212 protein-coding genes, 8 tRNA genes and 1 other RNA gene (2 of these 221 running past the window's edge) are annotated in these 224,407 nt (G+C 68.0%); 92 read left to right on the top strand and 129 right to left on the bottom strand.

Going from position 1 to position 224,407, the window contains the following annotated elements; genetic code table 11:
- The 5 genes from DS837_RS02150 to DS837_RS02130 all read left to right on the top strand — a co-directional run.
- Positions 1-307, top strand: the 3' portion of a protein-coding gene (locus DS837_RS02150; RefSeq protein ID WP_149163212.1) for a flagellar basal-body protein. 209 nt of this gene lie to the left of the window's left edge; the window shows 307 of its 516 coding nt (coding positions 210-516); its start codon lies off the left edge, out of view; its stop codon occupies positions 305-307.
- 227 nt (positions 308-534) lie between these two features.
- On the top strand, positions 535-2,550 hold the full coding sequence (locus DS837_RS02145) for a flagellar hook-length control protein FliK (RefSeq protein WP_149163211.1): 2,016 nt from the start codon (positions 535-537) through the stop codon (positions 2,548-2,550).
- A 40-nt stretch (positions 2,551-2,590) separates the two neighbouring features.
- Positions 2,591-3,319, top strand: a complete 729-nt coding sequence (locus DS837_RS02140; RefSeq protein WP_149163210.1) for a flagellar hook assembly protein FlgD — start codon at positions 2,591-2,593, stop codon at positions 3,317-3,319.
- Between the two features lie 199 nt (positions 3,320-3,518).
- On the top strand, positions 3,519-3,881 hold the full coding sequence (sciP, locus tag DS837_RS02135) for a CtrA inhibitor SciP (protein WP_425599232.1): 363 nt from the start codon (positions 3,519-3,521) through the stop codon (positions 3,879-3,881).
- Between the two features lie 175 nt (positions 3,882-4,056).
- Complete coding sequence (locus tag DS837_RS02130; protein ID WP_149163208.1) at positions 4,057-4,512, top strand: MaoC family dehydratase; 456 nt, start codon at positions 4,057-4,059, stop codon at positions 4,510-4,512.
- Positions 4,513-4,597: 85 nt separating this feature from the next.
- Here DS837_RS02130 and DS837_RS02125 read toward each other — a convergent pair.
- Positions 4,598-4,673: transfer RNA gene (locus DS837_RS02125), tRNA-Lys, on the bottom strand.
- Positions 4,674-4,748: 75 nt separating this feature from the next.
- Positions 4,749-4,824: transfer RNA gene (locus tag DS837_RS02120), tRNA-Lys, on the bottom strand.
- A gap of 305 nt (positions 4,825-5,129) precedes the next feature.
- Here DS837_RS02120 and DS837_RS02115 point away from each other — a divergent pair.
- Positions 5,130-6,656 carry a methyltransferase regulatory domain-containing protein gene (locus tag DS837_RS02115; protein WP_149163207.1) on the top strand — a complete coding sequence of 509 codons (1,527 nt, stop codon included), beginning with the start codon at positions 5,130-5,132 and terminating at the stop codon, positions 6,654-6,656.
- A 15-nt stretch (positions 6,657-6,671) separates the two neighbouring features.
- Here DS837_RS02115 and DS837_RS02110 read toward each other — a convergent pair whose 3' ends face one another.
- Together DS837_RS02110 and DS837_RS02105 are read right to left on the bottom strand one after the other, a co-directional pair.
- A complete protein-coding gene (locus tag DS837_RS02110) occupies positions 6,672-7,469 on the bottom strand; it encodes a DUF2243 domain-containing protein (protein WP_149163206.1) in 798 nt (265 codons plus the stop codon).
- A 64-nt stretch (positions 7,470-7,533) separates the two neighbouring features.
- Entirely contained in the window at positions 7,534-9,363 is a 1,830-nt protein-coding gene (locus DS837_RS02105; protein ID WP_247889725.1) for an ABC transporter transmembrane domain-containing protein, read from the bottom strand.
- A gap of 334 nt (positions 9,364-9,697) precedes the next feature.
- Between DS837_RS02105 and rpmE the strand changes: the two genes are divergently transcribed.
- Positions 9,698-9,922 (top strand): 50S ribosomal protein L31, encoded by a 225-nt coding sequence (gene rpmE, locus DS837_RS02100; protein WP_014241009.1) that lies wholly within the window; start codon positions 9,698-9,700, stop codon positions 9,920-9,922.
- 96 nt (positions 9,923-10,018) lie between these two features.
- Here the strand turns inward: rpmE and DS837_RS02095 are convergent, their stop codons facing one another.
- Complete coding sequence (locus tag DS837_RS02095) at positions 10,019-10,426, bottom strand: DUF1465 family protein (RefSeq protein ID WP_145626361.1); 408 nt, start codon at positions 10,424-10,426, stop codon at positions 10,019-10,021.
- 279 nt (positions 10,427-10,705) lie between these two features.
- Between DS837_RS02095 and DS837_RS02090 the strand changes: the two genes are divergently transcribed.
- Entirely contained in the window at positions 10,706-11,167 is a 462-nt protein-coding gene (locus DS837_RS02090; protein ID WP_038526830.1) for an Hsp20 family protein, read from the top strand.
- An 85-nt stretch (positions 11,168-11,252) separates the two neighbouring features.
- Here the strand turns inward: DS837_RS02090 and DS837_RS02085 are convergent, their stop codons facing one another.
- The 5 genes from DS837_RS02085 to DS837_RS02065 form a co-directional block, all read right to left on the bottom strand.
- Positions 11,253-13,145 (bottom strand): PAS domain-containing sensor histidine kinase, encoded by a 1,893-nt coding sequence (locus DS837_RS02085; RefSeq protein ID WP_282187553.1) that lies wholly within the window; start codon positions 13,143-13,145, stop codon positions 11,253-11,255.
- Positions 13,146-13,243: 98 nt separating this feature from the next.
- Positions 13,244-14,041 carry an alpha/beta fold hydrolase gene (locus DS837_RS02080; protein WP_149163203.1) on the bottom strand — a complete coding sequence of 266 codons (798 nt, stop codon included), beginning with the start codon at positions 14,039-14,041 and terminating at the stop codon, positions 13,244-13,246.
- Between the two features lie 10 nt (positions 14,042-14,051).
- Entirely contained in the window at positions 14,052-15,362 is a 1,311-nt protein-coding gene (locus tag DS837_RS02075) for an O-acetylhomoserine aminocarboxypropyltransferase (protein ID WP_149163202.1), read from the bottom strand.
- 185 nt (positions 15,363-15,547) lie between these two features.
- Positions 15,548-16,678, bottom strand: a complete 1,131-nt coding sequence (locus DS837_RS02070) for a carboxylate-amine ligase (protein WP_149163201.1) — start codon at positions 16,676-16,678, stop codon at positions 15,548-15,550.
- Between the two features lie 6 nt (positions 16,679-16,684).
- Positions 16,685-17,557 (bottom strand): N-formylglutamate amidohydrolase, encoded by an 873-nt coding sequence (locus tag DS837_RS02065; RefSeq protein WP_149163200.1) that lies wholly within the window; start codon positions 17,555-17,557, stop codon positions 16,685-16,687.
- Positions 17,558-17,743: 186 nt separating this feature from the next.
- On the opposite strand from DS837_RS02065, the gene DS837_RS02060 reads away from it, so the two are divergent.
- Complete coding sequence (locus tag DS837_RS02060; protein WP_149163199.1) at positions 17,744-18,658, top strand: DMT family transporter; 915 nt, start codon at positions 17,744-17,746, stop codon at positions 18,656-18,658.
- A gap of 109 nt (positions 18,659-18,767) precedes the next feature.
- Positions 18,768-19,526 (top strand): FadR/GntR family transcriptional regulator, encoded by a 759-nt coding sequence (locus DS837_RS02055; protein WP_247889724.1) that lies wholly within the window; start codon positions 18,768-18,770, stop codon positions 19,524-19,526.
- Positions 19,527-19,649: 123 nt separating this feature from the next.
- On the opposite strand, the gene DS837_RS02050 is transcribed toward DS837_RS02055, so the two are convergent.
- The 40 genes from DS837_RS02050 to DS837_RS01855 form a co-directional block, all read right to left on the bottom strand.
- On the bottom strand, positions 19,650-20,297 hold the full coding sequence (locus tag DS837_RS02050) for an adenylate kinase (protein WP_149163197.1): 648 nt from the start codon (positions 20,295-20,297) through the stop codon (positions 19,650-19,652).
- Positions 20,297-21,637, bottom strand: coding sequence for a preprotein translocase subunit SecY (gene secY, locus DS837_RS02045; RefSeq protein WP_014241020.1), 1,341 nt, complete (start codon positions 21,635-21,637; stop codon positions 20,297-20,299). Before secY ends, DS837_RS02050 begins: the two co-directional genes overlap by 1 nt.
- A 118-nt stretch (positions 21,638-21,755) precedes the next feature.
- Positions 21,756-22,241: a 50S ribosomal protein L15 gene (gene rplO, locus DS837_RS02040; RefSeq protein ID WP_149163196.1), complete on the bottom strand. Its 486-nt coding sequence runs from the start codon at positions 22,239-22,241 to the stop codon at positions 21,756-21,758.
- 4 nt (positions 22,242-22,245) lie between these two features.
- A complete protein-coding gene (gene rpmD, locus DS837_RS02035; protein ID WP_014241022.1) occupies positions 22,246-22,437 on the bottom strand; it encodes a 50S ribosomal protein L30 in 192 nt (63 codons plus the stop codon).
- Positions 22,438-22,439: 2 nt separating this feature from the next.
- Complete coding sequence (rpsE, locus tag DS837_RS02030) at positions 22,440-23,021, bottom strand: 30S ribosomal protein S5 (protein ID WP_035675037.1); 582 nt, start codon at positions 23,019-23,021, stop codon at positions 22,440-22,442.
- A gap of 12 nt (positions 23,022-23,033) precedes the next feature.
- The gene (gene rplR, locus DS837_RS02025; RefSeq protein WP_014241024.1) at positions 23,034-23,396 is read right to left on the bottom strand and encodes a 50S ribosomal protein L18; all 363 of its coding nucleotides are present in this window, start codon (positions 23,394-23,396) and stop codon (positions 23,034-23,036) included.
- Positions 23,397-23,404: 8 nt separating this feature from the next.
- A complete protein-coding gene (gene rplF, locus DS837_RS02020; RefSeq protein ID WP_014241025.1) occupies positions 23,405-23,938 on the bottom strand; it encodes a 50S ribosomal protein L6 in 534 nt (177 codons plus the stop codon).
- A 13-nt stretch (positions 23,939-23,951) separates the two neighbouring features.
- Positions 23,952-24,350 (bottom strand): 30S ribosomal protein S8, encoded by a 399-nt coding sequence (gene rpsH, locus DS837_RS02015; RefSeq protein WP_035675041.1) that lies wholly within the window; start codon positions 24,348-24,350, stop codon positions 23,952-23,954.
- Positions 24,351-24,363: 13 nt separating this feature from the next.
- A complete protein-coding gene (rpsN, locus tag DS837_RS02010; RefSeq protein ID WP_014241026.1) occupies positions 24,364-24,669 on the bottom strand; it encodes a 30S ribosomal protein S14 in 306 nt (101 codons plus the stop codon).
- Between the two features lie 19 nt (positions 24,670-24,688).
- Positions 24,689-25,231, bottom strand: a complete 543-nt coding sequence (rplE, locus tag DS837_RS02005) for a 50S ribosomal protein L5 (protein ID WP_035675042.1) — start codon at positions 25,229-25,231, stop codon at positions 24,689-24,691.
- An 11-nt stretch (positions 25,232-25,242) separates the two neighbouring features.
- Positions 25,243-25,563: a 50S ribosomal protein L24 gene (rplX, locus tag DS837_RS02000; protein WP_109070628.1), complete on the bottom strand. Its 321-nt coding sequence runs from the start codon at positions 25,561-25,563 to the stop codon at positions 25,243-25,245.
- Positions 25,560-25,928, bottom strand: a complete 369-nt coding sequence (gene rplN, locus DS837_RS01995; RefSeq protein ID WP_012973215.1) for a 50S ribosomal protein L14 — start codon at positions 25,926-25,928, stop codon at positions 25,560-25,562. The genes rplX and rplN overlap by 4 nt, the downstream gene beginning before the upstream one ends.
- A gap of 17 nt (positions 25,929-25,945) precedes the next feature.
- Entirely contained in the window at positions 25,946-26,200 is a 255-nt protein-coding gene (rpsQ, locus tag DS837_RS01990) for a 30S ribosomal protein S17 (RefSeq protein WP_014241029.1), read from the bottom strand.
- 12 nt (positions 26,201-26,212) lie between these two features.
- Complete coding sequence (gene rpmC / locus DS837_RS01985) at positions 26,213-26,419, bottom strand: 50S ribosomal protein L29 (protein ID WP_145626350.1); 207 nt, start codon at positions 26,417-26,419, stop codon at positions 26,213-26,215.
- The gene (gene rplP / locus DS837_RS01980) at positions 26,416-26,847 is read right to left on the bottom strand and encodes a 50S ribosomal protein L16 (protein WP_014241031.1); all 432 of its coding nucleotides are present in this window, start codon (positions 26,845-26,847) and stop codon (positions 26,416-26,418) included. Before rplP ends, rpmC begins: the two co-directional genes overlap by 4 nt.
- Positions 26,848-26,862: 15 nt before the next feature.
- Positions 26,863-27,639, bottom strand: a complete 777-nt coding sequence (gene rpsC, locus DS837_RS01975; protein ID WP_014241032.1) for a 30S ribosomal protein S3 — start codon at positions 27,637-27,639, stop codon at positions 26,863-26,865.
- A gap of 1 nt (position 27,640) precedes the next feature.
- On the bottom strand, positions 27,641-28,036 hold the full coding sequence (gene rplV / locus DS837_RS01970) for a 50S ribosomal protein L22 (protein WP_014241033.1): 396 nt from the start codon (positions 28,034-28,036) through the stop codon (positions 27,641-27,643).
- A 3-nt stretch (positions 28,037-28,039) separates the two neighbouring features.
- Complete coding sequence (rpsS, locus tag DS837_RS01965) at positions 28,040-28,318, bottom strand: 30S ribosomal protein S19 (RefSeq protein WP_014241034.1); 279 nt, start codon at positions 28,316-28,318, stop codon at positions 28,040-28,042.
- A gap of 12 nt (positions 28,319-28,330) precedes the next feature.
- On the bottom strand, positions 28,331-29,158 hold the full coding sequence (rplB, locus tag DS837_RS01960; RefSeq protein WP_149163195.1) for a 50S ribosomal protein L2: 828 nt from the start codon (positions 29,156-29,158) through the stop codon (positions 28,331-28,333).
- 16 nt (positions 29,159-29,174) lie between these two features.
- Positions 29,175-29,492, bottom strand: a complete 318-nt coding sequence (locus tag DS837_RS01955) for a 50S ribosomal protein L23 (RefSeq protein ID WP_035675048.1) — start codon at positions 29,490-29,492, stop codon at positions 29,175-29,177.
- On the bottom strand, positions 29,489-30,109 hold the full coding sequence (rplD, locus tag DS837_RS01950) for a 50S ribosomal protein L4 (RefSeq protein ID WP_149163194.1): 621 nt from the start codon (positions 30,107-30,109) through the stop codon (positions 29,489-29,491). Before rplD ends, DS837_RS01955 begins: the two co-directional genes overlap by 4 nt.
- 5 nt (positions 30,110-30,114) lie before the next feature.
- Entirely contained in the window at positions 30,115-30,825 is a 711-nt protein-coding gene (gene rplC, locus DS837_RS01945; protein ID WP_145626347.1) for a 50S ribosomal protein L3, read from the bottom strand.
- Between the two features lie 60 nt (positions 30,826-30,885).
- Positions 30,886-31,194 (bottom strand): 30S ribosomal protein S10, encoded by a 309-nt coding sequence (gene rpsJ / locus DS837_RS01940; protein WP_014241039.1) that lies wholly within the window; start codon positions 31,192-31,194, stop codon positions 30,886-30,888.
- 455 nt (positions 31,195-31,649) lie between these two features.
- Entirely contained in the window at positions 31,650-32,840 is a 1,191-nt protein-coding gene (tuf, locus tag DS837_RS01935; protein WP_035675071.1) for an elongation factor Tu, read from the bottom strand.
- 37 nt (positions 32,841-32,877) lie between these two features.
- Positions 32,878-34,956, bottom strand: a complete 2,079-nt coding sequence (gene fusA / locus DS837_RS01930) for an elongation factor G (RefSeq protein ID WP_149163193.1) — start codon at positions 34,954-34,956, stop codon at positions 32,878-32,880.
- Between the two features lie 26 nt (positions 34,957-34,982).
- Positions 34,983-35,453, bottom strand: a complete 471-nt coding sequence (gene rpsG, locus DS837_RS01925) for a 30S ribosomal protein S7 (protein ID WP_014241043.1) — start codon at positions 35,451-35,453, stop codon at positions 34,983-34,985.
- A 12-nt stretch (positions 35,454-35,465) separates the two neighbouring features.
- Entirely contained in the window at positions 35,466-35,837 is a 372-nt protein-coding gene (rpsL, locus tag DS837_RS01920; protein ID WP_012973201.1) for a 30S ribosomal protein S12, read from the bottom strand.
- 319 nt (positions 35,838-36,156) lie between these two features.
- Complete coding sequence (locus DS837_RS01915; RefSeq protein WP_149163192.1) at positions 36,157-36,870, bottom strand: DJ-1/PfpI family protein; 714 nt, start codon at positions 36,868-36,870, stop codon at positions 36,157-36,159.
- Between the two features lie 126 nt (positions 36,871-36,996).
- A complete protein-coding gene (rpoC, locus tag DS837_RS01910; RefSeq protein WP_145691127.1) occupies positions 36,997-41,166 on the bottom strand; it encodes a DNA-directed RNA polymerase subunit beta' in 4,170 nt (1,389 codons plus the stop codon).
- A gap of 100 nt (positions 41,167-41,266) precedes the next feature.
- A complete protein-coding gene (rpoB, locus tag DS837_RS01905; protein ID WP_149163191.1) occupies positions 41,267-45,460 on the bottom strand; it encodes a DNA-directed RNA polymerase subunit beta in 4,194 nt (1,397 codons plus the stop codon).
- Between the two features lie 233 nt (positions 45,461-45,693).
- Complete coding sequence (gene rplL, locus DS837_RS01900; protein WP_035675064.1) at positions 45,694-46,068, bottom strand: 50S ribosomal protein L7/L12; 375 nt, start codon at positions 46,066-46,068, stop codon at positions 45,694-45,696.
- Positions 46,069-46,125: 57 nt separating this feature from the next.
- Positions 46,126-46,644: a 50S ribosomal protein L10 gene (rplJ, locus tag DS837_RS01895; RefSeq protein WP_109469261.1), complete on the bottom strand. Its 519-nt coding sequence runs from the start codon at positions 46,642-46,644 to the stop codon at positions 46,126-46,128.
- Positions 46,645-46,910: 266 nt separating this feature from the next.
- Complete coding sequence (gene rplA, locus DS837_RS01890) at positions 46,911-47,612, bottom strand: 50S ribosomal protein L1 (RefSeq protein WP_035675066.1); 702 nt, start codon at positions 47,610-47,612, stop codon at positions 46,911-46,913.
- 4 nt (positions 47,613-47,616) lie between these two features.
- Positions 47,617-48,051 carry a 50S ribosomal protein L11 gene (gene rplK, locus DS837_RS01885; protein ID WP_014241051.1) on the bottom strand — a complete coding sequence of 145 codons (435 nt, stop codon included), beginning with the start codon at positions 48,049-48,051 and terminating at the stop codon, positions 47,617-47,619.
- A 134-nt stretch (positions 48,052-48,185) separates the two neighbouring features.
- Positions 48,186-48,716, bottom strand: a complete 531-nt coding sequence (gene nusG, locus DS837_RS01880) for a transcription termination/antitermination protein NusG (RefSeq protein WP_014241052.1) — start codon at positions 48,714-48,716, stop codon at positions 48,186-48,188.
- 5 nt (positions 48,717-48,721) lie between these two features.
- Positions 48,722-48,919, bottom strand: coding sequence for a preprotein translocase subunit SecE (gene secE, locus DS837_RS01875; protein WP_035675069.1), 198 nt, complete (start codon positions 48,917-48,919; stop codon positions 48,722-48,724).
- A 69-nt stretch (positions 48,920-48,988) separates the two neighbouring features.
- Positions 48,989-49,064 (bottom strand) — tRNA-Trp (locus DS837_RS01870).
- 153 nt (positions 49,065-49,217) lie between these two features.
- Positions 49,218-50,408: an elongation factor Tu gene (gene tuf, locus DS837_RS01865; RefSeq protein ID WP_149163190.1), complete on the bottom strand. Its 1,191-nt coding sequence runs from the start codon at positions 50,406-50,408 to the stop codon at positions 49,218-49,220.
- 81 nt (positions 50,409-50,489) lie between these two features.
- Positions 50,490-50,563 (bottom strand) — tRNA-Gly (locus DS837_RS01860).
- 64 nt (positions 50,564-50,627) lie between these two features.
- Positions 50,628-50,713 (bottom strand) — tRNA-Tyr (locus DS837_RS01855).
- Positions 50,714-50,857: 144 nt separating this feature from the next.
- Between DS837_RS01855 and rlmB the strand changes: the two genes are divergently transcribed.
- Together rlmB and DS837_RS01845 are read left to right on the top strand one after the other, a co-directional pair.
- Positions 50,858-51,712 (top strand): 23S rRNA (guanosine(2251)-2'-O)-methyltransferase RlmB, encoded by an 855-nt coding sequence (rlmB, locus tag DS837_RS01850; RefSeq protein ID WP_149163189.1) that lies wholly within the window; start codon positions 50,858-50,860, stop codon positions 51,710-51,712.
- A gap of 91 nt (positions 51,713-51,803) precedes the next feature.
- Positions 51,804-51,879: transfer RNA gene (locus tag DS837_RS01845), tRNA-Thr, on the top strand.
- A 64-nt stretch (positions 51,880-51,943) separates the two neighbouring features.
- Here DS837_RS01845 and DS837_RS01840 read toward each other — a convergent pair.
- Genes DS837_RS01840 through DS837_RS01830 form a run of 3 tightly spaced genes read right to left on the bottom strand, consistent with a single transcriptional unit; the run spans position 51,944 to position 53,173 of the window.
- On the bottom strand, positions 51,944-52,261 hold the full coding sequence (locus DS837_RS01840; protein WP_149163188.1) for a hypothetical protein: 318 nt from the start codon (positions 52,259-52,261) through the stop codon (positions 51,944-51,946).
- 11 nt (positions 52,262-52,272) lie between these two features.
- Entirely contained in the window at positions 52,273-52,773 is a 501-nt protein-coding gene (locus tag DS837_RS01835) for a helix-turn-helix domain-containing protein (protein ID WP_149163187.1), read from the bottom strand.
- On the bottom strand, positions 52,760-53,173 hold the full coding sequence (locus DS837_RS01830) for a hypothetical protein (protein WP_149163186.1): 414 nt from the start codon (positions 53,171-53,173) through the stop codon (positions 52,760-52,762). Before DS837_RS01830 ends, DS837_RS01835 begins: the two co-directional genes overlap by 14 nt.
- 105 nt (positions 53,174-53,278) lie before the next feature.
- Between DS837_RS01830 and DS837_RS01825 the strand changes: the two genes are divergently transcribed.
- From DS837_RS01825 to DS837_RS01800, 6 genes are all read left to right on the top strand, one after another.
- Complete coding sequence (locus tag DS837_RS01825; protein WP_149163185.1) at positions 53,279-53,968, top strand: hypothetical protein; 690 nt, start codon at positions 53,279-53,281, stop codon at positions 53,966-53,968.
- A complete protein-coding gene (locus tag DS837_RS01820) occupies positions 53,965-54,192 on the top strand; it encodes a hypothetical protein (RefSeq protein WP_149163184.1) in 228 nt (75 codons plus the stop codon). Before DS837_RS01825 ends, DS837_RS01820 begins: the two co-directional genes overlap by 4 nt.
- 2 nt (positions 54,193-54,194) lie before the next feature.
- Positions 54,195-56,408, top strand: a complete 2,214-nt coding sequence (locus DS837_RS33010; RefSeq protein WP_211102044.1) for a lytic transglycosylase domain-containing protein — start codon at positions 54,195-54,197, stop codon at positions 56,406-56,408.
- A gap of 2 nt (positions 56,409-56,410) precedes the next feature.
- Positions 56,411-59,821: a hypothetical protein gene (locus DS837_RS01810; RefSeq protein WP_149163183.1), complete on the top strand. Its 3,411-nt coding sequence runs from the start codon at positions 56,411-56,413 to the stop codon at positions 59,819-59,821.
- Positions 59,822-60,034: 213 nt separating this feature from the next.
- Positions 60,035-61,123, top strand: coding sequence for a hypothetical protein (locus DS837_RS01805; protein ID WP_149163182.1), 1,089 nt, complete (start codon positions 60,035-60,037; stop codon positions 61,121-61,123).
- A gap of 38 nt (positions 61,124-61,161) precedes the next feature.
- On the top strand, positions 61,162-61,707 hold the full coding sequence (locus DS837_RS01800; RefSeq protein ID WP_149163181.1) for a hypothetical protein: 546 nt from the start codon (positions 61,162-61,164) through the stop codon (positions 61,705-61,707).
- A gap of 50 nt (positions 61,708-61,757) precedes the next feature.
- On the opposite strand, the gene DS837_RS01795 is transcribed toward DS837_RS01800, so the two are convergent.
- Positions 61,758-61,967 (bottom strand): hypothetical protein, encoded by a 210-nt coding sequence (locus DS837_RS01795; protein ID WP_149163180.1) that lies wholly within the window; start codon positions 61,965-61,967, stop codon positions 61,758-61,760.
- Between the two features lie 264 nt (positions 61,968-62,231).
- Positions 62,232-63,095 carry a hypothetical protein gene (locus DS837_RS01790; RefSeq protein WP_149163179.1) on the bottom strand — a complete coding sequence of 288 codons (864 nt, stop codon included), beginning with the start codon at positions 63,093-63,095 and terminating at the stop codon, positions 62,232-62,234.
- A gap of 163 nt (positions 63,096-63,258) precedes the next feature.
- On the opposite strand from DS837_RS01790, the gene DS837_RS31935 reads away from it, so the two are divergent.
- From DS837_RS31935 to DS837_RS01745, 9 genes are all read left to right on the top strand, one after another.
- Entirely contained in the window at positions 63,259-63,513 is a 255-nt protein-coding gene (locus DS837_RS31935) for a hypothetical protein (protein ID WP_170295705.1), read from the top strand.
- 418 nt (positions 63,514-63,931) lie between these two features.
- The gene (locus DS837_RS32330; RefSeq protein ID WP_211102042.1) at positions 63,932-64,414 is read left to right on the top strand and encodes a hypothetical protein; all 483 of its coding nucleotides are present in this window, start codon (positions 63,932-63,934) and stop codon (positions 64,412-64,414) included.
- Complete coding sequence (locus tag DS837_RS01775) at positions 64,414-64,851, top strand: hypothetical protein (RefSeq protein ID WP_149163177.1); 438 nt, start codon at positions 64,414-64,416, stop codon at positions 64,849-64,851. Before DS837_RS32330 ends, DS837_RS01775 begins: the two co-directional genes overlap by 1 nt.
- Before the next feature lie 188 nt (positions 64,852-65,039).
- On the top strand, positions 65,040-65,615 hold the full coding sequence (locus tag DS837_RS01770) for a hypothetical protein (RefSeq protein WP_149163176.1): 576 nt from the start codon (positions 65,040-65,042) through the stop codon (positions 65,613-65,615).
- 89 nt (positions 65,616-65,704) lie between these two features.
- Positions 65,705-65,959 carry a helix-turn-helix transcriptional regulator gene (locus DS837_RS01765; RefSeq protein ID WP_247889723.1) on the top strand — a complete coding sequence of 85 codons (255 nt, stop codon included), beginning with the start codon at positions 65,705-65,707 and terminating at the stop codon, positions 65,957-65,959.
- A complete protein-coding gene (locus DS837_RS01760; protein WP_149163175.1) occupies positions 65,956-66,189 on the top strand; it encodes a hypothetical protein in 234 nt (77 codons plus the stop codon). Before DS837_RS01765 ends, DS837_RS01760 begins: the two co-directional genes overlap by 4 nt.
- 83 nt (positions 66,190-66,272) lie before the next feature.
- A complete protein-coding gene (locus DS837_RS01755) occupies positions 66,273-66,470 on the top strand; it encodes a helix-turn-helix transcriptional regulator (protein ID WP_149163174.1) in 198 nt (65 codons plus the stop codon).
- Between the two features lie 3 nt (positions 66,471-66,473).
- On the top strand, positions 66,474-66,779 hold the full coding sequence (locus DS837_RS01750; protein ID WP_149163173.1) for a hypothetical protein: 306 nt from the start codon (positions 66,474-66,476) through the stop codon (positions 66,777-66,779).
- A gap of 60 nt (positions 66,780-66,839) precedes the next feature.
- On the top strand, positions 66,840-67,673 hold the full coding sequence (locus DS837_RS01745; protein WP_149163172.1) for a YdaU family protein: 834 nt from the start codon (positions 66,840-66,842) through the stop codon (positions 67,671-67,673).
- 615 nt (positions 67,674-68,288) lie between these two features.
- Here DS837_RS01745 and DS837_RS01740 read toward each other — a convergent pair.
- A complete protein-coding gene (locus DS837_RS01740; RefSeq protein ID WP_149163171.1) occupies positions 68,289-69,575 on the bottom strand; it encodes a tyrosine-type recombinase/integrase in 1,287 nt (428 codons plus the stop codon).
- Here DS837_RS01740 and DS837_RS01735 point away from each other — a divergent pair.
- The 3 genes from DS837_RS01735 (at position 69,559) to DS837_RS01725 (ending at position 70,637) form a co-directional block, all read left to right on the top strand.
- On the top strand, positions 69,559-69,738 hold the full coding sequence (locus tag DS837_RS01735; protein ID WP_149163170.1) for a hypothetical protein: 180 nt from the start codon (positions 69,559-69,561) through the stop codon (positions 69,736-69,738). The two genes, DS837_RS01740 and DS837_RS01735, sit on opposite strands and share 17 nt — an antisense overlap.
- A gap of 76 nt (positions 69,739-69,814) precedes the next feature.
- Positions 69,815-70,273 carry a hemerythrin domain-containing protein gene (locus DS837_RS01730; RefSeq protein ID WP_149163169.1) on the top strand — a complete coding sequence of 153 codons (459 nt, stop codon included), beginning with the start codon at positions 69,815-69,817 and terminating at the stop codon, positions 70,271-70,273.
- A 91-nt stretch (positions 70,274-70,364) separates the two neighbouring features.
- Entirely contained in the window at positions 70,365-70,637 is a 273-nt protein-coding gene (locus DS837_RS01725; protein ID WP_149163168.1) for a hypothetical protein, read from the top strand.
- Between the two features lie 164 nt (positions 70,638-70,801).
- On the opposite strand, the gene DS837_RS01720 is transcribed toward DS837_RS01725, so the two are convergent.
- Positions 70,802-71,374 carry a polysaccharide biosynthesis/export family protein gene (locus DS837_RS01720; RefSeq protein ID WP_137139015.1) on the bottom strand — a complete coding sequence of 191 codons (573 nt, stop codon included), beginning with the start codon at positions 71,372-71,374 and terminating at the stop codon, positions 70,802-70,804.
- Between the two features lie 232 nt (positions 71,375-71,606).
- Positions 71,607-72,911: an outer membrane beta-barrel protein gene (locus tag DS837_RS01715; protein WP_149163167.1), complete on the bottom strand. Its 1,305-nt coding sequence runs from the start codon at positions 72,909-72,911 to the stop codon at positions 71,607-71,609.
- Positions 72,912-73,779: 868 nt separating this feature from the next.
- On the opposite strand from DS837_RS01715, the gene DS837_RS01710 reads away from it, so the two are divergent.
- The 5 genes from DS837_RS01710 (at position 73,780) to DS837_RS01690 (ending at position 79,105) form a co-directional block, all read left to right on the top strand.
- A complete protein-coding gene (locus DS837_RS01710) occupies positions 73,780-74,220 on the top strand; it encodes a MarR family winged helix-turn-helix transcriptional regulator (protein ID WP_149163166.1) in 441 nt (146 codons plus the stop codon).
- 173 nt (positions 74,221-74,393) lie between these two features.
- Positions 74,394-75,638 (top strand): ABC transporter substrate-binding protein, encoded by a 1,245-nt coding sequence (locus DS837_RS01705; RefSeq protein WP_149163165.1) that lies wholly within the window; start codon positions 74,394-74,396, stop codon positions 75,636-75,638.
- 169 nt (positions 75,639-75,807) lie between these two features.
- On the top strand, positions 75,808-77,649 hold the full coding sequence (locus DS837_RS01700; RefSeq protein WP_149163164.1) for an ABC transporter permease: 1,842 nt from the start codon (positions 75,808-75,810) through the stop codon (positions 77,647-77,649).
- Positions 77,646-78,392, top strand: coding sequence for an ABC transporter ATP-binding protein (locus DS837_RS01695; RefSeq protein ID WP_149163163.1), 747 nt, complete (start codon positions 77,646-77,648; stop codon positions 78,390-78,392). Before DS837_RS01700 ends, DS837_RS01695 begins: the two co-directional genes overlap by 4 nt.
- Positions 78,389-79,105: an ABC transporter ATP-binding protein gene (locus DS837_RS01690; RefSeq protein ID WP_149163162.1), complete on the top strand. Its 717-nt coding sequence runs from the start codon at positions 78,389-78,391 to the stop codon at positions 79,103-79,105. The genes DS837_RS01695 and DS837_RS01690 overlap by 4 nt, the downstream gene beginning before the upstream one ends.
- A gap of 22 nt (positions 79,106-79,127) precedes the next feature.
- On the opposite strand, the gene DS837_RS01685 is transcribed toward DS837_RS01690, so the two are convergent.
- Both DS837_RS01685 and otsB read right to left on the bottom strand, forming a co-directional pair.
- The gene (locus DS837_RS01685) at positions 79,128-79,373 is read right to left on the bottom strand and encodes a hypothetical protein (protein ID WP_149163161.1); all 246 of its coding nucleotides are present in this window, start codon (positions 79,371-79,373) and stop codon (positions 79,128-79,130) included.
- A gap of 77 nt (positions 79,374-79,450) precedes the next feature.
- Entirely contained in the window at positions 79,451-80,275 is an 825-nt protein-coding gene (otsB, locus tag DS837_RS01680) for a trehalose-phosphatase (protein WP_149163160.1), read from the bottom strand.
- A gap of 508 nt (positions 80,276-80,783) precedes the next feature.
- Between otsB and nagA the strand changes: the two genes are divergently transcribed.
- Positions 80,784-81,971, top strand: coding sequence for an N-acetylglucosamine-6-phosphate deacetylase (nagA, locus tag DS837_RS01675; RefSeq protein ID WP_211102040.1), 1,188 nt, complete (start codon positions 80,784-80,786; stop codon positions 81,969-81,971).
- A 245-nt stretch (positions 81,972-82,216) separates the two neighbouring features.
- Here nagA and DS837_RS01670 read toward each other — a convergent pair whose 3' ends face one another.
- Together DS837_RS01670 and DS837_RS01665 are read right to left on the bottom strand one after the other, a co-directional pair.
- Complete coding sequence (locus DS837_RS01670; protein ID WP_149163159.1) at positions 82,217-82,546, bottom strand: hypothetical protein; 330 nt, start codon at positions 82,544-82,546, stop codon at positions 82,217-82,219.
- A 71-nt stretch (positions 82,547-82,617) separates the two neighbouring features.
- Entirely contained in the window at positions 82,618-83,532 is a 915-nt protein-coding gene (locus DS837_RS01665) for an ROK family protein (protein WP_149163158.1), read from the bottom strand.
- Positions 83,533-83,737: 205 nt separating this feature from the next.
- Here DS837_RS01665 and DS837_RS01660 point away from each other — a divergent pair, with 205 nt between their 5' ends.
- Positions 83,738-86,200, top strand: coding sequence for an ankyrin repeat domain-containing protein (locus DS837_RS01660; protein WP_149163157.1), 2,463 nt, complete (start codon positions 83,738-83,740; stop codon positions 86,198-86,200).
- Positions 86,201-86,245: 45 nt separating this feature from the next.
- Here the strand turns inward: DS837_RS01660 and DS837_RS01655 are convergent, their stop codons facing one another.
- The 16 genes from DS837_RS01655 to DS837_RS01580 all read right to left on the bottom strand — a co-directional run bounded on the left by DS837_RS01655 (position 86,246) and on the right by DS837_RS01580 (position 107,866).
- On the bottom strand, positions 86,246-87,658 hold the full coding sequence (locus DS837_RS01655; RefSeq protein WP_149163156.1) for a M20/M25/M40 family metallo-hydrolase: 1,413 nt from the start codon (positions 87,656-87,658) through the stop codon (positions 86,246-86,248).
- Between the two features lie 183 nt (positions 87,659-87,841).
- Positions 87,842-88,537 carry an urea ABC transporter ATP-binding subunit UrtE gene (gene urtE / locus DS837_RS01650; protein ID WP_094306347.1) on the bottom strand — a complete coding sequence of 232 codons (696 nt, stop codon included), beginning with the start codon at positions 88,535-88,537 and terminating at the stop codon, positions 87,842-87,844.
- A gap of 175 nt (positions 88,538-88,712) precedes the next feature.
- Entirely contained in the window at positions 88,713-89,459 is a 747-nt protein-coding gene (urtD, locus tag DS837_RS01645) for an urea ABC transporter ATP-binding protein UrtD (protein WP_035675131.1), read from the bottom strand.
- A gap of 5 nt (positions 89,460-89,464) precedes the next feature.
- Positions 89,465-90,604, bottom strand: coding sequence for an urea ABC transporter permease subunit UrtC (urtC, locus tag DS837_RS01640; RefSeq protein WP_149163155.1), 1,140 nt, complete (start codon positions 90,602-90,604; stop codon positions 89,465-89,467).
- Between the two features lie 4 nt (positions 90,605-90,608).
- On the bottom strand, positions 90,609-92,225 hold the full coding sequence (gene urtB, locus DS837_RS01635; protein WP_149163154.1) for an urea ABC transporter permease subunit UrtB: 1,617 nt from the start codon (positions 92,223-92,225) through the stop codon (positions 90,609-90,611).
- Positions 92,226-92,414: 189 nt separating this feature from the next.
- Entirely contained in the window at positions 92,415-93,734 is a 1,320-nt protein-coding gene (gene urtA, locus DS837_RS01630; protein ID WP_149163153.1) for an urea ABC transporter substrate-binding protein, read from the bottom strand.
- 212 nt (positions 93,735-93,946) lie between these two features.
- Positions 93,947-94,810, bottom strand: coding sequence for a sugar phosphate isomerase/epimerase family protein (locus DS837_RS01625; RefSeq protein WP_149163152.1), 864 nt, complete (start codon positions 94,808-94,810; stop codon positions 93,947-93,949).
- 171 nt (positions 94,811-94,981) lie between these two features.
- Positions 94,982-96,154 (bottom strand): dihydrodipicolinate synthase family protein, encoded by a 1,173-nt coding sequence (locus DS837_RS01620; RefSeq protein WP_149163151.1) that lies wholly within the window; start codon positions 96,152-96,154, stop codon positions 94,982-94,984.
- 16 nt (positions 96,155-96,170) lie between these two features.
- Positions 96,171-97,322, bottom strand: a complete 1,152-nt coding sequence (locus DS837_RS01615) for a Gfo/Idh/MocA family protein (protein ID WP_149163150.1) — start codon at positions 97,320-97,322, stop codon at positions 96,171-96,173.
- Positions 97,323-97,343: 21 nt separating this feature from the next.
- On the bottom strand, positions 97,344-98,639 hold the full coding sequence (locus DS837_RS01610; RefSeq protein ID WP_149163149.1) for an enolase C-terminal domain-like protein: 1,296 nt from the start codon (positions 98,637-98,639) through the stop codon (positions 97,344-97,346).
- A 194-nt stretch (positions 98,640-98,833) separates the two neighbouring features.
- The gene (locus DS837_RS01605; RefSeq protein WP_014241100.1) at positions 98,834-99,658 is read right to left on the bottom strand and encodes an ABC transporter ATP-binding protein; all 825 of its coding nucleotides are present in this window, start codon (positions 99,656-99,658) and stop codon (positions 98,834-98,836) included.
- Between the two features lie 26 nt (positions 99,659-99,684).
- Entirely contained in the window at positions 99,685-100,683 is a 999-nt protein-coding gene (locus tag DS837_RS01600) for an ABC transporter substrate-binding protein (protein ID WP_149163148.1), read from the bottom strand.
- A 67-nt stretch (positions 100,684-100,750) separates the two neighbouring features.
- A complete protein-coding gene (locus DS837_RS01595; protein WP_211102038.1) occupies positions 100,751-101,623 on the bottom strand; it encodes an ABC transporter permease in 873 nt (290 codons plus the stop codon).
- A gap of 171 nt (positions 101,624-101,794) precedes the next feature.
- Positions 101,795-102,472, bottom strand: coding sequence for a TetR/AcrR family transcriptional regulator (locus tag DS837_RS01590; RefSeq protein WP_149163147.1), 678 nt, complete (start codon positions 102,470-102,472; stop codon positions 101,795-101,797).
- A 92-nt stretch (positions 102,473-102,564) separates the two neighbouring features.
- Positions 102,565-104,874, bottom strand: a complete 2,310-nt coding sequence (locus tag DS837_RS01585) for an SH3 domain-containing protein (RefSeq protein ID WP_170295704.1) — start codon at positions 104,872-104,874, stop codon at positions 102,565-102,567.
- 244 nt (positions 104,875-105,118) lie between these two features.
- The gene (locus DS837_RS01580) at positions 105,119-107,866 is read right to left on the bottom strand and encodes an SUMF1/EgtB/PvdO family nonheme iron enzyme (protein WP_149163145.1); all 2,748 of its coding nucleotides are present in this window, start codon (positions 107,864-107,866) and stop codon (positions 105,119-105,121) included.
- Positions 107,867-108,126: 260 nt separating this feature from the next.
- Between DS837_RS01580 and DS837_RS01575 the strand changes: the two genes are divergently transcribed.
- Positions 108,127-108,387, top strand: a complete 261-nt coding sequence (locus DS837_RS01575; protein ID WP_149163144.1) for a DUF3126 family protein — start codon at positions 108,127-108,129, stop codon at positions 108,385-108,387.
- 94 nt (positions 108,388-108,481) lie between these two features.
- Here the strand turns inward: DS837_RS01575 and DS837_RS01570 are convergent, their stop codons facing one another.
- Both DS837_RS01570 and DS837_RS01565 read right to left on the bottom strand, forming a co-directional pair.
- Positions 108,482-109,096, bottom strand: coding sequence for a hypothetical protein (locus tag DS837_RS01570; protein WP_149163143.1), 615 nt, complete (start codon positions 109,094-109,096; stop codon positions 108,482-108,484).
- A gap of 333 nt (positions 109,097-109,429) precedes the next feature.
- Positions 109,430-109,849: a cupin domain-containing protein gene (locus DS837_RS01565; protein WP_149163142.1), complete on the bottom strand. Its 420-nt coding sequence runs from the start codon at positions 109,847-109,849 to the stop codon at positions 109,430-109,432.
- Between the two features lie 174 nt (positions 109,850-110,023).
- Between DS837_RS01565 and DS837_RS01560 the strand changes: the two genes are divergently transcribed.
- The 4 genes from DS837_RS01560 to DS837_RS01545 are packed head-to-tail and all read left to right on the top strand — an operon-like array spanning position 110,024 to position 118,071.
- Positions 110,024-115,435, top strand: a complete 5,412-nt coding sequence (locus tag DS837_RS01560) for an AMP-binding protein (RefSeq protein ID WP_149163141.1) — start codon at positions 110,024-110,026, stop codon at positions 115,433-115,435.
- Positions 115,432-116,205, top strand: a complete 774-nt coding sequence (locus tag DS837_RS01555) for an ABC transporter ATP-binding protein (RefSeq protein ID WP_059398876.1) — start codon at positions 115,432-115,434, stop codon at positions 116,203-116,205. The genes DS837_RS01560 and DS837_RS01555 overlap by 4 nt, the downstream gene beginning before the upstream one ends.
- Positions 116,198-117,016, top strand: coding sequence for an ABC transporter permease (locus tag DS837_RS01550; RefSeq protein ID WP_149163140.1), 819 nt, complete (start codon positions 116,198-116,200; stop codon positions 117,014-117,016). The genes DS837_RS01555 and DS837_RS01550 overlap by 8 nt, the downstream gene beginning before the upstream one ends.
- Before the next feature lie 32 nt (positions 117,017-117,048).
- The gene (locus DS837_RS01545; protein ID WP_149163139.1) at positions 117,049-118,071 is read left to right on the top strand and encodes an ABC transporter substrate-binding protein; all 1,023 of its coding nucleotides are present in this window, start codon (positions 117,049-117,051) and stop codon (positions 118,069-118,071) included.
- 9 nt (positions 118,072-118,080) lie between these two features.
- On the opposite strand, the gene DS837_RS01540 is transcribed toward DS837_RS01545, so the two are convergent.
- Both DS837_RS01540 and prfB read right to left on the bottom strand, forming a co-directional pair.
- A complete protein-coding gene (locus DS837_RS01540; RefSeq protein ID WP_038526709.1) occupies positions 118,081-118,389 on the bottom strand; it encodes a peptidoglycan-binding domain-containing protein in 309 nt (102 codons plus the stop codon).
- 198 nt (positions 118,390-118,587) lie between these two features.
- A protein-coding gene (prfB, locus tag DS837_RS01535) for a peptide chain release factor 2 (protein ID WP_145674376.1) occupies positions 118,588-119,710 on the bottom strand; the annotation gives its coding sequence in 2 pieces (ribosomal slippage) (positions 118,588-119,640 and positions 119,642-119,710; 1,122 coding nt in all).
- A 348-nt stretch (positions 119,711-120,058) separates the two neighbouring features.
- Here prfB and DS837_RS01530 point away from each other — a divergent pair.
- Together DS837_RS01530 and DS837_RS01525 are read left to right on the top strand one after the other, a co-directional pair.
- Complete coding sequence (locus DS837_RS01530; protein WP_149163138.1) at positions 120,059-121,498, top strand: MBOAT family O-acyltransferase; 1,440 nt, start codon at positions 120,059-120,061, stop codon at positions 121,496-121,498.
- Between the two features lie 13 nt (positions 121,499-121,511).
- Positions 121,512-122,468, top strand: coding sequence for an SGNH/GDSL hydrolase family protein (locus DS837_RS01525; protein WP_149163137.1), 957 nt, complete (start codon positions 121,512-121,514; stop codon positions 122,466-122,468).
- Positions 122,469-122,540: 72 nt separating this feature from the next.
- Here the strand turns inward: DS837_RS01525 and DS837_RS01520 are convergent, their stop codons facing one another.
- Positions 122,541-125,051: a penicillin-binding protein 1A gene (locus DS837_RS01520; RefSeq protein ID WP_149163136.1), complete on the bottom strand. Its 2,511-nt coding sequence runs from the start codon at positions 125,049-125,051 to the stop codon at positions 122,541-122,543.
- 251 nt (positions 125,052-125,302) lie between these two features.
- On the bottom strand, positions 125,303-126,610 hold the full coding sequence (locus DS837_RS01515) for an N-acetylmuramoyl-L-alanine amidase (protein ID WP_247889722.1): 1,308 nt from the start codon (positions 126,608-126,610) through the stop codon (positions 125,303-125,305).
- Between the two features lie 574 nt (positions 126,611-127,184).
- Between DS837_RS01515 and DS837_RS01510 the strand changes: the two genes are divergently transcribed.
- The gene (locus tag DS837_RS01510; protein ID WP_149163134.1) at positions 127,185-130,316 is read left to right on the top strand and encodes an Rne/Rng family ribonuclease; all 3,132 of its coding nucleotides are present in this window, start codon (positions 127,185-127,187) and stop codon (positions 130,314-130,316) included.
- A gap of 82 nt (positions 130,317-130,398) precedes the next feature.
- Positions 130,399-130,962, top strand: coding sequence for a transcription elongation factor GreB (gene greB, locus DS837_RS01505; RefSeq protein WP_149163133.1), 564 nt, complete (start codon positions 130,399-130,401; stop codon positions 130,960-130,962).
- Positions 130,963-130,974: 12 nt separating this feature from the next.
- Here the strand turns inward: greB and DS837_RS01500 are convergent, their stop codons facing one another.
- The 3 genes from DS837_RS01500 to DS837_RS01490 form a co-directional block, all read right to left on the bottom strand.
- Entirely contained in the window at positions 130,975-131,586 is a 612-nt protein-coding gene (locus tag DS837_RS01500) for an HAD family hydrolase (protein WP_149163132.1), read from the bottom strand.
- Positions 131,587-131,606: 20 nt separating this feature from the next.
- Complete coding sequence (locus tag DS837_RS01495; RefSeq protein ID WP_149163131.1) at positions 131,607-132,362, bottom strand: DsbA family protein; 756 nt, start codon at positions 132,360-132,362, stop codon at positions 131,607-131,609.
- 122 nt (positions 132,363-132,484) lie between these two features.
- Positions 132,485-133,837, bottom strand: a complete 1,353-nt coding sequence (locus DS837_RS01490) for a M48 family metalloprotease (protein ID WP_247889721.1) — start codon at positions 133,835-133,837, stop codon at positions 132,485-132,487.
- Here DS837_RS01490 and DS837_RS01485 point away from each other — a divergent pair.
- Both DS837_RS01485 and DS837_RS01480 read left to right on the top strand, forming a co-directional pair.
- The gene (locus DS837_RS01485; RefSeq protein ID WP_247889720.1) at positions 133,806-135,215 is read left to right on the top strand and encodes a gamma-glutamyltransferase; all 1,410 of its coding nucleotides are present in this window, start codon (positions 133,806-133,808) and stop codon (positions 135,213-135,215) included. The two genes, DS837_RS01490 and DS837_RS01485, sit on opposite strands and share 32 nt — an antisense overlap.
- 19 nt (positions 135,216-135,234) lie before the next feature.
- On the top strand, positions 135,235-136,389 hold the full coding sequence (locus tag DS837_RS01480) for a pyridoxal phosphate-dependent aminotransferase (protein WP_149163130.1): 1,155 nt from the start codon (positions 135,235-135,237) through the stop codon (positions 136,387-136,389).
- Between the two features lie 150 nt (positions 136,390-136,539).
- Here DS837_RS01480 and DS837_RS01475 read toward each other — a convergent pair whose 3' ends face one another.
- On the bottom strand, positions 136,540-137,904 hold the full coding sequence (locus DS837_RS01475) for a glutamate--cysteine ligase (protein WP_149163129.1): 1,365 nt from the start codon (positions 137,902-137,904) through the stop codon (positions 136,540-136,542).
- An 81-nt stretch (positions 137,905-137,985) separates the two neighbouring features.
- The gene (locus DS837_RS01470; RefSeq protein WP_149163128.1) at positions 137,986-138,780 is read right to left on the bottom strand and encodes a 16S rRNA (uracil(1498)-N(3))-methyltransferase; all 795 of its coding nucleotides are present in this window, start codon (positions 138,778-138,780) and stop codon (positions 137,986-137,988) included.
- 134 nt (positions 138,781-138,914) lie between these two features.
- Between DS837_RS01470 and ubiA the strand changes: the two genes are divergently transcribed.
- Positions 138,915-139,841: a 4-hydroxybenzoate octaprenyltransferase gene (gene ubiA / locus DS837_RS01465; RefSeq protein WP_149163127.1), complete on the top strand. Its 927-nt coding sequence runs from the start codon at positions 138,915-138,917 to the stop codon at positions 139,839-139,841.
- 23 nt (positions 139,842-139,864) lie between these two features.
- Here the strand turns inward: ubiA and DS837_RS01460 are convergent, their stop codons facing one another.
- Positions 139,865-140,596, bottom strand: coding sequence for a CHAP domain-containing protein (locus DS837_RS01460; RefSeq protein WP_345772107.1), 732 nt, complete (start codon positions 140,594-140,596; stop codon positions 139,865-139,867).
- A 249-nt stretch (positions 140,597-140,845) separates the two neighbouring features.
- Here DS837_RS01460 and DS837_RS01455 point away from each other — a divergent pair, with 249 nt between their 5' ends.
- Together DS837_RS01455 and DS837_RS01450 are read left to right on the top strand one after the other, a co-directional pair.
- Positions 140,846-141,505, top strand: a complete 660-nt coding sequence (locus DS837_RS01455; RefSeq protein ID WP_149163125.1) for a class I SAM-dependent methyltransferase — start codon at positions 140,846-140,848, stop codon at positions 141,503-141,505.
- A 3-nt stretch (positions 141,506-141,508) separates the two neighbouring features.
- Positions 141,509-142,282: a HEAT repeat domain-containing protein gene (locus tag DS837_RS01450; protein ID WP_149163124.1), complete on the top strand. Its 774-nt coding sequence runs from the start codon at positions 141,509-141,511 to the stop codon at positions 142,280-142,282.
- A 34-nt stretch (positions 142,283-142,316) separates the two neighbouring features.
- Here the strand turns inward: DS837_RS01450 and DS837_RS01445 are convergent, their stop codons facing one another.
- Positions 142,317-143,036 (bottom strand): Abi-alpha family protein, encoded by a 720-nt coding sequence (locus DS837_RS01445; RefSeq protein ID WP_149163123.1) that lies wholly within the window; start codon positions 143,034-143,036, stop codon positions 142,317-142,319.
- Positions 143,037-143,263: 227 nt separating this feature from the next.
- Between DS837_RS01445 and DS837_RS01440 the strand changes: the two genes are divergently transcribed.
- From DS837_RS01440 to DS837_RS01425, 4 genes are all read left to right on the top strand, one after another.
- The gene (locus DS837_RS01440; RefSeq protein WP_114859023.1) at positions 143,264-144,775 is read left to right on the top strand and encodes a UbiD family decarboxylase; all 1,512 of its coding nucleotides are present in this window, start codon (positions 143,264-143,266) and stop codon (positions 144,773-144,775) included.
- Between the two features lie 39 nt (positions 144,776-144,814).
- Positions 144,815-145,927, top strand: a complete 1,113-nt coding sequence (locus DS837_RS01435; protein ID WP_149163122.1) for a DUF3616 domain-containing protein — start codon at positions 144,815-144,817, stop codon at positions 145,925-145,927.
- Positions 145,928-146,059: 132 nt separating this feature from the next.
- Positions 146,060-146,500 (top strand): DoxX family protein, encoded by a 441-nt coding sequence (locus DS837_RS01430; protein ID WP_149163121.1) that lies wholly within the window; start codon positions 146,060-146,062, stop codon positions 146,498-146,500.
- Between the two features lie 160 nt (positions 146,501-146,660).
- Positions 146,661-148,016, top strand: coding sequence for a TldD/PmbA family protein (locus DS837_RS01425; RefSeq protein WP_149163120.1), 1,356 nt, complete (start codon positions 146,661-146,663; stop codon positions 148,014-148,016).
- A gap of 38 nt (positions 148,017-148,054) precedes the next feature.
- Here DS837_RS01425 and DS837_RS01420 read toward each other — a convergent pair whose 3' ends face one another.
- From DS837_RS01420 to DS837_RS01410, 3 genes are all read right to left on the bottom strand, one after another.
- The gene (locus DS837_RS01420) at positions 148,055-148,534 is read right to left on the bottom strand and encodes a hypothetical protein (protein ID WP_149163119.1); all 480 of its coding nucleotides are present in this window, start codon (positions 148,532-148,534) and stop codon (positions 148,055-148,057) included.
- A 109-nt stretch (positions 148,535-148,643) separates the two neighbouring features.
- Positions 148,644-150,254, bottom strand: a complete 1,611-nt coding sequence (locus DS837_RS01415) for a hypothetical protein (protein ID WP_149163118.1) — start codon at positions 150,252-150,254, stop codon at positions 148,644-148,646.
- Positions 150,255-150,376: 122 nt separating this feature from the next.
- A complete protein-coding gene (locus DS837_RS01410) occupies positions 150,377-151,297 on the bottom strand; it encodes a diacylglycerol/lipid kinase family protein (RefSeq protein ID WP_247889719.1) in 921 nt (306 codons plus the stop codon).
- A gap of 216 nt (positions 151,298-151,513) precedes the next feature.
- Between DS837_RS01410 and DS837_RS01405 the strand changes: the two genes are divergently transcribed.
- Both DS837_RS01405 and DS837_RS01400 read left to right on the top strand, forming a co-directional pair.
- Positions 151,514-152,365 (top strand): UDP-2,3-diacylglucosamine diphosphatase, encoded by an 852-nt coding sequence (locus DS837_RS01405; protein WP_149163117.1) that lies wholly within the window; start codon positions 151,514-151,516, stop codon positions 152,363-152,365.
- Complete coding sequence (locus DS837_RS01400; protein WP_149163116.1) at positions 152,362-153,360, top strand: glycosyltransferase family 4 protein; 999 nt, start codon at positions 152,362-152,364, stop codon at positions 153,358-153,360. Before DS837_RS01405 ends, DS837_RS01400 begins: the two co-directional genes overlap by 4 nt.
- A gap of 48 nt (positions 153,361-153,408) precedes the next feature.
- Here the strand turns inward: DS837_RS01400 and DS837_RS01395 are convergent, their stop codons facing one another.
- The gene (locus DS837_RS01395) at positions 153,409-154,764 is read right to left on the bottom strand and encodes a globin-coupled sensor protein (RefSeq protein ID WP_149163115.1); all 1,356 of its coding nucleotides are present in this window, start codon (positions 154,762-154,764) and stop codon (positions 153,409-153,411) included.
- A gap of 286 nt (positions 154,765-155,050) precedes the next feature.
- Between DS837_RS01395 and DS837_RS01390 the strand changes: the two genes are divergently transcribed.
- The 8 genes from DS837_RS01390 to DS837_RS01355 all read left to right on the top strand — a co-directional run bounded on the left by DS837_RS01390 (position 155,051) and on the right by DS837_RS01355 (position 160,946).
- Entirely contained in the window at positions 155,051-156,334 is a 1,284-nt protein-coding gene (locus DS837_RS01390) for a 3-deoxy-D-manno-octulosonic acid transferase (protein ID WP_149163114.1), read from the top strand.
- Entirely contained in the window at positions 156,331-157,341 is a 1,011-nt protein-coding gene (gene lpxK, locus DS837_RS01385; protein WP_149163113.1) for a tetraacyldisaccharide 4'-kinase, read from the top strand. The genes DS837_RS01390 and lpxK overlap by 4 nt, the downstream gene beginning before the upstream one ends.
- Complete coding sequence (locus DS837_RS01380) at positions 157,334-158,242, top strand: lipid A biosynthesis lauroyl acyltransferase (RefSeq protein ID WP_149163112.1); 909 nt, start codon at positions 157,334-157,336, stop codon at positions 158,240-158,242. Before lpxK ends, DS837_RS01380 begins: the two co-directional genes overlap by 8 nt.
- A gap of 13 nt (positions 158,243-158,255) precedes the next feature.
- Entirely contained in the window at positions 158,256-158,927 is a 672-nt protein-coding gene (locus DS837_RS01375; RefSeq protein ID WP_149163111.1) for a LysE family translocator, read from the top strand.
- Positions 158,928-159,057: 130 nt separating this feature from the next.
- Positions 159,058-159,450 carry an NADH:ubiquinone oxidoreductase subunit NDUFA12 gene (locus tag DS837_RS01370; protein WP_145674412.1) on the top strand — a complete coding sequence of 131 codons (393 nt, stop codon included), beginning with the start codon at positions 159,058-159,060 and terminating at the stop codon, positions 159,448-159,450.
- Positions 159,451-159,480: 30 nt separating this feature from the next.
- Complete coding sequence (gene mlaD, locus DS837_RS01365) at positions 159,481-159,966, top strand: outer membrane lipid asymmetry maintenance protein MlaD (RefSeq protein ID WP_149163110.1); 486 nt, start codon at positions 159,481-159,483, stop codon at positions 159,964-159,966.
- Between the two features lie 156 nt (positions 159,967-160,122).
- A complete protein-coding gene (locus DS837_RS01360) occupies positions 160,123-160,392 on the top strand; it encodes a hypothetical protein (RefSeq protein WP_149163109.1) in 270 nt (89 codons plus the stop codon).
- A 104-nt stretch (positions 160,393-160,496) separates the two neighbouring features.
- Positions 160,497-160,946, top strand: coding sequence for a DUF2155 domain-containing protein (locus tag DS837_RS01355; RefSeq protein ID WP_247889718.1), 450 nt, complete (start codon positions 160,497-160,499; stop codon positions 160,944-160,946).
- 21 nt (positions 160,947-160,967) lie between these two features.
- Here DS837_RS01355 and aat read toward each other — a convergent pair whose 3' ends face one another.
- The gene (gene aat / locus DS837_RS01350) at positions 160,968-161,609 is read right to left on the bottom strand and encodes a leucyl/phenylalanyl-tRNA--protein transferase (RefSeq protein WP_149163108.1); all 642 of its coding nucleotides are present in this window, start codon (positions 161,607-161,609) and stop codon (positions 160,968-160,970) included.
- Positions 161,610-161,734: 125 nt separating this feature from the next.
- Between aat and DS837_RS01345 the strand changes: the two genes are divergently transcribed.
- Positions 161,735-162,388 carry a ribonuclease T2 family protein gene (locus tag DS837_RS01345; protein WP_149163107.1) on the top strand — a complete coding sequence of 218 codons (654 nt, stop codon included), beginning with the start codon at positions 161,735-161,737 and terminating at the stop codon, positions 162,386-162,388.
- A 161-nt stretch (positions 162,389-162,549) separates the two neighbouring features.
- On the opposite strand, the gene accC is transcribed toward DS837_RS01345, so the two are convergent.
- The 5 genes from accC to DS837_RS01320 all read right to left on the bottom strand — a co-directional run bounded on the left by accC (position 162,550) and on the right by DS837_RS01320 (position 167,256).
- Positions 162,550-163,893: an acetyl-CoA carboxylase biotin carboxylase subunit gene (gene accC, locus DS837_RS01340; protein ID WP_145674416.1), complete on the bottom strand. Its 1,344-nt coding sequence runs from the start codon at positions 163,891-163,893 to the stop codon at positions 162,550-162,552.
- A gap of 20 nt (positions 163,894-163,913) precedes the next feature.
- Positions 163,914-164,363: an acetyl-CoA carboxylase biotin carboxyl carrier protein gene (gene accB / locus DS837_RS01335; RefSeq protein ID WP_114859007.1), complete on the bottom strand. Its 450-nt coding sequence runs from the start codon at positions 164,361-164,363 to the stop codon at positions 163,914-163,916.
- Positions 164,364-164,386: 23 nt separating this feature from the next.
- Complete coding sequence (aroQ, locus tag DS837_RS01330) at positions 164,387-164,836, bottom strand: type II 3-dehydroquinate dehydratase (protein WP_014241158.1); 450 nt, start codon at positions 164,834-164,836, stop codon at positions 164,387-164,389.
- 125 nt (positions 164,837-164,961) lie between these two features.
- On the bottom strand, positions 164,962-165,729 hold the full coding sequence (locus DS837_RS01325; RefSeq protein WP_247889717.1) for a substrate-binding periplasmic protein: 768 nt from the start codon (positions 165,727-165,729) through the stop codon (positions 164,962-164,964).
- A gap of 63 nt (positions 165,730-165,792) precedes the next feature.
- Positions 165,793-167,256, bottom strand: coding sequence for a dynamin family protein (locus tag DS837_RS01320; RefSeq protein ID WP_149163105.1), 1,464 nt, complete (start codon positions 167,254-167,256; stop codon positions 165,793-165,795).
- 185 nt (positions 167,257-167,441) lie between these two features.
- Here DS837_RS01320 and DS837_RS01315 point away from each other — a divergent pair, with 185 nt between their 5' ends.
- The gene (locus tag DS837_RS01315) at positions 167,442-167,993 is read left to right on the top strand and encodes a hypothetical protein (protein ID WP_149163104.1); all 552 of its coding nucleotides are present in this window, start codon (positions 167,442-167,444) and stop codon (positions 167,991-167,993) included.
- Between the two features lie 194 nt (positions 167,994-168,187).
- On the opposite strand, the gene DS837_RS01310 is transcribed toward DS837_RS01315, so the two are convergent.
- Complete coding sequence (locus tag DS837_RS01310) at positions 168,188-168,550, bottom strand: hypothetical protein (RefSeq protein WP_149163103.1); 363 nt, start codon at positions 168,548-168,550, stop codon at positions 168,188-168,190.
- A gap of 106 nt (positions 168,551-168,656) precedes the next feature.
- Positions 168,657-171,092 (bottom strand): methyl-accepting chemotaxis protein, encoded by a 2,436-nt coding sequence (locus tag DS837_RS01305; protein WP_149163102.1) that lies wholly within the window; start codon positions 171,090-171,092, stop codon positions 168,657-168,659.
- A gap of 491 nt (positions 171,093-171,583) precedes the next feature.
- Between DS837_RS01305 and DS837_RS33245 the strand changes: the two genes are divergently transcribed.
- Positions 171,584-172,315 carry a helix-turn-helix domain-containing protein gene (locus DS837_RS33245; protein WP_211102037.1) on the top strand — a complete coding sequence of 244 codons (732 nt, stop codon included), beginning with the start codon at positions 171,584-171,586 and terminating at the stop codon, positions 172,313-172,315.
- Between the two features lie 75 nt (positions 172,316-172,390).
- On the opposite strand, the gene DS837_RS01295 is transcribed toward DS837_RS33245, so the two are convergent.
- The gene (locus DS837_RS01295; protein WP_149163101.1) at positions 172,391-173,566 is read right to left on the bottom strand and encodes a baeRF3 domain-containing protein; all 1,176 of its coding nucleotides are present in this window, start codon (positions 173,564-173,566) and stop codon (positions 172,391-172,393) included.
- Positions 173,567-173,739: 173 nt separating this feature from the next.
- On the bottom strand, positions 173,740-174,336 hold the full coding sequence (gene mepK, locus DS837_RS01290) for a peptidoglycan L,D-endopeptidase MepK (RefSeq protein ID WP_149163100.1): 597 nt from the start codon (positions 174,334-174,336) through the stop codon (positions 173,740-173,742).
- 344 nt (positions 174,337-174,680) lie between these two features.
- Here mepK and DS837_RS01285 point away from each other — a divergent pair, with 344 nt between their 5' ends.
- The gene (locus DS837_RS01285; protein WP_149163099.1) at positions 174,681-175,928 is read left to right on the top strand and encodes a L,D-transpeptidase family protein; all 1,248 of its coding nucleotides are present in this window, start codon (positions 174,681-174,683) and stop codon (positions 175,926-175,928) included.
- 84 nt (positions 175,929-176,012) lie between these two features.
- Here the strand turns inward: DS837_RS01285 and DS837_RS01280 are convergent, their stop codons facing one another.
- Together DS837_RS01280 and DS837_RS01275 are read right to left on the bottom strand one after the other, a co-directional pair.
- The gene (locus tag DS837_RS01280) at positions 176,013-176,597 is read right to left on the bottom strand and encodes an HPF/RaiA family ribosome-associated protein (protein ID WP_170295702.1); all 585 of its coding nucleotides are present in this window, start codon (positions 176,595-176,597) and stop codon (positions 176,013-176,015) included.
- A gap of 52 nt (positions 176,598-176,649) precedes the next feature.
- Complete coding sequence (locus DS837_RS01275; protein ID WP_149163097.1) at positions 176,650-176,943, bottom strand: DUF2934 domain-containing protein; 294 nt, start codon at positions 176,941-176,943, stop codon at positions 176,650-176,652.
- Between the two features lie 215 nt (positions 176,944-177,158).
- On the opposite strand from DS837_RS01275, the gene DS837_RS01270 reads away from it, so the two are divergent.
- The gene (locus DS837_RS01270) at positions 177,159-178,457 is read left to right on the top strand and encodes a polysaccharide deacetylase family protein (RefSeq protein ID WP_247889716.1); all 1,299 of its coding nucleotides are present in this window, start codon (positions 177,159-177,161) and stop codon (positions 178,455-178,457) included.
- Positions 178,458-178,489: 32 nt separating this feature from the next.
- On the opposite strand, the gene DS837_RS01265 is transcribed toward DS837_RS01270, so the two are convergent.
- From DS837_RS01265 to DS837_RS01225, 9 genes are all read right to left on the bottom strand, one after another.
- The gene (locus tag DS837_RS01265) at positions 178,490-178,885 is read right to left on the bottom strand and encodes a hypothetical protein (protein ID WP_247889755.1); all 396 of its coding nucleotides are present in this window, start codon (positions 178,883-178,885) and stop codon (positions 178,490-178,492) included.
- Between the two features lie 99 nt (positions 178,886-178,984).
- Entirely contained in the window at positions 178,985-179,230 is a 246-nt protein-coding gene (locus DS837_RS01260; RefSeq protein WP_149163096.1) for a hypothetical protein, read from the bottom strand.
- Between the two features lie 601 nt (positions 179,231-179,831).
- On the bottom strand, positions 179,832-180,998 hold the full coding sequence (locus tag DS837_RS01255; protein WP_170295701.1) for a sensor histidine kinase: 1,167 nt from the start codon (positions 180,996-180,998) through the stop codon (positions 179,832-179,834).
- Between the two features lie 262 nt (positions 180,999-181,260).
- Complete coding sequence (locus DS837_RS01250) at positions 181,261-183,321, bottom strand: amylo-alpha-1,6-glucosidase (protein ID WP_149163094.1); 2,061 nt, start codon at positions 183,319-183,321, stop codon at positions 181,261-181,263.
- Positions 183,314-185,302, bottom strand: a complete 1,989-nt coding sequence (gene treZ / locus DS837_RS01245; protein WP_247889715.1) for a malto-oligosyltrehalose trehalohydrolase — start codon at positions 185,300-185,302, stop codon at positions 183,314-183,316. Before treZ ends, DS837_RS01250 begins: the two co-directional genes overlap by 8 nt.
- A 193-nt stretch (positions 185,303-185,495) precedes the next feature.
- Positions 185,496-185,750, bottom strand: a complete 255-nt coding sequence (locus tag DS837_RS01240; RefSeq protein ID WP_149163092.1) for a hypothetical protein — start codon at positions 185,748-185,750, stop codon at positions 185,496-185,498.
- Positions 185,751-185,779: 29 nt separating this feature from the next.
- A complete protein-coding gene (locus DS837_RS01235; protein WP_149163091.1) occupies positions 185,780-186,955 on the bottom strand; it encodes a zinc-dependent alcohol dehydrogenase in 1,176 nt (391 codons plus the stop codon).
- Positions 186,952-187,689, bottom strand: coding sequence for an SRPBCC family protein (locus tag DS837_RS01230; RefSeq protein WP_149163090.1), 738 nt, complete (start codon positions 187,687-187,689; stop codon positions 186,952-186,954). Before DS837_RS01230 ends, DS837_RS01235 begins: the two co-directional genes overlap by 4 nt.
- Entirely contained in the window at positions 187,686-188,120 is a 435-nt protein-coding gene (locus DS837_RS01225) for a DUF3775 domain-containing protein (RefSeq protein ID WP_149163089.1), read from the bottom strand. Before DS837_RS01225 ends, DS837_RS01230 begins: the two co-directional genes overlap by 4 nt.
- A 204-nt stretch (positions 188,121-188,324) precedes the next feature.
- Here DS837_RS01225 and DS837_RS01220 point away from each other — a divergent pair, with 204 nt between their 5' ends.
- The 4 genes from DS837_RS01220 to leuA all read left to right on the top strand — a co-directional run bounded on the left by DS837_RS01220 (position 188,325) and on the right by leuA (position 192,256).
- Complete coding sequence (locus DS837_RS01220) at positions 188,325-188,996, top strand: alpha/beta hydrolase (protein WP_149163088.1); 672 nt, start codon at positions 188,325-188,327, stop codon at positions 188,994-188,996.
- A gap of 75 nt (positions 188,997-189,071) precedes the next feature.
- Positions 189,072-189,446, top strand: a complete 375-nt coding sequence (locus DS837_RS01215; RefSeq protein ID WP_149163087.1) for a CidA/LrgA family protein — start codon at positions 189,072-189,074, stop codon at positions 189,444-189,446.
- A complete protein-coding gene (locus DS837_RS01210; protein WP_149163086.1) occupies positions 189,443-190,165 on the top strand; it encodes an LrgB family protein in 723 nt (240 codons plus the stop codon). Before DS837_RS01215 ends, DS837_RS01210 begins: the two co-directional genes overlap by 4 nt.
- A gap of 390 nt (positions 190,166-190,555) precedes the next feature.
- Positions 190,556-192,256: a 2-isopropylmalate synthase gene (leuA, locus tag DS837_RS01205; RefSeq protein ID WP_149163085.1), complete on the top strand. Its 1,701-nt coding sequence runs from the start codon at positions 190,556-190,558 to the stop codon at positions 192,254-192,256.
- Positions 192,257-192,474: 218 nt separating this feature from the next.
- Here the strand turns inward: leuA and glyS are convergent, their stop codons facing one another.
- The 3 genes from glyS to DS837_RS01190 form a co-directional block, all read right to left on the bottom strand.
- Entirely contained in the window at positions 192,475-194,562 is a 2,088-nt protein-coding gene (gene glyS / locus DS837_RS01200; RefSeq protein ID WP_149163586.1) for a glycine--tRNA ligase subunit beta, read from the bottom strand.
- Positions 194,563-194,575: 13 nt separating this feature from the next.
- Entirely contained in the window at positions 194,576-195,463 is an 888-nt protein-coding gene (locus tag DS837_RS01195) for a glycine--tRNA ligase subunit alpha (protein ID WP_149163084.1), read from the bottom strand.
- A gap of 103 nt (positions 195,464-195,566) precedes the next feature.
- The gene (locus tag DS837_RS01190; RefSeq protein WP_035675333.1) at positions 195,567-195,836 is read right to left on the bottom strand and encodes a hypothetical protein; all 270 of its coding nucleotides are present in this window, start codon (positions 195,834-195,836) and stop codon (positions 195,567-195,569) included.
- 193 nt (positions 195,837-196,029) lie between these two features.
- Between DS837_RS01190 and DS837_RS01185 the strand changes: the two genes are divergently transcribed.
- Positions 196,030-196,257: a type II toxin-antitoxin system HicB family antitoxin gene (locus tag DS837_RS01185; RefSeq protein ID WP_038526563.1), complete on the top strand. Its 228-nt coding sequence runs from the start codon at positions 196,030-196,032 to the stop codon at positions 196,255-196,257.
- Between the two features lie 15 nt (positions 196,258-196,272).
- Here the strand turns inward: DS837_RS01185 and DS837_RS01180 are convergent, their stop codons facing one another.
- The 3 genes from DS837_RS01180 to DS837_RS01170 all read right to left on the bottom strand — a co-directional run bounded on the left by DS837_RS01180 (position 196,273) and on the right by DS837_RS01170 (position 198,859).
- Positions 196,273-197,157 carry a S49 family peptidase gene (locus DS837_RS01180; RefSeq protein ID WP_425599231.1) on the bottom strand — a complete coding sequence of 295 codons (885 nt, stop codon included), beginning with the start codon at positions 197,155-197,157 and terminating at the stop codon, positions 196,273-196,275.
- A gap of 51 nt (positions 197,158-197,208) precedes the next feature.
- On the bottom strand, positions 197,209-197,946 hold the full coding sequence (locus tag DS837_RS01175) for a tRNA1(Val) (adenine(37)-N6)-methyltransferase (RefSeq protein ID WP_149163082.1): 738 nt from the start codon (positions 197,944-197,946) through the stop codon (positions 197,209-197,211).
- Between the two features lie 208 nt (positions 197,947-198,154).
- On the bottom strand, positions 198,155-198,859 hold the full coding sequence (locus DS837_RS01170) for a calcium-binding protein (RefSeq protein ID WP_170295700.1): 705 nt from the start codon (positions 198,857-198,859) through the stop codon (positions 198,155-198,157).
- A gap of 472 nt (positions 198,860-199,331) precedes the next feature.
- On the opposite strand from DS837_RS01170, the gene DS837_RS01165 reads away from it, so the two are divergent.
- Positions 199,332-200,321, top strand: a complete 990-nt coding sequence (locus DS837_RS01165) for a hypothetical protein (protein ID WP_149163080.1) — start codon at positions 199,332-199,334, stop codon at positions 200,319-200,321.
- 94 nt (positions 200,322-200,415) lie between these two features.
- On the opposite strand, the gene DS837_RS01160 is transcribed toward DS837_RS01165, so the two are convergent.
- Positions 200,416-200,631: a putative signal transducing protein gene (locus DS837_RS01160; protein WP_149163079.1), complete on the bottom strand. Its 216-nt coding sequence runs from the start codon at positions 200,629-200,631 to the stop codon at positions 200,416-200,418.
- A gap of 110 nt (positions 200,632-200,741) precedes the next feature.
- Between DS837_RS01160 and DS837_RS01155 the strand changes: the two genes are divergently transcribed.
- The 4 genes from DS837_RS01155 to DS837_RS01140 all read left to right on the top strand — a co-directional run bounded on the left by DS837_RS01155 (position 200,742) and on the right by DS837_RS01140 (position 202,760).
- The gene (locus DS837_RS01155; protein ID WP_149163078.1) at positions 200,742-201,758 is read left to right on the top strand and encodes a polyprenyl synthetase family protein; all 1,017 of its coding nucleotides are present in this window, start codon (positions 200,742-200,744) and stop codon (positions 201,756-201,758) included.
- A gap of 109 nt (positions 201,759-201,867) precedes the next feature.
- Positions 201,868-201,944: transfer RNA gene (locus tag DS837_RS01150), tRNA-Pro, on the top strand.
- Positions 201,945-202,149: 205 nt separating this feature from the next.
- Positions 202,150-202,226: transfer RNA gene (locus tag DS837_RS01145), tRNA-Pro, on the top strand.
- A gap of 120 nt (positions 202,227-202,346) precedes the next feature.
- Positions 202,347-202,760 carry a hypothetical protein gene (locus tag DS837_RS01140; RefSeq protein WP_149163077.1) on the top strand — a complete coding sequence of 138 codons (414 nt, stop codon included), beginning with the start codon at positions 202,347-202,349 and terminating at the stop codon, positions 202,758-202,760.
- A 4-nt stretch (positions 202,761-202,764) separates the two neighbouring features.
- Here DS837_RS01140 and DS837_RS01135 read toward each other — a convergent pair whose 3' ends face one another.
- Positions 202,765-203,154 (bottom strand): carboxymuconolactone decarboxylase family protein, encoded by a 390-nt coding sequence (locus DS837_RS01135; RefSeq protein WP_149163076.1) that lies wholly within the window; start codon positions 203,152-203,154, stop codon positions 202,765-202,767.
- Positions 203,155-203,448: 294 nt separating this feature from the next.
- Here DS837_RS01135 and DS837_RS01130 point away from each other — a divergent pair, with 294 nt between their 5' ends.
- The gene (locus DS837_RS01130) at positions 203,449-205,539 is read left to right on the top strand and encodes a hybrid sensor histidine kinase/response regulator (RefSeq protein WP_247889714.1); all 2,091 of its coding nucleotides are present in this window, start codon (positions 203,449-203,451) and stop codon (positions 205,537-205,539) included.
- 13 nt (positions 205,540-205,552) lie between these two features.
- On the opposite strand, the gene DS837_RS01125 is transcribed toward DS837_RS01130, so the two are convergent.
- Together DS837_RS01125 and DS837_RS01120 are read right to left on the bottom strand one after the other, a co-directional pair.
- Entirely contained in the window at positions 205,553-205,741 is a 189-nt protein-coding gene (locus DS837_RS01125) for a hypothetical protein (protein ID WP_014241200.1), read from the bottom strand.
- Between the two features lie 163 nt (positions 205,742-205,904).
- Positions 205,905-206,135 carry an SMc00767 family acetate metabolism repressor gene (locus tag DS837_RS01120; protein WP_014241201.1) on the bottom strand — a complete coding sequence of 77 codons (231 nt, stop codon included), beginning with the start codon at positions 206,133-206,135 and terminating at the stop codon, positions 205,905-205,907.
- A gap of 365 nt (positions 206,136-206,500) precedes the next feature.
- Between DS837_RS01120 and DS837_RS01115 the strand changes: the two genes are divergently transcribed.
- Positions 206,501-207,382: an NAD(P)-dependent oxidoreductase gene (locus tag DS837_RS01115; RefSeq protein ID WP_149163074.1), complete on the top strand. Its 882-nt coding sequence runs from the start codon at positions 206,501-206,503 to the stop codon at positions 207,380-207,382.
- 39 nt (positions 207,383-207,421) lie between these two features.
- On the opposite strand, the gene DS837_RS01110 is transcribed toward DS837_RS01115, so the two are convergent.
- From DS837_RS01110 to DS837_RS01095, 3 genes are all read right to left on the bottom strand, one after another.
- A complete protein-coding gene (locus tag DS837_RS01110; protein WP_149163073.1) occupies positions 207,422-208,825 on the bottom strand; it encodes an FAD-linked oxidase C-terminal domain-containing protein in 1,404 nt (467 codons plus the stop codon).
- Between the two features lie 275 nt (positions 208,826-209,100).
- On the bottom strand, positions 209,101-212,709 hold the full coding sequence (locus tag DS837_RS01100; protein WP_149163071.1) for a hydantoinase B/oxoprolinase family protein: 3,609 nt from the start codon (positions 212,707-212,709) through the stop codon (positions 209,101-209,103).
- A gap of 110 nt (positions 212,710-212,819) precedes the next feature.
- A complete protein-coding gene (locus DS837_RS01095) occupies positions 212,820-213,374 on the bottom strand; it encodes a GNAT family N-acetyltransferase (RefSeq protein ID WP_149163070.1) in 555 nt (184 codons plus the stop codon).
- 320 nt (positions 213,375-213,694) lie between these two features.
- Here DS837_RS01095 and DS837_RS01090 point away from each other — a divergent pair, with 320 nt between their 5' ends.
- From DS837_RS01090 to DS837_RS01045, 10 genes are all read left to right on the top strand, one after another.
- Positions 213,695-214,432 (top strand): TerB family tellurite resistance protein, encoded by a 738-nt coding sequence (locus tag DS837_RS01090; RefSeq protein ID WP_149163069.1) that lies wholly within the window; start codon positions 213,695-213,697, stop codon positions 214,430-214,432.
- A gap of 120 nt (positions 214,433-214,552) precedes the next feature.
- Complete coding sequence (locus DS837_RS01085) at positions 214,553-216,379, top strand: ATP-binding cassette domain-containing protein (RefSeq protein WP_149163068.1); 1,827 nt, start codon at positions 214,553-214,555, stop codon at positions 216,377-216,379.
- Positions 216,376-217,254 (top strand): DMT family transporter, encoded by an 879-nt coding sequence (locus tag DS837_RS01080; RefSeq protein ID WP_149163067.1) that lies wholly within the window; start codon positions 216,376-216,378, stop codon positions 217,252-217,254. Before DS837_RS01085 ends, DS837_RS01080 begins: the two co-directional genes overlap by 4 nt.
- Before the next feature lie 22 nt (positions 217,255-217,276).
- Entirely contained in the window at positions 217,277-217,987 is a 711-nt protein-coding gene (locus DS837_RS01075) for an N-acetylmuramoyl-L-alanine amidase (protein ID WP_149163066.1), read from the top strand.
- Positions 217,988-218,049: 62 nt separating this feature from the next.
- Positions 218,050-218,467: RNase P RNA component class A (rnpB, locus tag DS837_RS01070), an RNA gene on the top strand.
- A 553-nt stretch (positions 218,468-219,020) separates the two neighbouring features.
- A complete protein-coding gene (locus DS837_RS01065; RefSeq protein WP_149163065.1) occupies positions 219,021-219,518 on the top strand; it encodes a division/cell wall cluster transcriptional repressor MraZ in 498 nt (165 codons plus the stop codon).
- On the top strand, positions 219,515-220,516 hold the full coding sequence (rsmH, locus tag DS837_RS01060) for a 16S rRNA (cytosine(1402)-N(4))-methyltransferase RsmH (RefSeq protein WP_149163064.1): 1,002 nt from the start codon (positions 219,515-219,517) through the stop codon (positions 220,514-220,516). The genes DS837_RS01065 and rsmH overlap by 4 nt, the downstream gene beginning before the upstream one ends.
- Positions 220,513-221,253, top strand: coding sequence for a cell division protein FtsL (ftsL, locus tag DS837_RS01055; protein ID WP_149163063.1), 741 nt, complete (start codon positions 220,513-220,515; stop codon positions 221,251-221,253). Before rsmH ends, ftsL begins: the two co-directional genes overlap by 4 nt.
- A complete protein-coding gene (locus DS837_RS01050) occupies positions 221,250-223,055 on the top strand; it encodes a peptidoglycan D,D-transpeptidase FtsI family protein (protein ID WP_149163062.1) in 1,806 nt (601 codons plus the stop codon). The genes ftsL and DS837_RS01050 overlap by 4 nt, the downstream gene beginning before the upstream one ends.
- On the top strand, positions 223,018-224,407 hold the 5' portion of the coding sequence (locus DS837_RS01045; protein WP_425599230.1) for a UDP-N-acetylmuramoyl-L-alanyl-D-glutamate--2,6-diaminopimelate ligase. The gene runs 80 nt beyond the window's last position; 1,390 of the gene's 1,470 nt are visible here — the first part of the coding sequence; the start codon lies at positions 223,018-223,020; the stop codon falls past the right edge of the window. The genes DS837_RS01050 and DS837_RS01045 overlap by 38 nt, the downstream gene beginning before the upstream one ends.

Genomic DNA, 224,407 nt, shown 5'->3' with positions numbered 1-224,407 from the left:
CTACGAGGAGGTGTCGCGTCTGCTGCGCGTGGACCGCGAGGGCATGGCGGCCCTGCCCGACGAGGCCAAGGCCCAGCTGCGCGAGGCCACGCGCGGCCTGTACGAGGCGTCCGCCGCCAACGCCGACGCGCTTCGCCGGAACAGCACGGCGCAGAAGATCTTGGTCGACACCGTGGTCGGCGCCATCAACCGCGCCCGGCAGACCACCACCCCCGCCTACGGCACCGCCCCGGTTCCGCCCCGCGCGACCTACGTCACGCCGAGCCATGGGCCGTCCACGTCCGCAACCTTGAACACCCGGCTCTGACGCCTCCCCCGGCATCACCGAAATCCGCGACAAGGGCTGTCCGACCGGGCGGCCCTTCGGCGTTGCCGGGTCCGGCAAGAAGCGCCGGGCACCCGGCGGAAATTGCCGCCTTGCGGACGGAAGTGCCGGGCGTGGAATGGCGGTTGGACGCGCCGGCGCCGGCCTGAAACTGGCCCGTTAGTTGCTTCTGGATGGGGTGCACCTGTCCGCTTCGGGGAACCCCTTCCATGGCCATCCAAACGAACACCGCGCCCTCCGCGTTCGAAAGCCTGGTCAGGGGCCAGACCTCCTCCAGCCAGAACACGGCTCCGCGAAGCGACAAGTTCGCCTCGATGATGGACCGGCTGATCAGCGAGGCCTCCACCCGCAAGCGCGATCGAGCCCAAGCGGAGAGCGCGGCCCAGGATCGGCGCAACGCCGCGGCGAGCGCCGCTGATCAGGCCGCTGCCAATAGGGCCGCCGACCGCAAGGCGGCGGAGCGCAGCCCGCCGTCCCGCCCCGCCCCCATCCGCGCGGAGCCCGCAAAGCCACGCCAAGCCTCCGAAGCGACCAGCCAGGCCGAGGCCCGGACCGCTCGCCAGGACGAGGCCCAGCGCGCCGCCGAACGGAGGGACGCCCGCACATCCGACGCAGCCAAGGCCGGCGATTCCGCCCACGCGACGCGCACCGAACGGCGTGAGGCCGCTGCGGCGAACCACGCCGCGGCCAAGGACGCAAAGGCTGCCAGCGCCAAGACGGCGCAGGACGACTCCGCCGCCAAGCCGGCGCCCACCGATGCCGCCGCCCTGACCGACACCACGGAGGAGCTTCCGCCGGACCGGACCGATGGCGCGACGGGCGATGGCACCGCGCAGGACGGTGCCGGCGATCAGGCCGCGCAGGACGGCACCGGCGAGGCCGTGATCCTCGACCTGACCGTCACCGTGACCGAGACCACCGTGGAGCTGGTCACCGCCGACCAATCCGCCGCCCTGACCGATATGGAGGCCGCCCTGTCGCTGGCCGTCGCCCCGGTGGCCATCGGCACGCCGGATGACGAAGCCGACAAGAGCGATGACGCCGCCGCGGTCGGCGCGACCGAGGCGACGGCCGCGACTCCGGACGGTGCGGAAGCTCCTTTGGCCGCTGACACCGAAACCACCGAAGCGGCTTTGGCCACTGCCCTGGCAACCGCCGCCCCACAGCAGGATGGCAAGACCAAGACCGCCTCCGACGAATCCATGAAGGCCGCCGTTGCGGGCAAGCCGGTCCCGGAAGCACCTCAGGCGTCGGCGGACGCCATGCCGCCGCCGGTCGTCCCGGCGGGTAGTCCGCAGACCGAGATCCCCGCACCCCACGCCGAGGCCAAGGACGCCGCCGCCAAGGACAAGCCGGCGACGGCCGGCGACGCGCCGCCCTCCGGCGCCCTCCCCCTCGCCGACCTGCCGAACGACGACAGCGCGCCCCTGCCGCAGACCCTGACCGATCTCGCCGCGGCCAAAGCCAAGGGCGCGACCCGGACCGGAGCGGACGGCGATGCGGGAGCCAACGCCGGCAACCGCGGCACCCAGGACCCGAACGGCAACGCCGCCCTGACGCAGCCGCCGGCGCCCCAGGCACCGGTTGCCGACCCGGCAAAGCCTGCCGGGCAAAGCGCGTTCCTGACCGCTGCCGCCGCTGCGGCCGCCACGGATGCCGCCCCTCCGGCGGACGCCGCGCCGCATGCCACCACCCCCACACACCCGGTCTTCGCCGGGGTCGAGGGCGTGCACACGACGAGCGGCGTTGAGGCGGGGCTGACCACCGCCCAGCTTCGCCCGTCCCGCGGATCCGCCGGCCTGCCGATGGGCGTGCAGGATCAGGTGGCGGTCCACATCAGCAAGAACGTGTCGGACGGCAACGACCAGTTCACCATCAACCTGCGCCCCGCCGAGCTGGGCCGCATCGACATCAAGCTGGAGATCGGCCAGGACGGGCGCGTCACCGCGTCGGTCGCCGTGGAGAAGGCCCAAACCCTGGAACTGCTGCAGCGTGACAGCCGCAATCTGGAACGCGCCTTGCAAGACGCCGGACTGAAGGCGGACAGCAACAGCCTCAACTTCAGCCTGCGCGGTGACGGCGGCCAATCGTTCCACGACTCGGGACGGCAGGGCGGCTCCGGCCGGCGTGGCCGCGGCTTCGGCGGCGGCACGGGCGAGGTGGAGGATGCGCAGGCCGCCTACACCCTGACTCTGGCCCCGGGCCGCGTCGACATCCAGGCCTGATTCAGACCAGCCGCAGCCATTCCAGCGAAGGACCACGACCATGGCCACCACCAACACCGACTACGGCAGCAGCTGGAACCTGAACCAGACCAAGACGAAGACCGACACCACCACCAAGACCACCAAGACCGCCGACGAGCAGAAGCTCGACACCGCGGTGAAGGGGCTGGGCGACAACTTCGAGCACTTCCTGAAGCTGCTGACCACCCAGATGCAGAACCAGGACCCGCTGAAGCCCATGGACACGAACGACATGACCAAGCAGCTGGTCGACTTCGCGAACGTGGAGCAGAACATCGGGACCAACAGCCGGCTGGACAAGCTGCTGAAGCTGCAGAACGCCTCGACGAACTCGACCAATCTCGCCTATCTGGGCCGCACCGTCACCTTCGAGGGCGACAGCTTCGACTACACCCAGGGCATGACGGCGGCCCCGCTGGCCTATGAACTGGAAAAGTCCGCCAAATCGGTTCGCGTGGACATCCTGGACAGCAAGAACCGCGTCGTCCGGTCGATGACCGGCGAGACCGCCGCCGGCACCAAGCATGTCGTGAACTGGGACTTCAAGGACGACGGCGGCAACGCCGTCCAGCCGGGCCAGTACCGCCTGAACATCGCCCCGGTGTCCGAGAAGAAGGACGACATCATCAAGGCGACCCCCTTCACCTTCGGCACGGTCAGCGGCATCGGGTCCAACAAGGACGGCGAAACCGTGATGTCCGTGGGCAGCGTCGAGGTTCCGCTGTCCAAGCTCTCCAAAGTGTACTGAGGGCAGCCTCCGTACTCGCCTAAGCGTCTTCCGAAGGCGTGGTCAAAGGCATGATCGAAGGCATGGGCATGGGTCCGGATGGGCCCATACGCCATGCCTTCGACCATGCCTTTTATGCTTAAAACATTAACCCTATCGTTTAGGCTTTTGTTAAGCGGAGAAGGGGTAGGTTACCACCAAATCGTGGAATACATTGCTGATGGTGGAGCGTCCGCGCATGTCATCTCGCGAGCTTGAAATGAGCGACGATGGCTCCAGTGGAGCGTCGGTCATCGGTCCGGAAGGGCGGCCGATGACAGAAAATGATCTTCCCCCTCCGGACACCAAGCGCTGGGTCATGCGGCGCAAGGCGGAGGTCGTGGCCGGCGTGCGTTCGGGGCTGATCAGCCTCGAGGAGGCGTGCCGCCGCTACACCCTGTCCGTGGAGGAATTCCTGTCCTGGCAACGGCTGATCGACAGCCACGGCATGCGCGGTCTGCGCGCCACGCGGCTGCAGGACTACCGCGGGAACCAGCCGCCGCCGTCCGTGCGCAGCCGCATGGCCAGCACCGCCGCCGAATAAGCGACTCCCGCTCGCCGTCAGACCGGAACAGACCGCCGCAGGCCCACCCTGCGGCGTCGTTGTTTTGTGTCCCGGCTGCTTTGCAATTTTTACGTGGCAGGTATCGCTATCGTTCCCGCTCCGCAGAGGTTAACCCTAAGCGACGAGGCAACCGGCCACGGGAGTCCACCGACCGATGCGCTATCTCGACGACCTGACTCCCGGTGACCGCTTCACCGGCGGCCCCGTGACCGTGACGGAGGAGGACATCGTCGCTTTCGCGCGCCAGTTCGACCCGCAACCCTTCCATCTCGATCCCGCGGCGGCGCGGGACAGCGTCTTCGGCGGGCTGGCGGCGAGCGGCTGGCACACCGCCGGGCTGACGATGCGGATGATCGTCACGGGCGACGGCGCGCTCGCCGGCGGCTTCGTCGGGATGGGGGTGGAGGACATCCGATGGCCAAAGCCCACCCGCCCCGGCGACGTCCTGCGCATCGAAAGTGAGATTCTGGAGGTCCGTGTGTCGGCCAAGCGCCCCGACCGCGGCATCGCCCGCGTGCGCACCACCACCATCAACCAGGACGGCGATACCGTGCAGCAGATGACCGCGAACCTGCTCGTCCCCCGCCGCCCCGGCGCCGATCCGGAATGACGGCGCAAGCGAATCCCCAAACGCACAAAGGGCCGCCCAAGGGCAGCCCTTTTGTGTGCGTCGCTGTCGTGCCGATGTCAGGGAATGGTGGGCGCACAAGGACTCGAACCTTGGACCCGCTGATTAAGAGTCAGCTGCTCTACCAACTGAGCTATGCGCCCATTCCCATCCAGGCGTCGAAGCGCCCGGCGGCGTGAAAGGGGTCCTGGGAGTGATCCCTTTCGATCCGGAAGTGATGGTGGGCGCACAAGGACTCGAACCTTGGACCCGCTGATTAAGAGTCAGCTGCTCTACCAACTGAGCTATGCGCCCATCACGTCTCGTTCACACCGGCACCGGAGCCTTCGTCTCTGCGTCAGGGGATGCCTGAGCGTATCGACTAGGGTTCCTGTCCGGCCAAGCCGTCGTCCCGGCCGGTGTGGCGCGGTTTATAACGAAGGGTCCGAGGCTTGTCGATACCAAAATGGATAGGGTCGCATTTTTTTGACAAGGCTCGTTCCGGCTTCGCACATACCCTTCTCATCCGCCTTCGGGCGCGCCCTTCTGGCCGCCTTCTTTGACAGCCGGCCAAGGCCGGCGCTATCACCCTTCCCCAGCGGACGAAGGGAGTGGAGACGATGCAGGGCTGGACCGAGGGCTACGTGGGCGGGATCGGCTACATCCACGCCTTCTACCGAGAACTGTCGCCGGCGCTGCTGTCCTTTGCGCTGACCCTGCGCGGCTGGCGCCCCCCGATGGACCTCGCCGGATCCTTCGCCTGCGCGGAGATCGGCTGCGGCCATGGGGTGAGCAGCGCCGTCCTGGCCAGCTGCCATCCCGACGCCCGGTTCGAGGCGGTGGACTTCAACCCCGGCCACATCGCCGGCGCCCAGCGCCTCGCCGCCGAGGCCGGGCTGGGCAACGTCGCCTTCCTGGAGGAGAGCTTCGCCGAGTACGCGCAAGGTGGGTCCAAGGATCTGGACATCGTGACGCTGCACGGCGTCTGGTCCTGGGTCAGCGCGGAAAACCGGGCGATCTTGGTGGAGACGCTGAAGCGGCGGCTGAAGCCCGGCGGGTTGGTCTTCGTCAGCTACAACACCCTGCCCGGCACGCTCGCCTATATGCCGCTGCGCCGCGTCCTGGTCGAGCATTGCGCCGACCGCACCGGCCCGCTGCCGGAGCGGATCGAGGAAGCCGTGGCTTTCGCCAGCCGCCTGACCGCCCTCAACGCCGGCTGGCTCGCCCAGGCCGACGCGCTGCCGGCGCGGCTGGACTCGCTGAAGCGCAAGTCGCCCAACTACATCGCCCATGAATATCTGAACCGCGACTGGACGGCCTTCTACCACGCCGACGTGGCGCGGGAGCTGGCGGCGGCCAAGCTGGACTTCGCCGGCCCCGCCGTCCCGATGGAGCAGATGGACGAGCTGTCCCTGCCGCCGGACGCCCTGCCCCTGCTGGCCGAGGCGCGCGACCCGGCCTACCGCGAGACCTTGCGCGACCTGCTGACCAACCGCGCCTTCCGCCGCGACCTGTTCGTGAAAGGTGCCGAGCGGTTGACCGCGGCGGAGCGGCGGGAGCGGCTGCGCGCCACCCGCTTCGCCCTTCTGGTGCCGCCCGACGATTTGCCGGAAGTCGTGCTGGCCCCGGTCGGGCGCGTTCCCCTGCCGCAAGACCTGCACGGCCCGCTGGCCGAGGCGCTGGCCGCCGGCACGCCCACACTGGCCGAGTTGTCCGCCCTCCCCGCCCTGGCCCACCACGGCGAGGCGGCGGTGCTGCGTGCGCTGATGATCCTGACCAGCTTGGCGCTGGTGTCGCCCGCCCTGCCCGAGGCTGGTCAGGCGGCGCGTGCGCTTCAGGCCGACCGCTTCAACGCCGCCATCCTGGAACGCAACCGCCGCGACGACACGCTGGACACGCTGGCGTCGCCCGTCCTCGGCTCCGGCGTCGCGGTGTCGCGGCTGGAGGGCTTGTTCCTGGTGGCGCAACGCAACGGCACCGACCCCGCGGCGACCGCCTGGGAAGCGCTGTCGGCCGATGGGCTCGCCCTGTCGCGCGACGGCGCCCGGCTCGACGGGGAAGAGGCGAACATGGCGGAGCTGCGCGCCCGGTTCGACCGCTTCACCCGCCTGCGCCTGCCAACGCTGCGCCGCCTCGGCGTGGCGTGACCGGGCGCCGCCGCGTCAGGTCCGGAACCAGTCGAGACAACCGGTCGGCAGCAGTGTGTTGCTGACCAGCAGGGCCCCGTACCGGTAAAGTGTCGTCGGATTGCCCTTCTCACCCAGGTCGATGGCCCAGAGCTGGCCGGAGGGGTCCTGCCAGACCGTCCGCCCGTCCACCGCCGCTACGGCAGCGAACACGTCCGGCGCCGTCGTGCCGGGCTTGAACAGCACCATCACCGTGCTCACGCCCGGCGGCGGCAGAGCGGCGACCGGCCCGGCGATCAGAACCGCCAGCGTCAGGGCGACCGGCGCGGCGCGGCCACCGCCATCCGCTCCCCCGCCGCTCCGCAGCCGCCAGCCCGCCGCGACAACGGCGACGCCGAAGACGACGAACCACAGCAGGTCCCAGAGCAGCGGGTTCGCCGAGTCCATGCGGATGCGGTGGATGCCGAGAATCCAATGGGACAGGACACCGTCGAGGATGTGCCAGACGCCGAAGCCGATCAGGGCGTTGGCGAAGAGGAGACGATCCGCCCCTGGCTCGGCGAAGCGGCGCCGGCTCCGCCACAGCAGCCACAGGCCGCCCGCCGCGATGAGGTACATCGCCGCGTGGAACAGGCCGTCCGCCAGGATCTGGACGCGGATGTCCTGAACGGCGGAGGACTCGACCGCCGATAGCAGGTGATGCCATTGCAGAACCTGATGCAGCAGGATTCCGTCGAAAAAGCCGCCGAGCGCGAAACCCAGCAGGTATCCCGCCCAGGGAAGCCCCGCTGCCGCCCGTGCCGGTGAAGGAAGATGCGCCGCGTCTGTGGACATGGCTCGACAACCGCCGCAAGCGCGGACGGGTTCCGGCCACGGCGTCCGAAGGGCGGAGGGCTTTCTAGCCGCCGACCAGCCCGGCCTCGTCCGCCGCACGGTCGAACTGGAGCGCCGCGAGGCGGGCGTAGAGGCCGCCCTCACGGACGAGGTCGGCGTGGCGCCCGGTGGCGACGACGCGCCCCTGCTCCATCACCACGATCCGGTCGGCGTTCAGGACGGTCGCCAGCCGGTGGGCGATGATGATCGTGGTGCGCCGGGTCATCAGCTTGTCCAGCGCGTCCTGCACCATGCGCTCGCTTTCCGCGTCGAGCGCGCTGGTCGCCTCGTCGAGCAGCAGCACCGGCGGGTCGCGCAGGATGGCCCGCGCGATGGACAGGCGCTGACGCTGCCCACCGGACAGGCGCACGCCCTTCTCGCCGAGGAAGGTGTCCAGCCCTTCCGGCAAGGCCTGCAGGAACTCCAGCGCGTGGGCGGCCTCGGCGGCGGCGAGCACCTCCGCGTCGCTGGCGTCCGGACGCCCGTAGCGGATGTTCTCCCAGGCGTTGGCGGAGAAGACCACCGGGTCCTGCGCCACGAGGCCGAGCCGCCGCCGCACCTCCACCGGGTCGGCGTCGCGGACGTCCACCCCGTCCAGGGCGACCGCCCCGGCCTGCGGGTCGTAGAAGCGCAGCAGAAGCTGGAACACCGTGGATTTGCCGGAGCCCGACGGGCCGACCAGGGCCACCGTTTCCCCCGGCTCGATCTCCAGCGAGAAATCCTTCAGCGCCGCCCAGTCCGGGCGCGACGGGTAGTGAAACCGCACATCGCGGAAGGACAGCGCCCCCTGGGCCGGGTCCGGCAGGGCGCGCGGGTTGGCCGGGGCGCGGATCTCCGGCTCGGTGTCCAGCAGGTCGAACAGCCGTTCCGTGGCGCCGGCGGCGCGCTGGAGGTCGCCGGCCACCTCGCTGATCGCCCCGACCGAACCGGCGACAACCACCGAGTAGATGACGAAGGCCGAGAGCTGCCCCACCGTCAGCCGCCCGGCCAGCACGTCGTGCCCGCCGATCCACAGGATCAGGCCGACCGAACCGAACACCAGCACGATGACGATCATCGTCATGATGGCGCGCACCGTCACCCGCCGCCGGGCGGTGGCGAAGGCGTCCTCGACCCGCCCGCCGAACAGGCTGCGGTCAATGGCCTCGTGCGTGTAGGCCTGCATGGTGCGGATGGCGCCCAGCGTCTCCTCGACGAAGGAGCCGAGGTCGGCGATTTTGTCCTGGCTGGCCCGCGACAGGGCACGCACCCGCCGCCCCAGGATGATGATCGGCAGGATGACCACCGGCACGCCCAGGAACACCAGTCCGGCCAGCTTCGGCGAGGTCACCAGCAGCATCGCCGTGCCGCCCACGAACATCAGCGTGTTGCGCAGCGCGATGGAGACGGAGGAGCCGACCACGGTCTGAAGCACCTCGGTGTCGGTGGTCAGGCGCGTCAGGATCTCGCCGGTCTTGGTGGTCTCGAAGAAGCCGGGAGAGAGCTTCACCACGTGGTTGTAGACGGCGCGGCGGATGTCGGCCACCACCCGCTCGCCGATCCAACTCACCAGATAGAAGCGCCCGAAGGTCGAGGCGGCCATCAGCACGATGACCACCAGCAGGACGAGGAGCGCCCGGTCGAGCAGCGCCGAGTCACCCGCGACGAAGCCCTGGTCCACCAGGACGCGCATCCCCTGCCCCAGCCCCAGGACGGTCCCGGCGGCCACGGTCAGGGCCAGCATGGCACCCAGGATCTGCAGCCGATACGGCCACAGAAAGGGAAACAGCCGGCGCAGCGGCGACAGGTTGCGGCGCGATGCGGCAGAGGGCGCCCCTTCGGACACCGGATGGGATTTCGACGAATGACGGGACACCGAGGCTCCCCAGCGGCAGGACGGGCGGCAGGACGATGTGCAGACGGTGCACGGGGGCAAGCTCGGCATATAGCAAGGGGGAGGCCTATGAACAAGGTATGGTGTGGCCGCCGGATCAAACCGCGGCGGCACGAAGACACAGTGAACCGGCCAGCGCCACCCCGCTCCGGAAGCGCTCCAGTTCTCTGTGCATCCGTGTCCTCGTGGTGAATGATGGGGCGGCACAGCAAAGCGGCGGTGGTTCGGGAACACCCGCCATTCCGGCGCAGGAACGCGGTTGCATCATGCCGCATGCTTTGCTATAGACCGCGCTCGCTTTGCAGGAACCCCGGCCATGAAGACTGATATCCATCCCGACTACCACGAGATCAACGTGGTGATGACCGACGGCAGCACGTTCAAGACCCGCTCCACGATGGGCAAGCCGGGCGATACGCTGCGCCTCGACATCGACCCGAAGTCGCACCCGGCTTGGACCGGCGTGCAGAAGCTGCTGGACACGGGCGGCCAGATCGCCAAGTTCAACAAGCGCTTCGCGAGCTTCGGCCTGAAGAAGTAACCTTCTTCGTCCGCAAAACGAAAAGGGGCGTCCGGTTCGCCGGGCGCCCTTTTCGCGTTTGCGGCTTCTGTTTGCGGTTTGTCGGGAAGCCGGCCGTCAGCCGGCCATCGCCACCGCGTCGCGGGCGCGCTCGTCCAGCCGGGCGACGCGCATGTAGAGCCGGTGGCTGCGCTCCAGAAGGCTGCGCAGACCGTCCGGAAGCTGCTCGTTGTCCGGGCCGGAGGGATCGGTGCAGATGTCCCCGCCCGACAGGGCGAAATCGTCGCTCGCCGCCTGCTCGCGGGTCATCTCCCCGGCATGGACGGCCTTCTGCGCCAGCAGCCAGGCCATGACCTGGGTCAGCCGGCTGGTCACCCGCATCGATTCGTACGAGATCTGAAGCCGGACATGGGGCGGCAGCGCCCGGTGGCTGGCGGCGTCATGATAGGCGATGTAATTGCGCGCCTCGATCAGCAGCGCCATCGTCTCATCATAAGTCCCGTTGAAGAAGGTCGGTGTTTCCATCACGGCCGTACCCCTCCCGCGGCCGGATGGCCCGATTCCGAGCCTCGGCGCAACTGATTAACAATCGATGAGTGGCTATGGACCCCCGCCGTCCGCCCTATGGACGGCAGCGGCGCGGCCCGGCGATTTTCAAAAAGCGCCCTCTTGAACGCTGAGGGCACTCGCTTATCTGTCGCGGTGTCGGCGGACGCCCAGTTGGGGTTCGCCGGAACCGCAAGCCGGGGGACCGACGATGATCGTGGTCCCCGATCGCTGTATCGCTCTTTCGGAGGATATGTCATGCGCTCCTACGACCTTTCGCCGCTGTTCCGTTCGACCGTCGGGTTCGACCGCCTCTCGCGTCTCCTGGAGAACGCGATGACCGGCGACGAGGCCGCCGCGTCCTACCCGCCCTACAACATCGAGAAGACGGGCGACGACGCTTACCGGATCACCATGGCCGTCGCCGGCTTTGGCCCGGAGGACCTGGAGATCACCGCTCAGCAGAACTCTCTGGTGGTCACAGGGAAAGCTAAGAAGGAACAGGAGACCGGCCAATTCCTCTACCGGGGTATTGCCGGCCGCGCTTTCGAGCGCCGCTTTCAGCTTGCCGACTTCATCAAGGTGGGCAACGCCAATCTGCTGAACGGGCTGCTCCACATCGATCTGGTGCGCGAGGTGCCGGAAACGATGAAGCCGCGGACCATTCAGATCGGCACCAACGGCACGGCGAAGCCCGCGCTGACCCAGCAGGCCGCGTAACCGCAAGGCACTGCACACATCCACACGGCGTCCCGGGAAACCGGGGCGCCGTTCTTGCGTTCTTCGGAAGTCGCTGCCGCCCTCGTCACGCCTCGCCCTTGATCCGGCTCGGCGGCAAGGCCACGGTCACGGCGGTCCCCTTCCCCGGCGCACTATCGATGCGCAATGTCCCGCCATGCGCCTCGACCAGCCGCTTCGAGATGGACAGGCCGAGCCCCATTCCCTCGTAGCGCCGCGCCATGGACTGATCGACCTGGACGAAGGGGGTCATCGCCTTCGGCAGATCCTCCGCCGCGATGCCGATTCCGGTGTCCGTCACCGACAGTTCCAGCCCACCGTCGCCCCCCCGCCGGACGCGGATGGCGGCGGGTTCACCGGGATTGGAGAATTTCACGGCGTTCGACAACAGATTCACCAGCACCTGCCGCAGGCGCAGCGCGTCGCCGAACAGCGTCGGCAGGCCATCCTCCAGGTCGATGCGAATCGGCACGCCGCGTTTGCCCGATTGGATGGCGACGAGATTCAGCGCCTCCCCCACCAGTGCGGACGGATCGACGGGAGTTTCGTTCAGCCGCAGCCCTCCGGCCTCGATGGTCGTGATGTCCAGGATGTCGTCGATGATCGCCAGCAGATGTTCGCCCGACTGGCGGATCGAGCCGGCGTAGTCGATGTAGCGGTCCACCTCCCCCGCGCCCAGCAGTCGCATCTCGATCACCTGGGCGAACCCGATGACCGCGTTCAGCGGGGTGCGCAACTCATGGCTCATGATCTGGAGGAAGGTCGACTTGGTGCGGTCCGCCGACTCGGCCGCTTCCTTGGCGGCGATCAGGTCGCTTTCGGTCCGCTTGCGCGCGGTGATGTCGCGGATGATGCCGGTGAAGACGCGCCGCCCGCCCGTCTCGACCGCGCTGACCGAAACCTCGATGGGAAAGCGGTTGCCGTCGCCGCCCCGCACCGCCACGGCCTCCCGCACGGCCCCGGCCCCATGAGCTTCGCCGCCGGGCTGGTAAACGGCCAACCCGCCATCCTGAAGCAGCGCGCCGATGTCCGGGATCAGCCGGTCGATCCGGCTCCACAGCATGTCGGCCGCCGTAATGCCGAACATCGCCTCCGCCGCCGGGTTGAAGCTGTGGACAATGCCCTCCCCATCCATGGTGACGATGGCATCGGCTGCGGCATCCACGATGGCGTTGGTCCGGGCCTCCGCCATCAGCAGGGCGTCGGCGGTCCGCACATATTCGGTCATGTCGGTCAGCGTGCCGACACAGCCCATCACCCGCCCATCCATGTCGCTCAGCGGCGAGCCCTGGCACAGGGCGAAGGTGACCGTGCCATCGGCCCCGCAAAACCGAAGATTCAGCAGAACCGGCCGACCCGACGCCACGGCCTGCGCCCAATCCGCCTCCAACCGGGATCGGTCGTCCGGATGCAGCGACGTGCGCCAGGCATGGCCGGACAGCGCATCGGGAGACAGCCCGGCGATGGCGGCGAAGCGCGGGTTGGCGAAGACGATACCGCCGTCGCGGTCCGTCTGGAAAATGCCGACCGGGGCCGAGCGGGCCAGCGTCTGGTAGAGCGTTTCGCTCGCCCGCAGTCGTTGTTCGGCCTCCACCCGGTCGGTCACGTCACGGGCGTGGATGACGATACCCTGGACGTGGGGGTCGTCCAGCCCGTTTTGCACCGTCATCTCCATGTGACGCCAGCCACCGGCCGCGTGGCGCAGCCGGCAGGGGAACGGGCGACCGGCTTCGGTGCATGCCCCATGGCCGCACAAGGCGAAACGCCGGGCAACGTCGTCCCGGTCGTCCGGATGGACGCAATCCAGGACGAGCGTCCCCAGCAGCGCCTCCGGCGGCGATCCCAGCACGCGAGGCGACGCGGCTCCCACATCGGCGAACCGACCGTCCGACGACATCACGGCGACGACATCGCCGGCGTTCGCCATCAGCGCATGAACATACCGCTCAAGACTCCGCACAGAACACCATTCCGCATCGCCGCTCCAACACAGAACAGTAAGACGTCAATCCGTTAACGATTCATGACGCCATTCCAATCAACGAAGAAACAACAGGCTCAGCGCGCAGAGAACTGCGCTGCAATGGCATCTGTGGTTGCGTCTGGCGCTTCCGTCATAACCATATGGCCTATACCGGACAGCATGATAACTTCGGAATGCCTAACCTTGGCGGAGAGAGCCTTGCCGGATTTTGCCGGAGTCATACGGTCGGCTCCGCCCAGCAGGAACAGCGCCGGGCAGGACACCGCCGCCGCCGCCTCAGCGCCGCGGACGTAGGCGTTGCAAGCGCCCAAATCGACGCCCAGCACGCCGGGGCGGGCCCGCTGCATCAATCGCCGCCCGCCGGGGAGCAGCGACAGTCCGGGCGCCGCCGCGCCGCCGACATGCCCGCGCGGCCCATGCCCCCAGCCGATGACCAGTTCGATGGCAGACGGGTCGTTCAGCGCCGCGGCGGCCAGAAGATCCGGATGAACCGGCATCGTCTCCGCCACGCCCAGCAGGGCCAGCGACTCGACTCGGTTTTCGTGCCGCGCCGCGGCTTCCAAGGCCACCAGGGCACCCATGGAATGGCCGGCAAGCGCCGCCTTCGCCACACCCACTGCGTCCAGCAGAGCTACGATCCAGTCCGCCAGTTCATCGATGGAGGGCAGCGGCGCCCCGCCGGACCGGCCATGGCCCGGCAGATCCACCGCCAGGACCGACCGCCCGTGATGGGCGAGGTAGCGGCTTTGCAGACTCCACACCGTGTGGTCCATGCCGGCGCCGTGAATCAGCACCAACGCCGGCCGGGCCGGATCGAAAGGCCGCCCGCCGGTGTGGGCGTAGACGGTTTGGCCGTTGACGGTCAGGTCCATGGCAGCCTCCTCACGCCTTGGTGGCGGCGCGCAGCGCCTGGCGCAGATCGTCGATCAGGTCGTCGCAATCCTCCAGCCCGATGGACAGGCGGATCATGTCCTCCCCCACCCCGGCGGCTGCGAGCGCCTCGGCGTCGAGTTGGGCGTGGGTGGTGCTGGCGGGGTGGATGACCAGCGACTTGGCGTCGCCGACGTTGGCGAGGTGGGAGAACAGCGCCAGCTTCTCGATGAAGCGCCGCCCGGCTGCCCGCCCGCCTTTGATGCCGAAGGAGATGATCGAGCCGGCGCCGTGCGGCAGGAGCTGGGCGCGCAGCCGGTGGTCGGGATGATCGGGCAGTTCCGGATGGGTGACCCAGGCGACGCTGCCGTTCTCCGCGTAGGCCTCCGATTCGAGGAAGCCCAGCACCTTGCGGGTGTTGTGGATGTGGCCCTTCATGCGCAGCGGGAGGGTTTCCACGCCCTGGAGGATCTGGAACGCGTTCATCGGGCTCATGCAGGCGCCGAAGTCGCGCAGGCCCTCGGCGCGGGCGCGCATGATGAAGGCCGCCGGCCCATACTCCTCCGCGAAGTCGATGCCGTGATAGCCGGCGTAGGGCTCGGTCAGGGTCGGAAACTTGCCGGACACCTCCCAGTCGAAGGTGCCGCCGTCGATCACCGCCCCGCCGATGGCGACGCCGTGCCCGGCCAGCCACTTGGTGCAGGAATGCATGACCAGATCGGCGCCGAAACTCAACGGCTTGCACAGGTAGGGCGTGACGAAGGTCGCATCGACCATCAGCGGCAAGCCAGCGTCATGCGCGATGGCGGACAGGCGGGGGATGTCGAGCACCTCCAGCCCCGGATTGCCCAGCACCTCGCCGAACAGCAGCCGAGTCTCCGGCCGGATGGCCGCACGGAAGCCGTCGAGGTCGCGCGGATTCACGAAGGTCGTGGTGATGCCGAATCGCGGCAGCGTGTAGGCCAGCAGGTTGCGGCTGCCGCCGTAGATCGACGAGGAGGCGACGATGTGCCCGCCGGCGTCCATCAGCGTCATGATGGCGAGCGTCAGCGCCGCTTGGCCGCTGGCCGTGCAGATCGCGCCGACACCGCCGTCCAGAGCCGCCAGCCGCTCCTCCAGCACCGCCACTGTGGGGTTGGAGATGCGGGAATAGATGTGCCCCGGCCGTTCCAGGTTGAACAGCGAGGCGGCGTGGTCGGTGTCGTCGAAGACGTAGGACGTGGATTGGTAGATCGGCACCGCCCGCGCCCCGGTGGCCGGGTCGGGCCGCTGGCCGGCGTGCAGGCTCAGCGTGTCGAACTTGAGGAACTTGGCGTCGGCCATTCCCTTCCCCCTGAAAAAGGTAAGGGCCGCCCGTGGTGCGAGCGGCCCTCTGCTGCTTCGTTTTTTGCCTGCCCTGCTCAACTCGGTGAGCTGATTTGCGGCGAGGGTATGGCTGGATGACGCAAAGGTCAAGTAGTGGCTTTCCGAAAGTTGCCATGGATTTCGAAGCAACTCTTCGAAGCAAATCACTCCACCCCAACCATCGTCTCCTCGGCCAGCCAATCGACCACTTGGGCCAGGGCTTCCCAGCCGGTGGCGCCCTGCTCCAACGCCTCGCGGTAGATGGCGACCTGACGGTGGGCGCTGGTGCCGCGGCGGATGATGTCGCGGGCGTTGGCGACCTCGGCCACGCAATCGAATCGCTCCGCGTCCTCGCGGGTCAGCTCGATCAACTCCTCCATCAGGTCGGCGTAGGGAACGATGGTGCCGCGCCCGAAATCGACCAGCCCCTCGTCGAGGCCGTAGCGTTGGGCCCGCCAGCGGTTCTCGCCGATCAGCAGGTTCTTGTAGGGCCGCCACGTCACGTTCTTCGACCGGAGCCGCCACAGCATGCGCAGCAGGCAGCGGAACAGCGCCGCCACCGTCACCGCGTCGTCGAGGCGGGTGCAGACGTCGGTGATCCGCATCTCCAGCGTCGGGAAGCGCTGGGACGGGCGGATGTCCCACCACAGCTTGCTCGCGTCCTCGATGATCCCGGCGTTGACCAGCACGTTCACCTGCTGCTGGTACTCGCCGAAGCTCTGGAAGCTGTCGGGCATGCCGGTGCGCGGCAGCTCGTTCCACACCGCCAGCCGGTAGGATCTCCGCTGCATGTCCTGCCCCCGCCAGAAGGGCGAGGAGGTGGACAGCGCCAGCAGATGCGGCAGGAAGTATCGGACCTGGTTCATCAGGTCGATGCGCAGGTCGTCGTCCTCGATCCCGACATGGACGTGCATGCCGCAGATCATCAGCCGCCGTGCCGGCGCCCCCAGGTCACGGGCGAGCATGTTGTAGCGGTCGCGGTTGGTGTGCTTCTGCGGCTCCCATGCCGCGAAGGGATGGGTGGAGGCCGCGATGGGCGCCAGGTTGTGGGCGCGCGCCACCCCGGCCACCGTGGCGCGCAGCCGGGCCAACTCGGCCCGCGCGTCCGCCAGGGTGGAGCAGACCGGCGTGCCGACCTCGATCTGGCAGCGCAGGAATTCCGGGTGGATCTGGCCCGGCGCCTGCTCCTGGCACGCCTCCAGCATCTCGTCCGGCGGGTTGCGCGCGATGTCCCGCGAGCTGCGGTCCACCAGCAGATACTCTTCCTCAAGCCCCAGCGTGAAGGCCGGCTCCATGAACGCTCACTCCCGCGGGAACAGTTTGATCTGGTAGAGATTGGGGTCGGCGAGGATCGGCTCCAGCGCGTCGCCCAGCACCGTGGCCCACAGCTCCGCCCCCTCGGCCGTGGCGATCAGGTCCTGGCGCACCTCGACCAGGACGTTGGGCAGCCCGGCGGGGGTCGCGTGGCTTTCCACCGTGCCGCCCAGGGTGGTCCGGCCCGAGTAGGGCTCGTTGTCGCCGACGCACCAGCGCCCGTCGGCGCGCAGCCGCGCGATCATCGGGATCGGGATGCGCGGGTCGTGGTCCCACAGGATGCCGACATGCCAGGGCCGGGCGACGCCGCGCATGGCGGGCGTGAAGCTGTGGATCGACAGCAGCACCGGCACCTGCCCGCGCTCCCGACGCCGGGCGACCTCGGCGGCGACGGCCTTGTGATAGGGCCGGAAGATGGCGTTGACCCGGCGCTCCTCCTCCGCCCGGTCCAGGGCCCGGTTGCCGGGAATTACCACGTCGTCGCTGACCACCGGGATCGCCGTGGGATCGTCCAGCGCGCGGTTCGGGTCGATCACCAGCCGGGAATAGCCGGACAGCACCGCCGCCGCGCCGAACCGCTCCGACAGCCGCCGTGTCACCTCCGCCGCGCCGATGTCGTAGGCGATGTGCCGACACAGGTTCGCCTCGTCCAACCCCAGCGTCCCCAGCGCCTTCGGAATGGCCCGCGCGGCGTGGTCGCACAGCAGCAGGACCGGGCTGTCCGACTCCGGGCGCAGCACGGTGACCGGCGGCGGGTCGTCAGGACCCAGCAGCGGCGCGGCGGGCGCCGCACGGGGCGGCGACGGCAGGGTCACCGGTCGGGGGTGTTCGGCGGGCTTGCAGGGGGATCGCTGCGTCATGATGGCACAGTATTGCAGGGTCTCGGTCGCAGCGGAAGTTCCCGCCGGCTGGTTCCCAAGGCAACGGCCCGGCGGCGCGGATGATCCCAACGGAGCGGCAATGTCCCACAGTTCGGGCCTTCCGCAGATGAGCCATGCGGCAGGCGCCCGTGGCGCCCAGTGGGTGCGTCCGTTATAACGGACGCCATGCCGGACGCCAGCACCCTCGCCCCCGCCGCGCGCGCCGACTCGGCGCAGCGGATCGCGCTGATCGCCCTTCTGACCGGGGCGCTGGGGATTGCCTTCGCCCCGATCTTCGTGCGCCTCTCCGAACTGGGGCCGAGCGCCACCGCCTTCTGGCGGCTCGCCTTCGCCATCCCCGCTCTGTGGGTCTGGATGGCGGTGGAGCCGAAGGGGGGCGCGCGGTCGCGCAAGCCTTCGTCGCTGTCCGACTACGCCCGGCTGACCGCGGCGGGCCTGTTCTTCGCCGGCGACCTCGCCATCTGGCACTGGTCGATTCGCTACACCTCCGTCGCCAACTCCACGCTGCTCGCGAACTTCGCGCCGATCTTCGTGACGTTGGTGTCCTGGCTGGTGTTCAAGGAGCGGTTCAGCCGGACCTTCCTGACGGGGCTCGGGCTGGCGCTGTGCGGCGCCGTCGTGCTGATGGGGCAGAGCCTGAAGCTGAGCCCGGACCACCTGTTCGGCGACGCCCTTGGGCTGCTGACCGCGGTCTTCTACGGCGGCTACATCCTGGCGGTGGGGCGGCTGCGGGCGGAGTTCTCCACGGCCACCATCATGACCTGGAGCGGGGTCGTCACCGGCCTCGCCCTGCTGCCCATCGCCCTGCTGTCGGGGGAGAGCCTGATCGCCGGATCGCTCGGTGGCTGGGCCGTGCTGCTGGGGCTCGCCCTGGTCAGCCATGCCGGTGGCCAGAGCCTGATCGCCTATGCGCTGGCCCATCTGCCCGCCGCCTTTTCCTCCGTCAGCCTGCTGCTTCAGCCGGCGGCGGCGGCGGTGCTCGCCTGGGCGCTGCTCGCCGAGCCGCTCGGCATTCTCCAGGCAATGGGCGGCGCCGTGGTGTTGGCCGGCATCCTGATGGCCCGCCGCGGGAGTCGATGAAACGCCGCCGGTGACGCCGGCCATACGCCGCCGTCCGGATGCGAGTTGACGTGATTTACCCGACTCGGGTACGACCTATGACCGATTGCTGATGAAAGGGCATGCCACCGTGTCCGACACCGAAGAACCCCACCACGTACCGGCCTCCTCTCAGCGCATTTCCGAATGGGTGGCGGAGCGGATTCTCGAACGGATCGCCCGCGGCGAACTCGTTCCGGGAGAGCGCCTGCCCGGCGAGCGCCAGCTTGCGGAGCAGCTCCACGTCAGCCGGGTGTCGGTGCGCGCGGCCCTGCAAAAGTTGAAGACGCAGGGCTTCCTGACCGCCGTCCAGGGCGGCGGCACGCGTGTGGTGTCCTCCGCGGGCGCCATGGACGGCGCACTGACCGAGATGGTCCGCGTGAAGCACGCCAACCTCTGCGACCTCGTGGAGATCCGGCAGGCCCTGGAAAGCTGGGCGGCCCGGCGCGCCACCGAACGCGCGACCCAGGAGCAGATCGACCACATCGGGCGGGTCCTCGCCGCGATGGGCGAGACGGGCCGCGACGGCAAGCAGGCCGCTGACGATATGGACTTTCACCTCGCCGTCGCCCAGGCGGCCGGGAGCCCGGTCTATCTGCACCTGCTGGCGACCATCCGCGACATCCTCGGCCAAATGATGGAGTATCACCACACCGAGCCCTTCGCGCTGGGCCGCGAGGCGCTGATGATCGACCATCACCGCGCCATCTACGACGCCATCAGGCGCCGCGACGCCGATGCCGCCGCCATTGCGGCCACGGATCACCTCGGCTGGGTGCTCGACCGTTACAACGATCTGAGCCGGAAGGCGGAAGACCTCTCGCGCCCCGACACCGACGCCGCTCCGTAAAGAGGGGCGGCGCCTTTGGGGAGGAGGACCACCCTCCCCGCCTCAGCGTCACAGCATAGAAAAAGCCGCAAGGATCCGAAGATCCTCGCGGCTTTTCTTTTCAGTCGATCACGACGATCCTGGTCAGGCGGCCAGGATGCCCTCGATCTGTTTCGTCACGTCGTCGATCTCGGCCATGCCGTCCACCGTCTTCAGAACGCCTCGGCTCTGATAGTAGGGCAGGATCGGCGCGGTCTGCTCGTGATACTGGGCGAGGCGGGTCTTCACCGTGTCCGCGTTGTCGTCGGCCCGGCGCTTGAAATCCGTGCTGCCGCAGACATCGCAGACGCCATCGACCTTCGGCTTCTCGAAGACGTCGTGGTAGCCCTTGCCGCACTTGGCGCAGGTGTAACGACCGGTGATGCGCTCCACCAGGATGTCGTCCACGACCTTCATCTCGATCACGTGATCGAGCTTCAGCCCCTTGTCCGACAGCATGGTGTCCAGCGCCTCGGCCTGGGCGACCGTGCGCGGGAAACCATCGAGGATGAAGCCGTTGGCGACATCCGGCTTGGAAATGCGCTCAGCGATGATTTTGACCATCAGCTCGTCCGGCATCAATTTGCCGGCGGACATGATGTCCTTCGCCTGCTGCCCAAGCGGACCACCCTCGGCGACCATCGCGCGGAGCATATCGCCCGTCGAAAGCTGGACGAGTCCGCGCGTGTCTTCGAGACGCCGCGCCTGGGTCCCCTTCCCGGCGCCCGGCGGTCCGAGCAGAATGAGATTCATTACTTTCTCCCCCGAAGCTTCGCTTTTTTAATCAGCCCCTCATACTGGTGGGCCAGCAGATGGGAATGAATCTGCGCGACCGTGTCCATCGTCACCGTGACCACGATCAGCAGGCTGGTGCCGCCAAAATAGAACGGAACCGAATGCTGGGAAATCAGGATTTCGGGGAGGAGACAAACCGCCACAAGGTAGGCCGAACCGATCACCGTCAACCGGGTCAGCACGTAGTCGATGTAGTCCGCGGTGTTCTTGCCCGGACGGATGCCGGGAATGAAGCCGCCATACTTGCGCAGGTTCTCGGCCGTGTCCGCCGGGTTGAAGACGATGGCCGTATAGAAGAAGCAGAAGAAGATGATCAGCGCGGAATACAGGATCATGTAGAGCGGCGTGCCGTGCGCCAGATAGCGCGTGACGGTCTGCAGCCACTCCGGACCCTCGCCGCCGGCGAAGCCGACCGCGGTCAGCGGCAGCAGCAGCAGCGACGACGCGAAGATCGGCGGGATGACGCCCGAGGTGTTCAGCTTCAGCGGCAGGTGCGACGCTTCGCCGCCGAACACGCGGTTGCCCATCTGCCGCTTCGGATACTGGATCAGCAGACGGCGCTGCGCGCGCTCCATGAACACGATGAAGAACACGACGCCCACCGCCATCAGCAGCAGGAAGACGATGAACAGCGTGGACAGCGCGCCGGTGCGGCCCAGCTCCAGCGTGCTGACCAGAGCGCGCGGCAGCTCGGCGACGATGCCGGCGAAGATGATGAGGGAGATGCCGTTGCCGATGCCGCGGGCGGTGATCTGCTCGCCCAGCCACATCAGGAACATCGTGCCGCCGACCAGGGTGATGACCGTGGCGATCTTGAAGAACAGCCCCGGTTCGGGAACCGCGGCGCCGGATGCGCCGGTCATCGCCTCGAGCCCCACCGCCAAGCCCCAGGCCTGCACGGTCGCCAGCAGCACCGTGCCGTAGCGGGTGTACTGGTTCAGCTTCTTGCGGCCCGATTCGCCCTCCTTCTTCAGCGCTTCCATCTGCGGCGACACCGCGGTCAGGAGCTGCACGATGATGGAGGCCGAAATGTACGGCATGATGTTGAGCGCGAAGATCGTCATGCGGTGCAGCGCGCCGCCGGCCAGCATGTCGAACATGCCGAGGATGCCCCCGCCCTGCTGCCGGAAAATATCGGCCAGGATCTGCGGGTTGACGCCCGGAATCGGGATGTAGGTGCCCAGGCGGTAGATGATCAAGGCACCAAGGGTGAACCAGATCCGCTTCTTCAGCTCGGTCGCCTTGGAGAAGGCCCCGAAATTAATGTTCGCGGCAAGCTGCTCGGCCGCTGATGCCATGGGTCGTATCCCTGTCCCTAATGTACGAACGGGGCGGTCCTGCAGGATGCAGGCCGCCCCTCGCAACTTCGCTTCATTTAGTGCCGGAAGATGCCCGCGCGCAAGCGCGGGCTTCCGATCACTCGGCGGCTTCGGCGGCGGACGCGGTCAGCGTGACGCTGCCACCCGCCTTCTCGACCGCTTCCACAGCCGACTTGGAGGCGCCGGCCACGGTGAAGCTGACCTTCGTCGTCAGGGCGCCCTTGCCCAGAAGACGGACGCCGTCCTTCTTCACCTTGCCGGTGACACCCGCCGCTTCCAGCGCCACCGCATCGATGGTCTGGCTGGCGTCGAGCTTGCCGGCGTCGATGAACTTCTGGACCAGGCCCAGGTTCACGACCGAGTATTCCTTCGCGAAGATGTTGCGGAAACCGCGCTTCGGAAGGCGGCGGTGAAGGGGCATCTGGCCGCCTTCAAAGCCGTTGATGGCCACGCCGGTGCGCGAGGTCTGACCCTTGACGCCACGGCCGCCGGTCTTGCCCTTGCCCGAACCGATACCGCGGCCGACGCGCATGCGCTCCTTACGGGCACCGGGGTTGTCCCGGAGATCGTTCAGCTTCGTCATGGGTTCAGCCCTCGTTCTCGACGCGGACCAGGTGCGCGACCTTGGCGATCATGCCCCGCACGGCCGGAGTGTCCTCCAGTTCGCGGGTCCGGTGCAGCTTGTTGAGACCCAGACCGACCAGCGTCTCGCGCTGGTCGTGCTTACGACCGATCGGGCTGCCGGTCTGGGTGACGATGACGGTCTTCTTCTCGGCCATGATCAAGCCTCCTGCGCACCGGCGGCGCCGGTTTCACGCTTGCCGAGGATGTCGCTCACGCGACGGCCGCGGCGGGCGGCGACGCTGCGCGGGCTGGAAACCTGCGACAGCGCGTCGAAGGTCGCCTTGATCATGTTGTGCGGGTTGGAGGTGCCGATGGACTTCGTCACCACATCCTGCACACCCAGGGCCTCGAAGATCGCGCGCATCGGACCGCCGGCGATGATGCCGGTACCGGCCGGGGCGGTGCGCAACACGACCTTGCCGGCACCGAAGTGACCGTTGGAGTCATGGTGCAGCGTGCGGCCTTCGCGGAGCGGAACGCGGATCATGCCGCGCTTCGCCTGGTCGGTGGCCTTGCGGATCGCCTCCGGCACCTCACGGGCCTTGCCCGATCCGACGCCGACGCGGCCCTTGCCGTCACCGACCACCACCAGGGCGGCGAAGCCGAAGCGACGGCCACCCTTCACAACCTTGGCGACGCGGTTGATGCCGACGAGCTTTTCGATCAGCTCGCTCTCTTCCCGGTCGCGATCGCGCGGCTGCCGATCACGGTCGCTCCGCTCGCCTCTTTCACGTGCCATTTCGGAGCCTCCTTAGAACGACAGCCCGCCCTCGCGGGCGGCGTCAGCCAGGGCCTTGACCCGGCCGTGGTAAATGTAGCCACCACGGTCGAACACGACCTCGGTGACGCCCGCCGCCTTGGCGCGCTCAGCGATGAGCGCACCGATCTTCTGGGCAGCTTCGACGTTCCCACCGTGCTTGAGCTGCTCGCGCAGCTCCTTTTCCACGGACGAGGCCGAGGCGACCGTGCGGCCGTTCTCGTCGTCGATGATCTGGGCGTAGATGTGCAGATTGGACCGGAAAACCGAGAGGCGAGCCCGCCCGCCGGCCTTCTTGGCAATCTGCGCGCGCACGCGCTGCTTGCGGCGCTCGTGGAGTTGCTTTGGCTTGAGCATGGCGGACCTTACTTCTTCTTGCCTTCCTTGCGGATGAGCGTCTCGGTCTCGTACTTGATGCCCTTGCCCTTGTAGGGCTCCGGCTTCTTCCAACCACGGATCTCCGCGGCGACTTGACCGACCTTCTGCTTGTCGAAGCCCGACACCGAGATCGCCGTGGGCTTGTCACACTTGATGGTGATGCCCTCCGGGATCGGGTACTTGACGTCGTGCGAGTAGCCGAGCTGCATGACCAGCTCCTTGCCCTGCACGGCGGCACGGTAACCGACGCCGTTGATCTCGAGGTTGATGGTGAAGCCCTGGTTGACGCCCGTGACCATGTTGTTGATCAGGGTGCGCGAGGTTGCCCACATGACGCGGGCGCGCTTGCTGTCGTTCGCCGGGGCCACCACGACCTTGCCGTCTTCCAGCTTGGCCGTGATGTCGTCGATGAGGGTCAGGCTGAGCGAACCCAGCTTGCCCTTGGCCGACACCTGCTGGCCGTTGACGGAGACGTCAACACCAGCCGGAACCGGCACGGGATGCTTTCCAATGCGCGACATCGAAGGGTCCCCCTTAGAACACGCGGCAGAGGACTTCACCGCCGACGTTGGCGGCGCGGGCCTCATTGTCCGACATCACGCCGCGCGGCGTGGAGAGGATCGCGATGCCGAGGCCGTTGAAGACGCGGGGCAGATCGGTGATCTTCGAATAAACGCGGCGGCCGGGCTTCGACACACGGGCGATCTGCTTAATCACAGGCTCGCCTTCGTGATACTTCAGCTCGATCTTCAGGTTCTTGATGCCGGGGCGCAGCTCCTCCTCGGAGTAGCCGCGGATGTAACCCTCGCGCTTGAGAACCTCAAGCACGTTGCTGCGCAGCTTCGACGCCGGGCTCTGCACAACAGACATACGGGCGTGCTGACCGTTGCGAATGCGGGTCAGCATATCGCCGAGCGGATCGCTCAAAGACATTCTCCGACCCTCCTTACCAGCTCGACTTCACCATCCCCGGGATCTGGCCAGTCGAGGCCAGTTCACGGAGGGTGACGCGGGACAGCTTAAACTTGCGATAGAACGCCCGCGGACGGCCGGTCATTTCGCAGCGGTTGCGGATGCGCACCTTCGACGAGTTGCGCGGCATTTCGGCCAGCTTGAGGCGGGCGGCGAACTGCTCTTCCGGCGGGAGGGAGCGATCGGAGGCGATGGCCTTCAGGCGGGCACGCTTGTTGGCGAACTGCTTCACCAGCTTGGTGCGACGCTTGTTCTTCTCGATGGCACTGGTCTTAGCCATGGGGTCGTGCTCCAGCCAATCAGGCCACAAACGGCATGTCGAAGGCCTTCAGGAGGGCCTTGGCCTCCTTGTCGGTCTTCGCCGAGGTGACGAAAATGATGTCCATGCCGCGGATCTGATCGATCTTGTCGTAGTCGATCTCCGGGAAAATGATCTGCTCCTTCACGCCCATGGCATAGTTGCCACGGCCGTCGAAGCTGTTGCCGGGGATGCCGCGGAAGTCGCGGACACGCGGCAACGCGATCGTGACCAGGCGATCCAGGAACTCGTACATCCGCTCACGACGGAGCGTGACCTTGCACCCGATCGCCATGCCCTCACGCAGCTTGAACTGCGCGATCGACTTGCGGGACTTCGTGACGATCGGCTTCTGGCCGCTGATCGCCGTCAGTTCGCTCACCGCATTCTGGATCTTCTTGGAGTCGCCGACAGCCTCGCCGACACCCATGTTGATGACGATCTTCTCGATCCGCGGAACTTCCATATCGTTCGCGTAGCCGAACTCAGCCTTGAGCGCGGCGCGGATCTTGGAGTCGTACACTTCCTTCAAACGTGCAGCCATTGGTCCGGTCCTCACACGTCGATGACTTCGCCGGACCGCTTGGCGACACGCACCTTGCGGCCATCCTCAAGGATCTTGAAACCGACGCGAGTCGGCTTGCCGTCCTTGGGGTCGACATGAGCAACGTTCGAGACGTTGATGGGCGCCTCGAACTCAACGATGCCGCCCTGCGAGGTGGCGCTCGGACGCTGGTGCTTCTTCACCACGTTCACGCCCTGCACGACGACACGGTTTTCCGCCGGGATGACCTTGAGGACCTCACCGGTCTTCCCCTTGTCCTTACCGGCAAGGATGACGACCTTGTCCTTGGTCTTGATCTTCGCGGCCATCACAGCACCTCCGGCGCCAGCGAGATGATCTTCATGAACTTCTTGCCGCGAAGCTCACGAGTGACCGGCCCGAAGATACGCGTGCCGATCGGCTCGCCCTGCTTGTTGATCAGCACGGCGGCATTGCGGTCGAAACGGATCGCTGACCCGTCCTCCCGGCGCAGTTCCTTCGCGGTGCGGACGATGACGGCGCGATGCACGTCGCCCTTCTTGACGCGACCCTTCGGAATGGCCTCCTTGACCGAGACGACGATGACGTCGCCGACGGTGGCCACCTTCCGCTTGGACCCGCCAAGCACCTTGATGCACTGCACCCGGCGCGCCCCGCTATTGTCGGCGACTTCCAGGTTGGTTTGCATCTGGATCATGGTTTGTACCCTTCCGTTTACGCGGCGCCGCTAACGGCGGCGGACTCAAGCACGACCGTCCAGCGCTTGCGCTTGGAGATCGGGCGGCATTCGATGATCGAAACGGTATCGCCGACCTTGAACTGGTTGCCCTCGTCGTGGGCGGCGTACTTCTTCGACTGACGAATGAACTTCTTGTACACGGGGTGCATGACGCGGCGCTCGACCAGGACGATAACCGTCTTGTCGCCCTTGTCGCTGACCACCGTGCCCTGCAGAACGCGGCGAGGCATAGGTAGCCCTCCTTACTTGCCGGCTTCGGCCGAGCGCGAACGCTCGCCGAGGATCGTCTTGATGCGCGCGATGTCGCGACGCACCACCTGCACCCGCGCGGTGTTCTCCAGCTGGCCGGAGGCCCGCTGGAAACGCAGGTTGAACTGTTCCTTTTTGAGCTGGAGGAGCTGATCGTTCAGCTCCTCGTTGCTCTTCGCACGAACGTCGACGGGCTTCATGCCGCCACCTCCTCACCGCCGCCGAGGCGGGTTACCAGCTTGGTCTTGATCGGCAGCTTGGCGGCCGCCAGGGCGAACGCCTGCTTTGCCACATCCGCGGGCACGCCGTCCAGTTCAAACAGGATGCGGCCGGGATGAACGCGGGCCGCCCAGTACTCGGGCGTGCCCTTGCCGGAACCCATGCGGACTTCGGCGGGCTTGGTGGAGACCGGCAGGTCCGGGAACACGCGGATCCACACGCGGCCCTGACGCTTCATGGCGCGGGTGATCGCGCGGCGGGCCGCCTCGATCTGGCGGGCCGTGATGCGCTCCGGCTCCAGGGCCTTGAGGCCGAAGGAGCCGAAGTTCAGCTGGGTGCCGCCCTTCGCGTTGCCGTGGATGCGGCCCTTGTGGGCCTTGCGGTACTTGGTACGCTTCGGAGAAAGCATCGCTCGTGCCCCTTACTAGCGGTCGGCCCGCTCGGAGCGGTCACGGTCGCCGCGACCGCGGCCCCCACGCTCCTCACGGTCACCACGCTCGCGACGCTCGCGGCGCGGCTCGCCATCGGTCGACACCGGCTCGGTGCCCATGCGCTTGTCCTGGGCCATCGGGTCGTGCGCCATGATCTCGCCCTTGAAGACCCACACCTTGACACCGCAGGTGCCGTAGGTGGTCTTCGCGGTCGCGGTGCCATAGTCGATGTCCGCACGCAGGGTGTGCAGCGGAACGCGGCCCTCGCGGTACCACTCCAGGCGGGCGATCTCGGCGCCGCCGAGACGACCGGAGCAGTTGATCCGGATGCCCTGGGCGCCCAGACGCATGGCCGACTGGACCGCGCGCTTCATGGCGCGGCGGAAGGCGACACGGCGCTCGAGCTGGTTGGAGATGTTCTCGGCGATGAGCTTGGCATCGATCTCCGGCTTGCGGATCTCGATGATGTTCAGGCTCACCTCGCCGCCGGCCATCTTCGACAGCTCGGTGCGCAGCTTCTCGATGTCAGCGCCCTTCTTGCCGATCACCACACCCGGACGGGCCGAGTGGATGGTGACGCGGGCCTTCTTGGCCGGACGCTCGATGATGACGCGCGAGCAGCCGGCCTGCTGCAGGCGGCCCTGCAGATAGCCGCGCAGCTTCAGGTCCTGGTGCAGCAGGTTGGCGTAATCGCGCTTGGCGAACCAACGGCTGTCCCAGGTCCGGTTGATGCCGAGGCGCAGCCCGATCGGATTGACTTTCTGACCCATCTTACTCGGCCCCTTCGGCAGCGGCGGCGTCGCGCTCACGCACGATGATCGTCAGGTTGGAGAACAGCTTCTCGACCCGCGCGCCGCGGCCGCGAGCGCGAGCGTGGAAGCGCTTCATCACCAGGGCGCGGCCGACCGTCGCCGAGGAGACGTACAGGCGGTCCACATCGAGCTGATGGTTGTTCTCGGCGTTGGCGATCGCGGCCTGGAGGACCTTCTTCACCTCGCCGGCGATGCGGCGCTTGGAGAAGGTCAGCTCGGCCACGGCGCTGCTGGCATCCTTGTTCCGGATGAGCTGGGCGACGAGGTTCAGCTTGCGCGGGCTGGTGCGGATCATCGGATTGGAGGCGATCGCCTCGTTCTCCGCGATACGGCTGGGGTTGGAGGGCTTGCCCATGGCTTACTTCCTCTTCGCCTTCTTGTCCGCCGCGTGCCCGTAGAAGGTGCGCGTCGGAGCGAACTCACCGAACTTGTGGCCGATCATGTTCTCGGTCACCAGAACCGGCAGGAACTTGTGGCCATTGTACACGCCGAACGTGAGACCCACGAACTGCGGCAGGATCGTCGAGCGACGCGACCAGATCTTGATGATCTCGTTGCGGCCCGAAGCCCGCGACTTGTCCGCCTTCTTGAGCAGGTAGCCGTCGACGAACGGGCCCTTCCAAACGGAGCGTGCCATCGTCCGCCCTCCTTACTTCGAATGACGGCGGCGCAGGATCAGGCCATCCGTCTTCTTGTTGTGACGAGTCTTCTTGCCCTTGGTCGGCTTGCCCCACGGCGTGACCGGATGACGGCCACCCGAGGTGCGGCCTTCACCACCACCGTGCGGGTGGTCGATCGGGTTCATGGCGACACCACGGACGGACGGACGGATGCCCAGCCAACGGCTGCGACCGGCCTTGCCCTTGTTGGTGTTCATGTTGTCCGGGTTCGACACGGCACCCAGGGTGGCCATGCAGTCGCCGCGGACCACGCGAAGCTCGCCCGAGGGCAGCTTCAGCTGGGCGTAGCCACCGTCGCGGCCGACCAGCTGCAGGTAGGTGCCGGCCGAACGGGCCAGCTGACCGCCCTTGCCGGGCTTCAGCTCGACGTTGTGCAGCACCGAACCGACCGGGATGTTCTTCAGCGGCATGGCGTTGCCGGGCTTCACATCCACCTTCTCGCCGGCCACCACCGTGTCGCCCACCTTCAGACGCTGCGGCGCCAGAATGTAGGAGAGGGTGCCGTCCTCATACTTGATGAGGGCGATGAAGGCCGTACGGTTCGGATCGTACTCCAGGCGCTCGACGATCGCCGGGACGTTGAACTTGCGGCGCTTGAAGTCCACCAGACGGTAGACGCGCTTGTGACCGCCACCCATCCGGCGCGCGGTGATGCGGCCGGTGTTGTTGCGGCCGCCGGACTTGGTCAGGCCCTCGGTGAGGGTCTTGACCGGCTTGCCCTTCCACAGCTCCGAGCGGTCGACGATGACCAGCTGGCGGAGCGACGGCGTAATTGGGCGATATTGCTTCAGAGCCATCGGATCACACTCCCGCTCAGATGCCCGTGGTCACGTCGATCTTGTTCCCCTCGGCGAGGGTCACGACGGCCTTCTTGAAGTCCGAGCGACGGCCGATGGTCCCGCGGAAGCGCTTGGTCTTGCCCTTGGTAACCAGGGTGTTGACCGCCGTCACCTTCACGTTGAACAGCCCCTCGACAGCCGACTTGATCTCCGGCTTGGTCGCCGACAGCGGCACGCGGAACGTCACCTGATTGTGCTCCGACGCCATCGTCGACTTCTCGGTGATCACCGGAGCCAGGATGAGGTCGTACATCCGCTCCTGGCTCACCGCAGGTTTCGACTGCTTGCTCATTTCAGGCGAGCCTCCAGCTGCTCGACCGCGTTGCGGGTCAGGACCAGCGTATCGCGGCGAAGAATGTCGTAGACGTTGGCGCCCTGCTCCGGCAGCACGTCGATCAGCGGGATGTTGCGCGAGGCCCGAGCGAAGTTCTCGTTCAGGTTGGCGCCATCGATGATCAGAGCCGAGGTCAGGCCGAGCGAAGCGAGACGGACAGCCAGTTCCTTGGTCTTGTGGCTCTCGGCCGAAGCGGCGTCGAGGACCAGGAGCTTGCCTTCCGCGGCCTTAGTGGACAGCGCGGTCTTCAGGGCCAGCTTGCGGACCTTCTTGGTCAGGTCGTGCTCGTGCGAACGGACGACCGGGCCGAAGATGGTCGCGCCGCCACGGAACTGGGCGGAGCGCAGGGAGCCCTGACGGGCGCGGCCGGTGCCCTTCTGGCGGTACGGCTTCTTGCCGGTGCCGGAAATCTCGCTGACCGTCTTGGTCTTGTGGTTACCGGCGCGGCGCTTGGCCAGCTGCCAGTTGACCATGCGGGCCAGGATGTCCGTGCGGGACGGAAGGCCGAAGATCTCGTCAGCCAGCTCGATCTCGCCGACGGTCTCGTTGTTCAGGTTCTTAATGGTCGCCTTCATGGCCATCACTCCTGCGGCTCGGCGGCGGCTTCAGCGGCCGGCGCAGCCTTGATCCCGGCGGGGAACGGCAGACCTTCCGGAGCCTTCTTCTTCACCGCGTCGCGGATGCGGAGCCAAGCCCCCTCGGCGCCCGGAACGGCACCCTTGAGGAAGATCAGACCGCGGTCCTCATCGACCGACACGACCTTCAGGTTCAGAACCGTGACCTTCTCGTCGCCGAGATGACCGGCCATCTTCTTGTTCTTGAAGACCTTGCCGGGGTCCTGGCGGTTACCCGTCGAACCGTGCGAGCGGTGCGACACCGACACGCCGTGCGTCGCGCGCAGACCACCGAAGTTCCAGCGCTTCATCGCACCGGCAAAGCCCTTACCGATGGAAGTGCCGGTGACGTCGACGAACTGGCCCGGGAGGAAATGCGCAGCCGAGAGCTCGGCGCCGACCTCGATCAGCGCGTCGGCATCGACGCGGAACTCGACCAGCTTGCGCTTGGGCTCGACGCGCGCCTTGGCGAAATGCCCGCGCTGCGGCTTCGTGACGTTCTTCACCTTGATGGCGCCTGCGCCGAGCTGGACGGCGGTGTAGCCATCCTTGTCCTCGGTGCGGACGGCGACGACCTGGCAGCTGTCGACTTTCAGCACAGTCACCGGCACGTGCTGCCCGTCGTCCGTGAAGACGCGGGTCATGCCGACTTTCTGCGCGATCAAACCGGATCGCATTGTTCTTTATCTCCTGACCAGGGACATCCTCAGAGGGAGAGGTCCCTCAACAGCAACGAATTAGAGCTTGATCTCGACGTCCACACCGGCAGCGAGGTCGAGCTTCATCAGCGCGTCCACCGTCTGCGGCGTCGGATCGACGATGTCGAGCAGACGCTTGTGGGTGCGGATTTCGAACTGCTCGCGCGACTTCTTGTCGACGTGCGGCGAGCGGTTCACCGTAAACTTCTCGATCTGCGTCGGCAGCGGGATCGGGCCCCGCACCCGAGCACCGGTCCGCTTGGCGGTGTTGACGATCTCGCTGGTCGACTGGTCGAGCACGCGATGATCGAACGCCTTCAAGCGGATGCGGATGTTCTGGCTGTCCATGTCCAAACGTCCCTTGCACCTCGTTTCGGTGGCGCGACTGCGCCACCGGCACCCAAAAACTGTCCCCCGGGGACCCGCGGCGGCAGGCGACCCTGCGCCGGCTCACCGAAGCGGTGGGCGGCGGTTCGTCTGTCCGATCTGACGGCCGATACGAAAAAGAACATCCCCCGCATCGCAATGCGGATGGATGTTCCTGGCAGCAACCGGTGCAAGTGGAGCTTGCGGTGCCGTTCGTGATCGGGCTGCGTCTAGGCCGGACGTGCCTACTACCAACCCAAATTCCAGAGGGCGTAACGTGTATGCCCTGGGCGCCCCGGTGTCAACCCACATTTTCCCCCTTGTGACAGGAGGGTGACGGGATCGGCCCGGTTCGGCGCGTCACGCCGCTTTTTCGCGGATCGGCCATGCAAAAGGGGGCCGACCCGCGGGTCGGCCCCCTCTCACAAAACGCGACCTTACTTGATGATCGAGGCGACGACGCCGGCGCCGACGGTCCGACCACCCTCGCGGATGGCGAAGCGCAGACCCTCGTCCATGGCGATCGGAGCGATCAGCTCGACTTCCATGGAGATGTTGTCGCCCGGCATCACCATCTCGGTGCCTTCCGGCAGCTTCACCATGCCCGTCACGTCGGTCGTGCGGAAGTAGAACTGCGGACGGTAGTTGGTGAAGAACGGCGTGTGACGGCCACCCTCTTCCTTCGTCAGGATGTAGGCCTCGGCCTTGAAGGTGGTGTGCGGCGTGATGCTGCCCGGCTTGGCCAGAACCTGGCCGCGCTCGACGTCCTCACGCTTGGTGCCGCGCAGCAGCGCGCCGATGTTGTCGCCGGCCTCACCCGAGTCGAGCAGCTTGCGGAACATCTCGACGCCGGTCACGGTGGTCTTGACCGTCGCCTTCAGGCCGACGATCTCGACTTCCTCGCCGACCTTGACGATGCCGCGCTCGACGCGGCCGGTCACCACGGTGCCGCGGCCCGAGATCGAGAAAACGTCCTCGATCGGCATCAGGAACGGACGATCCTTCGGACGCTCCGGCTGCGGGATGTACTGGTCGACCTCGGCCATCAGCTTGAGGATGGCGTCACGGCCGATCTCCGGCGAACGGTCCTCCAGAGCGCACAGCGCCGAGCCCTTGACGATCGGAATGTCGTCGCCCGGGAACTGGTAGGAGGACAGCAGCTCGCGCACCTCCATCTCGACCAGCTCGAGCAGCTCCGGATCGTCGACCATGTCGACCTTGTTCATGAACACCACCAGCGCCGGCACGCCGACCTGGCGGGCCAGCAGGATGTGCTCGCGGGTCTGCGGCATCGGGCCGTCGGCGGCCGACACGACCAGGATCGCGCCGTCCATCTGCGCGGCGCCCGTGATCATGTTCTTCACGTAGTCGGCGTGGCCCGGGCAATCGACGTGGGCGTAGTGGCGGTTGGTCGTCTCGTACTCGACGTGCGCCGTCGAGATCGTGATGCCACGGGCCTTCTCTTCCGGCGCCTTGTCGATCTGGTCGTAGGCGGTGAAGGTCGCGCCGCCGCTCTCGGCCAGCACCTTCGTGATCGCCGCCGTCAGCGACGTCTTGCCGTGGTCGACGTGGCCGATCGTGCCGATGTTGCAGTGCGGCTTGTTCCGCTCGAACTTTGCCTTCGCCATGGTGTGTGCTCTCCGTCTCTTTGTCGTTCCAGCGGTTTCAGGCCATCCTGGCGCGGATGGTCTCCGCAATCGTCTGCGGCACCGGCTCGTGGTGGTCGAACTGCATCGTGTACTGCGCGCGCCCCTGACTCATCGAGCGCAGGGTGTTCACATAACCGAACATCGACGCCAGTGGAACCATCGCCAGGATCGAGCGGGCGTTGCCACGCTGGTCCATGGCGGTGATCTGGCCACGGCGGCTGTTCAGGTCCCCGATGATGTCGCCCATGTAGTCTTCGGGCGTCACCACCTCAACCCTCATGATCGGCTCCAGAAGCATCGGGCCGGCCTTCTGCATGCCCTCGCGGAAGGCCGCGCGGGTCGCGATCTCGAAGGCGAGCACCGAGGAGTCGACGTCGTGGAAGGCGCCGTCGACCAGCGCGACCTTGACGTCGATCACCGGGAAGCCGGCCACCACACCGGCATGCAGCGAGGCGTCCAGCCCCTTCTGCACGCCCGGTATGAACTCCTTGGGCACCGCACCGCCGACGACCTTGTTCTGGAAGACGAAGCCGCTGCCGGCGGGCTGCGGCTCGAAGACCAGCTTCACACGGGCGAACTGGCCGGTGCCTCCGGTCTGCTTCTTGTGGGTGTAATCGATCTCGGCGGTCTTGGTGATGGTCTCGCGATACGCCACCTGCGGCGCCCCGACGTTCGCATCCACCTTGAACTCCCGCTTCATGCGGTCGACGATGATCTCAAGATGCAGTTCGCCCATGCCCTTGATGATCGTCTGACCGCTTTCGTGGTCGACGGCCACGCGGAAGGACGGGTCCTCCTGGGCAAGGCGGGACAGAGCCATGCTCATCTTTTCTTGGTCGGCCTTGGACTTCGGCTCGACGGCCACCTCGATGACCGGTTCCGGAAACTCCATCCGTTCCAGGACGATGGGCTTGGCGGGATCACACAGCGTGTCGCCGGTCGTCGTGCCCTTCAGCGCGGTCACGGCGACGATGTCGCCGGCATAGGCCGCGTCGATATCCTCCCGGCTGTTGGCGTGCATCAGCAGCATGCGGCCGATGCGCTCCTTCTCATCCTTGCCGGGGTTCAGCACGGCGGTGCCGGAGGCGACGGTGCCGGAATAGACGCGCACGAAGGTCAGCGTCCCGACGACCGGATCGTTCATGATCTTGAAGGCGAGCGCGGAGAAGGGAGCGGCATCGTCCGGTGCGCGCTCCTCCGCCTCTGGACCGCCGACACGGTGCCCTCGGACCGCCCCGACGTCCACCGGGGCCGGCAGATAGTCCACCACAGCGTCCAGCATCGGCTGGATGCCCTTGTTCTTGAAAGCGGAACCGCAGAGGACCGGCACGAAGCGCAGGTCGACGGTGCCCTTGCGGATGCAGGCCTTGAGCGTTTCCTCGGACGGCTCCTGACCGGACTCGAGATAGGCCTCCATGGCCGCGTCGTCGAGTTCCAGGACGGCGTCGAGCAGCGCCTGCCGATGGCGGGCCGCGTCGTCCTTCAAGGCGTCCGGAATGTCGGTGTAATAGAATTCGGCGCCCAGCGTCTCTTCCTTCCAGACGATGGCGCGCATGGCGACCAGATCGACGACGCCGACAAAGCTGGCCTCGGACCCGATCGGAAGCTGGAGAACGAGCGGGAAAGCGCCCAGCCGTTCCTTCATCATGGCAACGCAGCGGAAGAAGTCCGCGCCGGTGCGGTCGAGCTTGTTGACGAAACACATGCGGGGCACGCCGTACTTGTCGGCCTGCCGCCACACGGTCTCGGACTGAGGCTCCACCCCCGCCACGGAATCGAACACCGCGACGGCACCGTCGAGCACGCGCAAGCTGCGTTCGACTTCGATGGTGAAGTCGACGTGGCCCGGCGTGTCGATGATGTTGATGCGGTGATCGCGCCAGAAGCAGGTCGTGGCCGCGGAGGTGATGGTGATGCCCCGTTCCTGTTCCTGCTCCATCCAATCCATCACCGCGGTGCCCTCGTGCACCTCGCCGATTTTGTACGACTTTCCAGTGTAGTACAAAATCCGTTCGGTGGTCGTGGTCTTCCCGGCATCGATGTGAGCCATGATGCCGATGTTGCGGTAACGGTTCAGAGGATGGGAACGGGGCATGACAAGCACCTGGGCCGGTGGGTGCCTTACCAGCGGTAGTGCGAGAAGGCCTTGTTGGCTTCCGCCATACGATGGGTGTCTTCGCGCTTCTTCACGGCGGTGCCACGCTGGTTGGCGGCATCCAGCAGTTCACCCGACAGACGCTCGGTCATGGTGTTTTCCGAGCGGGCGCGGGCGGCGCCGATGAGCCAGCGGATGGCCAGGGCCTGGGCGCGGTCCGTGCGGACCTCGACCGGAACCTGATAGGTGGCGCCACCGACGCGACGCGAACGCACCTCGAGGTGCGGCTTCACGTTCAGCAGGGCGTCGTGGAAGACCTGAACCGGCTCGTTCTTGGTCTTGGCCTCGATGCGGCTGAGCGCGCCGTAAACAATGCGCTCGGCGGCGGACTTCTTGCCGTCCAGCATCAGGCAGTTCATGAACTTGGTCAGGACGCGGTCGCCATACTTGGCGTCCGGCAGGACCTCACGCTTCTCGGCGCGACGACGACGGGACATCGTGAATACTCCTTACTTCGGACGCTTCGCGCCGTACTTCGAACGACGCTGCTTACGGTCCTTCACGCCCTGGGTATCGAGCGTGCCGCGGATGATGTGGTAGCGAACGCCGGGAAGATCCTTCACACGGCCGCCGCGGATCATAACCACCGAGTGTTCCTGGAGGTTATGGCCTTCACCGGGGATGTAGGAGGTCACTTCGAAGCCGTTCGTCAGGCGAACGCGGGCGACCTTACGCAGAGCCGAGTTCGGCTTCTTCGGCGTGGTCGTGTAGACGCGGGTGCAGACGCCACGCTTCTGCGGGCACGCCTCCATCGCGGGAACCTTATTGCGCGCGGCCAAGGGCTCGCGCGGCTTACGGATCAACTGGTTGATCGTCGGCATATCTGCCTTTCATCCCTTCAGGTCACTCGGCCGGCGGAGCCGGACCGATTGGAAAATCGCCCGGCGATGCCGGACGATGCAAAAGCCCGCCTGCGAAGCCTGAAGGGCTTCGAGCGGGCCCAATGATCGAACGCCGCCGGATCGGTCCGAAGTGGACCTGTCGTTTGGCTATGTCGCTTGGGTTCATCCGGATGCCGGGTGGGATGGACGGAAGACCTTCCCGAGGCTCCTTTTGAAGTTCGCGGACTATATGGGTCCGCCGGGAACCCGTCAAGCGCGCAGATGACCGTTTGTCGTGCGCTTCGACGACGTTTCTGCGTCAACCGGAGGGGGCCGACCGGCGGCGGCGCAACGCCTCGGCGCCCGCCTCCACCGCGGCAGCCCGCGCGTCGAGCATCGGGCGCATCCGGGCGAGAAGATCGGCCGTCACTCCCTCCCCCGCCGCTTCCGGCGAACCGGCGTCGAAGGGCGGCTTCGGGTCGTACTCGATGGAAAGCTGGATGAGCTTCGCGGCCGGCTCACCGAACAGCTCGGCGACGATGCGCAGCGCCACGTCGATTCCCGCGGTCACGCCGCCGCCGGTGAACAGCGTGCCGTCCACGACCACGCGCTCCGCCACCGGCGTGGCACCGAAGGCGGCGAGGAAGTCGCGGGAGGCCCAGTGCGTGCCCGCCCGCTTGCCCTCCAGCAGCCCGGCGGCGCCGAGCACCAGGGAGCCTGTGCAGATCCCCGAGAGATAGCGGGTGCCGGACGCCCGCTCCGCCAGGAAGGTCAGGACCTCCCCGTCGGTCAGCAGCGCGTTGATGCCGCCGCCGCCAGGCACCAGGAGGAGATCGAGCGGCGGGGCGTCGGCCAGGGTCGCCGTGGGGAGGATGGTCAGGCCGGTGTCGGAGCGCACCGGATCGAGCGTCTTCCACAGCAGATGGACCTGGGCGCCGGGCACGCGGGCCAGCACTTCGTAGGGACCGGTGAGGTCGAGCTGCGTGACGTTGGGAAACAGCAGCAGGCCGAAGCTGGGCGCGTTCTCGGTCATAGCGGTGGCTCCGATGCGTGGCGTGGACGATCCTAAACCCGGTGGAACAAACGAGAAAGGGGCGCGTCCCCTGCGGAACACGCCCCCTGCCCTACCCTATGCGCCGAAGCCTGAGGCTCCGGACCCTCAGGCCGCGGTGCTCTCGCCCGGATGCGGCAAGGCCGGAGCCTCGCCGTCGCCGGTCTCGCCCTCCGCCAGGGCGCGGTCGCGCTCGGCGGCGATCTGCTTCAGGCGGTTGACGACCGAGCCCGTGCCCGCCGGGATCAGGCGGCCGACGATCACGTTCTCCTTCAGGCCTTCCAGGTTGTCGGTCTTGCCCGACACCGCCGCCTCGGTGAGGACGCGGGTGGTTTCCTGGAACGACGCGGCGGAGATGAAGGACCGGGTCTGCAGCGACGCCTTGGTGATGCCCTGCAGGACCGGGTGGCCGGCGGCCGGCTTCAGCCCCTCGCCGACGGTCTTCTCGTTCTCCTCGTCGAACTCCTGACGGTCGACCTGCTCGCCCACCAGGAAGGTGGTCTCACCGGCGTCGGTGATCTCGACCTTCTGCAGCATCTGGCGGACGATCACCTCGATGTGCTTGTCATTGATCTTCACGCCCTGCAGTCGATAGACGTCCTGGATCTCGTTGATGAGGTAGTTGGCCAGAGCCTCCACACCCATCACCGACAGGATGTCGTGCGGCACCGGGTTGCCGTCCATCAGCAGGTCGCCGCGCTGGACATAGTCACCCTCCTGCACGGAGATGTGCTTGCCCTTCGGGATCAGATACTCGCGCTCATCCCCCGTCTCGTCGTTGCGGACGACGATGCGGCGCTTGGTCTTGTAGTCCTTGCCGAACTCGACGCGGCCGTCGAGGTCCGAGATGATCGCGAAGTCCTTCGGACGGCGCGCTTCGAACAGCTCGGCCACGCGCGGCAGACCGCCCGTGATGTCGCGGGTCTTGGACGACTCGCGCGGGATACGCGCCAGCACGTCGCCGGCCCGGACATGGGCGCCGTTCTCGACCGAGAGGATGGCGTCCACCGACATGAAGTAGCGGGCTTCCAGACCATTGGCGAGCGTGATGATCTCGCCCCGCTCGTCGCGCAGCGTGATGCGCGGCTTCAGATCCGCACCACGCGGCTGCTGGCGCCAGTCCACCACGACCTTCGACGAGATGCCGGTCGCCTCGTCCATCACCTCGCGCATGGAGATGCCTTCCACGAGGTCCACATAGTGGGCGGTGCCCTCGCGCTCGGTGATGATCGGCAGGGTGTAGGGGTCCCACTCGGCCAGCTTCTGGCCGCGCTCGACCTTCACGCCCTCGTCCGCCAGCAGCTTCGCACCGTACGGGACGCGGTGACGCGCCCGCTCGCGGCCCTGCTCGTCGAGCAGGATCACCTCGGTGCTGCGGCCCATGACCACCGGGATGTTGGACGAGTTGATGACGACGTTGCGGTTGTGGATCCGCACCGTGGCGTCGAACGCCGCCTCCACCTGGCTCTGCTCCGCACCGCGCTGCGCCGCGCCACCGATGTGGAACGTGCGCATGGTGAGCTGCGTGCCCGGCTCGCCGATCGACTGGGCGGCGATGACGCCGACGGCCTCGCCGACGTTCACCAGTGTGCCGCGGGCCAGATCGCGGCCGTAGCACTTGGCGCAGACACCGTCCTTGGTCTCGCAGGTCAGGACCGAACGGATCATGACGCTGTCGATGCCCGAACGCTCGATGCGGTCCACCGTGGGCTCGTCGATCAGGCCGGCGTTCGGCACGATCAGCTCGCCGTTCAGCGGATCGATCAGGTCGCCCACCACCGTGCGGCCGAGGATGCGGTCGCCCAGCGGGGAGATGACCTCGCCGCCGTCGATCACCGCCTTGACGGTGATGCCCTTGTCGGTGCCGCAATCCGTCTCGACGATGATGGCGTCCTGGGCCACGTCGACGAGACGACGGGTCAGGTAACCGGAGTTCGCCGTCTTCAAGGCGGTGTCGGCCAGGCCCTTGCGGGCGCCGTGGGTGGAGTTGAAGTACTCCAGCACGGTCAGGCCTTCCTTGAAGTTCGAGATGATCGGCGTCTCGATGATCTCGCCCGACGGCTTGGCCATCAGGCCGCGCATGCCCGCCAGCTGGCGGATCTGGGCGGCCGAGCCACGCGCACCGGAGTGGGCCATCATATAGACCGAGTTCACCGGCTTGCCGGGGGCGGTGTCGGAGATGACCTTCATCATCTCCGTCGCCACCTTCTCGGTGCATTCCGACCAGACGTCGACGACCTTGTTGTACTTCTCGCCCTGGGTGATCAGGCCGTCGAGATACTGCTGCTCGAACTCCTTCACCCGCTCCTTGCTGTCGTTGACCAGCTTCTTCTTCGCCTCGGGGATGACCATGTCATCCTTGCCGAAGGAGATGCCGGCGCGGCAGGCGTGGCCGAAGCCGAGCTTCATCAGGCGGTCGGCGAAGATCACCGTCTCCTTCTGACCGCAATGGCGGTAGACGGCATCGATGACGTTGCCGACGTCCTTCTTGGTCAGCAGGCGGTTGATCAACGAGAAGGGCACCGCCGGGTTGCGCGGCAGGATCTCGGACAGCAGCATGCGGCCCGGAGTCGTCTCCACGATGGAGATCTTCTCGTCGCCGTTCTCGTCCACGCCCTTGTAACGCGCCTTCACCTTGGCGTGCAGCGTCACGACCTTGGCGTCCAGCGCCTGCTCGATCTCGCCGACGTTGGCGAAGGTCATGCCCTCGCCCTTCTCGCCCGGCCGGTCCATCGTGATGTAGTAGAGACCCAGCACGATGTCCTGCGACGGCACGATGATCGGCTTGCCGTTGGCGGGCGACAGGATGTTGTTGGTCGACATCATCAGGACGCGCGCTTCCAACTGGGCCTCGAGGCTCAGCGGGACGTGCACGGCCATCTGGTCGCCGTCGAAGTCCGCGTTGAAGGCGGTGCAGACCAGCGGGTGGAGCTGAATCGCCTTGCCTTCGATCAGCGTCGGCTCGAAGGCCTGGATGCCCAAGCGGTGCAGCGTCGGCGCGCGGTTCAGCATCACCGGATGCTCGCGGATGACCTCTTCCAGGATGTCCCACACCTCGGGACGCTCCTTCTCGACCATCCGCTTGGCGGCCTTGATGGTCGAGGCGAGGCCGTACAGCTCCAGCTTCGCGTAGATGAAGGGCTTGAACAGCTCCAGCGCCATCTTCTTCGGCAGGCCGCACTGGTGCAGCTTCAGCTCCGGACCGACCACGATGACCGAACGGCCCGAGTAGTCGACGCGCTTGCCGAGAAGGTTCTGGCGGAAGCGGCCCTGCTTGCCCTTCAGCATGTCGGACAGCGACTTCAGCGGACGCTTGTTGGCGCCGGTGATGACGCGGCCGCGGCGGCCGTTGTCGAACAGCGCGTCGACGGCCTCCTGCAGCATGCGCTTCTCGTTGCGGACGATGATGTCCGGCGCCTTCAGTTCGATCAGCCGCTTCAGACGGTTGTTGCGGTTGATGACGCGGCGGTAGAGGTCGTTCAGGTCGGAGGTCGCAAAGCGGCCGCCGTCCAGCGGGACGAGCGGGCGCAGCTCCGGCGGGATCACCGGAATGACTTCCAGGATCATCCATTCCGGACGCGACTGCGACGACAGGAAGGCGTCGATCAGCTTCAGGCGCTTCACGAGCTTCTTGCGCTTGGCCTCGGACGAGGTGTCCCGCAGCTCCTCGCGGCAGGTCTTCTTCTCCTCCTCCATGTCCAGCGCCGACAGCATGATGCGCAGCGCCTCGGCACCGATGGAGGCGGTGAAGGCGTCCTCGCCGTACTCGTCCTGGGCGGAGACGAACTCCTCCTCGCTGAGCAGCTGGTGCAGCTTCAGCGGCGTCAGGCCGGGCTCGATGACGACGTAGTTCTCGAAATAGAGGATGCGCTCCAGATCCTTCAGCGTCATGTCGAGCAGCAGACCGATGCGGCTCGGCAGGGACTTCAGGAACCAGATGTGCGCGACCGGCGAGGCCAGCTCGATGTGGCCCATGCGCTCGCGCCGGACCTTCGACAGCGTGACCTCGACGCCGCACTTCTCGCAGATGATGCCGCGGTACTTCATGCGCTTGTACTTGCCGCACAAGCACTCGTAGTCCTTGATCGGGCCGAAGATGCGGGCGCAGAACAGGCCGTCGCGCTCAGGCTTGAAAGTGCGATAGTTGATGGTTTCCGGCTTCTTGATCTCGCCGAACGACCAGGACCGGATGCGCTCGGGGCTCGCGATCTGGATGCGGATCTGATCGAAGCTCTGGGGACCCTGGACCTGGCCGAAAATATTCATCAACTCGTTCATGACCGTCTCCCGCTGGCAGCGCCGCGTTGTCGGTTAAGGGCAGTTCCCGCCGGAAGGGGCCAACATGGCCCCTCCTCCGGCGGGTTCAAGTCTCTTGGGCTCAGTACGACCGCTGGTTCAGCTCGACGTTCAGGCCGAGGGAGCGCAGCTCCTTGACCAGAACGTTGAAGGACTCAGGGATGCCCGCCTCGAAGTTGTCGTCGCCGCGGACGATCGCCTCGTAGACCTTGGTGCGGCCGGACACGTCGTCCGACTTGACCGTGAGCATTTCCTGCAGCGTGTAGGCGGCGCCGTAGGCTTCGAGCGCCCACACTTCCATCTCACCGAACCGCTGTCCGCCGAACTGGGCCTTACCGCCGAGCGGCTGCTGGGTGACCAGCGAGTACGGACCGATCGAGCGCGCGTGGATCTTGTCGTCCACGAGGTGGTGCAGCTTCAGCATGTAGATGTAGCCGACGGTCACCTTGCGGTCGAAGGCCTCGCCGGTGCGGCCGTCGATCAGTGTGACCTGACCGGAGCGGTCCAGACCCGCCTTCTCCAGCTGCTGGCAGATGTCCTCCTCGCGCGCGCCGTCGAAGACCGGCGTGGCGAAGGGGACGCCCTTGCGCAGGTTGCCGCCCAGCTCCAGCAGCTCGCCCTCGGTCATGTCGGCGATCTGGTCGTCGTAGACCTTCTGGCCGTAGGCTTCCTTCAGCGTGATGCGCAGCCCGTCCATGGTCTGGGCGGCGTCGCCGCGGCCCTTCATGGCGAGACGGTACTGGTCGATGGCGCGGCCGATCTGCTTGCCGAGGCCGGCCGAGGCCCAGCCCAGGTGGGTCTCCAGGATCTGACCGATGTTCATGCGCGACGGCACGCCCAGCGGGTTCAGCACCAGATCGACCGGCTGGCCGTCTTCCAGGTACGGCATGTCCTCCTGCGGCAGGATGCGGGAGACCACACCCTTGTTGCCGTGGCGGCCGGCCATCTTGTCGCCCGGCTGCAGCTTGCGCTTCACCGCGACGAAGACCTTGACCATCTTCATCACGCCCGGCGGCAGCTCGTCGCCGCGCTGCAGCTTCTCGACCTTGTTCTCGAAGCGGTTCTGCAGCGCCTGGATCGAATCATCGAAGACCTTGCCCAGGCTCTCCACCGTCTCCATCACCTGCTCGTCGGCGATGGAGATCTGGCGCCACTGGCCCTTGGTCAGGTTCGCCAGTTCGGCATCGGTGAGCACCGTGCCGGCCCGCATGCCCTTCGGCCCGGACTGGGCGGTCTGGCCGAGGATGACCTCCTTCAGGCGGGTGTAGAAGCTGCGCTCCAGGATCGCGCGCTCGTCGTCGCGGTCCTTGGCCAGCTTCTCGATCTCGGCGCGCTCGATCGCCAGGGCGCGCTCGTCCTTGTCGACGCCGCGGCGGCTGAACACGCGGACCTCGACGATCGTCCCGGCGACGCCCGGCGGCAGCCGCAGCGAGGTGTCGCGGACGTCGGACGCCTTCTCGCCGAAGATGGCGCGCAGCAGCTTCTCTTCCGGCGTCATCGGGCTCTCGCCCTTCGGCGTCACCTTGCCGACCAGAATGTCGCCCGGACGGACCTCGGCGCCGATGTAGACGATGCCGGCCTCGTCGAGGTTCTTGAGGGCTTCCTCACCGACGTTCGGAATGTCGCGGGTGATTTCCTCCTGGCCCAGCTTGGTGTCGCGGGCCATGACCTCGAACTCCTCGATGTGGATCGAGGTGAAGACGTCATCCTTGACGATGCGCTCGTTGATGAGGATCGAGTCCTCGAAGTTGTAGCCGTTCCACGGCATGAAGGCGACGAGCACGTTGCGGCCCAGCGCCAGCTCGCCCAGCTCCGTCGAGGGGCCGTCGGCGATGATGTCGCCGGCCGCCACGCGGTCGCCCACCTTCACCAGCGGACGCTGGGTGATGCAGGTGTTCTGGTTGGAACGCTGGAACTTCAGCAGGTTGTAGATGTCCACGCCCGGCGCCGTGGCGTCGGACGAGTCGGTCGCCCGGACCACGATGCGGGTCGCGTCGATCTGGTCGACGATGCCCTTGCGCTTGGCGACGATGGTCACGCCGGAGTCACGGGCGACCGTGGCCTCCATGCCCGTGCCGACCAGCGGCGCGTCGGCCTTGACCAGCGGCACCGCCTGACGCTGCATGTTCGAGCCCATCAGCGCGCGGTTCGCGTCGTCGTTCTCAAGGAACGGGATCAGCGCCGCGGCGACGGAGACGAGCTGCTTCGGCGACACGTCGATCAGGTCGATGGCCTCCGGGCGGAACATCAGGTACTCGCCGCCCTGCCGGCACGACACGAGGTCGGCGGCGAAGCGGTTGTCCGCGTCCAGTTCGGCGTTCGCCTGGGCGACGACGTAGCGGCCCTCCTCCATGGCGGAGAGGTAGACCACCTCGTCGGTGACGATGCTATCGCGCACCTTGCGGTACGGGCTCTCGATGAAGCCGTACTGGTTCACGCGGGCGTAGGTCGCCAGCGAGTTGATCAGACCGATGTTCGGACCTTCGGGCGTCTCAATCGGGCAGATGCGGCCGTAGTGCGTCGGGTGCACGTCGCGCACCTCGAAGCCGGCGCGCTCGCGGGTCAGACCGCCCGGCCCGAGGGCCGAGAGACGACGCTTGTGCGTGATCTCGGACAGCGGGTTGGTCTGGTCCATGAACTGCGAGAGCTGCGAGGAGCCGAAGAACTCGCGCACCGCCGCCGCCGCCGGCTTGGCGTTGATCAGGTCGTGCGGCATGACCGTGTCGATCTCGACCGAGCTCATGCGCTCGCGGATCGCGCGCTCCATGCGCAGCAGCCCGACGCGGTACTGGTTCTCCATCAGCTCGCCGACCGAGCGGACGCGGCGGTTGCCGAGATGGTCGATGTCGTCGATCTCGCCGCGGCCGTCCTTCAGGTTCACCAGAACCTTGAGGATCGACATGATGTCCTGCTTGCGCAGGACACGGACGCTGTCCTCGGTCTGGAAGTTCAGGCGCGCGTTCATCTTGACGCGGCCCACCGCCGACAGGTCGTAGCGCTCGCTGTCGAAGAACAGGCCGGCGAACAGCGCCTCGGCCGACTCCAGGGTCGGCGGCTCGCCCGGACGCATGACGCGGTAGATGTCGATCAGCGCGTCCTCGCGGGACGCGTTGCGGTCGGCCGCCATCGTGTTGCGGATGTAGGCGCCGACGTTCAGGTGGTCGATCGCCAGCACCGGCAGCTCGTCGACGCCGGCCTTCTCCAGCTTGTCGAGGTCGCTGGCCGACAATTCGTCACCGGCTTCGAACAGGACTTCGCCGGTCCGCTCGTTGATGATGTCGACAGCGAGGTAGCGGCCGGTCAGCTCCTCGGTGGAGACGAGCTGCTCGGCGAGGCCGCCCTCGACCAGCTTCTTGATCAGGCGCGGCGTCATCTTGGTGCCGGCCTCGGCGACGACCTGGCCGGAGGCCGCGTCCACGAGGTCGGAGGCGACCTTCACGCCCTTCATGCGTTCGGCGTTGAAGGGGGTCTTCCAGCCGCCCGACGCACGGGTGTAGGTGATGGTGTCGTAGAAGAAATTGAGGATTTCTTCCTTCGCCATGCCCTGCGCCTCGTAGGGCAGCAGGTCCTTCTTCTGCGCCTTCCGCTCGGCGCGCAGCGCCTCGGTCTCCGCGCCGTCCAGGGCGAACAGCAGCGTGGTGGCCGGCAGCTTGCGGCGGCGGTCGATGCGCACGTAGACAAGGTCCTTGGCGTCGAACTCGAAGTCCAGCCAGGAGCCGCGGTACGGGATCACGCGGGCGGCGAAGAGATACTTGCCCGACGAGTGGGTCTTGCCCTTGTCATGGTCGAAGAAGACGCCCGGGCTGCGGTGCATCTGCGAGACGATGACGCGCTCGGTGCCGTTGATGATGAAGGTGCCGTTGGCCGTCATCAGGGGCATGTCGCCCATGTAGACGTCCTGCTCCTTGATGTCGCGGATCGAGCGCAGCCCCGTGTCCTCTTCGACGTCGAAGACGGAGAGGCGCAGGGTCACCTTCAGCGGGGCGGCGAAGGTCATGCCGCGCTGCTGGCACTCCTCGACGTCATACTTGGGCTGCTCAAGCTCGTACTTCACGAAGTCGAGGACGGCGCGGTCGGAGAAGTCCTTGATCGGGAACACCGACCGGAACACCTCCTGCAGACCCAGGTTGGCCCGCTTCTCCGGCGGGACGTCCATTTGCAGGAAGTGGTCGTAGGAGCTGCGCTGCACCTCGATGAGGTTGGGCATCTGGGTGACTTCCGGGATGCGCCCGAAGCTCTTCCGAACACGCTTTCGACCCGTAAAGGATTTGGCCATGGATGTCCCCAAACGTCAGAATCGTGAGTACGCTCGACCAGAAGCACGCGAACCAGGGTGCTCGCCGCGACGCGGCGATGATCGCGCGGCCCGCCCCTTATTCAGGGACGGAAAGAGCCGGACCGGGAAACCCGGTCCGGTGGAAGGCAGAAAACGCCGTGCGGCGGCAGGCCCCCTCGGGGACCGGCCGCCGTCCGGCGTGGATATGTCTTATCCGTCGCAGCAAGACGGTCTTACTTAATATCGACCTTGGCGCCGGCCTCTTCAAGCTGCTTCTTGATCTTGGCGGCCTCGTCCTTCGACACGGCCTCCTTGACGGGCTTCGGGGCGCCTTCGACCAGGTCCTTGGCTTCCTTCAGGCCCAGGCCGGTGATGGCGCGGACTTCCTTGATCACGTTGATCTTCTTGTCGCCGGCGTCGGCGAGGATCACGTTGAACTCGGTCTGCTCTTCGACCGGGGCGGCGGCGGCGGCCGGACCGGCGGCGGCAACGGCCACCGGAGCGGCGGCGGAGACGCCCCACTTCTCTTCCAGCAGCTTCGACAGCTCGGCGGCCTCGATGACGGTCAGGGCCGAGAGATCGTCGACCAGCTTCTGCAGATCAGCCATTTTAATGCTCCAACAACTCGATGTTCTGGGATGGGTAGACAGCTAGACGGGTGCGGCTCAGGCCGCCTCGTCCTTCTTCGCGTAGGCCGCCAGCACACGGGCGACCTGGCCGCCCGGAGCCTGGAGAACGCCGGCGATGCGGGTCGCCGGGGTCTGGATCATGCCCACGAGCTTGGCGCGCAGTTCGTCCAGCGACGGGAGCGTGGCGAGAGCCTTCACTCCCTCCACGTCGAGGATCTGGTCGCCGAGAGCGGCACCGACGATCTTCAGCTTCTCGTTGGTCTTCGCGTAGTCGGCCACCACCTTGGCGGCCGCGACGGGATCCTTCGAGTAAGCGATCGCGGTCGGTCCCTTGAAGAGACCGTCCAGACCTTCGAACTGCGTGCCCTGAAGGGCGCGGCGGGCGAGCCGGTTCTTCGTCACCTTGAAGCTCGCGCCCGCGGCCCGAATCTTGCCACGCAGGTCGGTGACTTCCGCCACCGTCAGGCCCAGATGGTGGGTGACCACCACCAGGCCCGTGTCCTGGAGCTTCGACTGCAGGTCCGCGATCGTCGCTTCTTTTTGTGTACGATCCACGGATCGCCTCCTTGCACAGAGGTTTACGAGGGACCCCTCTCCTTGCGGTCGGAGGCCCCGGCGAACCTGTCCCAGAAGTTCGAGCCGTTCCTGAACCGCGGGCAAGCCCGCGTGGTTAACGGTTCAACTCCTGTCTGCTCTGGCGGGTTTAAGCCCTTGCCTCCGGGGAGGCGCAGGCACCAGCGGTCTTGGACAGGGTGGGCATCCCCGCAGGGACACCCGATCGCCGCCGGCCCCAAGGGAACCGGCGGCGAAACTCAGGTCACTCAGGCCGTGGCGGCCAGAGTGGACAGATCGAGCTTCAGGCCCGGGCCCATCGTCGAGGACAGCGAGACCTTCAGCAGGTACTGGCCCTTGGCACCGGTCGGCTTGGCGCGGGTGATGGCATCCACGAAGGCGCGGATGTTCTGCACCAGAGCCTCTTCCGAGAAGCTGGCCTTGCCGACGCCGGCGTGCACGATGCCGGTCTTCTCGGCGCGGAACTCCACGGCGCCGGCCTTGGCGGCCTTGACGGCGCCGGCCACGTCGGGGGTCACGGTGCCCAGCTTCGGGTTCGGCATCAGGCCGCGCGGGCCGAGAACCTTACCGAGCTTGCCGACGACGCCCATCATGTCCGGGGACGCGATGCAGCGGTCGAAGTCGATGTTGCCGGCCAGGATCTTCTCGGCCAGATCGTCGGCGCCGACGATGTCCGCGCCGGCGGCCAGGGCGTCGTCCGCCTTGGTGCCCTTGGCGAACACGGCGACGCGCACGGTCTTGCCGGTGCCGTTCGGCAGGTTCACCACGCCGCGGACCATCTGGTCGGCGTGACGCGGATCGATGCCCAGGTTCATGGCGATTTCGATGGTCTCATCGAACTTCGCCTTGGGCAGGCCCTTGATCAGGGAGACGGCGCCTTCCAGGGAGTAGAGCGCCTCGCGGTCGACCTTCTTGTAGGAATCGGTCAGACGCTTGCCGAGCTTCGCCATGGGATCAGCCCTCCACCACTTCGAGGCCCATCGAGCGGGCGGAACCAGCGATCATGCTCGCGGCCGCCTCGACGTCGTGGGCGTTCAGGTCCTTCATCTTCTTCTCGGCGATGTCACGAATCTGGGTCTTCGTGATCTTGCCGGCGAAAGCGCCCTTGCCGGTGGTCTGCGAGCCCTTGTCGATGCCAGCGGCCTTCTTCAGGAAGTAGCTGACCGGCGGGGTCTTGGTGACAAAGGTGAAGGTACGGTCGCCGTAGGCGGTGATGACCACCGGGATCGGCATGCCGACTTCCAGATCCTGCGTCTTGGCGTTGAACGCCTTGCAGAACTCCATGATGTTCAGGCCGCGCTGACCGAGCGCCGGGCCGATGGGCGGCGACGGATTCGCCTTGCCGGCCGGAACCTGCAGCTTGATGAAGCCGACGATTTTCTTTGCCATGTCACAACCTCCAGATACGACGCCTCGGTACGCTGACGGGCGTCGCGGGGCTTTGCGGTGCGGCTATGGCGGGCCTTCCGCAGCAGAAAGGAGCACGTGACTGTTCATCACGTGCCCCGGGAAAACTGTTGACCTCAGACCTTCTCGACCTGGGTGTATTCCAGCTCGACCGGCGTGGAGCGGCCAAAGATCGACACCGCCACCTTGAGGCGGGCCTTCTCCTCGTCGACTTCCTCGACGGTGCCGTTGAAGGAGGTGAAGGGGCCGTCGCTCACACGAACCTGCTCGCCCACCTCGAAGGTGATCGAGGGCTTGGGGCGCTCAAAGCCTTCCTGCACCTGATGGATGATCCGCTCGGCTTCGCGCTGGCTGATCGGCTGCGGCTTGCCGCCCCCGCCCAAGAAGCCGGTGACCTTCGGCGTGTTCTTCACGAGATGCCAGGACTCGTCCGTCAAATCCATCTTGATGAGGACGTAGCCGGGGAAGAACTTCCGCTCGGTGTTGATCTTCGAACCCCGGCGCACCTCGACCACTTCCTCGGTCGGCACCAGGATTTCTTCGAACTTGTCTTCCAGACCCTTCTGAGCCGCCTTCTCGCGGATGGCCTGGGAAACCTTCTTCTCGAAGCCCGAATAGACGTGAACGACGTACCAGCGCGCGGCCATGGCGATCAGGCTCCCAGCCCAAGGATCATACGGACGGCGAAGGCCAGCACCTGATCCACGACGAGGAAGAACAGCGAAGCCAGCACCACCATGACGAACACCATGGCGGTCGTCACGCCGGTTTCCTTGCGGGTCGGCCAGGTGACCTTGGCCACCTCGCGGCGGACGTCGCGCGCGAATTCTGCGGGGTTCACTTTAGCCATCGTAGACCGTGCGGGCTCCGGTGCGACGTGTAGGGCGCGGTCAGCGACCCGTTCTTGTTCGGTACGGCGTGGCAGGAGTGGAGGGGCTCGAACCCCCAGCCCCCGGTTTTGGAGACCGGTGCTCTACCAATTGAGCTACACTCCTATCGCCGCAGGCTCTACCCCCGGCGGGGAGCGGAGCTTATAGCGCATAGCCGCGTGGCTTGCTAGCCTTTTTATCGGCCGGCACGCCGAAATCGACAGGGATCAATCCCGCCGCCGAACCACGGAGGAACGGCGGCGGGATCGACTCCTCAACTTACTTGATGATCGAGGCGACGACGCCGGCGCCGACGGTCCGACCACCCTCGCGGATGGCGAAGCGCAGACCCTCGTCCATGGCGATCGGAGCGATCAGCTCGACTTCCATGGAGATGTTGTCGCCCGGCATCACCATCTCGGTGCCTTCCGGCAGCTTCACCATGCCCGTCACGTCGGTCGTGCGGAAGTAGAACTGCGGACGGTAGTTGGTGAAGAACGGCGTGTGACGGCCACCCTCTTCCTTCGTCAGGATGTAGGCCTCGGCCTTGAAGGTGGTGTGCGGCGTGATGCTGCCCGGCTTGGCCAGAACCTGGCCGCGCTCGACGTCCTCACGCTTGGTGCCGCGCAGCAGCGCGCCGATGTTGTCGCCGGCCTCACCCGAGTCGAGCGGCTTGCGGAACATCTCGACGCCGGTCACGGTGGTCTTGACCGTCGCCTTCAGGCCGACGATCTCGACTTCCTCGCCGACCTTGACGATGCCGCGCTCGACGCGGCCGGTCACCACGGTGCCGCGGCCCGAGATCGAGAACACGTCCTCGATCGGCATCAGGAACGGACGATCCTTCGGACGCTCCGGCTGCGGGATGTACTGGTCGACCTCGGCCATCAGCTTGAGGATGGCGTCACGGCCGATCTCCGGCGAACGGTCCTCCAGAGCGCACAGCGCCGAGCCCTTGACGATCGGAATGTCGTCGCCCGGGAACTGGTAGGAGGACAGCAGCTCGCGCACCTCCATCTCGACCAGCTCGAGCAGCTCCGGATCGTCGACCATGTCGACCTTGTTCATGAACACCACCAGCGCCGGCACGCCGACCTGGCGGGCCAGCAGGATGTGCTCGCGGGTCTGCGGCATCGGGCCGTCGGCGGCCGACACGACCAGGATCGCGCCGTCCATCTGCGCGGCGCCCGTGATCATGTTCTTCACGTAGTCGGCGTGGCCCGGGCAATCGACGTGGGCGTAGTGGCGGTTGGTCGTCTCGTACTCGACGTGCGCCGTCGAGATCGTGATGCCACGGGCCTTCTCTTCCGGCGCCTTGTCGATCTGGTCGTAGGCGGTGAAGGTCGCGCCGCCGCTCTCGGCCAGCACCTTCGTGATCGCCGCCGTCAGCGACGTCTTGCCGTGGTCGACGTGGCCGATCGTGCCAATGTTGCAGTGCGGCTTGTTCCGCTCAAACTTTGCCTTCGCCATCGCTTTGGTCTTTCGTTCCCGACGTTCCGGACGCACACAATGGCCCGGCCGAGACCGACATTTCCCTTAGCGCGGGGGGATTGGAGCGGGTGAGGGGAATCGAACCCCCGTCGTAAGCTTGGAAGGCTTCTGCTCTACCATTGAGCTACACCCGCCTGCCATGCCCCGCCCGGCGCTATCGACCGGGAAACGCGATCACGGACAAGCCGTGGAATGTAGTGGTGGAAGGGGCTGGATTTGAACCAGCGTACGCTTACGCGGGCAGATTTACAGTCTGCTGCCTTTAACCACTCGGCCACCCTTCCCCAGGCCCGCTGCGGGACATGCCCGCCGCGGAGTTCGGCACTATGAGAATTTTTCAGGCCTTGTCAACACGTCTGAAGCAGTCCAAACCAGAAAACTGTGAATAACCGCGGCAGGCTTAGCCCTGCCCCCTCCAGCCGGACACCATGACCCGTTCGAAAAAGCCATCCGCCCCGCAAGGCCAGCCCCCTGCCCCGGCCAAGAACCACTCCCCGTCCCACCGCGAGTCGCGCGGCGACCGCTCCTCCCCCGGGCGCGGCGCGCAGGGCGTCCTGCTTTACGGCCTGCACCCGGTGTCGGCAGCGTGGCTGAACCCGGAGCGGCGCATCCACCGGCTGATCGCGACGGAGGCGGGCCGCGCCGCACTGGAGCCGGTGCTGGCCCAGGCCAGGGCCCGCGGGCTGCAGCGGCCCGGCCTGATGCCGGCCGACCGCAACGACCTCGACCGCATGCTGCCGGCGGGCGCCGTGCACCAGGGCGTGGCGCTGGACGTCGCGCCCCTGGAGGAGATCGGGATCGAGGACCTCTGCGCGGAGGCCGATTCGGACCCGTCGGCGCTCATCGTCGTCCTCGACCAGGTGACCGACCCCCACAATGTCGGCGCCATCCTGCGCTCCGCCTCGGCCTTCGGCGCCAAGGCGGTGGTGGTGACGGAGCGCAACGCACCGGAAACCACCGGGGTCCTCGCCAAGAGCGCCTCGGGAGCGCTGGAGTCGGTGCCCTTGGTCCGCGTCACCAATCTGGCCCGGGCGCTGGCCGATCTCCAGCAAGCTGGCTTCTGGACCGTCGGCCTTGCCGAGTCGGGGCAGAGCACGCTCGCCCAATGCAACCTGACGGGCCGCACCGCGCTGGTGTTGGGAGCCGAGGGTGCCGGGCTGCGCCGCTTGACCATGGAGCGCTGCGACATCATCGCCCGCCTGCCGACACAAGGCCCGGTGGGCAGTCTGAACGTGTCCAACGCCGCCGCCGTCGCCCTCTACGAGGTCGCCCGGCTGCGCTGACGCGTCGCCGAACGCGCCGCACAGGTGAGGCTTGCCGCGCACCGCGCGGGACGCTAGTGTAAGCGCCCGCCGCGGTCTGGCCGGGCGGCACGCCGGTTTAGCTCAGTTGGTAGAGCAGCGGTTTTGTAAACCGAAGGTCGCGGGTTCGAGCCCTGCAACCGGCACCAACGAATTCAATGGGTTAGAGGCCGCCTCCGGGCGGCCTCGCTCGTTTCAGCAATCGTATAGCAATCACTGAGCAATCCCGCCCTCAACCACCCCGAACGGACGCTCCCCGTTGCGCTGGGCGTGGTCGAACCGAAGGCGGGCAATGGCCGCGAGGTTGCGCTCGTGCTCCGCGGTGAGTTCCGCCGTTTCCCGCCGCGCCCGATCCTGCAGGCGGGCGAAGAGATGGGCGTCATGCTGGCGCGGCTCCTCCGGGGCCGGTCCGGGCGGAAGCTGGTCGAGGATGGACGGCGCCGGTCCGCTGGCCCGCCCCGCCCGGATTGCCTCAATCGCCTGGAGGCCGGCGACCAGTTCGTCGCGCCGCTTCTGATAGCCGTCGTCCATGGCCTCTTCCCTCATTCGCTCTGTTCAACCGGTTCGGCGTCGATGATCGTTCCGCCGACCGTGCTGTCACCCAGCCGCTGGCCGGGGCCGTCGGCGTTGGTGCGCAGGTCGATCATCCAGCCGACGTTCACGTTGGTCTGGACCGTGGTGCCTTGCTGGGGAGGCCGATAGCCGTTCAGGCCCAGCGCCAGTTCGGTCGCGCGGAAGGCAACGTTCTCGCTGTTCGCGTCGATGAGCTGGTCGAGCTTGCCGGCGGCCCGCGCCAGCGTCTTGCCCTTGAGCTGCTGTTCGACCCGGAGCCGGATCTCCTCCAGCACCTCGGGCCGCTTGAGCGCGCGGGAGACGGACTCACGGGCACAGCCGGCGATGGCCGCCGCCTCTTCGTGGGTCTTGGCACGGCCAGCGATCAGCGCGTCGATCGCGGCGCGGACCTTCTTGGTCAATCCCTTCTTCTTGGCCGGCGGGATGGCGCCCTTCGTCGGCGCCGGGACGGGGTGGTTAGACTTCTGCAATTTTGGGGACCTTTCGGGTGTAGGCGGCCAGTTCGATCATGTTGGCGACGCGCTCGACCTCCGTGGCATCCTGTTCATCCAACAGCGTCTGGACCGCCCCAGGAGCGGAAACGTCGAAGCCGTTCGGGATGACGAGAACCCGGTACCCGCGACCGACCAGGGCGGTGAATGCGAGGTCGAGCATGTCGTGTCCGGCCATACGCCCGGAGGGGGTTGCGGGGTTCAGCACCTTGCCGGCATAGCCGTCGTTCCAACCCGCCGCGTCGTCGAGTTGCCAGTGCGCCCAGCCGCGCTGCTTCAGGTGTCGCCGCAACTCGCGGCAAATCGCGTGATAGGCCCAAGGGATTTTCCCCCAGGCCCGTTGGTAAACGAACTGCCGTTGAGGTTGATTGTCGCTCACGTCCGCCTCCGTGCAATGACGGGACCAACCTCACACGCTGTGCGTTGGCTGGCCAACGCACGCACCCTCACCATTCGGCAAGTTTCACCAGCACAGGCCGAACCCATGACGACCGAGACCGAGCCGAAGGAATCCGCCCGCATTCAGGCGGCGATTGCCAAGGCGGAGACCGAGCGCGCCGAACTGACCGAAGCGCTGGACATCCTGGAGGACGAACAGCGCAAGGCCGCCACGCTGGCCACCGTCGGTCTGCTGAGCGAGAGCAAGGCCGCCCGCCTTCGGGAAATCCCCGGCGAGATCGCCACCGCCAAGGCGCGCCGCGACCAGCTCGCCACCGGTATCGAGGGCGCGCGCGAACTGCTGGCCGCAGCGCTGGCGGAGGAGGCTGCGGCCCAGGCCAAGGCGGATTGGGACGAGGCCGAAGCGCTGCTGACGCAGGCGCTCGACGTGGCGAAGGCGGCCCAGGCGGCTCTGGAGGAAGCCGGGGCCAAATACTCGGAGCTGACCGATCTGATCGACCGGGCTGTGACGCTGGGCCGTCAGCATGTCCACGCGCATCTCCGGTACGGAATGGCCAGCTTGGGTGAGAACCTGGAGCTGGCGAAGTTGTTCCCGCTCGTGCTGAGCAATGCGGGCGGCCCGAATAACGAGATTTTTCCGACTTACGTCAGCGTCGTCCGCCCGCGCTCTGCCCCGACGATCGAAGCGAAGGTCGCTGAATGCACGCGGCGACTCGCCGAGATGCGCGCCGAGACTCGCACCCGTACCGAAGCCGACCGCCGGCGCGTGGAATGACCGTCGTCCCCGAACAGGTGGCGGCGTCGCTGCGCGAGAAGCACGGCGCCGCCGCCGACGAGATGATCGGGGAGGCTGCGGGGCTGATCGAGCGGGCGGCCCGGCGCTGGCCGGCGGTTCACGCCTTCCTCGACGCCTCCGGGTTGCGCAACAGCCCCCGCCTGATCGAACAACTCGCCGCGCGGGCTGCGCGCCGTCGCGCCGCTGAACACACCGGAGCATAACCATGGCCGGCACTGGACTTCCCACCGGCGGCAACCGCCCGCCCGTCCTCCTCGATCCGTCGCCGCTGGTACAAGCCGATCCCAATGCCGGCGCGGCCTGGGCGGCGTTGAGGAACTTCTCCGGGGCCGTCGGGAACCATGCGGAAGAATTGCTCGCCGCCGCCGATGCGAAGCAGGTCGCAACGCTGGAGCTTGACGCCCGGCGGACCGCGCTGGAGCTGAAGGCCCAGCATCCCGACGACCCGACGGCCTTCAATGCGGGCTGGCAGGGCTACGCCGATGGCACTCTCAAGGAGGTGCCGCTGCGGTATGCCGACCGCGCCCGGATCGCGCTTGGGAAGGCGCATCTCAGCGTCTTCGACTCCATCACGGGCGCCGCGGCGGAGAAAGACAAGCGGCTGGCCGTGAATGCGCTGGGCGCGGTTCTGGATGACGCGCAGCTCGAAATGCTGAACCGGGCCGGCGCGGGCGACCAGCAAGGAGTGGTTGAAGCCCTGGACGATCAGCAGCGGCACCTCAACGCGGGCGCGGCGGCGGGTTTCTGGTCTCCCGAATATGTCGCCCTGGAGATGAAGAAGCGCTCCGCGGCGGCCCAGGGCGAAAGCGTTCTCGCCCACCTGACGACGACGTTCTGGAAATCCGGGGCGGATGTCGCGCGCCGCGAAGTCGAGGCCCTGGGCCTGACCGACGACAGCGCGTTCGCCGTCCTGGCTGCGGCTGTGAAACGGCAGGAGAGCGGCGGGCGCCAGTTCAAGGCGGACGGTGTGACGCCCCTGACCAGCAGCAAGGGCGTCGTCGGCGTCATGCAGGTGATGCCCGGCACCGGGCCGGAAGCTGCGCAGGCGGCGGGCCTGCCGTGGGACGAGCAGAAGTTCCGCACCGATCCGGCCTACAACGAGGCTTTGGGCAACGCCTACCTGCGGAAGATGCTCGACCGCTACGACGGGAACCGCACGCTCGCCCTGGCCGCCTACAACGCCGGGCCGGGCACGGTGGACGGGTGGCTGAAGGACATCGGAGACCCGCGCGCCGGCAAGATGACCGACGCCGAATGGGCGGCGGCGATTCCCTTCAAGGAAACCCGCGAGTATGTCGCCGCGGTCGGCACCACCGCCTCCCTCCTGAGCGGCAAACCCTCGGCCCGCTTCGTCATGTCGCCAAGCCAGCACGAACAACTGAAGGCGCGGGCGCTGGGCAAGATCGGAGAGCTGGAGAACCAGGCGTCGGGTGTGATCCTCAAATGGGCGGACGGCCTCGATCCGCTGTCCGCCTGTGGCATGCTGACCACCGGGCAGGCCGGAACGGAGGCGAGCGCAGCTTACCGGGCGCTGTCCGTCGAAGGACAGGTGAAGGTCCGGAAGGAGCTGCTGTCGCTGGCGAGCGCCACCTCCGCATTGGTCGACCGGCAGGAGCGGCATGATCAGGCCCGTCGCGAGAAGGCGACCAATCAGGCCCTGTACGACCTCGCCAGCCTCGACACCGCGGCGCCGGACTTCCTCGCCAAGCGTGACCAGTTGGTAGGCCGCGTGCGGGCGCTGGGCACCGTCAACCCGGAAGCCTTCAGCCGCCTGATGGAACAGGGCCGCAACGCCGGCACCGACAATCCGGAGCTGCTGTTCAGCCTCGAAGACCAGATCGAACGCGGCGTGATCACCAGCGCCGACCGGCTGATCGGGTTCATGGGGCGCGGCCTGACCTTCGACACGGGCCGGCGACTCATGGACAAGATCGGGAAGCAGGAGGACGAGCGCTACAAGACCGGGCTGGCCCGCATCCGCGCCGCTTCGGGCTTGGTGGAGGGCGGGTTGTTCAACCCCAGCAGCGGGGAGGCCAAGGCCGCCAGCCGCATGCGCATCGCCTTCGACGACGCGATCGACGCGGCCCGGAAGTCCGGTGAGCCGTTCGACCCAGTTGAGATCGCAAAGCGGGTGATCGACGGCGATCAGACGCAGCAGCACCAGCGCAACAGCAGCCCGCTTGCACTCCAGTACAAGGCGCAACTGAAGGAGGCCGCCGACAAGGTGCGCGCGGCTGGTCTCCGGGACGCGCAAGGCAACCTCATCACCCTCGACTTCGACGGCCTCGACGACATCGAGGCCGCCCGCCGGCTGTCCGATCCGAAGTCGGGCCTCTTCGGCATGTTCAAGCGCGGCCTCTTCAACGAGCGTGAGCTGTCGCAGCTCCGCGCCGCCATCCAGCAGGTTCACGGGGACTGACCATGAGCACCATCGACGACGCCTTTCTCGACGCCCGCATCGGTGCCCGCGTTCGCCTGGAACCGGCCCCGCCCCCGGTGACCAAGCCCGACACGTCCGGTGGCTTCGACAGCTTCGAGGACATTCCCGACAAGCAGAACCCAGGCCACATCCTGCGGTACGGCAACGGGCCGGGCTTCACGACGCTGGTCTATCGCGGCCCGGCGGAGAACGCCCCGCCCCTGGCCCAGACCGGCGACAAGACTCCAGCGCCGGGTGGCGGAGGACAGGCGCCACAGGGTGTCGACACTGCCGACACCCCCGCTCCAGCCCCTTCCTTCCTCGACCAGTTGGGCGGCACGGCACGGCGCATGGGTGAAGACCTGGGCCTTGCCCTGTCCGGGCAGCGCGCGCCGGCTGATGCTGCGGAGGGCCAGAAGGTCGCGCCGCCGGATGCCGTGGCCTTGTGGGACGAATCGGGGGTCAACCCGAACGAGTTGCTGTTCGCGATCCAGCGCGATCCGGCGGACGGCAAGCTGAAGCCCTTCGTGCGCCCCCAGCCCCTCGACCAGCGGGACGGTGCCCAGGTGGCGGAGGACGCGCTCGCGGACGCCGGGCGCGTGGTCGGCGCGGCCTTCATGGACCCGCTGAAGGGCGCGGCAACCGGCGCCGCGGCGGCAGCCCGGCTGGTCACGGGGGTGGAGGACGCAGGGGCCACCCTCAGCAGCGGCCCGGCGGGCGCCATGCTGCGCCGGATGGGCACCACCGCGCGCCGGGTGGACGAGCCGATCCTCGACGGCGGGAGGCTATCCGGGAAGGTGGGCGATTACGTCGCCGTGCGCGAGGCCACCGAAGCGGAAACGCTGGCGTTCCAGCACAGCACCGGCAGCACCGCCGGCAAGCCCCCGGCCCTGACCTTCAACCTGGACCGCATCGTCGGTCCCGACGACGTGAAGGCGGCAATCGACCGGACCGGGCAACTGTTCGCCACCCCGCAGAAGGTGACCTTCACCGAAATCCAGCAACAGGCCCAAGCCGCGGGCATCGATGAAAAGTTCATCGCCCGCGTGCTGAACCGCAGCGAGGGCGGCGAGTTGCTGAATGGCAAGGACATGCTGAACGCCCTGCGCGCGTTGACGGCCAGCAGTGGGGAACTCGACCGGCTGGCGAAGGCCGTGGTGCTGCCCACGGCCACCGACCTCGACAAGCTGAAGTTCCGCCAGCAACTGGCCTTCCACGGCGCCCTGGCGAAGTCCGTGAAGGGCATCCAGAGCGACGTGGCGCGCACGCTGGCGGTGTTCCGCATCCCGCGCGACGCGGGCGACGTGGCCGCCGGGGAGGCGGTGCGCCGGGTGCTGGACGAATACGGCGGTGAGGCGTCAGTGCGCGATCTGGCGACGAAGTACCTCAGCCTGTCCACCCAGGGCGCCCGGAACAAGCTGGCCGAGGCCGGCATGCTGGCAAAGCTGTCGGACGCCTTCCTGGCGCAGTTCATCAACGGGTTGCTCTCCAGCCCCAAGACGCACCTCGTCAACGTCGCCAGCAACGGCGTCTTCGGCGGCATGCAGATCCTGGAGCGCCAACTCGCTGCGGTGATCGGAGCGGGCCGCACCCATCTGCCCGGCGCCGACCCGGAGCGGGCCGCCATGGGAGAGGCGTTGGCAATGACCACGGGTGCCCTGCGCGGCTTCCTCGACGGCTGGTCCATCGCCCGCCGGGCGTGGCGGGAGAACATGCCCATCCAGGACATCGCGTCCCGCGTCGAAATTGCCCGTGGCGACCGGCTGAACCCGATCAGCGCGGAGGCGTTCAACCTGACCGGTCCTGTCGGGCAGGCGGTGAACCTCTATGGGAAGTTCGTCACGCTCCCGAGTCGGGCCATGCTCACGGAGGATGAGTTCTTCAAGGCCGTGGGCTATCGGATGGAACTGCACGCCCAGGCGTACCGGCAGGGCGGCGCGATGTTCGACGATCTGATCGAACGGGGCGCCGACCCGGCCACAGCCCGCCGACAGGTCGCGGACTTCGCGGCGACCTTCATCGAGAACCCGCCGCCGTCGGTGAAGGCGGACGCCGCGTCCTTCGCCCGCACCATGACCTTCCAGCGCGATCTGGAGTCGCCGTTGCTGGCCGCCGTTCAGCAGACGCTGGCGATGTCCCCGGCCACGAAGGTCATCTTCCCGTTCTTCCGCACGCCGATGAACATCATGCTTGAGGTGATCCAGCGCTCTCCCCTGGCGCCGCTGTCCGCCCAGGCCCGAGAGGACTTCATGGCCGGCGGCGCGCGGCGAGATCTGGCGATTGCCAAGTTCACCCTGGGCAGCCTCGCCATGGCGGCGGCCTCCAGCTACGCCCTGGATGGCCGGATCACCGGCAGCGGTCCGAGCCGGCCCGAACTGCGGCAGGCGCTGGAACGGCAGGGCTGGCAGCCCTACAGCTTCGTGTTCAACGCCGGGGAGCTGACGCCCGAGTCCATCACCCAGCTTTCCAAGGTCGGCGCGGTGAAAGTCACGCCCGAGAAGGTCTATGTCTCCTATGAGCGGTTCGACCCACTGTCGCCGCTTCTCGCCATGGCCGCCGACATCACCGGGCACGCCCTCACCGCGGAGGATGGCACCGGGGTGGACGGGCTGGCAGCCGGCGCCGCTCTGGCCTTCTACAGCTACATGGGCGACCAGCCGTTCTTCACCGGCTTCGCCAAGATCGCCCGCGTCTTCCAGAGCATGTACGACGAACCGGAGGAGCGGTTCGGCGCGCTGATGCAGGGCCTGACGGACACCTACGGCGGTGTGATCCTCGACGGCATGCTGCCCTACAGCTCCCTGCGCGGCACCATCGAGCGGTACGTCAATCCCGACGCCTCCAACACGATGGTAGAGGACTTCGACCCGCAACTCTCGCCCGCGGTGCGGGGCTGGTACCAAGCACTCCAGCGGTTCAAGGCCCGCACGCCTGGCCTGTCCGACGATCTGGAGCCGTCCCTCGACCTGTTCGGGCGGGTGCGTGACCAGGGCGACGGCCAACCGTGGGAGATGGTGCTCCCGCTGAAGATCAGCCGGGGCAAGCCGGCGGCAGCGGATCAGGTGCTGATCGACGCGGGCATGCCGCTGAAGATGCCGCCGCGGAAGATGGACGGCGTGGCCCTGTCGGCGGGCCAGTACAACCGATTCGTCCGGCTTATGAACACCCTGCCGGTGATCGACGGGCGCAACTTCCCGGATTACGTGGCGTGGCTGGGCGACCAGCCGGAATACCAGGATCTGCCCCAGGGCGAAGGCGGCGCGGAGTTCGGCTTCTCCGGGAAGCAGGGCGTGCTGGCGAAGGTCTTCACCACCTACAAGCAGGCCGCCAAGCAGGTGCTGCTACAGGAGGAGCCGGATCTCAAGGCCACGATCCAGGCGAAGGAGCGCGATCGGGCGCTCCATGGGCGGTGATCCAATAGTGCACATCTAGTCATCCCGACAGCCGCCCTCCGGGGCGGCCGTCGTCACTTTGAAGCTGAATTAGGTACTCTCTTCGCTATAAACCTTCCGCTCCTCATTGCTCGTTGATGGGTGTTGACGCGCAATGGTGGTACCGTTAAGGATTTGCTCACCGAAGGTGCTGAACCTAATCGTCCGCCTTGCCTCAACCAGCAGAGAGTTCGGATGACGCCCAGCGTAAACGAGCGGACAGTGTTGCTCTTCAATCTTATTGCCGGCGCTGTTCCGGCTGAAGGGCCGCGGGTACCTTTTGCCGAGATCGCAGCTGTTTTGAAGCGCGTGCAGGCTGCGGGGCAAGCCATCGAGATCCGCGACGCCAATGAAGTGGCTCGAGAAGACGAGGCGGAATTTCTAGCCGAAACTCAGGCGCCGCAGGTCGCGGCCGCTGCGCCTGCACCAGGCGCCGATGTCGCAGTGATGGAGCGACCGGTAAATGCTCCCGCGGGGCGCAGCAACGCTTTGATTTTGCAGGATATCGATATTCATCCTGATGGTACCGTGGCGTTGTTTTTTCAAGCCGGCGATGCGCAGGGCACGAATCCGGCGTTTCTAAACCCAACCACCCGCGGTATCCGTGTTGCACGTCCACGCGCTGGTGAGTCGAATGGATACTCCGCCCATTTGATCATCGGTCCGCCTCGGCAGGATGGCGTCTACCGAGCAGCACTTGAGCGTATGCCGAGCCTCGGCCGCAACGCAATCATCTCATTTCTCAATCGGCTTATCCGCAAAGGGGTGGAAACTGACGATAACCCCGCACGATGGCTCTTTGTGGACCCTGGGAGGCGCCAACGCTCATTCCGCCCGAAGCTCTCGTCAACGCTCCAGATGTCCCGCCAGCTCGGCCATGACCTTCAAGACAATGCGCTCACCATGGTGGAACTCATTGGCGATGACGTCATCGACGAGTTCGACGAATTTGATCAGGTGGAACCAATTCGGCGCCGAATCGAATTGAAGGTTGTCAGCGACCGATACGGCGAAAATGCGGTAAACCTACTCAACGGGATCCTCGGCCGTGCGAGGAACTTGCGCTACTCTCGCATGGACATCAAACTGCGACGGACAGCATCTGGGCAGGTGTCTTCAGCGCGATTGAGCACTGAAATGATGAATGCAGCTGAAGCTGTTTACGCCCGAAACGAAATTATAACTGATTTTAATGAGGAGCTTGAGCAGTGCTGGGAGTCGATACATCGACCGACGGTCGCCAAGATCAAGCGACTCGTCCAGAACGCCGACCTATGGCACTGAGGCCCAGGCACGTTCATTCGTCTATCAAGCGACTGTTCGTGCCCATGCGCTATCTCCGGATCACGCATCCAGAGAAAACTGTCTATGACGTCATTTTGCCCTTATGCGCTGTAGCTATAAGCTTGGGCGCCTATAACCTGCTGCCCATAAAGCCGGCCTTACTGGGTGATAATGGCATACTAAAGGACATTAAAGATGTCCTAGCTCTTCTTATTGCTTTTTTCGTTGCAGCCCTTGCCGCTGTCGCCACCTTTTCTAGGCCTGGGCTAGACGAGGTAATGAAAGGTTCGCATCCTCCATCCATCCTGGTGTATCAGCATTCCCAAAAGTGGCTGCAACCACTGACACGCCGCGAATTCCTCTGCTATTTATTCGGCTATCTATCGTCTCTAAGTCTTTTGCTTTTTATGGTCATTGTTGCGGCAAAAATATTTGCGCCATCACTTCATCAGTGGATCAGTGAAGATACCTACGCTGCCCTTAAATATGTCTTTATAGCCTTTTTCTCTGGAGCGTGCGGACACCTTTTTATCTCTACGTTGCTGGCTCTCTACTATTTGACAGATCGCATTAATCGAGATTGACTAAGGCCCTGAAAGAATAAAGCCTCATCATGAGATGGGGATTATCAGATTTATTGCTGTCCCGATATTAGCGCAGCCTTTTGGAGTTCTTCATACATAGCACGAGCTTCCTGAAGCACCTTGAGTGTTGGAACATTTTCATACTGACCGCGATTCCCGTTGATATCTTTGCTGATCCTGAGGGCGGTCCTCAAGTAAGCATCTCCTGCTTTCCCAGCGGCTGAGTTGATTTCCCTTTGTTCCTGCGGATTAAGAGCCATCGCTCTCATTCTCCTGTTCTGCACTAAAAGTTGGGCTGCTCACCGGAATGAAGTCTCACCCCCCACCCGGAGTTTTTTGGTTGCCCCACGGTGGGAAGGGCAACTCTCGTTATTAGTGAGGGTCAATCTGCGCTTCCTATCATTTAACGACGAAGCCGCAGGCTCAAAGCTATTTGCAGAACGGAGCTCCACGCAACCTCCTGTACGAGTTAATTGCGTGGATCAAAATCTCCGCCCGGCAGAGGTTTCGAACTGCACTTTTAATCACTTATCGCTCTCAGCAATTTCCTCTGGCTTTTTGCTTACGGTTTTCTTCAAATTATCTGGCATCTCCTTACTGACGCGGAAGAAATATATTATTATTGCCAAACCAAGGGCCGCTGATGAAAATCCAAAAGACATAATGATTACCTTCATTATCCCGTCGACAGCAAACGGAAGACTTGACTGCGCAGCCCCGCTCATTTCAATAAACTTCTCGTTCAGATAGTTCTCAAATCTACCTCTAGCACTTCCATCACTGTCAAAAATCCCCATTACTCCCAATATTATGAAAATCATAGCGAAAAGCACTACAAACAGGCTGTCCTTTTTTCTGTCAGCCTTTGCAAGCTCGCTGACTTTCTTGATATCACACGACTGCATTACTGTACCTTTTAATTGAGGAGCATCCCCCTCTCCTTCGTAAAATATCTCAATTGCAGATCCGTCACGAGGATCAAGAAACGGGAAAATTACCATTTGGGAATCAGGACCTGTTACAAAGAACTCAATATTTACTACCGGTCTCGTGGACGTTATGGTTGCGACAAACAAAAAGCGCTGGTTCTCACTCAGCTCTATTCTCAGGTTATCGCCAGTTTTAAGATGCTCCTTTAATATTGTCTTGTCTCCTGAATTCCACAGAACAAGAACTGCACGAGTTAGGCAGGTAACTTTTCTACCGCCAAAAGTGACCTCTGCACCTTCAGGAATTTTGTTGAGTTTGTGGCCAATAATCGGCGTTGTCTCAACGTAGTATGTAATAGACGATCTATTCTTAGACATCTTTGAAAAAATGTACCCAGAAATCAAGCCAACAGCTATGCTAATTGCTGTATGCAGCCAAGGGTTGGTCCAGAAATCCATGCAAATCTCCCACTCAATAGGGCCAACGAATACTCACAACGACTTCAATGTCGAGCACCCGGAAAACGACAAGTTATTCGGCTAGTGGATAAAGAGCGTTGCTTTCGAACCTATGCGGCTCCGGCAATCCGTTCTTCCTTTCGGACCAGTGGATTACCCAGCCTTGGCCGGTTCGCGCGTCAACCTGCAACGCCGTAGCGTCAGTTGGCCCGCGCACCACAATAAAACGCCCCACTGGCTGCCAATGGCTCACGACCGTGGCGCCCAAAACAGCGCCGATCAGGAACGCCGCCGCAATGGCCGGGAGCCGGTTCATTCCTGCCCATTTGCCCAGCGCTTCAGCGCATCGGCGCTCCATCGAATGCCCGGCAAGCTGCTGTTCAAGAACTCGAAGCCTTCACGCTCCAGCGCAGTCTGAATTCGGCGGAGGGTCTCACCACGGCTGTCCGCCCCGTTCTCAAAACGGCTGATCGTGATTGGAGACAACGGGCCAGCGCCGTCCGTTCGAACCGCCTCGGCCAAATCCTTCGCGGTCCATCCACGCACCGCCCGCGCCGCCCTGACTTGCTCCCTGGTAAGCATACGTCGCCTGTCCGTGATCCGCCCGGACGGTACCACCCGAATGCGCGGCGTCACAAGACCGCCCCTAAACGTTATGAGTAGACGCGAATACGCTATATGGAATAACGTTAACGCTTCGCGACCGAGCCACAGGAGGCACCAGATGGGCCAGACCTGATCGAATCGACGTGCCTAAAACGAGACGGGCCGGCGGGTGCTCGCAACACCCAACCGGCCCTTGGATTACCGCCCAGCTAAAAGGGAGCTGTCGGCAAATGCCTTCTCATGCCCAGAGTGTACCGACGCAATCGCGGAACGCAAGAGCCGTTCGCCGCGTCGGCAAGAAAGCAACCCCGTCCCTCCGCACCATTGAGCGCAGCCGGGCGCCGTCCCTCGCCCTGGCCGAAGCCCTCGGCGCCGTGTCCGCCTTCGCGGCTGCCCCGGCCTACCGACGCCGCGCCATCGAGCGCACCGTCGAGGCATTGCTCACCATCCTCGACCACATGGACGGCGATCCGGACCTGGAGCCGCAGGACGAGGGCGCCGACGAGTTCGAGGATCTGCGCGAGCTGTGGGCCTCGACGCGCGCTGAAGGCCCCGGCGACCCCGACGACGCGGAGGACAGCGGCGACCTGGAATGGTCCACCGTGCCCGCTACCGGTGGAGTGCTGGGGCTGCCCTTCGACCTGAAAGCCGAGGACGCGGAACTGTTCGACCGGGCACGTATCCGTCGGCGCCTGCGGACGGAGGTGCTGTGATGGGCGAGCTGATCGAGGAATGGAAGTCGCGGACACCGAACAGGATCCCGCTTGTCCCGCTGCTGGCCGCCCCCAGGGAAGATGCCGGCCTTCGAGCGAGTCGGTACGGCAGGGACATTATCCCAGCCTTCTCCCGCGGCCTGGGTGCGCGTGCAGAGTGCAAGTTCGCTCTGGCCTATGAGGGACGCAACGCCGCTTGGCGGTTGCTCACCGACATGGCGCCGGGCGACGCGCTGATCTACCACATGGGCGACCTCACCACCGACCGCTATCGGGACCTCTTCCTGCATGGGTTTGCGGACGTACTGCAACGCGCGGCGGAAGATGGCGCGGTTCGCCTGACGCAGTACCGGCAGGGGGACAAGGGCGAAGAGGTGACGGCTTATCGGGTGGAAAAGCTGGGCACCGTCGACCGGGAGGAGGCTGCCGACTCGTAGACGATTCAGTTGTCCACCGACCAGTAGAAGCCCCGGCCCAGCGCCGGGGTTTCGTTCGGCGGTTGACGGCGACTCAGTCGAATGCGGTATTTTGATCGCGGCGGGATAGGTTGGCCGACCGACAAGCCGGGTATCCGCCCCGGCTTCCCGCCGCTTCCTCTGCGGACCAGCGCCACGCGGAAGGTGCGATGATTTCCCAGGAAAAAAGTCTATTAATCGGCGAGGCGCGCCAGATAATGCTGGAGCGAGGACTGCCCATTGAGGTGGCTGACCTCAATATTCTATCCATAGTGAAAAAAACAGTCGCCTGCCGCATCAACTTTCCTGGCGGTATCATTGTTATGCTGTCGAGCCGGAAAGGGGTCATTCCGTTCCTATGCTATGAGAGACAAGCTGTCCTGCTGAGAATATTTTACGGAGGCGTCATAAGAGACGAGTGGTATTGCGTTCCAATTTCTCGCGATGATGTTGATGCAGTCACCCCGCCCCCAAGGCCGCCGTCTGCAAACGGAAATATGAGAATGCTGGCCGACGGCACCACCGGCCAACCACTCCCTGCGTCTGCAGGCTATGGCCATGGCTTCCAGGCGAAGGCCACCATCCAGGATCGAGTAGAGAAATGGTTTGCGGAAAATGCCACGCGCTACTGCTTAGTTGAGCGCAGCGAGAAGACGAGAATGTACGGCGATGCCGCACGTGATCTGAGCATCAAGGACGGTACAGCAAAGACCTATCTCTCCCAACTGGTAAAAGGTAAAAGCTAGCCACTAAACGTAATTACAATTTACCATTTTTATTACCTTTTGGACCGCGGCACCGTCGCTGACGTAGACACACAGCGACAGGTGCTGACATGCCGAAGCAAGAACCCTCCCAGAAAGAACTGACGCAGAACGCGCTCACCCTCAGAAAGCGCTTTCTGCGATCCAAGGAGGCGTCCGCCTACACTGGCTATGCCGAGTCTTCTCTGAGGACTTACCGCGTGAAGGGCGGCGGCCCGAAGTTCATCAAGCATGGTCGCATCGTCATTTACGACGTGGCAGACCTCGACGCCTGGATCGGCAGCGAGCGGCGCGGCAGCACCAGCGAGACGGGGGCCGCCCGATGAACGCCCCCTTCCTACCCGAAACCGGGATCATCGAGAACGTAGCCGAATCGGTGGTCGCCCTCGACGTGATCCGCGACCTCACTCTCGAAGCCTTTTCGCATCTCCGATCCGGCAATCCGCAAGGTGCGGAAGGATACCTTGGGGACGCCCTCTATCACGTCGACGAAGCCCGCAAGCTGCTGACGCTGGAGAAGCCGGCTACCTCCGGGCAGATGCCGGAACCGGCCTGAAGTCGCCGCCCGCACGCCGTGCGTTGGGTGCCAGCGCCGGACAGTGCCAGACATTTCCCGTCACCAAGAGGCAGGAAAACGCCATGTCGTCGCCAATCATGACACCAACCGACCGACGCGGGATTTCCATTCGCGAGTTTTGCCAGCGCTACGGCATTTCCGAGCGGACCTTTTTCCGACTCGATGACCGGGGCGAGGCGCCAAAGACCATTCGCATCGGTCGGCGCCGGCTGATCCTGGAGGAAACTGCCCAGGCGTGGCTGCGTGCGAGGGAGGCCTGATCCATGCAGACCAACCTCCCCGCCAACGACGACGAGCGGCTGCTCCAAGTCGCACGATGGGCGCGGCGCCGCGGGAACAACGCGGTTGCACAGGTGCTGACCGCTGCCCTCCAGGGCGGCGACCTTGCTGACCTGGAACGCCTGATGAACCCGCCCGCCCCCGTCGGCAAACTGTCCACCGACCTGCCCGGCGGCGTTGCGGTCTTCGGGCTGCCCAGGCTGACGGTGAAGGGCGGTGTCATCCGCCTGGCAGTGGAGCCGCCCCCGGCCCCGCGGCCCCGGTTGATCTACGACCGAGGGACAGATTGATGCGGTCGGCTGATGCCTCTGCCGATTGGCCTCATTCATCGAGACGGAAGAAGTCATAGAATGGGCAAGATTCGGCACGTCAATTTCCACCCGGACGAATGGCTCGTCGGCGCTTCTGTGCTCAAGGCAGATGAACGCGGCTGCTACATCACGGTATGCGCCCTGATCTACAGCTACGGCGGACCGATCCGGGACGACGCGCGCGATCTTGCCAAGCAGTGCAACGTCACCCAGGAGAAGTGGGTGCGCATCCGCGGGACCCTACTCGCCAAGGGGAAGTTGCGTTTGGTCGACGGCCTGTTGACCAATGGCCGCTGCGAAATCGAGCTGGAAAAGGCTCTGAACCGCACCACAACGGCGCGGAAAATCGGGGCAACTGGTGGGCAAAACTCCGCAATTTCCCGTCAAAAGCGTGGGCGTGTTTCTAATGATAACAGCAGCTTAATTGAAGCGGACGCTTCCGGCGACCGGAAGCTAACCACAAACCATAAACCACAAACCAAGAGTCTCCCCCAATCCCCCGATGGGGGATCGAACGTCGAGGCCGAATTCGATCGCTGGTATCGAGCCTACCCGAAGAGGGTCGCAAAGGGACAGGCGGAGAAGGCGTACCGGACCGCCAGGAAGGCGGTCGATGCCGACACGCTGTTGCGTGCAGTTGAAGCCTATGCCAGAGCGGTTACCGGGAAGGACGCCAAGTACACGCCGAACCCGGCCACATGGCTCAACGGACAGCGCTGGCTTGATGACGGCCTTCTGCACAGTGGCCAGAGGTCCGGCAACCGGCAGGCATCCACGCTGAACGAGATCCCGCTGTTCTTCGAGGGACCGACAGAGGTCCAGCGATCGAACCAAGCCGATCCGAAGACAAATCCAGCGTGGCGGAACTTCTGAGGCATTCGCACGCCGAACCCACACAGAACCGTGACGTTCAGAGGGGGAAATCGTCACAGGGGTGATTGGGCAGGAGGAGAGCAAGGCCGCGGAGGTGCTGGAGGTGGAGATGACGGATGGGTCACGGGGATGGTCCACACCGCTCAAGCGAGGCCGGAAAATCTCCGCCGGCCCGGCTGTACGCCACCGCTGGCTGGCCGCACGTACAGCCGTCCCGACATGAGCACCTGATCCTCAATCAGAGGGTCGCGCCGATTACGTAAGCAATATCAGAGGTTTGTCGGGGCACCCATGCAGACAGCAATCGGGCAGCAATCACCCGGCGCCCAGGCTACGGAAGGCAGGCGCCCGCGCTGGGGCTGGAGGGGGGGGTACCCTTCGCCCGCGCCCGCCGGACCCCCACCCCCGGAAAAACGGCCTCGACCGCTAGCGGAGGGCCATCCCCTCTCAATTTTGCCCCGAAAACGTCGCCTGGGATTGCCGGCTCACATCGGGCCACCAACCCGCGCCAGACGCCCCGCAGATGAGGCGTGGCGCGCTCGAACGGGGTAGGCCGCCACCCATGTAGCAGAAAGCCCGCCGAACGCATCAGCGGGCTTCCCACGGGCTTTCGGATCAGGCCACCGCCGGGCGCAGTTCGACCACGTTGTCGGGCTTGCCGGTGACGAGCTGGTCAACCAGCCGCGCCCAGGCGTCGAGGGCGGCCCGGCGCTCGTCCAGGTATTCGAACCGGTTGTAGGTTGCGGCCACGCCTCGAATGGTGCCGCTGACGTGGTTCAGAATGCGGTCTGCGACTTGCGGCGGGATGCCCATACGGGCAAGACCTGTCGTCGTCGTTCGGCGGAGGTCATGGAACCACCAGCCCGGCATGGGTGCGGCCTCCTCCCCCTCCCCTGCGGCCTCCTGGCGGGCCTTCAGCACCAAGCGGTCGAGGTTCGTTTTCGCCCTGGAGAAGCCCGACACCGGCGCCAGCCCCGTCGTCGTGAACACAAACTCCGATGGCTTGCCGTCCTCCAGCGTGATCCGGGGCACCGCCTTCAGGATCTCGACAGCCTTCTCGGACAGCGGCACGACGTGCGCCTTGCCGTTCTTCGCCCGCTCCTTCGGGATGATCCAGGTCTTGCCCGGAAGGTCCACCTCTGACCAGCGCATGCCGGCCACCTCATCCCGGCGCTGGGCGGTCAGGATCAGCAGGCGGACGAATGGCCCAAACGGATCGCCCAGCCCGCCCGCGGCGAGCCACACCTCGCGCAGTTCGTCGTCGGTCAGTACGCGATCCCGGCTCTCCTCCTCCGCCGGCGGCTGAACGCCAACGCAGGGGGTGGTCTGCACGTAGTCCTTCGACGCCGCCCAACCGAACAGCTTGCGGACCACGGCGAGGACGCGATTGGCCGTTACAGCGGTGCCCGAGTCGACAATCTCATCCAGGCGCTTGTTCACGTCCCGGCGGGTGATCTCGGTAATTGGCCGGTCACCCCAGTGCGGGGTGACGTGCTTGTCGAGGAGCCGCTTCGTCTCCTTCCACCCACGGGTATTCACCTTGGCGTGCCGATCGATGAACAGGTCGGCGATGTCCGCGAAGGTGTCGCCCTTGGCGTTAGCCGCCTCACGCTCTGCGACTTTTTGCGCCTGCGGGTCCTTCCCGGCCTTCACTTGACCGAGAATTCGAATCGCCTCATCACGGGCCTTATCGGCAGTCCACGGGCTGCCGTGCTTGCCAATGGTGAAGCGTTTTGGGGCGGTGGTACGCCCGCCCTCCACCCGGTACTGGACGATATAAACTCGGGAACCCGCTGGCGTGACCTTCAGCCCGAACCCCTTAACCTCGCTGTCCCAGACGAACACGTCCTTCGTGCCCGGCTTCGTCGCGTCCACGAGACGCTTGGTGATCTTCTCGGGCATGGGGTCTCCGGTGATTGCTGCTGGCTTTCAGCAATCCTACAGCAATCACCAGGGCGCAACAATCACCAGCAATCATCAACAAGGCAGCGCTGAAAATGGCGGAATTCCTGAAGAAAATCGACGCCGCCCTACCCCCGTCAACACCGGATCACCTGATTTGTAAACCGAAGGTCGCGGGTTCGAGCCCTGCAACCGGCACCACCTCTCTTCTCCCGCCAGACCGACGCCCGGTCCCGCCAATGACGCACGCCCCTGCCGGCTGTTCTCTGATTCCGAGCGGTTCCGGCGTCATCGACGCGGAGCACGGCGCCATTCTCGACCTCCTGTCGGCGATGACCGCGGGCGGTCCGGTCGGGCTCGCGGAACTGACCGCGCTCCGGCGCGAAGTGGCCGAGCATTTCGCCACGGAGACGGCGGAGATGGCCGTCCTGTCCGCGGACCGGCGGGAGCGGCACGAGCACGCCCACCGCAACTACCTCGCCGGCATCGACGCTCTGGTGAACACAGCTGGGCGCGGCCACCCGGTGACCAGCGACGATGCGAATCGGCTGATGCTGTGGTTCATCGTCCATTCGAACACCGCCGACACCGAACTGGTGGAGGCCGCCCGGCGGGCCGACGACGAGCCGCCCATGATTTCCATGGACGACTGGCTGGACGGCCTGGACGCGGCCGACCGGGACGCCCTGCGCTCCTGAGACGGCCGTGCCACGCCGTCCGGGGAACCGTGCCTGCGGGCGCCGGTTGGAGAAGGGACGATCCCTTCCCGCAACCGACCCAGGTTCCTTCATGGACACATCCGATACCCCCAACGCCGGAGCGCAGCGCCTGCGCGATGCCATCGACAAGGGTCTGACCGGCGACAAGATCCCCGCCGCCGACCCCGCTGCGGCGCCGCTGGGCACCGACGACGAGGCCGCGGGCACCCGTCCGCCCCCCGCCGCCAGCGCTCACGATCCAGCCTCTCCCGAAGCGCGCGCGCCCTCGGGCCACTCCAAGGGCGCCGACGCCTTCCGCAAGGGCGATCTTCCCTTCGGCAAAGGCACCCGCAACGACGGGTGACGGCCCCGGTGAGAAAAGACTGCGGCGCAAAAAATGTCCCTCTTCCCGGCGGGAAGAGGGACATCGTCATGGCGTCGAATGGTGGCGGGGCGCCTGCCCCAGTTTTCCGAAACAAATGGGCCGTCTGATGGACCGTCCGGCGCGTCGTCGGAACCGCGTGCCGATCAGAAATAACGCTCCGGCACGCGCAGCACGTCGTCGGGCATCACCGGCGTGGTGATCGGGGCGCGGCGCAGCTCCTTCTTGGGATCGGCCCCACGCGTGATCAGGACATAGTCCTCCTTGGCGCGGTAGGTGTAGCCGCCGGCCATCGCCACGGCGGACAGGGCGGTCATGCCGTTGACATACTGGTACTGGCCGGGGTTGCGGACCTCGCCCAGGATGAAGAAGGGGCGGTGGTTCAGCACCTCGACGCTGACCTTGGCATCGCGGACGTAGCCCTGCGACAGGCGCTTGGCAATGTCGGTCTCCAACTCGCGCGGGGTGTGGCCGCGCGCCGTCACCTCGCCGATCAGCGGCATGGCGACCTTACCCGAACCGTCGACACGGAATTCGCCGGACAGCTGCTCCTCGCCAAAGACGATGACGCGCAGCGCGTCGCCGGCCCCCAGGCGATAGTCCGTCATCTGGGCGACGCCCGGCGGTTCGAGAGGGGCGTCCTGGCCACCGGCGCAGCCGACCATCGCGGCGGCGACCACGGTCATTCCGAGCGCGCGGAACACGTTACGTCGATTCATCCCATACCCTTCCATGGCTCGTGAGGACATCGGGCCCAGCCATCCGCGGTCGGAGCGGCCGAACCCTGAGCGGTCACGGAGGGAGACTAGCAACTCGCACGCGCTTGGGAAAAAGTGGAGAGGAAGTAACGCCAACGGAGGAAAAGGATTCGCGTCACCGTATAGGCGGAAATGCAAAAGGGGCGCCCATCGGCTGATGGACGCCCCTTCCGTATCCCTCGATACGATCTGATTACATCTGAGCGCCAACGCGCAGATAGACCAGATTGTCGGAGTAATCGAAGCCACTGAGGTTCGAGTTACGCTTTTCGTAAGTATAACCGCCATTCACGAAGACATAGCGGCTGAGCTGATAGCTGGCGCCGGCTCCCAGCGTGTAGACGTCGTCGGTGCGGTCCACGCCGTTGAAGTCGTCCTGGCGCCACTGGACGCGGGCGTTCAGCAGCAGGGTGCGCAGAAGCTCGTGATCCACGCCGACGGCGGCGACGGTGCGGTTGTAGCTCGACGCGATCTGGCTGCCGCGGGCGTAGGTCGATTCGCGGACCTGACGGCTGAGCGAACCGGTAACCGAAGTGAGCTGGGTCACCGACCAGTTGAGACGGCCGCCCACGGCCAGACCGCCGAAATCCTTCAGCGTCGGATCGTCGTAGTTCCGGCTCAGATAGCCGGCATAGATCTCGCCGTTGATCAGGCCGGTCAGGTCGGTGGACAGGCCGCCGACGACCTCGTAGCCGTCCGAGTCGCGGTTGACGCCGCCGAAATCCTGGCTCAGCCGGTAATTAGTCCAGTTGTAGGAGCCCTGAACGAAGGCCTCGTAGCCCTGGATGAACTCGTAGCCGACGCGGGCGGTGCCGGTGTAGTTCCAGCGGTCGCGGTCCTCCTGCGACTCCGTTCGCCCGGTGATCAGTTCGGCGTCCTGGTAGGAGGTGTACTGGGCACCGCCGGTCAGGCGGACACGGATGCGGTTGAAGCGCTGGTTGAACGACGCCTCGCCGCCGTGGGTGAAGTAGTTCACCGGCTCCGCGTAGCGCGGCACCACGGTGCCGGTGCCCAGCGACACGTCGAAGTTCGGGTCGGACCGCCCCTCATGGTCGCGGCGGCTGAACAGCAGGCCGCTGACCGAGGAGTCGCGGGTGATGTCGTAGCGGCCGTCCACCTGCGCCCGGTAGTCGGCGTAGTTCTCCGACGAGTAGTCGAAGAAGCGGCCGATGTTGCCGGAGGCCGAGAAGTTCAGGGCGTGGTTGTTGAAATCCGAACGCACGTCGACGCGCGGCTGGGTGACCCAGATGAAGTCGTCGCGGGTATTGTTCTCGGTCGCGAAGACGTTGCTTTCATAGGTCAGGCCGGTCTCGATGCGCGGCAGGATACGGAACGATCCGGCGCGGATGCCGAGCTGTTCGACCTCCGGACGGCGGCGCTCCAGCACGGTTTCACCGGGCTGCAGTTCCTGGGCGCTCACCGGCGTGGCCGCGGGCAGCGCCGTCAGCACGGTGGACGCGAGCGCGAGGGCGAGGAAGGACAGGGAGCTGGGCTTCATGGGTCACCGCGCAAGGCTGAAATCAGTGGCTCGTATCGGGCGGCCGAATGGCCTTGGAATGTGCAATCGCCGCTCCGGCAGAAGCGGACAGTCGCTGCAAAGACAACTCATGGCGTGATGTCCGTGCAACAGTGAAGCCGTTCAGCCGTGGTTTTTGCCCGCGCCTGTGTTGTTGGCGCAACAAGACTTGCGTCAGACGGGCGCACTATTGCCATACAACCGCATCGTTAGGGCTAAGGTCATAGGACCGCAGCGACCCGTATGCCTGCGTCATTGGGAACCAGCACTCGGCGGCATCCGTTCATTCAAGGCGGTCCAGAACCGCCCCAACCGGAACCATGAGGAAACGCCGGGCATGACCAGACCTCTGACCACTCCCCCGCCACCCAAGTCGCCCCGCCACCCTGGCGACGATGTCGTGATGCCGCCCTACACACCCGGGAGTGTCCCGCCGCCTGACGGCGACCTTCCGAAGTCCGACCGCGAAAGGACTCCGCCGCCGAACACCTACCCACCGAAACAAAACCCATAATCGAAATATGGGCTGCCGTCTGGTATGACCAAAACACACCCGCATATGCAGATTGCAACTCAGTCCGCCAGGAAAGATTCTTGAAAGGTCCAGATCATCTTCGTTCGCGAGTGCTTTGCATTGTAAATAGTGAACGGCCTTAGACTGTGGCCCTATGCCGCAGCGGCGAGCGTTGCCTATCGCGACTTCCATCCCTAGGCTTCAATGCGAAGCCTGCTGCATTTGGCGCGAGCCCGGGAGCATTCCCCGGGACCGGCGCCGAACCTGTCGCACGGTGTTCCGCCGACACCCGCCGCAACCGGAAACGGTCCGGCTCCGCAACGCTCGTGTGCGCCCATGGATCACATCGCCCATCCTCCGACCGACGATTACCTGTTGACCGGGCAGGTGCACTATCGCCTTCGCCGGGCTCATCAGCGCGCGTCCTCCATCTTCATGGACATGATCGGCGACTCCCAGCTTACCCCCACCCAGTGGGGCGCCCTGGTCACGCTGCGGACCGAAGGGTCGCTGTCGCAGAACCAGCTCGGCCGGCTGACCTTCATGGACCCGGCGACCACCCAGGGCGTGATCCTGCGCCTCGTGGAGCGCAAGCTGGTGGAACGCCAGCCGGACCCGCAGGACCGGCGGCGCACCAGCGTCAGCCTGACCCGAACCGGACAATCGCTGGTCAACGCCCTGCTTGGAAACGCCACCCAGGCGCATCACCGCACGCTGGACCCGCTGACCCCGGAGGAGCAGGCGACCTTCCTCATGCTCCTCTCCCGCCTGATGTAAGGCCGGCGGTTCCGGCACCGGCCCGCGGAAAACAGGCGTAATGAAAACCCGGCTGGTGCGGCGCAACGGAACGGTGACTTTTGCGGTGGGTTTGCTATGAACGCAGACATTGCGTTCACGCTGCCGTTCCATGCGTTCACGCAGCCGCCAACCGCGCCGGGATACCGCCGACCATGAACCGCCGCCATCTCCTGCTTGCGCCGGGCGCTGCCGCCCTCGCCGCCGCCTTTTGCTTCGCCGCGCCGATCCCCGCCGCCCAGGCGCAAACCGCCCCGGCCCAATCGGGTGGCCAGCCGATTCGCGTCGGCGAGATCAACAGCTACACCGGCCTGCCGGCCTTCACGATCCCCTACCGCCAGGGCTGGCAGCTCGCAGTCGAGGAGGTGAACGCGGCGGGCGGCCTGCTCGGCGGGCGCAAGCTGGAGGTCGTCTCCCGCGACGACGCCGGCAAGCCGGACGACGCCGTGCGCGTCGCGCAGGAATTGCTGTCGAACGAGAAGGTCGAACTGCTGGCCGGCACTTACTTCTCCCATGTCGGGCTGGCGGTGGCCGACTTCGCCGCGCGCAACAAGGTGCCCTTCGTGGCGGCCGAGCCGCTGACCGACGCCATCACCTGGACCAAGGGCAACCGCTACACCTTCCGCCTGCGCCCCAGCACCTACATGCAGGCGGCCATGCTGGTGGAGGAGGCGGCGAAGCTGCCGGCCAAGCGCTGGGCCACCGTCGCCCCCAACTACGAGTACGGCCAATCGGCGGTGCAGTGGTTCCGCCAGCTTCTGTCGGAGAAGCGTCCGGACGTCGAGTTCGTGGCCGAGCAATGGCCGGCCCAGGGCAAGCTGGAGGCCGGGCCGACCGTGCAGGCGCTGGCCGCGGCGAAGCCGGACGCCATCTTCAACGTCACCTTCGGCGCCGATCTCGCCAAGTTCGTGCGCGAGGGCGAGGGCCGCGGCCTGTTCCGCAACCGCACCGTCGTCAGCCTGCTGACCGGCGAGCCTGAATATCTCGACCCCATGAAGGACGAGGCGCCGGAGGGCTGGATCGTCACCGGCTACCCGCAGGAGCAGATCGACACGCCGGAGCACAAGGCCTTCCGCGAGGCTTACGTGAAGCGCTTCAACGAGCCGCCGCGCCAGGGCTCGGTCGTCGGCTACGCCACCTTCAAGGCCATCGCCGCCGCCGTGGAAAAGGCCGGCTCCACCGACGCCGAGAAGGTCGTGGACGCCCTGTCCGGCCTGGGGCTGTCCAGCCCCTTCGGCCCGATCACCTTCCGCGCCCTCGACCATCAGGCGACGATGGGCGCCTATGTCGGCAAGACCACGGTGAAGGGCGGCCAGGGCGTGATGACCGGCTGGCGCTACGCCGACGGCGCGGACTATCTGCCGTCCGACGAGGCCGTCCGCAAGATGCGCCCGGAGTAAGGGACGGAGGGGCCGCGCTTGCCCCCACCCTTCCCACGGCTGCGCCGCGGGCCCCTTCCCTCCCCCGCTCCGCAGGAGAGGGAGATTGATCCCCTCCACCGCGCAGCGGGGGAGGGTTAGGGAGGGGGCAAAAAGGCCACTCCCCCGCCGACCCTGCCGAAAAGAGCCGATGTCCTTTTACCTCGTGCAATTCCTCAGCGGCCTCGCCACGGCGGCGACGCTGTTCCTGGTATCGTCCGGGCTGACCATCGTGTTCGGCGTGACGCGGATCGTGAATTTCGCGCACGGCTCCTTCTACATGCTGGGCGCCTATCTCGGCTGGACTCTGGTGGAGCGCTGGGGAACCACGCCGCTGGGCTTCTGGGGTGCCGTGGCCGCCGCCTCGCTGGCGGTCGGGCTGCTCGGCGCGCTGATGGAGATCGGGCTGCTGCGCCGCCTCTACCGTTCGCCGGAGCTGTTCCAGCTGCTCGCCACCTTCGGCGTGGTGCTGGTGGTGCAGGACGCCGCCTCTTGGATCTGGGGGTCGGAGGATTTGCTCGGCCGGCGGGCGCCGGGGCTGCGCGGCTCCGTGGACATCCTCGACCAGCCCTTCCCCCTCTACGACCTCGTGCTGATCGGGCTGGGGCCGTTGGTGCTGGGGCTGCTCTGGTTGCTCTTCAACCGTACGCGCTGGGGCACGCTGGTCCGCGCGGCGACCCAGGACCGCGACATGGCCTCGGCGCTCGGCGTCGATCCGGCGCGGCTGTTCACCGGGGTGCTGTTCCTGGGATCGGCCCTGGCCGGGCTGGGCGGCGCGCTCCAGGTCCCGCGCGAGGCGGTGAACCTGCACATGGACATGGCCATCGTGGTCGAGGCCTTCGTCGTCGTCGTGGTCGGCGGCATGGGCAGCCTGACCGGCGCCTTCGTCGCCTCGCTGCTGATCGGGCAGTTGCAGGCCTTCGGCATCCTGGTCTTCCCGCAGATCACGCTGGTCCTGGTCTTCCTGTTCATGGCGGTGGTGCTGGTCCTCCGCCCCTACGGCCTGCTCGGCCGCGCCGAGGACGCGCCGCCCACCGCCGCCAGCCCCGGCCCGCCGCTGATCGCCGCGTCCGGCGTGGCGCGCTGGGCGCCCGCCCTGCTGCTCGCCCTGCTGGCCGCGGTGCCGCTGGTCGCCGGCGACTACGCGCTGATCGTGCTGACCGAGGTGGTCATCCTGGCGCTGCTGGCGGCCAGCCTGCATCTGCTGATCGGGCTGGGCGGCCTCGTCTCCTTCGGGCACGCCGCCTATTTCGGGCTCGGTGCCTACGGCGCGGCCCTGCTGGTCAAGCATCTGGCTGCACCGATGCCGCTGGCGCTGGCCGCCGCCCCGCTGGTCGCCGGGCTGGGGGCGCTGGCCGCGGGCTGGTTCTGCGTGCGGCGGTCAGGGCTCTACTTTGCCATGCTCACGCTGGCCTTCGCGCAGATCGTCTGGTCGGTGACCTTCCAGTGGTACGGCGTCACCGGCGGCGACAACGGCATCCTCGGCGTCTGGCCGCCGGACTGGGCGGCGAGCAAGGCGGCCTATTACTGGCTGACCCTGGCGTTGGCCGGCGGCGCGCTGCTGCTGCTGCGCCGCGCCGCCTTCGCGCCCTTCGGCTACACGCTGCGCGCCGGGCGCGATTCCGCGCTGCGCGCCGAGTCGGTGGGCATCGACGTCCGGCGGCACCAGTGGCTGAGCTTCGCCCTGGCCGGCTCCGCCGCCGGGCTGGCCGGCGGACTCTACGCCTTTTCCAAGGGCAGCGTCTTCCCCACCCTGATGGCTGTGCCGGTGTCGGTGGACGCGCTGGTCATGGTGCTGATGGGCGGCATCCAGACGCTGAGCGGCCCGGTGGTGGGCGCGGCGCTGTTCCACCTGCTGGAAACCGAGGCGATGAGCCGGACCGACTGGTGGCGGCTGGTCCTGGGAGCCGTCATCCTGGTGCTGGTTCTGGCCTTCCCCAAGGGCGTCGCCGGCTTCGTCCGCGACCTGTGGACCCGCGGGAGGGACTCATGAGCCGCCGCCTCGCCGTGGAGAATCTCCAGCGCGCCTTCGGCGGCGTGCAGGCCGTGCGCGGCGTGTCCTTCGCACTCGACGCCGGCGAGGTGCTGGCGCTGATCGGGCCGAACGGCGCCGGCAAGACGACCTGCTTCAACCTGCTGAACGGCCAGCTGCGGCCCGACGCGGGCACGGTGCGGCTGGACGGGGTGGACATCGTCGGTCTGCCGCCGCGCCGCATCTGGCGGATGGGCGTCGGCCGCACCTTCCAGATCACCGCCACCTTCGCCTCGATGACGGTGCGCGAGAATGTGCAGATGGTCCTGCTCTCCGTCCACAAGCGCCTGTTCGGGCTGTGGACCCCGGCGGCGGCCGGGTTCCGCGACGAGGCGATGGCCCTGCTGGAGCGCGTCGGCATGGGCGCCCAGGCGGAGCGGCCCTGCGGCGTGCTGGCCTATGGCGACCTGAAGCGCGTCGAACTCGCCATGGCGCTGGCCGGCGATCCGAAGATCCTGCTGATGGACGAGCCGACCGCCGGCATGGCCCCCGGCGAGCGGCAGGATCTGATGGCCCTGACCTCCTCCCTCGTCCGCGAGCGCGGCCTCGCGGTTCTGTTCACGGAGCATGACATGGACGTCGTGTTCGGCCACGCCACCCGCATCATCGTGCTCGACCGCGGCCAGCTGATCGCCGAGGGCTCGCCCGACGCCGTGCGCGCCGACCCGCGGGTGCAGGCCGTCTATCTGGGAGGTGCGGCATGACCGGCCAGCCACTCCTGAGCGTCCGCGGGCTCCAGGCCTGGTACGGGCGGGCGCACATCCTGACCGGCGTCGATCTCGCGGTGGGCCGGGGCGAGGTGGTCGCCCTGATGGGCCGCAACGGCGCCGGCAAGACGACGACGATGAAGGCGATCATGGGGCTGCTCGACCGGCGCGCCGGGTCGGTCGCCTTCGACGGGCGCGACGTCTCCGCCCTGCCGCCGCACCGCATCGCGCGGCGCGGCCTGGGCTACGTGCCGGAGGACCGCCGCGTCTTCACCGACCTGACGGTGGAGGAGAACCTGGAGGTCGGCCGCCAGCCGCCCCGCGACGGCGCGCCCCACTGGACGCCGGAGCGGCTCTACGCCCTCTTCCCCAACCTCGCCGAGATGCGGGGCCGCCGCGGCGGGCGGATGAGCGGCGGCGAGCAGCAGATGCTGACGCTCGCCCGCACGCTGATGGGCAACCCGTCGCTCCTGCTGCTCGACGAACCGTCGGAGGGGCTGGCCCCGCGCATCGTGCAGCAGATGGCCGACGCCCTGCGCGCCCTGAAGGCCGAGGGGCTGTCGATCCTCGTGTCGGAACAGAATCTCGCCTTCGCCGCCGCGGTCGCCGACCGGGCGAGCGTCATCGAGAAAGGACAGATCCGCTTCGAGGGACCAATGCGGACGCTGCTGGAGGATGAGACGATGCGACGGGCCTATCTGGCGGTGTGAGGGCCGGCGGTGTGAGGATCGATCACGCCAGCATGTCGAGGATGCGCTTGGTGTTGTCCTGCGCGGCCTGCATCACCTTGACGTTCGCGGCGAAGTCGGTCTGTGCCGAGGACAGGCTGACCACCACCGCCGGGTCGAGGTTGCCGGCGGCGAGTTGCGCGCCCGCCTCGTCGGCGCGGGACTGCGCGCCCTGAAGCCCGGCCAGGGCGGAGGCCTGGGCGTCAGGGAGGGACGGCATCCGCGGTGCGCCGGTCGCGCTGATGTCCATGGTGGAAATCCTCGATTGATCGGTCGCCCATCCTACCCCTTCCGCATGGAAAAAGCGACGGACACCGTCCGGTTCGCTCAGCCCTCCGCCAGCCAGACGGCCAGACGGTCGAGAAAGGCGCCGGCCTCCGCCGGGTCCTTCAGGCTCCATGCGGCGGCGCTGGGGGCCGGCGGGTCCATGACGCGGATGCCGACGCCCTGGCCTTCGCCACGCGCCGCCAGGGCGCGGAAGGCGTCCTCGTCCGTCTCGTCGTCGCCGAGGTAGAGCGGCAGCGTCTCCGGCCCCGCCAGCCCCAGGGTATCGAGCAGCGACAGCACCGCCTTGCCTTTGTCCCAGGGGACGTTGGGCCGCAGTTCGTGGATCTCCTTGCCGCCGGTGACACGCAGCTTCGGGAAGGCGGCCGCAACACCCTGCACCGCGTCGCCCACCGACGCCTTGCGGTCCCGGGCGACCCGCCGGGTGTGGATGGCGATGGCGAAGCGCTTGCGCTCGACCAGCGCGCCCTCGACCCCGTGCAGACGCCCCAGCAGAGCCGCCTCCGCCTCGTCGAGATCGCCCAGATACTCCTCGCCGATCTGGGTGCGCAGGTCGGGGCCGCGGATGTCGAAGCCATGGCTGCCGGCGTAGATCAGGTCGTCGATCCCGACATGGCGGGCCACGTCGTCGAGATCGCGCCCGCTGACCACCGCCACCGGACACAGCCCGGCCAGCCGCCGGATCACCGCGCGCACGGAGTCGTCGAGGATCGCCAGGTCGGGGCGCTCCACGATGGGCGTCAGGGTCCCGTCATAATCGAGGAAGACGGCGGGCCGCCGGTCGCCCAGCATCGCCGCGAAGGCGTCGAACCGGACGAGCGCCGATGGCTTGCCTTCGGTGGAAGCGGGAGACGGCTGATCGGTCACGGGCGGCTCTCCTTTATCGTCCAGGGCGTATCGTCGGTGGGCGCTGTCACGCCGGCGCACGATCGGAACAACGGGAAAGCGCGCCACAAGGTCCTGATGCCGGGTCCTGGTGCGTCCACCAGCGATGTTATCGCACCCGACATTATTGTGACTCTCCGGTCACAGCGATGCCGGAAAAAGCAACGGCCCCGCATGGGGGCCATTGCTTCGGGGTTTGCACCCACCTGAGATCTTTGTTAATTTTGCAGCGCAGCAAGAGATTGCTGCTTCGCCCTTCTTGGGCGTTTCCTCCCTAAACTCAGGCCGCTGTTCGTCAGCGGCCTTTTTTCTGCCAGAAACCTGTCCCATCTGGCAATCCCTAACGAACACCATACCCCAACAAATCCAGCGGCATAATCCATACCAAATCAAGGGTTTTGGCGAGATGAAGGTCTCTTGCGCCGTGGGCCCCGCCGGGTTTTCCTGTCGGCCCACCGCTGACCATCCGCCATAGCCCACCGGGTGCGACTTGAACCACGCACAGAGTCCCGTTGCCGACCGGCCGCTGCAGGCGCTCGTCAACGCCACGCTCCACACCGGCGACTCGGTGTTGGCGGGCGCCGCCCTGCTGATCGACGGCCCGGCCATCGCCGCCATCGTCGCGCCCGAGGCGATTCCGCCGGAGGCCGAGGTGATCGATCTGGGCGGCGGCATCCTCGCCCCCGGATTCATCGACCTCCAGGTGAACGGCGGCGGCGGCGCACTGTTCAACGACACGCCCGACCTGCCGACGCTGCGCCGCATCGCCGAAGCGCACCGCCGCTTCGGCACCACCGGCCTGCTGCCCACCCTCATCACCGATTCGGCCGACAAGCGGGCCGCCGCCGTCGCCGCGGTGCGCGCCGCGATGTCGGAAGGCGTGCCCGGCGTGCTCGGCATCCATCTTGAGGGTCCGCACATCGCGCCGGAGCGCCGCGGCGTCCACGACGCGCGGTTCATCGCGCCTCCCGACGTTGGCGACCTCGCCCTGCTCGGCGGCCTGTCCGGCCTGCCGGCCCTGGTCACGCTGGCGCCGGAAGCGGTCCCGCCGGAGCCGATCCGTCGGTTGGCCGCCGCCGGCCTGCGCGTCGCCGCCGGCCACAGCGCCGCCACCTGGGCGCAGGCCAAGGCCGGCTTCGCCGCCGGCATCACCGGGGTGACCCATTTGTTCAACGCCATGAGTCCGCTCGGCTCCCGCGAGCCCGGCATGGTCGGCGCCGCGCTGGAGGACGATGCGGTCTGGTGCGGGATCATCGTCGATGGACACCATGTCCATGACGCCTCCGTCCGTCTGGCCTGGAAGGCGAAGGCCCGCGGCCGGCTGTTCCTGGTGACCGACGCGATGCCGCCGGTCGGCGCTCCCGAAGATCACCCGGCCGGCAATTTCCAGCTTTACGGCGAGGACATCCGGGTGGAGGACGGGCGTTGCGTCACCGCCGACGGCACGCTGGCCGGTTCCGCCCTGGACATGGCGACGGCGGTGCGCAACGCCGTGGAGCGGGTCGGCATCCCGCTGGACGAGGCGCTGCGCATGGCCTCCGCCTATCCGGCCGATTTCATGGGTATGACCGCCCGTCGCGGCCGCCTCCGGCCCGGTCTGGCCGCCGACCTCGTGCATCTCGACGAGCGGCTGCGGGTGCGGGCGACCTGGATCAGCGGCAAAATGGCCGTTTCGTGAAACACCCCCTGCACGCGCGCGCAAATCTGTCGTATAGAGGCCGCAGAATTTTGACCCTCATACGCAGCATCGAGGAGATTTACCCATGGACATCGCCCTGATGGTTCTGGCCGTCGTGTTCTTCTTCTGGCAGACCGTTTCCGAGTGATCGGGGTCCGGACATCCGGACAAGCGAAAGGGCGGCTCCCCGGTGGAGCCGCCCTTTCGCGTTTCTGGCCCGTCAATTCGGCCGCCATGCGGATCCGTCAGTCGGTCAGCGCGCCGCCATGGATCTGCGGCTGTTCCAGCCGCGCATGGGCGGAGGCGACCAGCCTCAACGTCTCCATGATCGTTCCGATCGCCTCGTTCAGGTCGGCCCGGCCGGCGGGCATCGGCATGCCCGAAAGGACCGTTTCCAGGTCGTTGGCAGCGTCCTGAAGAAGGACGCAGACCTCTTCCAACTGACGTTTGGTCATTACGCCATCCGCAGGGTGCGGCGACGATGCCGTCTGCATATTGCGATAGGCATTTTGATTTGCAGTTTGCAGCGAAGACCCGCGCCGCCCCTTCTGAAACCCCGATATGAAGCCGAACATGGGCCCTCTCCCTTCCGTGTCGGAGGGTATAGAGCAAAAGCCGCGCCAATCCGGGCCATCGGCCGAAGGGATCACTCCTTGGGCCAAAGCCACGCCGCGCCGCGCATACCGCTTTCGGCACCATGGCGCGCCCAGAGGAAGCGGGTGCGGGGGGCGGGACTCAGCGCCCAGCGTCCCCAAAGAGCCGGCACGGCCTCATAAAGACCCGGCAGCTCCGACAAGCCTCCGCCGACCACCACCACGTCGGGGTCGAGCAGATTGATGACAGCGGCCAGCGCGCGGGCCAGCGCGTCGGCATGGCGGTCCAGCGTCGCCCGCGCCGGCGCGTCGCCGGCCGCGGCACGGGCGGCGATCTCCGGCGGGGCCAGCGCCTCCCCCGTCCGCCAACGGTGCAGGCGGGCCAGACCGGCTCCGCACAGCAGAGTCTCGATGCAGCCCTCCCGCCCACAGCCGCAGCGCACGGGCGGGCCGTCCTCCGCCGCCCGCCAGGGCAACGGGTTGTGCCCCCACTCCCCGGCCAAGGCGTTGGCACCGGGCAGGATGCGCCGGTCCGCGACGATCCCGCCGCCGACCCCGGTGCCCAGAATGATCCCGAAGACCAACGGCGCCCCGGCGGCGGCGCCGTCCATTGCCTCCGACAGGACGAAGGCGTTGGCGTCGTTGGCGATCCGCACCGGACGGTCCAGCGTCCGCGCCAGATCGGCGGCGAAGGGCCGCCCGTCCAGCCAGGGCAGGTTGACCGCGTGCACGCTGCCCGCGGCGCCGTCGACGATGCCGGGCAGGCACAGGCCGACCGTGGCGCCCCGGCAATCCGCATGATCTTCCAGCGCCGTCACGACGCCGGCCAGCGCCTCCAGAGTCTCCGCGTAGCCGCGCGGCGTGTCGGCGCGGTGCCGCGCCCGCTCCGTCCCGTCGGGAGCCAGGAGGGTGGCGGCGATCTTGGTGCCGCCCAGATCGACGCCGATACGCATCGGACCCATGCCCATGACGGACTCCCAGCGCGGGTGGACGGTGAACGGGGTGGAAAAGCAGTCCCTCCCTATAGCGCAGAGCTCCGCCTGAATCAGCCATCCCGACGCGCTCCTTCTCCATAAGAGGTGGCGGTCCCGTCCCTTTGCACCGTCGCAGGACGGCGGCGGACCACTAGAGTCAGGAGTGTCACGTCTCATCAATTGGATTGCGCGCGCCCCCATGGACCGTTCCGCTCCGAAAGCCACGCCATCCTCGAATCGCTCTGCGGCGAAGGCGAAGCCCCAACCCCAGGCCGCCGGCCTGCGCCCCGACCAGACGGAGGTCTTCGACGGCCTTCTCCTGGCTCTGCTGGCGCGCAAGCGGCTGCTGGTGCTGGTCGGCGAGGCCGGCTCCGGCCGGGCGGCGGTCTTCCACCAGCTCGTCGAGCAGGTCGGCTCCGACGGGGCGCTGGTGCTTCCGGTCGCCGCCAGCGCCGGGGCGCAGGTGGAGGATCTGGTGTCCGCCGCCGGTGACGCCGCCCTGCCCTCCGACAGCGACGACCGCGATTTCGACACTCTGATCGAGGAGCTGGAGGAGCGGCTGGACCTCGCCGGCACCGGCCTGCTGGCGGTGGAGAACGCCGGAGTCCTGGCCGCCCCGACGCTGGCCGACCTGATCGACCTCACCCGCTCCGAAACGCCGAGCGGGCGTTTCCTCCAGGTCCTTCTCTGCGGCACGCCGGAGATGGAGCGGACCCTGGCCCGCCCCGGACTGGCCGAAGCGGTGCGCGAGCTTGGCGTGATCTACCGCATGACTCCCGGCGCCGGCCCGTCCGTCGCGCCCACAGCCGCCATTCCTTCCGCCGCCCCCTCCACCGGACCGGTGATCGCCCCGCCGCGCGCCGCGCCGCCGCCGCCCCGCCGGGCCGCGGAACGCGACGCCAACGACTGGCCCGCCAACGATTGGGATGCGCCGGACGGCTGGACGATCCCGGAGGCCGGCGCCCCGGTCGCCGATCTGCCGGTCAAGCGCCCGCGCCGCCGCGCCGCGCTGGCCGGAGCGGCGATCACCACCCTGATCCTGCTGGGCGCCGCCGGGGCCGGCGTGACCCTGGCCGTTCCCGGCGCCACGCCCGAACGGGCGCTCGATTACGCCCGGCAAGGCTGGCAGGACCTCCGCACCTTCGTGACGGAGCGGGTGCACAATCCTTTCGCGGACGAGCCCAGCCTGGGCAGCCGTGGTCCCGACACGCTGGCGCTCGCCCGACCGCAGAACCCCTATCTCGCCTCCCTGCCCGCCGAGGCGGGGGTGCCGGTGGCCGGTCCCGCGCCCACCAGGGCCGACACCCCGCCTCCCGCCGCCCGCACCGCGAGCCCGCCGGCTGTCCAGCCGCCTGCCCAGACGACGGCCCAGACGGCAGCCACCCCGGCGGCCACCCCTGCGGCGCCCTCGCCAACGACCGTCGCAAAGCTCGATCCGGCGCCGCTGGCGAAGCCGGAACAGCCGGCCGTCGCTCCGTCGGCCCAGATGCCGAAACCGCTGGTGCCGGCGGCTGATCCGCTGGCCGCGGAGCACACCCAACCGCCCAAGCCACGGGCGACGGAATACCGCACGGAGCAGAGCGAAGGCCCGACCGGCTCGGCCACCCTGCCGCCGCTGGTCGATGAACCCGCGCCCCAGATGGCGGCACCGGCGATGCCACAGCCCGCGACTCCCACGGCGTCCACGCCCTTCTCCGCCAGCGACAACGGCCTGAACCCGCGCGTCCGCACCCTGGTCGATCAGGCCCGCCGGCAGATCGCCGCCAAGCTGCTGACCACGCCGCCGAACAACAACGCCTATGAGACGGTGTCGCGCCTTCGCGAGATTGCCCCGGCGACGCCGGAGATCCAGGAACTCCTGACGACCATGGAGGAGACCTACCGTCGCTGGGCCTCGCTCGCGGAGCGCGACGGCAATTGGGACGAGGCGCGGCGCTTCTACGAGCGCGCCCTGATCGTCGCCCCGAACACCGGCGACCTGCGCGACCGCATCAAGGCGGCCGGCGAGGGGCGCGTGCTGCCCGCCATGCCCACGGCCTCCGCAACGCCCGGCACCCCGCCGGCGCCGCCGGCCACCGCCGAGGTGAGGCCCGGTCTGGACAGCCGTGACGGCGCCATCGCCCTGATGCGCCGCACCGACGAGCTGAAACGCACGCTGGACGGCGGCGCCGATCCGAACAAGCGGGTGGACAACGGCAAGACCCTGCTGATGCTGGCCTCCGAACAGGGTCTGACCGATGCGGTGCGGCTGCTGATCGACCGCCGGGCCAAGACGGAGCTGCGCACCGCCGACGGCGCCACCGCGGTGATGTACGCCGCCTGGGGCGGGCACGAGGCGGTGATCCACGCGCTGGCCGCTGCCGGGGCCGAACTCGACGCCACCAACGACGACGGCAAGACCGCCCTGATGGCCGCCGCGGCCCGCGGCCATGAAGGCGTGGTGAAGATCCTGGTCGACCGCGGCGTGTCGGTGGACCGGGTGGCCAGCCACGGTTGGTCGGCCCTGATGTACGCGGCCAACAACGGCCACGACCGCGTGGCCCGGATGCTGGTGGAGCATGGCGCCAACCCGTTCCGCATGGACACCGCCGGCAACTCCGCTCTCACCCTCGGCGCGTTGCAGGGCCATATGCAGGTGGTCGAGGCGCTGAAGCCGCACTGAGATATGCATCCCCGCTCCGACAAGGAGCGGGGGGACGCACAGCGCTCACAGGGCCGAGAAGCGCGCCAGCATGGCGGCGTGGGAGCGGATGCCGTTGTGCAGGCACTTCACCTCGAACTTCTCGTTGGGCGAATGGATGCGGTCATCCTCCAGCCCGAAGCCGACGAAGATCGAATCGAAGCCCAGCGCCTGCCGGATGTAGCCGCCGACCGGGATCGACCCGCCGCTGCCGACCAGCGCCGGCTTGTTGGCAAAGACGTCGCCCAGCCCCGCCATGGCGGCGCGCAGATAGGGGCTGTCGGTCGGCACCTGGACGCCTGGCGAGCGGCCGAACACCTTGATCTCCCAGCGCCCGTCGGCCGGGGTGCGCTCCTCCAGAAAGCTGCGGATGCCGGACAGGATCTTTTCCGGTTCCTGAGCGGGCACGAGGCGGCAGGACAGCTTGGCCGACGCCTTGGACGCGATGACCGTCTTTGACCCCTCCCCGGTGTAACCGCCCCAGATGCCGTTGATGTCGCAGGTCGGGCGCGACCACAGCCGCTCCAGCGCGCTGCGCCCGGCCTCGCCCGCCGGGGTCTTCAGCCCGACGCCGGCCAGGAAGGCGCTCTCGTCGAAGCCGAGGTCGCGCCACATCGCCTTTTCCTCGTCCGTCGGCTCGGCCACGTCGTCGTAGAAGCCGGGGAAGCGGACGCGCCCGTCCTCGTCGTGAATCTGGCCGAGAATGCGGGTCAGCGCGTTGATCGGGTTCAGCACCGCGCCGCCGAACATGCCGGAATGCAGGTCGTGGCTCGGCCCATGCAGCGTCGCCTCGACGTAGAGCAGGCCGCGCAGCCGGGTGGTGATGGCCGGGGTGTCGATGTTCCAGGCGTTGGTGTCGGTGATGACGCAGACGTCGGCCTTCAGCTCCTCCGCGTTGGCCTTCAGGAAGGGCAGCAGGTTCGGGCTGCCGGTTTCCTCCTCGCCCTCCAGCAGGACGGTCACGCGGATCGGCAGGGTGCCGTGCACGGCGTGCCAAGCGCGGAACGCCTCGATGAAGGTCATCACCTGACCCTTGTCGTCCACGGCGCCGCGGGCGACGATGCGGCGGCCATGCTCGGCCTCGACGATGGCCGGCTCGAAGGGCGGGCTGTTCCACAGCTCCAGCGGCTCCGCCGGCTGCACGTCGTAATGGCCGTAATAGAGGATGTGCGGCACATCCGTGTTGTCCGGGGCGCCGCCCGGCCCCGGATGGTGGGCGACGACCGCGGGATGGCCGGCCGTCTCGCGCACGGAGGCGTCGAAGCCCAGCCCGCTCAGCTCGCGCACCAGCCAGTCCGCGGCGCGGCGCACATCGCCCTTGTAGGCCGGGTCGGTGCTGACGCTGGGGATGCGCAGCAGGTCGCAGAGGCGGCCCAGGGAGTCTTCAAAACCGCGGTCAACCTGCTGGAGAACGGGGTCGGCTGACAGGACGCTCGACATTCGGAACTGCCTTCGGTGTGAATGACTGGCAGCGATGGTAGCGCATCGCGGTTCCGCGCCAAGCTCCACAAAGCGCAGGGGTGCCATCCTCGCGATGGCGGCGTTCCCGGTGCCCGCCACGGGAAGCACAGGATGGCGGGACCGCGGCTCCGCCATCGCGAGGATGCCCTGGACGCAGGCGCGTCAAACGGTCAGGTACCGCCGGACCTCGCTCTCCTCCAGCCCGTCGCGGCTGCCCGCCAGCATGACCTCGCCGCGCTCCATCACCGCCCAGTCGTCGGCCAGATCGCGGGCGAACTCGAAATATTGCTCGACCAGCAGGATCGCCATGGTGCCCTTGTCGCGCAGGTAGGAAATGGCCCGCCCGATGTCCTTGATGATGGAGGGCTGGATGCCCTCGGTCGGCTCGTCCAGCACCAGCAGCCGGGGCCGCGTCACCAGCGCCCGCCCGATGGCGAGCTGCTGCTGCTGCCCGCCCGACAGGTCGCCGCCGCGGCGGTCGAGCATGGACTTCAGCACCGGGAACAGCTCGAACACCTCGTCGGGGATGGAGCGGTCGGCGCGCTTCAGCGGCGCGTAGCCGGTCAGCAGGTTTTCCCGCACCGTCAGCAGCGGGAAGATCTCGCGCCCCTGCGGGACATAGGCGATGCCGCGCCGCGCCCGTTCGGAGGGTGCGAGCTTGGTGATGTCGCCGCCGTCCCAGGCGATGGTGCCGCCGGTCACCGGCTTCAGCCCGACGATGGCGCGCAGCAGCGACGACTTGCCGACGCCGTTGCGCCCCAGCAGGCAGGTGACCTTCCCCACCTCCGCCGTCAGCGACACGCCGCGCAACGCCTGCGCCGCGCCGTAATGGAGATCGACAGACCGTACGTCGAGCATGCAACTTCCTCTGATCCAAAACCCCTCTCCCGCCTCGGGAGAGGGGGGGGACCCATGCGCAGCATGGGAGGGTGAGGGTACCGGCAAGAAACAGTGCCTTGATCCTTGCACGACCCTCACCCGCCCGCTGCGCGGGCACCCTCTTCCGGGACGGGAGAGGGATTGTCGTTAGCGGTCACCGACCCAGATAGACGTCGATGACCTGCTTGTTGGCGCTCACCGTGTCGAGCGAGCCTTCGGCCAGCACCGAGCCCTCGTGCAGCACCGTGACCTTCACGCCCAGTTCGCGGACGAAGACCATGTCGTGCTCCACGACGATCACCGAATGCTTGCCGGCGATGTCCTTCAGCAGATGGGCGGTCTGTTCCGTCTCGGCGTCGGTCATGCCGGCCACCGGCTCGTCGACCAGCAGAAGCTTCGGGTCCTGGGCCAGCAGCATGCCGATCTCCAGCCACTGCTTCTCGCCGTGCGACAGGCTGCCCGCCGGGCGGTCGCGCCGCGGCGACAGGCGGGTGATGTCGAGGATCTCCTCGATCCGCGCCCGGTCCTCGCGCGTGGCCGAATAGGTCAGCGTCTTCAGCGGACGGCGCGGCGCCTTCAGCGACAGTTCCAGATTGTCCCAGACCGTGTGCATCTCGAACACGGTGGGACGCTGGAACTTGCGGCCGATGCCCAGGTTGGCGATGGCCGGCTCGCGCAGGCTGGTCAGGTCGGTCCGGCCCTCGAACAGGATGGTGCCGGTGTCGGGCCGGGTCTTGCCGGTGATGACGTCCATCATGGTCGTCTTGCCGGCGCCGTTCGGGCCGATGATCGCCCGCATCTCGCCCGGCTCGATGACCAGCGACAGGCTGTTCAGCGCCCGGAACCCGTCGAAGCTGACCGACACGCCGTCCAGATACAGCAGGGTGTCTTCCGTGCTCATCTCTCTCAGACTCCCTTCTGGTCCGCCGGCTTGGCGGCAACCGTGGCGCGCGCCGGCAGCCGGTCGCGGAGCTGCGCCGCCAGACCCAGGATGCCCTTGGGCAGGAACAGCGTGACCAGGACGAACAGGCCGCCCAGCGCGAACAGCCACAGCTCCGGCAGCGCCGCCGTGAAGTAGCTCTTGCCGAAATTCACCAGCACCGCGCCCAGCACCGGCCCGGCCAGCGTGCCGCGCCCGCCGACGGCGACCCAGATCACCGCCTCGATGCTGCTGGCGGGCGAGAATTCCGACGGGTTGATGATGCCCACCTGCGGCACGTAGAGCGCGCCCGCCACGCCGGCCATGCAGGCCGACAGCGTCCAGGCGAACAGCTTGTAGCGGTCGGTCTCGTAGCCCAGGAAGCGCACCCGGCTCTCCGCGTCGCGCACGGCGATCAGCACCTTGCCCAGCTTGGATGCCACCACCGCGGAGGCCAGGATGTAGCCGGCGGCCAGCGCCACCACCGTCGCCACGAACAGACCGACGCGGGTCGAGGCGGCCTGGACGTCGAAGCCCAGGATCTCCTTGAAGTCGGTCAGGCCGTTGTTGCCGCCCAGCCCCATGTCGTTGCGGAAGAAGGCCAGCATCAGCGCGAAGGTCATCGCCTGCGTGATGATCGACAGATAGACGCCGGTGACTCGCGAGCGGAAGGCGAACCAGCCGAAGGCGAAGGCGAGCAGGCCCGGCACCAGCATCACCATGATCGCGGCGAACCAGAACTGGTCGAAGCCGTGCCAGTACCAGGGCAGCTCCGTCCAGTTCAGGAAGACCATGAAGTCCGGCAGGTCGGCGTTGCCGTAGACCCCGCGCGAGCCGATCTGCCGCATCAGGTACATGCCCATGGCGTAGCCGCCGAGCGTGAAGAAGGCGGCGTGGCCCAGCGACAGGATGCCGACAAAGCCCCAGACGAGATCGAGCGACAACGCCAGCAGGGCGAAGCACAGATACTTGCCGAGCAGCGCCACCGTGTGGGTGGAGAGGTGCCAGGGCGAGTCCGGGGCGGTGCCCAGCGCCATGAACGGCACCGCCACGGCCAGCACCGCCAGGACGGTCAGCAGCACGCCGGCCTTCTTGTCGAGGCCCATCAGGAAGAAGCGGGTCAGCATCGGATCAGGCCTCCACCGCCCGGCCCTTCAGCGCGAACAGGCCGCGCGGACGCCGTTGGATGAACAGGATGATGAAGATCAGCACCAGGATCTTGCCCAGCACCGCGCCCGCGTAGGGCTCCAGGAACTTGTTCACGCCGCCGAGCGCCAGCGCGCCGACCAGCGTGCCCCACAGGTTGCCGACGCCGCCGAACACCACGACCATGAAGCTGTCGATGATGTAGCCCTGGCCCAGGTTGGGGCTGACGTTGTCGATCTGGCTCAGCGCCACCCCGGCCAGCCCGGCGATGCCGGAGCCGAGCCCGAAGGTCAGCGCGTCCACCCGCGCGGTGCGGATGCCCATGGCGTTGGCCATGCTGCGGTTCTGGGTGACGGCGCGGATGCTCAGCCCGAACCACGTCTTGCGCAGCGCCACCAGCAGCGCGCCGAAGACGAGGAAGGCGAAGACGACGATCCACAGCCGCCCGTAGGTGATGGTCAGCCCGCCCAGCTCGAAGGCGCCGGACATCCAGGACGGGGCACCGACCTCACGGTTCGTCGGCCCGAAGATGGAGCGCACCGCCTGCTGGAGCGCCAGCGACAGGCCCCAGGTCGCCAGCAGCGTTTCCAGCGGACGCCCGTAGAGCCAGCGGATCACGCTGCGCTCGATGGCGACGCCGACCGCGCCGGAGACCAGGAAGGCGACGGGCAGAGCCACCAGGATGGAGAAGTCGAACAGGCCCGGCGCCCACTGGCGGAAGGCCTCCTGCACCAGGAAGGTGGCGTAGGCGCCGATCATCACCATCTCGCCATGCGCCATGTTGATGACGCCCATGACGCCGAAGGTGACGGCCAGCCCGATCGCCGCCAGCAGCAGCACCGAGCCGAGCGACAGGCCGTACCACAGATTTTGCGCGGCGCCCCACAGGGCGAGCCGCTGCTCGACGGACGCGATGGCCTTCTTCGCGGCGTCCTTCACCGCGTCGTTGCCCCCGTTGGAGACGCTGTTGGCAGCGCCGTTCAGCAGGGCCAGCGCATCCTGGTCGCCGCGCTCCTGAAGCACCGCGACGGCGGCGATCTTGTCGGCGTCGGGAGCGTCCCCGGCCAGCAGGACGGAGGCCCGCGCCTGGGTCATCGCGCGGCGCACGCGCTCGTCGGTTTCCTTGGCCAGGGCCGTGTTGAGCGCGTCCAGCGCGTTGGCGTCGCGGCTCTTGAACACCGCCTCGGCGGCCTGTCGGCGCGTGTTGGCGTCGGGGCTCATCAGCGTGAGCGCGCCGAGCGTCGCGCTGATCGTGCGACGCAAAGCGTTGTTGATGCGGATCTTCTCGACCGCGTTGCGGTCCGCCTCGCCCAGCGCAGCGCCGGTCAGCGGGTCGGTCAGTGCGTAGCCGTTGCCGGCGCGCTTGGCGACGACCACGGCGCCGTCCGCCTTGCGGACGTGCAGGTCGCCGGCCTGGAGGGATTCCAGCACCGGCACGACGGCGGGATCGCCCGTCTCGGCCAGCCCGGCGATGGCCCTCTCGGTCTCGGCGTAGCTGCCGGCGCCCAGGCCGCGGACCAGCGAGGCCAGATCGGCGGCGAAGGCGGATGGTGCGGCCAGCGCCAGAAACGCGGCCAGCAGCCAGCAGAATGCGCGGTGCATCGCGGTTCCTGTGATGTGTCGAAAGTCGTTATTCTGGAAGAGGGCGTTGCCCCCACCCTTCCCGCTTCGCGGGCCCCTTCCCTCCCCCGCTGGGCGGGAGAGGAAGTTTTATCCCCTCCCCTGCGAAGCGGGGGAGGGTTAGGGAGGGGGCACCACGCAGCCAGTCACCAAAAGGCGTTCAGACGGTCCTCACGACCCCTTGCCGCCGCACTTGCCGGTCTTCACGTTGAAGTTGCCGCAGGACATCGGGGCGCGCCAATCGGAGATCAGGTCCTTGCTGTCCGGCAGGAAGTCCGACCACTCGTCGCCGACCACGAGGCCCGGCGTCTTGGAGACGGTCTCGAACTGGCCGTTCTCCTGCACCTCGCCGATCAGCACCGGCTTGGTGATGTGGTGGTTCGGCAGCATGGCCGAGTAGCCGCCGGTCAGGTTCGGGACGGACACGCCGACGAGGCTGTCAATCACCGCGTTGCTGTCAGTCGTGCCGGCCTTCTCGACCGCCTTCACCCACATGTTGAAGCCGATGTAGTGGGCCTCCATCGGGTCGTTGGTGACGCGCTTGTCGTTCTTGGTGTAGGCCTGCCACTTCTTGATGAAGTCGCTGTTCTCCGGCGTGTCCACCGACATGAAGTAGTTCCAGGCGGCGAGATGGCCGACCAGCGGCTTGGTGTCGATGCCGGCCAGTTCCTCCTCACCCACCGAGAAGGCGACCACCGGGATGTCCTGCGCCTTGACGCCCTGGTTGCCCAACTCCTTGTAGAAGGGGACGTTGGCGTCGCCGTTGATGGTCGAGACGACCGCGGTCTTCTTGCCGGCGGAGCCGAACTTCTTGATGTCGGCGACGATGTTCTGCCAGTCGGAATGGCCGAACGGGGTGTAGTTGATCATGATGTCCTCGGACTTCACGCCCTTGGACTTCAGATAGGTTTCCAGGATCTTGTTGGTCGTGCGTGGGTAGACGTAGTCGGTGCCGGCCAGCACCCAGCGCTGCACGCCTTCGGTCGCCGCCAGATAGTCGACGGCGGGGATCGCCTGCTGGTTCGGGGCGGCGCCGGTGTAGAAGACGTTGCGCGAGGACTCCTCGCCCTCATACTGCACCGGGTAGAACAGGATGCTGTTCAGCTCCTCGAACACCGGCAGGACGGACTTGCGGCTGACCGAGGTCCAGCAGCCGAACACCGCGGCCACCTTGTCCTTGCTGACCAGCTCGCGCGCCTTCTCGGCGAACAGGGGCCAGTTGGAGGCGGGATCGACGACGACCGGTTCCAGCTTCTTGCCGAGAACGCCGCCCTTCTTGTTCTGCTCTTCGATGAGCATCAGCATGACGTCCTTCAGCGTGGTCTCGCTGATCGCCATGGTGCCCGACAGGGAATGGAGGATGCCGACCTTGATGGTGTCCTGGGCCGACGCCGGGGCGGCGAAGCCCGCGGCGAACGTGACGGCAAGACCCGCGGCCGCCGCAAGGGTGCGACCGGTCTTGAAGCCCGACTGGAACCCCGTCTTCAACATTGTGAATACCCCCCGTTCTTTGGTCTGGCGCCCGCCTCAGGCGCCCGGGGGTGTCCTTCGCAAATGTGATGCCACGACGCGGCGCAATGCCGCCGCCTCAGGGAATCCGCGGCCGCTCACGGCCAAGCATTCGCTTACGAATTATGCACGCGGCCACAATCAGCCCACATTTTAGCCATAAATGCCGAAATGACTGAAAATTAGGCGATCCCTCACACCGAAGACCGATGCCGCTCGATACAGATGGACAACACCTCATCCAAAGGTCGGGTCCACCAGTGGCGCGAGAATATTTCGACCTCGGAATAGCCTTGGAATCCGCAGGCTTCCACCCGGCCGCGGATCATCGGAATGTCGATAACCCCGTCGCCCATCATGCCGCGGTCCTCCAGCAGGTCGGCGGTCGGCACCAGCCAGTCGCACACATGGAAGGCACAGAGGCGGCTCTTGCCCGCCCGGTGGATCTGCGCCTCCAGCTCCGGGTCCCACCAGACATGGTAGACGTCCAACGCCACGCCCAGCGCGCCGGTTCCCTGCGGGTCCAGCCGGTCGCAGAGGTCCAGCGCGTGGCGCATCGTGTTCACGCAGGCGCGGTCGGCGGCGTACATCGGGTGCAGCGGCTCGATGGCGAGCGGCATTCCGGCGCCGCGGGCATGCTCCAGCAGTTCGGCGATGCCGTCCTCGACCTGGGCGCGGGCCAGAGCGATGTCCTTGGACGGCGGGGAACCGGGGCGGGAGAATTGCGGCAGCCCGCCGACCACCAGCACGAGGCAGGGCGCGCCCAGCGCCACCGCCTCGTCCACGGCGCGGCGGTTGTCGTCGCGCACCTCGGCCCGGCGGTCGGGATCGGCGGGGAACATGCCGCCGCGGCAGTAGCCGGACAGTTCCAGACCCAGCTCACTCACCGCCCGGACAGCGCGGTCCAGCCCCACCGCGGCCACCTGATCCCGCCAGGGGGAGACGGCGCGGATGCCGTGGCGGGCGCAGGCGTCGAAGATCTGCAGAAGGTCGCCCTGCTTGCGCACCGTGGCCGTGTTGATGGACAGCCAGCGATGATCGCCGGAGAAGTCGCGCATGATCGTGGTCCTTTTCCTTCATCCCTCTCCCGCCCCGGGAGAGGGTGCCCGCGACAGCGGGCGGGTGAGGGTCGTGGGAGGATCGACGCACTGATCCTTGGCGGCTCCCTCACCCTTCCCGCGCATCGCGCGGGCCCCTTCCCTCTCCCGGGGCGGGAGAGGGAATTATCCTCACACCGCTTCGATGCCGCGGACGGCCAGGACGTCGGCCATGCGCCACACCGCTTCCTCCGGGTCGCGCAGCAGCCCGGCCTTGTCGGCCAGCCGGAAGATCTCCGCCAGGTGCAGGGTGGAGCGCGTGCCCTCCTGCCCGCCGATCATTGTGAAATGGTCCTGGTGACCGTTCAGGTAGGCCATGAAGACCACCCCGGTCTTGTAGAAGCGGGTCGGCGCCTTGAAGATGTGGCGGGACAGCGGAACGGTCGGCGCCAGGATCTCGTGGAAGCGCCCCTCCTCCCCCGCCGCCAGTTCGGCAAGCGCCGCCGCCGCCGCCGGGGCGATGGCGTCGAAGATGCCCAGCAGAGCGTCGGAATGGCCCTCCGCGTCGCCGGCGATCAGCTCCGCGTAGTTGAAATCGTCGCCGGTGTACATGCGCACGCCGGGGGCCAGACGGCGGCGCATGACGATCTCCTTGTCCTTGTCGAGCAGGGAAATCTTCACCCCGTCGACCTTGGCCGCGAAGTCGTTGATGATGCCGACCGCCGTGTCGAGCGCCACCGGGAAGTCGTTGGTTCCCCAATAGCCAGCCAGCGCCGGGTCGAACATGTCGCCCAGCCAGTGGAGGATCACCGGCTGGCGCACCTGGGAGAGGATGCGGCTGTAGACCCGGACATAGTCGTCCGGCCCCTTGGCGACGCGGGCGAGCGCGCGCGACGCCATCAGGATCACCCGCCCGCCAAGGTCCTCGACCGCGGCGACCTGTGTCTCATAGGCGCGGATCACGTCGTCGAGCGAGCGGGCGTCCTCCGGCGCCAGATGGTCGGTGCCGGCCCCGCAGGCGATCAGCGCGTTGCCGCGCGCCTTCGCCGCGGTCAGGGAGCGCCGGATCAGCTCCAGCGAGGCGTTCCAGTCCAACCCCATGCCGCGCTGCGCGGTGTCCATCGCCTCGGCCACGCCGAAGCCGAGGTCCCACAGATGCTCGCGGAAGGCGATGGTGCGGTCCCAGTCGATGGCCGGGGTCAGCCAGGGGTCGTTGTCGGCCAGCGGGTCGGCCACCATGTGGGCGGCGGCGTAGGCCACGCGGTTCAAGGGTCGGTCGGTGCGGGCGGGGAAGCCCCGCGCCGGAGCGACCTCGTAGCTTTCCAGCGACCGGTCGGCGCGCGGCAGCTTGATGGTCAGTGCCATGGACAAGGCCCTCCGGTCAGGCGGTCAGCGAGGGAACGTCGACCCAGCGGCGCTCCTTCCAGCTCTTCAGCGCGGCCTCGACGAGCTGCACGCCCTTGGCGCCCTCGATCAGGCCGTGGTCGAAGGGAGCGTCCTCGACGACGTGGCGGATGAAGGATTCCCACTGCGTCTTGAAGCCGTTGTCGGTCGGCTGGTTGTCGGGCACCGGCTGCCACGTCGCGTAGAAGTCCATGGTCTGCTTCTGGTCCGGGTTCCACACCGGGCGCGGCGTGCCCTGGCGCGGCTGGATCACGCAGTCGCTCAAACCCGCGACGGCCGAGCCGTGGGTGCCGTCCACCTGGAAGGTCACCAGATCGTCGCGGTACACCCGCGTCGCCCAGGAGGAGTTGATGTGGGCGATGACCCCGCCCTCCAGCTCGAAGGTGGCGTAGGCCGCGTCGTCGGCGGTGGCCTGATAGCGCTTGCCCTGCTCGTCCCAGCGCTCCGGGATGTGGATGGCGCCGAGGCAGGAAACGCTCTTCACCTGCCCGAACAGATTGTCGAGCACGTAGCGCCAGTGGCAGACCATGTCGAGGATGATGCCGCCGCCGTCCTCCTCGCGGTAATTCCAGGAGGGGCGCTGCGCCGGCTGCCAGTCGCCCTCGAACACCCAATAGCCGAACTCGCCGCGCACCGAGAGGATCTTCCCGAAGAAGCCGCTGTCGCGCAGCATCTTCAGCTTCTGCAGGCCGGGCAGGAACAGCTTGTCCTGCACGGTGCCGTTCTTCACCCCGGCCTCCTCGGCCAGCCGGACGACGCGCAGCGCCTCCTCCAGGTTGGTGGCGATGGGCTTCTCGCAATAGACGTGTTTGCCGGCGCGGATCGCCGCCTCCAGCAGCGTCGGGCGCATCTGGGTGGTGCCGGCGTCGAAGAAGATCGTGTCGTTCGGGTTGGTCAGGGCCGCGTCCAGATTGTCGGTCCAGCGCTCCACGCCGTGGCGCTGGGCCAGTTCGCGGATCTTCTCGGCGTTGCGCCCGACCAGGATGGGGTCCGGCATGACGCGGGACCCGTCGGACAACGTGACGCCGCCTTGCGCCCGGATGGCGAGGATCGACCGGATCAGGTGCTGGTTCATGCCCATGCGGCCGGTCACGCCATGCATGATGATACCAAGGCGCTTCGTGCTCATGTCAGGGGACTCCCTAGGGGATTATTCGTTCTGCAGGGGGGACAGGCGGTCCCACCGGGGCTGCGCCGCGCTGGCGAAGCCGGGGACGGCCAGGGTTTCGGTCGGCAGGCTGCCGCCCGCCGTGGCGAGGCGGACGACACCGTCCCGCCGGGTGTAGAAGCCGGGATGCGCGGCGAGGAAGGCCTCGGCCTCCGGCGCTCCGTCGAAGCCGTTTCCGTACTGGTGGCCGTTGCGCTCCGCGTCGGCGATGCCGAGCAGCGCGACCAGGGCCGTGTCCTGCTGCACCGCCAGCCCGGCCTGACAGGTCAGGTCCTCCGCGGCGACGAAGTGCGGCGCGCCCCAGGCCTCGCAGCGCGCCCGGTTGAGGACGGCCTTGTAGAGACCCTTGCAGGATTTGGACGACACGCCGCGGTAGCCGGCGGCGCGGGCGCGCGGGAAGGCGTCGTAGCCGTCGTCGGACTCGTCGATGATGAAGGGGATGCGCCCGGCCACCGCGCCCAGCGGCGCCTCCAGCGCGCGCTCCCGCGCCACCGGCTGCTCGATGTAGAGCAGGCGCCCGCGGAAGCCGGCCAGCGCCGGCTCGCGCTCCAGCCCGTCCACGAAGGCGGCTAGGGCCGCGGCGTCCGCGTATTGTTCATTGCCGTCCAGCGTGGCGCGGTAGTTGCCCGCCACCGCGTCCAGCACGCCGGCGATCGCCGCCAAGCGTGCGAGGTCGGCGGACGGATCGCCGCCCAGCTTGATCTTGAAACGGGTCAGCCGCTCCCGCGCCAGCAGGGCGCGCAGGGCCTCCGGCTGGTCGAGCAGCCCGACCGTGTGGCGGAGCGCCACGGTCGCCCGCGGTCGCAGCCCGGTGAGGAAGCCGTCCAGGTCGAAACCCGCCAGATCCGGCGTCAGCCGCGCGTCGATCCCGGCCAGGTTCGCCCGCATGCCGGAGAAGACATCCGTGTCCAGGGCCCGCAGCAGCCCGTCCAGCACCGCCTTGTCGATCAGCGCCGGCCCGTAGGCGGCGGTCAGGTCGGGCAGCCCGGCGGCGCGGCAGGCCGCCCGCTGGGTCCCGTAGGCCGCCGCGTGGTGGCCGAAGGCGGTGTCGGCGCCGCCCTCCGTCCGGTAGGCGTCGCGGGCGAGGTGCAGGGAACGGCGCAGGCCGTCCACCGTCTCGTCCGGGCTGCGGTCCGGGCGTTTGTCGAACCACTTCGGCATCATCATCTCGGCGGTGCCGCCCCACGCCTCGCCGACGCCGTCCACATGGACCAGGGCACGGACAAAGGCCTGGGGAGCCGCCTCCACCGTCACGCTGCCGAAGCGGAAGGGCTTCACGAAGCGGACGGGGCGTTCATAGAGGTCGATGGCGCGGATGGTGAGGAGGGGTGCATTGCCCCCACCCTTCCCACGGCTCTGCCGCGGGCCCCTTCCCTCCCCCGCTGACGCAGGGGAGGGAGTTGATTCCCCTCCCCTGCGAAGCGGGGGAGGGTTAGGGAGGGGGCAAGACTCGTCCATCTCCTCACTCCCCCTTAGTCCAGATGCCCTTGGGCGTTGAAATGCGCCCGGATGCGCTGGGTCAGCTCGATGAAGACCGGGTGGCCCATGACATCCAGCGAGCGCGGGCGGGGCAGCGGCACCTCGTAGGTCGCGGCGATAGCGCCGGGACGCTCCGACATCACCATCACCCGGTCGGCCAGGAACACCGCCTCGGGGATGGAGTGGGTGATCAGCAGAACCGTCTTGCCCGTCTCGTGCTGGATGCGTTGCAGCTCGACGTTCATCTTCTCCCGCGTCATGGCGTCGAGCGCGCCGAACGGCTCGTCCATCAGCAGGATCTTCGGATCGTGGACCAGCGCCCGGCACAGCGAGGCGCGCTGCTGCATGCCGCCGGAGAGCTGCCAGGGGTACTTGTTCTCGAACCCCTCCAGCCCGGTCATGCGGATCAGGGCGCGGGCGCGCTCCAGGTACTTGTCGCGCGGCAGGCCGCGGACCTCCACCGGCATCATGATGTTGCGCAGCACCGTCCGCCAGGCGAGCAGCACCGGGCTCTGGAACACGATGCCGACGTCGTCGTGCGGCTCGGTGACCGTGGTGCCTTCGATGGTGATGGCGCCCTCGCTGACCGGCAGCAGGCCGGCGACCAGCTTCAGCAGCGTGGACTTGCCGCAGCCCGACGGGCCGACGACCACCAGGAATTCGCCGTCCCGCACGTCGAAGGTGATCGGGCGCAGGGACGGCACCTCCCCGTCGCGGGTGCGGTAGGTCTTGGTCACGCCGTCGATCTGGATCAGGGTCTTTTGCGACAGGCGGGCCGTTTCGGCCGATCCGACGACTTTCAACTGGGGCTGAGCCATGTCCCTGCTCTCCTGTCCGTCCGGCCTCACTGGCCCGCCGCGGCGGGATCGGGGAGGAAGTCGCGGGTGTAGAAGGCCTTCGGGTTCTTCTTCGCCGCGGCGTCCAGGCCGCCGTACTCGACCAGCAGGTCCACGGTCTCGGCCATGTTGGCGTCGGTGACGCGGAAGGGCCGCTGCCCCTTGGTCTCCGCCGTGCGGTAGAGCGGCGTGGTCAGCTCGAAGCCCTCCAGCAGGGTGGCTTCCTGGCCGCCCTTGGGGTTGGCCTTGAGGATGGCGGCCACGGCCTCCTTCGGGTTCTTCTCCGCCCCTTCGACCGCCTTGGTCGTCGCGGCCATAAAGCGCTTCACGAGGTCGGGCTTGTCCTTCAGCGTCTCGGTGTGGGCGATGATGCCGGAGGAGACCATGTTGACGCCGTAGTCGGCGAAGCGGATCGGCGTCACCGACTTGCCGGTGGCGTCCTTGATCTTCATGCTCTGGTCCATGACGTAGCCCAGCAGCAGGTCGGCCTGCCCGTTGATGACGGCGTTCAGCTTGGTCTGGGCGTCGCCCGACACGACGCGGAAATCACTCTCCTTCAGGCCGGTCTTCTTGAGGAACAGCGGCCAGATCTGGGACATGCTGTCGCCCGGCGTCATGGCGACGGTCTTGCCCTTGATGTCCTCCGGCTTGCGGATGTTCTTGTCGGTGAAGCCCATGGCCGACATCGGGCTGGTCTGGAGCAGCACGCCCGGCGAGGTGACCGGGGCGCCCTTCACCGCCGCCTTCATCATGGTCGGCACGTCGACGTAGCCGAAATCGACGGTCTTCGCGGCCACCGCCTGGGTCGTCACCGCCGACCCGCGGCCCTCCTGGATCTCCAGGTCGATGCCCTCGGCCTCGTACAGGCCCTTGTCCTTGCCGTAGTAGAAGGGGGCGTGCTCGCCATACACGTACCAGTTCAGCATCAGCACGACCTTGTCCGCGGCCTGGGCCGGAAGCGTCGTGGCCGTGAGGGCGCAGAGCGCCGCGAAGAGCGTCCGTTTCATCTCGTCTCCTCCCAAAGGATGTCCGGCCGAAAGGTATCCGGCGTCGCTGTCGGTTTTGTTGTCGGCGTTACGACGTCGGGATGTAGTTGTGGCGTTGGCTCGCGTGCCAGGGGATGGCGAACCGTTCGATCACGTCGATGACCCAGAAAAGCACCACCCCGATCAGCGCCAGCACCACCAGGGCCGCGAACATCAGGGGAAGTTCGAAATTGCCGATGGAGCGCTGCAGGACGAAGCCGATGCCGGAATTCGCCCCCACGAACTCGCCCACCACGGCGCCCACCACGGCCAGCGTGATCGACACCTTCAGGCCGGCGAAGATGGCCGGCATGGCGTGCGGCAGGCTGACCATGCGGAAGGTCTGAAAGCGCGTCGCCTTCATTGACTTGGCGAGATCCATCATGTCGCCGTCCACCGACTTGAAGCCCTGCACCGCCGACACGACGATGGGGAAGAAAGCCAGCAGGAAGGCGGAGATCACCTTGGGCAGCAGCCCGAAGCCGAACCACACCACGAACAGCGGCGCGATGGCGACCTTCGGGATCGACTGCGAGAAGACCAGCAGCGGGTAGACGTAGGATTCCACCGTCTTCGACCCGGCGATCAGCATGGCGATGGGAATGCCGAACAGCACCGACAGGGCGAAGCCGCCCAAAGTCGCCAGCGTGGTCGGCACCGACGCCGCCAGGAGCTGGTCCCAGTCCGCGGCGAGCGCCAAGGCCACGTCGCCGGGTTTCGGTATCAGATAGGGCGGGATCGCGAAGATCCGCACCGACAGGTCCCACAGGACGGTCAGGACCACCAGGAACAGCACCGGCCGGAACCAGCCGGAATTGAGCAGACGCAGCAGCGTGGCACCCGCCCCGCCCCGTCGCGCCGCCGTTCCCGAAGCGGGACCGCCACGGGACGCATTCCCGTGAGCCGCCGCATCGACAGCCATCGCTCCTCCTCCCCCGGTCGTTGCGGCGCCGACGTGAGGCGCTCTTTTAACCGGCTGGTTAAAAGTAAGCCCGGTGCGGCAAAGCGGTCAACCCTGCCAAAGAGGTAGGACGGATGGTCAGGTATGCGGATTATTCATGATGAAATCACCGGCATGAAACCACCGGCGAACTCACGCCCGCAGCGACGACAGGATCAGTTCCACCATATGGTCCAGCCGCTCCGCCTTGGCCTCCTCGGCCAGCAGGTCGCGGCCGAAGATGACCGACAGGGTGTGGACGTTGGACAGGTAGAAGTAGGACTGTCCGGCGATGGAGATGTAGAGCTGCACCGGGTCCACCCCCGTCCGGAAGATCCCGGTGGCGACGCCGCGCGCCAGCACGTCGGCGATCATCTGCACGAAGGGCGAATGCATGGCGTGGACCTTGTCGGAGGTCTTCAGCAGTTCCGCCCGGTGCAGGTTCTCGATGTTCAGCAGCGCCATGAACTCGGGATGGTCGAGGAAATATTGCCAAGTGAAGTGGATCAGCCGGGCGATGGCGGCGGGCGGGTCCAGCGTCTCCAGGCTCAGCGTGCGTTCGGTGGCGCGGATGTGCGCGTAGGCGCCCTCCAGCACCGCCAGATACAGGCTCTCCTTGTTGCCGACATGGTAGTAGAGCATGCGCTTGTTGGTGCCGGCGACCTCGGCGATCCGCTCCACGCGGGCGCCGCCCAGTCCGTAACGCGCGAACTCCTCCGTCGCGGCGGCGAGGATGCGCGCGCGCGTGCCCTCCGGGTCGCGGGTGACCTTCGCGGGTTTGGCCGGCTTGGCTGCGGAAAGGCTCTTCTTCGGGTCGATCAGCGTGTCCATCCAGGCCGGTCCTCGCATGACGCGGCCGGAGGGCGAGCCGCAACGTGTTCCAATGTGGAGCATATCAGCCGAAACGGAAAGACGAAGCGGCGTTATCGACTCAGCAACGTCGCGCCGCGCCAGATGCCGGGCTGCATCGCGCCGGTGGAGTCGATGGCCGCTCCCGGACCGTCCTGGATGCCGCCGCGGAACTGCCCGACATGGCGGGTGCCGCCGCGCATCGACAACTCGCCCGGCCCCGCCGGAAGCCGGTCCACCACCACGCCGTTGAACCGCTCTCCGTTGGTGAAGGCCAGTTCGCCATGGCCATCCACGCGGCCCTGGCGGACCTCGCCCGCGTAGGAATCGCCGTTGGCGAAGCGGTAGACGCCCGGCCCGTTCGGCACGGCGTTCACGAAGGTCCCCTCGAACCGGTCCCCGGACGGGAAGCCGAGAACCCCGTAGCCGGACATCTGGTCGTTCTTCCACTCCCCCTCATAGACCTGCCCGTTGGCGAAGCGGTAGACACCGACCCCGTTGCGGCTGATCGTGCCCTGGAGGGAGAAGTTGCCCAGCCCGCGGTTCCACGCCCCCTCATAGACGTCGCCGTTGGGGAAGCGGTGCACCCCATAGCCCGATTCCCCGCCGCGGGCCTGACCGGCGGCGCGGCGGGCGGCCGCCTGGGCCTCGCGCGCCTTCGCCTCCGCCCCGCGCCCAGCGGTGGCGGAACGGGCGGCGCGGGCGGCCGCGTTGCGGCCCGCCTGCACGGCGTCGCGGTAGGGTTCGGCCAGCCCGGCGAGAACCGGGTCCGCGCCGGAGGTGGAGCGCCCCGCGGCGCTTTCCCCGCCACCTTCGGGAAGGGCGGCCAGCCGCGTCGGGCCGGTCGTTCCGGACAGCGCGCCGGCCACCGGATCCACGTCGTTGCGAACCACCGTGGGCGGCGGGTAGGCGCTGGGCGCCGCACCACCCATGGACACTGCCTCGCCCGACCGGCCGGCCAGCGTCCCCGTGGTGACGTAGCCCTCCTGCCCCGATGAATCCCGCACCAGCACCCAGCCGGAATCGGGCGCCGCCTGGAGCAGAGTCACCCGCTGCCCCTGCTCCAGATCGCGCAGGCTGCGGGCGCCCAGCACCGGGCGGGCGAACAGGTTGGCGTCGCGCGCCACCGTGTAGACGCCGGGCGCCAGGGCCGCCGACGGCTGGGGTTGCGGCGGTTGCTGGGGCTGGGGAGGTTGCTGGGCGGCGGCCACCGGCACCTCCTCCGGCTTGGCGAGGTTGCTGGCGAAGGCGAAGCCGGTCTTGCCGTCCTGCTCGACGCGCAGCCAGCCGCCGTTCCGCCGGGTCCGCCCGGTGACCGTGACCTCGCTGTCGTGGCGCAGCGTGCCGACGACCGCCGCCTTGGTGTCGGGACCGGCCCGCAGGTTGGTGTCGCGCGTCACCACCCGCTTCTCGTTCAGCGGGTCCACCTCGACCTCGGCGACCGCCGGGGCCGCCGGCTTCTCCTCCGCCTTCTGCGGCAGCGGCTTGGGTTCGATCGGCTTGGGTTCGATCGGCTTCGCTTCGGGGGCCGTCGCCGCCACGGCGGACGGCGCCTCTTCCGTCCGGGCGACGACGGGGGCGGACGGCGCGCGCGGGCCAGGCACGAGCACGAGGTCGGTGCCCAGCCGGTCCTGCAGCCAGGGGTGCTGCGTCCCGCGGGTGCGTCCGACGACGGTGCGGGCGACCTCGGCCAGCGCGTCGCGCAGCGGCACGCCCGGCTTGACCATCTCCTGCGCCAGGGCGGTGGAGAAGGCGTCCGCTCCCTTGCCGGCCGCCGTCGCGGGCGGCGTGCCGGGCCGGTGCGAGTAGACGACGAACAGGTTGTCGAGCGCCGCCGGGGCCGCCAGCGCCGGCTTGACGGACCGCCCCTCCTCGCCCATCGCGGACGCCAACCGGTCGGCCAGCGGGTGGGCGGGCACCGGGTCGAACACGGCGACGGCCTTGCGCCCGCTGCGCTGGATCTCCTTCAGCGCGTAGTCCAGCTCGATGGTGTCGAAGATCACGTCGTATTCCGAACCGGGCTTGGCGTCCACCGGCACCAGGAAGCCCTTCGCCGACAGGCTCAGCGCCACCCCGGAATAATAAAGGAAGCCCAGGTCGGCCTGTCCCAGCGCGTCCTGGAACCGGCTCAGCGCCGCGACCATGCCGCGGTGGTCGAGGTTCTCGGCGGCGGTGACGGTGAAGCCGGCGCGGCGCAGCGCGTCGGCGACGACCGCGGCGTTGGCGCCCACCCCGGCGGCCGGGCCGCCCTCCTGGTACTGCGCATTGCCGATCACCAGCGCGACGCGCTTGTCGTCGGCGAACGCCAGGGGGGCAAAGGCAACGTTCGCCGTCACCAGAACCAGCGCAACAGTCCAAACGGCGCTCCGGGGCCAGCGCAACACGTCGATACCCTCCACCTGATTTTCTCTTTGACCACCCCTTTAGGGAGTCTTAGGCAGCGGCGGCTGTAATGATTTTGGTCGAAGGCACCGCCGGCCTCCCGTGATCGGGCCGTCCGGTTCACGGATCGCCAAGCCTTTGAACGGTCAAGTCTAGCGCACCGGCCCGACGCCCATTTCTGCAATTTCGGGGGCGCCGCGGTCCCTTCCGCAGACGGTGCGTCCCACCAACGAACGCGAAGCGGAGTCAGTTGAGGTCGCGGGCCACCCGCAACCCGTCGGCGAAATAGCGCACGTCGGCGTCGTAGCCGATGCGGGCGGTGACGGCGATGGCGTCCTGCCCGTCCCGCCATGAGCCGCCGCGCAGCACCCGCTTGCGGCAATCGCCCTCCGTCCAGGCGCCGCCGTCCGTCGGGGCGCCCTTGTAGCCGGGGTTCCAGCAGTCGGCGACCCACTCCGCCACGCCGCCGCTGGTGTCGTAGAGGCCGAAGGCGTTGGGTTGGAAGCTGCCGACCGGCGCCGGCAGGGAGCGGTCGGCGCCCCCGCCGCAGTCGCGGCAGTTGGCCAGCCGTGCCCCCGGCGTCAGACTGTCGCCCCAGGAGAAGCGCGCCGCACTGCCGCCGCGCGCCGCGTATTCCCATTCGGCCTCGCTCGGCAGGCGGTAGCGCTGCCCGGTCTTGCGGCTGAGCCACTCGGTGTAGGCCAGCGCGTCCTCGACATGGATGTTGTGGACCGGCGTGTCGTCGGAGGGGTTGCGCATCCGCGGCATGGCGGTGCAGCCGCCGCCCTCCACGCAGGCCCGCCAGTTGGCGACCGTCACCTCATAGACCCCGATGGCGAAGGGCCGGGCGAAGGTGACACGGCGGGGCGGGCGCTGGCTGGCGTCGCCGCGCTCGCTGCCCATGACGAAGCTGCCGGCGGGAATGCGCATCATCGGCGGGCATTCCGGGCAATCCTGGAAGCTGCCGCCGTTGCCCTGCGCCCGCCCCTGAGAGCCCCCCGGCTGGACCGGTGCGGCGAGCGCCAGCCTCTGGCGGTCCTCCGGCCCGGCGGGACGCAGCGCGGGGCCGCGGACGAAGCCCTGCACGCCGCCCTGAGTGCCGTCATCCAGGGCGACCCGGTACCAGTCGGCGTCGGCCACCCGGCCCAGCACCCGAACCGCACCCTCCTTGGCAAGGGTGCCGACCCGCTCCGACCGCGCGTCCGGCCCGGCGCGCAGTTCAGCGTCGGCAACGGCCACGTACATCCCCTCCCCGGCGGTGTCGAGCTGAAGCTCCGGCGGCGGAGACGCCTTGCCGCTGGATGCTCCATTGCCCGCACCATTGCCAGACGGCCCGCTGCTCCCCGCCCCACCCGCCGAGGAGAGCGCCGCGACCTTGGCCGATTCGGCGCGCAGCCGGTTCAGCCGGTCCCGCGCCGGGGCGGCGAAGGGGCCGGTGCCGAACAGCCGCAGGAAGGCGTCCAGCGCGTCGGCGTCGCGGCTGTCGCGCACGCGGCGCCACAGCGACTCCTCCAGATCGGCCTGCGGCGGGGCGGCACCGGCCTCCTCGACCTCCAGCAGCGCGCTCATCGTCGTGCGCCCGCCGCGCCCGTCCTCGACCAGCACGCTGAACACCCCGGCGCGGCCGGCCGGCGCCCGTTCCGGGTCGAAGGTCAGGGCGGTCAGCCGCTCCGGCGCCAGCTTGTCGCCGGGCTTCAGCGGGGTGGTGCCGTCGCGGACCTTGCCCCGCTCCGGCACGGTGCTGACGGTGAAGGTCAGCGGGTCGCCATCCGGGTCGGTCGGCACCTCCAGCCGCAGGCTGTTGACCACGGCGCGCACGCTGCGCTCGGCGACGGCGACCGGCGAACGGTTGCTCGGCTTGATGAGGATCGGGACGGCGCCCCGCGCCACCCCGCCGCGCCCGTCCATCACCGCGAAATCGAAGCTGCCGGCGTCGCCCAGATGGGTGGCATCGGCCCGGAAGGTCGCGGCGGTGAGCTGGTCGAGCGTCAGATAGTCGCCGATCAGCACCACCCGGTCGCCGATGCGCACCCCGCCGCCGCGCGGCAGGCCGGTCACCTGGGCGAAGAGTTGGTCGCTGTCGGGATCGCTGGGCCGCGCGATGCCAAGCCCCTCCGTCCCGCCGCGGTCGAACACCTCCAGCGTCGTGAAGGCGGCGAGCTGCGGCGGGCGGTTCTCCGGCAGCGGGTTGAAGTAGAAGGGGGCGGCCCCCAGCGAGCCATAGAGGAACGGCTCCTGCCGGCCCTGGGTGATCTGCATCACGTCGTCGCGCACGCGGCGGAAGAACAGGCTCAGTTCCAGCCCCGGCACGTCGAAGTTCTTCAGGAGTGAGGCGGTGTAGGGGCTGTGTTCGCCCTGCCCGTCCTCGGCCACCGCGTCGGCGCGGGTGGCCATGGCGACCAGCGTGTCGGTCGGCGTGTCGTCGACCCGGGCAAAGCCGGAATGCACCTCCGTCCGCTTGGTGCCGGACCGCACCAGCCGGTCGGCGAAGGGGTTGTTGCGGCAGGCGTCCAGGATCAGGATGCCCAGCTTGCGCGCCTGGGCCAGCTCGCCCATCGGCAGGTTCAACGGCAGCGCCTCGTAGACCAGATCGCGCTCGCGCTCCAGCCGGGCGTCGGCGGGGATCAGGAAGTTGGTGCCGCCCACCTGCATGCCGTGCCCGGCGAAGTAGAGCAGCGCCACGTCGGCCTGCGCCGCCTGGATGCCGAAGCCGCGCAACGCCTCCGCCATGCCGCGGTTGTCGAGGTCGTAGCGCTCCTCCACCGCGAAGCCAAGCTTGCGCAGGGCCGCCGACATGGCGCGGGCGTCGTTGCGCGGGTTGGGCAGTTCGGTGGCGTGGCGGTAGGCGCCGACGCCGATGACCAGGGCGATGCGCTGCTCCGGCGCGGTGGCGGCCAGACCGGGCACGGCCCACGCCGCCACGGCCAGCAGCAGGCCAGCGGTCACCGCCAGGACGAAGCGGCACGAGACGAAACAGCGAAGACGCGCAGCCATGGTCACCCCATGCCATGGTCACCGGACGGCGGAGCGAGGACGCTCCCACATTCCAATCCGTCCAGTATTTGGCCGCGCAACCCGGAACAAGAGGACAAATCCGGCTAACGGCTCACCACAGGCGGGGGCATGGTCCCCCGCAAGAAAGACGGAGAGCCCGGAGGGCGGGACCGGCGAATGCGCGATCCAGGGCGATGTTGTGCTTTCCCTTTGCCCGAAAGGTTTCTATATGACCCCTTCGACAACACAGGGATCATGCCATGCCGCCCGCCAAGCCGACGGTCGCCAAGATGACCGAAACCGAAATCGCCCGCGTGCAGAGCTATCTGCGCAAGACTCTCGGCAACGACAAGATCATCATCCAGCCGCCCGAGAAGGCCGGCCAGTCCGCAGAAGTCATGCTGGGCGACGAGTTCGTCGGCACCCTGCACCGCGATGTGGACGAGGGTGAGGTCTCCTACGCCCTGCACGTCGTCATCCTGGAAGAAGACCTGCCGGCAGCCCCGACGGTCCGTCGCTGAGCCACGCCCTTCCGGCGTCTTTCCAGCGCGGTCCTCTCCCGCCCCGCGGCGGGAGGGGCGCTTGCCCGCGCGTCGATAGAACTTAGGACAAATGTCAGGCCGGCCGGCTGTGGCGGCGCAGTTCCGCGGCCAGCCCGGCCATCAGCGTCTCGCCGCCCGACAGGGTGAGGCCGCGCACCAGCACAAGCGCCGGCATATTGTTGCGGCGCAGCAGCAGCAGCCGGTAGCCGGCGCGCCGCCGACGCCCCTTCCCCGGTTTCCCGTCCTCCTCCGCATCCACATCCCCACCGGCCAGCGCCAGTTCCTTTTGGTGCTGCTGCGAGGTCATCGTCTGGATGCGGGCCACGAACAGCGGGCGTTTGCCCTGCGGCGGATAGAGCGCCACCCCGCGGATCGTGTTGTGGGGAACCAGCTGTCCATGGGCGGTCAATCCGTCCGGTGCCACGACCAGACGCACGGCGCTGCGCCGCGCCGCCCGCAGCAGCGTGATCACCCACATCAGCAGAAGCGGCACCGCGCACAGCACTCCCAACCAGCGCAGCATCGAGGCCGTCGGTTCCAGCGTCAGTTCGGCCACGACGACGAAACCGGCCAGCAGCAGGGCGGCGTAGAGGAGATGGGCGTAGCGCTGGGGCGGCACGCTGGACGGCGACGCCTCGAACACCGTCGCCTGCCCCTTGTCTTCGCGGGAGATCTCGACCTCGGGCATCCCGTCCGCATCCTCATAACGCCGCCGCACACCGCCCTAATACCCTCGACACGCCCAACATGCCAGAACGGTGGCGCCCACCCGCCTGTCCGGCGATCCGGTCACCTGTCCAGTCCTCCAGACAGGTGCGGTTCGGAGACCCTCCCCAGAAGCGAGGAAAACCGCCCGCCGGGAGCCCACCCAAGCGCTGGCATGGGCATTGCTTTCCTTTGCAACGAAGCGTCCCGTGGCCGCGTCGTTCCCTGTGGCCGTGGCGGCGATTCCTCCAAAGCATCTGGCCGGCCGCACCGTCGTTTGTCGCGACGGGTGCGACCGGCACTTTTTCGGCGAAAGTCAGTCGCCAGCCGGTGGCTCGGCAGCCTCGGTCGGGAAGTCGGCGGGAAGCGTGATCTCCAGCATCTCCAAATCGTCGGAATGGGCGATCTCGACATGCCGGATGCCCGGCGGCTGATGCACGCAGGAGCCGGCCTGCAGCAGCACCTCTCCCACGCCTTCGTAAGCGAACTTCACCCAGCCCTTCAGCACATAGACCATCTGAAAATCCAGCGCGTGCCGGTGCCAGCCGCCGTGCGACGGCTCGCCGGGGCGGGCGCGGATGACGTGGGCGTTCGCCTTCCCCGCCGTGGCGGCGCGGATGCCCAGGTCGCGGTATTCGAAGAAGGGCCGCAGCCCGTCGCGCTTGAAGTCCGCCGGATCGGGATGGCTGACCGCGAAGGTCACCGCATCATTCGCGGGCGCGTCGTTTTCGGACATGTCGTTTCCTCCCCTCGTCTTTGATTGCAGCGAGTATGACCGAAAGCCGCGTATACGGCATACCCCCGCCGCGCACGGCGCCATTGCGGCCCATGCAGGGCGCCGCGCTATAGTGATGCCCGCCGCGCAAAAGACGTGGCCGCCAAAGAAGAAATGCCCGATCGGGAGGAAAGCATGGATCACGCCGTCGCGGAGTCCGCCGGACAGCCGCCGCTGCCGCAGGACGTCGCCGTCAACCCCATCCGCTCCGCCGCGGACTGGCAGAGCCAGCGCGCCGCCTGCGCGGCCGATCCCGGCGCTTTCCACGGCGCCATCGCCGCGGAGACGATCCACTGGTTCGACGGCGCCAACTGGCTGATGCGCGACGCCGACGGCGTGTGGCGCGGCTGGAACGCCGCGACGGGCGAGGCGGCGGAGCGGGCGGGTTGGACGCCCTGGACGCAAGCGTTCGAGGGATCGGAGGCGCCCTTCTACCGCTGGTTCGCGGGCGGGCTGACCAACGCCGCCTTCAACGAGGTGGACCGCCACGTCCTGTCCGGCCATGGGGCCGAGACCGCCTACTGGTACGAGGGCGACCGCTGGGACGCCGCCGCCAACGGCGGGCGCGGGGGCCCGGTCCATCACGTCACGCTGACCCGGCGCGAGCTGCTGATCCGCTCGGCCCTCGCCGCCCTGGCGTTGCGCGGACTCGGCCTCCGCCAGGGCGACCGCATCGCGCTCAACATGCCCAACATCCTCGACCAGATCGTCTGGACGGAGGGGGCTAAACGCATTGGCGTCATCTACACCGCGGTGTTCGGCGGCTTTTCCGACAAGACGCTGTCCGACCGCATCGAGAACGCCGGCGCCCGCGTCGTCATCACCGCCGACGGCGCCAGCCGCAACGCCGAGATGGCTCCCTTCAAGGAGGCCTACAGCGACCCGGCGCTCGACCGTTTCGTCGCCCTGCCCACGGCGCTGCGCATCACCGAGGAGGTGCTGCGCGCCAAGCTGGGCGACGCAAACCTAGGCGACGTGGCCCTGATGGAGCCGGTGCGCCGCGGGCTGGAGGGGGAGATCACCGTCGCCCCCGCCGACGTGATGCGGGAGCTGGGCCGGGCGCTGGACCGCGCCGGGACGCTCGACGCCGCCACCGTGGCCGACCTGCGCGCCAGCGTCGCCGAGGCGCTGACCGCCGCCCCGCCACGGGTCGAGGCGGTGATCGTCGTCCGCCACGCCGGGCTTCCCGACATTCCCTGGACCGAGGGCCGCGACGTCTGGGCGCACGAGCTGCTGGCGAAGGCCGAGGCGGAGCTGTGCGCCGCTGCCGGGCTGCCCGGCATGGAGGCGTTGCGAGCGCTGAACGACCGGGCACTCTACGCCGCCGTGGCGAAGTCCGTTCCCTGCCTGCCAGTGGACGCCGAGTATCCGCTGTTCATCATTTACACCTCCGGCTCCACCGGGAAGCCGAAGGGCGTGGTGCATGTCCATGGCGGCTACGTCGCCGGCCTCGCCCACACCATGAAGGTCAGCTTCGACGCCCTGCCGGGCCGCGACGCGATCTACGTCGTCGCCGATCCCGGCTGGATCACCGGCCAGAGCTACCTCATCACCGCCAGCCTCGCCGCCCGCATTCCCGGCATCGTGACGGAGGGAGCGCCCGTCTTCCCCAACGCCGGGCGCTTCGCCTCGATCATCGAGCGGCACAAGGTCACCATCTTCAAGGCGGGCGTGACCTTCCTGAAGACGGTCATGACCCACCCGGAGAACCGCGCCGACGTGGAGCGCTACGACCGCTCGTCCTTGCGTGTCGCGACCTTCTGCGCCGAGCCGACCAGCCCCGCCGTCCAGGCCTTCGGCATGGCGGTGATGACGCCGCAATACATCAACAGTTATTGGGCGACGGAGCATGGCGGCATCGTCTGGACCCACCCCTACGGCAACCCCGACCAGCCGCTGCGCGCCGACGCCCACACCTACCCGCTGCCCTGGGTTCTCGGCGACGTCTGGGTGCCCGAGAGCGAGCCGGACGCCGCGGGCCGCGTCGCCTTCCGCCCCGCCGAGGCGGAGGAGAAGGGCGAGATCGTCGTCACCGCCCCCTACCCCTACCTGACCCGCACCATCTGGGGCGACGCGGACAACGTTGGCAAGCCCGGCTGGAGGGGCGACTTCGACCGCTTCGTGGCGACCTATTTCGGGCGCTTCCACGACGCCGACGGCCAGCCAGTCTGGGCCTACCTGCAAGGCGACTTCGCGCGGCGCTACGAGGACGGCAGCTTCAGCCTGCACGGCCGGTCCGACGACGTGATCAACGTGTCCGGCCATCGCATGGGCACGGAGGAGATCGAGGGCGCGATCCTGCGCGACAAGCAGATCAACCCCGACAGCCCGGTCGGCAACGTCATCGTGGTCGGCGCCCCCCACCGCGAGAAGGGCCTGACCCCCGTCGCCTTCGTCCTGCCCGCCAAGGGTCGCGACCTGACGGCGGACGACGAGCGCCGCCTCAAGGATCTGGTGCGGCAGGAGAAGGGCGCGGTCGCCGTCCCCTCCGACATCCTCGCCGTCCCGGCCTTTCCCGAGACGCGCTCCGGCAAATACATGCGCCGCTTCCTGACGGCGATGATGAACGGGGAGCCGCTGGGCGACACCTCCACCCTGCGCAACCCGGAATGCCTGACCGACCTGGAGGCGCGCATCGCCGCCTGGAAGCGCGGCCAGCAGCGGGCGGAGGAACAGACCCTCATCGAGCGGCAGCGCTTCCTGTCCGTCCAGTACGACCGGCTGGCCGACGGCGTGCGCATGGCGACGGTGACGATCGACAACCCGCCGGTCAACGCCCTGTCCGACCGCCTGCTCGACGAGTTGGACACGCTGGTCGCCCATCTCGCACGGCGGACGGACGTGCGCGCCGTGGTGGTTACCGGCACGGGCCGCAACTTCGTGGCCGGCGCCGACATCCGCCAGCTTCTCGACGAGGTGCGGGACGAGGACGAGGCCCGCGCCTTGCCAGCCAAGGCCCACGCCGTCTTCCGCGCCATCGCGGCGCTGGACAAGCCGGTGTTCGCGGCGATCCGCGGCGTGGCGCTCGGCGGCGGCTGCGAGCTGGCGATGGCCTGCCACGTCCGGGTGGCCGACCCGCGGGCCCGGCTGGGTCAGCCGGAGATCAACCTGTTCCTGCCGCCGGGCTATGGCGGCACGCAGCGCTTGCCGCGCCTGCTGCTGCGCAAGGACCCGGAGCGGGGGTACGGGCGGGCGCTGGAGATCCTGCTGTCCGGGCGCCAGATCGACGCCAGGACGGCGCTGGAGTATGGGCTGGTCGACGTGGTGGCGCGGGGCGCGGATGATGCGCTGACGCTGGCGAAGGCAATGGCAAGAGAGGCTGCACTTGCCCCCTCCACTTCTCATGCCCCCTCCCCAGCCCTCCCCCGCTTCGCGGGAGAGGGGGCCTGTTCCCCTCCACCGCCAAAGGCGGGGGAGGGTGCCCGCGAAGCGGGTGGGAGGGGGCCGGAGGTGATGCGCCTCCTCCGCCAAGCCCACAGCGTCGGCCGCGGCCCGGTCGCCGACACCATCGTCCAGCTCGTCGACACCGGCCTGCGCGACGGCTTCGACGCCGGCGCCAAAGCCGAGATCGCCGCCTTCGCCCGCTTCCTGCTGGATTCCGAGCACGGCGCCAAGAAGGGCATCGCCCTGTTCCTGGAGAAGAAGTCGCCGCCCCTGCCCGCCCGCCCGCGGCGCGACAGCCGCGACGGCGTGCTGCCCATCGGCAGTCCCTTCGTCCCCGGCGCCACCCCCCTGCCCCGCTGGCAGCTCGCCCAGGCTGTCGTCCGCGACCTGGAGACGGGAGCCGCCGCCCATGGCGACCCGGCGCAGGCCGAAACCGAGGTCGTCATCCCCGTCCCAGAGCCCGGCCCCAACCAGGCGCTCGTCTACGTCCTGGCGTCCGAGGTCAACTACAACGACGTCTGGGCGCTGACCGGCATCCCCATCTCACTGTTCGACGAGCATGACGAGGACGTGCACGTCACCGGCTCCGGCGGCGTCGGCATGGTGGTGCGCCTGGGCGAGGCGTTGCAAGCCCAGGGTCGGCTGGCGGTCGGCGATCTGGTCGCCGTCTATTCCGGCGTCTCCGACCTGCTGGACCCGGAGGCCGGAGCCGACCCGATGTTCACCGACTTCCACATCCAGGGCTACCAGTCGCCGGACGGCAGCCACCAGCAGTTCATGCTGGCCGACGGGCCGCAACTCTTCCCCCTGCCGCCCGGACTCGCGCTGGAGGAGGCGGGCAGCTACATGCTCGCCGCCGGCACCGGCTACCGCGCGCTGTTCACCGCCCTCGACGTGCAGCCCGGCAAGCGCCTTCTGGTCGAGGGTGCGGCGGGTGGCACCGGCGCCTGGACGGTGGAACTGGCTCTGGCCCGGCGCATGAAGGTGACCGGCATGGTGTCGTCGGAGCGCCGCGCCGCCGCCATCCGCGCCCGCGGGGCGGGGGCCGTGGACCGCTCCGTCGCCGAGGCCGCCTTCACCCGCATCCCCGCCGACCCGGAGCAATGGGCGGCGTGGGAGGAGGCCGGGCGCCCCTACCTCGACGCGCTGCGCGCCGCCAACGGCGGTCAGCTCGTCGACTACGCCGTCAGCCACGCCGGCGAAACGACCTTCCCGCGCACCTTCCAATCGCTGGCGGACGGCGGCGCGCTGACCTTCTTCGGCGCCTCCAGCGGCTACCACATGACCTTCCTCGGCAAGCCCGGTTCCGCCGAGCCGGCGGAGATGCTGCGCCGCGCCCGCCTGCGCCCCGGCGAGGCCGTGCTGGTCTTCTACGGCGCCGGGGCGGTGGGGCTGCGCGACGACATGGCGCTGTCGGCCATCGAGGCGGCGCGCGAGTCCGGCGCTCGCGTCTGCGTCGTCACCGACCGGGATTCCGAACGCGACTTCGTGCTGTCGCTGGGCTATGGGGAGGCGCTGGCTGGCGCCGTGTCGCTGGCCGAGATCAAGCGCCGCGTGCCGCATTTCGACTGGCCCGACACCATGCCGGACCTGCCCGACCCGCAGCGCGAGACCGCCGCCTTCAAGGAGGCCGTGCGCCTGTTCACCGAGGACACCTTCAAGCCGCTTGGCCAAGCGGTGGGCCGCATCCTGCGCGCCGCCGACAACCCGCGCGGCATGCCGGACGTGGTGGTGGAGCGGGCGCGGCGCGACACGCTGGCCGTCTCCACCATGCTCGTGAAGCCGCACACGGGGCGCGTCGTCTTTTGTGGCGATATGAGTGGTCGCCGCTACAGCTTCTACGCGCCCCAGGTGTGGATGCGCCAGCGCCGCATCCTGATGCCATCCGCGGCCATCGTCGGTACGCATCTTTCGAACGCTGCGGAAATCGCAGGGCTGAACCGCGTCATTGCGTCGGGGGCGGTCCGTGTGCCAACGACATACCTGGGTGCGTGGGACGAGTTGCCCGCGCTCCATCAGGCCATGTGGGAGAACCGCCTGCCGGAAGCGACCGGCGGCGCCGCCAAGGCCGTCGTGAACCACGCGCTGCCGGAAGCGGGCCTGACCTCGCGGGACGAATTGCTGATCGCCTGGGCGGGGTCGGCAACAGGAAAGGGACAATGAGGCTTATCATCAAGGACCTGTGCCACCGCTACGACGACCTCGTCGTGCTGGACGGCATCGACCTGACGGTGCAGGAGGGGGAGGTTCTGGCCGTCATCGGCCCGTCGGGCTGCGGCAAGTCCACCCTGCTCGGCATCGCCGGCGGCATCGTGGCGCCCAGTTCCGGCACCATCGCGGTGGCGGGCGCGGTGCCGGACGGCTGCCTGAACCCGATCACCTTCATCTTCCAGGACTTCGCCCTGCTGCCCTGGCGCAGCGTGGAGGACAACCTCTCCCTCGTCCTCGAACACCACCCGCTGTCGGCGGCAGAGCGGCGGGAGCGCATCGAGTCCGGCCTGCGCCGCATGGGTCTGTGGGACTTCCGCAAGGCGCTGCCCAAGCAGTTGTCGGGCGGGATGCGCCAGCGCGTCGGCATCGCCCGCGCGCTGGCCGTGCGCCCGGCCATGCTGCTGCTGGACGAGCCGCTGTCGGCGCTCGACGCCCAGACGCGTGAGCTGCTGATGGAGGACTTCCTGTCGCTCTGGCAGCGCGAGCGGACGACCGCCCTCTACGTCACCCACAATCTCGACGAGGCGCTGCGGCTGGCCGACCGGGTCGTCGTGCTCAGCCGCCGTCCGGGCCGCCTGCGCGAGATCGTGACCATCGAGGAGCCGCGCGACCAGCGGCTGGAGCCCTCCGCCCAGGCCCATCTGGCGGAGGTGCGCGACCGGCTGTGGCACCTGATCCGGGCCGAGGCCCAACTGGCCGACCGGGAGATCGCCGATGCCTGATACAAGTCTCCCGCTTCAGGACCGCTCCCCGCCCCAACCCGTCCGCTTCCGCGGCGGCGGCTTCACGGTCAAGGGGCACCGCTGGGCGGCGCTGCTCGCCTTCGTGGTCCTGATCGCGGTGTGGGAGTCCACCAACCGCTTCGGCCTCGTCAGCGAACTGTTCCTGCCGCCGCCGAGCGCCGTCGCCTCGGCGCTGGCCGCCATGGCGCAGGACGGGTCGCTGTGGCAGCACCTGAAGGCGTCGCTGATGCGCATCGGGGTGGGCTGGGTCATGGGCACGGTGGCCGGCATGGCCGTGGGCTTCGCCATGGGCATCGGGTCGGTCGCGCGGGCGGTCGGCGTGCCGCTGGTCTCGGCCTTCTTCCCGATCCCGAAGATCGCGCTGCTGCCGCTGTTCATCCTGTGGTTCGGCATCGGCGAGCCGTCGAAGTTCGCCACCATCGGCTTCGGCGTCTTCTTCCCGACCGTAATCGCCACCTACAGCGCCATCGATTCGGTGCCGCGCAACCTGATCCGCATGGCGCAGAGCTTCGGCCTGCCCTGGGCGTCGATCCTGCGCAAGATCGTGCTTCCCGGCGCCCTGCCCGGCATCCTCGCCGGCTTCCGCATCACCGCCTCCATCGCGCTGATCCTGGTGGTCGCGGCGGAGATGATCGGGGCGGAATACGGCATCGGCGCCTTCGTCCTGACCGCCGGCAACCTGATGCTGACCGACCAGCTTCTGGCTGGCGTGCTGGTCCTGTCGCTGCTCGGCCTGACCATCGGGACCGTGCTGTCCATCCTGGAACGCCGCCTGCTGAAATGGCGGTAAGAAGAATGAACATCGAGAAAGGGAGACTGAGAATGACCGTCGTGCGTTGGAGCCGCCGTTTGGTTCTGGGTGCAATGGGTGCCGCGGCCCTGGCGCTGGCCGGGACGCCCGCCGCCGAGGCGCAGGGGCTGGAGAAGACTTCCATCGGCGTGCTGGCGCTGGCCTCCTCCGGCCCGATCTTCATCGCCAAGTCCAAGGGCTATTTCGAGAAGGAAGGGCTGGACGTCGATCTGAAGATGTTCACCTCGGCCCAGCAGGTGCCGGTGGCGGTGGCCTCGGGCGACGTGGATTTCGGCGTGACCGGCCTGACGGCGGGCTTCTACAACCTGGCATCCAAGGGCGCCGTCACCATGATCGCCGCGCAGAGCCGCGACGAGCCGGGCTTCCAGCTCAGCGCCTATGTGGCGACCAAGGCGGCGCATGACGCCGGGCTGACCAAGCCGGCCGATCTCAAGGGTAAGCGCATCGCCATCACCACGGTGGGCTCGACCTTCCATTACATGGTCGGCCTGCTCGGCCAGAAGCACGGCTTCTCGGTCAAGGACGTGACCATGGTGGCGATGCAGGACGTGCCGAAGATGGTCGCCGCCTTCAAGGGCGGTCAGGTGGACGCGGTGATCGCCCCGGTGACGGTGGCCCGCCAGCTGGCATCCGAAGGCTCGGGCACCATCCTGGGCTGGGTCGGCGACGAGACGCCGTGGCAGCTCGGCGCCCTCTTCACCAGCCCGAAGACCGTCGCCCAGCGCCGCCCGCTGGCCGAGAAGTTCGTCAGCGCCTATCTGACCGCGCTGGCCGAGTACCACGCCGCCTTCAACGCCAAGGACGCGTCGGGCGCCGTGGTGAAGGGTCCCGGCTACGACGAGCTTCTGACGATCATCGCCGAGGCGACGAAGCAGAAGCCCGAGGTGGTCGCCGCCGGCCTGCCCTATGTCGAGCCGAAGGGCAAGCTGCTGGTCGACGACATCGTCAACCAAGTGAAGTTCTGGCAGTCCGAAGGCCAGGTGGACAAGGCGCTGGACGCCAAGTCCGTCATGGACCTGACCTTGGTGAAGTGAGCGTAGGTTTTACCGCTTGCCCGGCCCGTAGACCTTCGGCTGGGAAAAGTTGATGTGGTCGAGAAGCTCCTGCGTCGGACAGCCGTCCACCGGGAGCTTCGCGGCTTTCTGGTAGGCGCGGATGGCGGAACGGGTGTTGGGGCCGATCTTCCCGTCGATCACGCCGGGACGGAAGCCCTGCTCGGTCAGGGTCTTCTGGATGCCTTCGACATAGGCGAAGTACATGTCCGGCGTCATGCTGTCGGTCGGACAGGCGGCGTAGGCCGGCGCCGCGAAGGCCGTGGCGGCAAGGAAGGCGGCGAACAGGCTGCGGTTCATGGTCTCTCTCCGTTTCTTGTTGCGGAGATCAACAACGCAGAGGCCGCGTTTCTTCCCAAGGGGTAAAAATAGGGCCAAGGGATAAAAATAGGGGGCGCCTTTGCCCCCTCCCCGGCCCTCCCCCGCTGCGCGGGAGAGGGGGAAGCAGTCCCCTCCACCGCAAAGCGGGGGAGGGTTAGGGAGGGGGCAACCGCAACCTCAAGCAGCCGCGTCGTCGCTCTGCCCCTTCAGGCGGGCGGCAAGCGCCGCTTCCAGGAACATGTCCAGGTCGCCGTCCAGCACCGCCTGACTCTGCGAGGTCTCCACCTCGGTCCGCAGGTCCTTCACCATCTGATAGGGGTGCAGGACGTAGGAGCGGATCTGGTGGCCCCAGCCGATGTCGCTCTTGGTCGCCTCGAGCGCGGCGGCGGCGTCCTCGCGGATCTTCAGCTCCCGCTCGTACATGCGGGCACGCAGCATGTCCCACGCCTTGGCGCGGTTCTTGTGCTGCGAGCGCTCCTGCTGGCAGGCCACCACGATGCCGGTGGGCAGGTGGGTGATGCGGATCGCCGAGTCCGTCTTGTTGACGTGCTGGCCGCCGGCGCCCGACGCCCGGAAGGTGTCGATGCGGCAGTCCTTCTCGTTGATCTCGATGTTGATCTTGTCGTCGATCACCGGAGACACCGAGACGGCGGCAAAGCTGGTCTGGCGGCGCGCCTGGCTGTCGAACGGGCTGATGCGCACCAGACGGTGCACGCCGGCCTCGGTCTTCAGCCAGCCATAGGCGTTGTGGCCGCTGATCTGCGCGGTGGCGGACTTGATGCCGGCCTCTTCGCCGGGGCTCTCCTCGAGCCACTGCGTCTTGTAGCCGTGCTGCTCCGCCCAGCGCAGGTACATGCGCATCAGCATCAGCGCCCAGTCCTGGGCCTCCGTGCCGCCGGCGCCGGCGTTCACCTCGATGAAGCAGTCGTTGGCGTCCGCCTCGCCCGAGAGCAGGCTTTCGATCTGGAGTTTCGCGGCGCGGTCGCGCAGCGCGTAGAGCTGGGCCTCGGCATCGGCGACCACGGTCGCGTCGCCTTCGGCCTCGCCCATCTCGATCAGCTCCAGGCTGTCGGACAGGTCGCGCTCAAGGGCACGGTAGCCGTTCACCGAGGTTTCGAGCTGGGTGCGCTCGCGCATGATGGTCTGCGCGCGGGACGGGTCGTCCCACAGCTTGGGATCTTCGGCGTGGGCGTTCAGTTCGTCGAGACGACGCAGCGCGTTATCCCAGTCAAAGATGCCTCCTCAGCAGCGCCAGCGATTCTCTAATCTCGCCGGCGGCCGCTTCGATCTCGGCCCGCATCGCAGTGCCTCCTCGTCAGCCAGAGTTGAACCAGTGTCTTGGCCCTTATGTAGCGGGTTGGGAACGGCGTTGCACCCTCTTATTCCACAGGGTGACCGGCTTCCGCGACGCTGGACCGATCCGGAACGGTAACCCGCCGGAGCGTCGCCCCGTCACCGGGGCGGCCCACCAACCCACTCGGATGAAACCGTTTTCGCACCGCAAAACCACTTTCGCGGCGCGAATAGGTGGCAGTTCCCCGTGATAGCGTCACCAACGTTCGTGCCCGTCACCCGGCGGGCGCGGCCTGTCGGCGCCCCCGTTTTCCAGCAACAAGCCCCTTTTCCCAACAACAAGAGCGGCCCCCCGATGAACTTCACCAGCCTGGGGTTCCTGCTGTTCATCACGGCCTTCACGGCGGGCTTCATGATGCTCGCCAGGACGCGGCTGTTCACGCCGCTGCTGCTGGTGTCCAGCTATGTCTTCTACGGCTTCTGGGATTACCGCTTCTGCCTGCTGCTCGCCGGCACGACGCTGCTCGACTTCTATTGCGGCCTGCGCATCGCCGACGCGCCGAACCGGGCCACCGCCCGCGTCTTCATGCAACTCAGCCTCGTCACCAATCTGGCGATCCTGTTCTTTTTCAAATACTTCAACTTCTTCATCGACAGCGCGCAGGTGGCGCTGGCCTCGCTCGGCCTCGACGTCGGGCACCGCACGCTGTCCATCATCCTGCCGGTCGGCATTTCCTTCTACACCTTCCAGAATCTCAGCTACACGCTGGACCTCTATCTCGGCCATCTGGAGAAGCCTGAGCGGTCGCTGCTGCGCTACGCGACCTTCGTCGCCTTCTTCCCGCAGCTCGTCGCCGGGCCGATCGTCCGGGCGCGCGACCTGCTGCCCCAGATCCAGAACGGCCCCCGCCACGACGTCAGCTTCGCCTTCCGCTTCGCCGGGCTGGAGAAGATCATCTGGGGCTATTTCCTCAAGCTGGGTCTGGCCGACAACGCCGCCGCGGTGGTCGACGCGCGCTTCGCCCAGCCGGAGTTCTTCAACGCGCTGAACCACGTCATCGGGCTGATCTGCTTCTCGCTCCAGATCTACGGCGACTTCGCCGGCTACTCGCTGATCGCGATCGGTCTGGCGCAGATCTTCGGCTACACGCTCTGCCAGAACTTCGCCCGCCCCTACTTCGCCATGGGCATGAAGGACTTCTGGCGGCGCTGGCACATCTCGCTGTCCACATGGTTCCGCGACTATGTCTACATCCCGATGGGCGGCGGACGCACCCACTGGCTGCGCATCCGCAATCTGACCATCGTGATGCTGGTGTCCGGCCTGTGGCACGGCGCCGCCTGGACCTTCGTCCTGTGGGGCGCCCTGCACGCCACCCTGATGGCGGCGGAGGACGGCGTGCGCTGGCTGGCCAGGCGCAGCCCGCTGCGGCTGAGCGGCGCGCCGCTGATGGCGGGGAAGCTGCTGACGGTCGGGCTGGTCTTCCTTCTCATCACGCTGACCTGGCTGCCCTTCCGCGCCGACGACCTGCACACGGTGCGGACCATCCTGGGCATCATCGCCGAGGGCGATTTCAGCCTGCCGCGCGGCATGCAGCAGATGAGCTATCTGGTCCGCGTCGCCCTGTTCGGCCTCGTCGTGCTGATGATCGACGCGATGATCGAGTTCGGCGCCGGGCGCCGCTACGCCGGGGTCAACGTCGTGGTCCGCTCCGCCGGCTGCGCCACGCTGATCCTGATGCTCCTGCTCTTCGGCAATTTCGCCAACCGATCCTTCATCTATTTCCAGTTCTGAGGGAGCCCGAACCATGATCCGCCTTTTGGCCGTCGTCGGATTGATCCTGGGCATGGTGGTCGCCATGGACCGCGCGGTGGCGTCCTGGATGGGCGACACGCTCCTCCAGTCGTCGGACCGTTTCATGACCGTCTACCGCAACGGGCCGCCCGCCGACGTGGTGATCCTGGGCAACTCCCGCGCCGACAACCACTTCCCGGTGGAGGAGGTGCAGGCGCTGACCTGCGGTCGGGTGCTGAACCTGGGCATGGGCGGCGCCCCCACCACGGTCGGCGACCTGCTGTGGGAGGATTACCTGGACCGGCACGGCGCCCCCCGCCTGCTGCTGGTCGAGCCGACGAGCGTGGTCGACGACCCCAGGGCGCTCGCCGACCTGCCGCTGCTGGCCTACTATTCGGAGCGGGTGGACGGCTTCATCCGGCAGGTCGACGCCACCATGTGGGCCTCCAACAAGCTGTTCAACACGCTGATCTTCAACAACAACCAGACGATCCGGCTGGCCTTCGACGGGCTGCACCCGACCGGCGACCGGACGCTGACCGGCACCATGTCGCCCTTCCTCAAGGCCCAGCTCGACAAGGCGCCGACGGAGCGGATGGAGGGCTTCCAGCCGAACTGGGACGCGCTGGACCGCATCATCGGCACGGCGCGGGAGAAGGGCACGCGGGTCGCCGTGGTCATCACGCCCTTCTTCCCCGGCTACATCGAGAAGGTGAGCAACTTCGACGCCTTCTTCGAGGATCTGAAAGCCCGCCTGCCGCCCGACGTGCCGGTCATCGACACCCGCCGCGAGGTCGAGGACGAGGCCCATTTCGTGGACGCCCTGCACATCAACCAGGAGGGGGTCCGCGTGATGCTGGCGCGGATGGAGGACCGGCTGCGCCCGCTGGCCGACTGCCCCACCGACACCGCCCCGGCCGACGCCATCGCCCAGCTCCGCACGGACACACACACCGCCGCGCGGCCCTGAGCCTATGCCAAAAAGAAAAGCCCCGCCTCCCGAACCGGGAAGCGGGGCTTTTTTCTTGCCGAGGGAACGCGGTCAGTAGAGGCCGCCGGTCCCCACCGTCGCCGCCGAGGGCGGGGCCGCCGGAGCGCCCCAGCCGCCCGGCTGCTGCTGGGCCGCCGGATCGCCGCCGGGCACCCCACCGGTCCAGCCGCCGTCCGCCGCGTGGGCCGAGCCGTCCAGCACCATTTGCGGCTGGTCGGGGTTCGGTTCCGTGCCGGGGATGAAGGCCTCCCAGATCGCCTTGCGCTCGCCCGGCTGGGCGAGGCGCCCGTTCTCCGGGTTGACGCGGACGAGGCGCAGGCCGCGCGGCACGCGGAAGGGCGTGGCCGGCTGGTCCTTCAGCGCCACCTCCATGACGTCCTTGAACACCGGCACCGCCGCCGAACCGCCGGTCTCCTTGGCGCCCAGCGAGCGCGGCTGGTCGAAGCCGATGTAGGTGCCGACCACGATGTCGGGCGAAAAGCCCATGAACCACGCGTCGTGGCTGTCGTTGGTCGTGCCGGTCTTGCCGGCCAGCGGCTTGCCCAGCGACAGCAGCTTCGTCGCCGTGCCGCGCTGCACCACGCCCTCCAGCATGGAGACCATTTGGTAGACGGTGCGCGGGTCGTTCACCGGCTCCCGCGTGTCGGCGACGGCGGGAACGGCCAGCCCGTCGTTCCAGGCCACCTGGTTGCAGGAGGCGCAGGGGCGCGTGTCGTGGCGGAAGACGGTCTTGCCGTTGCGGTCCTGCACCCGGTCGATGAAGGTCGGGCTGACCCGCTTGCCGCCGTTGGCCAGCATGGCGTAGGCGGTGGCAAGGCGCAGCACCGTCGTCTCGCCCGCACCGAGCGACATCGGCAGATAGGGCTGCAGGTTGTCGGTGATGCCGAAATTCTCCGCCAGCGCCTTCACCTTGTCCATGCCGACGGCCTGGGCCAGACGGACGGTCATGACGTTCCGCGACTTCTCGATGCCGGCGCGCAGCGGCGTCGGGCCGTAGAACTCGTGGCTGTAGTTCTCCGGCCGCCAGATCGGCTGGCCGTGGCCGGGGTCGTATTCGAACGGGGCATCCATGACCAGCGAGGACGGGGTGAAGCCCTGGTTCAGCGCCGTAAGATAGACGAAGGGCTTGAAGGAGGAGCCCGGCTGCCGCATCGCCTGGGTGGCGCGGTTGAAGGAACTCATCTGCGGGGAGAAGCCGCCGACCATGGCGAGCACGCGGCCGGTGTGCGGGTCGAGCGCGACCAGACCGCCCTGCACCGCCGGAACCTGCCGCAGCGCGTAGGTGCCCGCCGGCGGCTCCTTGCCCTTCTCGTCCTTGCCGGCGGCCTCGACCAGGATCAGGTCGCCCAGCTTGGCGACGTCGGAGGGGCGGCGGATTTCCGGGCCGAGCCGGTTGTCGTCGCGCTGCGCCCGCGCCCAGCGCAGCTCGGCCAGCGGCACCCGGCCGCGCGAGCCGTCCGGCAGGCCGATGTCGAGCGCCGCCGCCTCGTCGTCCTTCAGCACGACCGCCAGATGCCAGCCCTCGGACCCCGGAGGCGGCGCCATGGAGGCGAGCTTCTTCGCCCAGTTGTCGAAATTCTCCATCTTGCCGACCGGACCGCGGTAGCCATGGCGGCGGTCGTACTGGACCAGCCCGCTGCGCAACGCCCGGGTCGCCGCCTGCTGGAGCACCGGGTCCATGGAGGCGCGGACCGACAGGCCGCCCTCATAGAGCGCCTGCTCGCCGTAGAGCTTCACCAGCTCGCGCCGGACCTCCTCGGCGAAATACTCCGACGTCACATACTCCTGCTCGTCGCGCTTGCGCACGACCAGGGGCTTGGACTGGGCGATTTTGGCCTCTTCCGGGGTGATGTGCCCGTCCTCGGCCATGCGCCCGATCACCCAGTTGCGCCGCGCCACGGCGGCGTCGCGCTGGCGCTCCGGGTGGTAATTGCTGGGCGCCTTGGGCAGGGCCGCCAGATAGGCCGCCTCCTCGATGTCCAGCTCGTCCAGCGCCTTGTTGAAGTAGTTCAGCGCCGCCGCCGCCACGCCGTAGGAACGGTATCCCAGGAAGATCTCGTTCAGGTACAGCTCGAGAATGCGGTCCTTGCTGAAGGCCCGCTCGATGCGGACCGCCAGGATCGCCTCCTTGATCTTGCGCGAGAAGGACACCTCGTTGGTCAGCAGCATGTTCTTGGCGACCTGCTGCGTGATCGTCGAGGCGCCCATCGGCCGGCGGTCGCGGCCGAGATTCTCCACGTTGGTCAGGATGGCGCGGGCGATGCCGACCGGGTCGATGCCCTTGTGGTCGTAGAAGTTCTTGTCCTCGGCGGACAGGAAGGCGTTGGTCACGCGCTTCGGCATGGCGTCGATGGGGACGAACACGCGCTTTTCCGACGCGAACTCCGCCAGCAGACGTCCGTCGCCCGCATGGACGCGGGTGGTCACCGGCGGTTCGTAGTTGGCGAGCTTGGTGTAGTCCGGCAGTTCGTGATCATAATGGTCCAGCATGTAGACCAGCCCCCCCGCCCCGGCCAGGGCGAGGATCACGACGGCCATCAGGGCGGACAGAATAAAGCGCATGACGGTTCCCAGACAGGCATGGCGGCGGTCCCGCCGCCTTCATCCGGGACTGAGACCGGGAAGACGCGGAACCATCCGATGGGCGGCATCCTACACCGCGAGGGGCGGCAGTCCGACTCCCTCGCAGCCATGTCAGGAAAATGTGACGGCCACAAGGCGCATGCAAGAAAGTGGTGACCGGGCGATGCGTATGCCCGCCAGCCTCCGCCCGCATGACTGGTGCCGAGCGATCCTGCTCAACACGTCAAGCCTCAGCTCTTCTGCGCCCCGGTCAGCCACTTGAAATAGGCGTCGATGGTGCGGACCATGCCGCGGCCCAGCTTTTCCCGGTGGGCCGACTTGCTCAGCAGGCTCACGTCCTGGGGGCTCGACAGGTAGCCCATCTCGACCAGCGCGGACGGCATGTCCGGCGCGGTCAGCACGGCGAAGCCGGCCTGCCGGTGCGGCTTGTTGGGGATCAGCTTGACCTCGCGGCCGAGATGCTCCAGCGCCATGTTGGCGAAGCGCTTGGAGTGGTTCATCGTGTCGCGCTGGGCGAGGTCGATGAGGATCGAGGCCACCAGATCGTTCTCGGAGGACAGGTCCATGCCGGCCAGCGCGTCGGCCCGGTTCTCCTTGGCGGCCAGCATCTCCGCCTCGCGGTCGGACGCCCGGTCGGACAGGGTGTAGATGGACAGGCCGCGCATGTTGGCGGAGCCGATGCTGTCGGCGTGCAGCGACAGGAACAGGTCGGCGTTGACCTCCCGCGCGATGGCGACGCGGTCGCGCAGGCGGATGAACACGTCCTTGTCGCGGGTCAGCCGCACCCGGTAGCGGCCCGAACCTTCCAACTGGCGCTTCAGTTCCCGCGCCATCGCCAGCGTGATGTCCTTCTCATAGACCCCGCCGACCCCGACCGCGCCGGGATCGACGCCGCCATGGCCGGGATCCACCAGGATCATCGGCTTCTCCGGAACCGGCGCCGCCCGCGGCGGGACCGGCGGCGGCAAGGCCGCGGCGACCGGCACGATGGGGTCCTTCCTTGCCGGCGGGCGGGCCGCCTCGCGGCTCACCGACGCGGTCCCGGTGGTCACGGCGACCGGGGGGGAGGCGGCGAACTGCGCCGGGGTGGTGCGGGCGATATCCAGGACGAAGCGCGGTTTGAAGCCGTCACGCGGCGGGATGAGGTAGGACTCGACCACCCGCGCCGGCCCGTCGGTTTCCACCACGAGGCGGGAGGCGCCGCCGTCGCGCCCTTCGAAGCGGTAGCGGGCGACCACGCCCTTGCCCGCCATCACCGTGTTGCCGCCCGGCCAGCTCACGTCCGGCAAATCGACCACGACGCGGTAGGGCGAGCCGTGCACCGACACGGTGAAGGAAACCGAGTCGGTGAGTTCCAGAACCAGCCGCGTCTTGTCGGGATGCAGGCCGAGCCGCGCGTTCAGCACGGACGCCCGCTCCTGCACCGGCGGCGGAAAAGGCAGCGCCGCGGTGGTCTGGGCCTGCGCCGGGGCGCACGGCAGGACGGCCGCCCCCAGAAGGGCGCCCAGCGCAGCGACAATCGCGAGCAATCGGGGCATCCGTTCCACCAGAAACCACAAACCGGCCAAAGCCAGCGGTCAGCTATAGCGCAGCGGAATCAAGGCGCTCAACGGTGGTTTCCAGTGGCGTGGCGGAATTGTCGGCGAGGGTGCCGTTCGTGCAACACTGCCCCGCTTCGCTCCCACCACGGTGGAATGCCGCCGAACCGGATGCGGTGGACCGCAACTTTCGCCGAATTCCACGTTGTGCATGGTTTCGTGCTTGTCTATGGTAGCTCTGCGACATACCGCGACCCACCAGCCACTCTTCCGAGAGGTTTCTCTCCGGGGTGACTGTGGGCGTCGCCCGCGGACCCCCACGGCCGAAATTTACATCATCGGGCGCGGTCCGGGGCGTGACGCTTCTGGGTTGCCGGTGGATTGGGACGAAACCTCGAAGCTGGTGCCGGCCGCAAGGCCGTAACCCGGAGGCCGAAGCCCGACCCGTCCTGGCTGCTTCGTCAGCGCCGTTCGACGGGTTAGGGGCCGGTTCCGCAGGCTTCGCTCACAACGATGACGCGCCCCGGCGGCTTGACCGTCGCGCGGGCGGCCTGGGGCGTCATGGGGATCTTGTATGGCCAAGCGCATGCTGGTGGACGCCACGCACCCGGAGGAAACCCGGGTTGCCGTGGTCAATGGGAACAGACTCGAAGACCTCGATTTCGAGATCGCCACCCGGAAGCAACTCAAGGGCAACATCTACCTTGCCAAGGTGACCCGGGTCGAGCCGTCGCTCCAGGCGGCCTTCGTGGAATATGGCGGGAACCGCCACGGCTTCCTGGCCTTCTCGGAAATCCATCCCGACTATTACCGCATCCCGATCGCCGACCGTGAGGCCCTGCTGGCCGAGGAACGCCGGCTGGAGGAGCAGGCCGAGGCCCGCGCCGAAGCCGCCGCCGACGGCGCCGTGATGGCCGAGCCGATCCGTCCGGAGCAGGTGGAGGAGGAAGTCTCCCCCATGCCCGGCTCCTACGCGGAGGCCGAGGGCGACGGTTTCGAAGGCGACGTCCCGGCCTTCGCTACGGACGGCGGTTCGGACGGCGGATCGGACGAGGCCGCGGACTCGGAGGAGGCTCCGGAAGGCGCCGCTCCGGCCGAGAGCCCGGACGTCATCGGCGGGGACGAGGTCGAGGAGGCCCACCGCCGCCGCGCCCGCCCGCTGCGCAGCTACAAGATCCAGGAAGTCATCAAGCGCCGGCAGGTCATGCTGGTCCAGGTGACCAAGGAGGAGCGCGGCAACAAGGGCGCGGCTCTGACCACCTACCTGTCGCTGCCGGGCCGCTACTGCGTGCTGATGCCCAACACGGGCCGCGGCGGCGGGATCTCCCGCAAGATCACCAACCCCGCCGACCGCAAGCGCCTGAAGGAGATCCTGTCCGATCTCGACATCCCGGAAGGCATGGCGGTCATCCTGCGCACGGCGGGGCTGGAACGCTCCAAGCAGGAAATCAAGCGCGACCTCGAGTATCTGCTGCGGCTGTGGGACGACATCCGCGTCCAGACGCTGAAGTCCTCCGCGCCCTGCCTCATCTATGAGGAGGCGAACCTCATCAAGCGCTCGATCCGCGATCTCTACACCGACGACATCGACGAGATCTGGGTGGAGGGCAGCGCCGGCTTCAACACCGCGCGCGACTTCATGCGCATGATGATGCCGAGCCACACCAAGCGCGTCATGCAGTACCAGGACGACACGATCCCGCTGTTCCACCGCTATCAGGTGGAAACGCAGATCGACGCGATCCACAGCCCGGTCGTGCAGCTCCGCTCCGGCGGCTACATCGTCATCAACCCGACCGAGGCGCTGGTTTCCATCGACGTCAACTCGGGCAAGTCGACGCGCGAGCGCAACATCGAGGAAACGGCCTACAAGACCAACCTCGAAGCCGCCGACGAGGTGGCGCGCCAGCTCCGCCTGCGCGACCTTGCGGGCCTCATCGTGATCGATTTCATCGACATGGAGGAGCCCCGCAACAACGCCGCGGTGGAGCGCCGCCTGAAGGAGGCGATGAAGAACGACCGGGCGCGCATCCAGCTCGGCCGCATCTCCGCCTTCGGCCTCTTGGAGCTCTCGCGCCAGCGCCTGCGCCCGTCGCTGCTGGAAACCAACTTCGAGCGCTGCCCGCACTGCTCCGGCACCGGCGTCATCCGCTCGGTGGAATCCGCCTCGCTGCACGTGCTGCGCGCCATCGAGGAGGAGGGCATCCGCAAGCGGTCGTCGGAGATCACCGTCTTCGTGCCGACCCGCATCGCGCTCTACATCCTCAACCAGAAGCGTGGCGAGCTGACCAAGATCGAGGACCGCTACCGGTTCCGTGTCATGGTCCAGGCCGACGACACGCTGATCGCGCCGGACCTGCGGCTTGAGCGCGTGAGGGCCCGCACGCCGGAGGACGACGTACCGCTGGTCAGCGCCGAGCGCGTCCTGGCCGAGACCGACCGCATCCTGGCCGCCGAGGCCGAGGAGGCCGAGGAAGAGGCGCCCGTCGTCGAGGCCGTCGAGGCCGAGGTGACGGAGCGTGCCGACGCCGCCGGGGAGAGCGAAGGCGACCGCCGCCGCCGCCGCCGCCGCCGCCGTGGCCGCGGGCGTGACCGCGAGGATGGCCGGGCGCCGTTCGGCGAGGCCGCCGAAGCGTCCGACGAGACGGCCGAGGGTGACGAAGCCGAGGCCGATGCCGACGAGACGGCGGTCGACGAGGAAGCGATCGAGCGCGCGCAGATCGAGGCTCCGGAGTTCGTCATCAACGATGTCGATGTCGGCCCCGCCCACATCGAGGACGAGGAAGAGGAGGAGGCCGACCTGGCCGCGTCCGACGCGGACGACGGCGCCGATGCGTTCGAGCCGAACGGCGACGGCGATGGCAACGGCGAACGCAAGAAGCGCCGCCGCGGCAAGCGCGGTGGTCGCCGGCGGTCCCGCCAGCGTGAGGGCCTGGAGGCCGGCGAGGGCCTGCCCGGTGACGGCGTCGAGGGCGAGGTGGAGACCGAGTCCTTCCCGACCGCCGTCGAGGCCGGCCGCGCCGTCAACCCGCCGGAACTGCCGGCGGACATGGAACCGGTCGAGTTCGACTGGGTCCTGACCAGCGCGGCGGCCGCCGAAACCGCTCCGGAAGCCACGGTGGACACCGCCGTGGAGATTCCGGCTGCGGAGCCTGCCGCGGAAGAGGCTCCGGCCCGCAAGCCGCGCCGTGGCCGCGCCAAGGCGACCGCCGCCGAAACGGCCGAAGCGGTGACGGCGGAGCCGGAAGCGGCCCCCGCCAAGCCGAAGCGCGCTGCGAAGGGTGCCGCCAAGGATGCCAAGGCCGCCCCGAAGGCCGCTGCTCCGGAGGAAACCGCTCCGCCGCCGGCCAAGCCGTCGCGCAGCCGCAAGGCGAAGACCGCTCCCGTCGAGGCCGCCCCTGCCCCGGCGCCGGTTGCGGCCCCGGTCGCCGAGGAGGCGAAGAAGCGCCCGGCGCGCAAGCGCAAGACCGCGGCGGACGCTCCCGTCGAGGCGGCGCCCGCTCCGGCTCCGGTTGCGGCTCCGGTCGCCGAGGAGGCGAAGAAGCGCCCGGCGCGCAAGCGCAAGACCGCGGCGGACGCTCCCGTCGAGGCGACGCCCGCTCCGGCGGTCAGCGAGGCGCCGGCGGCCCCGGCCCCGGCCAATGAGCCGGCCAGCGCGAACCCCGCTCCGGAGGCCAAGCCGCGCCGGGGCTGGTGGAACCGCTAAGCGCGTTTCATCGCCGTAAAGACTGGAAAAGGCGCCTCGCGGCGCCTTTTCCTTTTCCAGGAAACCGCGAAGGGTCCCGACCATGAGCAAGGCCTTCACCCGGGAGAACGACTCCGCCGGCGACGACGAAGATGCCGACGACCCCAAACCCTTGCCCAAGGGCGTGAAGAACTACATGACGCCCGAAGGCTTCCAACGCATGCAGGAGGAGCTACGCTCGCTGCTGCGCGTCGAGCGCCCGAAGGTGGTCGAGGTGGTGTCCTGGGCCGCCGGCAACGGCGACCGCTCGGAAAACGGCGACTACATCTACGGCAAGAAGCGCCTGCGCGAGATCGACCGGCGCATCCGCTTCCTGACCAAGCGGCTGGAATCGGCGGAGGTGGTCGATCCCACGCTCCAGAAGAACCGCGACCGCGTGTTCTTCGGGGCCACCGTCACCTACGCGCGGGAAGACGGGACGGAGAACACCGTTACCATCGTCGGCGCCGACGAGGTGGACATGGACCGCGCCCATGTGAGCTGGATTTCGCCCATCGCCCGCGCTCTGCTGAAGGCGCAGGAGGGCGACGTGGTGGACCTGCGCACCCCTGCCGGACTGGAGCAGATCGAAGTCGTCGCCATCCGCTATCCGGACGACGCGGCGTAAGAAAGGCTGGGGCTACAGCAGCCCCAGTTCCTCCAGTTCGGCGCGCAGGCTGGCGGCGCCGGAAAAACGGTGCGCCGTCATGCCGAGGACGCGGGCGGCCTCGACGTTGGCGGGGCTGTCATCGATGAAGCAGCAGTCCGCCGCCGACAAGCCGTAGCGATCAAGCAGGAGTTGGAAGATCGCCGGGTCCGGCTTCACCAGACCCTCGTCGCCGGACACGATGATCCCGTCGAAGACGTTCAGGAAATCGAAGCGCCTGCGGGTCAGCGCCAGCTTCTCCGACGAGAAGTTGGTGATGGAGTAGAGCGGCGTCGCGCGCTGCTTCAGCTCCATCAGGATCTCCGGGGTCCCGGCCATGGGGCCGGGCACCATCTCCTCCCACCGGTCGTGATAGGCGCGGATCAGCTCGCGGCAGTCGGGGAACTCGGCGGTCAGAACGGCGACCGCCTCGTCCCACGGACGGCCGCGGTCCTGCTCGAGGTTCCAGGCGGGGGTGCAGACGGTGTCGAGGAAGTCCTCCATCAGGTCCTCGTACCCGTCGAACAGCTCGCGGTAGAGGTGCCGCGGGTCCCATTCGATGAGCACTTGGCCGATGTCGAAGACGACGGTGCTCGGCTTGGTCATCGTCAATTCCCGTCCCAGCCTCAGCCCTTGCGGGCCGCGGCGACAAGGTCCTTCATCTGGTCCAACTTGATGGCGCCGGGGACCAACTCGTCGCCGATGACGAAGGCCGGGGTGCCGCGGATGCCCAGTTCCTCGGCCAGCGCCTGGTTGGCGGCGATGACCTTCAACACCTCGGGGCTGTTCATGTCCTTCTTCAGCTTGTCGGTGTCCAGCCCGACCGACTTGGCCAGCCGCTGGATCACGTCGTCGTCAAGCTGGCCACGGTGGGCCATCAGGGCGTTGTGGAATTCCAGATACTTGCCCTGCCCGCGCGACGCCAGGGCGGCCTTGGCCGCGGTCAGCGAGGCCGGGCTGAGGATCGGGAACTCCTTGAAGACGAAGCGCAGCTTGCCGTCGTCCTTGATCAGGCGCTCGGTGTCGGCCTGCACGGCCTTGCAGTAGCCGCACTGGTAGTCGAAGAACTCGACCACCGTCACGTCGCCCTTGGGGTTGCCGGCGACCGGATCGGCGGGGTTCTGGAACAGCGCGGCCTTGTTGTCGGCCAGCGCCGCCTTGGCCTTCTGCTCCTCGGCCAGCTTCTGGCGCTTCTGGAGCGAGTCCACGGCCTCCAGGATGATTTCCGGGTTCTTCAGGATGTAGTCGCGCACGACCTCCTCGACGGCCTTGCGCTGCGCGTCGTCCATCGGGCTCTGGGCCTGGAGGGCGGGGGCCAGCAGCCCCGTCGGAAGGGCCAGCGCGGCGGCGAGCGCCAGGGCGGCGGGGCGGAAGCGGGTCATGTCGAACTCTCTCGTGGGGAGCCAAAACGGCGCTAGTCGGGGCGATACTGTGGACCCGGACGGCGGGGTCAGGCAAGACGGCTGTGCACCGCGCAAACGGAGGGCGCGCGAACGGAGGAGGCTCACTTGCCGCCCGCCAGTCCGCGGATGTCCTGGGCGCGCAGCCAGCCGGGAGAACCGGCGGGCAGAAGCTTCTCCGCCCGCTCCGCCTGGAAGCGGGCCATCGGCTTGTCGCCGCGGGCGAAGGCCTCCTCCGCGGTGGCGTAGGCGACCATGCCGGCGTTGCCCTTCATGCTCCAGGCCTGGGCCATCAGCCGCCACAGGAAGGCCGACTGCGCCTGCGTCTTGGACGCCACCTGAAGGTTGCGCAGCGCCTCGTCGGCCAGCCGGGCGTCGTTCTGCTCCATCAGCGAATGGGCCAGCGAGACGCGGATGCTGCCGGCATCCGGCTCCAGCTCGATCGCCTTGCGGTAGGGGGCGGCGGCGTCCACCGCCCGCCCGTTCTGCAGCATCAGGTCGCCCTTCATTTCATAGAGGAAGGCGTTCTTCGGCTCCTGGGCAATCAGCCCGTCGACCAGCGGCAGGGCCTGCCGGACCTCGCCGCGCCGGAAATAGGCGTAGGCCCGGCCGTAGCGCGCCACGAAGGACGGGTCGTCCGCCTTGTAGCGACGCAGCGCCCCGTTCGGGTCGAGATAGGCGTAGAGCTTGGCCTGGATGCGGTGGAACTCCTCGTTCCATTGCGCCGGAACCGGCTTCCTGCCGGCCCGCGACCGCTCCACGAAATTGCGCACCGTCTCGATGCGCTCGCGGGTCAGCGGGTGGGTGCGGCGGTAGCCGGCGTCGCGGTCCACCAGCAGCGGGTCGTCGGCGGCGCCCAACTTCTCCAGGAAGGTGACCAGCCCCTCCGCCGAGATGCCGGACTGCTCCATATAGGAGAGGCCCGCTTGGTCGGCCGAGGATTCCTGGCTGCGCGAGAAGGACAGGAAGTTGCGCTCCGCCAGATGCTGGCCCAGCATCACGCCCGCCGCACCGGCCCCGGCGTTGCCCGCGGCGATGCCGCCGACGATGCCGATGCCCATGCCGATCAGCGAGGACAGGAAGGCGTTCTCCATCGCCTCGGACCCGCGGACCAGATGGCCGCCGGCGATGTGGCCGGTTTCGTGGGCGATCACGCCGATGAGCTGCCCGGCGTCCTCCAGCCCCAGCAGCAGGCCGGTGTGCAGGAAGATGTTCTGCCCGCCGGCGACGAAGGCGTTCATGGTGTTGTCGTTGACCAGGACGATGTTCACCGCGTCCGGATCGATGCCGGCGGCCTGGAAGATTGGCCGCGCCATGTCGCGGATGATATGTTCCGTCTCGGCGTCGCTCAGGAACTGCATCTCCTGGCGCCGCTGCGCGCCCGCGGGCGGCGACCACGACAGAACCATCACGGCAACCATGGCGATGACCGAAACCAGCCTGCTGGGCTTGCGCACCGTTTCTTCCTCCGCACACCGGGACACCGGGCAGCCGGTCAAGATGCCGGGCCGGGCGCCCCATTCCACCCGCCGAATCTGGCAAGGGTTGGGCGCGATTGCCATAGCCGCATCGCTGGTGGGCGGTTGCGTCAACACGAAATACCGCACCAACGCCCCGTCCCAGAACTTCGTCGCGGCCGACGAGCCGCGCGCGGCGGAGATCGGGCGCGACATCATCGCCCAGGGTGGCAAGGCCGGCGACGCCGCCACCGCCATGGCGATGGCGATGGCCGTCACCCTGCCGTCGCGCGTCGGGATGACCGGCGGCGGCGTCTGCGTGGTGTTCGACGCGGCGAAGAAGGAAACCCGCACGCTCGACTTCCTGCCCCGACCCGCCGGCACCGGTGAGGCGGCCCTGCCCGGCTTCCTGCGCGGCGTCTACGCGCTCCAGGCCGCAACGGGGGCGATGCGCTGGGAGCAGACCGTGGTCCTGGCCGAGCAGCTCGCCCGCTCCACCCCGGTCAGCCGGGCGCTGGCGCGCGACCTCGCCGACTCCGCGTCCCGCCTGTCCGCCGACCCGGAGGCGCGCCGAGTCTTCCTGCCGACCGGCACGCCGCTGGCCGAGGGTGCGGCGCTGAGCCAACCCGAACTGGCCGCCAGCCTGTCGCAGGTGCGGCGCAGCGGCATCGCCGCGATGTACGGCGGGCCGCTGGGCGGTGCGGTGGCGCAGGCCGCCGCCATCGACCCCGCCGCGGTCCGTGGCTTCCAGCCGCGCTGGACCGGCACCGCGGCCATTCCGCTGGGCATCGTGTCGATGCATTTCGCCCAGCTTCCCGAGACCGACAACGGCGCCGCCCTGACCGCCGCCTGGAACGCCGCCGCCGACCTGCCGTCCGACCAGCGCGCGGCCCGCGTGGCCCAGGCGCTGGGCGCCACCGGCAGCGGCGCTTCCGCGCCCGGCGCCGGACTCGTGGTGATCGACCACGAGGAGAACGGGGTCGCCTGCTCCTTCACCATGGGGGCGCCCTTCGGCACCGGCCGCATGGTGCCGGGCACCGGCCTGCTGGCCGCCCGCGGGGTGGACGGCGCCGGCTTCGGCGCGCCCGCCCTGCTCACCAACGCCATTGTCGGCCGCACCCAGTTCGCCGGGGCGGCCAGCGCCGCCGGCAACGACGGCCCCGCCGCCGCTCCCGCCGCCCTGCTGACCGCCGCCCTGCCCGCCGCGCTCGACAAGGAGGCCGGCGCCGCCATCCGCGTCAGCCGCGCCGCAAGCGGGCCGGGCCGCGCCACCTTCGTCACCTGCCAGACCTCGATGGAGAGCGGCTGGAAGGAATGCCAGCTTGCCGCCGACCCGCGCGCCCATGCCCTGGGCATCCTGGTCGAAACCGAGCGTTGACGCACAAAAGTCTGGAATCATGAGCAAAGCACCCAAAGTCTCCAAACGGGGCGCCATCCCGCCCTTCTTCGTCATGGAAGTGATGCGCGCCGCCGCCGAGCGCGAGGCCGCCGGCCTTGAGGTCCTGCACATGGAGGTCGGGCAGCCCTCGACCGGCGCGCCGAAGGGCGTGCTGGAGGCCGCCCACCGCATGCTCGACGCCGACGTGCTGGGCTACACCGGGGCGCTGGGCATCCCGGCGTTGCGCGCGGCCATCGCCGGCTGGTACCGCGACCGTTACGGGATCGACGTGCCGGAGCGGCGCGTGGTGGTCACCACCGGCTCCTCGGGGGCCTTCCAGCTCGGCTTCCTGGCAGCCTTCGATCCAGGCGACCGGGTGGCCATGGCCTCGCCCAGCTACCCGGCCTACCGCCACACCCTGACCGCCATCGGGGTCGAGCCGGTGGAACTGCCGACCGGGCCGGAGCACCGCTTCCAGCCGACCATCGAGCTTCTGGAACAGCTCGATCCGCCCATCCAGGGGCTGATCGTCGCCAGCCCGGCCAACCCGACCGGCACGATGCTGAGCCGGGAGGAGCTGACCGCGCTCGCCAACTGGTGCGACGCCAAAGGCGTGCGGCTCGTTTCCGACGAGATCTACCACGGCCTGACCTACGGGCCGGAAGCTGTCACCGCCGCCGAGGTCAGCGAGAGCGCCCTGGTGGTGAACAGCTTCTCCAAATACTTCTCGATGACCGGCTGGCGGCTCGGCTGGATGATCGTTCCGGACGACCTGATCCGCTCGGTCGAATGCCTCGCCCAGAACCTGTTCATCTCGGCCCCCAGCCTGTCGCAGGCCGCCGCGGTCGCCGCCTTCGCCTGCACCGAGGAGTTGGACGGCCACGTCGCCCGCTACGCCCGCAACCGCGCGCTTCTGCTGAGGGAACTGCCGAAGGCCGGTTTCGACAAGCTGGCTCCGGCGGACGGCGCCTTCTACATCTACGCCGACGTGACGGAGATGACCGACAACAGCGAGGCCTTCTGCAAGCGCATCCTGGCGGAAACGGGCATCGCCTGCACCCCCGGCGTCGACTTCGACCCGGCACGCGGCCTCCGCTTCGTGCGCTTCAGCTTCGCCGGCTCGGAGGAGACCATCGCCGAGGCGGCCCGGCGGCTGATCGCCTGGAAGAGGTAACGGCGTTTCTTCAATTCCTTCTCCCCTCTGGGGAGAAGGTTAGGATGAGGGGGGCGCCGAAGGCGCGCCAAGCTTAACAAACATCATCCGCCCTACCGGGCGTAACGCCCCCTCACCCACCCCTCTCCCCAGGGAGAGAGGGCTCCATTCTCAGTACGCGTATTCCTTGAACACCGGGTCCACGCTGCCGCCCCAGGGGCCGTTGAACTTCGCCAGAAGCTCGTCGGCCGGGGTCTGGCCGGATTCGGCGATGTCGAGCAGCGTGTTCAGGAAATGCGCCTCGTCGTCGCCCCAATTGTCGTTGCGGGCACGACGGGCCAGACCGCCGCGGGCGATCTCCAGCACCTCAAGCGCGACCTCCCGCACCGTGCGGCCGCGGAAGGGGGTGCGCAGGGCATGGCGCGGCACCTCGGCGCGCAGCTGGGCACGCTCCTCCGTCGTCCAGCCCTTCACGAGGTCCCAGGCGGCGTCCAGCGCCTGGCTGTCGTAGAGCAGCCCGACCCACAGGGCCGGCAGCGCGCACAGGCGGCGCCAGGGACCGCCGTCGGCGCCGCGCATCTCCAGATACTTCTTCAGACGCACCTCGGGGAAGGAGGTGGTCATGTGGTCGGCCCAGTCGGTGATCAGCGGGACCTCGCCCGGCAACGCCGGCAGGCGGCCCTGCATGAAGTCGCGGAAGGACTGGCCGGAGGCGTCGATGTACGTGCCGTCGCGGTAGACGAAGTACATCGGCACGTCGAGCAGGTAGTCCACGTACCGTTCGAACCCGAAGCCGTCCTCGAACACGAAGGGCAGGTCGCCGGTGCGGTCGGGGTCGGTGTCGGTCCAGATGTGGCTGCGGAAGCTCTGGAAGCCGTTCGGCTTGCCCTCGGTGAAGGGCGAGTTGGCGAACAGCGCCGTGGCGATGGGCTGAAGCGCCAGGCTGACCCGGAACTTCTTCACCATGTCGGCTTCCGACGCGAAGTCCAGGTTCACCTGCACGGTGCAGGTGCGCATCATCATGTCCAGGCCGAGATTGCCGCGCTTGGGCATGTAGTCGCCCATGATCTTGTAGCGGCCCTTGGGCATCCAGGGGATCTCGTCGCGCCGCCATTTCGGCTGGAAACCGAGGCCCATCATGGCGATGCCCAACTCGCCCCCGATCTCCTTCACCTGCTCGAGGTGGCGGTGCACCTCGGCGCAGGTCTGGTGCAGGGTCTCCAGCGGCGCGCCGGACAGTTCCACCTGCCCACCGGGCTCCAGCGTGATGTTCGCCATGCCCTGGGTCAGGGCGATCAGGTTGCCCTTCTCCTCCACCGGGTCCCAGCCGAAGCGCTGCAGGCGGGTCAGCAGTTCGCCAATCCCGTCCGGCCCCTCGTAGGGCAGCGGCCGGTGGTCGGAGACGCGGTAGGCGAATTTCTCGTGTTCGGTCCCGATGCGCCACTGGTCGGCCGGCTTGTTGCCGGATTCCAGATAGGCCGCCAGTTGGCGGCGGTCGGTGATCGGTTCACCACGCGTCTGCGGAGGTGCGGACATGGAAGCTCCCGCTTTCAAAAAGTCTAAACTGGCCAACGAATCAAACGGCCCGCTTCGGAACAGCGGCGCGTCGAGCGGCCCTTACTCCCCGACGGTGGGGTCGGCCGGCGCGCGGAAGGGCGGTCGGGTGTCGCCTCCGTCCGCCGTCCAGTCCCCCGCAAGGGCCTGCCAGCAGGCGAGCGCCGCGACCACCGCCGTGTCGGCCCGAAGAATGCGGGGCCCCAGGCCGACGGGAACAACAAAGGGTAGTTTACAAAGTTCGTCAAGTTCGGACTGCGCAAAGCCGCCCTCCGGCCCGATCAGGAAGGCGGCGGGACCGCGCGGACGGGCATGGACGGCCTCCGCGATGGGGCGTACGTTCCCGGCCTCGGCGCACAGGTACAGCGTACGTTCGGCCGGCCAGCCGGCCAGTGCCTTGTCCAGCGGCAGCGGGTCGGCCATCTCCGGCACGGTCAGCCGCTCCGACTGCTCGGCGGCCTCGATGGCGTTGGCGCGCAGGCGGTCGGTGTTGACACGGTTGGGGTCGGTGCGGCGGGTGAAGACAGGCCACAGCCGCGACACGCCCAACTCGCTGGCCTTTTCCGCGACGAAATCAATGCGCCCTCGCTTGATCGGGGCGAACAGCAGCCAGAGGTCCGGCCCGGCCGCCTGGAGACGCCGCTGCGCGGTCACGGTGAGCGAGCACCAGCCCTTGCCGAAGCCGTCGATGGCGGCCAGCCATTCGCCGTCCCGCCCGTTGAAGACGGCCACGACGTTGCCCTTGTCGAGCCGCAGGACATGGCGCAGGAAATGCGCCCTCTCGTGGTCGAGCCCCACCGTCTGCCCCTCGCCGAGGGGGCTGTCCACATAGAGGCGGGTCTTCGGTTGGTCTGACATGGCGCAAAGGTCTCCGGTGTGCGGCGCCGACTATAGCGATAACGCTCCGGGGCGGAAACGGCCCAGCCTTGCGGGGACCCGCCCCCGCCGCTACCTTGCCCCCGGCTTCTTGCACTTCTTTTCCCGAGTCCGCCATGACCAGCCCCGCCTCCCCCGCTCCCGGCGACTTCACCGACATCCGGCGCGGCGACTGGATCGACCGCTTCGCCCCGGCGGCGGTCCGGCCCTATCTGCGGCTGGCGCGGCTGGACCGGCCCATCGGCACGTGGCTGCTGCTGTTTCCCGGCTGGTGGAGCATCGCGCTGGCCGGCGCCGGGCCGCTGCCCGACCTTTGGCTGATGGCGCTGTTCGCAATCGGCGCCGTGGTCATGCGCGGGGCCGGCTGCACGGTGAACGACATCCTCGACCGCGACTTCGACGCGATGGTGGAGCGCACGCGGACGCGGCCGATCCCCTCCGGGCAGGTGTCGGTGAAACAGGCGCTGGCCTTCCTCGCCGTCCAGCTTCTGATCGGGCTGGCGGTGCTGGTGCAGTTCAACCCGCTCACCATCGGGCTGGGCGTGCTGTCGCTGGTGCTGGTCTTCACCTACCCGCTGATGAAGCGCATCACCTGGTGGCCGCAGGCCTTCCTGGGGCTGACCTTCAACTGGGGCGCCCTGATGGGCTGGACCGCGGTGCGCGGCGAGTTGGAATGGCCCGCGCTGGCGCTCTACGCCGCGGGAATCGTCTGGACGCTGGGCTACGACACCATCTATGCCCACCAGGACAAGGAGGACGACGCGCGAATCGGCGTGAAGTCCACCGCCCTGCGGCTGGGCGACCAGAGCAAGATCTGGATCTACGGCTTCTACACGCTGACCTTCGTGGGGATCGGCATTGCCGGGCGTCTGGCCGGGCTGGGCGGGCTGTTCCTGCCGCTGCTCTCGCTGGCCGCGCTGCAACTGTCCTGGCAGGTGGCGACCTGGAACCCCGACGATCAGACGGATTGCCTGAAGACGTTCAAGTCGAACCGCTGGTTCGGCTGGCTGGTGCTGGCCGCCTTCCTGGCCGGAAAGATCTAGGCGGCCGGGGACTTGGAGGGAGCTTAGCGCGTCAGCTCGGCGACGGTGCTGTCGCCGGAGCCCGGCTTGCGCGGCGGCAGAACCACGCGGATGCCCTCGGTGGAGGCCACCATCTCGACGCCCTTCTGCGCGGCCGGCTGGGTCGGCTTGCGGGCCGGCAGCACGGCGGCGGCCAGCACCGGCGGAACCGTCTTCGCGGCGGCGCCCTTGCCGGAGAGGGTGAGGGATGCGGTCAGCACCTGCGGCTTGCGGCCCGGAACGGCGACGGCATGGCCCTTCAGGGAGGCTTCCATCAGGCGCGGCACGGCGGCGGGCTTGGGCGTGGCGCGGCCCTGCGGGGCCACGGCGAAGGTGCTGCCGATGCCGGCACCCCGGGAGTCGGCCTGACGGATCTCCGCCTCCTCACCCTCCGGCAGGATGAAGCCGTAGGTGGTGTAGACACGCAGGCCGAGCTGGTCCGACGGCTCGTGCCAGACGCGGACGGCCGACCAGTCGTTGCGCGGCGACACGTCGACCACGCGCATGTTGCGGCGCAGGCCACGGCCGTCGAGCCAGGAGTGATCGACCTCGATGGTGCGGCGGTCGACGATGTGGCTGACCAGGGAGACGTGGCCACGGCCCAGCCGCTGCGACCGCTTGAAGACGAGGACGGAGCCGAGCGTCGGGCGCTGGTCGCGCTCATATTGTTGATTGGCGGCGGTGTTCCACCACGTCCAGGCATCGCCCCGGATGTCGAAATCGGATATGGAGCGCACCGTGCGGACGCAATCCCCGTCCTGGGCCTGGGCTTGGGATATGGTGAACGGGCTGAGAGCGATGAACGCCGCGAACGAAGCGCAGAGTGCAATCCCTTTCGACCGCATATCGACCCCATGACCTTTGTTTTTCTCCTTTCGAACGGGTAACACGGGACAGCAGGTGTGTCTACTCCGTTTGAATTATGTAACCAAAACCGGTTGTGGATAGATCATCCACCCCCGCGCAGCTCCGATGAGAGTCCAGTTATGAACAACTTTTCTCAAATCGACTTCATCCGCTCCAACACGGTCGTAACGCGGACTCCTTTGCTGCCCGAAATCGCGCTGCATCTGGCGACGGAAATCACGCCGCTGTGGGAGGCTACGGAGGATTCTTTGAAAGAGTCCAATGTACCGCCGCCCTATTGGGCCTTTGCTTGGCCGGGCGGTCAGGCGGTGGCGCGGCTCGTCCTCGACCGGCCGGAGCTGGTGGCGGGCAAGTCGGTGCTGGATTTCGCCGCCGGCACCGGGCTGGTCGGCATCGCCGCGATGATGGCCGGGGCGGCGCGCGTCCAGTCCTGCGACATCGACCGCTTCGCCCTGTCCGCCATCGCCCTGAACGCCGAATCCAACGGAGTCGACGTGAAGGCGGTCAGCGCCGATCTGGTGGACCGCCCCCTGCCCGGCATCGACGTCGTTCTGGCGGGCGACGTCTGCTACGAGAAGCCGATGGCCGACCGGGTGACCACTTGGCTGCGCGCAATCGCCGCAACCGGCACGCTGGTCCTGCTGGGCGATCCGGGCCGCGCCTATGTCCCGACCAGCGGAATCGAGCGGGTCGCGCAGTACAGCGTCCCGACCTCCCTGGAACTGGAGGACCGCGAGATGCGCGAGACGGTGATCTGGCACCTGCTGCCGGAGGCCTAAACCATGACCGTCACCGCGACCGCGCCGCGCAAGGGCGCCAGCCGCATGGCCGACATCCCGCCGGACGTGCTGGCCGACCTGAACGCGGGCCGGCGCGAGACCGCCACGCTGGCCGAATCGCTCGCCATCGACTTCGCCGCCCTGCTGGCCGCCGCCGTTCCGGAGGCCGCTGGTGCCGTGTCCTTCGACCCGAAGGACGGCGTGACCCGGCGCATGGCGGCGGCGGGGAGCGCGGCCGTCGAGCGCCTGGGCCTCGGGGCCGTGGAGCGGCTGGCCGCCCACCCCTCCGACACGGTGCGCGGCTGGGCCTGCTACGCGCTGGCGGCGGCCCCCGGCCTGACGCTGGCGGAACGGCTGGAGCGCGTCCGCCCGCTGGCCGACGACCCGCATTTCGGCGTGCGCGAATGGGCGTGGCTGGCCTTGCGCCCCCACATCGCCGCCGCCATCGACGAGGCGCTGGACCTCCTCGTCCCCTGGACCGCCGAGCCGTCGGAGCGGCTGCGCCGCTTTGCCAGCGAGGCCACGCGCCCCCGCGGCGTCTGGTGCGGCCACATCGGCGCGCTGAAGACCGACCCGGCGCGCGGCCTGCCGGTGCTCGACCCGCTGCGGGCGGACGGCGCGCGCTATGTCCAGGATTCGGTCGCCAACTGGCTGAACGACGCGGCGAAAAGCCAGCCCGGCTGGGTGCAGGCGCTGTGCGCCCGCTGGGAAACGGACAGTCCAAACCAGGACGCCACCCGCCGCATCGTCCGCCGCGCCCTCAGAACAATCATATGATCTTTGGAAAGCACTTTACTCCACATAAGTAATCTCAACGCACCGCGCCTCTACAAGCTAGAACAAATCCAATCCCGAGATGCGTCATCGTTGCATTATTGTAATTTCTATTATTTATTGCCGGCCCTCTATAGGATCTAAGCAAATCATCATCATAAGGCACAGCCGCTGGCATCAAGTTTATCAATCCCGCTCTGAATAAGTTGTCCAAACAGCTTTCGAAATAGCTTAGATCTTTTCCATACTTCCCCGCCTTATCTATATCCGGATATTTCTCCGTAATATTATCCCAGATATAATATGGATCCAATATAGGACCCTGAAAAGCGTCGTAAGGCCCCTCGCAAAATAACGAGGATTCCTTTTGCTCATCAAAGCCATCGAACAGGCCGTCAAGAATTTTGACCTCTGCAGAAGTCAAACCCTTAAGTATCTGACTGTAACTTGGATGGACTTCACTAGAAAAGCATGAGGTTGCCAGCAAGCAAGCCCACTTATCCTGCAAGTCCTCGCTATCTTCTAAAGAAGCACCCTCAAGTATCTGTATAACATTTTTTAGAGAAATTTTCTCATTTTCAATTTTTGAGTCCTTAACAATAGATTTTGTTTTTTTCATTATTTTTGATAAATTTCTAGCTCTGTAATAAGATAAACTATCAGTCAGCAAGCAAGATATTTCCTTCAATGGCGGCCCAAGAACATCAACCATCAATGCCGCGGTTTGGCTTTTCCAGTCCTCTTTTTTACTAGTCACAAAAGCCTCCGCATTCCAAAAAAGCCCAACTGAGCACAATACCCAGGGAAAGTTGAATATCGGAATAGATATACACTGCACGTCGCCAAACAACAACCTCGCTTCTGCAGCATCCAATCAGTTGTTATAAAATACGTATAGCATCCCCCTTGACGCGGCGCCCTCCAGGCCGATGCTAAGCGCCCTCTCCCGATCCGACCCCATCGCACCCGAATGGACCTTCGACCATGCCCTACACCTCGTTGCGCGACTTCATCGACCGGCTGGAGAAGGCCGGACGGCTGGTGGTGGTCCGGGAGCCGGTGTCCACGGCGCTGGAGATGACCGAGATCCAGACCCGCCTGCTCGCCGAAGGCGGCCCGGCGGTGCTGTTCGAGAACGTCATCAAGGCCGACGGCACCCGCTCGGAGATGCCGGTGCTGGTCAACCTGTTCGGCACGGTGGAGCGCGTCGCCTGGGGCATGGACCGCGAGCCGCACGAACTGCGCGGCGTCGGCGAGACGCTGGCCTTCCTGAAGCAGCCGGAGCCGCCGGGCGGCTTCCGCGAGGCGATGGAGCTGATCCCGCTCGCCAAGACTGTGCTGTCGATGAAGCCGAAGACCGTCGGCTCCGCCCCCTGCCAGGAGGTGGTGCTGACCGGCGACCAGATCGACCTCGGCCGCCTGCCGGTGCAGAGCTGCTGGCCGGGCGAGCCGGCGCCGCTGATCACCTGGCCGCTGGTCGTCACCAAGGGACCGACCGGCAAACGCGAGGACGACTTCAACCTCGGCATCTACCGGATGCAGGTGTTGGGGAAGAACAAGACGATCATGCGCTGGCTGAAGCACCGCGGTGGCGCGCAGCACCATCACCGTTGGCAGGCGAGCGGAAAGCGCGAGCCGCTGCCCTGCGCGGTGGTCCTCGGCGCCGATCCCGGCACCATTCTGGCCGCCGTCACGCCGGTTCCGGACACGCTGTCGGAATACCAGTTCGCCGGCCTGCTGCGCGGCAAGAAGGTCGAGCTGGTGGATTGCAAGACGGTGCCGCTGAAGGTGCCCGCCCAGGCCGAGATCATCCTGGAAGGCCATGTCAGCCTGGACGAATACGCCGACGAGGGGCCCTACGGCGACCACACCGGCTATTACAACTCGGTCGAGCCCTTCCCGGTCTTCACCGTCACGGCGATGACCATGCGGCGCAACCCGATCTACCTGTCCACCTTCACCGGCCGCCCGCCCGACGAGCCGTCGGTGCTGGGCGAGGCGCTGAACGAGGTCTTCATCCCCCTGCTGACCCAGCAATTCCCGGAGATCGTGGATTTCTGGCTGCCGCCGGAAGGCTGCTCCTACCGGATCGCTGTGGTCAGCATGAAGAAGGCCTATCCCGGCCACGCCAAGCGCGTGATGATGGGCGTCTGGTCCTTCCTGCGCCAGTTCATGTACACGAAATGGGTGATCGTCGTGGACGACGACATCGACGCGCGGAACTGGAAGGACGTGATGTGGGCGATGAGCACCCGCATGGACCCCGCCCGCGACATCACGGTGATCGAGGGCACCCCCATCGACTATCTGGATTTCGCCAGCCCCGAGTCCGGCCTGGGCGGCAAGGTCGGGCTGGATGCCACCAACAAGTGGCCGCCGGAGACCAAGCGCGAGTGGGGCCAGAAGATCCGCATGGACCAGGGCGTGGTCGACGAGGTGTCGCGCAAATGGGCGTCCTACGGTCTTCCGGGCAGCGGGACCCCGATCTGGAAGTGAGGCGTTAAGGGACGGTCCGCTTTCGCCAAGGAGTCCGCCATGCCCAGCGACATCGCCAGCCCCATCGCCACCGTCCGTCTGGTCTTCCGCGATGGCAGCGAAACCGCCGGGGACCTGTCGGTGGCCGAGCGGGCGGGAAGCAATCTGTTCGTGGCGTCGGACGAGGGCGCTCAGGTCGTCCATTTGGCGGCTGAGGAGGGCGGCACCGTCTACCGACAGGACGCCGTCTTTTCCTTGGCGGATTTCCTTGCCCTGCCGGAGACCGAACCGGGCAAGGACGAGGCGGACATCGAGGGCATGGCCATCGCCGACGGCTGGCTGTGGGTCACCGGCTCCCACGCGCTGGCCCGCAAGAAGCCGGAGCGCGAGGAGAACAACGCCGAGACGGCGCTGGAGCGGCTGACCGAGGTGCGCTGCGACCCCAACCGCTTTCTGCTCGGCCGCATCCCGCTGGTCACCGAGGCGGACGGGCGCCTCACCCCGGTCCGCCGCGACGGGAAGCGGACGGCGGGTTGCCTGAAGTTCCGCAAGGGCGGCAACGCGCTGACCAAAGCGCTGGCTGAGGACGAGCATCTGGCCCGCTTCGTCGCGGTCCCCGCCAAGGAGAACGGCTTCGACGTGGAGGGGCTGGCCGCCCATGGCGACCGGGTCTGGCTGGGGCTGCGCGGTCCGGTGCTGCGCGGCTGGGCCTGCATCCTGGAACTGGCGGTGGAGGATCACCCGGAGGTCGAGGAACGCCTGCGGCTGCGCCCCATCGGGCCGAACGGCGAGAAGGTCCGCAAGCATTTCGTCGATCTCGATGGGCTGGGCATCCGCGAACTGACCTTCGACGGGGAGGATCTGGTCATCCTGGCCGGGCCGACCATGGATCTGGACGGTCCCGTCGCCGTGTGGCGCTGGACCGACGCCCTGTCGGTCACCCACGAGACCGTCATCCCGCGCGACCGGCTGGTTCCTCTGCTGAACCTCCCGTACGGCAAGGGCGACGACCACGCGGAGGGTATCGCCTGCGTCCGCCGCGACGGTGCCCTGCCCGCCCTTCTGGTGGTCTATGACAGCCCGTCCAAGGCCCGCCTTCACAGCGCCGGGACGACCGCCGACCTGTTCGCCCTGCCCTCCCGCTATGATCCGGCCAACGCCTTCCGGGCGTGAAGGTTGTTCTCCTTCACGCAACAATTAGTGCATAACTAAGCAGATTATCCCATCAACGCACATCGCTATTCTTGGCCTCAGACGACAACGGCCCCGGCGCGGGGCACTACGCTGAGACAAGGAAACCAAGCCATGAACGCCGCCATCGACAACCGCACCGCCCCCTACGCCGCCTTCCTGCTGCGCGTCAGCCTGGGCCTTCTGTTCATCGCCCACGGCCTGATTCTGAAGGTCTTCACCTTCGGCATCGCCGGCACGGTCGGCTACTTCGAGAGCCTCGGTTATCCCGGCCTCTTCGCCTATGTGGTCATCCTCGGCGAGATCGGCGGCGGCCTGCTGCTGGTGGCCGGCGTCTTCACCCGCTGGATTTCGCTGGCCCTGCTGCCGATCCTGATCGGCGCGACGCTCCAGCACACCGGCAACGGCTGGGTCTTCTCGGCCCAGGGCGGCGGCTGGGAGTTCCCGGTGTTCTGGACGGTGCTGCTCGGCGTGCAGGCCCTGCTGGGCGACGGTGCCTTCGCCCTGAAGCTTCCGACCACCGGCCGCAGCGCCCTTCAGAGCCGGCTGGCCTGACCCTGAAGCGAACATGACGAACGGCGGCGCGGGTGGGCTCCAGCCCTCCGCGCCGCCGCTTCTGTGCGGCAGGCGGACCGGACCTGAGGCGATATGCCCCTTCCTCTTCTTCTCCGGGCTCCCATTTGCTAGACAAGCCGGAGACCTAGCGGAGACCGTAATGCCCGTTTCGACCACCTCGCAGCCCGACGTTCTGAACCTGCTGGACGATCTGATCCGCAAGGCGAAGGGCGCCGGGGCCGACTCCGCCGACGCCGTGCTGTTCGACAGCGCCTCCCTGTCGCTGAGCCAGCGTTTCGGCAAGACGGAGAAGCTGGAGCGGTCCGAGTCGGGCGATCTGGGGCTGCGCGTCTTCATCGGCAAGCGGCAGGCCATCGTCTCCTCCACCGACCGCAGCGCCAAGGCGCTGGACGAGCTGGTGGAGCGCGCCGTCGCCATGGCCCGCGTGGTGCCGGAGGACCCCTTCTGCGGCCTCGCCGACCCGGAGCAGATCTACACCACCCTCCCCGACCTCGACGTGTGCGACCCGTCGGAGCCCTCGGCGGAATTGTTGATCGAACGCGCCCGCATCGCCGAGGAGGCCGCGCTGGCGATCGAGGGCGTCACCAACTCCGAAGGCGCCGATGCGGGGTGGAGCCGCTCCACCATCGCCATCGCCGCGTCCAACGGCTTCACCGGCAGTTACGGGGTGTCGCGGCAGTCGCTTTCGGCCTCGGTGCTGGCCGGGACGGGCACGGGGATGGAGCGCGACTACGATTATGACAGCAAGGTCTACGGCTCCGACCTGCGCGATCCGGCGTCGATCGGGCGCGAGGCCGGCGAGCGCGCCATCCGCCGCCTGAACCCGCGCCGGGTCAAGAGCTGCAAGGTGCCGGTGGTGTTCGACCCGCGCGTCTCCCGCGGGCTGCTGGGCCACCTCACCGGCTCGATCAGCGGGCCGAGCATCGCGCGCGGCACCAGCTTCCTCAAGGACAAGATGGGGCAGCGGATTTTCGCCGCCGGCATCACCATCGTCGACGACCCGCATGTGAAGCGCGGCCTGCGCTCCCGCCCCTTCGACGCGGAGGGCGTCGCCACCACCCGCCGCAACCTGATTGAGGACGGGCACCTGACCACGTGGCTGCTCGACCTGCGCTCGGCCCGCCAGCTCGGCCTGTCGACGACCGGCCACGCGGCGCGCGGCACCTCCGGCCCGCCGGGTCCGGCCCCGGCCAACGTCTACATGGCCCCGGGGGCAAAGAGCCGCGACCAGCTGCTGGCCGAGATCCCCAACGGCTTCTATGTGACGGAACTGATGGGCACGGGCGTCAACGGGGTGACCGGCGACTACAGCCGGGGAGCCGCCGGCTATTGGATCGAGAACGGCCAGATCGCCTATCCGGTCACCGAACTGACCATAGCCGGCAATCTAAAGGAGATGTTCCTGAACCTGGAGCCCGCCAGCGACCTGGAACTGCGCTTCGGCATGGACGCCCCGACCATCCGCATCGACGGGTTGACCATCGCGGGCCTGTGACCGCAACGGGAGGCGCCGCAAGGCGCCTCCTCTTCGTGTCAGCGGACCACGCCGCGGACGATGTCGGCGATGGTGCCGTGCACCGCGTCCAGGATCAGCATGTCCGCGCCGGCCAGGATGCACTCCCAGCCGTTCATGCACACCGGCACCCGCTGGCGCAGATCCACGGGCGCCACTTTTTTGGCGATGCCCGGCGGCAGCGGCTGGCCGCGCGCCAACTTCTTCGCGATCCCCGGCGGCAGGGCCGTCACCCCGACCGGATGGGCGACGAAATAGTCCCGAATGATCGTCACCTCGCCGCGGGACACCGACCCTCCTGAGGCGCGCCCTTTGGAGTCGTGCCCCCGGGATTCGTAAGACGGCCCACCTTGCGGCTTGCCATGCCCTCCGCCGGGACCACCGGCCCAGTCGGGCTTGTCCGCCAGCGCCGGGCCGGTGGCCGGACTGGTGATGGACAGCACCGCCAGAAGCACCAGCGCGGCACGCCCACTCCGGTGCCGCATCCGATCCCTACTCATGATCCGCATTCCCCTGCCTGCCGAAGGTGAGCCGCCAGCGCACCCCGCGGCCCCACCCCCATCGGATTAGCCTCAAGCTCCGCCGCTGGCCTGTGGCAAGGGCAGGATATCAGACCGTCACGCTCATCGGCCCGCCGGGACCGCGCACCGACAGGTTGGGCAGGAAGTCCCGGAACAGCGACAGGCTCTTCAGGTCGGTCACGTAGCCCGTGCCCTCGCCACCCATCGTCTTTCCACCGATGCTCTTCATCACGTCGGCGGTCTGCGCGTCCTGGGCCTCCAGCGCGTCCTTCAGCACCGAGGCGAGCGCACTGCCGTTGCCCAACCGCTCCATCGGCGCACCGGTTTCCTTCGTCGTTTTCTCGTAGCTGTACTGGAGTGCCGCCCGCTGGACCGACCAGTTGACGGACTCCTTCTCCTCTTGGCTGGCCTCGTCGAGGAACTTCACCCCGGCACGGTAGGCGGCGGCCTTGTCGGTGCCAAGGGGGTCGGCGGCGTCCATCGCCTCCTTCTGCTGGCGGGCCATGATGGATTGCGCCGCCTCCTGCTCGTTCTTGGAGAAGGTCCCGTCCTTGTTGCTGGCGATGGCGTGGAGGCTGCGCCGGTCGAAGCCGCCGAACAGCCGCTCCACGTCCTTTCCGGTCGGGTCGGAGAAGTTCACCCCCTTGCCTTCCTTCGCCATGGCCGTGTAGCTGGCGTCCAGCGAGTCCCGGGCGTCCTGTATGACCTTCGCGAAGCCCTGGAGACCCGGCGTCTGGCTGGTGGTCAGCACCGTGGTGGGCGGCGGCGGCAGGCCGGCGGCCTCGGCCTCCTCCTTGGCGGAGGGCTCAAAGTCTTTGCCCCCTGGGAAGCTCTTGTCGACCTCACCGCGCCCGATGCCGGGAATGTTCACGTCCGCGGCGTACTGCGCGAGACCATTCGCCCAGAACTTCCCCTCGAAGCCCAGGTCATACATAAGCTTGGCGGCGGCCTTTCCCTTCTCATTGTCCGGCGATAGCAGCCCACCCTCGCCGCCTTCCGCTTCCGCACCAAAATCCAGTTCTTCGAACGCCTCCTCTCCCTTCGTCGCGAAATACTTGAAGGCATCCCCCTTGATCTTGTTCGGATCGCCACCGACGGTCTCCATCATCTCGCGGTCGATGTCCGCCGACTCAGCGCGGAAGAGCGCATTCGCCGGAGCCATCGCCGCTTGGAACGCCTCGGTGTCCTCGTCCTTCCCGAAGGCGTCGTAAGCGGCGGTCCGCGCCTCGTTGAGGGCCGACATGGCCTTGTCCATGCGCTCCGTCTTGATCTTGAAGGCCTTTTCAGCCGCCCCGAGCTTTTCCGCCCAGTCCTTGTCCTCCTCATCCTGGGGCCGCTCCTTCACGAAGCGGTCCTTCACGGCGTTGGTCGCCATTTGGCGCAGCCCCAATGCCACGTCCTTCTCGGTCATCTTCCCGGACTTGACGAAGTCTTCCAGCATCGCGCGGCCCTTGGAGCCGATGGACGCGAAGACCTTGCCCGCCACGCCGGTCAGCGACTTGGCCAAGCCGCTGAGTTCCACGCTGTCCTCGCCTTTCAAGGCGGCCAGGGCCGCGGAGCCCGCGGAGGACCCGGCGTCGGAGGCCGCCTTCCAGGTCCCCTCCGCCTCGGCGGCACCCCCGGCAGGCTTCCATTTGGTGGCGGTCGCGGTGGTGCTGGCCGTGGTGGCCGAAAACAGGGCGTTGATCGACGTGGACATGGCTTCCCCCTTGCGGTCCCGCCTGGGCCGCGGGGCCTTAATCCTTAGAGACCGAAGTATTTATTGAATGTTCCCAAAGTAATTTTCTCAAGACACCTGTTAACGGACTCTTAAAACAGTAGTCAGCGCGTCAGCACCGGCAGGATCCAGGGAGCCAGCGCAATCTCCACCGGCAAACGGGCGATCACGTCGCCGTCGCCCTGCACGGGTTCCCCCGCCGGCCCTTCGATGATCACACGCCGCGCCGGCAGGATGCGGTAATCGGGAAAATGCGGCAGCCGACCGGCGGTGACGCCCCAGAGATAGCGCAGGGCGTTCCCCCGCCCCGCCCGCGGAAACAGGCAGACGTGCAGCCGCGGCTCGGTCAGCCGGGCGTCGGGCGCGCAGACGAAGCGCCCCCCGTAGAAATGCCCCTTGGCGACGATGACGGAGGCGACCTCCACCGGCTGCGCATCGTCCACCGCAACGCGGTAGGGGCCGCCGCCGCCCGCGGCGATCCGGGCCAGCGTTTCCACCGCGTAGGCACCCTTGCCGATCAGCCGCTTCAGCCGTGTGTCCACCCGCTCTACCACGCGGGCATCCAGGCCGGCGCCGGCCATCATGGCGAAGGCGCGGCCATTCGCCACACCCAGATGCACCGGCGTTGCCCGTCCCTCCGCCAGCACCCGCGCCACGCCCTCCGCATCCGGGGGAAGGCCCAGCTCATGGGCCAGCACGTTGGCGGTGCCCAGCGGCACGACGCCCAGGGGAAGCGTCGCCGCCCCGCGTCCACGCGCGCCCAGCCCGTTGACCACCTCGTTGATGGTGCCGTCGCCACCCGCGGCGACCACCGCGTCGAAGGCGCCGGGCACCACCGCGCGGGTCATCGCCTCCGCGTCGCCGCGCCCGCCGGTGGCCTGAAGCGTCACCACGGCCCCATGGCGCTGTTCCAGCCACTCCAGAACGACGCCCAGACGGTGCGCCCGGCGAGCGCCGGCCACCGGGTTGTGAATCACCAGAAGACGCCGCCGGGTCGCCGCGGCCGGCCCGGACGCCTCAGGCACCGACTCGCCCCCATCCACCACACCGCCCCCCAATATGACCATCCTGTTTCAGTTTTGATAAAGTCATTTTTCGCCTTTGTTGCATTGATAAGAAGTCTTATCGAAATCATTTCTCCCAACAAATGCGGATGCTCGAAAATATTGTCAAGAGAATGACCTGCGGATATACGGAAAGCGTTTCACCGAAACCTTGCCGGAACGGCGATGGAGCGGGGCATGAGCGCATCACGCGACGTCAAGCAATACCGCAGCATCTGGATCTCCGATGTCCATCTGGGCACGCGGGGATGCAAGGCGGAGTATCTTCTCGATTTCCTGAAGCACAACGAGTCCGACCACCTCTATCTCGTCGGCGACATCGTGGACGGCTGGCGTCTGCGCAAGACCTGGTACTGGCCGCAGGCGCACAACGACGTGGTGCAGAAGATCCTGCGCCGGGCGCGCAAGGGCGTGCAGGTCTATTACATCCCCGGCAACCACGACGAGGCCGCCCGCGATTACGCCGGCCTGCAGTTCGGCGGCGTCCATGTCGTGGAGGAGATGATCCACGTCACCGCCGACGGGCGGCGACTCCTGATCACCCATGGCGACCGCTTCGACGTGGTGGTGAAGTACGCCCGCTGGCTGGCCTTCGTCGGCGACAACGCCTACGTGGTCCTGCTCCAGGCCAACACGCTGTTCAACTGGGTCCGCCGCAAGCTGGGCTTCCCCTACTGGTCCCTGTCCGCCTTCCTGAAACACAAGACGAAGACGGCGGTCGAGTTCATCGGCAACTACGAGACCGCTCTCGGCGACGAGGCCCGGCGCCGCAAGGTGGACGGGGTCGTCTGCGGCCACATCCACACCGCGGAAATCCGCGACATGGAAGGAATCCTCTATTGCAACGACGGCGACTGGGTCGAGTCCTGCACCGCCTTGGTCGAGCATCCCTGCGGCCGGCTGGAGATCATCGATTGGGCGGCGGACATCCGCCGGCGCGCCGCAACGACGCTGTCCACCCGCATCCCGGCCAAGGAGAAGCCGGAGAATGTGAAGGAGAAGGCGGCCAAGGAGTCGGTTGCGGCGTGAACATCCTGATCGTCTCCGACGCCTGGCTCCCCCAGGTCAACGGCGTGGTGCGCACCATCGGCACCGTCCGAGCGGAGCTGGAGGCCATGGGCCACCGCGTGGAGGTGATCGGCCCCGACCGTTTCCGCACCGTGCCCATGCCCACCTACCCGGAAATCCGGCTGGCGCTGGGCGCGGGGCGGCGGCTGCACGCGATGATCGACGCGCTGCGCCCCGACTGCATCCACATCGCCACCGAAGGGCCGCTGGGCTTCGCCGCCCGGCGCTACTGCCTCCACCGCGGCCGGCCCTTCACCACCGCCTACCACACCCGCTTCCCGGAATATGTGCGCGACCGCGCGCCGGTGCCGCTGGCGCTCAGCTACGCGGTGGTGCGCCGCTTCCACAGGCCAGCCTCGGCGGTGATGGTGGCGACGCCATCCATCGAGAGCGACCTCGCCGCCCGCGGCTTCACCAACATCCGGCGCTGGACCCGCGGTGTGGACACCGAGCTGTTCCGCCCCCGCGCCAAGGGCTTCCTGGCGCTGCCCCGCCCCATCGCCCTCTATGTCGGGCGCGTGGCGGTGGAGAAGAACCTGGAGGATTTCCTGAAGCTCGACCTGCCGGGCAGCAAGCTGGTGGTCGGCGACGGCCCGGCCCGTGCCGACCTTCAACACAGGTATCCGGAGGTCCATTGGGCCGGCGCCCGCCATGGCGAGGAGCTGGCCCAGCATTACGCGGCGGCGGACGTCTTCGTCTTCCCGTCGCGCACCGACACCTTCGGTCTGGTGCTGCTGGAGGCGCTGGCCTCGGGCGTGCCGGTGGCCGCCTACCCGGTGCCCGGACCGCTGGACGTGGTCGACGGCTCCGGTGTCGGCTGCCTGGACGAGGATCTCAAGGGGGCGGTCGAACGCGCGCTGGCCATCCCGCCGGAACACTGCCGGGACTATGCCCTGAACTTCTCCTGGCGGCGCTCCGCCGAACAGTTCCTGGCGAACCTTCGCCCATTCTCCTGATGACGACAGGGAGCGGGGCCGGCGCACGGCCGCCCCCGCTCCTCCCGATCACGCGGCGCGGATGCGCTGCATGAACAGGTCCACGCTCTCGCGCAGGCGGTCGGACTCGCGGTGCAGGTTGCCGGCGGACCCCAGCACCTCCTCGGCAAGGCTGCCGGTCTCCGACGCCCCCCTGGTCACCGCCCCGATGGTGTCGGTCACGCTGCGGGTTCCGCGGGCGGCCTCCTGAACGTTGCGGACGATCTCCTGGGTGGCGGCGGTCTGCTGCTCCACCGCGGCGGAGACGGTGATGACGATGTCGTTGATGCTGCCGATGGTGGCGCCGATGCCGCTCAGCGCCTCGGCGGAGCCGCGCGCGACCTCCTGGATGCTGGCGATCTGGATGGAGATGTCCTCGGTCGCCTTGGCCGTCTGGTTGGCGAGGTTCTTGACCTCCTGCGCGACCACGGCGAAGCCCTTGCCGGCCTCGCCGGCGCGGGCGGCTTCGATCGTCGCGTTCAGCGCCAGCAGGTTGGTCTGCCCGGCGATGCTGTTGATGAGCTGAAGCACCGCGCCGATCTTTTGCGCCGCGTCGACCAGCCCGTTCACCGTGGCGTTGGTCCGCTCCGCCTCGGCCACCGCGCCGCGGGCGACCTGCGACGACTGGGCGACCTGCCGGCTGATCTCGGCGATGGAACTGGTGAGCTGTCCGGACGCGGCGGCGACCGTCTGCACGTTGGCGGACGCCTGCTCGGCGGCCGCGGCGACGGCGAGCGACTGGCGGTTGGTGGCGGCGGCGATCTGGGCCATGCGCTGGGCGTTGCCCTTCATCTCGTCCGACGCGGCCACCGTGTTTGCGGCGATGCCGCGGACGCTGCCCTCCAGGCTGTCGGCGAGCTGGTTCAGAATGGCGCGCTTGCTCTCCCGCTCAGCCGCCGCGTAGGTCTCCAGCAGCACCTCGAGGTCGAGCCAGGCGACGCGCCCCAGCGTGTCGCGCAGGGCGGCCGCCTCAGCGGCCTTCTTCGATCCGAACAATGACCGCCGCCCCTCCGCCGCGTCGAGGCCCAGTTCGCGGACGATGCCGCTGGACACCGTGTGATGGCAGATGGCCACCGCATAGCCCGGCACGCCGTGGTCGTAGAAGGCCTTGGCCAGCCGGTGGGCGGATTCCAGGAAGCCCGGACCGAAGTCGCCCGAGACCACGCGGGTCCAGTGGGACACGCGCGCGGCGTGCACGTCCGGCAGGGTCAGGGCGTCGCGGATTTCCGGCCACGCCGCGAAGGCGCCGTGCCATTGCTCCAGCAGCATGGGCAGACGGTGCTGCGCGAAGTCCCGATTGGCGCGCAGACGCGCGATGTCCGCTTCGGTGATGCTGAAGGCCCGGAGCCGGTTTTCCTGGCCGTCACGTTCCTGTACGCCCGCCATGATCGTTATCATCCTGAAATGTCGGAGGCCGGCGCGCTGCCCGCCTTCCTTGAAGCTGCCAACGTTTCTACGCCACCAGGATAGCGGCGGATTGCTTCAAAATTATCATAACGGGTCCCAAATTCGTCATACCCTGGTATGCGAACGGATCCCATCCGGCCATCGGCCTTCCGGCGGGCGCCAGCGCAAAGCCTTACCTCTGCCACAGCCCCCCGTGCTAAAGTGGTGGGGACCGCGGCCGGGAAACTTGGCCGCGTTGGTTTTGTCGGATGGCGTTTCGACCCGCATGCTTCAATCACTCTACCGCGGCCTGACGACCCTCGCCGGGCCGGCGGTTCGTCTGTATCTCGACCGGCGGCTGGCCGTCGGCAAGGAGGACTCCGCCCGCCGGGGCGAACGGTTCGGCACGGCCGCGCGTCCGCGCCCGCCCGGACGGCTCGCCTGGATTCACGCGGCCAGCGTGGGGGAAGCCAACTCGGTCCTCGTCCTCATCGACCGCCTGCTCGCCGAGACGCCGGACCTGACGGTCCTGATGACCACCGGCACGGTCACCTCGGCGGAACTGATGGCCCGCCGTCTGCCGGAGCGCGCCTTTCACCAGTATGTGCCGGTCGATCTGCCCGCCGCGGTGGATCGCTTCCTCGACCATTGGCGACCCGATCTGGTGCTGTGGACGGAATCGGAGATCTGGCCCAACCTGCTGGCCGCGGTGCGGACGCGCAGCATTCCGGCCGCGCTGGTCAACGCGCGCATGTCGGAGCGCTCCTTCAACCGATGGCGCTGCGCGTCTGGCCTGATCACGCCGCTGCTCTCCACCTTCCAGGTCACGCTGGCCCAGTCGGAGGAGGACGCCGACCGTCTGCGCCGTCTGGGCGCACGGGGCGTCGTCAGCATCGGCAACCTGAAATTTTCCGCCGCCCCGCCGCCCGCCGACCCCGCGGCTCTGGCGGCGCTGCGCACGGCTTGCGCCGGGCGCCCCGTCTGGCTGCTCGCCAGCACCCACCCCGGCGAGGACGAGTTGGCCGCCACGGTGCATGAGGCGCTGGCCGCACGCCTGCCTGGCCTGCTGACTCTGCTGATCCCCCGCCACGCCCACCGCGGCACGGACATCGCGGCGCTGCTGCGCGGGCGTGGCCTGACGGTCTCGCGCCGCAGCGAGGGCGCCCTGCCCGCCGCCACCGACGCCGTGCACATCGCCGACACGATGGGGGAGATGGGGCTGTTCTACCGGCTGGCCCCGGTGGTCTGCATGGGCGGTTCCTTCGTGCCGCACGGCGGCCAGAACCCGGTGGAGCCGGCCTTGCTCGGCTGCGCCGTTCTCTACGGCCCGCACATGTGGAACTTCGCGGAGATCATCCGCCAGCTCGAAGCCGCCGGGGGCGCCCTGCCGGTGCCGGGGACGGAGGCGCTGCCCGACGCGGTCGGGCGCCTGCTGAGCGACGAGGCCGCTCGCGCCCGCGTCGTCGCCGGCGCGACCGCGGTGACCGAGGGCAACCGGCGGATCGTCGACCGCGCTCTGGCGGCTCTGGCCCCTGTCCTGGGTGCCGGAAGCATCCGGCCCGCGGCATGAGGACTCCCGGTTTCTGGTACGGGTCCGGCGGGGCCGCCGGGGCGGCCTTGGGCTGGGCGCTCGCCCCGCTGGGCGCGCTCTACGGGCTGGCCGGGCGGCTGCGCATGGCGTCGGGGCAAGCGGAACGGGCCGCCGCGCCGGTCCTCTGCGTCGGCAATCTGGTGGCGGGCGGGGCCGGCAAGACGCCGGTCTGCATCGCGGTGGCCGAGGCCCTGCGCGCCCGCGGCGTCGCCCCCGCCTTTCTCACCCGCGGTCATGGCGGGCGGGAGCGCGGCCCGCTGGCCGTCGACCTCGGCACTCACAACTCCGCCGCGGTGGGCGACGAGGCGCTGCTGCTGGCCGCCCACGCCCCCTGCTGGGTGGCGCGCGACCGCGCCGCCGGGGCGCGGGCGGCGGTGGCCGCCGGCGCTTCCGTGCTGGTGATGGACGACGGTTTCCAGAATCCCGGCCTCGCCAAGGATCTGTCGCTGATCGTGGTGGATGGGGCGGTGGGCTTCGGCAACGGCCATCTCGTCCCGGCCGGCCCGCTGCGCGAGCCGGTGGCGCGCGGGCTGGCCCGCGCCGGGGCCGTGGTCGTGCTGGGCGAGGACCGCGCCGGGGTAGAACGCCGCGTGGCCGGCGCCCTGCCCGTCCTCCACGCCCGGCTGGAGCCGGTGGAGGACGCCCGCGCCCTGGCCGGACAGGCGGTCCTCGCCTTCGCCGGCATCGGGCGCCCCGAGAAGTTCTTCGCGACTCTGGAGGCGCTGGGCGCCCGCGTGGTGGAACGCAGGCCCTTCGCCGACCACCACCCCTACCGCCCCGAGGAGGTGATGGCCCTGGTGGACCGCGCCAGCGCCCTGGGCGCCCTGCCGGTCACCACCGTGAAGGACGCCGTCCGCCTGCCGGACCCTCTGCGCGCCCTGGTCCGGGCGGTGCCGGTGCGCGCCGTCTGGCGGGAGCCCGCCGCCCTCGACCGCCTGCTCGCTCCCCTTCTGATCGGGCTTCCGACTGGAGTTCCCCATGGCTAAGCCGCGCGGCCCCCTGGTGTCCTGGCTGACCCGCCGGGTCGGCTACCCGCTGGAGGCCGTCCTCGTCCACGGCTTCTGCGGTCTGTTCCGCGCTCTGCCGCTCGACCGCGCCTCGGCGCTGGGCGGCTGGATCGGGCGGACCGTCGGCCCCCGCCTTCGCGGCACCCGCACCGCCCGCCGCAACCTGGAGCGCGCGTTCCCCGAGAAGTCCCGCGCGGAGATCGACGCGATCATCCTCGGCATGTGGGACAATCTGGGCCGCGTCATCGCCGAGTACCCGCATCTGGACGCCATCGGCGCCTACGGCCCCGGCGGGCGGACCGAAGTGATCGGGGCGGAGCACATCGACGCCCTGCGCGACGACGGAAAGGCCGGCATCCTCGTCTCCGGCCATTTCGCCAACTGGGAAGTGAAGCCCGTCTGCTCCCGCAAGATGGGATTGGAGTTGGCGGTGGTCTACCGCGCGCCCAACAACCCCTATGTGGGCCGGCTGCTGACCGAATTGCGGGGGGCCGCCGGCGGCACGCACATTCCCAAGGGACCCGAGGGGGCGCGCGCGCTTCTGCGCACCCTGACCAAGGGCGGGCATGTCGGCATGCTGATCGACCAGAAGATGAACGACGGCATGCCCGTCCCCTTCTTCGGGCGCGACGCCATGACCGCCCCGGCGGCGGCGCAGCTCGCCCTGCGGCTGGGCATCCCGCTGGTGCCGGCGCGGACCGAGCGCCTGGACGGCGCGCGTTTCCGCATCACCGTCCTGCCGCCGGTGGAACCGCCGAACACCGGCGACCGCAACGCTGATGTGCGGATTTTGATGGAGCGCCTGAACGCTCTGTTGGAGCAATGGATTCGCGAGCGCCCGGCCGAATGGCTCTGGCTGCACCGGCGCTGGCCCGACTGACGGAGAAAGTCCCATGTCCCTGCCGCTCGACCCGCATCTGCTTCAGCTCTACCTCGTCGCGGCGCTGGTCCTGACGCTGGCGCCGGGACCGGATTCGCTGCTGGTCCTGTCGCGCAGCGTGATGGACGGGCGCAACGCCGGGGTGGTCGCCACCGCCGGCATCACGCTGGGCAACCTGATCCACGCGCTGCTGGCCGCCGCCGGCATCTCGGCGCTGGTCGCCGCCTCGCCGGCCCTGTTCGACGTGCTGCGCTACGCCGGGGGCGCCTATCTGGGCTGGATCGGCGGGCGGGCGCTGTGGAGCGCCCTGCGGAGCGGCTTCGGACGCGGCGGCGGCGCGGAGGAAACCACGGCCAAGCCCGAGTCGGCCCCGGCACACCGCGTCTTCCTCCAGGCGCTGCTGACCAATCTGCTGAATCCGAAGGTCATCCTGTTCTATCTCGCCTTCGTGCCGCAATTCGTCGCACCGGCGCTCGGCCACGTCGCGCTGCAGATCTTCCTGCTCGGCGCGATCCTCGGCGTCATCGGCGGCCTCTACCTGCTGGGGGTCGCGTCCCTCGGCGCCGGTGCGGCGCGGCGGGCGCTGTCGAGCGCGCGGGTGCGGGCGGTTCTGGACGGCGTCGCCGGGGTCCTGTTCCTGGGATTCGCGCTGCGCCTGCTGCTGACCGACCGGCGCATTGCCTGAGAGCAAATCCGTCAGGCGGGAAAAGACGTTGCGGAGGCAGTGGACGTGCGTGGCCGGGGGTGTCATAGTGCCGCCCGCGTTTAAACCGGCCAGCCCGTCCGGCCGAATGGCTTACCGACCGCGAGCGACGATGAGCGAGAAAATCTCCCTGATCACCTGGATGGCGAACATCCACATCCGGTTTGTCACCTGGCGCCGGGGCAACAAGGTCGGCACCGACCGCTTCGGCAACACCTATTACCGTTGCCCCAGCGCCATCGCCGGCGTGAAGGAACGCCGCTGGGTGATTTACGCCGGCGAACCGGATGCCTCCAAGGTGCCGCCGGAATGGCATTCCTGGCTGCACCACACCACCAAGGAGCCGCTGCCGGAAGGCAACAGCGCGTTCCACAAGCCGTGGCAGAAGGAGCATCTCCCGAACCTGTCCGGCTCTCTCCAGGCCTACCGGCCGCCCGGGCACCAGTATGCGGGCGGGCAGCGCGTGCGCGCCACCGGCGATTACGAACCCTGGACTCCGGGCTGAGACGCCCGCGCGGTCCCTTAGGAATCCCTCATGCGCCGCAATGTGATTGAAACCGTGCTCGGCGGGGTCGTCCTCGCCGTGGCCGGCTTTTTTCTGGCTTTCGCCTACACCAGCGCCGATTTGCGCAAGGTGAACGGCTACGCTCTCACCGCCAATTTCACCAGCATCTCCGGCCTGCAGAGCGGGGCGGACGTGCGGATCAGCGGCGTGAAGGTGGGGTCGGTCACCGAACTGACGCTCGACCCGAAGAGCTATCAGGCGGTCGTGCACATGTCGATCCACCCGGACATCCAGCTGCCCAAGGACACCGCTGCGGTCATCGCCTCGGAAAGCCTGCTGGGCGGCAAGTTCCTGTCGCTGGAGCCGGGCGGCGAAGAGGACATGCTCAAGCCGGACGGCCGCGTCGAATACACGCAGAGCACCCCCGGCATCGAGCAGCTCCTGGGTCAGGTCATCTTCTCGCTGCAGAACATGAGCAAGCCCGGCCAGGAGGGCGGCGAGCCGCCCAAGCTGTAAGCGCCATACAACCGGTACGACGAACGAAGGGGCCTCGCGGCCCCTTTTTTTCGTTTGCCCACCCACTTTTCCCCAATCCCTTTCGGAACAGCCGCGGCCACGCTGCCGTTTCCTTGCCCAGACCCAACACGGCACACTCATCAAAGGAGATCAGCGATGAAAGCCCGTTTCCTGGTTCTCGGCCTCGCCCTGCTCGCCGCCGCCTGCGGCGTGAACACCGAGGAGAAGGCCGCCAGCGGCGCTCTGGGCGGTGCCGCGGCGGGCGCCGTGGTCGGCGGGCCGGTCGGCGCGGTGGTCGGCGGCGCCGCGGGCGCCGCGGGCGGCACCGCCACCCAGAAGGTCGAAGAGAAGAAGGGCACCGCCGGTCCGTCCCCCACCAACACCCCCTACGGCGGCACCCGCCCCAGCGGCAGCATCACCCAGTAAGCGGGCCCGATAAGGCGGTCACGGAGTAGACGGGGAGACGCTTCCGGGCTAGAAGGCTGTCGGGTTTCGGCCCACGCCGTTCGACATCACGGAAGCGATCCCCAGTGACGACGATCCAAGTGACGACGACTCCGAAAAGCCTCCACCTTCGCGGTGCGGCCCTGGCGGCCGCGCTGCTCTGCCTTCCGGTCCTGAGCCTGCCCGGCCTGACCAGTGGCCCGGCCGGCGCCGCTCCGGTGCCGGAGGAGATGGTCAGTCGCCCCGCCGCGAAGCTGCAGGGGCTGGACAAGATCACCGCCCGCACCTCCACCTTCACCATCGCGGTCGGCGACACCAAGGCGCTCGGCAGCCTGCGCATCACGCTGCGCGCCTGCAAGGAGAACCCGCCGATCGAGCCGCCGGAAACCGCCGCCTTCCTCGAAGTGATCGAGAGCAAGCCCGGCGAGCAGGCCGAGCCGGTGTTCAGCGGCTGGATGTTCGCCTCCAGCCCCGCCCTGTCGGCGATGGAGCACCCGATCTACGACGTCTGGGTCCTGTCCTGCGAGGGCGACTGAGGCCGGCCCAACGCCCGGCCCTCAGCCCTCCACGCCCAACAGCGCCGTGATGGCCGCCTCCTGGTCGACGCCGCCGAAGTCCGTCGGCACCGCCAGGGCGGCCGCCAGCCTGCGGCGATACTCGGCGCGCGGGATCTCCATGGCGCCGAACTGGCTCAGATGCTCCGTCACGAATTGCGCGTCCAGAAGCGTGTAACCCGCCGCCCGCAGCCGGGCGACCAGATGCACCAGCGCCACCTTGCTGGCGTCGGTGACGCGGCTGAACATGCTTTCCCCGAAGAAGGCGCCGCCCAGCGCGACACCGTAGAGGCCGCCGACGAGTTGGCCGCCGCTCCAGCATTCCACGCTGTGGGCGCAGCCGCGCTCGTGCAGTTCGGTGTAGAGCCGCAGGATGTCGCCGTTGATCCAGGTCTTCGGGCGGTCCGGGGTCGGCTCCGCGCAGGCCTCGATCACCGCGCGGAAGGCCGTGTCGAAGCGCAGCACGAACGGGCCGCGCCGCACCGTCTTGCGCAGCTTGCGCGGGACGTGGAAGCCCTCCAGCGGCAGGACGCCGCGCCGCTCCGGATCGAACCAATACAGCTCCTCGGAGTCGGCGTTCTCCGCCATCGGGAAAATGCCGGCGGCGTAGGCGCGCAGAAGCAGCGATGCGGACAGTTCGATCATCGCGGACACTATAGCCGTTTGCCCCCTCGCCCCCGCAACGTTATCTCAGCGCACCACTTCCGCGCGACAGGTGGCTCCCACCATGGTATGCAACGGAAAGAGGTGTTCATCGAAGGAGTTCCAACATGAAGACGGCTCTGTCGGCCATCATCGTATCAATGGTTGCGTTTCTCTCGATGACCGGCGCGTCATGGGCGCAGCGCAAGGCGGAGCCCGGCACCTTCGATTACTATGTGCTCAGCCTGTCCTGGTCGCCCACCCACTGCGCCAAGACTCAGGGCGACGCCGATCCCGACCAGTGCGGGGTGGAGCGCAAGTTCGGCTTCATCGTCCACGGCCTGTGGCCGCAATACAGCAACGGCGGCTACCCGGCCACCTGCACCCGCGACCGCACGGTGCCCCGCGTCGTGGTGGACGCCACCATGCCGGTGATGCCCAGCGTCGGGCTGATCGTGCACCAATGGACGAAGCACGGCACCTGTAGCGGCCTGCCCGTCACCGACTATTTCGCGCAGGTCCGCAAGGCCTTCGCCAAGGTGAAGATTCCCGAGGCGCTCCAGGCCCCGAAAGCCGACCTGTCGATCCCGGCGACCCAGGTGGAGCGCCTGTTCGTCCAGGCCAATCCGGGTTTGGAGCCCGAGTCGGTGGCGCTGATCTGCTCCAAGCGCGACGTGGCGGAAGTCCGGCTGTGCCTGAACAAGGACCTGTCTTTCATGCCCTGCGGCGCCAAGGTGGTCGACCGCTGCCGCCGCGACGCCCTGCTGACCGCGACGCCATAACCCCTTCCGCTCCTGACGCTCCCCTTCTCTTCCCTCCGGGAAGAGGAGGCAAGGTTGCCAATCCCTTTTGAAGCAAAAGCTCGCCAAACGAAAAGAGCCCTTCCTCCCCATCGGGAAGAAGGGCTCTTTTCATTGAACCAATTGGCAAACCACTCGGCCGCCTACTTCTTCATACCCATCAGCTGTTCGAGCCAGTGGATGTCGTAGTTGCCGTCGATGAAGGCCTGCTGTGCGATGATGCGCTGGTGCAGGGGCAGCGTGGTGTCGACGCCGCCGATCACATACTCCTCGATCGTCCGGCGCAGCCGCATCAGGCACTCGTTGCGGGTGGTGCCATGGACGACCAGCTTGGCGATCAGGCTGTCGTAGTGCGGCGGGATGCGGTAGCCGTCGTAGAGCGCCGAGTCGACGCGCACGCCCAGCCCGCCCGGCGCGTGGTAGCCGTCGATCTTCCCCGGCGAGGGGATGAAGGTCTCCGGATGCTCCGCGTTCACGCGGCACTCGATCGAATGGCCCTGGAAGCGGATGTCCGCCTGGCCATAGCCGAGCGGGGCGCCGGTCGCCACGCGGATCTGCTCGCGCACCAAGTCGATGCCGGTGATCATCTCGGTGATCGTGTGCTCGACCTGCAGGCGGGTGTTCATCTCGATGAAGTAGAACTGCCCGTCCTCGAACAGGAACTCCATCGTGCCGACGCCGCGGTAGCCGATGGCCGCCGCCGTCCTGGCCGCCAGATCGCCGATGAAGGCGCGCTGCTCGGCGTTCAGGGCCGGCGACGGGGCTTCCTCGATGACCTTCTGGTGGCGGCGCTGCACGGAGCAGTCGCGCTCGCCGAAATGCACGCAGTTGCCGTGCTCGTCGCCGAGAAGCTGGATCTCGATGTGCCGGGGCTTGCCGAGATACTTCTCGATGTAGACCTCGTCGTTGCCGAAGGCAGCGCGCGCCTCGCCACGGGCGAGCTGGTAGGCTTCCTTGAGCTGGTCGGGGTTGCGGGCGACCTTCATGCCCTTGCCGCCGCCGCCCGCCGCCGCCTTGATGAGGATCGGATAGCCGGTCTCGCGACCGATCTTCTCCGCCTCCTCCAGCGTCGGCACCGGGCCGTCGGAGCCGGGGACCACGGGCAGCCCCTGCTCCATCACCGTCTTCTTCGCGGTGACCTTGTCGCCCATGATGCGGATGTGCTCCGCGGTCGGGCCGATGAAGGTGAAGCCGTGCTCCTCCACCATCTCCGCGAACTGGGCGTTCTCCGACAGGAAGCCGATGCCGGGATGGATCGCGTCCGCCCCGGTGATCGACGCCGCCGACAGGATCGCCGGAATGTTCAGGTAGCTTTCGCGGGCCGACGCGGGGCCGATGCACACGCTCTCGTCCGCGAGGCGGACGTGCATGGCGTCGGCGTCGGCGGTGGAATGCACCGCCACGGTCTGGATTCCCATCTCGCGGCAGGCGCGGTGGATGCGCAGAGCAATCTCACCGCGGTTCGCGATCAGGACCTTCTCGAACATCGCCAAGGGATGATCCCCGCTCACTCGATGATCATAAGGACTTCGCCGAACTCCACCGGCTGGCTGTCGGAGATCAGGATCTCGACGACCGTGCCGCCCCGCGGGGCCTTGATGGGGTTCATGACCTTCATCGCCTCGATGATGAGGACGGTCTGGCCGGCCTTCACCGTGTCGCCGACGCGGACGAAGGGCGTGCCGCCCGGCTCGGCCGCGGCGTAGGCCGTGCCGACCATCGGCGAGGTGACGGCGCCGGGGTGGCTGGCGGGCTTGCCCGCCGGGGCGGCGGCCGCAGCGGCGACCGGAGCGGGAGCGGCGACCGGAGCGTGCACGGCCACCGCCTGGGCGGCCGTCGGGCGGGTGACGCGGATCCGCTTCTCGCCCTCGGCAAACTCGATCTCGCTCAAGCCCGTCTCACGCAGGAGATCCGCGAGCTTGCGGACCAGATCGCCGTCGATGTCGAAGCTTGCCATGGTGTTCGTTTTTCCCGTGTTCCTTAGTCGCGCTCGAGGATATTCGCCATGGCGTCCAGCGCCAGCAGATACCCGTGAGGGCCGAAGCCGCAGATCATCCCCTTGGCCACCGCGGAAATGTGCGAGTGGTGGCGGATGGCCTCACGCTTGTAGATGTTGGAGAGATGCACCTCGACGATCGGCAGCTCGGACAGGATCAGCGCGTCCATGATGGCGACGGAGGTGTGGCTGTAGGCGCCGGCGTTGATGACGATGCCGTCATGCTCCGTCCGCGCCTGCTGAATCCAGGAAACGAGTTCGCCCTCGTGGTTCGACTGCCGGAAGTCGATGGCCAGCCCGAGCTGTTCGGCGCGTTCCTGGCACGCGCCCTCCAGATCGTCGAGCGTCATGGAGCCATAAATGTGCGGTTCGCGCACGCCCAGCATGTTCAGGTTCGGTCCGTTCAGGACCAGAACGGAAGCGTCGATGGCCACGGGCCACGCCCCTTTTCCAAGATCGAGTCCGCGCGTTTATAGCACTTTGCGTCGCGCTGGCAATGCCGCATGGCGCAAACGTTACGCCCATTCGGCGTGTTCCGCCCCCTTCGGCGCCAAACGCCTCACGGCGCGGCGGACAGATGGCGGCGCAGGATCTCCTCGAAGGCGCCACCATCCTTCAATTTCCTCAATCCGACGTTGAAGGCGGCCAGGATCGCCGCCGCTTCCGGCGATGAACGGGACAGAATCAGGTGCTGCCCGGCGCGGGCGTAGGGCAAGGGAGCGACGCGGATCTCGTCCCCGACCATCGCCTTCGCCACCGCGCTCCGCCCGGTGAATTCGTCGATGACGAAGGCATCCACCCGGCCCGAGGCGACCATCCGCACGCAGGCCGGCAGGTCCGCCGGGCTTTCCCGCGCCAGCGCCCCCGCCGCAGCCAATTCCGCCAGCTCCGCCGGCAAGGCGTAGCCGACCGGCGCGCAGACCGTGCGTCCCCGGAAATCCTCCGGGGTGCGGAACACCATGCCGCTGTGGGCGGACAGGTAGACGAGCTGCCGCACCTCCAGCAGCGGGTCGGAGAACAGCATCTCCATCTCCCGGTCCGGCGTGCGGACATAGGGAAAGGTGCCGAGGAACCTGCCCGCCAGCACGCCGTCATAGCCGCGGCGCCAGGGCATGAAGCGCACGCCGTAACGCAACCCGACCTCGTCGAAGGCGCGGCGCACGATGTCGGTCAGCAGGCCGCCCTCCGGAAGATCCTCTCCGGTGAAGGGGGCGAAGTCGTTGCCGGTGACCAGGTCCAGGGCCGAACCGAGGGGGGCCGAACCGAGGGGGGCCGAGTCGAGCGGGGTCGCCCGGACGGGACCGATCGCCGCCAGCAGCAGGAGCATGGCCAGAAGACACCGCCGCCCCGCCATCGCCTATCCTCTACCCCCTCTCCTGCGGACGCCCGCTCACTCCGCCGGGGCGCGGTTGCGCCGCCCGGCGGGGTCGGTGAACAGGTCGTTGATGCGCTGGACATGCTCCGCCACCGCCTCGCGGATGGAGAAGATGCGCTTCTCCGCACCGCCGCTCCAGCCCGCCGGCTTCTTGCGGAAGATCGAGCGGAAGAAGCGGGTGTTGCGCAGGAAGCCCTGCTGCAGGTTGAGGTCCACGTCGCCGTAGCGCTCCGGCAGGCTGCGGGCGACCCGGCGGCCCATGAAGGAGCGCAGCCAGAAATGGCCGGCGCCGAACAGACCGGCCAGGACCACCAGCGCCACCAGCACCCCGATCGGCAGGCCGCCGGTCCAGGCCGGCTGCGACTGGGTCAGCCAGGTGAGGAAGGCCGATACCGTGTCGCCGCCGGCGAGGCTGGCGATCCCGCCGAACAGCAGGGCGAGCAGGGCCAGCCACACCGCGTCGCCGATCAGCACCAGCTTGCGCCAGCGCTTCATCGCCGCGGCGAGCTGCGGGACGATCTCGCCCTTCAGCTCCTTCACGAGGCTGTCGATCATACCGACGATGCGGTAGGCGCGGGCGACCTCCACCTCGTTGATGCGCACCTGGAGTTCGGCGAGGTCGGAGTCGCGCCGCGCCTCGTAGCGGGCGCGCACCGCGTCGTCGGCGATGGCGACCGCCGACTTGCTGTCGTAGAGCGCGTAGAAACGGCCCGAAACCAGCCCGGCCTGGGCGATGGCGCGCTGCCACGCGCCGAACACCGCCTCCAGATTGTCTTCCTTCGCCGTGGTGTCGATCTGGTTCAGGATGTAGCAGACCTTGCGCGCGTCGGCGCGGTCCACCGTCTTCGCCACCAGATGCTTCAGCGTGTCCTGCATCGCCCCCGGCTCCGGGTGGCGCCCGTCGAAGAAGACCAGCACGAGGTCGGACAGCTCGACGATGTGGTCGACCAGCCGCAGCACCGAGCGGCGCTGGTCGTCGGCGTCGAAGCCCGGCGAGTCGATGAAGATCTTGCCGCGCGCCCGGTCGCCGGACAGCGTCTTGAGCTGCAGGTAGTTGTCGATGCGCTTGCCTTCGCCCGCCGCGACCTTCTCGATCTCGTCGGCGATCCGGTAGAAGGGAAAGCGCGGGTCGGCGTTCAGCGCGGTGCCCGGCAGGGCCTCGCGCCGGGTTTCCTGGCCGTGGCAGATCACCGTGAACTTGTCGTCCACCGCTTGGTTGCCGGTGTTCTGCAGCGGCGCGCCGAGATAGCCGTTGAGGAAGGTGGACTTGCCCGCGGAGAAGGTGCCCAGCACCGCGATCATCGGCCACCAGGGAATGCGCGTGGTCAGCGACTCGTGCGGCCCCAACAGGCCCAGCCGGACCAGGACCCGGTCGAAATTGCGGAAGGTCGGAATGACCGGAAGAAGGTTCGGGTTTTCCGCGCGGAGATGCGCGTCCAGGGCGGCGAGGCGCTGCTGGAGGGCTTGCCTGGGGGTCATGGCCGGCCGGGTCCCGTCTGCTGTGAAATGGGGCGACGTGTCGTGTCTGGGGCATTCTCTAGCACGAGGCGCCGTTGCGATGGACAGCGAAATCGCCGTGGCCGGAAACGCCGTGACGGCGCCGCCGCCTGTGACCTTCTTTGGTGGTATGGATCGGAAAGGGTCCCTGAAACGTTGCTTTCGGCATGAGCGCCGAAAACGACCCCGACACCGATTCCCTGCGCCTGACCGCGGAGGAACTCGCCTTCCTGCTCAGCGATCCGCAGAGCCGCGCGGACCGGGAGGAACGCAACGCCCGCGCCAACCGGAACCGCACCGAACGGCGGCGCAGCGATCCCGCCTATGCGGAGCGGCTGCGCAACGAGGACCGCTTGCGCCAGCGGCGGCACCGCGCCAAGGCGGCCATCGGCCGACCCGAGCGTGAAGCGGAGCCGCCGGTTCCCCTGCCCGCCCTGTCGGCGGCCGACGCCCTGCATCGGCTGGAAGCCCATCTGGAGGTGGCCGCCACCGCGCAGGCGGCCCAGCTGCGCCGCCGTCCGGACGCCTTGCGGCGCTACGCCGCGGCGTTCGAACTGTACCGCGCCCTGTCGGACCGCGGGGAACGCCCGACGCGCGGCGCTCTCGCCGCCGCCTTCGCCACAAGGCTCGGCCTCACCCTCACCCCGTCGCAAGTCCAGAAGCTGCGCGATCAGGTGGAAGGGTTCGCCCGTCCGGGCGGCCCCTGGCACGCCGGCTGACCGGCAGAGCGGAAAGGCCGATACAGCCGGTCACGCAGACAGGCCGATGCGGCCTCCGTTCGGCTCGCAAACGGTCATTAACTCGTTATTAACCATGAATTAAGGGGCCGTTAAGCCTTTTCGCGGGCTCCGCCGCGCGTTGGGAACCACATCGGCGCGCTGCGTGACAGACCATATCGGGCTTTGCCGCCGCCTCACAGGTCGGTCGGCGCGTTCGGCACCGGGGGTTCGGGCTTCGCTGGCGCGGGGTCGGCCGGTGCCGGATTGGGTGGTGCCGGACGGGAACGGTCGAGCCGGCGGATGACGATGTCGCCCTCCGGCGTGACTTCGGGGGGAGCGAACATCGGCACCTGCCGCACCCACCCCTCCAAAGCCTTCATCAGCAGCTCCACCCCCTGGCGGGCCTGCTCGCCCGGCGTGGAGGGAGCACCGGACGGAGGTGCGCCGCCGCCCGGCGGGGGCGGCGTGTCGGCGGCCCCCACCGGCCCCGCCCACAGGGCGCCGGCAAGGACCAGGGGCACCATGATGTTCACGGAGTTGAGGCGGCGCGCGGTCATGGGTTCGTCACTCCCGGTTGGTGTGATGGCCTTCCCTGACAAACGTCCGCGCCGCCCTTTCCATCGCACGCATTTTCAGAAAGGACCGGTTTCCAGAAAGGACCGGTCAGAACTCCTTCCAATCGTCCTCGTCGGCGGACGCGCGCTGGAGGGTTGCCGAGGCCGCCTTGCCCGCCGCCGGACGGGCCGGAGGCGCCGCCTTGCGGGCGGTGGGCTTGGCCGGCGCCGGCTTGGTCGGGGCGATGCTGCGCCGCAGAGCCGGAGCCCCGCCGCCTTGATGACCGACGGGAGCCGCCATGAAGGCCGCGGCGTCCAGCTTGAAGAAGCTGACCAGCGACCGCAGGTCGGTCGCCTGGTTGGCGAGCGACTGGGCCGCCGCGGTGGTCTCCTCGACGAGGGCGGCGTTCTTCTGGGTCATCTCGTCCATCTGCGAGACGGTGGCGTTGATCTCGTCGAGCGCCGCCGCCTGCTCCGAAGAGGCCGAGGCCATCTCGGCGATCAGTCCGGCGACCTGCTGGACGCCCGACACGATGCCCTCCAGCGCGTCGCCGGCCTTCTTGACCAGTTCCACCCCGTCCTTCACCTGGCTGTCGCTGTCGAGGATCAGCCCCTTGATCTCCTTGGACGCCTGGGCGGAGCGCTGGGCGAGGTTGCGCACCTCCTGCGCCACGACCGCGAAGCCGCGCCCGGCGTCGCCGGCCCGCGCCGCCTCCACCGCCGCGTTCAGCGCCAGCAGGTTGGTCTGGAAGGCGATCTCGTCGATCACCCCGATGATGTCGGTGATCTTGCGGCTCGACGCCTCGATGCGCTTCATCGCGTCGATCGCCGAATCCGCCACCGTGCCGCCGGACTCCGCGGCGGTGCGGGCGTCGGCGGCCATGCCGTTGGCGCGCTGGGCGTTGTCGGCGTTGGAGCGCACCGTCGCCCCCAGCTCCTCCATGCTCGCCGCCGTTTCCTCCAGCGAGGAGGCCTGCTGCTCCGTCCGCTCCGCGAGGTCGCTCGACCCCAGCGAGACCTCGGACGCGGCGCCGGAAATCGCGTCGGTGGCGCGCAGGATCTGGCCGACGATCTCCGACAGCTTGGCGGAGGTGGTGTTGACGTCGGTCTTCAGGGTCTGGAAGGCGCCCTGGTAGTCGCGCTCCACCCGCTTGTTGAGGTCGCCCTGGGCGAGCGCGCTGAGCACCGCGCCGAGGTCGGCGATGACCGCCTCGACCGTGTCGGTCAGGCGGTTGATGCCCGCCGACATGGTCTTGTAGAAGCCGTCCTTGCCGGTCAGGTCGAGGCGGCGCGACAGGTCGCCCTTCGACACGCCGTCGATCAGCGCGGCGATCTCCTCGCCGATGGCCGTCTCGCGGGCGCGCTGCGCCTCGTCGGCGCGGCGTTCGGCCTCCAGGCGCGCGCGCTCGGCCTCGTCCATCGCCTTCTTCTGGATGGCGTTGTCCTTGAACACCTGAACCGCATGGGCCATCCGCCCGATCTCGTCGCGGTTGGCCAGCGCCGGGATGGTCACCGTCAGGTCGCCCCCGGCGAGGTTTGTCATCGTCTCGGTCATCGACACGACCGGCTTCACGATGGACCGCGCCACCGCCCAGGCCAGAAGCAGGCCGAACAGGAAGGCACCGGCCGCGATCGTCATGTTGGCCGACAGGGTGCGGTCCATGCTGCCGGTGGTTTCGGCCAGAACGCCGTCGCGATCCTTGCCTTCGATCGCGACGGTGCGGTCGGAGAGGTCGGCGAACTCGACCCCGCGGGCGCCCATCACATCGACCAGCCGGGCGTTTTCCAGCATGACGGCGGCGGTTTCGCGGAACAGCGAGACGTAGCGGTCGGCCAACTGGTCGGCGGCCAGCGCGGCGGCCCGGCGCGCCGGGTTGTTCAGCCGCTCGGTTGCCCGGCGGATGGCCTCGCCGAAGGCGTCGTCACGGGCCGACACCTCCGCGATGATCGACTCGTTCGGGCTGGTGAAGAAGCGCGACGCGGCCAGCCGCGCCAGCAGCAGCTGCTCCTGCGCGAGGGCGGCGTTGGCCGCCGCCTCGTGCTCGCCGTCGGCGATCAGGGTGGAGACGAGTTGCGAGACGGTCTCGCGCGCCTTCTCGCCCGCCGGGACGAGCTGCTCGGCGTAGAGGCGGTCGCGGCGCAGGCGAAGCTCCGCCAGCGTGTTGAAGTCGGTCACGTAGTTGGCGAAGACCTGGTTCATCCGCTCCAGCAGGGCACGGCGCTCGCCGGTCGTTCCGTCGAGCGCGCCCCGCAGGTCCTTCACGAGGGTCGCCTGGACGGCGCGCACCTGATCCGCCACCTTCGGGTCGCCGAACGTGTTGAAGGTCAAGGCGAGGCGGCGCATCTGGGCGACCTGTGCGTCGATGGAGCTGACCTGGATCGAGTGGTTGCTCACCGCCGCGTAGGATTCGAAGCCATCCCGCGCCACCCCGAGGCCCCGTACACCGATGGCGACGACCACCGCAAGCAGCAGAAGAACCACGAGGAAACCGAAGTAAATGCGGGTTCCGACTTTGAAGCGCCCCGCCAGACTGCTTGTCTGCATCGACCTGATCCTTTGATTGCGATCCGGCGGCGCAGGGGAGCGTCGCCGCCGATCATCGCCGCCTACCGGCCCCACCATGCCGACCCTGCCGGCCCGGTGCGGCCTGTGGCGCGAACTCCATCCGATGCGACCTATCCGAATTTGATTATCAAAGTGTTTCCACACCAACCCGCGGACTGCGAATTCCCACAATTCGACATATTCGGCATGCTTGCCGCCCCGTTCCACCCCGTTTGTTTCCCTGCCGCCGCGGCGCAGCCGCCACGCAACCGACACGCGCGATGCCGGCAGAACACCGCAATCAACGTTTTCAGCATCCCGGCGCCGCAAGGGCGTCAGAGAGTCGATAAGCCGTTATGCCTGTCCAAGTCATGGCACCAGCGCAGTAATTTCAGAGATTCCGCTTGCCTGCCCGAAAGTTCTGTGTGAACAATCTTGGCGACATTCTCAAATCCTGCATATTTATTCGCAAGCATTGGAGTTCCGGATCCATGAGCGAACCTGCGGTACGCAAAAGAGGGCGACGCGGATCACCCGAATCCTGGTCGGTCGACGCTCATGTCGGGCAGCGCGTGCGTATGCGCCGCACCTTGCTGGGTATGAGCCAGGAGAAGCTGGGCGAGGCCATTGGCCTGACGTTTCAGCAGGTTCAGAAATACGAACGAGGCTCCAACCGCATTTCCGCCGGGACGCTTTATCGTCTCGGACTGGTACTTGGCGTTCCAGTCAGCTTTTTCTTCGATTGCTACGACGACCCGCAAGCCCTCCTCGGAAATGCGCCCGCCGCGGACGACGCCCGGATCAGTGACAGTTCGATCAGCCGCCGCGAAGCGCGCATGCTGCGCTTGTGGCGGGCCGCACCGGACAGCGTAGGCGACGAACTCTTGTCGCTTTTGAGTTCCCTGTCGCCCCATCTGCGCGACGCACGGGAGGAGGAAGGCGAGTCGGGGGACCCGGCGTTTCCGGCCGCGGCGGCGGCGACCGCCTTTTCAGCGGGGGGGATCGTGCTGGCGGGTCCGGCATCGCCGAAGGCAGGCACCGTGGCACCGGGCGGCAAGGCGGTTCTGAAGACCGCCGCCAAACCCCGCGTCAAGGCCGATGCGGCGCCCGGCGGAAAGCGGCGGCGCCATGGCGCCGTGTGGGACCCGGCGGACATTTACCGCGCCGGAAAGGCGCCCATCGGCAAGCCCAGCGTCGGCAAGCCCAGCAAGGTGTCCACCTGACGACGAGTCGACGGCGGGGCGGCGCCATCCCACGCCCCCCGCCAGCCGGAAAGTTGAAGCGCCGGAAGTTCAGAATCAAAAGCGCAGGATCGCTGCGGTCGAGGCGCCGGACGGCAGTTCCTCCTTGGTCACCACATGCACCTCCCCGCCGCGCAGGAGCGTTTCCGTGGCGGCCTCCTCGACAAGGTCGATGGCGCCGTCCGTTTCGTGGTGCAACGGAAAGGCCCGGTGATAGTCTTCCCGGAAGTGGCCCCAGACCTTGCCGTTCTCGGCCACCAGAAGAACCCCGACCCGTCCCTCGCGCGCCGCCACCATCACATCCTCGGCCCGCGTCGTCGTCCGCTCCGCCGTGTTGCGGTCGCCGTAGAGGGCGTTGAACCGCTCCACCGCCGTCCGCCGTGTCGACTCGAACATCGGCCGCACCACCGCATAGGCGCGGCGATGCAGGTCGTCGATCTCCAGGACGTCGGGGTTCGTCACGACCCCATCCTCCAGCATCCCTTGAAGATGTGCATCCTTGCGCAGATGCCCCTGGATCTCCTCGTCGGCCACCAGAACGAGCGGGCCGCGGAAGGGTTTCAGATGATCCCGCACGCGGCCGCCGACCCGCCCGAGATACTCGATGAGATGGGCCTTGCGCAGTTCCTCGGGGTCTTCGCCGAAGTTGTGCGTCTTGACCATCGACACGCCGCCCCGATCCGTGCGGTCGGCATGGCGGGCCGGCGGGGCGGAGTGCAGGTTGTTCTCGTAATTGGTTTCGGCATGGATTTCCGCGACACCCTGCGGCAAGCCGGCATCTTCCTCCGCGATGCCGTGACGGGTCGCGCAGAACAGGCGGGCACGACCCGCCGTGACGGCCAGGATCATGAAGGCTCCGTCGTCCGCCAGCAGCGGCAGCAGCGGCCGCAGCGTGAAGCGGGAGTTGACGACCACCTCCTCCGGCAGTTCGACGGGCACGCGGTGGATGGCCGACACGCCCTTGGCCAGGAAAATCGCCAGACCACGGTCCATGTGGCGCCAGAACTCGTTCTGCTCCAACAGGTCGGAGGCCGGCTTGAGGAAGGCCTCGGCGTCGGGCCGGCGCAGGCCGTGCTTCTCGCACAGCTGATCCTGCGCCTTGGAGAGCAGGTTGCGCAGCCGGATCACGTCTTGGCGGATGTCGCGCCCGGCGATGTGGGTGGGCAGGAAGATGGACACCGCCGGGGCGGCATCGACGGTCAGGAGTCGTTCCAGATCGTGTTTGCAGAACATCGCCTTCGTCGCCCTCCGTGTTGCTCGTTCGGGGGAATTCCGATTGGAGCAACCGGCGTGTCGGCCCATGGTTCCGGGGTGCCTACCGACTGGGCAGGCAGCCGGGACACGGCGTACGGCAAGTCAGCCTATGACGCCCGCGACGATGATCTCGCCCAGCCATGGACCGCAAGTCACCAAGTGCGGACCGGGCCGGTGTCGATGTGCACGAAGCCGCTGCGCGGGTAGAAACCGACACCGCCGGCCTCCATGCCGCGGGCCGCGGTGGCAATGGCCTTCAGTTCGACATCCGGCAGCATCACGTCGATGGCCATGCCGCGGGTGTGGTAGCTTTCCTTTGCGACCCCGCGCGAGCGGCGGCGGGCCATGGCGTTGGTGCGGCGCGACCGGTACCCGCAGATGACCCGGAAGGGCTCGTCGCTGTCCAGCGTCTGGTGCAGGCGGGCCAGGACATCGAACAGACGCGGGTCGTAGCGGCCAACCTGCTTGGCCCGATGGTCGCGCAACAGCACGTCCAGCTTCTTCAGCGCGTCCGGGCGATAGGCACCATCGGCCCAATAGACGCCGCTGAATTGCTCGTTGGTGTTGATGTTGTGCAGGGACAGGCGGCGGACGCCGCCGGCCAGGGGGGCCGCAAGGGCCGGTGCGGCGGGCACCAGGACCGGAACGGCCATGGCGGTCAAGGCGGCGGCAGCGAAGGTCAGAAACCCACGGCGGCCGGTCTCGCGCCCATTCAGCGGCGCGGCACGGTCGTCATTCCCCAAAAGCATCACTCCCTATGCATTTTGGTGATCGGGCCGCACCGTTCCAGCGCCGGACGACCCACTATGGATTGTTCGAATAAGGCCAAAATTAGTATGGTCATAGCGAACGACTATTTCCTATAGGCTAGGGCTTGACCGGGATCAACCCGAAAATGGCCTGAATCGGTCACAAGTCGGCCTTCGGTCGTTCGCGGCACCGGCACCGCAGGGCGGTCGCCCCTCGGCCGGAGGCCGTACGCCGATTTCCCGACCCTATGGAAGCGCGTCCCCGCCTCGCCGGGCAGGGGATCACGTACTACATTTGATAGAAAGGACGGGGGATCGGATCTCCCGCCAGTCGAGGACGGACCATGCACGCATCCCAGACGCTTACCGACCGACGCCGCCGCCCGGCGCCGATCCTGGCCGCGCTGACGCTGGCGCTGTCCGTGATCGCCGGTTCGGCCGCCACCCGGGCCACCGCCGAGGCGGCCTCCTACCGCGACACCCTGACCGGCTGGGCCGACCGGCTGGACGCAGCCGCCACGGTGCTGGAGGCGGCACCGGAGCGCCCGGTCACCCGCATCGGGTCCGGCCCGCTTCTCAAGAAGGGCAGCAGCGGCGAGCGCGTGGAACGGTTGACGCAACGCTTGGCCGAATTGGGTTTTCTCGACCGGGCACGCCAAGGCGATGTGTTCGATGACCGGGTGGACACCGCGGTGCGCGCCTTCCAGTTCGCCCAGCGCATGAAGGTGGATGGGCTGGTCGGCGGCGGAACGCGGGTGGCGTTGGACCGCAGCCCGCAGGAGGCGGCCGTCCAGATGCGGCGCAGCGCGCTGTCCATGCGCGCCTTCCGCGACACCGCCCCCGACACCGTGATTTTGGTGAACCTGCCCAGCCAGACCACCACGCTGGTCCGCGACGGGGAGGAGGCCCTGACCATGCGTTCGATCGTCGGACGCCCGTCGCGCGAGACGCCGCTGCTTCAGGACCAGATCACCCATGTGATCGTGAACCCCACCTGGACCGTGCCCCCCACCGTCCTCAAGGAGGACAAGCTGCCCCTGCTGCGGGCCAAGGGCACGCCGGGCATCGCGAACGCGGTGGTCTACCTGGACGGTGCCCCGGTGGAGCCGGCGGTCGTGGATTGGCGCAACGTCTCGCCGCGCCGCGTGCGGATCGTCCAGCAACCCGGCGACCACAACGCGCTGGGCCGGTACCGTTTCAACATGACCAACCCCTACAACATCTATCTGCACGGCACCAACGAACCGAGGCTGTTCGAGCGCGAGGTCCGCACCGTCAGTTCCGGCTGCGTGCGCCTTGAGGACGCGCGCGGCATGGCCGAGGCGCTGCTGGCGGCCGAGCATGTGTCCACGATGCGGCTCGACCGCATGCTGGACCGGCAGGAACCGCAGTGGATCAAGCTGAGCCAGCCGGTGCCGGTGCGCTTCGTCTATTGGACGGCGACGGTGGACGACCGCGACGCCGTCCGCCTCCACCCGGACATCTACGACCTGAACGAGGACCCCGTCCCAGCCGCGGCGCCGGACTCGACAGACCCGACCTCGGCCGATCCCACCTTGGCCGACCCGATGCCCCCGGCCCAGAGGGTTTGACCCGAAGGCAAACAATTCAAAGACAGAGGCCCAAAGACAGAGGCCCAAAGAAAAAGCCCCCGCCGGTTCGCGGGGGCTTTCACGTCAGGTGGCCCGCAATTCGGTGTCGGATCCGGACGCGCGCCAGACCTTGGAGGCGGTCGGACCGGTGTCGCCCGTGGCTTCCACATACTTCACCGGATCGCCGGTCTTGAGCTGGTCCATGTCGACGTTCAGGCAGCTGTTCCGGTGGAAATAGAGCTGCGTTCCGGTGTTGGTCGTGATGAAGCCATGGTCCTCGTTCGGGTTGAGCTGCGACACGCGGCCGGGCTGTTCCGGATCATGGACCTTCACATCGCGGCGCATCTTGTCCTTGTATTCCTTCAACTGCCGCTCCGCGGCTTCGAAGGCGTCACGGATCGAGGTCCGGGCGTCGGGATTGGCGTAGCGCTCCTTCGCTTTGTTCGGCTTGCGGCTGACCACGATGTCCTGGCCCGGCACCATCAACTCGATGTGGACGTCGAAGACGTTGCCGGTCTTGTGCTGGCGGTGCTGGGCTTCCACGGCGACCCGCATGCCGACCAGCCGGTCGAACAGCTTTTCCGTCTTCTCCGCCCGTTCGCGGATGTAGGCCTCCAGCTCCGGCTGGGAGTCCATGTTGTGGAAGGCGATTTCCAGGTTCGTGTCCATGGGGGTCCTCTTTAAGCACGACATGACGAAAGCGGCGTGGTGCGGGCCGCGTTCAGGAGTCGCGGGCTTGGCCGGGAATGCGGAACTCCTCGCCCTGATCGGCGATGCCCGGCATCTCGCCCTGGTTTTCCATGCTCAGCACGGGCTCGACCGGCTCGGTCCGCTCGGCGGTGTCGTCGGGACCGCGGGCCGGGTTCGGGCGCAAGGTGTCCCGGTAATTGTCCTCGATGGCGATTTCCTCGCGGGCCAGTGTCCAGTGGTCCGCGGCGCGATCCTCCGGACGGCCTTCACGCTCCCAGATCTGGTGAGCGCGCGCTCTGATCCGGCTTTCCAAGTCGTCCGCCATCCGGGCTGCCTCCTTTCGGTTCTCGTTCCGCGCCCGCCATGCCTTCCTGTGGGAATGGGCTTTTAGACCGGGCGCGCTTCCCGTCAACCGTGCCGGAACACCGAAGTTCCTCACCAAGGGATGGTCGAAACGGGGAGGCCGACGGACCCCGCGCCGTTTGAATTAATCCCGAAGGGGTGGTATTCGACGAAAGCGACGATCCGGAGGATAAATGTGTGAACCGGCCTGAAAGCGGACGCTCCCTGACGTCCTGCCTCCTCACGGGCATGCGCCGCTTCCGCACCTCGCTGTTCGCGCTGCCGCTGGCCGCGGGGACGCTGATGGCGCTCCCCGATACCGCCGCCCGCGCCGCGGACGGACCGTCGCTCCTGCAACTCGGCCTTTTCCAAAGGGAGGGCGATGCCTGGTGGGCGTGGGACAGCCTGCGCCGCCGCTCCCCCGATCTGGCGGACGGGCTCAGCCCGGCGGTCGTTCCGCTCGACGCGCGGCGCCAGGGCGAGGGTGTCGCCCTGCGGGCCACCGCCTCCGTGGGGCTGGACGTGACGGCGCTGTGCCGCCGCATGCTCGGCGCCGGGTTCGGCTGCCTCGTTCTCGACGCGCCCCCCCTGCCCGCACCGCCCCAGGCAACGCCTCAGGCAACTCCCCAAGCGCCGGAGATCAGGCCACCCGCCGACAGCGCACAACTCGCCACGCCACGCCCCGGTGGGGACGGCAAGGCCGACGTCGCGATCACCTACCCTCCGGAAGCCGCCCGGACCATGGCCGCCATTGAGAAATCGGTGCGCCGCAAGGGCCGGCTGGGCGCTGTGATCCCCGACACGGCGCTCGACGTCATGCCGGCAACGCTGAAGGAGGAGGGCTGGAATCTCTGCGCCCTCACCTTCGACGACGGTCCGCACCGTGTGGTCACCCGCCAGATCCTGGACGTGCTGAACCGCGAGAAGATTCCCGCGACCTATTTTCCGGTCGCCAGCGTCGCCGAGAACCAGGGCGAGGTGATCCGCGACTTCATCGCCGCCGGGCACGAGATCGGCAACCACAGCCTGACCCACGCCGACCTGCGCGCCATGGACCCCGAGGCGCAGCGGCACGAGATTGCCGAGGCCAACCGCATCCTGCGCGGGTTCGGCGCCAACCCGGTGCTGTTCCGGCCGCCCTATGGACGCTACACGCCGGACCTGCTGGCGATCGCCCGCGAGGAGAGCATGAGCCCGGTGCTGTGGACCGTGGACACCCGCGACTGGCAGGTCCGCGACCCCGACCGCATCGTGCAGCATGTAAAGACCGAGGCGGGAACCGGCAGCGTGCTGCTGCTGCATTCCACCTACCCGTCCACCCTGAACGCCCTGCCCCGCGTGATCGCCGCGATGCGCGCGAAGGGCTGCGAGTTCGTCACCCTGTCGGAATGGATCGAGCGGATGCACCAGATCGCCACGCCGGCCACGGCGATGGTCCCCACTCTGGTGAAGGCTGGGGCAAAGGCCGGCGCCGCCCCCCTCCAAACCGTCAACTGAACGGCGCCGGCCGCTGAAGCGAACCAGACCCCTTACTTTCCAGTCTTCTGCTTGCGGATCTGCAGATATTTGCGGATGGTCGCCTCGACCTCCGGCGGCAGCATGTTCCAGGCGCCGGACACCGACCCGCCCTTGACGTCTTCGATGGTCACGGTGGCGGCGAAAGTAAACTTGCCGCAGGCGTCATCAATCCGCACCGTGAGGCGCGCGGTCTGGCTGGGGATCAAGGACCCGTCGAAGCCGGTCGCCACGAAACCCTTGTGGCTGACCCCCGCCAAGGGAAAACTCTTGCCATCGAACTCGATCACGTTCGATGGGCCAGCGGACGGGTTGGGCCGGCGCGGCGGCGCCTTCTTCTCGTCCTTGACGGTCACTTTCAGAAAATCGAACAACCCCATGCACCGCCCCCGCCGAACAGCGCCGTCCATCGCCACGGCGTCATCACTTTATGCGCGGACTTGCAAAAAGGGGCAACCGTGATTTCCCCGGCGCGATTTCCCCGACTGATGCCCCCGGACGGCGGTGCTTCAACTTGGCGGCGAAGCCATCGTCCCACGACGCTCCGACCCGGCGGCCAGCGCCTTCTGCGCCTGCCGGATGCACAGCAGGGCGAAGGGAAGCAGGACAACCAGGACCGCCACCATGCCCACCGCCACCGTCAGCACCCCGGCCACATCGGCATCGCCCAAATGGGTGGCCAGGGTCAGCAGCAGATGGAGGATCAACGCGAACAGCATCGCCGCCGCCGACGCCGGAACGGCAAATCCTTGCACGCGCCGGCACCGCGATTCACCGGTCGCCGCGCGCCACGGCCATCGCGGACGCGCCGCCGGGCAAGACGTCCCATAGACATCCAGCATGGGCACCCCTCCCGTCATTGCTCATCCGGCGCCGATTGGATTGAGGCAATACGGCGGGATGAGGCGCGACCACTATAGCGGCAAAAACGCGCGGAACCTAAAATCTGAAGTACTTATTCTGATTGGACGGGCCTCCCGCCAAAGGTTAGGGGCCGGGGGCCGACTCCCTCACCTCCCGCGTAGGCTCTCCACAGAGTCTGTGGATAACTGTGTTGACAAGGCCCGGCTTTTCCCGATTCGAGTCAAGCGCGACAAGGCCATAGCCCGATTTGCCCAAATTTTGAGCATGTCACACAAACCATTGAAATGCATCGCCTTTCCAGATTCCGATGGGTGTTGCAGCGCTCACGCCTGTCAATTGGATTCTGACGCCGGACTCCCGGCGCGGCGATTTCGCGCGGGTCTGTGCCCTGTTGACAACTGAAGGTTCGAATTCCCCGCAAGGGGCACTCCGATCTCACCGTTTCTTCTCCGACCGGTCGAAACGGTTCGCCGGACCATCCGTTCGCCAGCGTCACAATCCGCCACACCCTCCCGGAGTCAAGGCCACCGTCACCGCGGTTCCGCCGCCCGGCTTGCTGAAGACGCGGATGCCGCCGCCCATGCGCTCGACCAGCGCCTTGCAGATCAGCAGGCCGAGGCCGCTCCCCACCTCCCCGTCGGCACCGGGCGCGGCGTGGTGCGGGTCGATACGGAACAGATGGGGCTGAAACTCCTCCGGAATGCCCAGCCCATTGTCCTGAACCCGCACAGTCACCCGCCCGTCCGTCAGGGCGGCGGTCAGCATGACGATGCTTCCCGAAGGCGAGAAGCGCACCGCGTTCTCGATCAGATGCTTCAGCACGGTGCTCAGCGCGGACAGGTCGCCCAACACCGGAAGGGCGACGATGCGGTTGACGATCAGGATATCGCGGGCGCGCGCGCGCGGCTCCAATTCCTCCAACACGTCCTGGAGAAGGCCGCCCAACTCATAGACGCGCAGATCGAGCGGCACCTGATTCAGCTGAAGGCGGGACCACAGCGACAGGTTCTCGATGGTCCGCATCATCTGCCGCCCGGCGTCGCTGCACAGCGCCGCGTAAGCGCCCAGATGCGCGGTCCCCGGCGCTTGGCTGCCGACCGCCGGATCGGGAGACGCCACGTCGGAGGATATCATCTGCGTCGCGCCAAGGATGGCGCTCAGCGGATCCTTCAGCTCCTGGCAGATCTGCCCCAGGAAGCGGTTCATGCGCGCGACCGCGTCCGCCAGCTGGTCCACCCGCCGAGCGCGCTGCGTCTCCTCTTCGATACGGCGGGTGATGTCGGTGACGAAGATGCAAAAGGCCGGCGCCGTTCCGCCGGTCTCGCCGTCCAGCCGCGAGTCGTTGAAAATCGCGCGGACCGGCGTCCCATCGGAGCGGATCAGGGTGACGTCGTAGCTGCGGTGCGGAGTCAGGTCGCGGATGGCCGCCTGCCGCTCCAGGACGCTCCGGCTGTCCTCGGCCACATAGGCCAGCAGGTGGTTTCCGATCAGCTCCCCGGCCCGATAGCCGAGCAACGCGCACAGCGCCGGGTTGACGCCGACGGTGACCAACTCGCGATCCACCACCCAGCAGGGCTGAGCGCTCTGGTCCAGGATCCGCTGGCCCAAACGGTCCCAATCGACCGCCGGGCGCGTGGGCTTCGACAGCAGTGCCAGCATGACCCCTCCCGACATTATCCTGTGCGGGTCGCTCACACGGCCGTGAGTTCGTGCATTTTCTTTCTCAACCCGCCCGCGATCATAGACACGGGCGGCAGAAACCTTCAACAAAATGTGGGTTTCGCCAATGTTATAGACCCGTCATCGATTCGCGCTTTTTCCGCACCTCCGCTTTCTGTTCAGTAACCAAGCGGCTTTCGCGCTCTCTCTCCTTAAGTTCTTATGACGCTTTTCATAGGCTGGGCGGTGAGGGGGGCCGGTCTCACCGATCCTCGGCCGTCGCCGCCCAGCAGCGCAGGACTTCCGCCACGCTCCAGGCCTGCGAGATGCAGCCGCGCGGACTGAAGGGCGGCTCCGCGTCGAAGATCTCGGAAATGGTGCCGATCCCCGCCTGGTCCAGATGGGGCAGGAAGCCCTGGAGCAGCTCGCGCGCTCCGGACTTGTCCTCCGGGTGCAGCTTCAGCCACGCATCGACGTAGGGGCCGATCAGCCACCCCCAGACCGTGCCCTGGTGATAGGCGGCGTCGCGGGCGCGCAGATCGCCGAAGTATTTCGACTTGTAGTCGCGCTGCCCCGGCGCCAGCGAGCGCAGCCCGACCGGGGTCAGCAGCCGTTGCCGCACCGTCTCCACCACCGGCTCCCAGCGGGCGCGGTCGAGCACCGGGTTGTCGAGCGAGACGGCGAAGATCTGGTTGGGCCGGCAGGCGTCGTCGTCCCCCCGCTCCCCGTCCACCACGTCATAGAGGTGCCCGGCGTGGGCGCACCAGAAGCGCGCGTTGAAGGAGGCGCGTGCCCGTTCGGCCAGCTCCTCCAGCGGGCGGGCGGCCATGGCGTCGCCCTCCTCGGTCAGCCAGCCGGCGGTCAGGCACAGCGCGTTGTACCAGAGCGCGTTGATCTCCACCGCCTTGCCCCGGCGCGGCGTGACCACCCAGTCCTCGACCTTCGCGTCCATCCAGGTGAGCTGGTAGCCCTCCCGCCCCTGGCGCAGCAGCCCGTCGCCCTGGTCCACGGCGATACCGAAGCGGGTGCCGCGCCGGTGAAGGTCGATCACCTCGACCAGCCGGGGCAGCAGCAGTTGCAGCGTGTGGCGGTCCCCGGTCGCGCGAACATAGCGGTTCAGCGCGTGGAAGAACCACAGTGTGGCGTCGGCGGTGTGGTACAGCCCCTCGTCCTTGCCGTCGGGGAACATGTTGGGGATCAGCCCGTCGCGGATGTAGTGCGCGAAGGTGCGCAGGATCCAGCCGGCCTCCATGTGGCGCCCGGTGGTCAGGGTCAGCCCCTCCAGGCTGATCATGGTGTCGCGGCCCCAGTCGGTGAACCAATGGTAGCCGGCGATCACCGTGCGCACCTCGTCGCCCTCGGCGCGGGCGCGCATCTGGTCGGCGACGCGCCCGGCCGGCACGAACAGGAAGCTGTCCGCCGACAGCACCAGCTCCGCCATCGCCCCCTCGCGCAGCGACGGATGGGCCGTCCCGACGATGCGCCGCCGCCGCTCCTTCTCGAAGCGCAGGACGTCGGCGGGCGGCAGCGCCCACAGCCGTTGCCACGGCTCCGTCGCCGCGACGAAGCTCAGCGTCTGGCCCTGGCTGAGGGGGCCGCTGAAATAGCCGGGCGTCCACAGCGAGCCGCGCGATTCGTAGCCGCGCTCCGCCTCCACCGGATAGACGATGTCGCGCCGCGCCCCGCCGTCCAAGGTCAGGGGAAGCTCCGCCCCCTCGATGGTCATGCGCAGCACCGGCAGTTCCGGTCCCGCCCAGATCTCGTATTCGTGCCCGCGGGCGGTGACGCGGTAGTCGCGGGCCAGCGGCTCGTCCACCGCCGATTCCAGCTTGCGGAAGGCCATCACCGGACGAAGCCGCAGCAAGATCGGCTGCGGCGCCTTGACCACCCGGTAGGTGACATGGACGATGTTCTGCAGGTGCGGCAGCACGATCTGCTTTTCGATGACCACATCGCCGAACGCGTAGCGCCAGACCGGCAGCCCGGATTCCATGCGGAACTCGGCGAGGCCGGAGGGCGCGGCGTCGGACGGATAGTTCGGGTCGGGCCACTGGTCCGCCTGCGGGTTGTGGCCGGTCAGCCGCCGCTCGGTGCCGTCCGGCTCGATCAGCACGTCGTTGAGCTGGCTCAACATCACCACCCGGCCCAGCGGCGCCGGCAGAGCCGCCACCAGAAGCCCGTGATAGCGCCGCGTCACCGCCCCCGACAGGGAGGAGGAGGCGTAGCCGCCCAGCCCGTTGGCGACCAGCCATTCGCGGGACAGCGCGGCGTCCGGCGCGGATCGCAGGGCGTCGCTGGTGATCTTGCGGATGAAATCAGCCATGGGTCTCCTGAGCGCTCGCGCCGTTGTCTTCGCCCCGTTCCTCATCCGGAACAACATCCTTGGCGGCCAGGACGACCGCCGCGTGGCCGGGAAGCCGCCAGCCACCGTCCGAGGATTCCAGCGGGGCGATGCCGCAGCCGCCGTAACGCGGGTCCTCGCTGGCCCACAGCGGCGTCCACTCCCTGCCAACCGGCGGCGCCAGCAGCGGTTCCGGCAGGACGTCCAGCCGCAGGTCGCGCCCCAGATTGACCAGCAGCAGCCGGTCGTCTCCCGCCCCGCCCTCCTTCGCTCCGCCCTCCTTCGCACCGAAGACGCGCAGGACGAACGCCTCCTCGCCCAGCACGGCGCCGTCCAGCCCGCCGTCGCCCTGGGCGCGGAACACCGGGTCCTCGCGGCGCAGGCGCAGAAGGTCGCGGTGCAGCCCCCAGACCTCCGCGTGGGCGTCCCGTTCCGCGTGGTCGAGCGTGCAGCGCCGGAAGGTCTCCTCGTCCTGCGGGCGCGTCAGGTGGGCGCGCATGGCGGGGGTGGCGAGGCTGGGAAACTGGGACAGGAACTCCGCCCGTCCCGTCTCCACCTTGGCGGCCAGATCGGGTTCATGGTCGGCGAAATAGTGGAAAGGTGCGCTGGCCGCGAACTCCTGCCCCTGGAACAACATCGGCGTGCCAGGGCACAGCAGCGTCAGCGCGGTCAGCGCCCGGAAGCGCCCCGGCGTGGTCAGGCCGTGGATCCGCTGGCCGCGGCCCGAATTGGCGATCTGGTCGTGGTTCTGGAGGAAGGTGACGAAGGCTGGGCGCGGCAGCCCATGGGCCGGCGTTCCCCGCCGCTTGCCCTGCCAGCGGTACCATTGTCCCTGATAGAGGAAGCCGTGCTTGACGGCCGACAGCAGTTCCTGCGGCGTGCCGCGGTAGTCGGTGTAGTAGGCCTCGTTCCGCCCGGTCAGCGCGACCTGGGCCGCGTGGTGGAAATCGTCGTTCCACAGAGCGTCCAGCCCGCAGCCGCCCCGCTCCACCGGAGTGGCCATGGCGGCATGCTGGGATTCGTTCTCCCCGATCAACAGCGTGCCGCGCCCGCGCGCCGCTTGGCGGACGGCCTGCCCGATCTCCTGGATGATGTGCGGGGTGGAGCGGTCGAAGATCTGCTGGGTGGCGTCCAGCCGCAGCCCGTCGAGATGGTACTCGTCGATCCAGAAGGCGGCGTTCGCCCGGAAGAACTCCCGCACCGGGCCGCAGTTCGGGCCGTCGAAGTTGAGCGCGTCCCCCCACTCGTTCTTGTAGCGGGTGGTGAAGTAGTCCGGGGAGAAGCGGGACAGGAAATTTCCGCTTGGGCCAAGGTGATTGTAGACGACGTCCAGGATCACCGCGAGGCCCAGCGCGTGGGCGCGGTCCACGAAGCGCCGCATGTCGTCCGGCCCACCGTAGAGCCGGGTCGGGGCGAACAAATCCACCCCGTCGTAGCCCCAGCCGAAGCGGCCCGGGAACTCGGCCACCGGCATGAGTTCCAGGACGGTCACCCCCAGTTCCGCCAGACCCGGAAGTTCGCGCGCCGCCGCCGCCCAACTGCCCTCCGGCGTGAAGGTGCCGATGTGCATCTCATAGACCACCTGCCCGCGCAGGCCGCAGCCCGCCCAGCCGGCGTCGGTCCAGGCGAAGGCGGACGCGTCCACGACCTGCGACGGCCCTTCCGGCCCCTCGGGCTGGAAGCGGGACGCCGGGTCGGGGAAGGCGGCGCCATCATCAAGTCGAAACCGGTAGAGGCTGCCCACCGGCACCCCTTCCACCATCGCGGAGAAATAGCCGTCACCCTCAGCCTCCAGCGCCACCGCGCGCTCCTCCGGTCCGACCAGCAAGCGGACGCTGCGGCAGGCGGGCGCCCAGACCCGCGCCAGCACCCGGTCGCCGGGCGCGGGTTCGACGCCTATGGGACAACGGCGGACGGCGAAGGCCGAGCCGCCGGCGTGCGCTGCATCGGGAGGACTCGACACGGGATGTTCCACCGCACTGTTTCGACCACCGCCCCCAACAGGCGCCGACCGGCTTCGTCCCATGGGCGACGGGGTTGATGACGAACATCTGCGGTATCATCGAAGGGAGCGCCACGAGATGTTGTGCGCGTTCTTCGCCACCCGCCCGTTGGGCGACTCCGCGGAAGCCGAGCCCGCTGTCGTTGCATGAGTCCTACACCCGCTCCCCGAAGCTCTCCGCCGCGGCGTCGATCACCGCGGGGTGGGCGCGCAGCCTGTTGAGAGCGGTGTCCCGCTGGGAGTCGTCCAGTTCCAGCGTGACGATGACATCGACGGCGCCGCCGCGCTCCGCGTCGCGCTCCTCGCGTGCGGTCTGGACGACGTGGCCGCAGCGGTCGCGCAAGTCCCCGACGATCTCGGCCTCGACGCCGCGCCCCTTCTCCGCCGGATAGGCATAGACGATCTTCATGGCCTTCCACCCTTCATTCCGGCCCGCCGTCACGGCGCGAAGACGACCCGCATGCAGTCGTCGGCCTTCTCCTTGAACATGCGGTAGCCCTGGGGGGCGTCGTCCAACGCCCATTTGTGGGTCAACAGGTAGGATGGGTCGAGGTCGCCCTTCTCGATGTGCTCGAACAGGCGTTTGACGTAGCGCTGGCCGTGCTGCTGCCCCATGCGGAAGGTCAGCGCCTTGTTCATCGCCGCCCCCATGGGGAACTTGTCGAGAAGGCCGCCATAGACCCCGACGATGGACAGGGTGCCGCCCTTGCGGCAACACTGGATCATCTGGCGCAGGACGGCGGGCCGGTCGCTCTCCAGCCGCAGGGCCTGCTTGCCGCGGTCATACAGATCCTCAATGGCCGAGGCGCCGCTGTCCGCCTCCATGCCCACGGCGTCGATGCAGACATCCGGTCCGCGCCCGCCGGTCATCGCCAGCAGGGCGTCGTAGATGTCGACGCGGCTGTAATCCAGCGTCTCCGCCCCCGCTTTCATCTGGGCGGCGCGCAGCCGGTCGGGGAAGCGGTCGATGCCGATCACCCGCTCCGCCCCCATCAGGAAGGCGCTCTTCATCGCCATCTGGCCGACGCCGCCGCAGCCCCAGACGGCCACCACGTCGCCCGGCTTGATGCTGCCCATGTCGGCGGCCATGTAGCCGGTCGGCACGGCGTCGGAGACGAAGACCGCCTGCTCGTCCGTCACCCCTTCCGGCACGCGGAAGCAGTTGGTGTCGGCGAAGGGGACGCGGATGTATTCGGCGTGGCTTCCGGCGTAGCCGCCGAAGGCGTGGCTGTAGCCGAAGATGCCGGCGGTGCAGTGCCCGTAGGCCGCCTCCTCGAAGGCCGGTTGCGGGTTGGAATTATCGCAGAGCGAGAACTCCTCGTGCTGGCAGTGCCAGCATTTGCCGCAGCCGATGATCGACACCGTGATCACCCGGTCGCCGCGGTTCAGCCGCGTCACCTCCGGCCCCTTCTCCACCACTTCGCCGAGGAACTCATGGCCGATGATGTCGCCGGCCCGCATGGTGGGGACGTAGCCGCCGATCAGGTGCAGGTCCGACCCGCAGACCGAGGACAGGCCGACCTTGATGATCGCGTCCTGCGGGCCGAGGATCGTGGGGTCCGGCACCCGCTCCACCCGCAGGTCGTTCACGCCGTTCCAGCAGAGCGCCCTCATCCCGTCACCTCCCGCAGTTTGGACGTCACCCGACCCCACTCGGCCCGCCCGCTCGGCTGGCCGTCGATTGTGGGAAGCTCGCCGACCTCCATGATCCGCTTCAGGCGGCGCAGCGCCTCGCGCGCCTGCTGCTCCGGCGCTGTGCCGAACAGGCGGGACACGGCGTTGCCGCCGGCACCACCCGGCGGGTGGTAGGCCAGCGTCAGGCTGACCTCCGTCCCGCGCCCGCCCGGTGCCGGACGGAACAGGACGGTGCCGCGGTGCGGCAGGTCCGCCCCCTCCAGCGTGTGCCAGGTGATCAGTTCGTTCTCCCGGACCTTGTCGAGCCGGCTGTTCCAGACTACCGGGACTCCGCCGGGGCCATGGGCCTTCCAGCGGCTTTCCGTGTCGGACAGGATCTCCACGGCGTCGAGGTGGGGGAAGAGCGCCGCCAGATGGCGGACGTTGCGCCAGTGGCGGAACAGTTTTTCGGCCGGAACCGCGATGGTGACGTTCGCCTGGGTGGTCGTCGGCTCGCGGCGCAGCGCCGGCAGCGCGGCCTGCCGCAGCGGGCTGGACAGCGGAACCCCCGCCGCCCCGGCGAGGAACAGCCCACCACCGAGCGCAGACAGCGCCCAGCTTCCCCGCCGCACCCCGGCAAAACCCAGCGCCGTGCCGCCGAGGATGGCGGCCCAGCGTTCGAGCGTCCCGGCGGAGCCCTCCGGGCGCCGCCCGCCGTCCCGGCCCCTGGTCATTGCCCGTCCTTCTTCTTCAGCAGGTCCAGCTCGTACAGCCCCTTCATCAGGTCGCGGTGCAGGTCGATGCGCTCCGCGATGTCGGTGTAGTGGGTGGCGTCCGGGGCCCGCCCGGCCTCGTCCAGCGCGCGGTTCCACTGGTTTCCGGCGAAATCGCCGCGCCCGACGAACATGACCGCGCGCAATTCCATCCGCTGTTCGGGGGTCAGGTCCTCCAGCATCCGGTTCAACTGGCTCAACGCTCCACTGGCGTCGGAGGACAGGATGCTGAGGGCGTCGAGATCGGTCGGGTTCCGCGAACCGCGTTCGCTGGTCTGCTCCCCGAGGTCGATGTTGCGCATTCCCGCGAGGAAACGCTGGCGGTCGGCCACGGCCTCGTACGCGAGGTCGGCGGCCTGCTTCACGGTATCGACCGAAATCTGTTTGAGCATGTGTCGCACTTCTTTTCAGTTGCACGGCTTTGCCCGACGCCAACAGCCGGGCTGCCGAGGCATCGGAATGCGGCCCGTGTCGCGGACCGCCTCTCGGCACAACCGGAGACGGTGCGGCGAGGTTCCAAACCAACACGCCGGAGCAACAGAGAGGCCCGGTGGCTTGTTAACTCCCGCAAGACCTTGGCAAGCCGGAGAACACCCATGCCGCTCCTGTCGGCGCAGATCGGCGAAACCGTGGACGAGGCGTTCGCCCCCGTGCGCCTGGACACCGACCGCGGCACCGTGGACGCCCGCCTCTACCCCGCCCCCGATGGCCACCCGAACGGGCATAAGGCGGCGGGAACGCTGGGCGTCATCTGGCTCGGCGGCGTCGGCGGCGGCTTCGACTCGCCGGCCCACGGGCTTTATCCGCGGCTGGCGAAGGATCTTACGGCGCACGGCATCGCCTCGCTGCGCATCCGCTACCGCAACCCCCACGCGCTGGACGAGGCGGTCTACGACGCGCTGTGCGGCCTGACCTTCCTCGGCCGGATGGGCATCCACCATGTCGCCCTGGTCGGCCATTCCTTCGGCGGCGCGGTGGCGATCCAGGCCGCGGCCTCGAACCGCGGCGCGGTCTGCACGGTGGTGACTTTGGCGACCCAGGGGTTGGGCACCGACGCGGTGGCGGACCTCCGTTGCCCCGTGCTGATGATCCACGGCGAGGCCGACGAGGCGCTGACGCCGATGTGCTCCATCCACGTCCACCGCATGGCGCGCGAGCCGAAGAAGCTGGTCCTGATGCCCGGCGCCGGCCACTGTCTGGACGAGACCGCCGAGGCCGTCTGCCGCGAGGTGCGCGACTGGCTCAAGGCTCAACTGCTGGCGCGGTAGGGCATATCCTCTCCCCCCGCGGCAGGCTCCGGGATTAGGCTGCGGCCACCTCCCCGAAAAGCCCGGAGCCTGCCGATGCTCGGCACCCTGACCCTACTTCTCTCCTGCCAGCTGGCGGGGGAACTGACCGCCCGCCTGCTGCATCTGCCCGTTCCGGGACCGGTGCTGGGCATGGTCCTGCTGTTCGTCGGCCTGCTGGTCCGCGGCGGCGTGCCGGAGCCGTTGCAGGAGACGGCGGGCGGCATCCTGCGTCACCTCTCCCTTCTCTTCGTTCCGGCGGGCGTCGGGGTGATGGCGCACCTGAACCGGCTGGAGGCGGAGGCCTTGCCCATCGCCGCCGCTCTGCTGGGCAGCACGCTGATCGGCGTCGCGCTGACCGCCTGGGTGATGAGTGTCCTGAGCCGCCGCGGCCCGGACGCCGAATCCGGCAACGGAGAGAACGCGCCATGAGCCCCGATTTCCACGAGATCTGGGTCTATCTCTCGGCCAGCCCGCTCGCCGGCCTGACCCTGACGCTGGCCGCCTATCAGGCGGGGATGTGGGTGTTCGAGCGGTTCGGGCGGCGCCCCGCGCTGAACCCCGTGATGATCGCGGTGCTGCTGATCGCCGCGACGCTGATGGTGGCGGGGATCGATTACCGCACCTATTTCGACGGCGCGCAGTTCGTGCATTTCCTGCTCGGCCCGGCCACGGTGGCGCTGGCGGTCCCGCTCTACCGCCAGTTCCAGCAGGTCCGCCGCTCCGCCGTGGCGCTGCTGGTCGCCCTGCTGACCGGCTCCGCCGCGTCGGCGCTGAGCGCCGTCGCCATCGCCTGGGCGCTGGGCGCGTCGGAGCGGACCATGCTGTCGCTGGCGCCGAAGTCGGTGACCTCCCCCATCGCCATGGGCGTGTCCGAGCAGATCGGCGGCCTGCCCTCGCTCACCGCGGTCTTCGTGATCCTGACCGGGATCATCGCCGCGTCCTTCGGCACCTGGGTCCTGAACCTCGTCCGGGTGACGGACTGGCGGGCGCGCGGCTTCGGCCTGGGGGTGGCCGCCCACGGCATCGGCACCGCCCGCGCGCTCCAGGTCAACGAGGTGGCAGGGGCCTTCGCCGGGTTGGGGATGGGGCTGAACGGGCTGGTGACGGCCATCCTCCTGCCGGTCCTCTACCGCCTGTTCTTCAGCTGAGACCCCGCTCCGCGAAAGAAGATTTCATGGAATCGCGGCTTGACAGAGCAAGCCTGCCTGCGCACAGTGTGGCCCATGACCCGCATCGACCACACGAACGCCCTTCTGCGACTTATCACCCCGGCGCTTTGAGCGTCCGGGTCGTCTGCGTTCGTCTGCCCTGTTTCCTGGTCGAAGTGTCTGTTTTCCCATGAGCACCCACAGTTTGCGCCATTTCGGCACGCGCCCTTGCGGGGTGAGGCGTGTCTCCCGGCTGGGGCCGGGGCTGCGACTTAGGAACGGTCGCTGAGCCGCCCGGCAGCTCAGCGACCGTAGTCCCGCCGGTCCCCACACGACACGAGACAACGCCCCGCAGCACAAACCGGGGCTCCCAAGGGATCACGAAGCGTCATGAACCACATCGCCACCCCCGCCGCCGCCTCTTCCGCCGCCAAGCACGAGAAGTACGTCCCCTTCGCCCCGGTGAAGCTGACCGACCGCCAGTGGCCGAACCGGACCATCGAGAAGGCGCCGGTCTGGTGCTCGGTGGACCTGCGCGACGGCAACCAGGCGCTGATCGAGCCGATGGGTCCGGACCGCAAGCGCGCGATGTTCGACGCGCTGCTGAAGATGGGCTTCAAGGAGATCGAGATCGGCTTCCCCGCCGCCTCGCAGACCGATTTCGACTTCTGCCGCGAAATCATCGAGGGCGGCAAGATCCCCGACGGCGTGACCATCCAGGTCCTGACCCAGGCCCGCGAGGAGCTGATCCGCCGCACCTTCGAGGGCATCAAGGGCGCCAAGCGCGCCATCGTCCACCTGTACAACTCGACCTCGGAGCTGCAGCGCCGCGTCGTCTTCGGGCTGGACCGCCAGGGCATCGTCGACATCGCCGTCGCCGGCACCAAGCTGATCAAGCAGCTGGCCGCCGAGCATCCGGAGACCGAGATCGTCCTGCAATATTCGCCGGAGAGCTTCACCGGGACCGAGCTGGAGTTCGCCCTGGAGATCTGCGAGGCGGTGATGGAGACCTGGGGCGCCAGCGCCGACAACAAGGTCATCCTGAACCTGCCGGCGACGGTGGAGATGTCGACCCCGAACATCCACGCCGACCAGATCGAGTGGTTCTGCCGCAACATGAAGAACCGCGACGCGGCGATCATCTCCCTGCACCCGCACAACGACCGCGGCACCGGCGTCGCGGCGGCGGAGCTGGGCATGCTGGCCGGCGCCGACCGCGTGGAAGGCACCCTGTTCGGCAACGGCGAGCGCACCGGCAACGTGGATGTGATCACGCTGGCGCTGAACCTGCTGACCCAGGGCGTCGATCCGGAGCTGCGCATCGACGACATCAACGAGATCGTCCGCGTCGCCGAATACTGCACGCAGTTGCCCGTCCACCCGCGCCACCCCTACGCCGGCGAGCTGGTCTTCACGGCCTTCTCCGGCTCGCACCAGGACGCCATCAACAAGGGGCTGAAGGCGCTGGCCAAGTCCAACCACGGCACCTGGGAGGTTCCGTACCTGCCCATCGACCCGCAGGACCTGGGCCGCAGCTACGAGGCGGTGATCCGCATCAACAGCCAGTCGGGCAAGGGCGGCATCGCCTATGTGCTGGAGAAGGATTACGGCATCCAGATCCCACGCCGCCTGCAGATCGAGTTCTCCAAGACGGTGCAGCGCATCGCTGACGAGACCGGCAAGGAGCTGGCCCCCGCCGACATCCACAACGCCTTCAAGGCGGAGTATCTGGACATCGACGCCCCGCTGGCCCTGATCGAGCATTCGACCGAGCCGCGCGGCCCGAACTCCGGCGCCCGCGTGCTGAACGTGGTGGTGTCGCGCGACGGCGTGGTCAGCACGCTGAAGGGCTCGGGCAAGGGCCCGATCGACGCCTTCCTGGACGCGCTGCGCCAGGGCACCGGCATCGACCTGCATGTGGTGGACTACCGCGAGCACGCCGTCGGCGAGGGCGAGGACGCCCAGGCCTGCGCCTATGTCGAGGTGAAGACCAAGGATGAGCGCACGCTGTTCGGCGTCGGCATGGACGCGGACATCGTGACCGCCTCGCTGCGCGCCCTGGTCAGCGCCGCGAACCGCGCTGTGCGGTAAGGGGTTTTGGGGACATGAGAAAGGGGCACCCGCCGGGGCGCCCCTTTTTTTGTTGGGTGGGTGGGGAGTGGTTGCACTGGGCCCCCTCCCTAACCCTCCCCCGCCTGCGGCGAGGGAGGGGACTTTGCCAATCTCCCCTCTCCCGCGAAGCGGGGGAGGGAGGGACCCACGCGCCAGCGTGGGAGGGTGGGGGCACCGCAACAGCACCCCCTGCCCCATCACCCCTCGATGCGCGAGAAATCCGCCACCGCGTTCAGCGTCGCCCGGATCTGGCTGAGCAGGCGCAGGCGGTTGGCGCGCAGGTCGGCCTGCTCGGCGTTCACCGTCACCTTGTCGAAGAAGGCGTCCACCGGGCCGCGCAGACGGGCCAGCGCCGCCATGGTGCCGGTGAAGTCCTCCTTGGCCAGCAACGGCTTGGCCGTCTCCCCAGCGCCGGACAGGGCGCCGTAGAGGTCCTTTTCCTCCACCAGCGTCAGCAGGGCCGGATCGACCGGCTGGTCGTAGGCCTTGCCGTCCTTCTTCTCCTCGATGCGGACGATGTTGCTGGCGCGCTTGTAGGCGGCGAGCAGGTTCGCCCCCTCCTCCGACCCGACGAAGGCCTGGAGCGCCTTCACGCGGGCCAGAAGGCGGACGAGGTCGTCCTCGCCGCCGAGCGCGAACACCGCGTCCACCAGATCGTGCCGCACGCCCTGGTCGCGCAGCGTGACTTTCAGGCGGTCGGCGAAGAAGGCCATCAGGTCGGTGGCGACCCCATCGGCGGCGGCGAAACCGCCGACCGTGTAGGCGCCGTGCGCCGCCTTGAAGAGCTGCGTCAGGTTCAGCCGCAGCCCGTTCTCCAGGATCAGCCGGATGATGCCCAGCGCCGCACGCCGCAGTGCGTAGGGGTCCTTCGATCCCGTGGGCTTCTCGTCAATGGCGAAGAAGCCAACCAGCGTGTCGAGCTTGTCGCCCAGCGCCACGGCGACCGACACCGGGGCGGTCGGGCAGGAGTCGGACGGCCCAAGCGGCTTGTAATGCTCGGCGATGGCCTCGGCGACCGCCGGGTTCTCGCCTTCGCCCAGCGCGTAGTAGCGGCCCATGATGCCCTGGACCTCGGGGAACTCGCCGACCACCTCGGTCACGAGGTCCGCCTTGGACAGCAGGGCGGCGCGGGTCGCCGCGTCCGCGTCGGCGCCGATGGCGCGGGCGATCTCGGCGGCCAGGACCTGGACGCGCGTGACCTTCTCCGCCACCGTGCCGAGCTTGGCGTGGAAGGTGATGGCGCCCAGCTTGGACACGCGCTCTTCCAGCTTCGTCTTGCGGTCCTGGTCCCAGAAGAACTTGGCGTCGGACAGACGGGCACGCAGAACGCGCTCGTTGCCGGCGACGATGGCCCGGCCAGCGTCCGCCGTCACCGTGTTGGCGACCACGACGAAGCGCGGGGCCATCTTCCCGGCCTTGTCCAGCAGGGCGAAATACTTCTGGTGCGTGCGCATGGAGGTGATGAGAACCTCCGACGGCACGTCCATGAACTTTTCGTCGATGGTGCCGACCAGGGCGACCGGCCATTCGACGAGGCCGGCGACCTCCTCCAGCAGCCCGTCGTCGGGGGAGAGGGTCAGGCCCTCCCGCGCGGCGAGCGCCTCGGCGTCGGCCTTGATCTTGGCCTTGCGCTCGGCGCGGTCCAGCACGACGTGGGCGTCGCGCAGCTTGGCCTTGTAGTCGGCGAAGTCGGTGACCGTGAAGGCGTCCGGCGACAGGAAGCGGTGGCCGCGGGTGCTGTTGCCGAAGGCCAGCTTGCCCTGCGCGCCGCCCAGGTCGAACGAGCCCTCCAGCACCGCGCCGCCGAACAGCGCGATGATCGAATGCAGCGGGCGCACCCAGCGCACCGTGCCGGTGCCCCAGCGCATCGACTTCGGCCAGGGGAAGTCGCCCATGACCGCCGGGATGATCTCGGCCAGCACCTCCGCGGTGGCGCGGCCCTTCTTCTCCGCCACGGCGAAGTAGAAGACGCCCTTTCCGGTGTCGCGCTGCTCGCACTGGTCCAGGCTGGTCAGGCCGGCGGACTTCAGGAAGCCGGCGACCGCCTGCTCGGGCGAGCCGACGCGCGGCCCCTTCTTTTCCTCGCGGACGTCGGCGGTGCGCTCGGGCAGGCCGTCGATCACCAGCGCGAGGCGGCGGGGGGTGGAATGGGCCTCGGCCGACGCGAAGGTCAGGCCGTTGGCGGCCAGCTTCTCGGTGACGAGGCGCTTGAGGTCGTCCGCCGCGCGCGCCTGCATGCGGGCCGGAATTTCCTCGGAGAAGAACTCGATCAGAAGTTCGGGCATGTTGACCGACATGTTACTTGGCCCCCCCGGCGGTCCACGCCTCGCAGCAGGCTTTCGCCAGCGCGCGCACGCGGCCGATGTAGGCGGCGCGCTCCACGACGCTGATGACGCCGCGCGCGTCCAGCAGGTTGAAGAGGTGCGACGCCTTGATGCACTGGTCGTAGGCCGGCAGCGCGACGCCCCTGGCGATCAGCGACTGGCACTCCGCCTCGGCGTCCTTGAAATGCTGGAGCAGCATGTCGGTGTTGGCGTGCTCGAAGTTGTGGGCCGAATATTCGACCTCGGCGCGCTTGAACACGTCGCCGTACTTCACGCCCTGCCCATTGAAGTCCAGGTCGTAGACGTTCTCCACGCCCTGCACATACATGGCCAGACGCTCCAGCCCGTAGGTCAGCTCGACCGCGACCGGGTCGCACTCGATGCCGCCGACCTGCTGGAAATAGGTGTACTGGGTGACCTCCATGCCGTCGCACCAGACCTCCCAGCCGAGGCCCCAGGCGCCCAGCGTCGGGCTTTCCCAGTCGTCCTCGACGAATCGGATGTCGTGCAGCGACGGGTCGATGCCCAGCACCTTCAGGCTTTCCAGGTAAAGCTCCTGCGGGTTGGCCGGCGAGGGCTTCAGGATCACCTGATACTGGTAGTAGTGCTGGAGCCGGTTCGGGTTCTCGCCGTAGCGGCCGTCCTTCGGGCGGCGCGAGGGCTGCACATAGGCCGCCTTCCACGGCTGCGGGCCAAGCGCGCGCAGCGTCGTCGCCGGGTGGAAGGTGCCCGCACCCACCTCCATGTCGTAGGGCTGGAGGATCACGCAGCCCTGCTCCGACCAGAACTGGTGGAGCTTGAGGATCAGGGCCTGAAAGGACAGGCCGCGGCTGTCTTGGGAAGACCCGCTCGGGGAGGCCATCGGCGGTCACTTATGATTGGTGTGGAAAAACGCGCCGCACGATACGCGGCGGTACCCCCGGAATCAAGCGCCCGCCAATCAGCCGCCCCCCTGCGTTTAAGGTTCAACGACCGTAGGGACAGACCGGCCGGCCGCAGGCCACGGCGGAGCGCGGGGCGACGTAGGCGCCGCATTCCGGGCATTTCTCCATGTCCTCCGCGGCCACCTGGGGCGAGCCGCCGCCGCTGGTGGAGGTGGGCTTTCCGGAGCCGCGACGCTCCCGCTCGCGCAGGCGCTCCCGGCCGACCGCGCCGACGCGGTTGTACCAGCGCCAGCCGAACCACACGGCGCCGATCACCAGGATCAGGAACAGGATCTTGGACAGACTGAACATGGGAGGAGGATTAGGGGGTGCGGGGCCGCCCGGTCAAGAGCGGCCTTCACCCCAAACGCACCTCGAACGGCTGACCCACCGAAAATGGATCGAACTTCGAAAGAAGCGCCCGTCCAGCGCAAAGAATCCTTGTCGTCCGCAGCGGAAGCGGCACCTAATGGGTGAAAACCGTGCGCAGAGGAGACGCAACGTCATGAACGCCAGCGCCTATCCGGTCATCGTCCGCCCCCTGCCCCCGGAACAGGGTGTCGGCTATGTGGCCGAGGTGCCCGACCTGCCGGGCTGCACCGCGGGCGGCGCCACCCCCGCCGACGCCAGCACGGCGGCGCTCGACGCCATCGCCGCCTGGATTGAGAACGCCCGCCGCACCGGCGCGCCGGTCCCGCCCCCGTCGGAGCGTTTGCGCGAAGTCACCCAGTAACGCCCGGCTTCCGGCTCAAAGACCGTAGCGCGACCACAGGGCACGCTCCTCGACGGCGGACAGCGCCGCCGCGGGGAGGTCCGCCGCGAGCCGGTCCAGCGGGTTCCCGCCCAAACTTCCGCCCGCTGGCGCATCCACGCGGAAGCCCATGCGGCGGAACCAGCGCCGGTCCTCCTGCACCACGCGCAGCCGGACCTTCTCGCCGAAGCGGCCGCGCAGCACGCTGCGCAGGTCGCCGATGCCGTCGATCAGCCCCAGTTCCAGCGCGCGCCGCCCCGCCCAGAAGGCGCCGGAGAACAGCTCCTCCTCCGGCCCGGACAGGCGGGCGCCGCGGCGGTCGCGCACCATCGCCTTGAAGGCGTCGTGGATCTCCGCCTGGATCGCCTTCAGATGGGCCACCCCGTCCTCCCGCTCCGGCGAGAAGGGGTCGAGGATCACCTTCTTGTCGCCCGCGGTGTAGAGCCGCCGCTCGATGCCGTAGCGCTCGATGAACTCGTGCGCGCCGAAGCCGGCGGACACCACGCCGATGGAGCCAAGGATGCTGCTCTCGTCCGCCCAGATCTCGTCCGCCGCACAGGCCAGCCAATAGCCGCCGGACGCCGCCGCGTCCTCGCAGAAGGCGAAGACCGGTACCTTCTTCTCGGTGGCGAGATCGCGGATGCGCTTGGCGATCAGCGCCGACTGGACGGGCGACCCGCCCGGCGAGTTGACGACCAGCGCCACCGCAGCCTGCGTCTTCGGCGCGAAGGCGCGTTCGATCAGCCCGGCCATGTTGGACATGGTCAGACCCTGGCGGAAGGCTCCGGCCTGGCCGATGACACCGGACAGGCGGAGGACGGACACGATCGGCCCGGCGTCGCGCCAGGGGCCGAACGGGAGTTTGGCGAGCAGCTTGGTCATGTTCATCGCCGGTTGAAATGGTGGCGCTGAGGCTGGATTGAAAGCGTTGGCTTAAGCGATCAGCGGTTCCATGTCGCGCAGAATCCTTTGCGCCCGCGCGCTGTAGGCGCCATCGGGGCCGTGCAGCACCAGACCGGCGGTGAATCGCGCCGGCGAACGCCCCCCCTTCCGCGCCGCCAGCAGGAGGCGCCGCGCCTCCTCCCCCGCCTTCGGCCAGAGCGGAATCAACTGTAGGGAGCCGAATCGGGCGCCGTGCAGCGCGGCCAGGATCTCGTCCACCCGGTCGGCGCGGTGGACCATGGTCAGCGTGCCGCGCGGCTTCAGCATCGCGGCGGCGAAGCGCACCCATTCGGTCAGCCCCGCCTCCCCCTCCACGTTCGCGGCGGCCTTCCAGGGATCGGGCGGCACGCTGGCCGCCCCGGCGCGCAGGTAGGGCGGGTTCATCATCACCCGGTCGAAGGTTCCGGAAACCAGCTCCGGCGGCGGGGCCAGCAGGTCGCCCTCAAGGACGCCCACCCGGCCATCCAGCCCATTGAGGGCGGCGTTGCGCCGGGCGAAGTCCGCCGCCTCCGCCCGCTTCTCCAGACCGACGACCATGACGCCCGGCACACGGGCGGCGAGGCACAGCGCCGCCGCCCCGGTGCCGGTGCCGACGTCCAGCACCCGCTCCCCCGCCCCGGCGGCGGTGAAGGCGGCGAGCAGCACCGGGTCGATGGCGGCGCGGTAGCCGGCTTGCGGCTGGTGCAGGCGGACGCGGCCGTCCAGAAGGGTGTCGATGGGTTCGGTCATGCGGCGGATAAGCGAGGGAGGTTGAACCACAAAGACACAGAGACACGACGATATTCACAAAGGAATTCTTATCAGGATCACAGGTTCGCCTTGCGCCGAGCCGCCGCTCGCCCGGAAGCCTCCCCGGCGCCCCTCCGGTGCGTTCCGGCGGATCGACGCGATTGGAGCCGTGCCGACACCCGGCTCCAATCGTCTGTTTCCGCGATCGTTATAGCGAGGACGTCACATCGTTGAACCAGTAATTCGATCCATTGACGGTTAGATACTCGATCCGCCCCGCTCCGGCCGCGCTGCCGCTCCAGTAATCGTCGACGACGATGTATTCCGACATCGCCGTATCCCCAGCGCGCCGAATGACCAGGTCGTTATAGTCATTCGATGACCCGAAGGCCGTGGCCCTGAAGAATTGAAGGCCGCTCAGATTCGACACACCGTTGATGTACAGCTCGTCATAGCTGTCGCTGGAGTCGTAAATATAGTCCCTTCCATCGCTGTAGAACGTAAAGATATAGAAATCGCTCTCGCCGCCACCGAACAGAGTGTCGTCACCGGTCCCGCCCGCCAGCACGTCGGACCCGGAATGGAGGTCGTTGTCATCACCCCAAAGCACATCATTGCCGGCGTTGCCGTACAGGGTGTCGTTGTTGTTTCCGCCCAACAAGTAATCGTTACCCTCTCCACCGGAGAGGAGATCGTTGTTGTCCTCGCCATACAGCGTGTCGGAGCCATTCCCCCCGTAAAGAGAATCGTTTCCGAACCAGCCAAGCAGCACGTCATTCCCATCTTCGCCGTCGAGGCGATCGTGGTCGGTGAACCCTTCCAAGGTATCGTTGCCGGCACCCCCGAATATGATGTTCGGCCCGGAGTAAGGGCCAATGTAATTGTTTCCGCTGTCCCCATAGTACGTGGCCATATTTGACACCCCAATTATTGTAAATTTTTTCCCACGATGTGAGGTAAACAAATTTTCATACAAGACAAACGGCACTGAATGCGTCAAGTTGACACGGCATACCCGCATAAATATTTATGTGTCCATTCATATCATCTGCAATACTATTAATTAGTTAGTTTTCTAACTAATTAAAATCTCCATAAATTCGACCGCGATGCGGAAACCTAGGATGTTTTTTGGAGGAAATCTATGGAGACAAGCCGCAAATGCTTCGCACGCCTTTCCGTGAGCTCTTGCGAATGTTGAAAATCTCTTATAGGATGCTTTCAATGAAACAGATGCTCGCGAGGAGGGTGCCATGCCTGTGATTGGGAGCGGTTCTATACAGACACCCACGTATGTCACCACCGAACATTGGAAACCCGTCTCGTCCGCTCCGGTCGCATCGGGAAGCGCTAAGACGGCGGGACAAACCGTCGACAGCCTGTCCATGAGCAAACTGGGCCAAGCGCTGACCGGAAAGACGGCCGAGATTTTCAAGCATCTCGACCCGAAGGCACGGACCATGCTTGACGAGTTCGTCTCCTCGGGAAAGGCAAGCACCGACGACGTCGCGCGCGGCCTGCAGCAACTTGCGGAATACGCGACGTTCAACCGATACGTTGAGGAAACGCCGAACACGTCAGCCGAGAACCAAGCCTTCCAGAACGCCTATGCGAAGCATCCCGACCCGAAGGAGGCGTACAAGGTCATCGGCCAAGTCGCCGAGGGACGCAAGGCCGCGCACAACGCCTATGCGAACGGCGAAATCAGCCACGATCAATTGAGAGACCAGTTGAAGGAGGCTACCTCCGCCTTTGCAGCCTCCGATGCGTTCAAGGACACCGGCGAACCGGGCTTCACCGAACTGTTCGGAAACGCCGCCGCCGCCGTCTTGAAGCGGAAGGAGGGTGAGTTTCTGACGCAGCAGCAGGCCAGTGGCGACTCCACGAGCGAGGGCATCGGGTCGGAGGAAGGCTACAACGCCATGATGAAGCTGGGGGAACTCGGTTTCAACCAAACCGTCTTCAAGGACGCCTTCGTCAAGTACGCTCAGGCTGCCGATGTCCCAGGTTTGGGGCCGAAAGCCAAAGCGGCAGCACCGGAAGCGGCACCCCCCGCCGCTCCGGCCACGGCCACGGCCGCGATGAGTGCGTTGCAGCCCCAGAACGCCGAAAGCGCAAAACCCGAAAGCGCAAAGGCGGACAGCGCCAAACCCAAGAACGATGCCGGAAACGCGCAGGCGGCATTGTCCATGCTGCAATCGGCTCTCGCAACGAGCGCCCAGAAGTCGGGTGGCATCGGCGGACTGGCGAGCGGCGGACTGGGCGGTTCGCAAGGCGAAGGGGCCAGCACCCGCGATGCCCTGGTCAACGGGCTGCTTGACGCTCTCAAGGCGAGCGCCGGCAAGGCAAAGACGACCGACGCGCAGGCCACCTGACAAACATCACGTCCTGCTCTCCACGCAGGCACCGTGCCCCATGGCGCGGTGCCTGCGTGGCGTTTGGCCACAAGGCGACGAGGCGCGCCCTCCCTTACGCCCCCAGTTCCTCCCCGGCGTCGCGCAGCAGGCGGCAGGCAGCGGCATAGTCCTCCTCCGCCACCATCAGCCGGCGGGGGATGGCGCCGATGGAGCCCTCCAGGATGCTGGTGTGGGTGTCCAGCACGATCCCCTCGATTCCCGCGTCGGCCAGCAGGGCGAGAAGCCAGCTCAGACGGACCGGATCGGTGGTGCGCAGAAGTTCCTTCATGAAATCCCGGCTGTTCTGTGCCCTTATTCGCCTTGCGGACTTGACCGAAGAGGCTATGCCGTTATGCTCCCTGCCGGAATTCGTCACGTCAATCATCATTGGAGTCGACCTTGGCGGTCGTGACCAACCTCGAGCCGAAACGGCGGAAGTCCACCCCGCTCGACGATCTGACCGCCCTGGTGGCCGATGACCTGAGCGCGGTGAACGAGATCATCGTCCAGCGGATGCATTCGTCCGTCGATATGATCCCGCAACTTGCCGGCTATCTCATCGCCGCCGGCGGCAAGCGCCTGCGCCCCGTCCTCACCCTCGCCGCCGCCGAGTTGTGCGGCTACAAGGGCGAGGACCACAAAATGCTGGCCGCGGTGGTGGAGTTCATCCACACCGCCACCCTGCTGCACGACGACGTCGTGGACGAGAGCGACCTGCGTCGCGGGCTCGCCTCGGCGAACGCGGTGTTCGGCAACAAGGCCAGCGTGCTGGTCGGCGACTTCCTGTTCTCCCGCAGCTTCGAGCTGATGGTGGAGGTCGGGTCGCTGGACGTGCTGCGCATCCTGTCCAAGGCGTCCGCGGTGATCGCCGAGGGCGAGGTGCTGCAGCTGCGCACCACCAACGACACCGAGACCAGCGAGCAGGCTTATCTGGAGGTCATCAAGGCCAAGACGGCGGAGCTGTTCGCGGCGGCCTGCCGCGTCGGCGCCGTGGTGGCCGCCCGCCCGCAGGCGGAGGAGCTGGCGCTCTACGACTACGGCATGAACCTGGGCATCGCCTTCCAGCTCGTCGATGATGTGCTGGATTACTCGGCCTTCCAGGCGAAGCTGGGCAAGACGGTCGGCGACGACTTCCGCGAGGGCAAGATCACCCTGCCGGTCGTGCTGGCTTTCCGCCGCGGCAACGACGAGGAGCGGGCCTTCTGGCGCCGCACCATGGAGGAGCTGGACCAGCAGGAGGGCGACCTGGAGCGCGCCCAGGAGCTGATGGCCAAGCACAACGCGCTGAAGGACACCGTGGAGCGCGCGCGCCACTACGGCGCCATCGCGCGCGACGCGCTGGGCCTGTTCCCGGACACCCCGGTGAAGGCCGCCCTGCTGGAGGTGCTGGACTTCGTGATCGAGCGCGATTTCTGAGCTTTGGGAACTTTTTCGCCGCCGGGGGTGATTTTCACGTTGCAGCCCCCGGATCGAGCGGCTATATACGCGGCCCACGGTGACGCCGGCCACGGCGCCACCGACGGACCGGAGAGTAGCTCAGCCTGGTAGAGCACTGCTTTCGGGAGGCAGGGGCCGGAGGTTCGAATCCTCTCTCTCCGACCAATACGACAAGGGCCGATGCGGTGACGCATCGGCCCTTTCGCTTTTCCGGCCCAACCAACCAACCGTTGCGGCGGCCTCCACACCGGCTTTCGCGGCCCGGCAAAAAAACATTCCGCAAATGCCGCTTATTCCCATTGCAGCCCACGGGCAATGGGTCTATACACCCGCTCCACGGCGACGCTGGCAACGGCGGCACCGACTGGACCGGAGAGTAGCTCAGCCTGGTAGAGCACTGCTTTCGGGAGGCAGGGGCCGGAGGTTCGAATCCTCTCTCTCCGACCAATACGAAAAGGGCCGATGCGGCGACGCATCGGCCCTTTCGCTTTTCCGCTCCGCCTCTGCGGCACAGGCCGCGCTCCCGCCTGTTGTTTGAGCATGGCGACACAGACGGGGAGCGGACCCATGGAACAGGCGATCGGACAGGAACCCCACGCGGCGGGCGGCCCCGTGGGGACGGAGATCGATCCCAAGGCCGTGGTGGTGTCCCGCGCCGTGCGCGACCTGCTCCAGCCCCACGGCTTCCGCCCCCGCGACATCGGCAGCGGCGTGGGCGGCGGCATGGCCTGGAACCGGCGCGGCGGCGACGACACCCACGAGATGATCACCTGCAATGGGAGGTTGTCCGGCGACCCCGAGCGGGCGGAATGGACCGCCGGGCGCTACGGCAATCGCGGCGGCTTCGTGGAGGTCACCGGCCTGACGCTGCGCGGGGCGCTGGACGCCGTGGCCGTCCTGCCCCGGCCGGTGCGGGTGGACGGTTCGTTGGCCGAGGGCATCTACCCGTCGCTGGAGGACGCCCTCGACGACATCGCGTGAGGGGCTATTCCAACGCCTCGTCGATCTCCACCTGATAGCCCTTGGCGAGGCGGTTGGTCTCGTTGGCCATGCCGATGACGGCCATCAGCTCGCCGAACTGGGCGTCGGTCATGCCGGCGCGCCGCGCCGCCGCCTCGTGCGAGCGGATGCAATAGTCGCAGCCGTTGGTCACGCTGACCGCGACGAAGATCATCTCCTTGACCATGGGGTCCAGCGCGCCGGGGGCCATCACCTCCTTCAGGCTCTCCCAGGTGCGCTTCAGCGTCGGCGGGTGATGGGCGGTCATCTTCCAGAAATTGTTGACGTCCGGCACGTTGCGGGCCGCCTTGATGTCGTCGTAGACGGCGCGCACCTCGGGTGCGGCGTCGGCGTGTTCGATGGGCTTCAGGGGCATGGCTGATGGTCTCCGCGGCAGAAGGGCACCGATGGGAGTTCGATCCCGCAGCATTGTTGCCGGTTCCGCCCTGCGGGGCCATGGCGAAGGGTCCCGGCCTCGCAACTCTTCCACTGAAGGTCATAAGGGGCGCCGAAAAGTTCAGGTTGCTCCAATCGCCGCGGACCGGCATAGCTTCCTGACCGCGATGGCCCGCGCACGGCGTCCCGCCCTGTCACCACCCTCCCCGCCTCAAGTCCCCCAAAGCCCATGCCCCTCCGCCACCTCGACGCCCTGGCAACCGAATCGGCGGGAATGTTGCGTCTTCTGCGTACCCTCCTGGTGGCTTCCGTCCTGGTCCCCACCCTGCTGTTCACCGCCATCGCCTGGCGCGACTTCTACGAAGAGGAAGAGCAGGCCGAGCGCAACATCCGCAAGACCGTGCTGATCCTGCATGAGCACATGCAGAAGGTCTTCGACACGGTCGAGCAGGTCCTGGACCGGCTGGACGAGCGGACCGCCGGGATGAGCTGGGACGAGATCGGCCGGTCCGATGACCTGCACGGCTATCTGAGGACGCTGGTCGAGGAGCTTCCGCAGATCGGCGTCGTCGGGCTGGTCGATCCCAACGGCGCGCTGCGCAACGACAACCGCCTGTTCCCCGCCCCGTTGATCAACGTCGGCGACCGGGAGTATTTCCGCACCCAGGCGGCTGGCGACGCCGGCATCCTCGTCAGCGAGGCGATCACCGGGCGGGGGTCGGGCAAGCGGCAGTTCAACGTCACGCGCCGCCGCGCCGCCGCGGGAGGCCCGGAAGGGCCGTTCAACGGCGTGCTGCTGACCGCGGTGCTGACCGATTATCTGGCCGATTTCTATCAACTCGTCGTCGCCGGTCCGAAGGAGGCGATCTCCCTCGTCCGCCGCGACGGCTCGGTCCTGGTCCGTTTCCCCTCGATGGGCGACCGGCAGGCCCGTCACGCCTCGGACAGCTTCCTGCTCGGCGCCATGGCGGCCGGGAAGACCGAAGGCGTGTTCCGCACACGGGGCCGCCTCGACGGCGTGGCGAGACTCAACGGCTTCATGCAGGTCGCGCCCTACCCGATCTACGTCACCTACGGCATCCCGATCGCCGAGATCCGGGCCGGCTGGGCGCACGACGTCCTGACATACGCCGCCTTCACCGTGCCGGCGATGCTGGCTCTGGTCGGCATCACCCTGTTGGCGCTGCGCCGCGCGCAGAGCGAGATGCGGGCCGTCCGCCGCTGGACCGAAGAGGCCCGCGCCCGTGAGTCGCTGGAGAACGCGCTGCGCCAGTCGCAGAAACTGGAGGCGCTGGGCCAGCTGACCGGGGGCGTGGCCCACGACTTCAACAACCTGCTGACCGCGGCCCTGGCCAACCTGCATCTGATGGAACGGCATCTGCCGGCGGAGGGGGGACGCTATCTGGATGGCACCCGCACCGCGCTGGAACGCGCCCGGACGCTGACCGGGCAGCTTCTCGCTTTCTCGCGCCAGGAGGCGGTGGACCCCAAGGTGATCGATCTGGGGGACGCCCTGCGGGTCATGGCCGATCTGCTGGAACGCTCCATCCGCGCCGACATCGCGCTGGATTGGGCGCTTCCCAACGCTCCCCTACGGGTGGAAGTGGACCCGGTCCAGCTGGAGCTGGCGGTGCTGAATCTGGTCGTCAACGCCCGCGACGCGATGCCGGCGGGTGGGCGCATCCGCATCGCCGCCCGGCAGGAGGAAACGCCCGACGGCCCGCTCGCCGTTCTGGAGATCACCGACACCGGCAGCGGCATGCCGCCCGAGGTCGCCGCCCGCGCCTTCGAGCCGTTCTTCACCACCAAGCCGCACGGCAAGGGGACGGGTCTCGGCCTGTCGATGGTCTACGGCTTCGCCCGCCAGTCGGGTGGCAACGCCGCCATCTCCAGCGCGCCGCGCCGCGGCACGGTCGTCCGTATCACCCTGCCGGTGTCCGACCGGGTGCCGGAGACGGAAGCGGTTCCGGACGCGGTGGAGACGAAGCCGGCCGGCCCGGTCCGCCTGCTGGTGGTCGAGGACAACGCATTGGTCCTGATGGCCACCGTGGAGGGGCTGACACAGGAGGGCTTCGAGGTGGAAACCGCCGACCACGGCGCCGCCGCGCTGGAGATCCTGGAGCAGGACGCGGCCTTCGACGTGATCGTGACGGACGTCGTGATGCCCTACGGCGTGTCGGGGATCGATCTGGCGCGGCGGGTCCAGGAGCGCTGGCCCGCCATCCGGGTTCTGCTGATCTCCGGTTACAGCCCCGAATCGCTGACCGGCCTGAAGGCCGACGCCGCCGTCCTGCCCAAGCCCTTCACCCCGGACCAGCTCGCCGCCCGCGTCCGCGCCCTGCTCCGCACCGCAAAAGCCGTCTGACCGGACGGAAGGATCAGAGCAGAACGCTGATGAACATCGGCGCCCACAGCACCGCCGACCAGATCAGCCCCAGGAAGATGCCGTGGGTGAGGTCGGTGAAGGTCGGTTCCGACAGGCAGTGCATGCGCCAGAACGCTTCGCGGTCGTTCATGCCCTGACGCTGCCCCTGACGCTGCGGGGTGTGGTTCTGAGCGTCCTTCATGACCGTTTCCTTGCTGTGGGCCAAAAGGAAGGAACCGGTGAAGGGCGCCGCGGTTCCGCACCGCAACGGGAACAATGGTGAGACAGGATGGGACATGCCGAAAAGGGAAAGGCCTCCCTGTCCTTTCGGACGGGAGGCCTTCCGGTCGGATGGGATGAGCCGCTTACTTGGTGCGGATCATCGGGGTGAGCTGGTCGCCCCAGTTGCCCGTCGCGTTGTGATAGCGGGCCGTGCGCATCAGCTCGACCGTCACGCCGGCTTCCACGGCCTTGACGACGGCGTCGTTCAGGCGGTGCAGGCTGTTGGCGAGGACGCGGATGGCGCTCTCCTGCTCGTCCGTGAGGTTCGAACGCTCGTCCGGCGGCGCATCCTGGAAACCCGACTGATTCGTCATGCGGCTATCCTTCCCTTGTTCTCCGGCCCGGGTCTTGCGGCCCCGGCTCTGCCCTGGTTCACCGGCGCCGTTGCGCCGGCATGGCCGGGTGCTGCGCTGCAAACCCGGCATTTACGTCTTAACACATCACGCGCCGGTAGCAAGGGCGCGGCAAGACAACCTCGTTCGAAAGAGTCATGCCTCCCGCGGCAGAGTGCCGCTACGCGGGGATGCCGGATGGGGGAAGGACCCCGCCGCGCTTCAATCGCGCTGCGTTCGGCGGACGGCGTTTGATCGGGGCGCGCTCCCGGCCTAGCTTGGCGACTCAAGGGCAGCCGCCGACAAAAAAACAATCCGCAGCCGATACAACGAAGAAAGACAGGACCATGGCCGACACCGCGACCGATTCCCGCTCCGTCGCCTTTCTTGGGCTTGGCACGATGGGCTTTCCCATGGCCGGCCATCTGGCCGTCCGGGGCGGCCACCGGGTGACCGTCTTCAACCGCACCGCCGCCAAGGCCGAGGCCTGGACCGCCCGCTTCGGCGGCGCCAGCGCCGCCACGCCGGCCGAGGCCGCCCGCGACGCCGAGGTGGTCTTCCTCTGCGTCGGGGGCGACGACGACGTGCGGGCGGTGGCCGGCGAGGCGATGGGCGCCATGAAGCCCGGCACCATCGTCGCCGACCATTCCACCGTCTCCGCCACCGTCTCGCGCGAGATGGCCGAGCTGGCCCGCGAGCGCGGCCTGTTCTTCCTCGACGCGCCGGTGTCCGGCGGACAGGCCGGGGCGGAGAACGGGGTTCTGACGGTGATGGTGGGCGGCGACGCCGACGCCTTCGCCCGTGCCCAGCCGCTGATGGCCTGCTACGGCCGCTCCGTCACCCACATGGGGCCGGCGGGCGCCGGTCAGCTGACCAAGATGGTCAACCAGATCTGCATCGCCGGTCTGCTGCAGGGTCTGGCCGAGGGCATGGCCTTCGCGCAGAAGGCCGGGCTGGACGGCCACAAGGTCGTGGATGTGATCGGAAAGGGGGCGGCGCAGTCCTGGCAGATGGACAACCGCGCCAAGACCATGCTGGACGGCACGTTCGACTTCGGCTTCGCCGTGGACTGGATGCGCAAGGACCTGGGCATCGTGCTGGGCGAGGCGCGCAACAACGGCGCCAGCCTGCCCGTCACCGCCCTGGTTGACCAGTTCTACGCCGAGGTGCAGGGGATGGGCGGCAACCGGCTGGACACCTCCAGCTTGATGACGCGCATGACGCGCTGAACGGAGGGGGAGCGCCGCGGCGCTCCCCATTCCCTCGCATCAGAACCGGACGACCTTGCCGGGATTCATCCGGTTGTCCGGGTCGAAGGCGCGCTTCAGCTCGCCCATCACGGCGAAGGCGTCGCCGGCCTCCTTCTCCAGGAACTCCATCTTGCCGTAGCCGATGCCGTGCTCGCCGGTGCAGGTGCCGCCCATGGCCAGCGCCCGGTCGACCATGCGGTCGTTCAGGCGCTTGGCCTCGGCCATTTCCTCCGGCTTGTCGGGGTCGATGACGTAGACGAGGTGGAAGTTGCCGTCGCCGACATGGCCGACCAGCGGGGCCAGCATCGAGGATTCGGCGATGTCCTTCTTGGTCTCCAGGATGCAGTCGGCCAGCCGCGAAATCGGCACGCAGACGTCGGTCGGCCAGCCCTTGGAGCCGGGGCGCAGCGCCAGCGCCGCGTAATAGCCGTCGTGGCGGGCCTGCCAGAGCTTGGAGCGGTCCTCCGGACGGGTCGCCCAGGTGAATTCGCTGCCGCCATACTCCGCGGCGATGGCCGAGACCATCTCCGCCTGCTCCTTCACCCCGGCGGCGGTGCCGTGGAACTCGAAGAACAGGGTCGGGGCCACCTTGTAGTCCAGCTTGGAATACTTGTTCACCGCGTCCATCTGGACCTCGTCCAGCAACTCGATGCGGGCGACCGGGATGCCGGACTGGATGGTCTGGATCACCGTGTCCACGGCGCCGCGGATGTCGTTGAACGGGCAGACCGCCGACGAGATCGCCTCCGGGATGCCGTAGAGGCGCAGCGTCACCTCGGTGATGATGCCGAGCGTGCCTTCCGCCCCGACGAACAGGCGGGTCAGGTCATAGCCGGCGGCGGACTTGCGGGCGCGCCCGCCGGTCTTGATGATCCGGCCGTCGGCCAGCACCACGGTCAGCCCCAGCACGTTCTCGCGCATGGTGCCGTAGCGCACGGCGTTGGTGCCGCTGGCGCGGGTGGAGGCCATGCCGCCGAGCGAGGCGTCGGCGCCGGGGTCGATGGGGAAGAACAGGCCGGTGTCGCGCAGATGCTCGTTGAGCTGCTTGCGGGTCACGCCGGCCTGGACCGTGACGTCGAGGTCCTCCGGGCTGACGCGCAGGACCTCCTTCATGTTCGACACGTCGATGCAGACGCCGCCGGCCAGCGCCGCGACGCCACCCTCCAGCGAGGTGCCGGTGCCGAAGGGAATGATCGGCAGCTTGTGCTTGGCGCAGAGCTTGACGATGGCGCTGACCTCCTCGGTGGAGGTGGCGAAGGCGACGCCGTCGGGCGGGAAGTTGGGGTGGTAGGATTCGTCCTTGCCGTGATGCTCGCGTACCGCCGCGGCGGTGGTGAAGCGGTCCCCAAGCAGGGCCTTGAACTCGGCCTTCATCTCGTCGGTGAAGGCGACGCGAGGCTGGGCGGCGGGTACGGCGGTCATGGACGAATCTCCCCGGGGGTCCTTTTGGCACGATGCCGTGCGGTGGTAGGACCGGAGAAGCTAAGCCCCGCCGCCCGCGCAGACAAGCGACTCGCGCGCATGGGTGGGGGGCTTGCGCCCAAGTCCCTCTCCCGCCCCGGGAGAGGGTGCCCGCGAAAGCGGGCGGGTGAGGGTCGTACGAGAATCAGCGCACCGATTCTTGGCAGCACCCTCACCCTTCCCGTGCGGTGCACGGGCCCCTTCCCTCTCCCGGGGCGGGAGAGGGATTCCCCCCCTCACACTTCCTCGTACCCGCCGCCGCCCGGGGTCTCGACGACCAGCACGTCGCCCTCCCCCATGGCGGTCTTGTCCTGGGGGCCGAGTTCCTCGACCGAGCCGTCAGTGCGCTGGACCCAGGTGCGCCCGATCTGGCCGGGGGCGCCGCCCTTCAGGCCGAAGGGGGGAACCCGGCGGTGGTTGGACAGGATGGCAGCGGTCATCGGCTCCAGGAACTTCAGGCGCCGCACCACCCCGTCGCCGCCACGCCAGCGCCCCGCCCCGCCCGATTCGCGGCGGATGCGGAAGCTGTCCAGCAGCACCGGGAAGCGCCATTCCAGCACCTCCGGGTCGGTCAGGCGCGAGTTGGTCATGTGGGTGTGCACCGCGTCCGTCCCGTCGAAGCCGGGGCCGGCGCCGGAGCCGCCGCAGACCGTTTCGTAATACTGGTAGCGCTCGTTGCCGAAGGTCGTGTTGTTCATCGTCCCCTGGGCCGAGGCCAGCACGCCGAGCGCGCCGTACAGCGCGTCGGTGACGCACTGGCTGGTCTCCACGTTGCCGGCCACCACCGCGGCGGGGTAGCTGGGCGACAGCATGGTGCCCGGCGGGATGACGATCTCGATCGGCTTCAGGCAGCCCTCGTTCATCGGGATCTCGTCGTCCACCAGCGTGCGGAAGACGTAGAGCACCGCCGCCCGGCACACCGCCGTCGGGGCGTTGAAGTTGCTGGTGAGCTGCGGGCTGGTGCCGGTGAAGTCCACCCGCGCCGACCGCTCGTCCTTGTCGATGGTGATGCGGACCTTGATGACCGCGCCGTTGTCCAGCTCCTGCACGAACTCGCCGTCGGTCAGAACGTCGATGACGCGGCGGACCTGCTCCTCGGCGTTGTCCTGGACCAGCTTCATGTAGGCGTTGACCGTCTCCAGCCCGAACTGGGCGACGATCCGGCGCAGCTCCCGCGCGCCCTGCTCGTTGGCGGCGATCTGGGCCTTCAGGTCGCCCAGGTTCTGCGCCACGTTGCGCGCCGGCTGCGGCCCGGCGGTGAAGAGGGCGACGACCTCCTCCTCCAGGAAGCGGCCGCGCTCGACGAGCTGGATGTTGTCGAGGAGGACGCCCTCCTGGTCGATGGTCGTGCTGTCCGGCGGCATCGAGCCGGGGGTGATCCCGCCGACGTCGGCGTGGTGCCCGCGCGAGGCGACGTAGAACAGCACCCGCTCGCCGGCCTCGTCGAAGACCGGGGTGATGACGGTGATGTCCGGCAGATGCGTGCCCCCGTGATAGGGGTCGTTCAGCATGTAGACGTCGCCGGGGTTCATTTCCCCGTGGCGCCGCTCGACGATGGCGCGCACGCTCTCGCCCATGGAGCCGAGATGCACCGGCATGTGCGGGGCGTTGGCGATCAGCCCGCCGTCGGCGTCGAACAGGGCGCAGGAGAAGTCCAGACGCTCCTTGATGTTCACCGAATAGGCGGTCTTCTCCAGCGTGAAGCCCATCTGCTCGGCGATGGACATGAACAGGTTGTTGAAGACCTCCAGCATCACCGGGTCTGCCTTGGTGCCGATGGCGAGACGCTGCGGCAGCTCCTCGAAGCGGGTCAGCACGAGGTGGTTCTTGCGGGTCACCTCGGCGATCCAGCCGGGCTCGACCACCGTGGTGGCGATCTTCTCCCGGATGACGGCGGGACCGGTCACCCGGTTGCCGGGCTGGAGCTGGTCGCGGTCGTAGACCGGCGCCTCGCGGTCGGCGCCGCCCGTGTGCAGGGTGACGGTGGCGAGGCGGCGCGGCAGGGCGCCGGTGACGCTGGGCAGGTCCTGGTCGTCAGCGCTCTCGGTGCGGCCCACGGCCTCCACCGACACGGCCTCGACCACCAGGGCCTTGCCCTCCATCATGAAGCCGTAGCGCTGGCGGTGCGCCGCCTCGAAGGCCGCGGCCATGGCGTCGAGCGGCCCGAAATCGACGACCAGCGGACTGTCGGAGCCCTCCACCTTGATGTGCGCCTTGCGCAGGACGGCCAGCCGGTCCTCCGGCACGCCCTGGCGGGCCAGCTCCATGCGCCCCTCAGCCTCCAGCGCGGCGAGCGTGGCGGTCAGCTCGTCCACCAGGGCGTCGTCGAGGCGGGCCTCCACCGCGCGCTCGCGGATCGCCACCGTGTCGGCGAGGCCGATGCCGTAGGCGGACAGCACGCCGGCGTGCGGGTGCAGGAAGACCTTGCGCATGCCGAGCGCGTCGGCAACCAGACAGACATGCTGCCCCGCCGCCCCGCCGAAGCCGTTCAGCGTGTATTGGGTGACGTCGTAGCCGCGCTGCACCGAGATCTTCTTGATGGCGTTCGCCATGTTGTCCACGGCGATCTTCAGGAAGCCCTCGGCCACCTGATGCGGGGTCATCTCGGTGCCCAGCGCCTCGTTCACCTCCTCGGCCAGCTCGGCGAACTTCTCGCGGACGATAGCGGCGTCGAGCGGCTGGTCGGCCTCGGGCCCGAAGACGTGCGGGAAGAAGTCGGGGTGCAGCTTGCCGACCATCACGTTGCAGTCGGTCACGGTCAGCGGCCCGCCGCGGCGGTAGCAGGCCGGGCCAGGGTTGGCCCCGGCGCTCTCCGGCCCGACGCGGAAGCGCGCGCCGTCGAAGAAGCAGACCGAGCCGCCGCCCGCCGCCACGGTGTGGATGTGCATCATCGGGGCGCGCATCCGCACCCCGGCCACCACCGTATCGAAGGCGCGCTCATACTCCCCGGCGTAGTGCGACACGTCGGTGGAGGTGCCGCCCATGTCGAAGCCGATGACCCGGTCGAAACCGGCCATGCGCGCGGTGCGCACCGCCCCGACGATGCCGCCCGCCGGGCCGGAGAGGATGGCGTCCTTGCCCTGGAACCAGCGGGCGTCGGTCAGGCCGCCGTTCGACTGCATGAACATCAGCCGCACGCCGGAGAGGTCGCCGGCCACCTGCTCCACATAGCGGCGCAGGATCGGCGACAGGTAGGCGTCGACCACGGTGGTGTCGCCGCGCCCGACGATCTTCATCAGCGGGCTGACCTGATGGCTGACCGACACCTGGGTGAAGCCGATGGAGCGGGCCAGCGCCGCCACCTGCTTCTCATGGTCCGGGAAGCGGTAGCCGTGCATCAGCACCACCGCGGCGGCGCGGAAGCCGTCCTGGTAGGCCTGCTCCAGCTGGACCCGCACGGCGCGCAGGTCCACGGGCTTCAGCACCGTGCCGTCGGCCTTGATCCGCTCCGGCACCTCGGCCACCCGCTCGTACAGCAGCTCGGGCAGCACGATGTGACGGGCGAAGATCTTCGGGCGGGCCTGATAGCCGATGCGGAGCTGATCGCCCAGCCCCTCGGTGATGAGCAGCAGCGTGCGCTCGCCCTTGCGCTCCAGAAGCGCGTTGGTGGCGACGGTGGTGCCCATCTTCACCGCCTCGACCGCCTCCGCCGGGATCGGCTGGCCGGCGGCGAGGCCCAGCAGGTCGCGGATGCCCTGGATGGCGGCGTCGCGGTAGCGCTCCGGATTCTCCGACAGCAGCTTGTGCGTGACCACCGACCCGTCGGGGCGTTTGGCCACGATGTCGGTGAAGGTGCCGCCGCGGTCGATCCAGAACTGCCACCGGCCCGGCTGTTGGGGCGCCATATCCCACTCCCTGATGTCTTGGCTTTACGGGGAGTGTGACCATACGCCGCCGCCGGTCAAGACGGGGTGCACGAAAGGGTGGGATGCGCTTCGTTCCCCTGCCCGTCCGGTCAGGCCGCCTTGAGCAGCGCGGGCAACCCGTCCAGCATGGCGTTCACGGCCCCCGCCCCGTCCTCGAACGCCTCCAGCGCCAGCGAGACCTGGGAAGGCCGCGGCAGGTCGAAGGTGATGGCGAACTCACCGCCGTCGCGCTCCATCGTTCCGCCGAAGCGGCGCGACAGGGCGCGCATGCGGGTGTTGTCGGCCAAGCACATCATATGGACCTGCCGGATGCCCCGGTTGGCGGCGATGGCCAGCGAGCGGCGGACCAGGGTGGAGCCGACGCCCTGCCCCTGAAACCCTTTCTCGACGCTGATCGCCAGCTCCGCCGCGCCGGGCCACAGCAACCGGTCGAAGCACAGCTCCACCGCGCCGCGCAGCTCGCCGCGGTCGAACAGGCCGAGCAGCGCGGTCCGCGTCCAGTCGAGCGACTCGCAATGTTTGACGATGACCTCGTCGGAGACGGTGCCGGTGAAGCGGGCGTAGCGGTCCGCCTTGTCCAGCCGCAGCAGATGCGCGCGGTATTGGCCGCGCTCGGCGGGGAGAAGCTTGCGGATGGCGGACATGGGGGACTCGTGGCGCTGGTGATTCGGGACATCGCACCGCTTCGCGTCGTCCGCTTCCCCATCGGCGGCCTGGATCGACCGTCCTCTTTTGTTGCGACGCAACATGACGAAGGCGAGACCGAAGGGCAAGACCTCTGGCGATGACGGCACGGCTCTGTTGCAGTGCAGCAACATTCCGCCCCGCCGGAAAATCCCATACCCCCAACGGATGAAAAGGGTGCGGCGCGCGAAGATTTTGGGAAACAACGAAAAAGTATGGGCCGGTTGGCGCGGTGCCGGACTGCCGGTATGCTGCTCCAGCGGTCGAAAGGCGGATAAGAATGAGCATCTGGGGCAGCGTCCTGGGCGGGGCGGCCGGTTTCACCATCGGCGGGCCGATCGGGGGCCTGATCGGTCTGGCCGCCGGCTATGCGGTGGGGCGCGGCATCCGCGGCCTGTGCGGCCCGGCGGATGGGACCAAGTCCATCGCCTTCACCATCGGCGTGATCGCCCTGTCGGCGAAGATGGCCCGCGCCGACGGCGTGGTGAAGCGGGTGGAGGTGGACACCTTCAAGCGCCTGTTCCGCGTCCCGCCGGAGGAGCTGGACACGGTGGGCCACGTCTTCGACCTCGCCCGCAAGGACACCCACGGCTTCGAGGAATACGCCCAGCAGATCGCCGGGCTGTTCGAGGACCGCCGCGCCGTGCTGGAGGAGCTGCTCGACAGCCTGCTGGCCATCGCCGAGGCCGACGACGAGCTGCACGAGACGGAAGTCGAGTATCTGCGCACCGTTGCCCACATCTTCGGCTTCACCGATGAGGAGTTCGAGCGCATCGTCGCCGGGCACCACATCGCCGGCACGCCGAACGAGACCGATCCCTATGGCGTGCTCGGCGTCTCCCGCCGGGCCAGCGACGAGGCGATCAAGGCCGCGCATCGCCGTCTGGTGCGCGAGCATCACCCGGACGTGCTGATCGCCCAGGGCATGCCGCAGGAGTTCGTGGATCTGGCGACGCAGAAGGTCGCCGCCATCAACGCCGCCTACGACCGGATCGAGAAGGAGCGCGGGCGCGGGTAAAGGTCCCGCCACCAGGCCTCCGTCCCTCCCCGTGCATCCCCGCCCCGGCGCAATCGGGTGTCGCGGGCCTGCGGACCGCACGCTATATAAGCACACCTCCGCACACCGCACCGTTGGGTCATGGCTCCTCCCGCTCCGATCACCGCGCTCCAGGGCGTGTCCGTCACCTTCGGCGGCCGTCCGCTGTTCGAAACCATCGACCTGTCCATCGGGCGGGGCGACAAGGCCTGTCTGGTCGGGCGGAACGGGTCCGGCAAATCGACGCTGATGAAGGTGCTGGCCGGCATGATCCAGCCGGACGGCGGCACCGTCTTCACCCAGCCCGGCGCCCGCATCGCCTATCTGCCGCAGGAGCCGGACTTCACCGGCTGCGCCACCGTCCACGACTACGTCGCCGCCGGCCTGCCCGCCGACGAGCGGGACGAAGCGCACCGGGTGGACGCCGTGCTGGACCGGCTCCAGGTGCCCGGCCATCTCGACCCCAACACGCTGTCGGGCGGCGAGGCGCGGCGCACGGCGCTGGCCCGCACGCTGGTCGGCGCCCCCGACGTGATGCTGCTGGACGAGCCGACCAACCACCTCGACCTGCCCACCATCGAGTGGCTGGAGGAGGAACTGCTGGCCTACCGCGGCGGGCTGCTGCTGATCTCGCACGACCGCAGCTTCCTGAACCGGCTGGCCAAGCGGACGCTGTGGCTCGACCGCGGTACGGTGCGCGCCACCGATCGCGGCTTCGCCGAGTTCGAGACCTGGCAGGCCGAGGTGTTCGAATCGGAGGAGATCGCCGCCCAAAAGCTGAACCGCAAGATCGAAGGCGAGATGAAGTGGCTGCGCGAGGGCATCTCGGCCCGGCGCACCCGCAACATGGGCCGCGTGCGCGCCCTGCTCCAGCTCCGCACCGACCGCGCCGAGCGCATCAAGGGCGGCCAGCAGGCCAAACTCGCCGTCGCCGAGGCCGAGCGCGGCGGGCGCCTCGTCATCGAGGCCGAGCACATCGCGAAGGGCTTCGACACGGCGGACGGCCGCAAGACCATCGTCAACGATTTCTCCACCCGCATCCTGCGCGGCGACCGGGTCGGGCTGATCGGGCCGAACGGCGCCGGCAAGACCACCCTGCTGAAGATGCTGACCGGCCAGATGGAGCCCGACAGCGGCACGATCCGGTTGGGCACCAACCTGGAGACCGCCTATTTCGACCAGCGGCGCGACGGGCTGGACCCCGAGGACACCATCCGCAAGGTGCTGTGCCCCTTCGGCGGCGACAGCGTGATGGTCAACGGCCAGCCGCGCCACGTCGCCGGTTACATGCGCGACTTCCTGTTCGACACGCGCCAGCTCGACAGCCCGGTCAAGGCCCTGTCGGGCGGTGAGCGCAACCGGCTGCTGCTCGCCCGCCTGTTCGCGCGGCCGAGCAACATGATGATCCTCGACGAGCCGACCAACGACCTCGACATGGACACGCTGGACCTGCTGGAGGACGTGCTCGGCGACTATCAGGGCACGCTGCTGCTGGTCAGCCACGACCGCGACTTCCTCGACCGGCTGGTCACCAGCACCATCGCGGTGGAGGGGGACGGCGTGATCGCCGAATATCCCGGCGGCTATTCCGACTATCTGGTGCAGCGCCCGCCGCCCAAGGAGAAGGCCGCCGCCCCGGCCAAGGCGAAGCCCGCCGCCCCCCCGGCGGCCGCCAAGCCGAAGGGCAAGCTGAGCTACAAGGACCAGCGGGAGCTGGACGACCTGCCCGCCCGCATGGACAAGCTGACCGCCGAGGTGGCGACGCTCGAATCGGCGCTGGCCGACCCCGACCTGTTCGCCCGCGACGCTGCGAAGTTCCAGAAGACGTCCGACCGGTTGCAGGCGAAACAAAATGAGCTGGCCGCCGCCGAGGAGCGCTGGCTGGAACTGGAGGCCCTGCGCGAGGAGCTGGAAGGCGGCCGCGGATGAGTCTGCGCGACTCGCTGCTGGCGCTCCTGGTCATGGCGACCTGGGGCCTGAACTTCGTCGTCGCGAAATGGGGGCTGGCCGAGTTCCCGCCGCTGTTCATCATGGCGCTGCGCTTCCTCGCGGTGGCGGCGCTGATCCTGCCCTTCAAGCGGATTCCCTGGAGCGCGGTGCGGCCCATCGCGATTCTGTCGGTGACGCTGGGGACCGTGCATTTCCCGCTGATGTTCACCGGGCTGAACGGCATCGACGCGGCCACCGCCTCGCTGGCCGCGCAGGCGCAGGTGCCCTTCTCCTCGCTGCTGGCCGCGCTGGTCTTCAAGGACAAGCTCGGCTGGCGCCGCGCCGCCGGCATGGCCGCCGCCTTCGCGGGCGTCGCGGTGATCGCGGGCGAGCCGCGGCTGTCCGGGTCGCTGGTGCCGCTGTTCATGATCCTGGGCGCCAGCTTCGCCTTCGCCGTCGCCAGCATCCAGATGAAGCTGATCGTCGGTGTCGACGGCTTCGCGCTGAACGGCTGGATGGCGCTGTTCGCCGCCCCGCAGCTGCTCCTGCTCTCCCTCCTGTTCGAAGAGGGGCAGATGGCTGCGCTTACCAACGCCACCCTGTGGGGCTGGGGCGCCATCGCCTACATGGCGGTGGGCGTGACGATCGGCGCCTATGGGATGTGGTATCCGCTGCTGCGGAAATACTCGGTCAACCAGACCATGCCCTTCCTGCTGACCGTGCCGGTCTTCGGCGTGCTGGCCGGCGTTCTGCTGATGGACGATCCCTTCACGCTCCGGCTGGTCCTGGGCGGGCTGTTGACCGTGGGCGGCATGGCCGTCATCGTGAAGCGGCGCCCGACGGCGCTGGCGGAGAAGGTGACGAATCCGACCTGAGGAAGCCCGACCTGAGGACACCATGACACGCACGGGCACCGGATGCATCGACCGCCCCTCCCCCAACCACGGGCCGCGGCCCGACGGCGTAGGGGTGGAGCTGCTGATCCTCCATTACACGGGAATGCCCACCGCCGAGTCGGCGCTAGGCCGGCTGTGCGACCCCGAGGCCCAGGTCAGCGCCCACTACACGGTGGACGAGGACGGCGCCGTCTACGCCCATGTCCCGGAGGACCGCCGCGCCTGGCACGCCGGCCTGTCCTCCTGGCGCGGGCGGGCCGACGTCAACAGCCGCTCCATCGGAATCGAGATCGTCAATCCGGGGCACGAGTTCGGTTACCGCCCCTTCCCCGCCGCCCAGATGGCCGCCGTGGCGGATCTCTGCCTGGACGTCATGGGGCGGCATGGAATCGCGCCCGCCGACGTGCTCGGCCACAGCGACATCGCGCCCGCCCGCAAGGAGGACCCCGGCGAGCTGTTCGACTGGCCGGGGCTGGCGGCGCGTGGAATCGGCCTATGGCCGGAGCCCACCACGGCGGACGACCCGGCGGACGACTCGGCCGATTCCGCGGAGGACGTGGCGGCGCTTCTGGGACGCTATGGGTACGACACCGCCGAATCGCGGATTCTGCTGTCCTTCCAGCGCCATTTCCACCCCGAACGCCTGACCGGGGAACCCGACCCGGAGACGTTGCGCCGCCTGCGCGCGCTTCTGCGGATGACCGGGCGCTGAGAATCCGAATCGCACCCGAACACCGTTGCGAATCGAACGGCGACTCTGTACACAGTGCCGCGCCAGATGGCCGGATGGCCGCCTTCGACCTTTTGGATCGGGGGAGGAAAGTCCGGGCTCCACGGAAACACGGTGCCGGCTAACGGCCGGCGGGGGCGACCCTAGGGAAAGTGCCACAGAGAGCAAACCGCCACCGGCCTCGTGCCGGCGGTAAGGGTGAAAGGGTGCGGTAAGAGCGCACCGCGCGCCTGGCAACAGGGGCGGCACGGTAAACCCCACCGGGAGCAAGACCGAATAGGGGCGGCACGGCCCGCCATCTCCCCTGATCCTCGATCGGTTGGGATGGTCTGGGGCCAAGCGCGTTTCCGCGCCGCCGCCCGGGTTGGTTGCGTGAGGCGCCGGGCAACCGGCGTCCCAGATGAATGGCCATCCATCAGGGTAACCTGAGGACAAAACCCGGCTTACAGGCCATCTGGCGTTTACCCCCACCACCTCCGGACACCGGACCACCCCTTTTCCGCGGCGCGGGACCGGGATGGCACCCCCTTGTCCACAGATGTCCCCAGCTTCATCCACAGGCGGTGGATAACTGTGGGGCAAATTCCCATGCCGTCCCATGCCATGCCTCGGTAGGTTACCCCAGCAGGCTATACCATTCGTAGGGTGCGATTCGCCTTTATGGAAAGCCACATGATGGGAACCATTCGCGGGACTCGCGGAACATCCTGCGAACTCTGTGGGGCAATGCCGCGTAATCGCTCATTAGCGCGCTGATACGTTGCCGATTCTCGCCGATTCGGTTCACCTATTTGCACGCTGGCAACACATCGGCCCAAAAGTCTTGACAGCACCATATGAATACTGGAGGGGGCGTTGACGCCCAAACTGTCCCATGCTATCCCATGAAAGCCCAGTTCGGAGGGGGAACTACCCAACCAAGGTAGCCAAACCGGGCGCGTTCAGCGGCAAGAGCGGATAGGGCTTCGCGGCGGCGAGGACCGGCAACGGGATAAGGGGGGCGTTCGTCAGGCCGATGGCCATTTTCCTGTCCACATACGTCAACAAAGTTGACAGGAAAGGCCGCTGCTCCATCCCGGCGCAGTTCCGGCAGTCGCTTGCCAAGACGTCGGCTCCCGGCACCGTCTATCTCTGGCCTTCGCTGAATCATCAGGCGCTGGAAGGCGCCGATCAGGATTATCTCGACGTGCTCTCCGAAAGCCTGGAATCCCCCGATCTGGATTCGGACGAGCGCGACATGATCGAGACCTTCATCTTCGGCAAGCTGATCCCCGTCTCGCTGGACACCGAAGGCCGGATCGTCCTGCCCAAGGAACTGGCCGAGTTCGCCGGAATCGACGAGGAAGCCGCCTTCATCGGCCGCCGCAAGACCTTCCAGATCTGGGAGCCCGGCGCCTTGAAGGCCCATGAACAGACGCTGCGCGACCAGGTCGTGCGCAAGGACATTTCGCTGAGCCAGATCGTCGCCAAGGCGTCCCGCGCCGCCACCGGCCGGGCAGGGGAGGGCGCATGATCACCCCCGCTCCCACCTCCGCCACCGCCCCGGCCTCCCCGCACATCTCCGTCCTGCTGAACGAGGTCGTGGACGCGCTTTCCCCGCGCGACGGCGGCGTCTATGTGGACGGCACCTTCGGCGCCGGCGGCTATTCCCGCGCGATTCTCGACCGGGCCGACTGCCGGGTCTGGGGAATCGACCGCGATCCCGAAGCCATCGAGCGCGGCCGCCAGCTCGCCCTCGCCTATCCGGGCCGGCTGGAGATCGTCGAAGGCCGATTCGGCGACATGGACCGGCTGCTCGCCGAGCACGGCGTCGAATCGGTGGACGGCGTGGCGCTGGACATCGGCGTCTCCTCCCCGCAGATCGACGAGCCGGAGCGCGGCTTCTCCTTCCGATTCGACGGCCCGCTCGACATGCGGATGGGACGCGATGGGCCGACCGCCGCCGACGTGGTGAACACCGCCACCCAGGACGAGCTGGCCGACATCATCTTCCATTACGGCGAGGAGCGCATGGCCCGCCGCGTGGCCCGCGCCATCATCGCCGCGCGTCTGGACACCCCGTTCGCGCGCACCAAGCAGCTGGCCGACGTGGTACGGTCGGTGGTGCCGAAGGGGAAGGGCGACGCCATCGACCCGGCGACCCGCACCTTCCAGGCGCTGCGCATCCATGTGAACGACGAGTTGGGCGAGCTGCGCCGCGGCCTCGCCGCCGCCGAATCGCTGCTGAAGCCCGGCGGCCGCCTCGCCGTCGTCTCCTTCCATTCGTTGGAGGACCGGGAAGTGAAGACGTTCCTGAAGGAACGCTCCTCGCCCCCGCCCTCCCCGTCCCGACACGCGCCGAGCCTTGCGGCGGACGCGCGTTCCCCATCCTTCCGGCTCCTGTCGCGCAAGCCCATCGTGCCGACGGACCAGGAAGCCCACAGCAACCCACGCGCGCGCTCTGCCCGGCTGCGCGCGGCTGAACGCACGGCGGCGCCGGCCTATCCGGCGCCCGGCAAGGAGGCGGCATGAAATACAAATCCGCACTTTTCTGGGGTGGCCTGATCGCCGCCGCCGGCTTCGTCCTGTTCGAGACCAGCTACGAGGTTCAGGAGCTGGAGGAAAAGCTGGGCTCGCTCAACCGCAAGATCATGGTGGAGCAGGAGGCCATCCAGGTCCTCAAGGCCGAGTGGAGCTTCCTCAACGACCCGACCCGCCTCGAGAACCTGTCGCGCGAGCATCTGGCGCTGCAGCCGACCGAGGCGCGCCAGTTCGTGGCGATGAACATCGTCCCGATGCGCCCCTCCCCCACCGTCGCGCCGGAGGAGGCCCCGCTGCCGCCGATGGTCCGCAACCAGACGCCGGGCAAGGCGCCGAACGTGGCGACGGCCTCCACCGGGGACAGCGTCGTGGGCGGCGGCGCCATCGTTCAGGGCGGCATCCAGGGCGGCGTGATCATTCCGGCCTCGGCCTCGCCGATCAAGCCGGCCCCGATCAAGCCCTCGGCCATCGTGCCGGCCTCGGCCAAGGTCCCGCCGCTTCCCTCGCCCCTGCCCTCCGCCGCCAAGTCGGCCCCGGCTCCGGTGGTGACGACCAAGCCGACGGAGATCGCCGCCAAGCCGCCGGTCACCGCGCGGACGCTGGCGCCGCCGCCCGCGGCCCGTCCGCAGCCGCAGCAGGCCGGCTTCCAGGCCGCCCCGCCGCCGGCCGCTCCGGCCCAGCATGACAGCATCGGTCTTCTCGTCGCCCGTCTCGGAGCCAACCGATGAACGTTCCGCCGCCCGGCATCGATCCCGCGCACGGCGCCTACAGCGTTCCGCCCCCGGCTTCCAAGCCGCGGACGTCGCTGTCGGTCGCGCTGGAGCAGAGCCGGAACCGGTTGATGGTGACCGCGGCCATGGTCGCCGTGGTCTTTACCGCCATCGGCGTGAAGCTGGTGGACGCGACCCTGTTCAACCACGCGGCGGAACCGCGCCCGCGCATGGCCGCGGAGGTCGACGCCCCGCCGGTCAACCGCGCCGACATCGTGGACCGCAACGGCAACCTGCTGGCGACCTCGCTCGCCACGCAGTCGCTCTACGCCGACCCGAAGCTGGTGAGCCGTCCGGACGAGGTGGCGCGCAAGCTGGCCACCGCCCTGCCGGAGCTGGACTACAAGGACCTGCTGACCAAGCTCAGCGGCGACAAGCGGTTCGTCTGGATCAAGCGCAACCTGACGCCCAAGCAGCAGGCGGCGGTGTTCCGGCTGGGCCTGCCCGGCGTCTATTTCGAGAGGGAGGAGCGCCGCTTCTACCCGGCCTCCAACCTGACCTCGCATTTGGTCGGCTTCACCGGCGTGGACAACAACGGCCTCGCCGGGCTGGAGCAGCAGTTCAACAAGCGGCTGACCACGGACCCGAAGCCGCTGCAACTTTCGATCGATCTGCGCCTTCAGCACATCATGAAGAAGGAACTGCAGACGACGATCGAAGAATTCAGCGCCATCGGCGCCGCCGGCATCATTTACGATGTCCGCAACGGCGAAGTCATGTCGATGGTTTCTCTGCCCGACTTCGATCCGCACAACCCGACGGGACTTGACCCGGACACGCTGTTCAACCGCGCGACGCTCGGCGTGTACGAAATGGGCTCCACCTTCAAGATCTTCAACACGGCGATGTCGCTGGATTCGGGCAAGATCCGCGTGTCCGACACCTTCGACACCATCAACAACATCAAGGTCGGCCGCTTCACGATCCGCGAATTCCACGCGTTCAAACACAACCTGACCGTGGCGGAGGTGTTCCAGGAATCGTCGAACCTCGGGTCGGTGCGCATGGCGCTGACGCTCGGCGTGCAGCACCAGAAGTCCTTCATGACCAAGCTGGGCATGACCCGCCCGACCTCGCTGGAGCTGCCGGAGAACGGCTGGCCGCTGGTGCCGAATCCGTGGCGGGAGGTCAACGCCATGACCATCTCCTTCGGCCACGGCATGTCGGTCAGCCCGATGCACACGGTCAACGCCGCGGCCTCGATCATCAACGGCGGCGTGCTGCACCCGCCGACCCTGCTGAAGCGCGACCCTGCGGTGGAGGTGCCGGGCGAGCAGGTCATCAGCCCGAAGACCTCGGCGATGATGCGTCGCCTCTTCCGCTTCGTGGTCACCGACGGCACGGCGAAGTCGGCCAACGCCAAGGGTTACGTCGTCGGCGGCAAGACCGGCACGGCGGACAAGCAGAAGGGCCGGAGCTACGCCCGGAACTCCCGCATGTCGTCGTTCCTCGGCGCCTTCCCGATGCACGACCCGCGCTACATCGTCTATGTCCTGATCGACGAGCCGAAGGGCACCAAGAAGACCTACGGCTTCGCCACCGGCGGCTGGGTCGCCGCTCCCGCGGTCGGCCGGATCGTGAAGCAGATCGGTCCGCTGCTGGGCGTCCAGCCGGTGGACGAGGCTTCCCCCGACGTCATCAACGCCACCTACATCAACACCGCCGGTCAGACGACCCCACCCGCACCGCCGCCTCCGCCCGCGCAACCGAAAGGCAGCACCGTTGCTTCTGTCCCACCTGCTGGCAACAAGCCCCGCTGACGCGGCGTCCTCCGTCGAGGTGCCGTCCGTCAATGTGACCGGGCTGACCGCGGACAGCCGCGCGGTCAGGCCCGGTTTCGTCTTTGCCGCCCTCCCGGGCGCGAAGGCGGACGGGCGCGCCTTCATCGCCGACGCGCTCGCCAAGGGCGCCGTCGCGGTGGTGGCGCCCGTCGGGACCGCCCTGCCCGCCGGCAGCGCCGCGACGCTGGTCGCGGACGAGCAGCCGCGCCGCCTCTTCGCCCGCCTCGCCGCCGCCTTCCACGGGCGGCAGCCGGACACCGTGGTGGCGGTGACGGGGACCAACGGCAAGACCTCCACCGTTCAGTTCGCCCGCCAGATGTGGGACCTGATGGGCCTGAAGGCGGCCAGCCTGGGGACGCTGGGGCTGATCGGGCCGGGGCTGGATGATTACGGCGGGATGACCACCCCGGACCCGGTCTCGCTTCACCGCGACCTCGCCGCCGTTAAGGACAAGGGGATCGAGCATCTGGCGATGGAGGCGTCCAGCCACGGGCTGGAGCAGTTCCGTCTCGACGGCGTGGTCCTGAAGGCCGCCGGCTTCACCAACCTGACCCGCGACCATCTGGACTACCACGGCACCATGGAGGCCTATCTCCAGGCCAAGGCGATGCTGTTCGAACGGGTGCTGCCCGATGGAGGAACCGCCGTCCTGAACGCCGACAGCGGCACTTTTGCCGAGCTTGCCGGGATTTGTTCACAGCGCGGTCACCGCGTCTTCGGATACGGTCTGGCCGGTCGCGAGATCCGGGTGAACGGGGTCGAGCCGCTGGCCCACGGCCAGCGCCTGGACCTGACGGTCCTGGGCCGCGGCATCACCGTGGACCTGCCGCTGGCGGGCCGCTTCCAGGCGTGGAACGTGCTGTGCGCGCTCGGCCTGGTGATCGGCTCCGGCGCGGACCGTGACGAGGCTCTCGCCACCCTGACCCGCCTGGACGGCGTGCCGGGGCGCCTGCAGCACGTCGCCACCCACCCCTGCGGGGCGGCGGTCTATGTCGATTTCGCCCACACGCCCGACGCGCTGGAAACGGTGCTGCTGGCGCTGAAGCAGCACGCCCGGAACCGCCTGATCGCGGTGTTCGGGTGCGGCGGCGACCGCGACCGCGGGAAGCGGCCGGTGATGGGGGAGCTTGCCGGCCGTCTGGCCGACCGCGCCATCGTCACCGACGACAACCCGCGCACCGAGGTGCCGGCGGCCATCCGCAAGGAGGTCCTGGCGGGCCACCCGGCCCTGGAGGAGATCGGCGACCGGCGCGAGGCCATCCGCGCCGCCGTCCGCAGCCTCCGGCCTGGTGACGTCCTGGTCATCGCCGGCAAGGGACATGAGCATGGTC

It is taken from the genome of Azospirillum brasilense, assembly GCF_008365405.1.
GTDB classification, from domain to species: domain Bacteria; phylum Pseudomonadota; class Alphaproteobacteria; order Azospirillales; family Azospirillaceae; genus Azospirillum; species Azospirillum brasilense_D.
The sequence above is the reverse complement of the archived record's forward strand: the minus strand, read 5'-3'. Positions and strand labels throughout refer to the sequence as shown.

Excerpts from the sequence above, each read along its gene's own strand:
- DS837_RS02145 (WP_149163211.1), top strand. The coding sequence starts at position 535 with ATGGCCATCCAAACGAACACCGCGCCCTCCGCGTTCGAAAGCCTGGTC.
- DS837_RS02140 (WP_149163210.1), top strand. The coding sequence starts at position 2,591 with ATGGCCACCACCAACACCGACTACGGCAGCAGCTGGAACCTGAACCAG.
- sciP (WP_425599232.1), top strand. The coding sequence starts at position 3,519 with ATGGTGGAGCGTCCGCGCATGTCATCTCGCGAGCTTGAAATGAGCGAC.
- DS837_RS02130 (WP_149163208.1), top strand. The coding sequence starts at position 4,057 with ATGCGCTATCTCGACGACCTGACTCCCGGTGACCGCTTCACCGGCGGC.
- DS837_RS02115 (WP_149163207.1), top strand. The coding sequence starts at position 5,130 with ATGCAGGGCTGGACCGAGGGCTACGTGGGCGGGATCGGCTACATCCAC.
- DS837_RS02110 (WP_149163206.1), bottom strand. The coding sequence starts at position 7,469 with ATGTCCACAGACGCGGCGCATCTTCCTTCACCGGCACGGGCGGCAGCG.
- rpmE (WP_014241009.1), top strand. The coding sequence starts at position 9,698 with ATGAAGACTGATATCCATCCCGACTACCACGAGATCAACGTGGTGATG.
- DS837_RS02095 (WP_145626361.1), bottom strand. The coding sequence starts at position 10,426 with ATGGAAACACCGACCTTCTTCAACGGGACTTATGATGAGACGATGGCG.
- DS837_RS02090 (WP_038526830.1), top strand. The coding sequence starts at position 10,706 with ATGCGCTCCTACGACCTTTCGCCGCTGTTCCGTTCGACCGTCGGGTTC.
- DS837_RS02080 (WP_149163203.1), bottom strand. The coding sequence starts at position 14,041 with ATGGACCTGACCGTCAACGGCCAAACCGTCTACGCCCACACCGGCGGG.
- DS837_RS02075 (WP_149163202.1), bottom strand. The coding sequence starts at position 15,362 with ATGGCCGACGCCAAGTTCCTCAAGTTCGACACGCTGAGCCTGCACGCC.
- DS837_RS02070 (WP_149163201.1), bottom strand. The coding sequence starts at position 16,678 with ATGGAGCCGGCCTTCACGCTGGGGCTTGAGGAAGAGTATCTGCTGGTG.
- DS837_RS02065 (WP_149163200.1), bottom strand. The coding sequence starts at position 17,557 with ATGACGCAGCGATCCCCCTGCAAGCCCGCCGAACACCCCCGACCGGTG.
- DS837_RS02060 (WP_149163199.1), top strand. The coding sequence starts at position 17,744 with ATGCCGGACGCCAGCACCCTCGCCCCCGCCGCGCGCGCCGACTCGGCG.
- DS837_RS02050 (WP_149163197.1), bottom strand. The coding sequence starts at position 20,297 with ATGAATCTCATTCTGCTCGGACCGCCGGGCGCCGGGAAGGGGACCCAG.
- secY (WP_014241020.1), bottom strand. The coding sequence starts at position 21,637 with ATGGCATCAGCGGCCGAGCAGCTTGCCGCGAACATTAATTTCGGGGCC.
- rplO (WP_149163196.1), bottom strand. The coding sequence starts at position 22,241 with ATGACGAAGCTGAACGATCTCCGGGACAACCCCGGTGCCCGTAAGGAG.
- rpmD (WP_014241022.1), bottom strand. The coding sequence starts at position 22,437 with ATGGCCGAGAAGAAGACCGTCATCGTCACCCAGACCGGCAGCCCGATC.
- rpsE (WP_035675037.1), bottom strand. The coding sequence starts at position 23,021 with ATGGCACGTGAAAGAGGCGAGCGGAGCGACCGTGATCGGCAGCCGCGC.
- rplR (WP_014241024.1), bottom strand. The coding sequence starts at position 23,396 with ATGCTCAAGCCAAAGCAACTCCACGAGCGCCGCAAGCAGCGCGTGCGC.
- rplF (WP_014241025.1), bottom strand. The coding sequence starts at position 23,938 with ATGTCGCGCATTGGAAAGCATCCCGTGCCGGTTCCGGCTGGTGTTGAC.
- rpsH (WP_035675041.1), bottom strand. The coding sequence starts at position 24,350 with ATGTCTTTGAGCGATCCGCTCGGCGATATGCTGACCCGCATTCGCAAC.
- rpsN (WP_014241026.1), bottom strand. The coding sequence starts at position 24,669 with ATGGCTAAGACCAGTGCCATCGAGAAGAACAAGCGTCGCACCAAGCTG.
- rplE (WP_035675042.1), bottom strand. The coding sequence starts at position 25,231 with ATGGCTGCACGTTTGAAGGAAGTGTACGACTCCAAGATCCGCGCCGCG.
- rplN (WP_012973215.1), bottom strand. The coding sequence starts at position 25,928 with ATGATCCAGATGCAAACCAACCTGGAAGTCGCCGACAATAGCGGGGCG.
- rpsQ (WP_014241029.1), bottom strand. The coding sequence starts at position 26,200 with ATGCCTCGCCGCGTTCTGCAGGGCACGGTGGTCAGCGACAAGGGCGAC.
- rpmC (WP_145626350.1), bottom strand. The coding sequence starts at position 26,419 with ATGAAGCCCGTCGACGTTCGTGCGAAGAGCAACGAGGAGCTGAACGAT.
- rplP (WP_014241031.1), bottom strand. The coding sequence starts at position 26,847 with ATGCTTTCTCCGAAGCGTACCAAGTACCGCAAGGCCCACAAGGGCCGC.
- rpsC (WP_014241032.1), bottom strand. The coding sequence starts at position 27,639 with ATGGGTCAGAAAGTCAATCCGATCGGGCTGCGCCTCGGCATCAACCGG.
- rplV (WP_014241033.1), bottom strand. The coding sequence starts at position 28,036 with ATGGGCAAGCCCTCCAACCCCAGCCGTATCGCGGAGAACGAGGCGATC.
- rpsS (WP_014241034.1), bottom strand. The coding sequence starts at position 28,318 with ATGGCACGCTCCGTTTGGAAGGGCCCGTTCGTCGACGGCTACCTGCTC.
- rplB (WP_149163195.1), bottom strand. The coding sequence starts at position 29,158 with ATGGCTCTGAAGCAATATCGCCCAATTACGCCGTCGCTCCGCCAGCTG.
- DS837_RS01955 (WP_035675048.1), bottom strand. The coding sequence starts at position 29,492 with ATGAGCAAGCAGTCGAAACCTGCGGTGAGCCAGGAGCGGATGTACGAC.
- rplD (WP_149163194.1), bottom strand. The coding sequence starts at position 30,109 with ATGAAGGCGACCATTAAGAACCTGAACAACGAGACCGTCGGCGAGATC.
- rplC (WP_145626347.1), bottom strand. The coding sequence starts at position 30,825 with ATGCGATCCGGTTTGATCGCGCAGAAAGTCGGCATGACCCGCGTCTTC.
- rpsJ (WP_014241039.1), bottom strand. The coding sequence starts at position 31,194 with ATGGACAGCCAGAACATCCGCATCCGCTTGAAGGCGTTCGATCATCGC.
- tuf (WP_035675071.1), bottom strand. The coding sequence starts at position 32,840 with ATGGCGAAGGCAAAGTTCGAGCGGAACAAGCCGCACTGCAACATCGGC.
- fusA (WP_149163193.1), bottom strand. The coding sequence starts at position 34,956 with ATGCCCCGTTCCCATCCTCTGAACCGTTACCGCAACATCGGCATCATG.
- rpsG (WP_014241043.1), bottom strand. The coding sequence starts at position 35,453 with ATGTCCCGTCGTCGTCGCGCCGAGAAGCGTGAGGTCCTGCCGGACGCC.
- rpsL (WP_012973201.1), bottom strand. The coding sequence starts at position 35,837 with ATGCCGACGATCAACCAGTTGATCCGTAAGCCGCGCGAGCCCTTGGCC.
- DS837_RS01915 (WP_149163192.1), bottom strand. The coding sequence starts at position 36,870 with ATGACCGAGAACGCGCCCAGCTTCGGCCTGCTGCTGTTTCCCAACGTC.
- rpoC (WP_145691127.1), bottom strand. The coding sequence starts at position 41,166 with ATGAACGAGTTGATGAATATTTTCGGCCAGGTCCAGGGTCCCCAGAGC.
- rpoB (WP_149163191.1), bottom strand. The coding sequence starts at position 45,460 with ATGGCCAAATCCTTTACGGGTCGAAAGCGTGTTCGGAAGAGCTTCGGG.
- rplL (WP_035675064.1), bottom strand. The coding sequence starts at position 46,068 with ATGGCTGATCTGCAGAAGCTGGTCGACGATCTCTCGGCCCTGACCGTC.
- rplA (WP_035675066.1), bottom strand. The coding sequence starts at position 47,612 with ATGGCGAAGCTCGGCAAGCGTCTGACCGATTCCTACAAGAAGGTCGAC.
- rplK (WP_014241051.1), bottom strand. The coding sequence starts at position 48,051 with ATGGCAAAGAAAATCGTCGGCTTCATCAAGCTGCAGGTTCCGGCCGGC.
- nusG (WP_014241052.1), bottom strand. The coding sequence starts at position 48,716 with ATGGCCGCGCGCTGGTACGTCGTTCACGTCTATTCGGGCTTCGAGAAG.
- secE (WP_035675069.1), bottom strand. The coding sequence starts at position 48,919 with ATGGCTAAAGTGAACCCCGCAGAATTCGCGCGCGACGTCCGCCGCGAG.
- tuf (WP_149163190.1), bottom strand. The coding sequence starts at position 50,408 with ATGGCGAAGGCAAAGTTTGAGCGGAACAAGCCGCACTGCAACATTGGC.
- rlmB (WP_149163189.1), top strand. The coding sequence starts at position 50,858 with ATGACCCGTTCGAAAAAGCCATCCGCCCCGCAAGGCCAGCCCCCTGCC.
- DS837_RS01840 (WP_149163188.1), bottom strand. The coding sequence starts at position 52,261 with ATGGACGACGGCTATCAGAAGCGGCGCGACGAACTGGTCGCCGGCCTC.
- DS837_RS01825 (WP_149163185.1), top strand. The coding sequence starts at position 53,279 with ATGACGACCGAGACCGAGCCGAAGGAATCCGCCCGCATTCAGGCGGCG.
- DS837_RS01820 (WP_149163184.1), top strand. The coding sequence starts at position 53,965 with ATGACCGTCGTCCCCGAACAGGTGGCGGCGTCGCTGCGCGAGAAGCAC.
- DS837_RS33010 (WP_211102044.1), top strand. The coding sequence starts at position 54,195 with ATGGCCGGCACTGGACTTCCCACCGGCGGCAACCGCCCGCCCGTCCTC.
- DS837_RS01810 (WP_149163183.1), top strand. The coding sequence starts at position 56,411 with ATGAGCACCATCGACGACGCCTTTCTCGACGCCCGCATCGGTGCCCGC.
- DS837_RS01805 (WP_149163182.1), top strand. The coding sequence starts at position 60,035 with ATGACGCCCAGCGTAAACGAGCGGACAGTGTTGCTCTTCAATCTTATT.
- DS837_RS01795 (WP_149163180.1), bottom strand. The coding sequence starts at position 61,967 with ATGGCTCTTAATCCGCAGGAACAAAGGGAAATCAACTCAGCCGCTGGG.
- DS837_RS01790 (WP_149163179.1), bottom strand. The coding sequence starts at position 63,095 with ATGGATTTCTGGACCAACCCTTGGCTGCATACAGCAATTAGCATAGCT.
- DS837_RS32330 (WP_211102042.1), top strand. The coding sequence starts at position 63,932 with ATGCCTTCTCATGCCCAGAGTGTACCGACGCAATCGCGGAACGCAAGA.
- DS837_RS01775 (WP_149163177.1), top strand. The coding sequence starts at position 64,414 with ATGGGCGAGCTGATCGAGGAATGGAAGTCGCGGACACCGAACAGGATC.
- DS837_RS01770 (WP_149163176.1), top strand. The coding sequence starts at position 65,040 with ATGATTTCCCAGGAAAAAAGTCTATTAATCGGCGAGGCGCGCCAGATA.
- DS837_RS01765 (WP_247889723.1), top strand. The coding sequence starts at position 65,705 with ATGCCGAAGCAAGAACCCTCCCAGAAAGAACTGACGCAGAACGCGCTC.
- DS837_RS01760 (WP_149163175.1), top strand. The coding sequence starts at position 65,956 with ATGAACGCCCCCTTCCTACCCGAAACCGGGATCATCGAGAACGTAGCC.
- DS837_RS01755 (WP_149163174.1), top strand. The coding sequence starts at position 66,273 with ATGTCGTCGCCAATCATGACACCAACCGACCGACGCGGGATTTCCATT.
- DS837_RS01750 (WP_149163173.1), top strand. The coding sequence starts at position 66,474 with ATGCAGACCAACCTCCCCGCCAACGACGACGAGCGGCTGCTCCAAGTC.
- DS837_RS01745 (WP_149163172.1), top strand. The coding sequence starts at position 66,840 with ATGGGCAAGATTCGGCACGTCAATTTCCACCCGGACGAATGGCTCGTC.
- DS837_RS01740 (WP_149163171.1), bottom strand. The coding sequence starts at position 69,575 with ATGCCCGAGAAGATCACCAAGCGTCTCGTGGACGCGACGAAGCCGGGC.
- DS837_RS01730 (WP_149163169.1), top strand. The coding sequence starts at position 69,815 with ATGACGCACGCCCCTGCCGGCTGTTCTCTGATTCCGAGCGGTTCCGGC.
- DS837_RS01725 (WP_149163168.1), top strand. The coding sequence starts at position 70,365 with ATGGACACATCCGATACCCCCAACGCCGGAGCGCAGCGCCTGCGCGAT.
- DS837_RS01720 (WP_137139015.1), bottom strand. The coding sequence starts at position 71,374 with ATGAATCGACGTAACGTGTTCCGCGCGCTCGGAATGACCGTGGTCGCC.
- DS837_RS01715 (WP_149163167.1), bottom strand. The coding sequence starts at position 72,911 with ATGAAGCCCAGCTCCCTGTCCTTCCTCGCCCTCGCGCTCGCGTCCACC.
- DS837_RS01710 (WP_149163166.1), top strand. The coding sequence starts at position 73,780 with ATGGATCACATCGCCCATCCTCCGACCGACGATTACCTGTTGACCGGG.
- DS837_RS01705 (WP_149163165.1), top strand. The coding sequence starts at position 74,394 with ATGAACCGCCGCCATCTCCTGCTTGCGCCGGGCGCTGCCGCCCTCGCC.
- DS837_RS01700 (WP_149163164.1), top strand. The coding sequence starts at position 75,808 with ATGTCCTTTTACCTCGTGCAATTCCTCAGCGGCCTCGCCACGGCGGCG.
- DS837_RS01695 (WP_149163163.1), top strand. The coding sequence starts at position 77,646 with ATGAGCCGCCGCCTCGCCGTGGAGAATCTCCAGCGCGCCTTCGGCGGC.
- DS837_RS01690 (WP_149163162.1), top strand. The coding sequence starts at position 78,389 with ATGACCGGCCAGCCACTCCTGAGCGTCCGCGGGCTCCAGGCCTGGTAC.
- DS837_RS01685 (WP_149163161.1), bottom strand. The coding sequence starts at position 79,373 with ATGGACATCAGCGCGACCGGCGCACCGCGGATGCCGTCCCTCCCTGAC.
- DS837_RS01670 (WP_149163159.1), bottom strand. The coding sequence starts at position 82,546 with ATGTTCGGCTTCATATCGGGGTTTCAGAAGGGGCGGCGCGGGTCTTCG.
- DS837_RS01665 (WP_149163158.1), bottom strand. The coding sequence starts at position 83,532 with ATGGGCATGGGTCCGATGCGTATCGGCGTCGATCTGGGCGGCACCAAG.
- DS837_RS01660 (WP_149163157.1), top strand. The coding sequence starts at position 83,738 with ATGGACCGTTCCGCTCCGAAAGCCACGCCATCCTCGAATCGCTCTGCG.
- DS837_RS01655 (WP_149163156.1), bottom strand. The coding sequence starts at position 87,658 with ATGTCGAGCGTCCTGTCAGCCGACCCCGTTCTCCAGCAGGTTGACCGC.
- urtE (WP_094306347.1), bottom strand. The coding sequence starts at position 88,537 with ATGCTCGACGTACGGTCTGTCGATCTCCATTACGGCGCGGCGCAGGCG.
- urtD (WP_035675131.1), bottom strand. The coding sequence starts at position 89,459 with ATGAGCACGGAAGACACCCTGCTGTATCTGGACGGCGTGTCGGTCAGC.
- urtC (WP_149163155.1), bottom strand. The coding sequence starts at position 90,604 with ATGCTGACCCGCTTCTTCCTGATGGGCCTCGACAAGAAGGCCGGCGTG.
- urtB (WP_149163154.1), bottom strand. The coding sequence starts at position 92,225 with ATGCACCGCGCATTCTGCTGGCTGCTGGCCGCGTTTCTGGCGCTGGCC.
- urtA (WP_149163153.1), bottom strand. The coding sequence starts at position 93,734 with ATGTTGAAGACGGGGTTCCAGTCGGGCTTCAAGACCGGTCGCACCCTT.
- DS837_RS01625 (WP_149163152.1), bottom strand. The coding sequence starts at position 94,810 with ATGCGCGACTTCTCCGGCGATCATCGCTGGCTGTCCATCAACACGGCC.
- DS837_RS01620 (WP_149163151.1), bottom strand. The coding sequence starts at position 96,154 with ATGGCACTGACCATCAAGCTGCCGCGCGCCGACCGGTCGCTGGAAAGC.
- DS837_RS01615 (WP_149163150.1), bottom strand. The coding sequence starts at position 97,322 with ATGAGCACGAAGCGCCTTGGTATCATCATGCATGGCGTGACCGGCCGC.
- DS837_RS01605 (WP_014241100.1), bottom strand. The coding sequence starts at position 99,658 with ATGGCTCAGCCCCAGTTGAAAGTCGTCGGATCGGCCGAAACGGCCCGC.
- DS837_RS01600 (WP_149163148.1), bottom strand. The coding sequence starts at position 100,683 with ATGAAACGGACGCTCTTCGCGGCGCTCTGCGCCCTCACGGCCACGACG.
- DS837_RS01595 (WP_211102038.1), bottom strand. The coding sequence starts at position 101,623 with ATGGCTGTCGATGCGGCGGCTCACGGGAATGCGTCCCGTGGCGGTCCC.
- DS837_RS01590 (WP_149163147.1), bottom strand. The coding sequence starts at position 102,472 with ATGGACACGCTGATCGACCCGAAGAAGAGCCTTTCCGCAGCCAAGCCG.
- DS837_RS01580 (WP_149163145.1), bottom strand. The coding sequence starts at position 107,866 with ATGGCTGCGCGTCTTCGCTGTTTCGTCTCGTGCCGCTTCGTCCTGGCG.
- DS837_RS01575 (WP_149163144.1), top strand. The coding sequence starts at position 108,127 with ATGCCGCCCGCCAAGCCGACGGTCGCCAAGATGACCGAAACCGAAATC.
- DS837_RS01570 (WP_149163143.1), bottom strand. The coding sequence starts at position 109,096 with ATGCCCGAGGTCGAGATCTCCCGCGAAGACAAGGGGCAGGCGACGGTG.
- DS837_RS01565 (WP_149163142.1), bottom strand. The coding sequence starts at position 109,849 with ATGTCCGAAAACGACGCGCCCGCGAATGATGCGGTGACCTTCGCGGTC.
- DS837_RS01560 (WP_149163141.1), top strand. The coding sequence starts at position 110,024 with ATGGATCACGCCGTCGCGGAGTCCGCCGGACAGCCGCCGCTGCCGCAG.
- DS837_RS01555 (WP_059398876.1), top strand. The coding sequence starts at position 115,432 with ATGAGGCTTATCATCAAGGACCTGTGCCACCGCTACGACGACCTCGTC.
- DS837_RS01550 (WP_149163140.1), top strand. The coding sequence starts at position 116,198 with ATGCCTGATACAAGTCTCCCGCTTCAGGACCGCTCCCCGCCCCAACCC.
- DS837_RS01545 (WP_149163139.1), top strand. The coding sequence starts at position 117,049 with ATGACCGTCGTGCGTTGGAGCCGCCGTTTGGTTCTGGGTGCAATGGGT.
- DS837_RS01540 (WP_038526709.1), bottom strand. The coding sequence starts at position 118,389 with ATGAACCGCAGCCTGTTCGCCGCCTTCCTTGCCGCCACGGCCTTCGCG.
- DS837_RS01530 (WP_149163138.1), top strand. The coding sequence starts at position 120,059 with ATGAACTTCACCAGCCTGGGGTTCCTGCTGTTCATCACGGCCTTCACG.
- DS837_RS01525 (WP_149163137.1), top strand. The coding sequence starts at position 121,512 with ATGATCCGCCTTTTGGCCGTCGTCGGATTGATCCTGGGCATGGTGGTC.
- DS837_RS01520 (WP_149163136.1), bottom strand. The coding sequence starts at position 125,051 with ATGCGCTTTATTCTGTCCGCCCTGATGGCCGTCGTGATCCTCGCCCTG.
- DS837_RS01515 (WP_247889722.1), bottom strand. The coding sequence starts at position 126,610 with ATGCCCCGATTGCTCGCGATTGTCGCTGCGCTGGGCGCCCTTCTGGGG.
- DS837_RS01510 (WP_149163134.1), top strand. The coding sequence starts at position 127,185 with ATGGCCAAGCGCATGCTGGTGGACGCCACGCACCCGGAGGAAACCCGG.
- greB (WP_149163133.1), top strand. The coding sequence starts at position 130,399 with ATGAGCAAGGCCTTCACCCGGGAGAACGACTCCGCCGGCGACGACGAA.
- DS837_RS01500 (WP_149163132.1), bottom strand. The coding sequence starts at position 131,586 with ATGACCAAGCCGAGCACCGTCGTCTTCGACATCGGCCAAGTGCTCATC.
- DS837_RS01495 (WP_149163131.1), bottom strand. The coding sequence starts at position 132,362 with ATGACCCGCTTCCGCCCCGCCGCCCTGGCGCTCGCCGCCGCGCTGGCC.
- DS837_RS01485 (WP_247889720.1), top strand. The coding sequence starts at position 133,806 with ATGACCGAAACCAGCCTGCTGGGCTTGCGCACCGTTTCTTCCTCCGCA.
- DS837_RS01480 (WP_149163130.1), top strand. The coding sequence starts at position 135,235 with ATGAGCAAAGCACCCAAAGTCTCCAAACGGGGCGCCATCCCGCCCTTC.
- DS837_RS01475 (WP_149163129.1), bottom strand. The coding sequence starts at position 137,904 with ATGTCCGCACCTCCGCAGACGCGTGGTGAACCGATCACCGACCGCCGC.
- DS837_RS01470 (WP_149163128.1), bottom strand. The coding sequence starts at position 138,780 with ATGTCAGACCAACCGAAGACCCGCCTCTATGTGGACAGCCCCCTCGGC.
- ubiA (WP_149163127.1), top strand. The coding sequence starts at position 138,915 with ATGACCAGCCCCGCCTCCCCCGCTCCCGGCGACTTCACCGACATCCGG.
- DS837_RS01455 (WP_149163125.1), top strand. The coding sequence starts at position 140,846 with ATGAACAACTTTTCTCAAATCGACTTCATCCGCTCCAACACGGTCGTA.
- DS837_RS01450 (WP_149163124.1), top strand. The coding sequence starts at position 141,509 with ATGACCGTCACCGCGACCGCGCCGCGCAAGGGCGCCAGCCGCATGGCC.
- DS837_RS01440 (WP_114859023.1), top strand. The coding sequence starts at position 143,264 with ATGCCCTACACCTCGTTGCGCGACTTCATCGACCGGCTGGAGAAGGCC.
- DS837_RS01435 (WP_149163122.1), top strand. The coding sequence starts at position 144,815 with ATGCCCAGCGACATCGCCAGCCCCATCGCCACCGTCCGTCTGGTCTTC.
- DS837_RS01430 (WP_149163121.1), top strand. The coding sequence starts at position 146,060 with ATGAACGCCGCCATCGACAACCGCACCGCCCCCTACGCCGCCTTCCTG.
- DS837_RS01425 (WP_149163120.1), top strand. The coding sequence starts at position 146,661 with ATGCCCGTTTCGACCACCTCGCAGCCCGACGTTCTGAACCTGCTGGAC.
- DS837_RS01420 (WP_149163119.1), bottom strand. The coding sequence starts at position 148,534 with ATGAGTAGGGATCGGATGCGGCACCGGAGTGGGCGTGCCGCGCTGGTG.
- DS837_RS01415 (WP_149163118.1), bottom strand. The coding sequence starts at position 150,254 with ATGTCCACGTCGATCAACGCCCTGTTTTCGGCCACCACGGCCAGCACC.
- DS837_RS01405 (WP_149163117.1), top strand. The coding sequence starts at position 151,514 with ATGAGCGCATCACGCGACGTCAAGCAATACCGCAGCATCTGGATCTCC.
- DS837_RS01395 (WP_149163115.1), bottom strand. The coding sequence starts at position 154,764 with ATGGCGGGCGTACAGGAACGTGACGGCCAGGAAAACCGGCTCCGGGCC.
- DS837_RS01390 (WP_149163114.1), top strand. The coding sequence starts at position 155,051 with ATGCTTCAATCACTCTACCGCGGCCTGACGACCCTCGCCGGGCCGGCG.
- lpxK (WP_149163113.1), top strand. The coding sequence starts at position 156,331 with ATGAGGACTCCCGGTTTCTGGTACGGGTCCGGCGGGGCCGCCGGGGCG.
- DS837_RS01380 (WP_149163112.1), top strand. The coding sequence starts at position 157,334 with ATGGCTAAGCCGCGCGGCCCCCTGGTGTCCTGGCTGACCCGCCGGGTC.
- DS837_RS01375 (WP_149163111.1), top strand. The coding sequence starts at position 158,256 with ATGTCCCTGCCGCTCGACCCGCATCTGCTTCAGCTCTACCTCGTCGCG.
- DS837_RS01370 (WP_145674412.1), top strand. The coding sequence starts at position 159,058 with ATGAGCGAGAAAATCTCCCTGATCACCTGGATGGCGAACATCCACATC.
- mlaD (WP_149163110.1), top strand. The coding sequence starts at position 159,481 with ATGCGCCGCAATGTGATTGAAACCGTGCTCGGCGGGGTCGTCCTCGCC.
- DS837_RS01360 (WP_149163109.1), top strand. The coding sequence starts at position 160,123 with ATGAAAGCCCGTTTCCTGGTTCTCGGCCTCGCCCTGCTCGCCGCCGCC.
- aat (WP_149163108.1), bottom strand. The coding sequence starts at position 161,609 with ATGATCGAACTGTCCGCATCGCTGCTTCTGCGCGCCTACGCCGCCGGC.
- DS837_RS01345 (WP_149163107.1), top strand. The coding sequence starts at position 161,735 with ATGAAGACGGCTCTGTCGGCCATCATCGTATCAATGGTTGCGTTTCTC.
- accC (WP_145674416.1), bottom strand. The coding sequence starts at position 163,893 with ATGTTCGAGAAGGTCCTGATCGCGAACCGCGGTGAGATTGCTCTGCGC.
- accB (WP_114859007.1), bottom strand. The coding sequence starts at position 164,363 with ATGGCAAGCTTCGACATCGACGGCGATCTGGTCCGCAAGCTCGCGGAT.
- DS837_RS01325 (WP_247889717.1), bottom strand. The coding sequence starts at position 165,729 with ATGCTCCTGCTGCTGGCGGCGATCGGTCCCGTCCGGGCGACCCCGCTC.
- DS837_RS01320 (WP_149163105.1), bottom strand. The coding sequence starts at position 167,256 with ATGACCCCCAGGCAAGCCCTCCAGCAGCGCCTCGCCGCCCTGGACGCG.
- DS837_RS01315 (WP_149163104.1), top strand. The coding sequence starts at position 167,442 with ATGAGCGCCGAAAACGACCCCGACACCGATTCCCTGCGCCTGACCGCG.
- DS837_RS01310 (WP_149163103.1), bottom strand. The coding sequence starts at position 168,550 with ATGACCGCGCGCCGCCTCAACTCCGTGAACATCATGGTGCCCCTGGTC.
- DS837_RS01305 (WP_149163102.1), bottom strand. The coding sequence starts at position 171,092 with ATGCAGACAAGCAGTCTGGCGGGGCGCTTCAAAGTCGGAACCCGCATT.
- DS837_RS33245 (WP_211102037.1), top strand. The coding sequence starts at position 171,584 with ATGAGCGAACCTGCGGTACGCAAAAGAGGGCGACGCGGATCACCCGAA.
- DS837_RS01295 (WP_149163101.1), bottom strand. The coding sequence starts at position 173,566 with ATGTTCTGCAAACACGATCTGGAACGACTCCTGACCGTCGATGCCGCC.
- mepK (WP_149163100.1), bottom strand. The coding sequence starts at position 174,336 with ATGCTTTTGGGGAATGACGACCGTGCCGCGCCGCTGAATGGGCGCGAG.
- DS837_RS01285 (WP_149163099.1), top strand. The coding sequence starts at position 174,681 with ATGCACGCATCCCAGACGCTTACCGACCGACGCCGCCGCCCGGCGCCG.
- DS837_RS01280 (WP_170295702.1), bottom strand. The coding sequence starts at position 176,597 with ATGGACACGAACCTGGAAATCGCCTTCCACAACATGGACTCCCAGCCG.
- DS837_RS01275 (WP_149163097.1), bottom strand. The coding sequence starts at position 176,943 with ATGGCGGACGACTTGGAAAGCCGGATCAGAGCGCGCGCTCACCAGATC.
- DS837_RS01265 (WP_247889755.1), bottom strand. The coding sequence starts at position 178,885 with ATGGACGGCGCTGTTCGGCGGGGGCGGTGCATGGGGTTGTTCGATTTT.
- DS837_RS01255 (WP_170295701.1), bottom strand. The coding sequence starts at position 180,998 with ATGCTGGCACTGCTGTCGAAGCCCACGCGCCCGGCGGTCGATTGGGAC.
- DS837_RS01250 (WP_149163094.1), bottom strand. The coding sequence starts at position 183,321 with ATGGCTGATTTCATCCGCAAGATCACCAGCGACGCCCTGCGATCCGCG.
- DS837_RS01240 (WP_149163092.1), bottom strand. The coding sequence starts at position 185,750 with ATGAAGATCGTCTATGCCTATCCGGCGGAGAAGGGGCGCGGCGTCGAG.
- DS837_RS01235 (WP_149163091.1), bottom strand. The coding sequence starts at position 186,955 with ATGAGGGCGCTCTGCTGGAACGGCGTGAACGACCTGCGGGTGGAGCGG.
- DS837_RS01230 (WP_149163090.1), bottom strand. The coding sequence starts at position 187,689 with ATGACCAGGGGCCGGGACGGCGGGCGGCGCCCGGAGGGCTCCGCCGGG.
- DS837_RS01225 (WP_149163089.1), bottom strand. The coding sequence starts at position 188,120 with ATGCTCAAACAGATTTCGGTCGATACCGTGAAGCAGGCCGCCGACCTC.
- DS837_RS01220 (WP_149163088.1), top strand. The coding sequence starts at position 188,325 with ATGCCGCTCCTGTCGGCGCAGATCGGCGAAACCGTGGACGAGGCGTTC.
- DS837_RS01215 (WP_149163087.1), top strand. The coding sequence starts at position 189,072 with ATGCTCGGCACCCTGACCCTACTTCTCTCCTGCCAGCTGGCGGGGGAA.
- DS837_RS01210 (WP_149163086.1), top strand. The coding sequence starts at position 189,443 with ATGAGCCCCGATTTCCACGAGATCTGGGTCTATCTCTCGGCCAGCCCG.
- leuA (WP_149163085.1), top strand. The coding sequence starts at position 190,556 with ATGAACCACATCGCCACCCCCGCCGCCGCCTCTTCCGCCGCCAAGCAC.
- glyS (WP_149163586.1), bottom strand. The coding sequence starts at position 194,562 with ATGCCCGAACTTCTGATCGAGTTCTTCTCCGAGGAAATTCCGGCCCGC.
- DS837_RS01195 (WP_149163084.1), bottom strand. The coding sequence starts at position 195,463 with ATGGCCTCCCCGAGCGGGTCTTCCCAAGACAGCCGCGGCCTGTCCTTT.
- DS837_RS01190 (WP_035675333.1), bottom strand. The coding sequence starts at position 195,836 with ATGTTCAGTCTGTCCAAGATCCTGTTCCTGATCCTGGTGATCGGCGCC.
- DS837_RS01185 (WP_038526563.1), top strand. The coding sequence starts at position 196,030 with ATGAACGCCAGCGCCTATCCGGTCATCGTCCGCCCCCTGCCCCCGGAA.
- DS837_RS01180 (WP_425599231.1), bottom strand. The coding sequence starts at position 197,157 with ATGACCAAGCTGCTCGCCAAACTCCCGTTCGGCCCCTGGCGCGACGCC.
- DS837_RS01175 (WP_149163082.1), bottom strand. The coding sequence starts at position 197,946 with ATGACCGAACCCATCGACACCCTTCTGGACGGCCGCGTCCGCCTGCAC.
- DS837_RS01170 (WP_170295700.1), bottom strand. The coding sequence starts at position 198,859 with ATGGCCACGTACTATGGGGACAGCGGAAACAATTACATTGGCCCTTAC.
- DS837_RS01165 (WP_149163080.1), top strand. The coding sequence starts at position 199,332 with ATGAGCAAACTGGGCCAAGCGCTGACCGGAAAGACGGCCGAGATTTTC.
- DS837_RS01160 (WP_149163079.1), bottom strand. The coding sequence starts at position 200,631 with ATGAAGGAACTTCTGCGCACCACCGATCCGGTCCGTCTGAGCTGGCTT.
- DS837_RS01140 (WP_149163077.1), top strand. The coding sequence starts at position 202,347 with ATGGAACAGGCGATCGGACAGGAACCCCACGCGGCGGGCGGCCCCGTG.
- DS837_RS01135 (WP_149163076.1), bottom strand. The coding sequence starts at position 203,154 with ATGCCCCTGAAGCCCATCGAACACGCCGACGCCGCACCCGAGGTGCGC.
- DS837_RS01130 (WP_247889714.1), top strand. The coding sequence starts at position 203,449 with ATGTTGCGTCTTCTGCGTACCCTCCTGGTGGCTTCCGTCCTGGTCCCC.
- DS837_RS01125 (WP_014241200.1), bottom strand. The coding sequence starts at position 205,741 with ATGAAGGACGCTCAGAACCACACCCCGCAGCGTCAGGGGCAGCGTCAG.
- DS837_RS01120 (WP_014241201.1), bottom strand. The coding sequence starts at position 206,135 with ATGACGAATCAGTCGGGTTTCCAGGATGCGCCGCCGGACGAGCGTTCG.
- DS837_RS01115 (WP_149163074.1), top strand. The coding sequence starts at position 206,501 with ATGGCCGACACCGCGACCGATTCCCGCTCCGTCGCCTTTCTTGGGCTT.
- DS837_RS01110 (WP_149163073.1), bottom strand. The coding sequence starts at position 208,825 with ATGACCGCCGTACCCGCCGCCCAGCCTCGCGTCGCCTTCACCGACGAG.
- DS837_RS01100 (WP_149163071.1), bottom strand. The coding sequence starts at position 212,709 with ATGGCGCCCCAACAGCCGGGCCGGTGGCAGTTCTGGATCGACCGCGGC.
- DS837_RS01095 (WP_149163070.1), bottom strand. The coding sequence starts at position 213,374 with ATGTCCGCCATCCGCAAGCTTCTCCCCGCCGAGCGCGGCCAATACCGC.
- DS837_RS01090 (WP_149163069.1), top strand. The coding sequence starts at position 213,695 with ATGAGCATCTGGGGCAGCGTCCTGGGCGGGGCGGCCGGTTTCACCATC.
- DS837_RS01085 (WP_149163068.1), top strand. The coding sequence starts at position 214,553 with ATGGCTCCTCCCGCTCCGATCACCGCGCTCCAGGGCGTGTCCGTCACC.
- DS837_RS01080 (WP_149163067.1), top strand. The coding sequence starts at position 216,376 with ATGAGTCTGCGCGACTCGCTGCTGGCGCTCCTGGTCATGGCGACCTGG.
- DS837_RS01075 (WP_149163066.1), top strand. The coding sequence starts at position 217,277 with ATGACACGCACGGGCACCGGATGCATCGACCGCCCCTCCCCCAACCAC.
- DS837_RS01065 (WP_149163065.1), top strand. The coding sequence starts at position 219,021 with ATGGCCATTTTCCTGTCCACATACGTCAACAAAGTTGACAGGAAAGGC.
- rsmH (WP_149163064.1), top strand. The coding sequence starts at position 219,515 with ATGATCACCCCCGCTCCCACCTCCGCCACCGCCCCGGCCTCCCCGCAC.
- ftsL (WP_149163063.1), top strand. The coding sequence starts at position 220,513 with ATGAAATACAAATCCGCACTTTTCTGGGGTGGCCTGATCGCCGCCGCC.
- DS837_RS01050 (WP_149163062.1), top strand. The coding sequence starts at position 221,250 with ATGAACGTTCCGCCGCCCGGCATCGATCCCGCGCACGGCGCCTACAGC.